A 230,686-nucleotide genomic window follows, 5' to 3' on the forward strand; every position below is an offset into this window, starting at 1 on the left:
CGACGGCGCGATGATGCGCGTCGTACGTCACCCGCTCGTCCTCGAAGACGACGAACAGCCGGTCGCCGTGCGCGCGACTCGCCGAAACCAGATCGCGCAGCGTCGGCGGCGCGTTCTTCCAGACGCGGGTCGCGACGCCCTGGAGGACGATCGTCTCCATCTCGAACTTCGCGCCCGGCGCGGTCAGCAGCGCATGCGCCTGCGCGATGGACATCGCCGGCCATGACGCCGGCAGCGGGACAACCGAAGCGCTTGGCAAAACTGCATCCTTTCGTCGGCGAGGCCTGCAGCGACCTGCGTTTCGACGAAAGGTTACTGTTGATTCCGGCCCCGCTCAAGGCAATAGAGGACAAAGTTTAGAAATCGGGGTATGGCAACAGGATGACCAATGCGACCGCCTCCGCGACGGGTTTCGATGCCGGCCGCCTCACCGCGATCGATGCCTTTCTAAAGGCGCGGTATCTCGACACCGGGCTGCTCCCGCACGCGCAGCTGCTGATCGCGCGCGACGGCGAGATCGTCCATTTCTCGCATCAGGGTGCGGCGCGCGAGGGCGGCGCGCCGATCGACGACCGGTCGCTGTTCCGCATCGCGTCGATGACCAAGCCGATCACCTCGATCGCGTTCATGATGCTGGTCGAGGCGGGCAAGGTGGCGGTGGATACGCCCGTCCATCACGTCCTGCCCGCATTCAAGCAGCTCGGCGTCTACAATGGCGGGGGCGCAGGGGTGCCGTTCGCGACGAAGCCGACCGCGGAGCCGATGCGGATGCTCGACCTGCTGCGGCACACCTCCGGGCTGACCTACAGCTTCCAGAACCGGTCGAACGTCGACGCCGCCTATCGCGAGGGGCGGATCGAAAGCTGGCACGGCAATCTCGACCTCGACGGCTTCGTCGCCGCATTGGGCAAATTGCCGCTGGAATTCTCGCCCGGTGAGGGCTGGAACTATTCGGTCGCCACCGACGTGCTTGGCGCGGTCATCGAGCGGGTGTCGGGCCAGACGCTCGACGCCTTCTTCGCGGAGCGGATCTTCGCGCCGCTCGGCATGGACGACACCTTCTTCCAGGTGCCGGCCGACAAGATCGACCGGCTGACCGATTGCTATACGCTCGGCGAGGCCCGGCAGCGCCAGCTCTACGATCGCGGCGAGGCGAGCGCGTGGAGCCGGCGCCCGAAGCTGCTGTCGGGCGGCGGCGGGCTGGTGTCGAGCGCGCTCGATTATCACCGCTTCTGCCGGATGTGCGAGAATGGCGGGACGCTGGACGGGGTGCGCATCGTCGGACGCAAGACGCTCGACCTGATGACGATGAACCATCTGCCCGGCGGCAAGGATCTCGCCAGCCTGTCGCGCTCGTTGTTCAGCGAGACGCAGAATGCCGGCACCGGTTTCGGCCTCGGCTTCGCGGTGACGCAGGACGTTGCGAAGACGATGATCCCGGGGTCGAAGGGCGAATATTATTGGGGCGGCATGTTCTCGACCGCCTTCTTCATCGACCCCGTCGAGCGGCTGCACATGGTGTTCATGACGCAGTTCAGCCCGTCGAGCCTCTATCCGATCCGCCGCGAGCTGAAGACGATGATCTACGCCGCGCTCAACTGACGATTAGCGAAGGACCGTTCCATGACTTCACCGATCCGCACCGAACGCCATGGCGAGGTGCTCGTCATCATATCCGACAATCCACCGGTCAACGCGCTCGGCGCGGCGGTGCGGCAGGGGCTCGAGGGGGCGATCAAGGAGGGCGTCGCCGATGCGACGGTCGAGGCGATGGTGATCCGGTGCGAGGGCCGCACCTTCTTCGCCGGCGCCGACATCACCGAATTCGGCAAGCCGATGGTCGAGCCCGGCCTGCCAACGGTGGTCGACATGATCGAGGCATCGACCAAGCCGGTGATCGCGGCGATCCACGGCACCGCGCTCGGCGGCGGCTGCGAAGTGGCGCTCGGCTGCCATTATCGCGTCGCGGTGCCGTCGGCCAAGATCGGCACGCCCGAGGTGAAGCTCGGCCTGCTCCCCGGCGCGGGCGGCACGCAGCGGCTGCCGCGGATCGCGGGCGTGCGCGTCGCGCTCGAATTGACCGCCAAGGGCGACCCGATGCCGGCGAAGAAGGCGCAGGAGGCCGGGCTGATCGACCGGATCGTCGGCGAGGACAGCCTGGCGGCCGATGCGATCGCCTTTGCGCGGGAGGTCAAGGCGAAACGGCCGATCCCGCGCGCGTCGGAGCGCGAGGCGAAGCCCGATCCCGAGGCGGTCGCCGCGTTCCAGAAGGAAAATGCGCGGCGCTTCCGCGGCTTCGACGCGCCCGCCGCCAACATCGCCTGCGTCGTCAAGGCGACCGAGGCGCCGTTCGCCGAGGGCATCGCCTTCGAACGGCAGGAATTCATGCGGCTGATGATGGGCAACCAGTCCGCCGCGCAGCGCCATATCTTCTTCGCCGAGCGGCAGGCCGCCAAGATCGACGACGTTCCTGCCGATACGGTACGCCGCCCGATCAACCGCGTCGGCGTGATCGGTGCCGGCACGATGGGTGGCGGCATCTCGATGAACTTCCTGTCGGCCGGCATTCCGGTGACGATCGTCGAAATGCAGCAGGAGGCGCTCGACCTCGGCACCGCGACGATCCGCAAGAATTACGAGGCGACCGCCGCCAAGGGGCGGATGAAACACGAACAGGTCGAGGCGGCGATGGCCGCGCTCACCCCGACGCTCGATTTCGACGCGCTGGGCGAGTGCGACCTCATCATCGAGGCGGTCTATGAGAATATGGAGGTGAAGCAGGAGATCTTCACCCGGCTCGACACGATCGCCAAGCCCGGCGCGATCCTCGCCTCCAACACCTCCTATCTTAACATCGACGAGATCGCCGCCTGCACTGCCCGGCCGCAGGACGTGGTCGGCATGCATTTCTTCTCGCCGGCCAACGTCATGAAGCTGCTCGAGGTGGTGCGCGGCGCGAAGACCGCGCCCGACGTGCTCGCGACGGTCATGGACCTCGCCAAGAAGATCAGGAAGGTCGCGGTGGTCGCCGGTGTTACCTATGGCTTCATCGGCAACCGCATGCTGATGCCGCGCCAGGTCGAGGCGAACAAATTGCTGCTCGAAGGCGCGACGCCGGAGCAGATCGATCGCGTCCATGTCGCCTTCGGCATGCCGATGGGGCCGTTCCAGATGGCCGACCTCGCCGGCGTCGATATCGGCTGGCACCGCGATCCCAATCGGATCGAGAATATCCGCGACGCGCTCGCCGCCGAAGGGCGCTGGGGGCAGAAGAAACAGGCGGGCTTCTACGATTACGACGAGAAGCGGAACCCCACCCCCTCTCCCCGCGTCGCCGAGATCATCGACGAATGGCGGGCGAAGACCGACACGCCGCAGCATGACGTCACCGACGAGGAGATCATCGAGCGCACGCTCTACACGATGGTCAACGAGGGCGCGCTGATCCTCGAAGAGGGGATGGCGCAGCGCGCGTCCGACGTCGATGTGGTGTGGATCTACGGCTACGGCTGGCCGGTCTATCGCGGCGGGCCGATGTTCTGGGCGAAGACCGAAGGGTACGAGAAGGTCGTTGCCGGACTGGAGAAGCACGGCTTCCCGGTCGCCAGGAGCCTGAAGAGCGGCACCATCAAGTAACAGTCCGTTTGCCCCGAGCCTGTCGAAGGGCAGTGCGACCCACCGTGCTTCGACAGGCTCAGCACAAACGGCGGAGAGGACATGACATGACCGACACCGACCTCGACACCTTCCGCTCGGACACCCGCGCCTGGCTGGCGGAGAATTGCCCGCCTGAGATGCGCGAGCCGGTGCGATCCGACACCGACGTCTGCTGGGGCGGGCGCAATTTCGCGCCGTCGTCGCCGGCGCAGAAGGACTGGCTCGACCGGACGGCCGCGCGCGGCTGGACCGTCCCCGACTGGCCCAAGGCCTATGGCGGCGGCGGGCTGTCGGCGGCGCAGACCAAGATCCTGCGCGAGGAGATGGCGGCGATCCGCGCGCGCAATCCGCTCAACTCGTTCGGTATCTCGATGCTCGGGCCGGCGCTGCTCAAATATGGCACCGAGGAGCAGAAGCTCGAGCATCTGCCCAAGATCGCCCGCGGCGAGATCCGCTGGTGCCAAGGCTATTCCGAACCCAATGCCGGCTCCGACCTCGCCGGCCTCGCCGCCAGCGCCGAGGATGCGGGCGATCATTATATCGTCAACGGCCAGAAGGTGTGGACCAGCTATGCCGACAAGGCCGACTGGATCTTCTGTCTGGTGCGCACCAGCAAGGCATCGAAACAGGGCGGGATCAGCTTCGTGCTGTTCGACATGGCCTCGCCGGGCGTCTCGACCAAGCCGATCCTGCTGATCAGCGGCTATTCGCCCTTTTGCGAGACCTTCATGGACGATGTGAAGGTCCCCAAGGCGAACCGCATCCACGACGAGAACAAGGGCTGGGACGTCGCCAAATACCTGCTCGGCCACGAGCGCGAGATGATCTCGGGCATGGGGCTGGCGAGCGGCGGGCGCAATCCGTTGGTCGAGGGGGCGATCGCGACGATCGGACTGGATCATGACGGGCGGCTCGCCGATCCGGTGCTGCGCACGCAGATCGCGCTGTTCGAGGTGCGCGCCAAGGCGTTCGCGGCGATGTCCGAACGGTTCATCGACGAGCTGAAGGCGGGACGCGCGCATCCCGCGCAGCCGAGCATGATGAAATATGTCGGCACCGAGCTGAACAAGGATCGCTACGAGCTGATGATGGCCTCGGGCGGCTCGGATGCGCTCGAATGGGAGAGCGAGCGTTCGCGCACCGGCGCGATGCCGCGCGCGTGGCTGCGCACCAAGGCCAATTCGATCGAGGGCGGCACGAGCGAGATCCAGCTCAACATCATCGCCAAGCGGATTCTCGAGCTGCCCGGCGCCTAGACCGACACACTCCGTCACCCCGGACTTGTTCCGGGGTCCACTTCTCCACCGGCGCTTCGGCATGAGGCACGGTGGACCCCGGAACAAGTCCGGGGTGACGCAGGGATTGATCGATGCCCCTCTACCTCAACGACGAACAGACGATGCTCCGCGATACCGCGAAGGACTTCATCGCCGAACACGCTCCCGTCGGCCATTTGCGGTCCTTGCGCGACGGCAACGACCCGACCGGTTTCAGCCGCGACCTGTGGAAGCAGTTCGCCGAAATGGGCCTCAACGGCGTATTGATCCCCGAGGCGCAAGGCGGGCTCGGGCTCGGCCATGTCGAGGCGGGCGTGGTGCTGGAGGAGATCGGCCGCAACCTGTCCCCCTCCCCCTTCCTCGCCACCGCGGTCGCGGCGGTCGAGGCGCTGAAGGGCTCGGCGCAGGCGGAGCGCTGGTTTCCCGGCATCGTCGCCGGCGAGACGGTGGCGGCGCTGGCGATCGACGAGGGCGCAAAGCATCGCGACCGGATCGCGATGACCGCGGAGCGTTCCGGCAACGGCTTCCGCCTGACCGGCGCGAAGCAGTTCGTCACCCATGGCCATGTCGCCGATCTGCTGATCGTCGCGGCGCGCACCGCGGGGTCTCCCGACGATGCCGAAGGCGTCACGCTGTTCGCCGTACCGAAGGACGCCGCCAACCTCACCGCGACGCCCGAGCGGCTGGCGGATTCGAGCCTCGCCGCGCGGATCGCGTTCGAGGGCGTCGAGGTCGATGCCGATGCGGTGATCGGCGAGGTCGATGGCGGGTGCGGGCCGCTCGACCGGCTGCTGCGCGCGGGCCGGACCGGCGCGGCGGCGGAGCTGCTCGGCGTCGGCGGCGGCGCGATGGACATGACCGTCGGCTATCTCAAGGAGCGCAAGCAGTTCGGCGTCGCGATCGGCAGCTTCCAGGCGCTGCAGCATCGCGCCGCGCATCTCTATGCCGAGATGGAGGTGGCGCGCGCCGCGGTGCTCAAGGCGCAGCAATTGCTCGACACGGGTGCCGAGGCGGACGCCGCGGTATCGATCGCCAAGGCGATGACCGGCATGGCGACGACGCTCAGCGTGCAGGAGGGCATCCAGATGCACGGCGGCATCGGCATGACCGACGAATATGACATCGGCTTCTACATGAAGCGCGCCCGCGTGCTCGCCGAGATGTTCGGCGACATCGGCTTCCATGCCGACCGGCTGGCGAAGGCGGCAGGCTATTGATGGGCGAGCGCACGCCCGAAGAGCTGGCGGCGATGCTCGTCGCGCTGCTCGACGTCGAGGAGATCGATACCGACCTGTACCGCGGTTCGCGCCAGCCGGGCGGCCGCGGCCGGGTGTTCGGCGGACAGGTGATCGCGCAGGCGTTGCAGGCGGCGCAGCGCTCGGTCGAGGGCAAGGACGCGCATTCGCTCCACGCCTATTTCATGCGGCCCGGGGATGAGAATTTCCCGATCATCTATCGCGTGACGCGCGACTTCGACGGTCGCAGCTTCGCGACGCGGCGCGTGGTGGCGGTGCAGAAGGGTCAGCCGATCCTCAACCTCGCCGCCTCGTTCCAGATGCCCGAGGAAGGCCTGCACCATCAGGACGCGATGCCCGACGTGCCGGGTCCGGAGACGCTCAAGTCGGAACGCGAATTGCGCCTCGCCATCGCGGATCAGGTGCCGGAGAAGTTTCGCGACTTCTTCACGCGGCGGCAGAATGCGATCGAGATGCGGCCGCTCTACCCGCGCAGCTGGTTCGCGCCCGAGAAGCGCGCGCCGAACAATGCCGCCTGGTTCCGCACCGCGGCGGGGATCGGCGACGATCCGGCGGTGCATCGCGCCGCGCTGGCCTATGCGTCCGACATGGCGCTGCTGGCGACGTCGATGATGCCGCATGGCGTCAACTGGCTGATGCCCGAGATGCAGACCGCCAGCCTCGACCATGCGCTGTGGATCCACGAGCCGTTCCGCGCCGATGCATGGCTGCTCTATACCACCGACAGCCCCTGGGCGGGCCACGCGCGCGGCATGAACCGCGGCAGCATCTTCACGCAGGACGGGCGACTGGTCGCGACGACGGCGCAGGAAGGGCTGATCCGCCGGCGGACGGTCTAGCTCGTGACGGCCTTTTTGACTGCCGGCATGCGATAGAAAACCCGTTCGATACAGCCGGTATAGCCGTGCGGCGACGGTTTGAACGTGACGTTGCCGATCATCGCTTTGGCAGCCTCCCCGAATTCGCTCGTCGGCTCGGACGCCAGCATGCGGATGTTGCCGGTCGCGCCCCAGGAGGCGACGTCGAAGGCGATGATCGCCCAGCCTTCGATGCTGCGCCGGCTATAGCGCTCGGGGTAGAACAGCGCCGGCTTGCGCTCGAAATCATGCTCCTTGGGACAGGTGGCGTCGGCGGGGCGGACGCTGTCCTCTTCGGGCGCCGGTGGCGCAGGCAAGGTCGCCGCCCCCTTCCAATAAGGGAAGAAGCAGCCCGTGCGGGCGCCGCGCTCGAAACGCGAGGTCGCGACGGCACGCACCGATGCCTGATCCAATGCGGGCGTGCCGCTGCTGGCGGTGATGTGCGGCCTGACCGGCTTGCCGGAGCGATCGAGGTCGTAGCCGACCATCGACCAGCTACGGTAACCGGGCTGATCGGGCAGCGCCTTGAAATGCGGGAAGGCGCGGAGCAGCACCTCGGGGACCGGATCGGTGCAGGTCGATCCCGGAGGACGCACGCGATCCCACACGGCCCGCGGCGGCGGTTCATTGGGGAACACGCTGTAAGCGACGAGGTCGGCAACCGGCGCGACGGCGATCACATCGGTCCGGGCGGTGAAGGTCACGGTGCAGCGGCTGCGTTCGCCTCCCGGCGCGAAGCGACTCGCGGCGAACGCCGGCACGACGTCGGCCATGGCGAACTGATAGTCCGGGTTCACGCGGACGATCGACAAGGGACGGCCGGTCGCATCGATACGGAAATCCAGCGTCACCGGTCGCAACACGGCCGGATATAGCCAGGCGAGCGCATGCTGCGGGTCGGGTCGGCGGATCATGCGCTCGGCGCGCGGCGTGTCGCCGCTCCCACGACACAGCGCCGGGCTCATCACCCAACTGACGAGCTGTTGTTCGCCCGGCGGCGCGGGCGGCGGCGGGATGTCGGCGGCCGCCAGGGCGACGACGGTGAGGAGCGCGAGCATGGCGTCATCCTGATCCGCTATGATGACGGCGGCAAGTCGCTCATACCGCGGTCTTGCCATACTCCTGCCGGGTGACGGGATGGCTCGACGACAGGCCGCCGTCGACCGCGATCACCTGACCGTTGACGTAGCTGGCGTCGTCCGACGCGAGGAACAGCGCGACTTTCGCCAGTTCCTCCGGCTGCGCGCCGCGGCGCAGCGGGTTGAGACGGCCGATCCGATCCTCCTTGCCGACGTCGCGGGCATAATCGAACACCGGCTGCGTCATGCCCGTCTCGGTCAGACCGGGACACAGCGCATTGACGCGGACGTTGCTGCCCGAAAGCTGCTGCGCGGCGACCGCGGCGAGGTTGATGACGCCCGCCTTGGACGCGGAATAGGCGGGCGAGCCCGCGCCCGAGCGGATGCCGGCGACGCTGGCGGTCAGCACGATCGCGCCGCCGCCACGCTCGGCGATATGCGGCGCGGCATGTTTGATCGCGAGGAACGGTCCGACCAGATTGACGCGCAGCACCTCGGTGATCAGCGCGACATCGGTATCGAAGATATTGGCCATGCCGCCCGAGATACCGGCATTGGCGAACATCACGTCGAGCCCGCCGAACGCATCGCGGGCGAGCGCGATCGCGCGGATCACGTCGTCCTCGTCGCCAGCGTCGATGCGGATCGCGCGGGCGGTGCCGCCGGCGGCGGCGATCTGCGCGGCGGTCTCGTCGGCGCCCTCGGTGCGATCGGCGACGACGACGCGGCCGCCCTCGGCGGCGAACAACAGGGCGGCGGCGCGGCCAATGCCGCTTCCCGCGCCGGTGACGACGATCGATCGGTCGGTGAAACGGGCCATGGCGTCAGGCTCCTGCGGCTTGCGCGAAATGCCAGCTCGCCGCGGCGAGGCGATGGACCTGCGCCGCCGACCGCTCGGCCTGCGCGCTCGACGCGGTGCCGTCGACGATCCGCTTCTTGATGCCCTGGACGATGCCGGTCAGGCGGAAGAGGTTGTAGGCGAAATACCAGTTGAGATCGGGAACGCCGTCGCGACCGGTGCGCGCGCAATAGCGGTCCACCATATCCTCGATCGTCGGGATGCCCGTCTCCGGCCCGGTCTGCCCCTTCACGCCCGATCGCCCCTCGGGCTCGGTGACCCAGCTCATCAGGAAATAGGAGAAATCGGCGAGCGGATCGCCGAGCGTCGACAGCTCCCAGTCGAGGACCGCGACGACGCGAGGCTCGGTGGCATGAAAGATCATATTGTCGATGCGATAGTCGCCGTGGACGATCGACGTGCGCGTCTGGTCCGGGACGGTACGCGGCAGGAAGGCGATGAGGCGTTCGACCTCGGGCATCAGTTCGGTCTCGCTGGCGCGATATTGCTTCGTCCAGCGTTCGACCTGCCGCGCGAAATAATTGCCGGGCTTGCCGTAATCGCCGAGGCCGACGGCGAAATGGTCGGTATTGTGCAGGTCGGCGAGCGTGTCGACCATCGCATTGTAGAGGCCGGTGCGCTCGGCCGGGGCGTAATCGGGCAGCGTGCCGTCCCACAGGTTGCGGCCCTCGACCAGCGCCATCACGTAGAACATCGCGCCGACGACGCGCTCGTCGGTGCACAGGCCATAGGGTCTGGCGACGGGAAAGCCGGTGGGGTGGAGGCCGGCGATCAGGCGATATTCGCGGTCGACCGCATGCGCGGAGGGGAGCAGCGTGCCGAACGGCTTGCGACGCAGCACATAGGCGCCCGACGGGCTGTCAATCCGATAGGTGGGGTTGGACTGGCCGCCGGCGAATTTGGCGTAGGTCAGCGGACCGGAGAAGCCGGCGACGTTCGCCTCCATCCACGCGGTGAGCCTGGCCTCGTCGAGGCGGTCCTTGTCGGCGACGGGGATGGTGTCGGTCATGTTATCGTCCGGTTCCCGTGGTTTGCTGGCGGCCGGGCAAAGGCCGCGAAATGTCCTCGCCCATCCCGTCACCCCGAACTCGTTCCGGGGTCCACTCTGCGGCGAGGCGCGCCGTGCATGCTGCTCGCCATTCTCCCGTTGCCCGGTGGACCCCGGAACAAGTCCGGGGTGACGGGCGGAATACGGCGAGCGCGTCGCTCACCCGAAGGTGATCACGGTGCGCGTCGCGTCGCCCTTGCGGAGTTCGGCGAAGGCATGGTTGATCCGCTCCAGCGGCAGGCGCTCTGCGATGATCGTGTCGAGATCGAGCGCGCCGCGCATGTAGAAGTCGACGAGGCGCGGGATGTCGACCGGGAAACGGTTGCTGCCCATCAGTCCGCCCTGCAGCTTCTTGCCCGAGAGCAGGTCGATCGCCGACAGGCCGACCGACTCGCTCGGCGGCAGCATGCCGAGGATCGTCGCGGAGCCGCCGCGGCGCAGCACCTTGACCGCGGTGGCGGCGCTCTGCGGCCGTCCGACCGCCTCGATCGCGTGATGGACGCCGCCGCGGGTGAGTTCGATCACCTCGTCCGCCGCGGTCGGGGAGCCGGCGTCGATACTGTGCGTCGCGCCGAGCTTTTCGGCGAGCGCGCGCTTCTCCGCCACCGGATCGAGCGCGATGATCTTGCCCGCGCCCGCGATCTTCGCTGCGTTGATCGCGGCGAGGCCGATGCCGCCGCAGCCGACGACGCATACCGTCTCGCCGGGCGTCACGTCGGTGGTGTTGAACACCGCACCCGCGCCGGTGGTCACGGCACAGCCGAGCAACGCCGCGCGATCGAGCGGCATGTCGCGGTCGATCGCGACGCAGGCGTGTTCGTGGATCAGCATCTGTTCGGCATAGGCCGACAGGTTGAGCATCTGCGCGACCGGCCGGTCGCCGAGCATCAGCCGCGGCGGCGCCCCCTTGGGACGGCGGACGGCGGCGTCGACGCACAGCGCCATGCGGCCGGTGACGCAGAATTCGCACTGGCCGCAATAGGCGGACAGGCAGGTGACGACGTGGTCGCCGACCTTGACCGTGCGCACCTCGCTGCCGATCGCCTCAACGACGCCGGCGGCCTCGTGGCCGGGAATCGTCGGCAGCGCATGCGGGTAGATGCCGTCGACGAAATGCAGGTCGGAGCGACAGACGCCGACCGCCGCGGTGCGGATGAGGACTTCGTGTGCGGCGGGCGCCGAGACGGTGACCTCCTCGATGCCGAGCGGTTGTTTGGGTTCGAAGAGGATGGCGGCTTTCATGGGATGTTCCTTTCGCAATCAGCGGATCGCGCGCACCCTCACCCTTCGCCGGCTCTTCCCTCTCCCGCCGGGAGGGGGAGGGAGACGCGAAGCGTCGGAAGGGTAAGGGTGAAGTTGGTTACCGCACCGGCCGCTCGGCCGCATAGTCCCCGTATTTGCCGAACTCCGCCCGCGCGATCGCGCGATTGTGGACCTCGTCCGGGCCGTCGGCGAAGCGCAGCGTGCGCATCGCAGCCCAGGCGTGGGCGAGATGGAAATCCTGCGACACGCCGCCGCCGCCATGCGCCTGGATCGCGTCGTCGAGGATCTGCAGCGCCATATTGGGCGCGGCGACCTTGATCATCGCGATCTCGAGCTGCGCCGATTTGTTGCCCGCCTTGTCCATCATGTCCGCCGCCTTGAGGCATAGCAGCCGCGTCATCTCGATATCGATGCGCGCCTTGGCGATCCGCTGTTCCCACACCGAATGGTCGGCGATCCGCTTGCCGAAGGCGACGCGCGACAGCAGCCGCTTGGCCATCGCCTCGATTGCCGTCTCGGCAACGCCGATCGTGCGCATGCAGTGATGGATGCGCCCCGGCCCGAGCCGCCCCTGCGCGATCTCGAACCCCCTGCCCTCGCCGAGCAGCACGTTCTCCACCGGCACGCGCACGTCCTTCATCACCACCTCGCCATGACCGTGCGGCGCGTGGTCGTAGCCATAGACGCTGAGCATCCGCTCGATCGTGACGCCGGGCGCGTCCATCGGCATCAGGATCATGCTCTGCTGCGCATGGCGCTTGGCCGAGGTATCAGTCTTGCCCATCACGATCGCAACCTTGCAGCGCGGATCGCCGACCCCGGACGACCACCATTTGCGGCCGTTGATGACGTAATGATCGCCGTCGCGGATCATCGACGTCTCGATATTGGTGGCGTCGGACGAGGCGACCGCCGGCTCGGTCATCAGGAAGGCCGAGCGGATCTCGGCGCGCATCAGCGGGCCGAGCCAGCGCTCCTTCTGGTCGCGCGTGCCGTAGCGGTGGAACACCTCCATGTTACCGGTGTCGGGCGCGGAGCAGTTGAACACCTCCGACGCCCAGTCGACCTTGCCCATCTCCTCGGCGCACAGCGCATATTCGAGGTTGGTGAGCTGTGTCCCCTCGAACGGGAAAGTATCGTCGACGTGCGTCTGGCCTGAGTTGGGCGGCATGAAGAAATTCCACAGGCCCGCCGCCTTCGCCTTTTCCTTGCACGCTTCGATGACCGGGATCACCTTCCACCGCTCGCCGGCATGCGCCTGCGCGTCATGCTCGGCCTGGCGCGGGCGGATCTCCTGATCAATGAAGGCGCGCACCCGGTCGCGGAAATAGGTTTCGCGTTCGCTCAGTGTGAAGTCCATGCGCCTCTCTCCGACGTGTCTGCACATGGTCTAGGCCGTACCGCACATTCGGTAAAGTGGCGGGAGGGGACGAACCGGGCGTTTTTCACGCCTGATCCCGGGCGATGGAGAAAACACTGTTTCTTCTAAACCGGCCTTGGTAGACGGGCGGGATGGATGAGACGGAGGCGGACGCCGGCAGCGCCACGGGAGACGAGGAACAGGGGACGAAGCGTTTCCGCGCGAAACGCGACGCGATCCTGTCCGCCGCCGCCGAGGCGATCAACGAGCAGAGCGCGAAGGGGATGACCTTCGCCGACGTGGCGCGGCGCGTCGGGCTTAATACCACCAGCGTCACCTATTACTTCAAGCGCAAGGAAGATCTGGCGGCGGCGGCGTTCGAGCATACGCTCGACCAGCTGCTGGCGATGATCGACGAGGCGGGACATGCGTCGACCCCGCGCGAGCGCGTGCGGCGCTATCTCGCACTCAACATGGAGCGGCTCGCACGGGTGCAGCGCGGCGAGGAACGCGCGATGGCGGTCCTGTCGGACCTGCGCGCCACCGAGGAGCCGAACCGTACCCGATTGATGAATCGCTGGCGCGAAGTGTTCCGGCGGACGCGCGGCCTGTGGGGTCCGCCGGCCAATCGTGCCGAGACCGACCTGTTCGGTGCGCGGGCGCACGTGCTGCTCGAGAACACCTTCTGGCTGCCGGTGTGGCTGGTCCGCTACGAGCCCGATCAATATGCGCGGGTCGAGGCGCGGCTGATGGACGTGTTCGACCACGGCATCGCCGTGCCGGACGGTCGCTGGGCGCCGCAACCCATCGACCTGACCCACGAGGAGAGCGAGCCGGGGCGCGCGGCGTTCCTGCTGGCGGCGACGCGGCTGATCAACGAGCTCGGCTATCGCGGCGCCTCGGTGCAGCGGATCGCGGCGGAGCTCAACGTCACCAAGGGCAGCTTCTACCATCATCTCGACGCCAAGGACGATCTTGTCATCGCCTGCTACCGGCGCAGCTTCGACACGATCTCCGACGCGCAGCGGCTCGCCGACGCGGCGGGCGGGACGCATTGGCAGCGGCTGGCGAGCACGATCGCCACCTTGCTCGACGTGCAGTTCGCCGAGCGGACGCCGCTGCTGCGCACGACCGCGCTGTCCGGGCTGCCCGGCGTGGTGCGCACCGCGATGGTCGACCGGTCGAACCGGATCGCGCGGCGCTTCGCGGGCACGATGATGGACGGCATCGCCGAAGGGTCGATCCGCGCGGTCGACGCGCTGGTCGCGGCGCAGGCGTTGATGGCGTTGCAGAATGCGGCGTTCGACATGCGGAAATGGGCGGCGGCGATGCCGCGCGAACGCGCCGTGGCGATGTATGCCTCGACCTTGCTGTTCGGCCTGTTCGACGACCGGGCGCTGCGGTGACGACGCTCGGTGCGGTGATCGCCGGACTGGAGCCGGCGGCGCAGGGCTGGCGCGGCACGGTGCCGGATACGTGGTTGCAGGGGCGGACGGCCTATGGCGGCCTGTCCGCGGCGCTGGCGCTGCATGCGGCGATGGTCGCGGACGTCGACCTGCCGCCGCTGCGTTCGGCGCTGGTGGCGTTCGTCGGGCCGCTGAGCGGCGCGATCACGGTGCGCGGCGAGGTGCTGCGGCGCGGGCGCAACGCCGCGTTCGTGCAGGCGGACGTGTCGGGCGAGGCAGGCTTGGGGTTGCGCGCGACCTTCGTGTTCATGCGCGCGGTCGAGTCTGGGTTGGAGCATCGGGTCGGCCGCGCCCCGCACGTTGCCCCGCCGAGACCGGCGGACACGATCTTGCGCGGCCATCCGGCGGTCGCCTTCTCGCAGCATTTCGACATGATCGACCGGCATGACGCCGATGCGGCGGAATGGCTGCGCTGGGTCCGGTTGCGCGACCGCGACGGCGTGCATCCGCTCGTCGCGCTGCTCGCGGTGGCGGATTGCCTGCCGCCGGTGGCGCTGAAGCTGCTCGGCCGGTCGGCGCCGGTGAGTTCGATGACGTGGCAGCTCAACCTGCTGGGCGAAGCGCCGACGACCGACGACGGCTGGTGGCTGCTGCGCTCGACGAGCGATTATGCGTCGGCGGGCAGTTCGAGCCAGGCGATGGCGATCTGGGCGACGGACGGAACGCCGGTCGCCGAGCAGATGCAGAGCGTCGCGGTGTTCGCCTGACGCGATCAGCGACCGCCGCATGCGACAGATTGCGACAAATTCCGGCCCCCGGGACACACGGCCGCGACATGCAGCGGCCATAAGGAGATGATGCGGCAGGGATCGGCCCGCCGGGGGTGGAGGACGTCATGATATCGATGCGGTTCGGGCTTGCGATCGCGAGCGGGTTGTTGGCGACGGGTGCGGTCGCGCAGACCATGCCCCCTGCCCCACCGCCCGGCGGCGGGATGATGCGGCTGGACGCGGACCACGACGGCGTTATCACGCGGGCGGAGATGATCGCCGAGGCGGAAGCGCGCTTCGCCGCGATGGATACCAACAAGGACGGCAAGGTAACGCCCGAGGAACGCGACGCGGCGCGCGAGGCGATGCGCGCGCAACGCGGCGGCGGTGAGGGGCCGAGCGGCGGCGGCGGGATGCGCGCCGGGGGCGACCGGGAGATGACGCGTGCCGACGCGCTCGATCGGGCGGCCAAACGCTTCGACCGGCTCGACGCCAATCATGACGGCAAACTCGACGCGACCGAACTCGCCGCGGCGCGACCGATGCGCGGCCCGCGCGGCAGCGGCGACATGCCCCCGCCCGCCCCGCCGGCACAGTAACATCTTGACCGGGCGGGCGATTGTCCGCCCGGACTTTGCAGGAAGGGCGTGCCGTGGCTAATGCCGAACCGATGGGAGACATGCCGCACCTGCTGCTCGTCGACGACGAGCGATCGATCCGCGAACCGCTCGCGCAATATCTGACCAAACAGGGGTTTCGCGTCACCCAGGCGGCGGATGCGGAGAGCGCGCGGACGCGGCTCGCCGCTTATGCGATCGATCTCGTCATCCTCGACGTGATGATGCCCGGCGAGGACGGCCTGTCGCTGTGCCGGCATATCGCGGCGACCAGCGATACGCCCGTCATCCTGCTCACCGCCAAGGCGGAGGAAACCGACCGGATCGTCGGGCTGGAGATGGGCGCCGACGATTATGTCGTGAAGCCCTTCTCGCCGCGCGAGCTGGCGACGCGGGTCAAGGTGGTGCTGCGCCGGCTGACCGCCGGCGGCGCGCGCCAGCATGCGCCGGAAAGCGGCTCTTATGCCTTCGCCGGCTGGGTGCTCAAGACCGGCGAGCGTGCGCTGGTCGATCGCGAGGGCGTGTCGGTGCCGCTGTCGACCGGCGAATACAATCTGCTGCTGGCGCTGGTGACGCGGCCGCGGCAGGTGCTGACCCGCGACCAGTTGCTCGACCTGACGCAGGGGCGCGAGGCGGCGGCGTTCGATCGCGCGATCGACAACCAGATCAGCCGCCTGCGCCGCAAGATCGAGGCGGATGCCAAGCTGCCCGAGATCATCAAGACGGTATGGGGCGGCGGCTATACGCTGGCGGCGGAAGTCACCCGCCTGTGAGGCCGACGCCGTGAGACTCTGGCCGCGCAGCCTTGCCGGGCAAATGGCGGTCCTGATCGCGCTGGCGTTGTTCGTCGCGCAGGCGGTCAATTTCGGTCTGGCGCTGCGCGAGCGCGCGGCGTTCCGGCTGGCGCAGGCGACGCGGCCGGTCGCGATCCGCATCGCCGACGCGATGGAGCGCGAGGCACAGGGCGGCCGGCCGATCCCGCGCGACCATGGCCGTATCCGGCGTGCCGACCGCAACGATATCCCCACCGGGCTGCCGCGTCTGCCCGAACTGGCGAGCGAATTGCGCGACCAATTACGCGAGCAGGGCGTCGAGGTCGGGCGGATCGATACGGGCGTGCGCAACTGGACCGCGATGGACGATGCGGTGCTCGGCCGCAGCATCGCGCGTGCCAGCCGGACGCGGCGCGACGGCGACCGGCCTGAGCAGGCGCTGCTGATCGCGATCGAGCGACCCCGGTCGGGCTGGCTGGCGGTGATCGTGCCATGGGGCGACTCTGGCGGCATGCACCTGTTCTGGCGATTGTTCGCGCAGACGTTGATCCTCTACGGCGTCGTGCTGCTGCCGGTCTTGTGGATCGCACGACGGATCTCCCGACCGCTGCGCGAGCTGACCGCGGCGGCGCAGCGCTTCGGCCGCGGCGGCAGCGAGACGCCGGTGGCGGTGGAGGAGCACGGGCCGGCGGATATCGTCGGGCTGGTGCGCTCGTTCAACGCGCTGCAATTGCGCGTCACCGCCATGCTCGACGAGAAGGACCGGATGCTCGGCGCGATCGGGCACGATCTGCGCACGCCGCTCGCCGCGCTGCGCGTGCGGATCGAATCGGTCGAGGACGACACCGACCGCACGCGGATGGCGGACACGATCGCCGAGATGAACCGGACGCTGGACGACATCCTGTCGCTGGCGCGGATGGGACGGCCGAGCGAGCCGCTGACCGAGGTCGATCTTGCCGCGCTGGTCGATGCGGTGGTCGAGGATTTCCGCGATCTCGGCCAGGACGTCGCCTTCGAGGAGGCGGAGCGGTTGCGCATGCGGCTGCGGCCGTCGCTGATCCGCCGCGCGATCCGCAACCTGATCGAAAATGCGGTGAAATACGGCGACGGTGCCGAGGTGCGGCTGGTCGCGGAGACGACCATGGTGCGGATCGAGGTAGCGGATCGCGGGCCCGGCATCCCGGAGGAACGGCTGGGGGACGTGTTCGAGGCGTTCACCCGGCTGGAGACGTCGCGCAATCGCGACACCGGCGGGATCGGTCTGGGGCTGGCGCTGGCGCGGACGATCGTGCGCGAGGCGGGCGGCGACGTGCGGCTGGCGAACCGCGACGGCGGCGGGCTGTGCGCGACGATCGAACTGCCGCGGTAAGCGATGTTTCGCGCCCGCCTGTCTCACACCGTTCGCCGCGAGCCTGTCGAAGGGCTTGAGTCTCAAGGTGCTTCGACAGGCTCAGCACGACCGGTCGGGGGTCAATCCTCCGCGATCTGGCTGTGCGCCTGCGTATCGCGCATCCGCCAATAGGTGATGAGCGATACCGCGATCATCGCGGTGACGTACCAGTAGAAGGCGCGCTCCATCTGCGCGTTCTTGAGCCACAGCGCGACATATTCGGCGGTGCCGCCGAACGCGGTGTTGGCCAGCGCATAGGGCAAGGCGACGCCGAGCGCGCGGATATGCGCGGGGAACAGCTCCGCCTTCACCACCGCGTTGATCGCCGTATAGCCGGTCACGATCACCAGCGCGGTCATCACCAGCGCGAAGGCGGCGAGCGGATTCTTCACCGTCTCCAGCGCGGTGAAGATCGGCACCGTCGCCAGCACGCCGGCGATGCCGAAACCGATCATCAGCGGCCGGCGGCCGATCCGGTCGGACAAGGCCCCCGCCAGCGGCTGCAACGCCGCATAGAGCGCGAGCGCGCCGGTCATCACCCAGGTCGCGGTCTCGCGGCTGAAGCCGCTGGTGTTGACCAGGAACTTCTGCATGTACGTCGTATAGGCATAGAAAGCGAGCGTACCGCCGGCGGTCAGGAGCACCACCGTCGCCGCCTGCCGCGGATGTTTGGAGAAGAGCAGCCAGCCGCTCGACTTGGGCTTGTCCTTGGCATTGGTGAACGCCTCGGTCTCCATCAGCCCGCGGCGGATGCGGAAGACGACGATCGCGAGCAGCCCACCCAGCGCGAACGGCAGGCGCCAGCCCCATTCCTCGAGCTGCCCCTCACTCAGCACCGCCTGCAACAGCAGCAGCGTGAAGAGCGCGAGCAACTGCCCGGCGATCAGCGTGACATATTGGAAGGACGAGAAGAAGCCGCGCCGGTTCTTCCCCGCCATCTCCGACAGATAGACCGCGCTCGCACCATATTCGCCGCCGACTGACAGGCCCTGCATCAGCCGCGCGAAGACGAGCAGCGCGGGCGCGCCCCAGCCGATCGTCGCATAGCTCGGGCAGATCGCGATCAGGAAGGCGCCGGCGCACATCAGCGTCACCGACAGCGTCAGCCCCGCCTTGCGGCCGCGGCGGTCGGCGTAGATGCCCATGATCCACGCGCCGATCGGCCGCATGACGAAGCCGACCGCGAACACCGCGGCGGTGTTGAGCAATTGCGCGGTGGGATCGCCCTTCGGAAAGAAATGCGGCGCGAAATAGAGGCCGAAGGCGGAATAGACGTACCAGTCGAACCATTCGACCAGATTGCCTGCCGAGCCGCCGAGGATCGATTTGAGCCGGCCCGCCGGCGCCGCCGCCGCGCCGCTCATTTCGCGGCTCCGGTGGGGAAACCGCGCTTGCGCAGCAAGGCGTTGACGTCGGGGTCACGACCGCGGAACGCACGATAGGCTTCGGCACGGTCGGTCTCGTTGCCGGTCGACAGCAGGATCTTGGCGAAGCGGTCCGCGGTCGCCTTGTCCCACGGGCTGCCCGCCTCCTCGAACGCCGCGAACGTGTCGGCGTCCATCGTCTCCGACCACAGATAGCTGTAATAGCCCGCCGAATAGCTGTCCGACGAGAACAGATGATTGAACTGCGGCAGGCGGTGCCGCATCACGATCTCACGCGGCATGCCGATCTCGGCGAGCGCCTTGCGCTCGAATGCGTCGGGATCGACGATCCCGTCGGCGACGGTGTGCAGCTTCATGTCGACGATCGCCGAGGACAGATATTCGGTGGTGGCGAAGCCCTGGTTGAAGGTCTTCGACGCCTCGATCTTGTCGAGCAGCGCCTGCGGCATCGCCGCCCCGGTCTGGTAATGGCGCGCATATTTGTCGAGCACGTCGCGGGTTAGCAGCCAATGCTCGTTCACCTGGCTGGGATATTCGACGAAGTCGCGCGGCGTGCCGGCGAGGCCGGGATAGGTGACGTTCTGCAGCATCGCGTGGATCGCGTGGCCGAATTCGTGGAACAGCGTCTGCGCATCGTCGAGGCTGATGAGGATCGGCTCGCCCTTGGCACCCTTCGCGAAATTGTTGTTGTTCGACGACAGCACATTCTGCGCCGGCGCGAGGTTGCGCTGGCCCCGATAGGTGTTCGCCCAGGCGCCCGAGCGCTTGCCGGTCCGCGCGAAATCGTCGCGATAGAACAGGCCGACTTCCTTGCCGTTGCGGTCGGTGACGTGCCAGACGCGCATGTTTGGCTCGAACACGGGCACGGTGCCCGTGATCTCCTTGAAATTCAGCCCGTACAGCCGGTTGGCGGCGTAGAGCGAGCCCTGAATGATGTTGTTGAGCTCGAAATAGGGTTTGAGCTGCGCCTGATCGAGGTCGTAGCGGGCCTTGCGCACCTGCTCCTGATAGAAGCGATAGTCCCACGGCTCGATCGTGATCTTCACGCCGCTCTTGTCGGCGATCGCCTGCATGTCGCGGACCTCTTCGCCGACGCGCGCCTTGGCGGCGGGCCAGACGCGCAGCATCAGGTCCATCGCCGCCGCGGGCGTCTTCGCCATCGTATCCTGCATTCGCCAGTCGGCATGCGTCCTGAAGCCGAGCAGATGCGCACGGTCGGCACGCAGTTTGACGATTTGCGCGATCACCGCATTGGTGTCGTTCGCGTCGCCATTGTCGCCGCGGTTGGTGAAGGCGCGCCACACCTTCTCGCGCAGGTCGCGGTCGCTCGCGAAGGTGAGCACGGGATCGACCGCGGAGCGCGTGTTGACGATCGCCCAGCCGGTCTGGCCGCGTTCGGCGGCGGCGGCCTTGGCGACTGCCTTGACGCTGTCGGGGACGCCGGCGAGCTGCGCTTCGTCGGTGACGAGGATCGCGGTCCCCTCGTCGGCCAGCAGGCGCTTGGAAAAGTCGCTGAACGCGCTGGCGAGCTGCTGGTTATAGGCCGAAAGCTGCGCCTTCTGCGCCGCATTCAGTTTTGCGCCCTGACGGACGTAGCTGTCATAGGTGCGCGTCACCAACCGCTGCTGCTGCGCATCGAGCTTGGTGCGCGCCTTGTAGACCGCCTCGATCCGCGCGAAGAGCTTGGGATCGAAGGTGATCGCGTCCGACGCCGCGGCGAATTTGGGCGACCATTCGCGGTCGAGCGCTTGATAGGCCGGGCTGTTCATATTGCCGGTCATCACGCCGAACAGCGTCATCACCCGGCCGTAGCGCTGGCCGGCGAGCTGCATCGGCACGAAGGTATTGGCGAAGGTCGGCGCGGCGGGATCGTCGGCGATGCGGCGATAGTCGGCGGCGCGCTCGGCGAGGGCTGCCTCGAACGCGGCGGGGAACAGCTCCGGCTTCACCTTGTCCCAGGGGGGAACGCCGCCATAGGTGCCGGTCCATTCGGCGAGCAGCGGGTTGGCCGTGGGCGACTGCGCCAGCGCGTCGGTGGCGACCAGCGTACCGGCACCGATGAGGGGCAGGCCGAATGCGGCGGCGACGAGATATTGCAGCAAGACGTTCTCCGGATCGTTCAGCGACCTAGCATAGTCGCTGATCCCGGCACGTCACCCCGGCTGATTGGCCTGCGCCTGCGCCGCATGCACGGCGGCGAGCAGGCGGCGCCCCGTCTCCGCGGCGGCCGCGGGGGTCATCGCCACCGCCACGCCGCCGGGACCATCGAGCAGCACCTGCCCGTTCTCCACCGACACGATCCCCGCCTCGGTCTGGACGGCATAGGGACGGCCGGCGTGCTCGTCTGCGAAGGTCATCCCGCCTTCCAAACGCCGACATCCGAATAGAGATAGTCGCTGGCGAATTCAGCCACGGCGCAGAGCCCGCGGTGATCGAGGATCTCGACGCGGCCGTTCTTGAACGTGAGCAGCGCCCGCTCACGCAACGTGCGCAAGGTGCGGTTGACGTGGACGCCGGTCAGCCCGCACGCCTCGGCGAGATCGGGCTGGGTGAGCGGCAGGTCGAACTTTCCGTCCCGCGCCAGTCCGACCATCTCCAGCCGCGCGTAAAGCTCGCAGAAGAAGTGCGCGAGCCTGCCCTCGGCGCCGAGGCGGCCGAGGCGGAAGATCCATTCGCGATGCATCGCCGCGTCGATCAGGGTCGCGAACCACAGGAAGCGGGTCAGAGCGGGATGCTGTTCGGTGATGCCGACCAGCGTCTGATGATCGAACAGCGCCATCTTGACCGGGCCGAGCGTGCCGATGTCATGATCGAGGCGGCCGGTCGGGAAGCCATGGAGATCGACGAAATCGCCCGGGATATGGACCGAGACGAGCTGCCGATAGCCCTCGCGATCGTCCATGTAGCGGGTGACGTAGCCCTCGATCAGCATCATGCTGGTCTCGACCGGCTCGCCGCGCCGGACGAGGTGGTGGCGCGCCGGATAATCCTTCACCGTCGTCGCCGCATCCTCGAGCACTCGACGCTCCTCGAGCGTCATCCGCATGCGGCTACGGCCCATGAGGAAGCGGCCGGTTCGCGGAAATTGACCGAGATCGTCCTGGGTGTTCACGGTGTCCGTCGGATCGTCTCTCATCAACACACTCTAACAGGAATCGGTGGCGTAACGTTCCATCGCAAGCTTCACGTCGCCGCGCAAGCCGGCGTCGGAAGCCTGCCTATCGCGATGGCGAGCCGTGCGCGGATCGCGGCCGAGACGCGCCTCGAGCTGGGCGGCGCGTGACGTGGAGGGTGACGCGCGAGGCGGAATGGAAAGCGACGCGGTGATCGAGGCCGCTTTCTGCGGCACCAGGGGCGGCGCGGCGCTGCGCAACGTCGCCGGCTCCTTCTATGACTTCACGGCGCAGCATTTCACCGGTACGCACGCGACCACGCTGACCGCGCCACCCGATGCCTGGGGTGCACGGTCGGCCGCCGTCTGGGCGGAGCAGCTCGCTGCCTCGCCCGCATTCGATCCAGCCGCGACGCTGTTCGCGCGCAGCGCCGAGGTGCTCGACCGCATCTATGGCCGTTAACGGGACTTAGCGCACGACCATGGGCGAACCAGCCACTTCATCGTCAGGGGTGTTCGAGCCCGGCCGCAACGTATGGCGGGTGGCCCGCGCCGAGCGGCTGTCGGTGATCGTCGATGCCGATCGCTATTTCGGGGTCGCGCGCGAGGCGTTCGCGCAGGCGAAGCGGCGGATCATGCTGGTCGGCTGGGACTTCGACGCGCGCATCCGGCTGATCGGCAGCACCGGCACCACCGAGGGGCCGGAGACGGTCGGCGACTTCCTCTACTGGCTGGTCGAGCGCAATCCCGAGCTGGAGCTGTACCTGCTGCGCTGGGACGTCGGCGCGATGAAGTCGGTGTTCCGCGGCAAGACGATGTTCACCGTGCTGAAATGGGCGCGCCATCCGCGCATCCACGTCAAGCTCGACCACCACCATCCGACCGCCTCGTCGCATCACCAGAAACTGGTCTCGATCGACGATTGCCTCGCCTTCTGCGGCGGCATCGACATGACCGCGGAGCGCTGGGACACGCGCGCGCACCGCGACGACGATCCCGGCCGCAAGCTGCCGGGGGGCAAGCCGTACAAGCCGTGGCACGATGCGACCACCGCGATCACCGGTCCGGCGGCGGCGGCGCTCGGCGAATTGTGCCGGCAGCGCTGGAAACTGGCGACGGGGGTGATGCTGCCGCCGGTCGAGAGCGAGGGCAGCTGCTGGCCGGCGTCGCTCGAAGCGACCTTCGAGGGCGTCGACCTCGGCATCGCGCGCAGCCAGCCGGAGATGCCCGACGAGGCGCCGGTGACCGAGATCGAGGCATTGTTCCTCGACCAGATCCGCAGCGCGCGCCGCCACATCTATTGCGAGAGCCAGTATTTCGCCTCGCGCCGGATCGCCGAGGCGATCGCGGCGCGGCTGGACGAGGCGGACGGGCCGGAGATCGTCATCGTCAACCCGCTGACCGCGCAAGGCTGGCTCGAGCCGCTGGCGATGGACACCGCACGCGCACGGCTGGTCGAGACGCTGCGGCGGCGTGACACGCACGGGCGGCTGCGGCTGTACCATCCGTTCACCCGCGGCGGCACGGCGATCTATTGCCACGCCAAGATCACCATCGTCGACGACCGGCAGCTGCGCGTCGGCTCGGCGAACATCAACAACCGTTCGCTGCGGCTCGACACCGAATGCGACGTGGTGCTCGACGCCGCGCGGCATCCGGACGACGGGCTGGAGGCGAAGATCGTCGCGGTGCGCAACGACCTGATCGCCGAGCATCTCGACGTGCCGGCTGAGCGCGTCGGCCAGTTGATCGAGCAGACGGGGTCGCTGATCGAGACGATCGAGCGGCTGCGCGGGCCGGGCCGCTCGCTCAGGCCCTATACGGTGCCGGATCTGGACGGCGTCGAGAAATGGCTGGCGGACAATGAGGTGCTCGACCCCGAGGGGCCGGGCGAGATGTTCGAGTCGGTGACGCATCGCGGGCTGTTCCGCGGGCGGCTGCGGCGGGTGCGCTAGGGGGATTCTACGCCCCCCAATGTGTGACAAGCGATGAAATGCTGCGGGTGCCCGGGGCGTCCGGGCACCCGCTGCGTCAGAAGCCCCCCGACAAAGTGAAGAACGCCATCCGCGGTGGCTGGGCGTAGGTGTTGTAGGTCTTGACGACGCCGACGCCGGCGAGCTCGTAGATGCCGCGGCGGGCGGTCAGGTTGGTGATATTGACCGCGAACCGCAGGTTGTGGAGCCCCGCGACGACGTCCTGCGGCAGCGTGTAGGCGGCTTGCAGGTTGAGCAGGAACCGCCCCGGCACCGACTGGTCGTTGGTGTAGGTCGCGAAGCGCGGGCCGACGTAATCGCCGATCACCTGCGTCTCGAACGGGCCCGAGTTGAGCGTCAGCACGGTCTTGTTCAGCCAGCGCGCGACGTTGGGCACGTCCTTGCCGGCGGTCGCGATGACGCTGCTGCCGCTCTTGTAATCGTCGGCGTAGCGCGAGCGATTGTACGACAGCGCATTGTAGAGCGACACCGACGGGCCGAAGCGCAACGTCGCCGCCGCGTCGATGCCGTTGGTGCGCACGGCACCGACGTTCTGGAGGATGCTCGCGCCGCCCAGCACCGAGCCGATCACCTGCGTCGAGCTGATCTGCAGCAGCCGGTTGCTGAAGTCGACGTGATAGGCGCTGATCTGGCCCTCGATCGCGGTCAGCGGGCCGGCATCGACGTGATGCCGGGCGCGCACGCCGGCTTCGTAGGTCCACGAACTCTCCGGCTGGGTGTTCTTCCTGATCGCGTCGAACAGGTCCTGGCTGCCGACGTTATAGGGGGACAGGCCGCCGGCGATCGACGCCTGGAACTGGCGGACGTTCTGCTGGATATGGCCGAAGAGCTGATCGTCGGGCGTCACGTCCCAGACGGCGCCGATCGCCGGCAGGAACCATTTGCGCGTGTTGAGCCGTCCTTCGGGATAGCGCGTCGAGGTGCCACCGGGCAGCGGCATGGCGTTCGGCAGCGGCTGGACGAGGACGCGGCCATTGGCGAATTGCAGGCTCGACTTGAAGCCGCCTTCGATCGTCAGCGTCGGCGTGACGTGCCAGCGATCCTGCAAATGCAGCTGGACGACGTCGTAGCTCGTGACGCTGGCATATTGCGTCAGCTTCAGCAGCGCCGGGTCGGCCCATTCATAAGGCGACGGCGGCGGCGCATCGACCGGCACCGCATACCAATTGCGAAAGATCGTATTCCGATTGTGCTCGTACCAGCCGCCGAGGCCGATCTCGTGATCGCCGGCGGTGATCGCCAGCGACGAGAGCACGCCCTTGCGATCGATGCCATATTCGGTCGTGCGCAGCGCATAGCCCGAATTGCCGAACACCGATTTGAGGTTCTGGCCGGGGAAATAGACGGAGAACAGCGCCGGCAGCCCCGCCGCCGACACCGGTCCGACGATCTGCCCCTGCCCCTCGTCGTGATGACCGTAGACCTGGTTGCTGAAGGTGACGGCATCGCTGAAGCGATAGTCGTACTTCACGTAGAACAGGTAATCGGTGCGCTGCGCGTCGCCGTAATAATTGGCGTAATTGTTGGGGTTGTTCGCCGGCGGCTTGCCGTTCGCGTCGACGTAGCGCAGCGCCGCCTGCCAATCGGGATACAGCAACGAGCGATAATAGGGCTCCAGCCCGCCGGCATTGTGTGCAACCGAATCCTGATTGGGCTCGGCCTTGTCGGAGAAAGCGGCATAGCCGGTCAGCGTGCCGTGTTCGCCCTTGTGGACGAATTTGGCATTGGCCTGCCAGCCGCCCTGTCTCGCCGGGAATTCCCAGGCGCGCGCCTTCTGGCGGACGATCGAGAGATAGCCGCTGTTGGTGCCGCCGAACGCCTCGGCATTGCCGCTGTCGACGCGCAGATAGGTGCGTTGCGCGTCATAGCTGCCGAGCGTCTGCGCGAAGCGCAGGCCGGCGCGCGCGGTCGGCTGGCTGGTATAGGTCTCGAGCCCGCCGCCGAGGTTGCTCGCCGAGGCGGTGGCGAGATCGGCGGCGCCCGAGGTCAGGCGGACCGATCCGACATCCTCGCTAATCACCGCGCGCTGCGGCGACAGGCCGTTGTAATTGCCGTAGGACTGGTCGCCGAGCGGCACGCCGTCGAGGGTGAAGCCGAGCTGGTTCTGGTTGAAGCCGTGGACGATCAGCGAGATGTTCTGTTCGTTGTTGCCCCACGGATCGGCGGTCTCGAACTGGACACCGGGCAGCGTCTGGATCGCCTTGACCGGGTTCACGCCGGGCAGCACCTTCTGCATCTCGGCACCGTCGATCGTCACCGCCGAGCGCGTGGTGCGCGCGGCGGTGACGACGACCACGCCGTCCTGATCGTCGCCCTGCGCCGCGGCGGCGGGCGCGGCGGCATCCGGCGCCTTCTGCGCCGCGGCGGCGGAGGCCTGGCCGAGCGCGGCGATCGAGACGGCGAGCAACAACGCGCCGCGGCGATGGCGCGCGGCGATGAACGGCAATGACATGACTTTCCCCAATGCGACCGCACGACCGCGGTCGACCGTGCGGTTAGGGGCAGGGTGTGACGCTTCGGCGTCGTTTTGATTGCGGTATCAAGTTTATCGCAAACGTTTGTGAGGTGGCCGTACGGATCATGCCATCGTGTGGCGATCGCGCAACACGGTCGCGCGATGACCGACCGTGCCGCGGGCGTTCCGCGCCTTGATGCCGTCGACCATGATCCATTCGTTGGTGACGCGATCGGCGGCGACGGTCATCGCCATATAGCCGCGGCGCGACGTGTCGCACCATTTCAGCTCGGGATTGGCGCGGACGAGCGCGGCGGCGACCTGCGCGGGATCGGTGCCGACGCTGCTCTCGAATCCGGGCGAGGTGACGCTGTGGCCGGCGAACTCGACCGCGGCGGGACGGCCGTCCTGGACGAGGTCGTAGGCCCAGGCGTTGTGGCTGTCGCCCGAGATCAGCACGGTGTTGCCGCCGATCTGCTGCACCGACTTGAGGAAGCGCGCGCGGGCGGCGGGATAGCCGCCCCAATTGTCGTAATTGAACGGCAGGCCCAGCGCCCCGGCGGCGACGCCGGCGCTGACGTAGCCGCGCGCCTCCGGCTTCATCGCGGCGAGCCAGCCCTGCGTCTCGGGTGGCATCACCGTGGCACCCATGATCGTGCCGAAGCCGACGATCTGCCACGGCCGGCCGCTGCGCACCGAGGCGCGCATCGCGTGGCTCAGCCACACCTCCTGCTGGCTGCCCATCATCGTCACCGCCGGGTCCTGCCACGGACCGTCGCGGAACGCCTTGAGCGCGGCGACGGGGTCGGCGGCGCGGAACAGCGGCGCCACGTCGGGCTGGCGGGTGCGCGCGAGCAGCCGCGTCTCGGTGCGGAACAGCGTCGCGAGTCCGCCGATGTCATAGGCCTTCCACGGCTCGTCCGAGACCGGCATCCATTCGCGATAGGCCTGGATCGAGGCGGCGCGGCGGGCATTCCAGTCGCCCTCGGTTTCGGGCGTATGGTTCTCGGCGCCGCCCTCCCAACTGTCGTTGGCGCTTTCGTGATCGTCCCATTGCACGATCATCGGCATGGCGCGGTGCAGCGCCTGCAGATCGGGATCGGCGCGGTAGCTGCCGTAGCGCAGCCGGTAGTCGGCGAGGTGGATGATCTCGCTCTGCGGCGCCGGGGTGCGGCCGGGAACGGCGTCGGCGGGCAGCGGATAATGCGCCGGCGCATATTCGTAGAGATAGTCGCCGAGATGGATGGCGCAGTCGAAGCCGCCCTGCGCGACCGCGTGCGCATATGCGTTGAACCAGCCGAAGCCGATGTTCGAGCAGGAGAAGATCGCGGCGCGCCAGGTCTTCATGCCGTCTTCGGGCAGCGTCGCGGTGCGGCCGACCGGCGAGTGGCTGCCATCCGGCGCGACGAAACGGTAATGGTAGCTGCGGCCGGGCTGGAGGCCGTCGACGGTGATCTTGGCGGTATGGTCGCGCCACGGGCCGGTGATCTGCGCGCCGCCGGTGACGATGCGGGCGAAGTCGGGGGTCTCCGCGACCTCGACGCGCAGTTCGACGGGGCCGCCGTCGGCGGGAACGTAGCGGGTCCACAGCAGCACCGAATCGGCGGCGGGCTCGCCGCTCGCCACCGCATGGGTGAAGCCGCGGGCGTTGCCCAGTGCCTGGAGCGCGAGCGCGCCGCCGGGCAGCGCGGTGGCGCCCAGCCCGATCATGGCGGTCTTCATCAGCATGCGGCGATCGAGAATCATGATGGTGCTCCGGTGACGTTGCGCCGCCCATGCAATGCGATTGTGAAACGTGCGCGACGCCTGCCGCGCCGTAACAGGACCCTTGCGATTAGTTAGCTACCTATCTATCTGAGCCGGGTGACCCGTCCTACCCCTGCCCAGATGCGCGCCTTTTCGGCGCACCTCGTGCCGCTCGGCCGTCGCTATCGGCGCGCGCTCGACGACGGCCTCGCCGGCCTGTCGCTGTCGCATACGCCGGCGCTGGCGGTGATGCTGATCGGCCGTGCCGCCGAAGGGCTGCGCCAGGGGGCGCTCGCCGACCAGCTCGGCGTCGAGGCGCCCTCGGTGGTGCCGCTGATCGACCAGCTCGAACGCAGCGGCCTCGTCGAGCGGCGCGTCGACACCACCGACAAGCGCGCGCGCCTGCTCCACCTCACCGCCGCGGGCACGACGCTCGCCGCGCAGGTCGAGGCGCGTACCGCGGAGATCCGCCAGACGCTGCTCGCCTGTATCGAGGCGGAGGAGCTGGTGATCGCGACGCGGGTGCTCGACCGGCTCCATGCGACGATGACGCGCCTCGACGAACAGGGCTGAGCGGCGGCGATGCGGATCGGGCTGCGCGAGACGGTATTCTCGGTCAATTGCTTCGCGGCGGCGATGCTGGCGCTGTTCGTGTCCTTCTCGCTCGGGCTGGAGCGGCCGTTCTGGGCGATGGCGACGGTCTATATCACCAGCCAGCCGCTGAGCGGCGCGGTGCGGTCGAAGGCGGTGTTCCGGCTCGCCGGCACGGCGGTCGGCGGGATCGTCACCGTGCTGCTGGTGCCGGCGCTGGTCAACGCGCCGGTGCTGCTGTCGCTGGCGCTCGCTTCGTGGGTGGCGCTGTGCCAGTTCGTCTCGCTGCTCGACCGGACGCCGCGATCCTATCTGTTCATGCTGGCGGGCTATACCGCGGCGCTGATCGGCTTTCCGTCGGTGACGCATCCCGAGGCGATCTTCGACACCGCGGTGCTACGCGTGCAGGAGATCGGCATCGGCGTGCTCTGCGCCGCGTTCATCCATGCGGTGATATGGCCGCGCAGCGTCAGCCAGGTGTTCGGCGGCCGCGTCGCCGGGGTGCTGGCGGAGGCGGAGGCGTGGATCGCCGATGTGCTCGCCGCCGCGCCGGTGGCGAGCACCAGACGCGAGCGGCGCAAGCTCGCCGGCGACATCACCGACCTGCACGTTACCGCGACGCATATTCCGTTCGACACCGCGCGCATCCGCCCGACGCGCGCGCTGCTGACCGGGATGCAGGACCGGCTGGTGCTGCTGATCCCGCTGGTCTCCGCGGTCGAGGACCGCTGGCGCAGCCTGATCGCCGCCGGGCCGCTGCCCGCGCCTTTGGCCGATGCGGTGGCGACGGTGCGCGACTGGGTGACCACCCCCGCCCTGCCCGCCGCGCCGGTGATCGCCACGCTCCGGATTGCGCGCGACGCGGTGGCGGCGGACGGCTGGCGCGACCTGCTTGCGCTCAACCTGCTCGCCCGGCTGGAGGAGCTGGTGCTCGCTCTGGCCGAGACGCGGACGCTGGTGGCGGCGGTCGCCGATCCCGCCGGCCGTCCGCCGCCCGCGGTCGGCGCCGTTGCCGCACGGCCGCTGCATCGCGACTACGGGCTGGCACTGCTGTCCGCGACCGCGACGCTGCTGACCGTGCTCGGCTGCTGCCTGTTCTGGATCGTCACCGGCTGGCCGGAGGGGGCGGTCGCGGCGATGATCGCGGCGGTGGTCTGCTGCTTCTTCGCGACGCTGGACGATCCGGTGCCGGCGCAGCGCGGCTTCCTGCTGTGGACGATCGCGTCGCTGCCGCTCGCCGCGCTCTATCTGTTCGCGATCCTGCCGGCGATCGACGGCTTCGCGATGCTGACGCTGGCAATGGCGCCCCCGCTGCTCGCGATGGGCGCGGTGATGGCGAACCCGAGCTGGTACGGGCGAATGGTGCCGATGATGCTCGGCTTCGCGGGCGGGCTGGCGCTGACCAACAGCTTCACCGTCGACGCGGCGAGCTTCTTCAACGCCAATGTCGCGCAGATCATCGGCATCGCCGCGGCGATGGTGATGACGCGGCTGATCCGCAGCATCGGTGCCGGCACCGCGATCCGCCGGCTGCGCCGCGCCGGCTGGCGCGACCTCGCCACGCTCGCCGAACGCCCGGCGGACCCGGCGGTGGCGCAGATCGCGGCGTGGCGCAGCCGCATGCTCGACCGCGTCGGCCTGCTCGCCAGCCGCATCGGCGAGGTGGAGGACGAGGAGCGCGACGCCGCCGCCGCGACGCTGCGCGAATTGCGCATGGGGCTGAGCATCGCGCAGATTGCGCCCGTTGCCGACCATGCCGCGCTGCGCGCCGCGCTGGCCCGCCACTTCCGCGCGCTCGCCAGCGGGGACGATGTCGCGCCCCCGGCCGAGCTGCTCGACCGGATCGACGGTGCGATCGCCGCCGGCCGCACGATCGCCGATCCCGAGGAACAGCGCGGGCAATTGATCAATCTCGTCGGATTGCGGCGCAACGTCTTCCCCGCCGCGCCCGACTGGCACGATGCGAAGGCGGCGGCATGACCGCCGACCTGGATATCGGCGGCGTGTTCGTCCACCCGCTGCTGCTCGCCGCGATCCTCGCCTTCGTGCTGGCGGAGGCGATCGGCTGGGCGCTGGCGCGGGCGCGGCTGTATCGTTTCGTCTGGCATCGCGGCCTGTTCGACGTCGCGCTGACCATCGTCCTGTGGGCCGGGATCGCCGGCCTGATCACCGGCGGCGACCCCGCCGCGGCTCTCTTCAGCTAGAAAGACCATGACTCCACATCCTTCCCTGCGCGTCGTCCTGCGGATCGGCGTCACGCTCGCCGTCGTGCTGCTTGCGGTGGTCGCCGGTCGCCGGCTCTGGGCGCATTACGAGACCGAGCCGTGGACGCGCGACGGCCGCGTGCGCGCCGATATCGTCCAGGTCGCGCCGGACGTCTCCGGCCTCGTCACCGAGGTGCTGGTCCGCGACAACCAGCCGGTCGCGGCGGGAACGCCGCTGTTCCGCGTCGACCGGCCGCGCTACCGGCTGGCGGTGGCGCAGGCGGCGGCGGCAGTGGCGGCGCAGCGGGTGCAACTGGCGCAGGCGCGGCGCGAGGCGCAGCGCAACCGCACGCTCGGCGACCTCGTCGCGGGCGAGGTGCGCGAACAGGGCGACGCCAAGGTGGCGCAGCTCGCCACCGCCTTGTCGCAGGCGCAGATCGCGTTGCAGACCGCGCAGCTCAACCTCGCCCGGACCGAGGTGCGCGCGAGCGTCGCCGGCACGGTCAGCAACCTCGATCTGCGGCCCGGCGATTATGCCACCGCCGGCCATCCCGAATTCGCGATCATCGACCGCGGCTCGCTGCACATCATCGGCTATTTCGAGGAGACCAAGCTGCCGCGCGTGCATGTCGGCGATCCCGTCCGCGTCCGGCTGATGGGCGACGATCAGGTGATCGCCGGCCATGTGCAAAGCATCGCCGGCGGCATCGAGGATCGCGATCGCAGCGCCGGCGCCAATCTGCTCGCCAACGTCAACCCGACCTTCAGCTGGGTGCGACTGGCGCAGCGCATTCCGGTGCGGGTGGCGATCGACCGGCTGCCGCGCGGCGAGATGCTGGTGGTCGGCCGTACCGCGACGGTCGAGGTGCTGCCGCGCGCCAGGCCGGTGGCGGCGGGAGCGCGGGCATGACGCGCCGCCTCGCGCTGCTGGCCGCCACGCTGCTCGCCGGCTGCACCACCGCCGGACCCGATTACCATCGGCCCGACGCCGCGGTGATCGCCCGGCCGAGCGCCACGGCGCCGTTCGTCGGCGGCGACGAGGCGGCGTTCGCGGCGCTGGCGCCGGTGCCCGACCGCTGGTGGCAGCTCTATCGCGATCCGCGGCTCGACCGGCTGGTCGAACAAGCGCTCGCCGCCAATACCGACCTGCGCGTCGCGACGGCGAATATCGCGCGCGCACAGGCGTCGCTCGACGTCGCCGAGGACGGCCGGCGCGTCCAGACGCAGGTACAGGCGTCGCCCGGCTATGCGCAGCGTTCGGCGGAGGAGGAATTGCGGCCCGGCGCCGCTTTGCCCCGTTCGTTCGTCTATGCGGCGAGCGCGGGCATCTCCTATCAGCTCGATCTCGCCGGGCAGGTGCGCCGCGCGATCGAGGCGGCGGATGCCGATGTCACCGCGACCCGCGCCGCCTATGACAGCGTCCGCATCACCGTCGCGGCGGACACCACCCGCGCCTATCTCGATGCCTGTTCGTCGGCGCGCGAGATCGGCGTCGCGCAGCGCGCGCTCGACCTGCAGAGCCGGACGACGCGATTGACCGAGCGGCTGGTCCGCGCCGGGCGTAGCGGCTCGCTCGATGCGACGCGCTCGACGACGCAGGAGGCGCAGGTGCGCGCGACGATGCCGGCGTTGCAGGCGGCGCAGCGGCTGGCGCTGTACCGGCTGGCGACGCTGACCGGCCGACCGCCCGCCGAGTTCGACCGCGATGTCGCCGCCTGTACCGGCGAGCCGCATCTCGACCGGCCGATCCCGATCGGCGACGGAGCCGCGCTGCTGCGCCGTCGCCCCGACGTGCGCCGCGCCGAATGGGAGCTGCGTGCGGCGACCGCGCGGATCGGCGTCGCAACCGCCGATCTCTATCCGCGCATAGCGCTCGGCGCCTCGGTCGGTTCGGTCGGCCTTGCCGAGCGGGCATTGGGCAGCGACACGTTCAAATTCTCGCTCGGACCGCTGATCAGCTGGCAATTCCCCAACCGGACGCGGGTGCGGGCGCGGATCGCCGCGGCGCAGGCGGAGAGCGACGCGGCTTATGCGCGGTTCGACGGCACGGTGCTGACCGCGCTGCGCGAGACCGAGAGCGGCCTGACCGTCTACGCGCGCGATCTCGACCGGGTGGCGGCGCTGCGCGAGGCGAGCCGTCAGGCGGGCAAGGCGGCGCGCGACGCCGAGACGCTGTTCCGCGCCGGGCGGACCGGCTTCCTGCCGGTGCTCGACGCGCAGCGCACCGCGATCGGTGCCGAACAGACGCTCGCCGCGGCGGAAAGCCGGCTCGCCGCCGATCAGGTGCAGCTGTTCCTCGCGCTCGGCGGCGGCTGGCAGACGTGATCGCACGGGGTACGGACCGAACGCCGGCCTGCCTCGTTCCTGCTGCGACACGCCCCAGACAGGAATCCCGATGACCAACGATCCCCGCACCAGCGCCCCCACCCGCTTCCCCGACGAGCCGCAGCAGCCCGCCCCCGGCGTCGAGGCGAAGATGCGCAACCGTCCCGACCACGGCGAGGACAGCTATCGCGGCAAGGGCCTGCTCGACGGCAAGGTGGCGCTGATCACCGGCGGCGATTCGGGCATCGGCAAGGCGGTGGCGATCGCCTATGCCCGCGAAGGCGCCGACGTCGCCATTTCCTATCTCGCCGACGAACAGGTCGACGCCGAGGATACCAAGGCGTGGGTCGAGAAGGCGGGCAAGCGCTGCCTGCTGCTGCCCGGCGACATCCGCAGCGTCGCGCAGTGCACCGCCCTGGTCGACCAGACGGTGGCGGAGCTCGGCAAGCTCGACATCCTCGTCAACAATGCCGCAGCGCAGACGATCAACGAGGATATCGACAGCATCGACGATGCCGAGATGGAGGGCGCCTTCGCCGCCAACGTCTTCGCGATGATCCGTCTCGCCAAGGCGGCGGCGCCGCACCTCAAGCCGGGCTCCGCGATCGTCAACACGACGAGCATCCAGGCGAAGACCGCGACCGAGAACATGATCGTCTATGCGACCACCAAGGGTGCGATCAGCAGCCTGACGATCGGCCTGTCCAACCTGTTCGCGCCCAAGGGCATCCGCGTCAACGCGGTCGCGCCGGGACCGGTGTGGACGCCGATCCAGCCGATCGCCAAGCCGAGCGACGAGCTGGAGACGCTGGGCGAATCGACCCCGCTCGGCCGCGCCGGCCAGCCGGGCGAACTCGCGCCGGCCTATGTGCTGCTCGCCTCGGACGAGGGCAGCTACATCACCGGGGCGATCGTGCCGGTGACCGGCGGCATGCCGATGTATTGAACGTCAGTCCGGCGCGGGCGGCTCGACCGCCCGCGCCAGCGACGTCGCCAGCCAGCCGTGGCGCAGCGCCTCGGCATCGGCATGCGCGGCGAACACCAGACCGATGTCGCGGCTGAAATCGAAGCCGTCGAGATGCGCGAGCACCACGCCATCCTCGCGGAACCCCTCGGGCATGACGGTGACGCCGAGCCCGGCGCGGACGTAGCTCAACGCCTTGTCGTCGCTGGTCGTGCGTGCGGCGAACACCGGGCGGACGCCGCGGGTGGTGAAGAAGCGGCTGGTTTCGGGGAGCAATTCGCAATGGCGCCGGACGATCATCGGATCGTTGACGAGCTGTTCGGCGCGGATCACCGGCGTGCCGGCGAGCGGATGCGCCTGGCCGAGCGCCAGTGCATAGCCCTCGCCGAGCAACTTCAGCCGCGCCTCGGGCGGGTCGCCGTCGCGCAGCAGCGTCAATGCGAGGTCGATGCGGCCGCGCGCGAGCCGCTCGCGCAGATCGCGCTCCTTGCCCTCGACGATCTCGAGCCGGTCGCCGCCGGGGGCGCTGCGCTGATCGGCGAGCAGGCGTTCGATCCAGCGCCGCGGCGTCGTCACCAGCACGCCAAGCCGCAGCGTGCGCACCGGCGCCGTCTCCGCCACCGCGCGCTCCGCCTCGGCGAACCCCGCCTCGATCGCTCGGGCCGATGCGACCAGCCGCGCGCCGGCGTCGGTCAGCGCGACGCGGCGGTTGCTGCGATCGAACAGGCTGCGGCCGAGCGTCTTCTCCAGTTTGGCGATGCCGACCGACAGGGTCGGCTGCGAGACGTTGCACGCCGCCGCGCCGCGCGAGAAATTGCCGGTGTCGACCACCGACAGGAAATAGCGAAGATGGTAGCGATCGATCATAGACGGTTTCTATGATGTTCTTGCACGTCTTTCAATTTTCCATGTGACGGACGAGCGGCTACAAGGCCGCAAAAGACGGTGGAGAGACTGATGGCTGAACTGGACTTCGCGCTCGGCGAGATGGCCGACACGATCCGCGACACGACGCGCCGCTTCGCGCTCGACCGGATCGAACCGATCGCCGCCGCGGTCGATGCCGAGGATCGCTTCGCGCGCGAATTGTGGCCGATGATGGGCGAGCTGGGTCTGCACGGCATCACCGTCGAGGAGGCGGATGGCGGGCTCGGCCTCGGCTATCTCGAACATCTCATCGCCTGCGAGGAGATCAGCCGCTCGTCCGCCGCGATCGGCCTCAGCTACGGTGCGCATTCCAATCTGTGCGTCAACCAGATCCGCCGCTGGGCCAACGCCGAGCAGAAGGCCAAGTATCTGCCGAAGCTGATTTCCGGCGAGCATGTCGGCAGCCTCGCCATGTCGGAGGCGGGCGCGGGATCGGACGTCGTCTCGATGAAGCTGCGCGCCGACAAGGTCGACGGCGGTTGGCGGCTCAACGGCACCAAATTCTGGATCACCAACGCCGCTTATGCGGACACGCTGGTCGTATATGCCAAGACGATCCCCGATGCCGGATCGAAGGGCATCACAGCCTTCCTGATCGAGAAGGATTTCGCCGGTTTCTCGATCGGGCAAAAGATCGACAAGGTCGGCATGCGAGGGTCGCCGACCGCCGAATTGGTGTTCGACGATTGCTTCGTCCCGGACGATCAGGTGATGGGGCCGCTCAACGGCGGCGTGAAGGTGCTGATGTCGGGGCTCGACTACGAGCGTGTCGTGCTGTCGGGCATCCAGCTCGGCATCATGCAGGCGTGCCTCGACGTCGTCCTGCCCTATGTCCGCGAGCGCAAGCAGTTCGGCCGGCCGATCGGCGAGTTCCAGCTGATGCAGGCCAAGGTCGCCGACATGTATGTCGCGCTCAACTCGGCGCGGGCCTATGTCTACGCCGTCGCCAAGGCGTGCGACGCGGGGCGGACGACGCGCTTCGATGCGGCGGGTTGCATCCTGCTCGCTTCGGAAAGCGCGGTGAAGGTCGCCGGCGAGGCGATCCAGGCCTTGGGCGGCGCGGGCTATACGAAGGACTGGCCGGTCGAACGCTATTGGCGCGACGCCAAATTGCTCGATATCGGCGCCGGCACCAACGAGGTGCGCCGCATGCTGATCGGCCGCGAGCTGATCGGCCATGACGCGCCGCGCGCGCAATGACGGTGCTGCGTACCGCGATCGACGCGGCCTCCACCGACTTCGCCGCCAACGATGCGCACAATCGCGCGCTCGCCAAAACGCTGCGCGGGACGGTCGCGACCAGCGCGCTCGGCGGCTCGGAGCAGCATCGCGCCCGCCACGTCGCGCGCGGCAAGCTGCTGCCGCGCGACCGCGTCGAGCGGCTGCTCGACCCCGGCTCGCCGTTCCTCGAAGTGGGCGCATTGGCGGCGAACGGCATGTACGGCGGCGATGCCCCCGGCGCGGGGATGATCGCCGGCATCGGCCGCGTCTCGGGCCGCGAATGCCTCATCATCGCCAACGACCCGACGGTGAAGGGCGGCGCCTATTTCCCGATGACGGTGAAGAAGCACCTACGCGCGCAGGAAATCGCGCGCGAGAACCGCCTGCCGTGCATCTATCTGGTCGATTCGGGCGGCGCCAATCTGCCGCATCAGGCCGAGGTGTTCCCCGACCGCGATCATTTCGGCCGCATCTTCTTCAATCAGGCGCAGATGTCGGCGGAGGGGATCGCCCAGATCGCCTGCGTGATGGGCAGTTGCACCGCAGGCGGCGCCTATGTGCCCGCCATGTCCGACGAGACCGTCATCGTCCGCAATCAGGGGACGATCTTCCTTGCCGGTCCCCCGCTGGTCAAGGCGGCGACCGGCGAGGTCATCTCCGCGGAAGAGCTGGGCGGCGCCGACACGCATGCGCGCAAGTCGGGCGTCGTCGACCACGTCGCCGAGAATGACGAGCATGCGCTGCTGATCGTCCGCGATATCGTTGCGACGCTCAACCGGCCCAAGGCGGTCGATATCGAGATCGCCGCGCCGCGGGCGCCCCAGCTCGACCCGCAGGAATTGTACGGCATCGTGCCGCAGGACGTGCGTGCGCCCTATGACGTGCATGAGGTGATCGGGCGGATCGTCGACGGTTCGGACTTCCACGAATTCAAGCCGCTGTACGGCACCACGCTCGTCTGCGGCTTCGCGCGGATCTGGGGCATGCCGGTGGCGATCCTCGCCAACAACGGCGTATTGTTCTCGGAAAGCGCCTTGAAGGGCGCGCATTTCATCGAGCTCGCCTGCCAGCGGCGCATCCCGTTGCTGTTCCTCCAGAACATCTCGGGCTTCATGGTCGGTGGCAAGTATGAGGCGGAAGGTATCGCGAAGAACGGTGCCAAGCTGGTGACCGCGGTCGCCACCGCCTCGGTGCCGAAGATCACCGTGCTGATCGGCGGCAGCTTCGGCGCGGGCAATTACGGCATGTGCGGGCGCGCGTATTCCCCACGCTTCCTGTTCAGCTGGCCCAACGCCCGCATCTCGGTGATGGGCGGCGAGCAGGCGGCGAGCGTGCTCGCCACCGTGCATCGCGACGCCGACGGCTGGACGCCCGAACAGGCGGAGGCGTTCAAGGCGCCGATCCGCCAGAAATACGAGGACGAGGGCAACCCCTATTACGCCACCGCGCGGCTGTGGGACGACGGCATCATCGATCCCGTCCAGACCCGCGACGTGCTCGGCCTCGCCTTTTCCGCGGCGCTCAACGCGCCCATTCCCCAATCGCCGTCCTTCGGCGTGTTCCGGATGTGATGGCCATGATCGAGAGCCTGCTCATCGCCAATCGCGGCGAAATCGCCCGCCGCATCATCCGCACCGCGCGGCGGCTCGGCATCCGCACGATTGCGGTCCATTCCGACGTCGATGCCGCCATGCCCTTCGTCCGCGAGGCGGATGCGGCGGTGTGCATCGGCACCGCGCTCGCCGCCGACAGCTATCTGCGGCAGGATCGCATCCTCGCCGCCGCCCGCGAGACGGGCGCGGCGGCGATCCATCCCGGCTACGGCTTCCTGTCGGAGAATGCCGAATTCGCCGAGGCGGTGGTCGCCGCGGGCCTCGTCTGGGTCGGCGCGCCGCCCGCCAGCATCCGCGCGATGGGCCTCAAGGATGCCGCCAAGCAACGGATGATCGCCGCCGGCGTGCCGGTGACGCCGGGCTATCTCGGCGCCGACCAGTCGCCCGAACGCCTGCAGGCGGAGGCCGATGCGATCGGCTATCCGGTGCTCATCAAGGCGGTCGCCGGCGGCGGCGGCAAGGGGATGCGCAAGGTCGATGCGCGCGAGGATTTCGCCGAGCTGCTCGCCAGTTGCCAGCGCGAGGCGGCCGCCTCGTTCGGCAACACGCAGGTGCTGATCGAAAAGTACATCCTGTCGCCGCGCCATATCGAGGTGCAGGTGTTCGGCGATACGCACGGGCAGGTCGTCCATCTGTTCGAGCGCGATTGCTCGCTCCAGCGTCGCCACCAGAAGGTGATCGAGGAGGCCCCCGCCCCCGGCATGGACGCCGCGACGCGCGCCGCGGTCTGCGATGCGGCGGTGCGAGCGGCGAAGGCGGTCGACTATGTCGGCGCCGGCACGATCGAGTTCATCGCCGATGGTTCGGACGGGCTGCGCGCCGATCGCATCTGGTTCATGGAGATGAACACGCGGTTGCAGGTCGAGCATCCCGTCACCGAGGCGATCACCGGGCAGGATCTGGTCGAATGGCAGCTCCGCGTCGCCTCGGGCGAGCCGCTGCCGCACCGGCAGGACGAACTGTCGATCCACGGCTGGGCGATGGAGGCGCGGCTCTATGCCGAGAATCCGGCGAGCGGTTTTCTGCCCTCGATCGGGCCGCTCCACCGGCTGCGTTTCCCGGCCAACGTGCGTGTCGACAGCGGTGTGGAGGAAGGCGGCGCGGTGACGCCCTTCTACGACCCGATGATCGCCAAGCTGATCGTCCATGGCGGTTCGCGGCGAGAGGCGGCGGCGAGGCTCGCCGCGGCGGCGCGCGGCACGCAGGTCTGGCCGGTGAAGACCAACGCCGCCTTCCTCGCCCGCGCGGCGGCGCATCCCAACTTCGTCGCGGGGCGCGTCGATACCGGCTTCATCGAACGCCATGCCGCCGATCTGATCCCGGCGGCGGACCCCTCCCCCGCCCTATTGGGCGCGGCGGCGGCGGCGTTGCTGCCGCAGGGTGACGATCCGTGGGTGGCGCTGCGCGGCTTTCGTGCCAATCGCGCGGTTTCGACTGCGATCGACGTCGAGGTCGGCGGCAAGCCTTATCGCGTCGAGCATCCCGTCGCCGGCGGGATCGTCGCCGATGGCGTGCTGTTCCTCGACGGCGAGGCGTGGCCGTTCGGTGCGCCGCGCGCCGATGCGATCGCCGGCGCCGGCGAAGGCGATGGCGCGATCCTGTCGCCGATGCCGGGCCGCGTCATCGCGGTGCTGGTCGCGGCGGGACAGGCCGTCGCGCGCGGCGAGCGGCTGCTCGTGCTGGAAGCGATGAAGATGGAACAGGCGCTGGTCGCGCCGTTCGACGGTGTCGTGGCGGAGCTCAAGGTCGCCGAGGGCGCGCAGGTGCCCGAGGGGACGTTGCTCGCGCGGATCGCAGTGGAGGAGGTTTGATGGCGGGACGCAGCTTCGAAGCATGGCAGGTCGGCGACCGTATCGTACACGACATCCGCCGCACGGTGACCGAGACGGACAATCTGCTGTTCTCGACGATGACGCACAATCCGCAGCCGCTCCACCTCGACGCCGAGGCGGCGCGGGCGAGCGAATTCGGTCAGATCCTCGTCAACGGTACCTTCACCTTCGCGCTGATGGTCGGCCTGTCGGTCGGCGACACGACGCTCGGCACGCTCGTCGCCAATCTGGGCTATGACAAGCTGGTGATGCCCAAGCCGGTGTTCCTCGGCGATACGTTGCGCGCCGAAACCGAGGTGGTCGAGCTGAAGGACAGCCGCTCGCGGCCCGACGCGGGCATCGTCACCTTCGCGCACCGCATGCTCAACCAGCGCGACGAGGTGGTCTGCCAGTGCCTGCGCACCGCCTTACTCAAACGGTCGGCGGCATGAGGCTGCGGTCGCTCCTGTTCGTGCCGGGCGACCGGCCGGAGCGGTTCGCCAAGGCGGCGGCGAGCGGTGCCGACGCGCTGATCCTCGATCTCGAGGATTCGGTGGCGGCCAGCGCCAAGACGGCGGCGCGCGAGGCGGTGGCGGCGCACTTGCGCGAACCGCGCGGCGCGGTGCGGCTGTTCGTGCGGGTCAATCCGCTCGATACCGCATTATGCGCCGAGGATATCGCCGCGCTCCACGGCCTCGCCCCCGATGCGATCGTGCTGCCCAAGGCGGAGGGCGCACCCAGCGTCCGCGAGCTCGCGCAGCGGCTCGCCGCGGCCGGTATCGACGCGCCGATCCTGCCGATCGCCACCGAGACGCCGGCGGCGATCTTCGCGCTCGGCAGCTATGCGGCGGCGGGCGTGGCGCTCGCCGGGATCACGTGGGGGGCGGAGGATCTGCCCGCCGCGATCGGCGCGGCGACCAGCCGCGAGGACGACGGCCGCTACACGCCGCCCTATGAGATGGCGCGGTCGCTGACGCTGTTCGCGGCGCATGCCGCCGGGGTGGCGGCGATCGACACCGTCTATCCCGCCTTCCGCGACCTCGACGGCCTCGCCGGTTATGCGCGGCGTGCGGCGCGCGACGGCTTCACCGGGATGATGGCGATCCACCCGACACAGGTCGGCGCGATCAACGCCGCCTTCACCCCCAGCGCCGAACAGGTCGAGGCGGCGCAGCGCATCGTCGCCGCCTTCGCCGCGGCACCCGACGCGGGGGCGTTGCAGGTCGACGGCCGGATGGTCGATGCACCGCATCTCAAACAGGCGCGCCGCCTGCTCGACCGAGCCGCCGCGATAGCCGCTCACCAGGCCGCCGACACGCCGAGACGCACGTTGCGCGGCCGCAGCGGCGTCACCTGATTGCGCGCGGCGAGGCCGAAGGGATTGCCGAACGCGAAGCGATTGGCCGCCGCATCGGTGAGATTGTCGAGGCCGAGCCTCAGGTCGAGGTTACGCCAGCGCACGCCGGCCGAGGCACCGAAGGTGGTGTAATCGCCCTGGCTGACGTCGAGCAGATCGCCGGTGCCGAGCACCGAGCGCCCGACATAGTCCACCGTCGCGCCGACCCGCGGCGCGACGCTTCGCCCCTGCCCCCAGGCGTAGCTCAGCGCGGCATGACCCGCGAACGGCGGTGTCTCGGGCAGCCGGCGATTGTCCTCGCGCGACTGGTCGGCGACCGGTCCGCGCACCCGATTGTAGGTGTAGAGCGCCGCCGCGTCCAGGCGCAGACCGGCGAACGGCACCCAGTCTAGCGAAGCCTCCAGCGTCTGGATATTGGCGTTGCCGAGATTGGTGGTGAACGGCTGGCCACGGCGGTTGAGCAGATCGGCCTGGATGCCGCGCCACCGTGCGGTCGACGCGCTCACCGACAGGCCGAGGCCGGTCGTGCCGCGCCGCAGCCGGCGCATGCCGATTTCACCAACCGCGATCGAATCGGCCTGATAATTGGCGACGCGGCCGATCCCCTGCGCGACCGCCAGCCCGCCGGTGCGGAACCCCGTCTGGTAGCGCGCGAACAGCGCGAGATCGGGTGCGAGCCGGTAGGACAAGGCAAGCGTCGGATCGGCGCGCTGCGTCGAGCGGCCGCGGATATAGGCGCCCGGTCGCCGCGTTGCCGACGGCTCGCCGTCGATCCGCGCGCTGGTGAAGCGTCCGCCGAGCGTGACCGACAGGTCCGGGGTCACCGCCAGCGTCGTCTCGCCGAAGGCGGAGGCGGCGCGGGTGACGTTGGTGACGCCGACGATGTCCATCTGGTTGCCGGTCAGGCCGAGCGCGCGCGACAGTGCCGACCGGTCGCTGATCAGGGTGAAACCGGCGAGCCAGGAATTGCCCGACGCGGTCGAACGCGACAGCCGCATCTCGTGCGACAGCAGCAATTTGGCGTTGTCGACATTATAGGCGACCGGCCGTCCGACGCCGCGCGGCGTCGCGTCGAACACCTCGCCGGTGTGATAATCCGCCACTCCGGTCGCCGAGACGAGGCGCAGGCCGCTGTCCCAATCCTTGGCGACGACGACGCGGCCGAACAGGAAGCGGTCCGCGAACGGCTGCGCGATCCGGCTGCTGCGTCGATAGCTGCCGTCGCTGACCTCGGCATATTGGCCGTCGGTGGCGCGGATGCGCTGGACGACGCCGCTGGTGTCGATTCGCCAGCCGCCGCCGGGCTCGACGCGCAGCGCGAGGCGCGCACCCACGGTGCCGACGCGGTTGACGTCGCGCCCCCGCGCCGGATCGTCGATATAGCCGCCGTCGCGCACCACATAGGCGACGCTGCGCAGCGCCAGCCGCTCGTCGAGCAGCGGCACGTTGACCATCGCCGACAGATCATATCCCGCCGCGCCGCCATGCGTGGCGACGACGCCACCGCTCATCGCCGCGGCGACCCGGTCGAGCAGGGGCGCGTTCGAGGTCAGCCGCAGCACGCCACCGATCGCGCCGGCCCCGTACAAGGTCCCCTGTGGCCCCTCCATCACCTCGACCGCCTGCATGTCGTAGAGGCGCAGGCCGGGATCGGGACCGGAAGCGTTGAGCTGGACGTCGTCGAGATAGACGCTGGCGGTCGATTGGGTGGTGCCGTTGAAGCTGCTGTCGGCGATGCCGCGGATGAACACCTTGTTGCGTCCCGGCCCGAGCTGCGTGCTCTGCAGCACCGGCACCGCATTGGTGAGGTCGCTGATCGCCCCGGTCGCGCCATTGGGCTGCGCCGTCGTGCCGACCAGGGTCAGGCTGCCGGGATAGCGCAGCAAGGGGACGCGCTGCTTGCTCGCGGTGACGACGATGTCGGCGGGCACGTCCGCCGGCGGGACGGGGCGAGGCGGCGTCGGCCGTGGCGGGCGCACGCGACGCGGCGCGGCGGCGATGCGATAGATGCCGCCCGGCCCGGGCACCGCGCGATAGCCGGTGTCGGCGAGCAGCCGCGCGAGCGCCCGCGCGACGGGCATCGTTCCGCGCAGGGCACGGCAGCGGATGGCGTGGAGTCCCGGCTCGGTACTGACGATCTCAACGCCGCTGCTCCGCGCCAGCGTCAACACCGCCACGTCGAGCGTCGTCGCCGGGATGGCGACGGTGATCGCCGCATCGCGCGCGCGCGCGACCGACGGCAGGCAAGCGGCGGCCGCGAAGGCGGCGGAAACGAGCTTAACGTGTCGCGGTAGCGCGGTCCGCCAATACCCAGCCTTCGCCATTACGCCGCCATGTCGCCCCGATCAGTTCGGCCAGATGCGGTACGTCGCGATCGGCAGCGCCTGTGACGTGGATCATGCCGGTAAACGGGCGGCGCGACAAGTCGCCGACGATACGCAGGTCGACGCCGAGCTGCCGCCGCAGGCTCGCCACGACCTCGCCGACCGGTATCCCCTCGAAACTGAGATCGCCGCTGCGCCAGCCGCCGACCGCGGCGGTCGGCAGCGTGCCGCGAACGATGCGGCGGTCGGCGGCCATCGTCACGGTGTCGCCGGCACCGAGCCGCAGCCCGGCGCCGTCGGGCTGGAACAGCACCGACCCCTCCGCCACCGCGACCGAGAGGCGCTCGCCGGTGTGCAGCACGTCGAAGGTGGTGCCGAGATCGCGGATCAGCTGATCGCCCGCACGCAGCTCGAACGGATGCGCGGCATCGTGGACGACGTGGAGCGTCGCCTCGCCGCGATCGAGCGCGACGCTGCGCGGATCGGCGCCGCTCACCCGCAGCAGGCTGCCGCCGTTGAGCGCGATCTGCGTCCCGTCGGCCAGGCGGACGTCGCGCCGCTCGCCGTCGCTTGTGGCATAGACGGTCTCGGTCGCGTGCGAGCCGAACGTCGTCGGCACCAGCCAAAGGGCGAGAGCCGCGGCGATCGCGCCGCCGCCCGCCAATCGCCACCAACCGCGCGAGGCCGGCTGGTCGTCGTTCGCCGCAATCGGCATCGCATCGGGTTCGGGAAACGCCGCCGCGGCGACCAGCCGGTCGCGCATCGCCACCGCGTCATAGGCGCGCGCATGGGCCGGGGTCTCGAGCCAGGCGACGAAGCCTTCCCAATCCTCCGCCGCCATATGCTCCTGGCGCAGATGCCAGGCGATCGCCTGGTCGATGATGTTCGGTGCGTCACGGCTCACAGGCGCTGCCCCCTTCCATCATCATGACGATGCGCCACGGGCATATCCGCAGCAGTCTGTTCGGCGCGGGCATGAATAATCCGATACGCCCGCTGCAACAGCTTCTCGACCCCGCTGACGCTGATCCCCAATTGCTCGGCGATGGCGCGTTGCGGCCTGTTTTCAACGCGATAGAGGCGCAGTGCGGTGGCCATCCGTTCGGGCATGTCGGCGATCACCGCCTCGATCGCGCGCAGCTCGTCGCGCATCACCAGCGTCCGTTCCGCATCGGGCAGGTCGTCGGCGGTCGGCTGCTCCTCCAGCCACGCCGCCTCGCGCGCGCCGCGGCGCGCGGCGGCGATCCGCCGGTCGGTCGCCAGGTTGCTGGCGACGCGATACAGGAAGGCGGCCGGCTGCGCGATCGGCTGATCGGCGAGCTGGTCGATCCGCAACCACATGTCCTGCAGCGCATCCTCCGCATCGTCGCGGTTCCCGAGCCGCGCCGTCAACAGTCGCGACAACATCGCGCGTTGTTCGAGGAAGATGGCGCGAAGTCCGCCGTCGGCCAATCTGCGTCCGCGCTCCCGTCAGGCTGGAAACGCCAGCCCTTCCGCCGCCGCCATGTCCGCTATCGGCCATTTCCGCAAGACGTCCGCTTCGCGCGGCCGCGCCTCGGCGATCGCGTCGCCGGCGCGCCTGCCCGCCCCCGGATGACACATGACGAGATGCATACCCGCCGCCCGCCGCAGGAAGCGCGGGAACAACCGCTTGTAATCCGTCGAGAAATCATAGTGGCCAGCGAAACTGTCGTTGCAGCGCAGGCGATAGCGCGCCGCCGCCCGGCGCAGCCCGCGCGAATGGAAGGCGCTGCCGATCGCCTTGCCGACGAACGGCCGCGCCAGCATCGCATCGACCCGATCGGTGCAGTCGCGCACCCAGGCATCGGGCGCGCGGCTCGCCGTCTCGAACAGCACGATGTCACGGATGCCGGGCAAGGCGTGCGAATGCTGGTGGCCGTCGACGAAATCGGGCGCGCGGCCCATCGCCGCGGTGAAGGCGTCGAACTGCGCGGCGATCTCGGCCGCGATCTCCTCCAGCGGCAATTGCCGGCGTGCGGCGCGGCCGGCGAGCGGATCGATCTCGGGCAGCCGGCCGTCGGGTGCGAACAGCGGCATGTCGGTCAGCGGCCGTTCCTGCGTCAGCGTCAGGTGCAGCCCGATCGAGACGTGCGCCGGCAGGTCGCGAAGCAATGCGGCATCGTCCATCCACCCAGGCATCAGCGTCATGCAGCTCGTCGCGTTGAGCTTGCCGTTCGCCGCCAGCTCGGCGATCGTCTCGCTTACCCCGCGGGAATAAGCGAAATCGTCGGCGCACAGGACCAGGTTACGCAACGGCCGCACCCTCCACACATTGATGCGCGCGCTCGCGGATCTGGACGCTGAGCAGCTTGCGGCGCTGCAGCCGGCGCGCGAGGAAGCGATAGAAGAACCAGCTGCCCGCCCACGGCGCGGTCGCCGAATAGACCAGCCGTTCGAACAGCGTCCAGCGGATCGAATCGCGGTCGCGCTCGCGTGGCGAGGGCATGCACCACAGATCCTGCGAATAGAGCATCCGTCCCCGCGCCATCGTGCGGTGGATGACCTCGTGATCCTCGAGGATGTAACCCCAGATCGCGGCATCGAAGCCGCCGACCGCGCGCAGCGTCTCGACGTCGAAACACTGGCCGGCGCCGCCGGCATGACATTGCCGCGGCAGCAGCTTCGCCGCCGACAGGATCCTGCGCGCCTCGGCATCGAGCGCCGCCCGATCGGCGCCGGGGTCGACGAAATAGGCGCCGGCGACGACGCAGCGGTCGCGCTGCAACAGCCGCTCCGCCTCGGCGAGATAGTGCGGCGGGTAGAGCGTGTCGGCGTCGCAGGTCGCGACATAGCGCGTCCGCACCCAGCCGAGCCCGGTGCGCAGCGCCGCGACCTTGCCCGGCGTCGTCTCGGTGATGACGAGGGCATCGAGCCCGTGTGCGCGGACCGCGGCGCGTGCCACCTCGGCGCTGCCGTCGGTCGAACCATTGTCGACCAGGATCAGGATCGCGCGCACGCTCTGCGCGGCGAGGCTGGCGATCGTCGCGGCGAGATAGTCGCGTTCGTTGAAGAACGGGATCAGCACCGTCCACAGCGGTGTCGGCCGGCGATCCAGCCGCCGCGCGGCGATCGACGATCCCGCCGCGCTGCGGGACATCGGATCGTGGTCGTTGATCAGAAACATGATGCCCCCGGCAGACGGTCCTGGCGGCATCGCGGACTGCGACGCATGCCGACATGGTCTACCCCCCGGAAGGCCATGTCGGCGCCGCGCGTCAGTCGCTGCGATGCCCCGAATGACAGACGATGCCGATCTGGACATTCCACACCTGCCCCCGAAAAAAATGCTGCATGACGGTAGGGATCGCCGGAATTAAGGGGGCGCCATGATCTCCATGGCGCGTTCCCCGGCCGCAGCGACGAGCGTCCCCGCCAGCCGGCCCGGCGCCGTGGCGACCTTCCTGCTGCTGCTCGGCTGGGCGCTGCTGCTGCGCGGTCGCGACTTCGGCAATCCGATCATCCACGTCGACGAGCAATATTATCTGCTCGTCGGCGACCGCCTGCTCCACGGCGCCTTGCCCTATGTCGATCTATGGGACCGCAAGCCGCTGGGGCTGTTCCTGATCTTCGCGGCGATGCGGCTGCTGCCCGGCGACGGCATCCTCGCCTATCAGCTCGTCGCGACGCTGTTCGCCGCGGCGACCGCCTGGCTGGTCACGCGCGGCAGCCGGCGGCTCGGCGCGACGCCGCGCGGTGCGCTGGTCGCCGGCCTCGCCTATGTGCTGTGGCTGTCGCTGCTCAGCGGGCGCGGCGGGCAGTCGCCGGTCTTCTACAATCTGTTCGTCGCCGCCGCCGCGGTGCTGACGCTGCGCCTGCCGCGGCTCGCCGCGCGTGGTGCCGGCGGCGCGATCGTCGCCAATGGCTGCGCCGCCTGCCTGTTCGCGGGACTGGCGATCCAGACCAAATATACGCCGGTCGTCGAAGGCGCGTTTTTCGGGCTCGTCCACCTCTGGTATCTCCGCCGCGCCGGCACTTCGCTCGCGCCGCTCTCGGCAGCGGCGCTGGTGTGGGTGGTGCTCGGCATCGTGCCGACCGCGGCGGTCGTGCTGTTCTACAGGTCACAGGGGCCGGCGGTGTTCGACGCCTTCTGGTTCGCCAATTTCGCGTCGGTGTCGCTGCGCAAGGGCTATCCCGCCGCCAAGATCGCCGCACGGCTCGCGGGCACCACCGCGCAATTGCTGCCGTTCATCGCTTGCGCAGCGCTCGCGTGGCGCGTGCGGCCGCGCCGGCCCGAGATGGGTATCGCCTTCGGCTGGCTCGCTGCGGCGCTCGTCGCCTTCGCGATGATCGGCGCCTTCTTCGATCATTATGCGCTGCCGCTGATGGTGCCGCTGGCGATGATCGCCGGCGTGGCGCTCGGCTGTTACCGGGCGGCACCCGTGGCGCTGCTCGGCTACGGCCTGCTGCTGTTCGTCGTACGGGTGGCGCTGGTGCCGACCGAGGCCGCATCGGCGCGCGCGGTGGCGCGGGTGATGGCCGCGAACGACCGCGGCGGCTGTCCCTATGTCTTCGCCGGCGACGTCATCCTCTACCATCTCGCCGACGCCTGCATCCCGACCGCCTACGCCTTCCCCTCGACGCTGGCCTATGAAGCCGAACAGGGCGCCACCGGCATCGACGAGGCCGCCGAGGTACGCCGCATCCTCGCCCGCCGGCCGCCGGTGATCGTGACGATGGATGCGCCGATGGCGCCGTGGAACCGCGCGAGCCAGGCGGCGATGACGCAGGCGCTCGCCGCCGGCTATCGCCGGGTGTTGACCGTCCCGCGCGAGGACGCGCATCTGCTCGTCTACCTGCGCGACGACCTGCCGCTGCGGCGCTGATCGCAGGCCCCTTGGCGCGGACGCCTCCGCCGGGCTAGAGCGCCCGCATGACGCCGCTGACGCTCCACAACAGCCTGACCCGCATGGCGGAGCTGTTCCAGCCCGCCGACCCCGCCGACGTCCGCATCTATTCGTGCGGGCCGACGGTCTATCATTATGCGCATATCGGCAATCTGCGCGCCTATCTGTTCACCGACACGCTCGGGCGGGTGCTGACGTGGAAGGGCTATGGCCTGACCCATGTCATCAACATCACCGACGTCGGCCATCTGACCAGCGACGCCGACGCCGGCGACGACAAGATGGAGGCGGCGGCGCGCGCCAGCGGCCGCGACATCTGGGCGGTCGCCGAGCATTATACGCAGGCGTTCAAGGCTAACCTCAAGGACCTCAACGTCCGCGATCCCGCCCGCTTCCCGCTTGCCACCGATCACGTCGCCGGCATGATCGCCTTCGGCGAGGCGATCGCCGAGAAACATTGCTACCGGCTTCCCGACGGCCTCTATTTCGACACCTCAACCGTCCCCGATTACGGCCGGCTCGCCGGGACGCGCGACGACGGCCCCGCCGAGGGCCGGATCGAGACGGTGGCGGGCAAGCGCCACGCCGCCGACTTCGCGATCTGGCGAACGAGCGCACCGGGCGAGCACCGCCAGATGGAATGGGACAGCCCGTGGGGCCGCGGCGCGCCCGGCTGGCATCTCGAATGTTCGGTGATGAGCCGCCAGTATCTCGGCGCGCATTTCGACATCCATACCGGTGGCATCGACCATCGCGAGATCCACCACCCCAACGAGATCGCGCAGAATCAGGCGTTCAGCGGCACCGCCGACACCGGCGCGACGCTATGGATGCACAACAACTTCCTCGTCGATCGCACCGGCAAGATGTCCAAATCCTCGGGCGAGTTCCTCATCCTGCCGACGCTGGTCGAGCGTGGCTTCCACCCCCTCGCCTATCGCCTGATGTGTCTGCAGGCGCATTATCGCAGCGAGCTGGAATTCTCGTGGGAGAATCTCGCTGCGGCGCAGACGCGGCTGAAACGCTACGTGCAGACCGTCGCGGCGCTCCGCGCGCGCGGCGAGGGCAAGGGCGCCGCGTCCGCCGCGCCCTATATCGAGCGGCTCGATGCGGCGGTGTCCGACGATCTCAACACGCCCAAGGCGTTGCCGGTGCTCGACGAATTGCTTGCCGACAAGACGATCAGCCCCGGCGGCAGGCTGGCTGCGCTCGGCGATTTCGATGCGGTGCTCGGGCTCGGCCTGACGACGCTGTCGCGCGAGGACCTGCGCGTCCGCCCGGCGAGCGCCGGCATCGACGAAGCCGGGATCGCGGCGCGGCTCGTCGATCGTCGCGAGGCGCGCGCGGCCAAGGACTTCCCGCGCTCCGACGCGATCCGCGACGACCTCGCCGCGCTGGGGGTCGAGGTGATGGACGGCGATCCGCTCGGCTGGGACTGGAAGGTGGCGCCGTAACCGGAGACGGTTCGCGTCCGCTTATTCCAGCGGCTGATCCACCGTCGCGATGATCGGCGGCACGTACGGCTTCGGAGCATTCGCCGGGATGCGCGCGATCTCCGCCTCCAGCGCCTTGGCGCGTGCCGCCGACGACGGATGCGTGCGGCTGCGGAACAGCCCGCCATCGACGTCGCCGCCATGGTCGCGCCAGAAGCGCACCGCGATCCGTGGGTCGTAACCGGCGTTGCGCAGCAAATACATGCCGAGCAGATCGGCCTGATCCTCGGTCAGGCGGAACAGCCGGCCGTTACGGCCAACCTCCGATAGCAGACCGCGCTTCACCCCGGCGGCATCGAGCCGCGTGGCGTGATGGAGGATGTTGTGCGCCAGTTCGTGCGCGACGACCACCGCGACCTCGTCGTCAGTATAGCGTTCGAAGAAGCGCACCGCGATCTGCACGATCCGCCCGTCGGCCGAGGCGTCCATCCCCGGCCCGAGCAGCACCTCGAACGCGCTGCGGCACCCCGGCGACGCGGCGATGGTGACGCTGCGCGGCTTGCCGTCACGCAACAGGTCGACGCGCAGCGGCCGGTCGGCGGGCAGGGCGGCGATCGTCGCGGTCACCGCGTCGCGCGCGGCGCTGGTCGCGGTCTTGCCCGGTGCCGCGCCATCGACCCGCTTGCCGTCGATCGCGACGATTGAATCGCCCTCGCGCACTCCCGCGGCGGCCGCTGGCGAGCCCGGCACCACCGCCTCGACCGCGATCGGCGTCTCGAACCCGAAGCTGCGGCGCGCCTGGTCACGCAGCGGCGCGTCATATTGGTCGATCGCATGGATCGCCCAGCCCGGCGTCGGCGCCGTCTCGCGGCACAGCGCGACGTTGGCGGTGGTCAGCCGATAGGCGATCCCCGCCATCCGCCCGTCCACCGCGCGCAACGCCGTGAAGGTCGCGGCGCTATCCTGCGCCCGGGCTGGCGACGGGCTCCCGATTCCGAGCAATATGGGCGCGATGCACAACAGAGCCTTGTTCATCCCGCCGCCCTAGAACAGCGCGTTCGCCTGCGAAACCTTCGTTACGCTTCGTCTACCGAATGGCCTTGGCATCGATGGTCACCTGATTGCCCTTCGACACGCCGGTGCGCTTGCCGCTGGCGACCAGCTCCCACACCTGTCTGGGGGTCGGCAATCCGTCGAAGGAGGAGAAGCTCGACACCGTGCCGTCGACGTCGGTCAGCGCCACCGTATAGGTTTCGCTTTTGTCGATCTGGCCCATCAGCGACGGATAGACGCTGACCGTCCGGCCGGCATCGTACAACGCCATCTCATAGCCCGCCCCATTGGCGCGATAGACGCCATATTCGAGGCGCGCCTCGCCCTCGCGGCACCACACGATTTGCGGTTCGGGCGGCGTGGAGGGATCGGCCTTCGCCTTCGCCGCGATCCCCCCGGCGAGCAACGCCATCAGCATGTCGCCGCCCGCGGCTTTGATCGGCTTGGCGTGCGCGAAGACCAGCGGCGTGGCGCACGCCCTGATCGGCGTCGCCGCTTGCGCCACGGTACCGGCCGGCCGTGGCCAGTGGATCGTCGCGATCGCCTGCTGCAATTGCGCGTCGAGCAGCTCGGCGGTCAGCGCCTTGGCGCTCATCCGGATACTGACGATCCACTCGCCCACCGGGACGACCGCCAGCGCGGTGCTGCGATACCCCTTGCCGGCATTGGCATACACTTGCCGCAAGGACGACGCGGCGGTCGCACCCGGCGCGGCGAAGGCGATCGGATCCGCGGACGCCGGCGCCGCATTGCGGAACAGGTCGCGGCTCTCGATCGCGGTACGCGACCGGTCGAACCACAGCGCGACGTCGGCAACCGCCGGATGGAAGAGGTAGACCGTCGCGCTGACGCTGCCATCCGGCGCTTCGAATTGCGCGGCGACATCATGTTCGCTCTGCGTGGCGTCGGTCAGCGCGCCGCGCGGCAGGCCGGCGAGCTGAGGCCGCAGGATCAATCCGGTCTCCGCATGTTGCCAGCTCTTGTCCGGCGGCACCGGCAAATCGCGCGCGGCAATCGGCGAAGCGGTCGCCAGCGCCAGGATCATCATCGCCCGTCTCATCGCCCGTCCCCCATGGCCCCACACCGGATCAGCCTGCTAGCAGACCGGCGGTCGACTCCGCCAGCATCCGTCGCCGGCGACGGCACCGACAAAGCCCCCGCCATGCGACACCAAAGCCTTCCTTCATTGCGTCAAGGCCGTTTTGGGCGCATGTCGCGACGCGTTTAGACCCAAAGGACGACAGATCATGGCCGCGAACTGGGCCCCCGACAGCTGGACCAAGGCCGAGGCCCGCCAGCTTCCCGACTATCCCGACGCCGCGGCGTTGGCCCGCGCGACCGACACGCTGGCGACCTTTCCGCCGCTGGTCTTCGCGGGCGAGGCGCGCAACCTCACCGCAGAGTTGGCCGATGTCGCCGCCGGCAAGGCGTTCCTGCTGCAGGGTGGCGATTGCGCCGAATCCTTCGCCGAGCACAGCGCCAACAACATCCGCGACACCTTCCGCGTCATCCTGCAGATGGCGGTGGTGCTCACCTATGCGTCGAAGCTGCCGGTGGTGAAGCTCGGCCGCATGGCCGGCCAGTTCGCCAAGCCGCGCTCCGCCCCGAACGAGACGATCGATGGCGTCGAGCTGCCGAGCTATCGCGGCGACAACGTCAACGACATCGCCTTCACCCCCGAAAGCCGCATCCCCGATCCGCAGCGGATGATCCGCGCCTATTCGCAATCCGCGGCGACGCTCAACCTGCTCCGCGCCTTCGCGCAGGGCGGCTATGCCAACCTGCATCAGGTGCATCGCTGGACGCATGACTTCATGGGCCGCAGCCCGTGGTCGAAGAAATATGCCGAGACCGCTGACCGCATCGGCGAGGCGCTCGAGTTCATGGCGGCCTGCGGCATCGATCCCGAGACGGTGCCGCAGCTCGCGCAGACGCATTTCTACACCAGCCACGAAGCGCTCTTGCTGCCGTTCGAGGAGGCGCTGACCCGGCAGGATTCGCTGACCGGCGACTGGTACGACACCAGCGCGCACTTCCTGTGGATCGGCGACCGCACCCGCTTCGAGGGCTCGGCGCACGTCGAATTCCTGCGCGGCATCGGCAATCCGATCGGCGTGAAGTGCGGGCCGAGCCTCGACCCCGACGCGCTGCTCCGCATGCTCGACACGCTCAATCCCGGCCGCGTGCCGGGGCGCATGACGCTGATCACCCGCTACGGCTACGACAAGATCGAGGCATCGCTGCCGAAGCTGGTCCGCGCGGTGACGCGTGAAGGCCATCCGGTGGTGTGGAGCTGCGATCCGATGCACGGCAACACCGTCAAGGCGGTGACCGGCTACAAGACGCGGCCGTTCGACCGCATCCTCGCCGAGGTGCGCGGCTTCTTCGCGGTGCATCGCGCCGAGGGCACGCACGCCGGCGGCATCCATGCCGAGATGACCGGCCAGAACGTCACCGAATGCACCGGCGGCGCGATCGACGTCACCGAGCAGAGCCTCGCCGATCGCTACCACACGCATTGCGACCCGCGCCTCAACGCCGGCCAGAGCCTGGAGCTCGCCTTCCTGCTCGCCGAGATGCTCAACGAGGAAATGGCCGAACGCCGCAAGGCCGCGGCCTAAGCCGGTTGAATATGGGGGCGTCGGCGATTGCCGCTTGACGCCCCCGCCCCCGCGGCCTAGAGGCGCTCGCTCACCGCACACGGCCCCTTCGTCTAGCGGTTAGGACGTCGCCCTCTCACGGCGAAAGCACGAGTTCGATTCTCGTAGGGGTCACCAGCGGCTACATCCGACATCGGTATCGAAGCGATCGCCAGAGACAAAGCTGTGACGACCTGCGTCTGACCGGGTGGGCAGGCAACCCCCGCCCACCCCGGCCGCTGATCAGAGGTCCGTCGCGTACAGCGTGTGGTGCGTCAGGATGAACAGCGTCTTGCGGTCGGTGCCGCCGATCACCAGTTGCAGCGGGCGTTCGGGCACGTCGATCCGCCGCTGCAACGCGCCGTCGGCGCCGTAGACGAACACCTGTCCGTTGGCGACGTAGAGGTTGCCCGCATCATCCCGTGCGACGCTCTCGCCGCCGCGGTCGGCGACGACCTTGAGGTCGGTGACCTGCCCGCCCTCGCCGACCAGACCGCTGTAGGTGCGGTTCTCCGACCCGTTGGTCAGCGTCACCCGGCTGCCCGGCGCCGCCGCGACGAAGCCGTAGGAATCGAGCGTGTCGGACCAGCGCCAGCCCTGGTGATCGTCCGGCCCCTGGTTCCAGACGCGGAACGCGGGCAGCGCGAGCGATCCGTCGGGCGAGACATATTCCTGCGCCTTGGCTTCGCCCATCTTGCCGGTGAAGAAGTCGGCGATCGTCGGATAGGTATAGGTCTTGGGATCGATGCGATCGGCGAATTCGCCGTTCGCCCAGACGTTGACCGGCAGCAGCGTCGTCGCCTTGCGGCCGGCGCGCACCGGCGTCGGCGCGATGACGCGGACCTCGGCGGGCCTGGCGGGATCGATGCTGTACACGCTGCCGTCGCGCCCCGCCGACGACTGGACGAGCAGCGACCCCGATCGGTCGACCGCGAGATTGACCGCGTCGAGCGGCGCGTCGGCCAGCGTCGTCAGTCCTTCCGCCTGCGACCAGCCATGAATGCGCTGGAAGAAGCGGTCGATGAAATAGAGCTTGCCGGCCTTGTCGGTCGCCGCGCCGGCGATCGAATAGAAGCCGTCGGCCAGCTTGCGCACGCCTGGTGAGACCGGGATGGCCGAGGCGGTGGCCGCGGTCGCCGGCGCGGCTGGCACGTCGAGCTTGGCGAACTCGCGCTCGCGCACCTCCTGCTGGCGCGTCATGTCCTTGATCGCATTTTCGAACGGATATTTGCTCGCGCGCAAATAGGTGCCGCAGCCCTTGGCATCGCAGCTCGCGAAGCCGCTCTCGGCGTTCACATGGACGTTGCGGAAGCGGATGTCGCCCGAATCGTAGAGCCGCACTGCGGTGTCCATCGGCTTGATTGAGCGGGTGACGCGATAGGCGTGGTAGTTGGCGAAGAGGATGTTGCGCGAGTTGCGGAATTCGGTCGAGATCGCGTTGACGCCGTCGCGGACTTCCTGCTCGGTTTGCGGTGCGAGGAACTCCCAATTCTCGACATGGTCGAGGACGATCTCGTGGCGGTAGTGATGCTCCGCCGACAGCTGGTAGACGTGGCCCGGCGTCTTGGTGTCGGAGACGTAGAAGCCCGCCGAGGCCAAGGTGTTGGGCGACCAGAGCGCCGAGAAGGTGCCGCCGCCGCCGTCGGTCACCCAGATGCTGGGATATTGGCCGTCGAAGCGCGCGCGCGGATCGCCGAAGCCGATCGCACTGCCTTTGGTCAGCAGCGTGCCGCCGCCGCCCTGGATCTTGACGTCGTTGACCATCGACGCCTCGCCCGCCTTCCACAGCAAGGCGGTGGCGCGCGGGTTGACCCCGCCGGTCCACAGACCGAGGCCGTGGACGATGGCATTGCCGCCCTTCGCGCTCTCGATCAGCGCCTTGGCGCCGCCGACGCCCATGAAGGCGGGCGTCTCGTCGGGCAGATAGACGTGGGTGAGGCTCGGGTGGAGCGCGATCAGCACGCTGTCGGGGCGCAGCTTCAGCGTGTCGGTGACGCGATACCGGCCCATCGGCAGATAGAGTACGCGATGCGTGTCGATCGCGCGTTGCAGCGCGGCGGTGTCGTCGGTGGTGTCGTCGCCCTTGACGCCAAGATCGTGGACGTTCGCCCACGCCTTGACCGGCGGCAGCGCGGCGATCGCCGGCCGCGGTCGCGCCGGCACGCGGGCGAGCGGCGCTATCGTCACGTCGGTGGCATAATCGCCGATCGTTCCCAGCCCCGCCAGCTTGAGGCCGTAGGAGAAATCGCTGACGCGGTAGCGCGCGCCTTTGCCCGCGACGGTTGTGCCGCTGTCGCGGAAGCGCGCGAAGGTCGGCGTGTCGATACCGATCGCATTGTCGAAGCCGATCTGCGTGAAGACGCTCTTCTCCTCCGAGATCAGCACCGCCGATTGCGATACGTTCTCGAAGCGGACGTCCTTGCCCCACAGCGAATCAGAATAGCCGCGGTCGATCTCGATGCCGACCGGGGTGTCGCGGATCGCGACGTTGACCAGCGTCAGGTCGACCTCATGCTCGCGGATCGCCGCATCCCGTTGGCCCTGGAAGTCGGAGTCGATCAGCGTGAACTGCCACGCCGGCGAGGTCTTTTCCGACATGATGCCGTAGCGGCCGCCGAAGAAGCGCAGGTCCTCGCACTCGTTGCCCGCCTGATAGATGCCGGCGAGGCCCGAGCCGATGTGGAAGTCGGCATGGCGGATATAGCCGTGCTGCGCGACGCGGAAGCGCACCGCCACCGCGCCGGCATTGCCCTCGCCGATGCGGAAATCGACGTTGGCGAGCGCCGAATAGAAGGTGCTCGACGTGGCGTCGAAGATGGCGGGATCGAACGGCACGCTGGTGCGCGGCGGCACCGGAGCCTTGCCGACGCGATATTGATCCTCGCCGGTGAAGGCGAGCATCGCCGCCACGCCCGCGCCGAAGCCCTCGCTATTGTCGCCGAGCACGATCTCCGGCCGGGTCGCGCCGATGCCGAAGATGCGCACCGCGGACCGCACGAAGATCGTCCGGCTGATCCGGTAGCGGCCCGAAGGCAGGAAGACGATCCCGCCCTTCCCGCCCTGCGCCGCGGCATCGATCGCCTGCTGAAGCGCGACGCTGTCGTCGGCGCGGCCGTCGCCGACGCCGCGGACGGTGATCGCCCGCGCGTCCTTTGGCGCGGTCAGGTAGACGGACGTCGTCGCCGCCAGAGCGGGCGCAGGCGCGACGAGCGCCGCTGCGCCGAGCAGCCAGATATGCTTCAATGGAGGTCTCCCCGGGATCGGTCGTGCCGCACGGTCCGCCGGACCGGCGGAAGAGGCTCAGGAGGCGCGGCGGCCCAAAGTCTGTGCGGCGAGCGCGACCTGCGTGCGGTTGCGCACGTTGAGCTTGCGCATCAGCGCGGTCATGTGCGCCTTCACCGTCGCCTCGGCGATGCCGAGATCGTAGGCGATCTGCTTGTTGAGCAAGCCGGAGTGGACACCGCGCAGCACCTTCATCTGCGTCGGCGTCAACTGGTCGAGCGCACAGGCCGCAACCGGCGCCGCAGCGGCGTTGATCGCGGGCTGGCGGGCGATCGGGGAAGTCCCTTCCATCGTCATCCTCCTCTGGTGGCCATAAGCCGGCGGTCGCCCGTGTCGGACGCTCCATTTTGGTCGATCGATCCGGTGTTTGGACGGATTCGGTTAGACAGATTTCCTGTATGATCTCGACAACCTGCGGGGATCAAGCCTTTTTTCTTGGCGGACGGCAAAAACCTGTCCTACAGATAGCAGGAGAACGGCAGACGAAGGCGTCGCCGAAACGGAGGGAGGGTGTCGATGCGGCACAGGCAGGCCAGCGCCGAAGCGCGCATGTCGCCGAAGCAGGTTCGTGGTACGCAGACGCTCTCCCCGCGCGGGTCGTTCCTACGGGCGTGTCGGAGATCCCTGCAAACGTCCACTTGGTCACTGCCGCTGTGCAGTGTTCCTGCGAACGCAGGAACCCAGGGCCAAGCAGAACAACGCCTTATGGTGCCCGGTACTCCTGGGCTCCTGCTTTCGCAGGAGCACTGGTGGCGATTGCCAGGAGTTTCCAATCGATACGGGGTGACGGGGCGGATGGGGACATGCCTCGAGTCGAACCTCCGCCCGGCCCCCGCGGTGTCGCGATGACCGGCGCGGACATCCGGCTCGTCGTCGCCGCGCTGGCCGGTATCCTGCTCGCGGTGCTGATGATCGTGCGCGGGCGGCTGCATCCCTTCATCGGCCTGTTGTGCGGCGCGTTCGCGGTCGGGCTGTTCGCCGGGCTGCCACTGCCCGATATCGCCAAGGCGGTGCAGAAGGGCGTCGGCGACATCATCGGCGGCACCGGGCTGGTCGTCGCGCTCGGCCTGTCGCTCGGCGCGATGCTGCACCTGTCGGGCGCCGCCGCGGCGCTGGCGCAGAGCGCGCTGCGGCTGACCGGCGCGCGCGCCGCACCATGGGCGACGCTCGGCATTGCGATCGTCATCGGTCTGCCGCTGTTCTTCGAGACCGGGCTCGTGCTGCTGCTGCCGATCGTCGTCGCCGCCGCCGAAGCGATGGCCGGCGCGGACGACGCCGACCGCGATGCCGCCAAGCTGCGGCTCATCATGCCCGCGCTCGCCGGGCTCGGCGTCGTCCACGCTTTAGTGCCGCCGCATCCCGGTCCGCTGCTCGCGGTCGAGGCGCTCGGCGCCAATCTCGGCAAGACGATGCTGTACGGCATCCTGATCGCGATCCCGACCGCGATCCTCGCCGGGCCGGTGCTCGCCCGCTTCGTCACCCCGGGGGTCCGCCTCGCGCCGCCGCTGCTCCACGACCACCGGCTCGATCTCGCGACGCCGGGGCGGCTGGCGTCGCTGGCGATCGTGCTGCTGCCGGTGCTGCTGATCGCCACCGGCGAGCTCGGCCAGATGGCGCCGGGGCTGAAGGGCACCGGCTGGCTGGTCGCGGCGAGCAATCCGGTGATCGCGCTGCTCGTCACCAACCTGCTCGCGCTCCCCCTGCTGTTCGGCCGGCGGCTGCGCGAAGCGAAGATCCAGGACGCGGTGTGGCACGAGACGATGGCGGCCGCCGGCGCGATCCTGCTGGCGATCGGCGCCGGCGGCGCGTTGAAGCAGGTGCTGGTCAGCGCCGGCCTGTCCGATCTGCTCGCACGGCTGGTGCTGATGTATGCGGTGTCGCCGTTGCTGCTCGGCTGGCTGGTCGCGGTCGGCATCCGCCTCGCCGCCGGGTCGGCGACGGTGGCGACGATCACCGCGGTCGGCATCATGCCGGGCGTCGTCGCCGGATCGGGCGTCGCGCCGGAGCTGGTGGTGCTGGCGATCGGCGCGGGCTCGGTGTTCTTCAGCCACGTCAACGATCCCGGCTTCTGGCTGGTGAAAAGCTATGTCGGCACCAGCACCGCGGACACGTTCAGGACCTGGTCGCTGCTCGAGACGACGATTTCGGTGGTCGGGCTCGCGCTGGTGGTCGCACTCAGTTATGTCGTCTGACACGTGCGGGGGAAGACAGCCATGAGCGAAGTCCGGCTGGTCGATCGCGCGTACACCGCGATCGTCGCCATCATCAACGACGAGCGGCTCGCGATCGGCGACCGCCTGCCCTCCGAATCGCGGCTCGCCGCCTCGTTCGGCGTGTCGCGGACGATCGTCCGCGAGGCGCTGGCGCGGCTCGCCTCGGACGGGATCACCGCGGCGCGGCGCGGCGCCGGCTCCTACGTACAGCGGCGGCCGTCGGAGCGGCTCAGCACGCACATGCCGATGGATGCGCTCGCGAAGACGCTCGGCACCTACGAGGTCCGCTTCGTGCTCGAATCGGAGGCGGCGAGGCTCGCGGCGCAGCGCCGCTCGCCGCAGCAGCTCGACGAGATCGAACGCACGCTGGCGGCGTTGCGCAGCGCCCTGCTGTCGAACGCGCCGGCGCATGACGAGGACTGGCTGCTCCACCGCGCGATCGTCGAGGCGACGGGCAATTCCGCCTTCGTGCCGGTGTTCGACCATCTGCAGGACGAGGTGATGCGCATCCTGCGCGCCGGCGTCGACATCTCGCGCTCGCGACCGCCCGAGGTGATCGGCGCGATGATGGCGGAGCATGACGCGATCGTCGATGCGATCCGCACCCGCGATGCCGACGGCGCCGCGCTGGCGATGCGCTGGCATCTGTCGCAGGGGCGCAAGCGGCTGATGCCGTGAGGCAGGCCGGGTTCCCTCAGTCGCCGAGCGTTTCCCTATCCTCGCCGTTCGCCTTCAGCCGGTATAGGGGCCTGAGTCTCACCTGCCCTTCGACAGGCTCAGGGCGAACGGTGGGATATGTGGTGGTCTGCACCTGCGAGCGGAGGGCGCCGGTTGCCGATCCACGCCAGCGCTTCCGCGGTCAGCACCTCCACCCGCCGGGCGGCGTCGAGCGTCACCGAGGGCTCGTCGGGCACAGGCTGCTCACGTATGGCGAGTTGGTCGTCGAGCGTTTCCCTACCCGCGCCGTTCGCCCTGAGCCTGTCGAAGGGCCTGAGACTCTCCGCCGCCTGCGGCGTCGCCCAGGACAGGCTTCGACGGGCTCAGGGCGAACGGTGGGATATCCGGTGGTCCGAACCTGCGACCGCGGGTTGCCGGTCGCCGATCCACGCCAGCGCCTCCGCGGTCAGCACCTCCACCGGCCGGGCGGCGTCGAGCGTCACCGCAGGTTCGTCCGCCGCCGGGCGTTCGAGCGTGGCGAGCTGGCTGCCGAGCAGGCTGGGCGGCATATAATGGCCCGAGCGCGTCTCCATCCGGCGGGCGATCTCGGCCGCGCCGGTGTCGAGCAGCACGAACAGCAGCGGCACCGCCGAGGCGGCGGACAGCCGCTCGCGATAGCTGCGCTTGAGCGCCGAACAGGCGGCGACCGCGACGTGGCCGGGCGCCGCCAGCGCCGCCTCGCCGAGCGCCGTGCCGAGCCGGTCGAGCCACGGCCAGCGATCCTCGTCGGTGAGCGGATGCCCCGCCTGCATCTTGGCGACATTGGCCCGCGAGTGGAACGCGTCGCCCTCCAGCACCGGACAGGCGAGCGCCTCGCCGAGCCGCGTCGACAGCGTCGACTTGCCGCTGCCGCTCACGCCCATGACGACGACGGCATATGCGCGATCGGTCCCTGCTTGTCCCTGCACGCGCTACCCTTGCGTTCGAGGCCGGCCGAGCTGCCGGCGTGACGATAACGCCGCTATCCCGCGTCCGTGCCCGGCTGACCATTACGACCTTTGTCGCAATCGTCGCGTCGCGCGCGCGATCCTACTCCCGTTCGATAGCCGGATGCTCCACGACTTCTTCAAGGATAACGCCGTGATGACAGCCAAATCCCGCGCGGCACGCCGCCTCCGCCCCCTCGCGGCGTTGCTGCTCGCCGGCGCCGCGACGCCGTCGCTCGCCGCGACGCCGTCGGTCTCCACCTTCGCGACCGCACCAGCCGACCCGCGTGCGGTGACGGTCGCAGGCAAGGGCGACGGTACGGCCGACGACAGCGCCGCGATCCAGCGCGCGATCGATTCGGTCGCGGCGCAGGGCGGCGGCGGGCTCGTTTTCCTGCCGACCGGGCGCTACCGCATCACCCGCACGTTGTTCATGCGGCCCGGCGTGCGGCTGTTCGGGGTCGGCAAGCGCCGCCCCGTCATCCTCCTCGCGCCGCAGACGCCTGGTTTCCAGCGCGGCGTCGGCAGCATGGTGTTCTTCACCGGCACGCTGCCCGTCCGCCCCGGCGAGCCGCCGCGCCCGCCGGTGCCGGTGCCGCCGCCGACCAGCGTGCCGTTCGATCCGGGCATAGCCGACGCCAATTCGGGCACCTTCTATTCGGCGATGGCCAACGTCGATTTCGAGATCGGCGACGGCAATCCGGCGGCGACCGCGGTGCGCTTCCACGCCGCCCAGCACGCCTATCTCAGCCATATCGACTTCCATCTCGGCTCGGGCCTCGCCGGCATCTATCAGGTCGGCAACATCGGCCAGGATCTGCGCTTCTTCGGCGGCCGCTACGGCATTCTGACCGAGAAGCCCTCGCCGGCGTGGCAATATACGCTGCTCGACGCGACCTTCGAGGGCCAGCGGGACGCCGCGATCCGCGAGCATGAGGCGGGGCTGACCCTGGTCAACACCGTGTTCCGCAACGTGCCCGTCGGCATCGAGATCGATCGCGGCTATGGCGACTGGCTGTGGGGCAAGCAGGTCCGGTTCGAGAATGTCTCGCAGGCCGGCGTCGTGATCAGCAACGAAGGCAATGCCTATACGCAGATCGGCTTCGAGGATGCGACCGCGATCGGCACGCCGGTGTTCGCGCGCTTCCGCGACAGCGGCAGGACGGTGGCGGGATCGGGTGCCCGCTATCGCGTCCGCGCCTTCAACTACGGGCTCACCGTACCGGCGCTCGGCGCGACGGGCAGCTTCGCGACCCGGATGGACGCCGCCCCCCTCGCGCGCGATCCGAAACGCCCCGCCCCGGCGATCCGCGCGCTGCCGCCGGTCGCGGCCTGGACCAACGTGCGCGACCTCGGCGTCACCGGCGACGGCAGCACCGACGATACCGCGGCGCTGCAACGCGCGATCGCCAGCCGGCGCGTGCTCTATTTCCCCGCCGGCTTCTACCGGGTCAGCGACACGCTGACGCTGCGCGCCGACAGCGTGCTGATCGGCCTCCACCCCAGCCTGACCCAGATCGTCCTCGCCGACGACAGCCCCGCCTTCCGCGGCGTCGGCAGCCCGCGCGCGCTGCTCGCCAGCGCCAAGGGTGGCGACGCGATCGTCTCCGGCCTCGGCCTCGCCACCGGCGGCCGCAATCCGCGCGCCACCGCCTTGCTGTGGCGCGCCGGCGAGCGGTCGCTGGTCGACGACGTCAAATTCCAGGGCGGTCACGGCACCTTCCGCGCCGACGGCAGCCGCTTCGATCCCTACAATGCCGATCACAGCGGCGATGCCGATCCCAAGCAGCGCTGGGACGGCCAATATGCCAGCCTGTGGGTGACCGACGGCGGCGGCGGCACGTTCAACGGCCTGTGGACGCCGAGCACCTATGCCGCCGCCGGGCTGGTCGTCTCCGACACCGACACGCCGGGCCACGTCTACCAGATGTCCGCCGAGCATCACCGCCGCGCCGAGATCGTGCTCGACGGGGTGCGCAACTGGGAGTTCCTCGCGCCGCAGACCGAGGAGGAGGCGGGCGAGAGCCGCGACACGGTGGCGTTCGAGATCCGCAACTCGCGCGACATCCTGTTCGCCAATCTCCACGCCTATCGCGTCACCCGCTCGCTACAGGGCGCGCCGGCGGCGATCACGCTGACCGGCTCGACCGGCATCCGCTTCCGCAACGTGCACGTGAATGCCGAAAGCGGCTTTTCGACCTGCGACGCCGCCGGCTGCGGCACCTATCTGCGCGCGAGCAAATATCCGTATGAAAACGCGATCCGCGACATCACGCGCGGCGCCGAGGTCCGCGAGCGCGAATTCGCGGTGCTCGACGTCACCGACGCGCCCGTCGTCGCCCCCTCCACCGCGATCCCGTTGACGCGGGTCGCGGGCGGCTTTCACGCGCTCGGCGGCGGCGCGGTCGACCGGGCCGGCAAGCTCTATTTCGTCGACCGGCCGATGCAACGCATCCACGGCTGGAGCGCCGGCGAGGGCCTGTCGGTGGTGTCCGACGCGCCGCTCGACGCGGTCAATCTCGCAGTCGACGGATCGGACCGGCTGATGGTGCTGTCCTCCGCCGGAGCCGCCGCGACCGTCTACAGCCTCGATCCCCGGCGCCCCGCCGCGGTCGACGTGCTGGCCGCCCGTCCAGCCGCAGCCCACCCGCGGATCGTCCTGCCGGGCAGCCTGTGGAACAACGGCGAGTTCCGCGACCAATATGATCCGGCGACCGACCGCTTCACCACGCTCGCCGAGATGTTCGCGCGCGACATGGCGATCGCCAAACCCCGCGAATACGTCTCGCCCGACGGCAGCCTCGCCCTCCCCGCCTTCCGCGTCTGGCAGCAGGGGCCGGCGGATCACCGCGGCTGGCGCTTCTCGGATACGCTCGACACCTATGGCCTGATCACCGCGAGGCCGGGCACGCGCGTCTATCTCGCCAATGGTTCGGAGGATCGCACCTACAGCGGTCTGGTCGGTGCCGGCGGTACGGTGACCGATCTCAAGCCGTTCGCGGCGCGCGGCGGCGAGAGCGTCGTCGCCGGTCCCGACGGGCGCGTCTACGTCGCCAACGGGCAGGTGTTCGTCTATGCCGCCGACGGCAGCGAGCAGGGCCGCATCGACGTGCCCGACCGGCCGCTGCAATTGCTGTTCGGCGGCGCCGACGGTCGCACGCTGTTCATCCTGACCCACCACGCGCTCTACACGGCACGCCCCTGACGTCCTGCCGAAGCGGTACGAATCGACTTTGGTCGTAGATGCCGCGGCGCCCGTCTTTGGCTAGAATGATCGCGGTATCAGGGAATCAGACCGGTGGAGCCCGGCGCGGACCCTGCGGAAAAAGGGGATGGATGATGAAGATGGTCACGCGCGATCGGCGACGGCTTGCAGGCATTTCAGGTAACGTTACCAGCGTCGCGGCACTTGCGGTGATGCTAGTGTCGGTGCCGGCCTTCGCGCGGCCGCTGCCGCAGCAGGACCAGTCGGCGGTGCCCGATTCGACCCGTTCGGCCGACCCCGCCGCGCCCGATCAGCTGACCAAGCCGACCACCACCACCGACGGCACCGCCGACGCGCCGCAGGCCGAGGCGCCGGCGAGCGACATCGTCGTGACCGGCACGCGCATCACCGCCAACGGCTTCAACGCGCCGACCCCGACGACGGTGATCGGCGAACAGCAGATCCAGCAGAATGCCCAGGCGAACATCTTCAACACCGTCGTGCAATTGCCCTCGCTGCAAGGATCGACCGGTGCGACGACGGGCACGTTCAGCACGTCGAGCGGCCAGCAGGGGCTGAGCTCGCTGTCGCTGCGCGGCCTCGGCACGATCCGCACCCTGACGCTGCTCGACGGACAGCGCGTCATCGGCGCCAACGTCACCGGCGTTACCGACATCAGCCAGTTCCCGCAATTGCTCATCAAGCGCGTCGACATCGTCACCGGCGGCGCCTCCGCCTCCTACGGATCGGATGCGGTCGGCGGCGTCGTCAACTTCATCACCGATACCCGCTTCACCGGCGTCAAGGGCAACCTTCAGACCGGCGTCACCACGTATGGCGACGACGGTCAGGTGCTGGCGCAGCTCGCGGTCGGCAAGGCGTTCGCGGGCGACAAGCTGCACGTCATCCTCAGTGGCGAATATGCCAAGGATCAGGGCGTCGGCCCCGGCAATTTCGGCGAGGATCTCGCCGGCAGCCGCGACTGGTATCGCGCCTCGACGCTGGTCGACACCGGCAACCGCGCCGGCGGCACGCCGCAATTCCTCTACCGCGACCATGCCCAGGCCTATCAATATACGAAATATGGCCTGATCAGCAGCGGCCCGCTGCAAGGCACCGCATTCGACTTCAACGGCAACCCCTTCCCGTTCCAGTACGGATCGAACGGCGTGCCGTCGAAGACCGCGGGCGGCAACGTCATCGGCTGCTACGTCGGCTTCTGCGTCGGCGGCGATCAGTCGGGCCATGTCGGATCGGGCACGTCGCTGCAATCGGCGCTCGAGCGGATCAACGGCTATACCCGCGTCGGCTACGACATCGCGCCGGACACGGAGCTGTACGTCACCGCCAATATCGCGCAGGTCAAGACCAGCAACCAGCCCAACCCCGGTGCCTCGAAGACCGGCCTGACCATCCAGTGTTCGAACCCCTATCTGCCCGCATCGGTCAGCGCCGCCTGCGCCGCCAACGGCATCACCACCTTCGGCTACGGCCTCAGCAACGCGATCCTGCCGAACATCAAGGTCAATACCGATCGCCGCCAGTATCGCTTCGTCGGCGGCCTGAAGGGCAAGGCCGATGTGCTCGGGTCCAACTGGACCTATGACATCTATTACGAACACGGCATCAACATCACCGACATCAACGTCGACAACATCAGCCTGAACGGCCGGTACAATCAGGCGATCAACGCGACGACGCTCAACGGCCAGATCGTCTGCGCCAATGCGACCGCGCGTGCCAACGGCTGCCAGCCGATCAACATCTTCGGCGGCGCGGCGCCATCCGCCGCGGCGCTCGCTTATGTCGTGCCCGAGAACGGCCCGTTCCAGCATACCCGCCAGACGCAGGATGCCGCCGCGGCCAGCATCTCGGGCACGCCGATCGATTTGTGGGCGGGTCCGCTCGCGATCGCGATGGGCGTCGAATACCGGCGCGAGGCCTATCGCGTGAACGCCGATCCGTACGGCGCCGGGGTATCGGCGATCAGCCCCAATTCGGCCGACTATCCGGCCGATCCGATCCTCAACTCGACGATCGGCAGCAACTGGTACGCCGGGAACTACAAGAACGGTTCGGGCAAATATCACGTCTACGAGAGCTTCCTCGAACTCAACCTGCCGATCCTCGACTCGGCGGCGCTGGGCAAGGCCAGCATCAACGGCGCGGGCCGCGCGACCAAATATTCGACCTCGGGCGTCATCTACGCCTGGAAGGTCGGCGGCACCTGGGAAACGCCGCTCGATGGCCTGCGCCTGCGCGCCGTCACGTCGCGCGACGTACGTGCGCCGAACCTGTCCGAGCTGTTCGCCGCACCGACCACGACCACCGTCCCCAACTTCACCGATCCGCGCACGACGGCGGCCAATCCCAACGGGCGCCAGCTGCTCATCATCCAGAACACGATCGGCAATCCCAATCTGCGCCCCGAGACCGCGCGCAGCACCGAAGCCGGCATCGTCTATGCGCGCCCGTCCTGGCTGCCGGGGCTCAGCCTGTCGTTCGACTATTACAAGATCAAGGTCAGCGACGTCGTCTCCAGCCTGTCGGCGCAGCAGATCGTCAATCTGTGCTATATCTCGAACCTGCCGGACACCTGCGGCGCATTCAATCTCGACATCGCGCCCGGCAGCAACCAGACCGCGTTCGTCAACGTCCAGTCGTTCAACCTCGCCTCGATCAAAACCGAGGGCTTCGACATCGAGGCGAGCTACCAGTGGCGCAATCCGCTGGGCCTCGGCGGTAATTTCACGCTGCGCGGCCTCGGCACCCACGTCATCAACTTCATCACCGATCCCGGTCTGCCCGGTACCATCCCGGTCGACAGCGCCGGCGCCAATTCGGGCGCGACGCCGAGCTGGAAGTGGCTGGCGATCCAAAGCTACGACAATGACCAGTTCAGCCTGCTGCTGCAGGAGCGCTGGTTCAGCGACGGCGTGTTCGGCAATCAATATGTCGTCTGCTCAACCGCCTGCCCGGTCTCGACCGCCAACAATCCGACGATCGACTATAACAAGATGAAGGGCGCCTTCTACTTCGACATCGGCGGCTCGCTCAACGTCACCAAGCAGGTCAGCATGTTCTTCAAGGTCGACAATCTGTTCGATCACGATCCCGAGGCCTCGCCGCAGACCAACACCGGCCTCGACGTCAATCCGGCGCTGTATGACACGCTGGGCCGCTTCTACCGTCTGGGTGTCCGCGCGCGGTTCTGACCTGGACTAAGCCTTTAAAGGCGTCCCCCACCTCCCCCGTCATGACGGACATGATCCGGCATGACGGGGCGTTTTTGAACGCCAGCGCCCTGCGGCCAGAGGAACGACGCGACGCCCGAGCCATTGAGGGGGAATGACACCCCCCATTCCCGCTACCGGCGTCACCGTCTGGCACGACGGCAATTGTCCGTTATGCCGGCGGGAGATCGCGATGATGCGCCGGCTCGACCGTCGCGGCGCGATCACCTTCGTCGATGCGGCCGACATCGACAGCATCTGCCCGATCGACCGCGGCGCGCTGCTCGACCGGTTCCACGCCAGCGAGAACGGCACATTGCTGTCCGGCGCAGCCGCTTTCGCCGCAATGTGGCGTGCGATCCCGCTGCTGCGCCCGCTTGGCCTGCTCGCCCGCCGGCCGCTGGCGTTGCGGGTCATGGAACGGGGGTATCGCCGCTTCATGCGTCTCCGCCCCCGGCTCCAGCGCCTGCTCCGGTGATCCGACGGGCGCCGTCAGGCGCCCATCGCATATTGCCGGCAATGGTTGAGATAGCCCGCCTCGTGCAGCCCGGAGAGCGCAACGACGCTCTCCCATAACCAGCCCGGCGCGTCGATCGCGCCGCGCCGGTCGGCATCGAGCACCCGCGTCCAATCGGCGCGCTCGTCCCGGCTGAGCTGCCGAGCATGCGCCTTGCCGACGACGAAGGCGAGATAATGCGCCGCCTTCACCGCCTGGCCGGCGCTGAACTGCTCGACCTCGAGCTTCAGATCCTGCGGCGAGAGTTCGCGGACGAACAGCGACCGGTCGAGCATCCGCGCCGCGACCATCCGGCTGCCGAGATGCGGCGACAGCGCACGTGCCGCGGTCACCACCCGCACCGCCTGATCGGCCGGCATCGTCGCGCCCCGCGCCGCCGGTGCGATCGGCGCGGTCGCCTCCTTGAGGTCGATCAGCGCATAATCCGACCGGCCCTTGGCGTTCTTCAATCCGGCAATCGCCGCGAAGCGCAACAGCCCGAGCGAGCTGCACCCCTTCATCCAATAGGCCGCATCGACCAGCCGCACCGCGCGATCGCGATCCTTGTCGTCGAGCGCGAGGACCAGAGCGGTGACGTCGGGCTCGGCAAGCACCGTCGCGAGCGCGCCGCGCTCCTCGCCGTCGAGCGGCCAGAATTTGTCGCCGAGCGGGATCGTCGGCTCGGCGGTGCGCAACCGCTCCTTGGCGAGGTGCCGCCAGCGCCGGCCGAGCGCGCGCCGTCTGACGCTGCGCACCACCTCGGGCTCGGGGCCGCTGTCGTCGCCGCCGGGATCGCGCATCGCCCGCGCATAGCCGGTCACCATCTCCTCGATCATATGCGCGGTCGTGACGCCGGGCAGGTCGGAGCCGCGCGCCGCGGTCGCCAGCGAGAGGCCGAGGCGGATGAGGTCGTGCGCGGGATTGCCGATCACCGCCTGGTCGAGGTCGCGGATCTGGATCGCGATCCGTCCGTCGCCGTCGTTGATCGGCCCGAGGTTGCCGAGGTGGCAATCGCCGCAGATCCAGATCGCCGGTCCTTCGGGCACGTGCCGCGATGCCCGCGACTCCGCCAGCCATTCGTAGAATTTGACCGTGTTACCCCGGACATAGGCATGGGTCGAACGCGCCATCTTCAACTTGCGCTTGGCTTCGAGAATGGCGCCGCGTTCGGCGGGACGGGGTGTCGGCATCGATGTCCTTCGGATCAGCAATACTATGTAACGCGCGCTGACCCGCATGGGTTACATCGGACCGGCGAATTTCAGGCGGTCGGGTTACCGGCGCCGAGCGGTGACGCCGCATAATCGGCCAGCAACGCGGCGGCATCGTCGTAGATCGCCACCGCACCGGCGCGCGTCAGCACCGCATCGGGGAAGCCGCCGGAGCGCACCGCGACCGCGGCCATGCCGCATTTCGCCGCCGCCTCGATGTCATAGGGGGTGTCGCCGACGACGATCACCTCGTCGGGAGCCAGCCCGTCGAGCTTGGCGAGCGCGGTGGCGAAGATGTCCGGCGCCGGCTTGGTCTGTTCGACGTCGTCGCCGCTGGTCGCCTCGCCGACCAACGCGCGGGCATCGAGGAGCCCGAGATAATGGTCGAGCTCTTCGCCCGACGCGGATGAGGCGAGCACGACCTGCTGGCCGTTGCCATGAGCGTGCGCGAGCAGCGCCCGCGCGTCGGCGAAGGGTTTGGCCCGATCGAGATACTTGGTCTTGAACGCCGCGCCATGGGCGTCGCCGAGCTTCTCGACCGCGTCGTCGTCGAGATCGGGGAGCAGCGTCGGCACCAAATTGTCCGTGCCCTTGCCGATCTGGTCGTGGATCGTCTGCCGGTCGAAGCGGGCGCCGATCCCGGCGAAGGCCTCTTCCCAGGCGAGCACGTGGAAATCGTTGCTGTCGACCAGCGTGCCGTCGATGTCGAACAGAATGGCCTTGATCTGCTTGGGCATGATGCGTCCGATGATTGGGGGGAAATCGGCGGCGCGATCGGCCACCACGTCCCATCGCCAACCAGCGATCGAGCGCTAACGTTCCTTTTCAGGGGCTTGTCCCCTTTTCTCGGTGCCGCGCGTTGGCCGGCATCTGAAGAGGAGACGTCCATGTTTCGTTATGTGATCGCGGCAACCGCCATGACCCTGTTCGCCGGCGGTGCCGTCGCGCAGACCGCCCAGACCGGCTCGCACAACCCCGCCGTCAAGAATGGCGCGCCGCACACGATCGCCGCCCCCGCGAAGGGCGCGAACTCCTTCACCGAGGATCAGGCACGCGGCCGTCTCGCCAAGGCCGGCTATACCGGCATCACCAAGCTGACCAAGCGCGACGGCCTGTGGCAGGGCACCGCGATGAAGGCCGGCAAGCGCGCGACCGTCATGCTCGACTACAAGGGCAACGTCACCAGCCGCTGATCGAGCCCATTGTTTTTAGGAGAGATTTCATGACCCAGACCATCACGCGCCTGTTCGACGATTATGCCGACGCGACCAATGCGATCCGCGAGCTCGAAGCGATCGGCGTCCCCCACGACCATCTCAGCATCGTCGCCAGCAATGCCGACAAGCGCCACGGCGAGCACGTCGACCAGGACGATGACAGCATCAACGATCATGGCGACGTCAGCCGCGGCGTATCGACCGGCGCCGTGCTCGGCGGTGCCGGCGGTCTGCTCGCCGGTCTCGGCCTGCTCGCCATTCCCGGCCTCGGCCCGATCGTCGCGGCCGGCTGGCTCGCCGCGACCGCAGCCGGTGCCGGCATCGGCGCGGCAGGCGGCGCAGCGACCGGCAGCATCGTCGGCGCGCTCAAGAACGCCGGCCATGACGAGAATGACGCGCACGTCTATGCCGAGGGCGTCCGTCGCGGCGGTTCGTTGGTCAGCGCCAAGGTACCCGACGAGCTGGTGAGCGAAGCGGAAGCCGTGCTCGAGCGCAATCGCTCGGTCGACGCGCAGAGCCGCGGCGCGAGCTATCGCGAGTCCGGCTGGACCAGCTTCGACGACACCGCCCCGGCCTATACCGCCGACGAGGTGCATGAGGAGCGCGCGCGCTACACGACCGGCTCGCGCCTCTAATAACCCCGCCGCTCCCGCCGACAACGGGCGGGAGCGGTACTTTTTGCGCAGATCGTCACGCGCCCTGCCGCTTCTTGGTGGCTTGTTAAGTCCGGCTGTGGTTGATCGTCCTTCGTCCGCCTACAATTGTCGAAAGCGGCTGATGGGGTGGTATGCTGAGCCTAGTGTTGTGGACGACGGTATCGGCACTGGCCCCTGCGCCCGTGATGCAGGACGTCGCCCTCCCCGCTGATCCCGTCGCGACCCCGCTGATCGCGCCCCTGCCCGTCCAGACCGCGGTGCCGGCACCCGAGCCTGCACAGGACACCCGCCGCGTCGAGCCGACGATCACCGATTCCGCCGACATCGTCGTCACCGCACGGGAGAATTCCGCCAAGATCGACCCGCTGCGCGCACTCAACGAGCGCTCGTTCGAGGCGACCGAGGCCGTCGACAAGGCGCTCGTTGCGCCGATCGCGCGCGCCTATAAGAAGACCGCGCCCAAGCCGTTCCGCGACGGCGTCCACAACGTGCTGTACAATCTGCGCGAGCCGGTCGTGTTCATCAATTTCCTGCTCCAGCACAAGATCGGCAAGGCGGTCGAGACGGTCGGCCGCTTCGGCATCAACACGACGATCGGCCTGCTCGGCGCCTTCGACATCGCCAAGCGCAAGCCCTTCAAACTTCCCCGCCGCGGCAACGGCTTCGCCGATACGCTCGGCTTCTACGGCGTGCCGCCGGGACCGTTCATGTTCCTGCCGCTGGTCGGCCCGACGACGGTGCGCGACCTGATCGGTGGCGGCGTCGACCGGCTCGTCCTGCCGATCGCCGCGGGCCGCCGCGTGACCAGGCCCGCCTTCGTCATCCCCGCTGCGGTGCTCGGCGTGCTGGATCATCGCTCCGAGTTCGACGACACGCTGCGCACGCTGCACGAAGACGCCGCCGATCCCTACGCCAATACCCGCACCTTCTACCTGCAGCGCCGCCAGGCCGAGATCGACCATCTCCGCGGCCGCGGTACCGGCAGTTCGAGCCCGATGTCCGAAGCGCCCAAGGCCCCGATCGACGAGCGCGGCCGCGAGATGAAGACGGCGCCGTGAGGCGGTCACCCTTGCTATAGCGCGACGATGACGACGCCGCGCAGCCGCCCTTCGCAGGCATCGTGCAGCGCTTGCGGCGCAGCATCCAGGCCCGCCACCATCGTCCGGGCGAAGTGGAGCCCGGCGTCGCGCTGCCACGCGATCCATTCGGCGAAGGCCGCGACGTCGCGATCGGCACTATAGCCGCGCAGCGTGATGTCCTTGAGGATGAGCTGGAACGAATCGAGCGCCGCGGGGGCGACGACGCTGGCCCCCTGCCGGTCCAGCTCCGCGGTCAACGCGCCGAGCAGCACGAAGCGCGCGCCCTCGCGCGCGGCGCCGACCGCGGCGACGAGGTGGTCGCCGCCCACCATGTCGACGAAGACATCGATGCCGTCGGGCGCCGCGGCCGCCAGCTGGTCGGCGAGCGGGCCGCCGTTGCGCAGCACCGCCGCATCGTAGCCGAGGTCGGCGCGCATCCAGTCCGCCTTGTCGCGGCTCCCGGTGCTGCCGATCACCCGCGCCGCGCCGAGCCGCCGCGCGACCTGACCGGCCATCGATCCGATCGCGCCGGCGGCGCTCGACACGAAGACTGTGTCGCCGGGGCGGATCCGGATACCGCGGGTCAGCGCCGCATAGGCCGTCCAGCCATGGCCCAGATAGGCCGCGGGTTCGATCGGCCCGCGTCCCAGCGCCACGCATTGCCCGACCGGCACGACGGCATGGTCCCGCCAGCCGAACGGATGCGAGACGAAATCGCCGACCATAAAACCGCTGTCGGGCGGACAGGCGAGCACCTCACCGATCGCACCGTCCGCCAGCGTATCGCCGGGGCTGAGCGCCGGGAAAGGTATCCCCTCGACCGCCTGCGCGTCGCGATCGGCCATCAGTCGCGTCGAAATCGAAACCCGGAACCAGCGATTGCGCACGACGACGTCCGTGGGGCCCGATGGCGGCAATTGCGTTTCCGCGATCACGAGATCGGACGGCTGGATCATCGCCTCCGGGTGGCGCGCAAGGCGTACCTGACGGCATTTCGGCATGCTGGTCATTCGCGGCTCCTCGATTGGCGGCGCGATCAAACACGCGCCCGAGGAACCGAATTACCGATATGACTGGCGGTCAGTCAATATGCTGAGCTCTTCTCTTGCTGTCGGTTTCGCGGCAGGGATCATCGCCTGCACCATCATGGGAGCCGACGTGGCGAGCAAACCCCGCACCAAGCCTGCCGATCAACGGCGTGACGATCTGATGAACGCTGCCGAGCGCCTGTTCCTCGACCAGGGCGTCGCCGCGACGACGATCGAGCAGATCACGTCCGGGGCGGGGGTGGCGAAAGGCAGCTTCTATCTGCATTTCACTGCCAAGGAGGATGTCGTCGCGGCGCTACGCCTGCGCTTCGCCGAGCGCGTCGGCGGCATCATCACCAGCGCGGTCGATCGCATCGCCACGGGTGACTGGGGCGATCGGCTGGCCGCCTGGCTGACCGCTTGCGCGGAGGGCTATGCGACGTTCGCCACGCTGCATGACATGGTGTTCCGCGATGTCCCGCCGCCGACAAACGCCGGTTTGGCCGACAATCCGTTGATCGACGGTCTCACGCAACTGCTCGCCGCCGGCGACGCTGCGGGAGCATGGCGGCTCGAAGACCCGCGGTTCACCGCCATCTTCCTGTTCAACGCGCTGCATGGCGTGATCCTCGACGCCGGCCGATATGGCGGCAGCGACGCGCTCGCCCGTCGTATCGTCGATCACGGTTTCCGGCTCGTCGGTCTGCCGACGGGATAGCCCGTAGCCGGTCAGCCGCGCTTGATGTGCGGGAGCTGCCACCACGGAGTCTGCGGGCTGAGGTGATGCTCGTGGTGATAGGCGCCGAAGTGGAAGCAGGTCGCCAGCGAGGCGAGCGGCGACAGCGAATTGCTGCGCGCGTTGTGCGTGTCGGCGAACGGCGTCTCGCCGTGACGGTGGGGCAGATAGGTGCCGAACAGAAACAATTGCGCCAGCGCGAGCAGCGCCGGCACCGCCCAGAACAGCACGATGTTGAGCAACGACGCGCCGAGCAGGATGTAGACGATCGCCGCCAGCGTGATCCGCAGGATCTGGCCATGGGTGTAATAGCCGCGGAAGAAATGGACGAACCACGGCAGCGCGCGGCGCGGCGCGGCGGCGTGGAAGTCGGGATCGTGCTCAGTGCCGGGCGCGGCGTGATGCGCGTGGTGCATCGGGTAGAGCGCGCGATAGGACAGGCCGGCATAGGCGCCGAGGCACAGGGTGCCGACGACGACGTTCCACGCCCGGCGTCCGGGTGCGAACGATCCGTGCATGCAATCGTGCGCGACGATGAAGAGGCCGGTGCTCAGCCACGCCTGCACCACGATCAGCAGCAATGCGACCGGCACCGTGGCGGCACGCCACTGCCAGAAGAAGATGCCGCCGATATGGATGGCGAGCCAGGCCGCGCCGATCGCGGCGGCGAGCAGCAGGCTGTGGCGCGTATTGCCCCGATCGGGGCTCATCGCCCGACGCGATCGGCGAGCTTGCGCTTCAGCTTCGCCGGATCGGGTGCGAACAGGAAGCCGAAGCTGACGCCGCCCTCCTTGCCCTTCACCGCATGGTGCAGCCGGTGCGCCTGCAACAGCCGCTTGGAATAGCCGCGCCGCGGCACCCAGCGCATGCCGAACCGCTGGTGGACCATCATGTCGTGGACGAAGGCGTAGATACCGCCATAGACGGTGATGCCCAACGCCGCCCACCACAAGGGCTCCCAGCGCAGGCCGACGACGAACAAGGTGACGACGATCACCGCGAAGGTGATCGCATAGAGATCGTTCTTCTCGAACGCGCCCTCGTGCGGCTCGTGATGCGACCGGTGCCAGCCCCAGCCCCAGCCGTGCATGACATATTTGTGCGTCGCCCAGGCGAAACACTCCATGAACAGCACCATGCCGACAACCACGGCCAGCTTCTCGTACCAGGCCACCGCCTACTCCTATCGCGTCCGAGCCATCACTCGGGGAGGACGACGTCTTCAGTATCTATGCCATAACCGCGGTCAAACAAGGCCGTAGTGGCCGGTCGCCGCCGCCCTGCCGTCACCGCGCGGTCATCGAGAAGGGCCGTGCCGCCCGCCCGGTCGCCCAGCCTTTGTTCGGGGTCGCCGCCATCGTGAAGCGCAATTCGCCGCCCGCCCGCAACTCCGCGTCGCGCAGATAGCTGCGCGCCAGCGGCACGCCGTTCAGCGTCACCGCAGCGATATAGCGGTTGGTCGCCGACAGGCCGTCGGCGACGACGATAAAGCGCTTGCCGTCGGGCAGGTTGAGCGTCGCGCGATCGACGAACGGCCGGCCGATGACATATTCGTTCGATCCCGGCGCGACCGGATAGAAGCCGAGCGCGGTGAAGACGAGCCACGCCGACATCTGGCCGAGATCGTCGTTGCCCGCCAGACCGTCCGGCGTCGGCTTGTATTGCGACGCGACGATCTGCGCGAGCCGCTCCTGCGTCCGCCACGGCGCCCCGGCGTAGTCGTAGAGATAGGCGACGTGATGGCTGGGTTCGTTGCCGTGGATATATTGGCCGATCAGTCCGGCGATATCCTCGGCGTGGCTATAGTCGAGCTTCGAATTGTCATAGTCGAACATCGCATCGAGCTTGGCGATCGCCTTGGCGTCGCCGCCGAGCAGGCGGAACAGCCCGGCCTGATCCTGCGGCATGAACCAGCTATATTGCCAGGCATTGCCCTCGGTATAATCCGAGCCGTAGTTGATCGCGGTGGGATCGAAGGGCGTGCGGAACGCGCCGCTCGACAGGCGCGCGCGCAGCCAGCCGGTCTTGGTGTCGAAACTGTTGCGCCAATTGGCGGCGCGTTTCTCGAAGCGCGCGGCGATCGCGTCGCGCCCCATCGCCCGCGCCATTCGTGCGATCGTCCAGTCGTCATAGGCATATTCGACCGTCTTCGACGCGGCCTCGGGCTCCTTGTCGATCGGCACGTAGCCGCGCGCGATATAGTCGCCGAGCCCGCCATAGGGGGCATAGTCTGCGCTCGCGACCATCGCATCGAGTGCCGCATCGGCGTCGAAGCCGCGGATGCCCTTGAGATAGGCGTCGGCGATCACCGGCGCGGCATGATAGCCGATCATCGTCCAGGTCTCGCGCCCGGCGAATTGCCACACCGGCAGGATGCCGTCGGGGCTGAACCGGCGGCTGGCGACGAGCGAGCGCACGACGTCGACCGTGGTCTGCGTCGGCTGGACCAGCGTCAGCAGCGGATGCTCGGCACGGAACGTATCCCACAGCGAGAAGGTCGAGCGGAAGGTGAAGCCGTCGGCGCGATGCACCTGATCGTCCGGCCCGCGATAGCGGCCGTCGGCATCGCTCCATACGCTCGGCGCGAGCAGGGCATGGTAGAGCGCGGTATAGACGGTGCGGCGCATCGGCGCGGGCGCGGCGATCTCGACCGCGCCGAGCGCCTGCGTCCAGGCGGCGGCGGTGCGCGCGCGGATCGCGTCGAAGCCGCCCGCCTCGGCCTCGAGATTGGCCACGGCGCCGGCTTCGTCGACGCCGGACAGCGCCACCTTCACCTCCAGCGGGGCGGCCAGCGTGCCGAAATCGAGCTGCGCCTCCAGCGCCTTGCCGAGTTTCTCGGCGACCGCCTCGCTGCCCCGGCCCGGCCCCTGAAAGCCCTTGTAGGTCACCGCGGCGTCGCGATCGACGAAGCCATGGCCGGTCAGCGGTGCGGAGAAGCGCATCGCGAAATAGAGCTTGCGGCCCGGCGCCCAGCCGCGCGTCTCGCGAAAGCCGGTCAGCGTGCCGTCGGGGCGCAGGTGCAGCCCCGACCACAGGATCTTGCCGGGATAATTGTAGAGCGACGAGCGCAGGTCGATGACCAGATGCGCGGGCGTGCCGGCGGGGAAGGTGTAGCGGTGGACGCCGGTGCGGGTGCCGGCGGTCAGCTCGGCACGGATGCCGCCGTCGGCGAGCGTCACCGCGTAATAGCCGGGCCGCGCCGTCTCGCTGGCGTGGTCGAAGCGCGAGCGATAGCCCGAGCCGGGCTTCGCCGGATCGCCCGGATCGAGCCGTGCCGTCCCCGCCTGTGGCGCGACCAGCACGTCGCCGAGGTCGGAATGGCCGGCGCCGGAGAAATGGGTGTGGCTGAACCCCTGGATCGTCGGGTCCTCGTAGCGATAGCCGGCGGCATGGCCGTAGCAGGCGCGGATCTCGCAGCCGGTATCGGTGTCGGGGGACAGCTGGACCATGCCGAACGGCGCGGTCGCGCCGGGGAAGGTATGGCCCTCCCCCGCCGTCCCGATCATCGGATCGACCGCGTCGATCGGCGCCACCGCGCTCTGTGCGAAGGCTGGGCCGGGAAGGAGCAGGGCGAGAAGGAAAGCGTTGCGCATGCAGCGATTTAAGCAGGTGTCGCGCGACGGGGAAAGGCCGCGGATGCAGTTACGTCGCCGACACGGCGGGGCTGAGCGCGATCGGTTTCGCACTGACCGATCGCAAAACACCCCGTCACCCCGGACTCGTTCCGGGATCCACGGTCCCACAGGAGCAACGCCTTCCGCTCCTGCGGGCCGGTGGATGCCGGAACGAGTCCGGCATGACGGGTGGATGGACGGGCGCCGGCCGTCCAGCCTACGCCGACTGCGGGATGATGCTGATCATGTCGTCCTCGGCCGGCTCCTTGGCGGGCTTGAGCTTGAGCGCCTGATCGGGCTCGACGTGGCGGCTGCGCGTCATCGGCTCCAGCGTCACCGTCTCGCCGGTTTCGAGCGAGCGCTCGACCGCGGCCAGCACGCGCATGTCGAGCAGGCCTTCCTCGCCATCCGCCTCGGGATGCGCGTCGTTGAGGATGCAGTCCGAGAAATATTGCGTCTCGTTGCCGAATTGCTCGACCGGATCGAACTTATGCTCCTTGCTGCCCTCGCTGGTCTTCTCGACGTAGCGGATGCCGATCTTCGGGCCGAACATGAAGCTCGGCGAGGCATGGATGCTCGCCTTGGTGCCGACCAGTTCGAAGAATTCCGACGAAGCGGTGGCGTAGCTTACCGTGAATTGCGCGACGCGTTCGCCGGGGAAGCGCAGCGTCACCGCGACCGTTTCGTGGAAGTTGAAGCCGCGGTCGGGCGTCTTGGTGCCGACGGCGTGGACCGCGATCGGCTCCAGCCCGAACAGGTTGCGCACCGCGTTGAGCGGATAGGTGCCCATGTCCGGCACCGGCCCGCCCCAATAGCCGTTGTGGCCGCGCGAATTGGCCTCGGCGACGTTCTGCGCGAAGGCCGAGACGAAGCTGCGCAGCTCGCCGAATTCGTTGTTGCGTGCGCGGGTGATCATCTCGACCGTGCCGGGCTCGTGATGCAGGCGATAGGCGATCATCAGCTTCGCGCCGCGGGTCTTCTGCGCGGCGAGGATCTGCTCGGCCTCCGCGACGCTCGACGCCATCGGCTTTTCGAGCAGGACGTGGATGCCCGCCTCGAGCGCCGGCACCGCATATTGCATGTGGAGGAAATTGGGCGTCGCGATGTACACCGCATCGATCTCGCCCGAGGCGAGCAGTTCGGCATATTGCTCGTAGGTCCACGCCTTGATGCCGTAGAGTTTGGCGAGCTTGTCGGCCTTTACCGGATCGCCGGTGACCAGCGCCACCAGTTCCGAATTGTTCGTGCGCGCGACGCCCGGCATGAACGCCTGCTGCGAGATCTGGCCGCCGCCGACGACGGCGTAGCGCACCTTCTTGGTGTGTCCGAACATGTTTCGGCCTTTCTGATCGATGACTGGGGGATGCCGGGACGAACGAAGCGCATTCGCGATCGTTGCACCGCACCATCCCTTTGCCGGCCGCGCGATCAGGGGCGTCGCGGCTCCGGTTGCACCCCGCTGTCGGCGATCACCTTGCGCGCCGCCTCCGGCCAGGCATCGCCGGCGACGGCGACGTTCTGCTCGGCGACGTTGTTCAGATAGTCGGTCCAATTCCCCTGCAGCCGGCCGGAATTGTACCAATTGCCGATCGCGCGATTGTCCATCGCGGTGCGCTTGGGCGCGATATGATCCTGCGTGTTGAGGTTGAGCCAGACGCCCCCCACCCGGTCGACGACGTTGCCGCGCACCGTGACGTAGCGCGACCCCTCGTCCAGATAGATGGCGATGCCGCCCGAACCGGCGATGTCGGACACGTAATTGCCCGCGATCAGCGCGCCGGGATCAGCGGAGAGATGATAGATCGCGCCGCCGTCGGGAAACCATTGCTTCACTCGCGACACGCGGTTGCCGACGATCACCGTGTCGCGCAGCGTCGTCGGCGTATCGTAGATGCGGTTGCCGGGCGCGTCATAATAGCCGCGCTGCGCGCGCCAATATTCGGCGCTGCCGCCCGGATCGTTGGTCCCCCAGCCCCAGCCGACGTCGATCCCGTCATAGGGCGCATCGGACACGTCGTTGTTCATGATGACGGTGCCCGAGGCGTAGGTGACGAGGATCGCCGATTGCTCCTTATAGTCGCGCGAGACGCCGCTGATCCGGTTGTTGCGGATCAGGATGTCGCGCAGCCCCATCTCGGGCCGGGCGGGATGATGCGCGTCGGGCTGGACGCCGCCGACCATGATCGCACCGCCGGCGAGATCGGTGAAGCGGCTGCGCGTCACCTCGATCGCGCTGGTACCGAGACCGACCCCGGCGGAATTGGCGTCGGCGTTGTTGCCGATGCCGAGCGCGACCTGCCCGAGCTGTGCGAACCGGTCGTCGTCGAAGACGATGCGGCTCGCCGCGGCGACCTGCACCGCGGCGGGCTGCTGGTGGAAGCGGTTGCGCACCGCCTCGAACGGGCGGCAGCCCCAACTGCAATCGCGGATGGGATCGGCGGGATAATCGGGCAGTTCGCCAGCGAGATAGGAGCCGCTCTGCTGGCTGGCATAGCCCTCCGGCCCGGCGGGCTGCCGCCAGCTCGTGTCGCGGAAGTCCAGCCCGCGGAACTGAAGGTCGCGCACCGGCCGGTCGTAGCTGCCGGCGATCGACAGCAGATGGTCGAGCCGCGGCAGCACCACCGCGACCCGGTCCATCGCTTCGCCGGCGCGGGGTTTGTAATAGAGGCGCCCGGCAGCGGGATCGGCGTAGAACTGGCCCGGCTCCCGCAGGAAGGCGAGCGCATTGACGAGGAACATGCGCGCCACCTCCGCGGAGACCGGACGCGCGAACGTGTCGTAGCCGACCAGATTGTTGCGCCAGCCGGGCTGCTGCATCACGATCCGGTCGCCCTCGATCCGCTCGACCATCGCGTGGCGGTGAGTGAACCAGCTCATCCCTTCCACCGCGATGCGGCGCTGGTCGGGCAGTTGCGCGAGCGTCCGCCACGCCGGGTCGGTGATCGTCAGTCCCCACGGCGCGAACGTCACCGCCGCCCGCGGGATCTCGATCGCCGCGCGTTGCGCGAGCCGGCCGCCGACGCTGAGTTGCAAGGGATCGCTGCCCGGCGGGATCGGCGCCGCCCAGATGCCACGCTTGCGATCCGCCAGCCGCCAGCCCTCGACCGGCACGCCGCCCGACAGCGTCGGATAGGCGCCCGCCGCCCCCTCCCAGCGGACGGTGAAGCCGTTCTGCCCGCCGTCGTCGGCGGTAAAGCGCAGCGGCGCCGCCAGCCGATAGGTGCCGGCGGCGATCCGCACGGTGACGTCATGGTCCCGGTTGCGCTGCCGCACCGCCGCCTGCGCCCGCGTCAGGCTGGCGAACGGCCGCGCGGCCGACCCGTCGCCGTCGTCCGACCCCTCGGGCGCCACGTGGAGGACGATCGGCACCGGATCGGGCCGGTTGGGGATGACGATCCGGTGCGGCCCGGTTTGGGTGGCCGGCGGCGCGACCCGCGGCAGCACCGGCCCGGCGGGCAGTTGCGCGCCCGCCGGTATGGCCGTGAGGACGACGGCCGCGACCGTCAGCGCCCGATACTGCCGCATCTCGTCTCCTCGCCGCGTCCCGTTGCCAGCCCCTGCCCTCACTGCGTCTCGGCGGCGACCGCCATCGCCGCGCGCGCGGCGAGGATGTAGGCGGAGGTGGTGCTGACGGTATATTCGTTCTCGAACCACAGGAACGGCCAGTCGACCTTCGCCTCGGGATAGTCGGGTTTGACGATCAGCACGCCCGGCACCATCCCGCCGGGGATGAAGCTATAGTCGGCGCGATTGTGGCCATAGCCGATCAGCTTCGACGCGGTGCCGACGGTCGAGACCAGCGACAGGTTGTTGGCCGGATGCCGCCCGAGCACGTAATCAATCGCATTCAGCGTGTAGGCGGTGCCGACGATCTCGGGGAACGCCTTGTGCAACAGGTACATGGTCGTGCCGAAGCTGACCACCTGGTTGGAGCCCGCCCAGGTGCCGTCGGCGATCGGCACGCCGAACGGATTGTTGGTCATGCCGCCGTCCGCCTTGGCCTTCATGTCCTGCACCAGCGGCACGAGGGCGGCGCGATAGTCCGCGCCCATCAGCGGAATGGCGCGCACCGCGGCACCGGCGAGCCACGGGAAGTTCTGCCGGATCACCGGCTGCAACTGGCGCAGCCGGTCGGCATAGACGCGATCGCCGCGGCTGGTCAGCAGCAGCTCGACGGTGGCGACGACGTTCGCGGCCTCGGCCGAACGTGGCGACGACGAATCGTCGCGCCCGTCGCCGGCCTTGACCACCCCGCCCTGTTGCTTGCTCCACAACGCCTTGGCCGCGGCGAGCGCCTCCGCCGCCATCTTCGGGTCGCTCGCGGCGAGCGCCCGGCTGGCAGCGGCGAGCGCACCGGCCACCGCGAGGTTGTTGGCAGGCAGATCGGTGGTGAACGCCCAGCGATCGTCGGGCGTCCCCGACGCACCGCCCTTGATCTCCTCCGCGCCGAGCCTGGCGTCGTAGAGGCGATTGTCGGTCTGCGATCCGGCATCGCCGAGATGCGCATATTGACGCAGCGCCGGATCGACGATGCCGACGATCGCGTGGCCGAACACCTTGTATTGCGCGAGCAATTGCAGCGTGCCGTGACGGATCTGCTGCACCGCGTCTTCGACGCCGTCGGGCTTGCGGATCTCGACCTTGCGGGCCGCCTCGTCGATGCTCGTCTCGTCCCAGTCGAGGCCGAACAGTTCGCGCGCCCAGACGAGGTCGCGCGTCACCGCCGCATTTTCCGGCGTCTGGATGTCGTAATCACCGGCATCCTGCCAGCCGCCGACCGCGAGGCCGGGAATGTGCTGACCGGCCTTGAACGGCGAATCGAGGTTCGGCCCCATCTTGTAGCCGTCGAAATGGGTGATGTTCGGCGGCGCCTGCCGCGCGTCGTCGAGATGCGAGGGCGCCGACCAGACGCGATATTGCTCGCGGATGCCGACGTGATCCATCTGTTCGGCGATGAACGTGTCGAGCGAGGTCTGCCAGATCCGCTGATAGGCGTCGGCGGCGATGCGGAACGGGTTGGTCGTCTGCCCGGCATAGCTGATCGCATACAGGCCGGGCTCGCGCACCGACGAGAAGTCGAAGGCGGCATAATCGTAGCGCGTCCAGTGGCCGCGCGACTGCACCTTGGCGCGGAACACCGATTGCTTGCCACCGTCCGCGGTGAGCCGGACCAGTTCCGCCTCGCCCGGCGCCTTGAAATTGGGATCGAGCTCGATCAGCGCGACCTTGGGCCGCCCCGGCGTGTAGCCGGCCTGGTTGAACGAGACGACCGGCTGGCGCGTCCAGTTCTTCACCACGTTCGGCCGGACGTGCCAGACGATCGCATTCTCCTTCGCGCCGGCGGCGATCAGCGAACGGACGACGAACCAGCCGTTCTGCGCCCGCGCGCGGGCGTCATAAAGGTCGATCGGTCCGGTGTCGGAGGTGATGCTGACCCGCGTCAGCGGATCCTCCGGCGCCAGCGTGATCGTCTTGGTAGCGCTCCCGAGCGGTAGCGGATCGCCCGATCCGTCCTTGGCCATCGGCCCCGTCGGATGGCGCGGGAACAGCCCCGGCGCGGCATCGACCAGATAGGTCTTGCCGAAATAGGCGGTCGGCAGGAAGTCGAGATTGAACCCCGCCTTGCCGGCGAGACTGGCCGGCAGTGGCTGGTCGAGATCGACCGCGATGCGGAAGCCGCCGGGTTCGGCGGTGACCTTGACGCTATAGGACAGTTTCTGCTGCGTGTAGGCGGAGCGCACGACCAACTGATTGGGTTCGCTGCCGCGCGTCCGGCCGACGAAGGCGGGGACCGGCGCCCATTGCTCGGGCGTACGGTCGAGCCGCACGGCACCGTCGGTGGCGATGCGCTCGCCATGCAGCACCATCTGGATGCCGGCGTTCTTCTCGTCGAAGAAGATCGGACTGAAGTGGTTCTGGTCGACGATGACCGTCAGCCCCTGCGTCTCCAGCGTCTCCGACGGCGTGACGGTGAGCGATTGCGCATGGACCGCGCCGGCGATGACGCCGATGCTCACCGAACCGAGCAAGGCATTCCAGATCATTCGTGCCACAAGCATCCCTCCAGATGTCGAGCCGGTCTTGCGCCGGCAGATCGTTATGTCTTTGTTTTCACAGACCTATCGATAGCGCTACCATCCGGCAATGCGGCGATTGAGAAAAATACCAGTGCGTTTCGGTTAGCGTGGACCGGCAGCGGTGGACTTTCACGACGCCGCGCGTGATGACCGTCGCCACGATGACGAACCCGATGATTACGCTAGCCGAATGGCGGACCCGGGCAGCCTTGGCGCTGCGTGACGGGCGGATCGAAGAGGGCATCACCGCTTTTCGCGCCGTGGTCGAAGCGGGACAGGCCGACGCGGAAACGTGGTACAATTTCGGCTATCTGCTCCGTTGCGACCGCCGGTTCGACGAGGCGCTGGCGGCCTATGCCGCGGCGCTTGCCGCGGGAATCGACCGGCCCGAGGAGGTGCACCTCAACCGCGCGGTGATCCTGTCGGAATATTGCGGGCGGATCGGCGACGCCGTGAGCGAATTGCACGCCGCCCTCGCCTTGGCGCCCACATTCGTCGCGGCGTGGCTGAATCTCGGCAATCTTCATGAGGACGCCGGCGATGCGGTTGCGGCGCGCGAGGCTTATGGGCGGGTGCTTGCGCTCGATCCCGGCAATGGTCGCGCGCATGCCCGGATCGCGACGATCGACATCTTCGAAGGACGCGCCGACGTCGCACTTCCGGCACTACGGCAGGCGCTCGCCCATCCCGACCTCTCGCCAACCGACGCGGCCGAAGCCGGGTTCGCGCTTGGCGCGGCGCTCGATGCGCAGGGGCATTACGACGAAGCCTTCGCGGCGTTTGCCGCGGCGAATCGGGCGGCGCTGCAAGCCGCGCATCCCGGTTATCGTTACGATCCGCGGCGACAGGAAGCGTTGATCGAGGCGACGATCGCGGCGACGCCCCGCCCCATTTCGGCCGGCACCGATGATGCAGAACCGCCGATCTTCATCTGCGGCATGTTCCGATCGGGCTCGACGCTGATCGAACAGATGCTCTCGCGTCATACGCGCATCACCAAGGGCGGTGAACTGGAGATCGTGCCGGCCTTTGCCGCCGCGCTGGGGTCACCCGAGGCGCTGCGGGATCTGCCCGCCGCGGCGCTCGCGACGATGCGTGCGCAATATCGGGACGAAGTGTGCCGACAATTCGGCGACGTCGATCGTCTCACCGACAAGCGACCCGATAATTTCTTGCACATCGGCCTGATCAAGCGTCTGTTTCCGAACGCAAAGATCATCAACACGACGCGCAATCCGCTCGACATGGCGCTGTCGATCTACTTCCTCTATTTCGACGACAGTATCAGCTACGGCCACGACCTGCGCCATATCGCGCATTGGGTGGGACAATATCGCCGGCTGATGGCGCATTGGCGCCGCCTGTATCCGGACGACATATTGGACGTGTCCTACGATCGGCTGGTCGCCGATCCTGCGCCGGTGATGGCCGAGGTCCTCGCCTTCTGCGACCTGCCGTGGGACGACGCCGTGCTGCACCCCGAGCAGGCCGCCGGCCCGGTAAGGACCGCCAGCGTCTGGCAGGTCCGCCAGCAGCTGCATCAGCGTTCGTCCGGGCGCTGGCGGCATTACGAACGGCACCTCGAACCGCTGATCGCGGCGCTGGGCAGCGAGGCTTAGGGTGCGACGCCACCCTGGCCGGTGATATGGAAGACCTGACGGAGCATCGCCTGCTCCGCCGTGGTCAGATGCGGGTTCCAGACGTCGAAGATCAGCACGATGCGCGGCGCGTCGCTATCGTTCCACGCTTCATGCTCGATCGTATCGTCGAAGGCGAACGCCTCGCCCTCGCGCCACGCGCGCGTCTCGCCGCCGACACGAAAGCGGCACCGCTCCGGCACGACCAGCGGCAGATGCACGATCGCCCGCGTATTGGTGACGCCGGTATGCGCCGGGATATGCGCGTGCGGGCGCAGGATCGAGAAGAAGGCGGTCGGCGCCTTGCCGGGAATGTCACTTTGCGGCACCGCGGCGAGCGCTACGGCGGTCTCGGGGCAGCGCGCGCAGACCGCGTCGTTGCGCACGCCATATTCCCACAGGAAGCAGGCGCTCCAGTCGGCGTTGCCGTCGAGGCCCGACCAGCGATTGGCCGGCGTGCCCGCCGCCTGACGCACATAGGGGCGGATCGCATCGCTGCCGTCGCGCAGCAGCGCTAGAGCTTCGCCGCGGATCGCCTCCGTGCGCGCTTCCAGTTCTGCGAACCAGGGGAAGAGCGAGCGCTCGAAATATTCGTCGGCGGGCAGGAACGGAAAGTGCACGCCCGCGCATTGATTGGTGTAGATTGCCCGGCGGCCCAGCATGTGATCGACGCATGCCGCCATCCGCCGCGACACCCCGTCACCGAGCGCGCCGTTGATCTCGCACCCGAGCCGGGCGGTATGATCGGCGAGAAAGGCACGGCCGCGGGCGAGCGCGTCGTCGATCGCCGGCGGACGATCGGGCATCGCCGCCGCCATCTGCACGATGCCCGACCAGCCCTGCGCCGCCTCGACCTCGCGGCCACAGCGTTGATGCAATTCGGTGATACGCAGTTGCGCGGTGAAGTTGCGCCGGTCGATCGCCAATGCGGCCTCCAGCGCGCGTTGCTCGTCCTCGTCCTGCCCCATCATGCGATAGACCGTCGCCTGATTGACGTGCAGCACGGGTTCGCCGGGATCGGCGGCAGCGGCCGCGGCGAAGCCGGCCAGCGCGTCGTGCAGGTCACCATCCGCCATCGCCCGCATGGCCCGCGCGTTGAGCAGTTGCGGATGCTCCGGTGCGAGGCCGAGCGCCTGATCGAGCAGCAGGCGCTCCGCGGCGGCATCGCCGCGCTGGCGGGCGGTCATCGCCTGGGTGGCGAGCGCATGGGCGCGTTGCGGTAGGTCGGTCATCGCGTCAGGCTCGATCCAACAAGATGGTAAGTCCAGATACAAAAAGGGGCCGCCCGAAGGCCGCCCCTTGAGTTCGTTCGACGAACGGCGGCGCTTAGAAGCGCAGCTTGCCCGAAACGGTGAACAGGCGACCCAGCACGTCATAGGTCGACGGATAGGTGTTGCCGCTGTTGTAGGCGGTCGACCCGGCGGCCGAGCCGACGAGCGGCGGCTTCTTGTCGAGCAGGTTGCGTACGCCCGCAGTGAAGGTCAGGTGATCGTTCACCTCGATCTGCGCGGTCAGATCCAAGTAGTTGTACGCCTTGATCTGGTTGAAGTTATAGGTGCCGCCGGCAAGCGGCGTCGGCCCGGTGACCACACCGCTGAACAGCGGCGTCGTGACCTGACGCTGCACCGCGTCGGGGGCCAGCGCCTCGTAGCGGACCTTGCCGATGTGGCGCCACAGCAGCGACAGCGTCGCCGGACCGAAGGTCAGGCTGGTACGCTGGTTCCACTGGAACTCCGGCTGGATCGACGAACAGCTCGTGCTGTAATAGCCGACGCAGTCGCGATCGTAGGCGGTCGGCGAGGCGCGGAAATAGCGATGCGCCGTCCATGTGCCCTGGAAGCCGAGGTTGAGCCCGACATCGCCGAAATCACGCGCATAATTGGCGTTGAGGTCGATACCGTCGGTGCGCAGGCGACCCCGGTTGGTGAGCGGCTGCGGCAGACCCGCCACCGTCGCGCTGGAGCCGCTGAGACCGCCATTGGTCGCGTTGCGGCGGATCCCGGTGCACGATGCCGAGGTGGCCTGTGCCGCGGTGATCGCCGAGGGGTTGGTCCCGAAGCATTCCGACAGGATGTCCGCCGGCGTGGCCGAGGTGATCGCGTTCTTCACCTTGATGTTGAAATAGTCGACCGCGATGCTCAGCCCCGGCACGACCCCGCGCGGCTGCACCACGACGCCGAGCGTGTAGGTGTCGGCCTTTTCGGGCAGGATGGCGGGATTGCCGCCACCGGTGACGTTCGGCTGTCCCGCCGAAGGCTCGGGAATGGTGCCGATCCCCGACACCGGCGCGCCCTGCGCGACGCAGGCGGCGGCGAGATTGGCGCTGGCGAGCGGACGGGCACCGACACAGGGGTCAAGGCCCGGCGACAGATTGTCGAGCCCCGTCGACACCGGCGCGAACAACTCGTTGATGTTCGGCGCACGGACCGCACGCTGGTAGACGCCGCGGAACTTGATTTCCTTGATCGGCTCGAAGCTGCCGCCCGCCTTGTAGGTGGTCGCGTTGAAGCTCGGGTTGTTCGCCGCCTGCACTTTATAGTCGGAATAGCGGACACCCGCTTCCAGCGTCAGCGAGTGGAAGAACGGCTTGTCGGCGACGAGCGGCGCGATCACCTCACCGAATACTTCGCGCACGTCGTAGCTGCCTGCGAACGGCAGCACCGCACCGCCGGCGCCACCGAGCTCACCCGGCGACAGCGCATAGGCGTCGGGTTCGCGGCGATAGCTGTACTTGCGATATTCGGCGCCGGCCGCGAAGGCGATCGGCTCGCTGGCGAACGGCGAGGTCGTGCCGAAGTCGCCGTTGAACACCGCCTTGGCCTGCGACAGCGCGGTGTGGATCTGGATCGTGCTCTGGCCGTTCAGAAAGCCGGCCTGATCGGAGGTGATCGAACCCTGGGCGCCGAACAGGTTGAGCGGCACGCAGTTGTTGGTGGTGACGAGGCAGCTCGTCGTATTGTTCGCGTTCAGCGCCTGCTGGACGCGGCTGCGCAAGACATAGCCCGACTGGGTCTGGTTGAGATCGCTCTCACCATAAGCGCCGAACACGTCGAGCTTGAGGTGATCGGAGAAGCGCAGGCGCAGCCCCGCCTTATAGTCGAACATCGTCGTCGTGTAGGTCGAGGTGCGCGGGCCGAGCTCGGTCGACCGGCGATACACCGCCGGCAGCGTCAACGCGGCGTTGGTGTTGCAGGCGGCGCCGAGCGCGATGTTGTTGATCTGGCAGAGCTGATCGCGCAGGCCCGACGGCAGATACGGGTTGTACCCCGGCACGGTGAGTGCCTCGCCGAAGATACCCGACGGCGCGATGATCTGCTGGATCGTATTCTTCGAAAACATGCCGCGCGTGTAGACTTCGAGATTGTCGTTAATCTCGTAGTTCGCCTGGGCGAAGATATTGTAGCGTTTGAAAGGCGTCGCGAAGATGTTGTACGGGTTGAAGTTGAAGCCGCTGTAGAACGGCACCAGCGCGGTGCCGGCGGGATTGACCTGGACGACGCCGGTCGACAGGCCGGCGCGCGCCGCCTGCGCATTGGTGAAGCTCAGCGTGGTCGGCACGCCGGTGCGCGAGGAACCCGAGGCGACGCCGTTGCCGGACCCGATGCCGTAGACGGAGACGTCGCGTGCACCCTGATACAGGGGATCGGCTTCCTGATAGCCCAGGCTTAGCACCGCATTGCCGCGGCCGTCGTCGAAATTGGCGCCGACGGTCAGATCGGCACGGAAATAGTTGGAGTCACCGCGCTCGGTGATCTGCTGGCTGGCCGAAGCCTCCATCCCCGCGAAATTCTTCTTGGTGATGAAGTTGACCACGCCGGCGACCGCATCGGCGCCGTAGGTGGTCGACGCACCGCCGGTCAGCACGTCGACACGCTGGACCAGCGCGGTCGGGATATTGTTGAGATCGACCGCACCCGTTTCGGCTGCCGGGACGATCCGGTCGCCATCGATCAGGACCAGGTTACGCTGCTGACCGAGATTGCGAAGGTTGGCGGTAAAATAACCGGCGCTGCCGTTGTTGACCGCGGAGCCGAGCGACGGCGTCAGGCCGGGAAGCTCGCGGAGGATCTGCTCGACATTGTTGACGTTGCGCAACGTCAGTTCGTTCTCGGACACGGTGTTGACCGGGGTCGACGACACGAGGTTCGGGTTGCTGATCAGCGTGCCCGTGACGACGATGTCCTGGCCTTCCGCGGCAGGCGGTGCCGCATTGGGATCGTCCGACTTCTGCTGGGTTTCCTGTGTCAACGGCGAAGTCTGCGCCAGGGCGGGCGACCCGATCAATACCACCCCGACGATGAGGGTCGTGTTCAGAAGATGAGAACGAAGGCTTAGCGTCATGAGATCCCCTTTGTGTCCGAACCACCCCCCCGGGTGACCCGATCGCACCGGCCTTTGGCTCGGTCGTGCTATTTTTGTTGCAGCGCGGCGACATGCAGACAATGACAAATCGGCGTCAGTATCTGATTACAAAACCGTAGTGATATTTCCGTCACATTTCATCGGCAGCTTTGTTGACGTGTTCTTCGGCAATAGACTGCAACAATGTTGCCTAAAGCATTAAAGAGAGAGGTACGTCATGCTGTCCTATCTGTTGCTGGCGAGTGCGCTTGCCACTGCACCTGCCGGTCCGGACCTGCTTCAGACCTTCACGCAATGTCGGACGGTCGCCGACAATGATGCGCGCCTCGCCTGTTATGATCACGCTGCACAGGCGATGGATGACGCCCAGCGCAAGAAGGACATCGTCGTCCTTGATCGGCAGGACGTACAGAAAGCGAAGCGATCGATGTTCGGCTTTTCCTTGCCGTCGATCAAATTGTTCGGCGATGGCGAGGACGATGAGCAGTTGAAACAATTGGTCGGCACGTTGCGATCGTCGACGGGACTGCCGGGCGGACTGATGCGGTTCACGCTGGATGACGGCGGCCTGTGGGAGACCACCGAGCAGGCGATGGTGCGGCTGCGGGAAGGCGATGTCGTCACGATCAAGGCGGGGCCGCTCGGCAGCTATATCGCCAATGCGCCGGGCCGCCGCGCGGTGCGCGTGCATCGCCTGCGCTGATCGGCAGGCTGGCACGGCCCGACGCCGGCTGCCATACCCTTACGCACCCAAATTCAGGATCGGCCCGTCATGACCCCTCCCATTGCTGTGCTTGCCGCATTGCCGCTGCTCGCCGCGACCACCGCCCCCGTGCAGATCCCGGCGGACCGGCTCTCCGCCGACGTCAAGGTCCTCGCATCGGATGGCTTCGAGGGACGCGCGCCGGGAACGCCCGGCGAATCCAAGACCGTCGCCTGGCTGATCGACCAATTCAAGGCGGCCGGGCTCGAACCGGGTGGCCCCGCCGGCAGCTGGACACAGCCGGTGCCGCTGATCCGCACGCAATTGGGCGCCGGTGCGGTGTCGGCGAACGGCACCGCCTGGATCATGGGCCGCGACGTCTATCTGTCCACCGTCCGCCCCGCGACGCGCGCGACGATCGCCAGGGCGCCGCTGGTCTTCGTCGGCTACGGCGTCTCCGCGCCCGAACGGCAGTGGGACGATTTCAAGGGCGTCGACCTCAAGGGCAAGGTCGCGGTCTTCCTGATCAACGATCCCGATTTCGAGGCGACCGCCGGCGACGACGCCGTCGGCCGGTTCGGCGATCGCCGCATGACCTATTATGGCCGCTGGACCTACAAGTTCGAGGAGGCGGCGCGGCGCGGCGCGGTCGGCGCGCTGATCATCCATGACACGCCCGGCGCGGGCTATGGCTGGGCGACGGTCACCGCCCCCGGGGGCGAGAATTACGACGTCGCCGATCCGGCCGCGCCGCGGATCGGGCTACAGGGCTGGATCGAGGGCGGCGCGGCGACGCGGTTGTTCGCCGCCGCCGGCCTCGACCTCGCGCATTTGCGCAAGGCGGCGCGGCGCGCGGACTTCCGGCCGGTCGCATTGCAGGGCGCGGGCTTTTCCGCCGATCTGCCCGTTACCGTGACGCGCGCGGAGAGCCGCAACGTAATCGCCAAGCTGACCGGCCGGGCGCGTCCCGACGAGACGATCATCTATGGCGCGCATTGGGATGCCTATGGCATCGGCGCACCCGATGCCGCCGGCCGGCGGGTGCGACCGGGCGCGAACGACGACGCGCTCGGCACCGCCGGCGTGCTGGCGATCGCCCGCGCCGCGGCGAAGGCCCCCCGCCCCGCGCGGACGCAGGTCTTCGCATTGTGGACCGGAGAGGAACGCGGGTTGCTCGGCTCGGAAACCTATGCCGCGCATCCGGTCTATCCCGCCGCCAAGACGGTCGCCAATCTGACGCTCGACATCCTCCAGACCGCCGGCCCGGCGCGCGACGTGCTGCTGGTCGGGGCCGGCCAGAACGCGCTCGAGGACCAACTCGCCGCGGCGGCCGGGGCGCAGGGGCGGACGGTCACGCCGGAGGCGCTGCCCGAGCGCGGCCTGTTCTACCGCGCCGATCATTTCTCGCTGGCGCGGCGCGGTGTGCCGACGTTGCTGCTGATGGCGATCAGCGGCGCGCCCGACCTCGTCACCGGCGGGCGGGCGGCGGGCCAGCGCTGGCTCGACGGCTATATGCGCTGTTACCACCAGACCTGCGATGCCTGGTCGCCGGACTGGCGGCTCGACGGCGCGGCGGCGGATGTCGATCTACTCCGCTGCATCGGTTTCGATCTCGCCAACGGCAATGCCTGGCCGGCGTGGCGGCCCGGTTCGGAGTTCAAGGCGCTCCGCGATGCGAGTGCCGCGGAGCGCGGGGGCGATGGGGCGGAGCGATAGGTCGGTCGGTCCGGGTCAATATGCGCCGCCCAGCGCGCGGATCGTGTCGGTCGCGGCCTGCAACTGGCGGCTGCGCAGGTCGAGCAGCGCGCGCTGCGCGTCGAGCGCGGCGGTCTGCGCGGTGACGACGTCGAGATAGTCCGCGGCACCGTCGCGATAGCGCGTCAGCGCGAGATCGCGGGTGCGCGCCGCGGCGTCGGCCGCGACATGCTGATCCTTCTCCTGCGCGGCGAGCAGGCGCTGTGCGGACAGGTCGTCCTCGACCTCGCGGAACGCATCGAGCACGGTCTGGCGATAGGTCGCGACGGTCTCATCATAGTCGGCACGGGCGATGCGGACGCCCGCGCGACGCCGGCCGCCGTCGAACACCGCCAGCGCCGCCGACACCGGGCCGAGCGCCCAGAAGGTGTTGGAGGCGCTGAACAAGGCGCCGGTCGCCGCCTGGAAGCCGCCCGACGCGCCGAGCGTCAGCGACGGGAACAGCGCCGCGCGGGCGACGCCGATCCGCGCATTGGCGGCGGCGACACGGCGTTCGGCCGCGGCGATATCGGGGCGGCGCTCGACCAACGTCGAGGGCAGGCCGGCGGGGATCGCCGGCGGTGCGAGCTGGCGATCGACCACCGCGATCGTCACCTCCGCGGGCGGGCGGCCGATGAGGACGGCGATCGCATGCTCGTCGCGCTGGCGGGCGATCGCCACCGACGACAATTCCGCCCGTGCGCTCGACAATTGGCTCTGCGCGCGGCTGACGTCGATGCCCGAGGCGATGCCGCCGCTGTGGCGCGTGTCGGTGAGGCGGAAGGCGCGCTCGAACGCGGTCACCGTCTCGCGCAGCAGCACGATCCGCGCGTCGAGCCCACGCATGTCGAAATAAGCGGTGGCGAGTTGCGCCTGCAAGCCGAGCCGCAGCCCGGCGACATCGGCCTCGCTGGCCTGCGCGGCGGCGGTGCTGGCGCGGATCGAATTGCGCACCCGGCCGAATAGATCGACCTCGTAATCGAGCGACGGGCCGACCGTCGCCACCGTATAGGTCGCGGCGGAATCGGTCGGCGACAGCGGCCGTCCCGCCGAGACGCGCTGGCGCCCCGCCGATGCGCCGACGCCGATCTCGGGATACAGATCGGACCGGACCTGACGGACGAGTCCGCGCGCCTGTTCGTAGCGCGCCGTGGCGGCGGCGAGATCAAAATTGCCCCCCGCGATCTGCTCCTCAAGGCCGTCGAGCGTCGCATCGCCGAACGCCTGCCACCATTTGCCCGCGGGCGGCACCGCAGCGCCCGCCGTCTGCCAACCCGCCGCTTCCTTGAATGCGGGCGGCATCGTCGCGGTCGGCCGGCGATAATCGGGCGCGGTCGAACAGGCGGCGATCGCCAGCGCGGCGACGGTGGCGAGCAGGCTTTTAGTGTCTGGCATCGACCGGCGCCTTGGCTGTCCCCGTCACGCGTACCGGATCACCCTCGGCAAGCGAATCGGGCGGGTTGTCGATCACGTCGTCACCCCGGTTCAGCCCGGCGCTGACCTCGACCGTCGCGCCACGATCCTGACCGATCGTGATCGTGCGCAGATGCGCGCGACGGTCGGCACCGACGACCGCGACCTGCGTGCCTTTCTGGCCGATGATCAGCGCGCTCGCCGGCAGCGTCAGCGCATTGCCGCCGCTCGCCAGCGGGAAGCTCGCCTGCGCATAGGCGCCGGGCTTGAGCGCGCGATCGGGATTGGCCGCCTGTACCTCGACCAGCACCGTCCCCGACGCGGGATCGACCGCATCCGCGGTGCGCGTCAGCTCGGCGTCGAAGCGGCGGCCGGGATATTCGGGCAGCGCCAGCGTGACGTGCTGGCCGCGATGGACCTGCGCCGAATAGCTTTGCGGCACGCGGACATAGGCGCGGATGCGGCTGACGTCGGCGACGGTGAACAACGGCGTCGATCCCGCGGTGCCGGCGGTGACCAAGGCGCCGACATCGGTGGCGCGGCTCGTCACCACCCCGGCGAAGGGCGCGACCAGCCGCGTGAACCCCTGGGTGAAGCGCAGCCGCGACACGTCGGCGCGCGCCGCCTCGGCGACCGCCGTCTTGGCGGCGAGATCGCCGATCTTCTCGTCGGTCTCCTGTTTCGAGACCGCATCCTCGGCGAGCATCGTCCGCCAGCGCGTCGCGGTGGAGGCGGCGAGCTGGCGATTGGCCTGCGCGGTCTGGAGGTTGGCGCGCGCCGCGGCGAGCTGCTGGTCGACTTCCGGCGCGTCGAGCACCGCGAGCACCTGCCCCGCCCGCACGGGATCGCCGATATCGACGTACCAGCGCCGGACATAGCCGCTGGTCCGCGCGAAGATCGGCGCGCTGTTGAGCGCCTGCAACGCCGCCGGCAGCGACAGATTGCCCTGCGTCGTCGCCGCCGCCGGGTGCAGCACGGTGACCTCCGGCGTCGATTGCGCGTCGGTCCAGCTCGCGAGCCGATGCTCGGCGCGCGAGCGGATCGCGATGCCGGCCCCGGCGACGCCGACCGCGAGCAACGCCGCGCCGATCACGATCGGGCGCAGCGGCTTGCCGGCGCGCTGCACGGCCTCCTGCTCAGCCATGGACTTCCTCCAGACGATTTGCCTGCGGTGCGGCGGCCGCGGCGCGGCGGCGGTGCACGAGGCTGAAGATGACGGGTACGAACAACAAGGTGGCGAAGGTCGCGACGACCAGCCCGCCGATCACCGCGCGGCCGAGCGGCGCATTCTGCTCGCCGCCCTCGCCCAGTCCCAGCGCCATCGGCAGCATGCCGATGATCATCGCCAGCGCGGTCATCAGCACCGGGCGGAAGCGGGTCATTCCCGCCTCCAGCGCCGCCGCGGTCGCATCGCCGAGGTCCGCGAGCCGTTCGCGCGCGAAGCTGACGACGAGGATCGCATTGGCGGTGGCGACGCCCATGCACATGATCGCGCCGGTCAGCGCCGGCACCGACAGCGTCGTGCCGGTGACGAACAGCATCCACACGATCCCGGCAAGCGCGCCGGGCAGCGCGGTGATGATCACGAAGGGGTCGAGCCAGCTCTGGAAATTGACGACGATCAGCAGGTAGATCAGCAGCACCGCGCCGATCAGCCCGAAGCCGAGGCCGGAGAAGGCGCTGTTCATCGTCGCATATTGGCCGCGCAGCGTGACGGTCGCGCCCTTGGGCGCCTGATCCTTCAGCGAGGCAAGGACCGCGTTGATATCGCCCGACACCGCGCCGAGATCGCGGTCGTTGGGGGTCGCGAAGATGTCGACCACCGGCGCGATATTGTAATGCGAGATTACCGCCGCGGCGGTGCTGCGCCGGATCGTGCCCAGCCCGCCGAGCACCTGCGCCGGTCCCGCGCTGCCCGACACCGGGATGTTCGACAGATCGTCGATCGAGCCGACCCGATATTCCGGTGCCTGCGCGACGACCGGATAGGACACGCCGTTTTCCGGGTTCAGGAAGAACACCGGCGCGGTCTGCGACGTACCGGCGAGCGAATTGGCGACGCTGGTGGTGACGTCGCGCTCGGTCAGCCCGTATTGGCCGATGCGGCTGCGATCGACCGCGACGTCGAGCTGCGGATAGCGCGCCGATTGCTGAATGCGCGCGTCGGCGACGCCGGGGATCGCCTGGATGCGGCGCAGGATCAGCCGCGCATAAGCGGCATTGGCCGCGGCATCCTTGCCCGCCACCTGGATATCGATCGGCGCCGGCGCGCCGAAGTTGAGGATCTGGCTGGTGATGTCGGCGGGCAGGAACGAGAAGGTCGCGCCGGGAAAGTCGCGCGGCAGCTGCTCGCGCAAGCGGCGGACGTAATCCGCGGTCGGCGCGTGATCCTCGGAGAGCTGGATCAATATGTCGCCGTCCTGCGGCCCGACCGTGCCGGAGTTGTTGTAGGTGGTGTTGATCGAGCTGACCGGCAGGCCGATGTTGTCGACCACCGAGACGAGCTCGTTCGCCGGGATGATCTGGCGGATGCGGCGCGCGATCCGGTCGAATTGCGCCGACGTATCCTCGATACGGCTGCCGACCGGCGCACGGACGTGCAGCGCCATCTGGCCGGCATCGACCGCCGGGAAGAAGTTCTGGCCGAGGAACGGCACCAGCAGGAACGACAGCAACGTCACCGCGAGGAAGCCGATCACGAACGGCCGCGGCGTCGCCAATGCGCGTTCGAGCAGCCCGCCGTAGCGCGTGCGGATCGCCTCGAACCGCGCCTCGAACCCGCGCTGGATGCGGACCAGCGGATTGCGCGACTGCGGCGTGCCGGCGCTATGCTGGTCGTGATCGTCGCCGGCGCCGTGCGGGCGGAGCAGGTACATCGCCATCGTCGGCACCAACGTGCGCGACAGGATGAAGCTGGCGATCATCGCGAACACCACCGCCAGCGCCAGCGGCACGAACAGGAAGCCGGCGACCCCCGGCAGGAAGAACATCGGCACGAAGACGATGCAGATGCACAGCAGGGAAACGAAGGCGGGCGTGACGATCTGCGCGGCGCCGTCGAGGATCGCGGTCCGCACCGGCTTGCCCTGTTCGAGATGCCAGTTGATGTTCTCGATCGTCACCGTCGCATCGTCGACGAGGATGCCGACCGCGAGGCTGAGGCCGCCCAGCGTCATCGTGTTGAGCGTATTGCCGGTGATCGCCAGGCCGATGATCGCGGCGAGGATCGCCAGCGGGATCGAGATCGCGATGATGACAGTCGAGCGCCACGAGCCGAGGAACAGCAGGATCATCAGGCTGGTCAACGCCGCGGCAATCGCGCCTTCCTTGACCACGCCCTCCACCGCCGCCTTCACGAACAGCGACTGGTCGCCGATCGGCACGATCTTGAGCCCGGGCGGCAGCGTCTCCTCCAGCTTGGGAAGCGCGTCCTTGATCCCCTGCACGATCGCCAGCGTCGAGGTCGCGCCGTTCTTCAGCACGGTCATGATGACGGAGCGCGCACCGTCGACGTGGACGACGTTGGTCTGCGGCGCGGAGCCGTCGCGGACGTGCGCGACGTCGCGCATGTAGATGGTCGCGCCGCCGACGACCTTGATCGGCAGGTTGTTCAGTTCCTCGACGCTGCCCGGCGCGTTGTTGAGCCGCACCGCATATTGGAAGCCGCCGATCTTGGCGAAGCCCGCCGGGTTGATCTGGTTCTGCGCGGCGATGGCATTGCCGACGTCCTGCGCCGACAGCCCCTTCGACTGCAACGCTTGGGGATCGAGGTCGATCTGGATCTGCCGCTGCCGCCCGCCAGACGGATAGGGGATCGCCGCGCCCGGCACCGTCACCAGGCCGGGGCGGATCTGGTTGCTGGCCAGATCGAACATCTGCCCCTCCGACAGGCCCTTGCCCGACAGAGCGAGCTGGACGATCGGCACCGTCGAGGCGCTGTAATTGAGCACCAGAGGCGGGGTGATGCCGGGCGGGAGCTGCTTGAGCACGGTCTGCGAGACCGAGGTCACCTGCGCGGTGGCGGTGCGGATGTCGGCGCCGGGCTGGAAATAGATCTTCACCACGCCGATGCCGGGCAGCGACTGGCTTTCGATATGATCGATGCCGTTGACCGTGGTGGTCAGCACGCGTTCGAACGGGGTGATGATCCGCCCCGACATCTCGTCCGGCGACAGGCCGCTATATTGCCACGCGGTGGCGATCACCGGCACGCGGATGTCCGGGAAGATGTCGACGGGGGTGCGCAGCGCGGCGAGCACGCCGACGATGCCGATCACGATCGCCATCACCACGAAGGTCAGCGGGCGCGCCAGCGCGGTGCGGACGAGACCGATCATGGCCGCCCCTGCGCCGGGGCGGCGGGCATTCTCAACGCAGCGTGGGACACGACCTGCTCCATCGGCTTCGAACCGCAGCGCAACCGTTGCTGCACCGCAGCGATTGCGCGGTTAACCATGCGCTTGTCCAATATCGGTTTACGCCGGATTGAGACGTAGTAGATATGGATCATGGAACTTCGCCATCTCCGATATTTCATCCAGGTCGCCTCCGATCTGCATTTCGCGCGGGCGGCGACGCGGCTCGGCATCTCGCAGCCGCCGCTCAGCCAACAGATCCGCCAGCTCGAAGAAGAGATCGGCGTGCGATTGTTCGAACGGACCAGCCGCCGCGTCGCGCTGACCCCCGCGGGCACATTGTTCCTCGACGCCGCGCGCGAGACGATCCGCCAGGCCGATCGCGCGGTGGAGATCGCCCGCCGTGCGGCGCGCGGCGACATCGGTGCGCTGAGCATCGGCTTCAATCCGTCGGCACCGTTCATCCCGCCGGTCGCGCTGGCGATCAACGCCTACCGCCGCACCTATCCCGACGTGCAATTGTCGCTGACCGAGATGGGCGCGCCCGACCAGATCACCGCGGTGGAGAGCCGCGCGCTCGACATCGGCTTCGTCCGCCACTTCGGCCCGCCGGCGCTGCCCGAGGGGGTCGCGGCGACGCGGCTGCTCAGCGAGGGGCTGTTCGTCGCGATGCGCGCCGATCACCCGCTCGCGACGCGCAGCGCGCTGCGGCTGGCGGATATCGCCGGTGAGCCGATGGTCGTCTACGGCCGCGACCGCAGCGGCTGTTTCAGCGACCGCATCTTCGCGATGATCCGCGAGGGCGGCGGCGAGCCGGTGGTCGCGCAGCGCGTCGGCGAAGCCTCGACCCTGCTCGGCCTCGTCGCCGCGGGGGTCGGTGTGACGATCGTCGCCGCGTCGCTCTGCGCCTTGCAGTCGACCGGCCTCACCTATCTGCCGCTGCTCGACCCACAGGCGCGCACCGACATGTGGCTGATCCACCACCGCCAGTCCGCCACATTGCCCTGCCGCCATTTCATCGCGATCGTCGAGGAAGGCCTCGCCGCGGATCACGCCGTCGCGGCATAACCCGCCCGGCACGCCTGCAATTCCGCCCGCAGCGTGGCGATCAGCGCCGCCGCCGGCATCGGCCGTGCCAGCGGCGCCCCCTGCCCGGCCCATTGCGCGCCGAAGCCGTGCTCGCCCCGCGCCCGCGCCGCGGCATGCAACGCCTTTCCGGCATCATAGGCGATGGGGTAATCGGGCGGCCGCCGATCGGTGACGAGCGCGGTGAAGCGATTGGCCAGCGCCCGCGCCGGCCGCCCCGAGACCGCCGCGGTCATCCGCGTATGATACGCCCCCGGCCCCGCCAGCGCCGCCCGATAGGCGTCGTCCGCCGCCGATTCCGGGCAGCCGACGAACGCGGTGCCGAGTTGCGCCGCCACTGCACCGAGATCGAGCGCCGCGGCGATCCCGGCGCCGTCCATAATCCCGCCCGCCGCGATCACCGGCAGACGCGTCTCGCGCACCAGCAGCCGGGTCAGCGCGACCGTGCCGAGTTCGTCGTCGGGCGCCGCGGGGTCGAAGATGCCGCGATGTCCGCCGGCCTCGATCCCCTGTGCGACGACGGCGTCGATCCCCGCCGTCTCGATCGCCCGCGCCTCGGCGAGGCTCGTCGCGGTCGCGAGCAGCACGATCTCCCGCCCCCGCAATGCGGCGATCGTCTCCGGCGAAGGCAGGCCGAAGTGGAAGCTGACCACCGGCGGCGCCACCTCCAGCAGCATCGCCAGCATCTCGGGATCGTCCGCGAAGCTGCGATAGATCGTCCGCAGCGTCGCCGGCGGCGTCGCGCCGAATTCGGCGAAAAAAGGCGCGAGCGCCGCCAGCCATGCCGCCTCGCGCGCCGGATCGGCCCGCGGCGTGCGATGGACGAACAGATTGACGTTGAACGGCCGCCCGGTCGCTGCCCGCACCGCCGCGATCATCGCGCGCGCGCCCGCGGCATCGGTCGCGCCGACGCCGATCGAGCCCATCGCCCCCGCCTCGCACACCGCCGCGGCCAGTGCCGGCGTCGACACGCCCGCCATCGGCGCCTGGATCAGCGGCACCGAACATCCGAACCGATCGAACCACGTCATCCCTGCCTCCCGTCACGCGATCTCGGCCATCTCCACCACGCGATGCTCGCGTGCGCTGATCTCGGCCGCGGTGCCAATCGCGACCGCGCGCAGGCCGTCCTCGGCGCTCACCAGCACCGGCCCCTCGCCGCGCACCGCCGCGGCGAAGGCGAGATGCTGGTAATAGGTCGCGCCCTCGTGCGATCCGGCGGCGCGCGCGGTCGGATCGACCGCAACCCGCGTCCGCTCGACCCGCTTCGGGTTGCCGAAGCCGACGCGCGGCGAGAACACCAGCTCGCCCGGCGGGATCAGCACGTCGAGGCGCGCGGCATCGCCGGTCGCGCTCATCTCTTCCTGATGCTCGGCGCCGTCGGCGAACATCGACAGATCGAGCATCGCGCGCACGCCATTGGCGAAATCGACCGTGGTGAAGCTGTTGTCGATGATGTCGGGCGCCTCGCCGGCATAACGTTCGTCGCGATGGTTGACGTCCATCGCGCCCGAGCAATGGACGCGCACCGCCTCCGCGCCGACGATCAGCCGCATCAGGTCGAAGAAATGGCAGCATTTCTCGACCATCGTGCCGCCGGTGTTGCGCGCGAAGCGGTTCCAGTCGCCGACCTTGGGCAGGAAGGGAAAGCGGTGCTCGCGGATCGACAGCATGTGCAGCCGGCCGACGCGGCCGGCATGGATCTGGTCGATGAACGCGGCGGCCGGCGGCATGAAGCGATATTCCATCCCCGTCCAGAACGGCCGCGCGCGTCCCGCCGCCTGCGCGACGATCCAGCGCGCGTCGGCGATCGTCGTCGCCAGCGGCTTCTCGCACAGGATCGCCGCATCCATGCCGAACAAGGGCTCCAGCACGGCGCGGTGGGTGTGATTGGGCGCGGCGACGACGATCGCGTCGACCGCCGCCTCGCGCGCGAAGGCGGCGACATCGTCATAGGCGGCGACACCGGCCGCCTGTTCGCCGAGCGCGTCGCGCGCCCAGCCGAGCGAGGTCGCCACCGGATCGACGATCGCCACCACCTCCGCGCCGGGAACGAGCGCGATGTTGCGCAGATGCTCGACGCCCATCATCCCCGTGCCGACCACGGCGTATCTGATCGCGGCTACCATCGCTTGCCTCCCTATGCCATGTCGCCGGTCATGACGACGCTGCGCCTTTCAAGCCAACCCCGCCCGCTCGGCAAGAGCGATATCCTCGTTTCGCCGATAGCCTGGGGCATGTGGCGGCTGGCCGGAGACGACCTTGCCGCGGTACGGGCGCGGATCGACGCCGCGCTCGAAGCTGGGATCACCCTGTTCGACACCGCCGACATCTATGGCGCCGACCAGCCCGCCGGCTTCGGCTCGGCCGAGACGCTGTTCGGCCGCGCGCTCGCCGAGGCGCCAGCCCTGCGCGACACGATGGTGATCGCGACCAAAAGCGGCATCCGCCCCGGCATTCCCTATAACAGCAGCGCGCCCTATCTGGCCGCCGCGCTCGACGACTCGCTCGCGCGGATGCGGATCGACCACGTCGATCTGTATCAGATCCACCGGCGCGACCTGCTCACCCACCCGCAAGAGGTAGCGGCGGCGCTCGACCGGATGGTCGACGCGGGCAAGGTCCGCGCGATCGGCGTCTCCAACCACAGCCCTGCCGAAGTCGATACGCTGCAAGCCTTCCTCGGCCGGCCGATCGTCAGCGTCCAGCCCGAATTCTCGCCCCTGCACGTCGCGCCGCTGTTCGACGGCACGCTCGACCAGGCGATGCGGCACGATCTGGCGGTGCTCGCCTGGTCGCCGCTCGGCGGCGGCCGGCTCGCCGACGGCAGCCATCCCGCGGCACAGGTGCTGGCGGCGCACGGCGCGCAGTTCGGCGTCGACGCCGCGACGACTGCGCTCGCCTGGGCGATGGCGCATCCGGCGCGGATCATCCCGATCGTCGGTTCGCAGACGCCGGCGCGCATCCGTGCCTCCGCCGATGCCTATAAGGTCGAATGGACGCGCACCGCCTGGTACGACGTGTTGCAGGCCGGCATGGCGGAGCGGCTGCCATGACCGCGCGCGGCCCCTGCGAGATCAGCTGGTTCTCGGCCTTGTGCGACGACGATTACGAATTCCTCGGCGTCCCCGATCCCCGGCTGCAATCGAGCTTCGACCATTGCCGCGACATCGTGTTGCAGGCGGAAAGCGGCGGCTTCGACAACGTGCTGCTGCCGTCGGGCTATGCGCTCGGCATCGACACCACCGCCTTCGCCGCGGCGATGGCGCCGCTGCTCCGGCGGATGCGGATGCTGATGGCGGTGCGGATCGGCGAAAGCTGGCCGCCGCAGCTCGCCCGCCAGATCGCGACGATCGACCAAATGCTCGGCGCCGGCGCCGGCGGGCTCGCGCGGCTGGCGATCAACATCATCTCCAGCGACCTGCCCGGCGAGACGCTGGCGAGCGGCCCGCGCTACGCCCGCACGCTGGAGGCGATGACCATCCTGCGCACCCTGCTCGACGGCAAGCCGCTCGATCATCAAGGCGAATTCTGGCAGCTCAGGATCGATCCGCCGCGGATCGGCACGGTCTCGGGCCGCTGCCCGCCGCTCTATTTCGGCGGCCTGTCGGAGGCGGCGCGCGAGGCGGCGGCGCAGGGCTGCGACGTCTATCTGATGTGGCCCGACACGATGGACGGCGTCCGCGCGATCGTCGCCGACCTCCGCGCGCGGGCCGAGCGGCATGGCCGCACCCTGCGCTTCGGCTATCGCGTCCACGTCGTCGTCCGCGAAACCGAGGCGGAGGCGCGCGCCGCCGCCGACCGCTTGCTGTCGAAGCTCGACGACGACACCGGCGCGGCGATCCGCGCCCGTTCGCTCGACTCGCAATCGGCCGGCGTCCGCCGCCAGGCCGAGCTGCGCGAGGAAGCGGTGCGGCAGGACGGCTATGCCGAGGCCAATCTGTGGACCGGCATCGGCCGCGCCCGCTCGGGCTGCGGCGCGGCGATCGTCGGCGATCCCGACCAGGTGCTCGCCAAGCTGGCGGCCTATCGCGACGCGGGGATCGACGCCTTCATCCTGTCGGGCTACCCCCACGCCGCCGAAGCCGACCTGTTCGCCCGCCACGTCCTCCCACGCATCGACCACGCGCCGCTGGTGGTGTGAGGCCGATCGTTCGATCCGTCTCCTTATCAAAATCGTCACCCCGGACTCGTTCCGGGGTCCACCGGGCCGCAGGGGAAAAGTGTCGTCTCAAGCCTTTCTCCTCGCCGCAAGGTGGACCCCGGAACACGTCCGGGGTGACGGGGTAAGCTTGGAAGACGACCGGCTCGCACGAGCGTCCATAGGCGATAGCCCTCCCGCCGGGGGAGGATTTTTCTTCAGCCCCTGAATATCGAAGCCGTTAGCCCTGAGCCTGTCGAAGGGGCGGGTGACTCCCACCGCGCTTCGACAGGCAAGCCCCCAACGCGCTGGCGACGCCCGCGCAAAGCGCGTATGGCGGCGCCATGCTCCAGCCTAGTGCCGCCTTCCTCTCGCGTGCCCGGCCACGCAGCGTCGCGCGGTGGCTGTTCGTCGTCGCCGGTCTCATCGTCGCGATGGTCGTCGTCGGCGGGATCACCCGGCTCACCGAATCGGGCCTGTCGATCACCTCGTGGAAGCCGATCAGCGGCATCGTCCCGCCGCTGACCGAGGCGCAATGGCAGGCCGAATTCGCCGGCTATCGCCGCATCCCCGAATATGCCGCGTTCAACCAGGGGATGACGCTGACCGGCTTCAAAAACATCTTCTTCTGGGAATATGCGCATCGCCTGCTCGGCCGGATCATCGGCCTCGCCTTCGCCGCGCCGCTGCTGTGGTTCGCGATCCGCAAGCAGATCCCCGCCGGCTACGGCTGGCGACTGGTCGCCCTGCTCGCGCTCGGCGGCTTCCAGGGTGCGATCGGCTGGTGGATGGTCGCCTCCGGCCTGTCGGTGCGCACCGACGTCAGCCACGTGCGGCTCGCGATCCACCTGCTCACCGCGCTCACCATCCTCGCCGGCATCGTCTGGACCGCGCTCGACCTGCGCGCGCTGCATCGCAGCCCCCTCGCCCATCCGGCGCGGCTGACCGGCGTCGCGATCGCCGCGCTGGCGCTGCTCGTCGTCCAGCTCCTCTATGGCGCGTTCACCGCCGGGCTCGACGCCGGCTATGCCTTCGCGAGCTGGCCGCTGATGGGCGATGCGCTGTTCCCCGCCAACGTGCCGATGGTCGATCCGGGCTGGCGCAACGCGGTCGACAATCCGGTGGTCGTGCAGTTCATCCACCGCTGGTGGGCGTTCGTCACCGCTGCCGGGCTGGTCTGGCTGGCGGTGCGCGCGACGCGCACCGGCGCGAAGGCGGGCTGGTGGGTGATCGCGCTGGTCGCGTTGCAGATCGTGCTCGGCATCGCGACGCTGCTCAGCGGCGTGCAGATCGACCTCGCCGTCGCGCATCAGGCCAATGCCGCCCTGCTGCTGATCGCCACCGTCTTAGCCGCCCATGCGGTGGGTCGCCAAACGGCCTGAGCGAGCCCATGGTATTATTTTACCCGTCAGCAAAGCCGCGCTTTGCTTGACTTTCGGGGGGCCATCCAGCAGTAGCGCGGTCAATCACGCCGTCCTCCGGGGCGGCGTGCATCGTTTCAAACTGGAAGGTCCAACGCCATGAAGGCGCTCATGAAGACCACCAAGTCGGCCAAGCCGCACGAGGTGGAGAAGAAGTGGCATATCGTCGATGCCGACGGCCTGGTGGTCGGTCGCGCGGCGACGATCATCGCCAACGTCCTGCGCGGCAAGCACAAGACGTCGTTCACCCCGCACGTCGATTGCGGTGACAACGTCATCGTCATCAACGCCGACAAGATCCGCTTCACCGGCAACAAGGCCGCGAAGAAGGTCTATTACAAGCACACTGGCTATGCCGGCGGCATCAAGGGCATCACCGCCGCCAAGGTCCTCGACGGCCGCTTCCCGGAGCGCGTTCTCGAAAAGGCCGTCGAGCGCATGATCCCGCGCGGTCCGCTCGGTCGCGAGCAGATGCGCAACCTGCGCATCTTCAAGGGCAGCGAGCATCCGCACGAAGCTCAGAACCCGGACGTTCTCGACATTGGCGGCATGAACCGCAAGAACAAGGTGGGCGCGTAATGACCGACAATCGCCAGTCGCTTTCCGATCTCGCGTCGCTGACGCAGCAGCCCGCTCCGGCCGCCGCCGGCGCGCCCGCGATCACCACCGACGGTGAGGCGCCCGCCGCCCCGACGCAGGTGCTCCCGGTCACCCCGCTGCGCGAGCAGGTCCTCGACAAATACGGCCGCGCCTATGCGACCGGCCGCCGCAAGGACGCCGTCGCCCGCGTCTGGCTGAAGCCGGGTTCGGGCAAGATCACGATCAACGGTCGCGATCAGGAAGTTTATTTCGCGCGTCCGACGCTGCGTCTCGTCATCAACCAGGTGTTCGGCATCACCGAGCGCGAAGGTCAGTATGACGTGATCTGCACCGTCAAGGGCGGCGGCCTCTCGGGCCAGGCCGGCGCGGTCAAGCACGGCATCAGCCAGGCGCTGACCCGCTTTGAGCCGGTGCTGCGCGCCCCGGTCAAGGCGGCAGGCTTCCTAACCCGCGACAGCCGTACCGTCGAGCGCAAGAAGTACGGCCGTGCGAAGGCACGCCGCAGCTTCCAGTTCTCGAAGCGCTAAGCGGTTCGCGAACCACGGTTCCGAAAGGGGCGGTCCGGCAACGGGCCGCCCTTTTTCGTGGGCGCGCTCAGCCCGGCGAGCGCCGGGACCGATAGGAAACGCCTGATTACCCCCGAGCCCCCTCCAGTGCTCCCGCGCAGGCGGGAGCCCAGGGCCAAGTGAAACAACGTCTGATGGCGTGCGTGACTCCTGGGCTCCCGGCTACGCGGGAGCACTGGTAGAGCCTCGTACGGTCTTGCGACCGTCGGATTGGCGAACAAGGCGCAGCGCCCGCTTCAAAACAGCTTGCGCACCGACAGCTTCACGATCCGGCCATAGGGATCGAGGAACGCCGGCTGGAAGCGATAGGGCGTCACGCCATTGCGGTCGCGCACCGCGATCCGGTCGTTGAGGATGTTGTTCACCTGGAGCTGGAAGCTGAGGCTCTTCGCCCAGGTCGCCTTGGTCAGTTTCTCCGCGTCGATCGTACTGTAGAGCGCGAGGAAGGTCCGCGCCGAGAAGCGCAGGTCCGATGCCGCGATCGTGCTGCGGACGCGCGTCGGCGCCTGCCACATGCCGAAGATGCCGCCCTGAACCGGACCGTAGGACCCACCGAACGATCCCTGCGCCTCGTAGCGTGACCGGCCGCCATTGCCGCTGATCGACTGGCCGTCGAGCAGATCGAGCGTCGGCTGACCGGGCTGCGCCAGCAGCCGGTCGTCGATCCGCGCCGTCATGGTGACGAAGGCATAGAGCGACGGCCGCGGCTTGGGTGGTGGCGGTGGCGGCGCGTCCTTGGCCGGCGGCGTGGCGGGCGGTTTCGGCTCCGGGCCGATCATCGTCCAGAGCGACATCTTGCCCTGGATCTTGCGTTCGCGTTCGCGCGCCAGATTGACCGGGCGGACGTCGACGCTGGTCAATTGCCCGGCCGCATCGCGGACGAACCGGTCCGGAAACGCCGATTGCAGCGCCACCGTCACCGCCTGCAGATAGCCGATCTGGCCGTCGATCCGCGTCGCGATATAGTCGAGGTTGAAGCGCAGCTCCTTGCCCTTGATCGGTTGCCACGCCAGCCCGGCGGTATCGACCTGCCGCCGCTCCGGCCCCAGCGCGGGATTGCCGCCCGCGGTCACCGCGACGAGGCCGCTGGTGCCGGTGACGAAATCGAAGAACGGCGCATTGGGAACGATGACCACCGGGTTGGTCAGCAACGCGATATCGGGTGCCGTCTGGCTGACGTTGGTCGAGACGGAGACCTGCAACGGCGCGACCGGCGTCCAGATCAGGCCGAGATTGCGGCTCGCGAGGCTGCCGTAATCGGACACCGCCGACACGCCGAGCGATGCATTGGCGGAAAGCGACCCGATCGCATCGAGCACGCCGCGGCTCGCCGAGGCGATCGGCAGGTCGAGCGCGACGCTACCGCTCTTGATCACCCGACGCAGGTCGAGCAGCGCCGCCGGCGTGTCGGTCGCGACGCCGCCGCTGGACGAACGGGCGAAATCGCCGGTCAGCGTCATCTGCGCATCGCCCGCGGGCAGCGCCAGCAACGGCCCGACCACGGTCGCCTTGCCAACCAGCGTCTGCACCACCGTGCGGCTGCGGCTGACCAGCCGGTCGACGACGGCATTCGCGCCGAGCGGCTGGAACGGATCGGCGCCGGCGTCGATCGCCGCCTGGATCGCGTCGGTCGCGATGCCGCGATCGACCGCGGCGGTGGTCCGCGCCCGATCGTAGCTGCCGGTCACCGTCCAGATCCACCGCTTCAGACTGCCCTGCACGGTGCTGCCGGCATGAAGCGAGAGCGCCTGCGTCCGCTGACGCAGCGTCCCCGCCTCCGGCAGATAGCGATAGAGCAGCACGTCGGTGGCGAAGGGCGACGCCGGATTGCCGGCAGGTACCCGCAGCACCGCGGTCGGCAGGCCCGCCAGCCCGACGCCGCGCTGCGCCTCCATCGTCAGGTTGAGCGATGCGGTCACCGTCTTGCCGATCGGCACCGACTGCGTGCCGTCGACCCGCAACTGATCGCGGCTCGCGAGCGACTGATAGGGCGCCAGATCGGTGACCCGGGGAACCCCCGCGGCGTAACCGGCGAGCGTGCCGCGCGCGACGGAATCTCCCGGCACCGCCGCCGCGGTCACCGCCCTGCCCGCCAGCGCATCGAGCGCCGGATCGATCGCACCGCCGCCGTTGCCGGTGACGTTGCCGGTCAGGTCGAACAGGTTGCTCGCATCCGGCACCGTCGACCGCCGCGCCCCGGACAATGGGTCCTGCCGGTCGTAGTTGATCGTCACCGAGGTGCGGCGCGCATCGTCGAGCCGCGTCGAGCCGAGTTCGAGCGCGGCGGTGCTCGCGCCGCCATCGGTGGTGGTGCCCGCGCCCTCCTCCACCGCGAGCGAGCGAAAATGCTTCTTGGTGATGAAGTTGGTCACCCGCACCGTCGGCGGAAAGCCGAACCGCGCCGATTCCTGCTCGGGCAGGATCTCGGTCCGCTCGATCGCCTCGGGCGGCAGCGTCCGCAGCTCGCCATAGCCAGAAATCCGCCGGCCGTTGAGCAGGAACACCGGATCGGCGCCGCTGTTCGAGGTGGTCAGCGGCTTGAGCAATTTGAGGATGTCGTCGATCCGCGTCGCGCCCAGCGCCTTGAGCGCCTGCGCGTCGAGCACCGCGACCGGCGCAGCATCGCCGATCACCGACCCGCGCAGCCGTTCGCCGGTGATGACGATGTCCTGCGGCGTATCGTTTCGGGTTGCCGGCGCCGCAGCCTCCTGCGCCTGTACGGCCGGGGCGGTCGCCAATAGCGCCACGCCGGCGAGCCGATATCCTCTCCCGACCGCCATCCCCCCCCCGACCTTCCCCGCCGCCCGCGTCGAAAGACGAAGACTATGGAGCGAAAGACGAGGTGACAAATCGATTGTGCGATCGTCTTGTTCGCGCAGGACAGTTCAGCGCCGAAACTTGACGATATCGGCGATTATCCGCGGTAGAACACCAACGCGACTACGACGATCAGCAGCGATACGATCAGCAGCACCGGCACGCGCCGCGCCCTACGGCCTGCCGCGGCGGCCTCGTAGGCATCCATGTCGAAATAGAAGCGCCCCGCAGCCGGCATGCGGATCGACCCATCGGCGATCATCGCCGCGAACGCCTTCGCCTCGCGGCCCGCGGCGGGGGTGAAGGGCATCGCATCCGACGCGGTCACCGCCCGCGCCTCGACGAAGCGCGGCGCGATCGTGCCGTGGACCAGATAGCGGTCGCGCACCGTGCCGCGTGGCTCGACGCGGGTCAGCCGGCCGCTCATCGCCGCTTGCCCTGGTGGCGGACGTTCGCCGGGCGGCCGCGATGCTTGATGACGCGATCCTTGCGCCCCGACCCGACGTGCCGCGGTCCGGGTGCCGCGCCCTTGCCGCCGGGCAGTTCGAAGCGCAGCGCGCCCGACACCGGATTCGCCTCCGCCAGCCGCAGGTCGATACGCTGGCCGAGCGTATATTCCTCGCCGGTCTGCTCGCCGATCAATTTGCGTGCCGCCTCGTCGAAACGGAAATATTCGCCGCCCAGATCGCGCACCGGCATCAGCCCGTCGCCACCGATCCCCTCGACGGTGGCGAAGAAGCCGTAATTCTGCACGCCGGTGATCCGCGCCGACAGCGTCTCGCCGACCTTCTCGGCGAGATAGGCGGCGACATAGCGGTCGATCGTGTCGCGCTCGGCCTCCATCGCACGGCGTTCGAGGCCGCTGATCGTCTCGCCGATGACGTCCATCGCCGCCGCGTCGGTCTGGCCCAGCCCGCCCTCGCCGAGCCGATAGGCGGACACCAAAGACCGGTGGACGAGCAGATCCGCATAGCGCCGGATCGGCGAGGTGAAATGCGCATAGGAACCGAGCGACAGGCCGAAATGCCCCTGATTGGCCGGGGCGTAATAGGCCTGCGTCTGGGTGCGCAGCACCTGTTCCATCACCTGCGGCCGGAAATCGGCGTCGCCGACGCGGTCGAGCACGTGGTTGAACGTCGCCGGGCGGATCACCTGCCCGAGTGCCAGCGGCACGTCGAACGTCTCCAGATAGTCTTTGAGCGCGACCAGCTTCTCGCGGCTCGGTGGTTCATGGACGCGATACATCACCGGTGCCTTCTTCGCCTCCAGCGCCTTGGCGGCGGCGACGTTGGCGGCGATCATATAATCCTCGATCAGCCGGTGTGCGTCGAGCCGTTCGCGCGGCGCCACCGACATGATCCGCCCCATCTCGTCGAGCACCACCCGCCGCTCGGGCAGGTCGAGATCGAGCGGCTCGCGCGCATCCCGCGCCTTGGCGAGCGCACGCCAGCAGGCCCAGAGCGGCGTCAGCACGTCGATCATCCGCCCCTCGCCGGCGTCGATCATCGCCTGCGCATCCTCATACGCCAGGTTCGCCGCGATCCGCACCCGCGCGCGCGTGAAGCGCCAGCTCTTGAGCGCGCCCGACTTGCCGACCTGCAAATGGCAGACCAGCGCCGCGCGATCCTCGCCCTCCTTGAGCGAACAGACTTCGGCGGACAGGATCTCGGGCAGCATCGGCACGACGCGGTCGGGGAAATAGACCGAATTGCCGCGCCGCCGCGCCTCGCGATCGATCTCGGACCCCGGCCGCACGTAGAAACTGACGTCGGCGATCGCCACCACCGCCTGCCAGCCGCCGGCATTGGCGGGATCGTCGTCGGGCGCCGCCCAGACCGCATCGTCATGATCGCGCGCATCCGCCGGATCGATCGCGACGATCGGCAGATGCGTCAGATCCTCGCGATCGTCGCCGAGCGGCTGCTGCGACACGCGCGCCGCCTCGTCGAGCGTATCGCCGGTGAACACGTCGGGGATGCCGAGCTTGTGGATCGCGATCAGCGAGAAGCTGCGCGGCGCGAACGGATCACCCAGCCGCTGGACGACGCGCACGCTGATCCGCGGCGGCCGGCCGGTCATCTCCGTCATCACCAGATCGCCCGCCTCGGCGCCGCCGGTGTCGGAGACGGGAAATTCGCGCCGGTCCTTCTTCTCGACCCCGGTCAGCCAGAACCGCTCCCCCTCGCGGCGCAGCACGCCGAGCACCTGTTCGGACGCCTTGGCGAGCACCTTCATCGGATGCGCGATCCAGCCGTTCCCGGCCTCCTCGGTCCGCGCGAGGATGCGCTCGCCGATCCCCAGCGCGCCCCGCTTGCGTTCGCGGACGCGCAGCCGCGGCGGCGGCGTTTCCGCCTCCCAGCGATCGGGCACCGCCCAGACGTTGCCGCCGTCGTCGACGTCGGCGACGCGCAGCACCGTGACCTTGGGCAGGCCGCCCATCTTGTGGAAGGCGCGGCCGGGGGCGCCGTCGATCAGCCCCTCGTCGGCCATGTCCTTGAGCATCGCCTTCAGCGCGATCTTCTCCTGCGCGGTCAGGCCGAACGCCTTGGCGATCTCGCGCTTGCCGGCGGGAACGTCCGAGGTTTCGATGAACTGGAGGATCTGCGCCTGCGTCGGCAGGCCGGGTCTGGTCTTGTTTTTCACAGACCAGAGATAGGGACTGCACCCGCCGCCGTCATGCCCCAACTTTGCGCGGACGCGCCGGAGGGTCTACAGGCGCACGATGCCGCCGATCCGCGTTTGTGCGCTCTACCGCTTCACCCCCTTCCCCGACCCCGCGGCCTTGCAGGCGCCGCTGCTCGCCGCCTGCGAGGCCGCCGGCGTGCGCGGCACGTTGCTGCTCGCGCGCGAGGGGATCAACGGCACGATCGCCGGGCCGGATGCGGGGATGGAGGTGGTGCTGACGCATATCCGCGCGCTGCCCGGCTGCGCGACGCTCGACGTCAAGGAAGCGCGCGCCGACGCGATGCCGTTCCACCGCACCAAGGTGCGGCTCAAGCGCGAGATCGTGACGATGGGCGAACCCGCGATCGACCCGCTCGACGCCGGCCATTACGTCGATCCGGCCGAATGGAACGCGCTGATCGCCGATCCCGCGACCCTGGTGATCGACACGCGCAACGATTACGAGGTGGCGGTCGGCAGCTTCGCCGGTGCGGTCGATCCGCAGACGCGCACCTTCCGCGAATTCCCGGCGTGGTTCCGCGAACATCGCGACGAACTGCTCGCCGGCACGAAGCAGGTCGCGATGTTCTGCACCGGCGGCATCCGCTGCGAGAAGGCGACCGCCTTCCTCAAGGCCGAGGGCGTCGACGACGTCTTCCACCTCAAGGGCGGCATCCTACGATATCTCGAGGACGTGCCGGCGGAAGAGAGCCGCTGGCAGGGCGAATGTTTCGTCTTCGACGAACGCGTCGCGGTCGGTCACGGCCTGACGCCGGGCACCCACGGCCTGTGCCGCGCCTGCCGGATGCCGGTGTCGCCAGCCGACCGCGCCTCGCCGCTGTTCGAAGAGGGCGTCAGCTGCCCACGCTGCCACGCCGCGCGCAGCGAAATGGATCGCGCCCGCTATGCCGAACGGCACCGCCAGGCGCTGCTCGCCGAGGCGCGCGGCGAGGCGCATGTCGGCCGGCGGTACGAAGAGGACGCCTCTCCTTCCTGAAGTCAGCGGCCGGGGTGTCCCGCGTTAGAGATGCGTCTCACGACCGTGCGTCGCACCGTCGCATGTCGCTCCCCCGCTCGCCAAGCATACTCCGTCACCCCGGACTCGTTCCGGGGTCCACGCCGCGGCGAGGAGACTAGCTTGAGGGGAAACCATCCTCTTGCGGCTCGGTGGACCCCGGAACAAGTCCGGGGTGACGAGCTTTTGGACGAGCCCGATCGAGCCTCATCCTCCCGCCCCTCCTCTAGGAGGGCTGAACGGCTTACCGAGACGCCTCAATAGCTCCGTGCGAGCAGCACCCGTTCGACCGCCGGTTCTCCAGTGAACACGCAGGCGCCATCCGCCACCGCCGCATCGGACGGCGCGTTGCGGATCGTCAGCTTGAGCGCCTTCAGCCGCTCGACCACCGCGTCAAGCGCCGCGCCGGTCGGCCGCGCCCATTGCACCTCGACCCAGCCGGGATTCTTCACGCCCTCGGCGAAATGCGCCTCGACCGCAGCAAAGTCCCCCGCCGGCACGATCGCCGCCTGCATCCGCGCCCGCGCCTCGTCGTGCAGCGCCTGCTGGATCGCGGCGAGCAGCGCCGGCGCCTCCGCTTCGAAATCGCCGCGCGCCATCACCTGGCTATCGAGCTTGCCGTCCTCGCGATACAGCCGGTCGCGGCGGATCACCGAGACGTTGCCGCCCGCCATGTCGCGCCCGCCGATCTCGATGACGATCGGCGCGCCCTTCTTCACCCAGCCCCAGCGCTTGGTCGCCGCCTTGGCCGGCTTGAGGTCGAGCAATGCGCGCACCGGCTCGCCGAGCGCGGACAGGCCGGCGAGGTTCGACTGGATGTCCTTGGCATAGGCGATCAGCGCCTCGTCCTCGGGCTGATCGCGCAGCATCGGCACGATCACGATCTGCCACGGCGCGATCCGCGGCGGCACGCGCAGGCCGTCGTCGTCGCCATGCACCATGATGACGCCGCCGATCATCCGCGTGCTGACCCCCCAGCTCGTCGTATTGGCCAGTTCCAGCTCACCGCTGGCGTTCTGGAAGCGGATGTTCTGCGCGTGCGCGAAATTGGTGCCGAGGAAATGGCTGGTCCCCGCCTGCAACGCCTTGCCATCCTGCATCATCGCCTCGATGCTGTAGGTCGCGACCGCGCCGGGGAAGCGCTCGTTCTCGGGCTTCTCGCCGGCGACCACCGGCAACGCGAGGCAGTCCTCGGCGAAGCTGCGATAGACTTCGAGCATCTTGCGCGTCTCGTCGCGCGCCTCGTCGGCAGTGGCGTGGGCGGTATGGCCCTCCTGCCAGAGGAACTCGCTGGTGCGCAGGAACATGCGCGTCCGCATCTCCCAGCGCACGACGTTCGCCCATTGGTTGATCAGCACGGGCAGGTCGCGCCACGACTGCACCCAGCGCGCGAACGCCGTGCCGATCACCGTCTCCGAGGTCGGCCGCACCACCAGCGGCTCCTCGAGCTTGGCGGCGGGATCGGGCATCAGCCCGCCCTTGCCGTCGGGGATCAGCCGATGGTGGGTGACGACCGCCATCTCCTTGGCGAAACCCTCGACGTGTTCCGCCTCCTTCTCGAAATAGGAGAGCGGGATGAACAAAGGGAAATAGCAATTCTCATGGCCGGTCGCCTTGATCCGGTCGTCGAGCAGCCGCTGGATCCGCTCCCAGATGCCATAGCCCCACGGGCGGATGACCATACAGCCGCGCACGCCCGATTCCTCGGCAAGATCGGCCTCGGCAATGACGGATTGATACCAGGCGGCGAAGTCGGCGTCGCGCGTGACGGAAAGAGCGTGCTTCATGGCGTGGACGCCTAGCCAAAGCGCTTCGGCGCGTCACCCCCTTCGCGCACTGGCCGCGAACCGTGATCGGCGCGACGTGGCAAGGGCTACGGAGTCACGACCGGACGGGGCCGGCCGCCAACATCCGCTTGCCGCGGAGATACATCTCCAGCCGCTGCACGCTGAACAGCCCTAGCGCCAGCGCCATCAGCACGTCGGTGATCGCCATTGGATCGAGCCCCGCCGGCCCCGCATAGCTCAATGCGCCGCGCGCGCTGCTGCGCACGACGATCAGCAGCACGATGAACAGCAACGCCGCCGGTGACGAGGTCTGGCCGAGCCGGTGCGTCTCCGGATCGAGCGTGATCCGCATCATCTTGCCGCGCTGCCAGCCCAGCGCCGCGCCGAGTCCGACCGCGACGAGGCAGAAGGCCCAGCCCCAGCCCTGCGGCGGAAAGCGCGTGAAGGTGAAGCCGATCACCACCGCATAGAAAGCCGGCAGGATCCAGAGATGTTCGAGCTTGAGCGGCCGCACCCGGCTCATCCGCTTCCAGCGGATCGCCATCACCACCGCGACGACGACGAGCGGGATCGCATAGCTGATCCACCCGCCCGGTTGCTGTGCCTGCATATGTCCGTGTCCCCGCCCGTTACGGGACAGAAACTAAAGCCACCGACGGCATTGCGAAAGGGGGTATCCTAGCCCCAACCTCCGTCACCCCGGGCTCGACCCGGGGTCCCGCTACGCCCGAAGCGCGAAGGTAGCGGGACCCCGGCTCAAGGCCGGGGTGACGAGGGAGCTGCCATTACTCCGCCGCCTGCGCCAGCGGCTGTTCCTTCCACACCAGCACCGGCTTGCGCGCCGCCTGCGTCTCGTCGAGCCGCGCACGCGGCGCGAAATGCGGCGCGGTCTTGAGGCTGGCGTCGCCGGCCTTGGCCCGTTCCGCCACGCTGCGCAGCGCGCCGACGAACTGGTCGAGCGCCGCCTTCGATTCGGTCTCGGTCGGTTCGACCAGCATCGCGCCGTGGACGACGAGCGGGAAATAGACCGTCATCGGGTGGAAGCCCTCGTCGATCAGCCCCTTGGCGACGTCGAGCGTCGAGAAGCCCTCGGCGAGATTGGCGTCGGAGAAGATCGCCTCGTGCATGCACGGCCCCGACTTGGCGAAGGGCGCGTCGAGCGTCCCCTCCAGCGAGCGCAGCACGTAATTGGCGTTGAGCACCGCATCCTCGGCGACCTGCTTGAGGCCGTCGGCACCGTGGCTGAGGATATAGGTCAGCGCGCGGGTGAACATCCCCATCTGGCCATGGAAGGCGGTCATCCGGCCGAACGTGTCGGGATGATCGTCGCCGGCGGTCTCTTCCTCGATGAGCTGGATATGCCCGTCGGCCATGCGCGCGGTGAACGGCAGCGGTCCGAAGGGGCTGAGCGCCTCCGACAGCACCACCGGCCCGGACCCCGGTCCGCCGCCGCCGTGCGGGGTCGAGAAGGTCTTGTGCAGGTTGATATGCATCGCGTCGACGCCGAGGTCGCCGGGCCGCACCCGGCCGACGATCGCGTTGAAATTGGCACCGTCGCAATAGACGTAGCCGCCCGCGTCATGGACCGCATCGCTGATCGACTTCAGGTCGCGCTCGAACAGGCCGCAGGTGTTGGGGTTGGTAATCATCACCGCGGCGACGTCCGGCCCCAGCCGTGCCTTCAACGCCGCGGTATCGACGCGACCGTCCGCGGTGGCGGGGATATCCTCGACGGTGAAGCCGGCGAAGGCCGCGGTGGCGGGATTGGTGCCATGTGCCGATTCGGGCACGAGGACGACCTTGCGATGGCCGTCGCCGCGCTTCTCCAGCGCCGCCTTGATGCACAGGATGCCGCATAATTCGCCGTGCGCGCCGGCCTTCGGCGACATGGCGACGCCGTGCATGCCGGTGAGCTTGATCAGCCACACCGCCAGTTCGTTGATGACCGCGAGCGCGCCCTGCACGGTGTCGACCGGCTGCAACGGATGCACGTCGGCGAAACCGGGGAGGCGCGCCATCTTCTCGTTGAGCCGCGGATTGTGCTTCATCGTGCACGAGCCGAGCGGGAACAGGCCGAGGTCGATCGCGTAATTCTGGCGGCTGAGCCGCGTATAGTGACGGATCGTCTCGGGCTCGGACAGGCCGGCAAGCCCGATCGGCGCCTTGCGGCTGAGATTGCCGAGCCGCGACCCCGCGACGTCACCCTCGGCGAAATCGACGCCGGTGGTCTGCGTATCGCCGATCTCGAAGATCAGCGCCTCTTCCAGCATCAGCGCCTTGTTGCCGGTGAAGGTCGGTGCGGCGCCATTGCCGCCGCCGGCGGTCATTTCGGGACGCCAGCCGCTCTGATTGATGCTCATGCCAGAACCTCCTCGAGTGCGGCGGCAAGGGTTTCGACGTCCTCCGCGGTCGTCGTCTCGGTGACCGCGACGATCAGCCCGTTGGCAAGCGCATCCTCGCCCGGATAGAGCCGGCCGAGCGACACGCCCGCCAGGATGCCGCGATCGGCGAGCGTCCGCACGACGGGGCGCGCCTCGACCGGCAGTTTCAGCGTGAATTCGTTGAAGAAGGTCTCGGTGACCAATTCTACGCCCCGCACCTTGGCGAGGCGATCGGCGGCGCGGCACGCCGCGGCATGGTTGATCCCCGCCAGCCGGCGCAGACCCGCCTCGCCGAGCAAGGTCATGTGGATCGAGAAGGCGAGCGCGCACAGGCCAGAGTTGGTGCAGATGTTGCTCGTCGCCTTCTCGCGACGGATATGCTGTTCGCGCGTCGACAGCGTCAGCACGAAGCCGCGGCGTCCCTCCGCGTCCACCGTCTCACCGCAGAAGCGGCCCGGCATCTGGCGGATATACTTGTCCTTGCAGCCCATCAGGCCGACGTACGGGCCGCCGAACTGAAGGCCGACGCCGAGCGACTGGCCTTCGCCGACGACGATATCGGCGTCCATCTCGCCCGGCGAGGTTATCGCGCCCAGCGCCACAGGCTCGGTGACGACCGCGATCAGCAGCGCCTTGTTGGCGTGGCAGGCGTCGGCGAGCGGCGTCAGGTCGGCGATCCGACCGAGGATGTCGGGATATTGGACGACGACGCACGACGTATCGCCGTCGATCGCGGCGATCAGCGCATCGACATCCGTTTCGGCGGTCAGCGCCGGCGCGGCGGTTTCGAGATGATCGCCGGTGTATTTCGCCATCGTCTTCGCGACGCTGACATAATGCGGGTGGAGCCCGCCCGACAGGATCGCCTTACCCTTGCGGGTGATGCGCCGCGCCATGCCGATCGCTTCCCAGCAGGCGGTCGAGCCGTCGTACATCGACGCGTTCGCCACGTCGGTGCCGAGCAGCCGCGCGACCTGCGTCTGGAACTCGAACAGCATCTGCAGCGTGCCCTGCGCGATCTCGGGCTGATACGGCGTATAGGCGGTGAGGAACTCGCCACGCTGGATCAGGTGATCGACGCTCGCCGGCACGTGATGGCGATAGGCGCCCGCACCGAGGAAGAACGGCACTTCGCCCGCGACCGTGTTCTGGCGGGCGAGCGCGGTCATGTGCCGCTCGACCGCCAGTTCGGAGGCGTGGTTCGGCAGGTCGTGGATCGGGCCGGACAGGCGGGCGGCCTCGGGCACGTCGACGAACAGATCGTCGATCGATCCCGCACCGATGACCGCGAGCATCGCGTCGCGGTCGGGCTGGGTAAGCGGCAGGTAGCGCATCATCATTCCCTTGAGAGCCCCGCCTGTGGGAAGGGCCTTTACCTATGGCGACGGGCTGAGGTTCGATCGATCATCCCCGCAGGTCCCGTCACCCCGGACCAGTTACGGGGTCCACCGGGCAGCAGGGGCGCCCTATCGTTTCAGACCATCCTCCTCGCCGCCGCGTGGACCCCGGAACAAGTCCGGGGTGACGTATCAAGCGCGGCGAAGCATCGACCAGAGCGGAGCACCAATTGCGAGGCTGATCGTTACAGCTTGGCGACGAAATCCGCGTAGGCGGCTTCGTCCATCAGCGTCTCCAGCTCGGCCGGATCGCTGAGCGTGATCCTGAAGAACCAGCCTTCCGCTTCCGGATCCGAGTTGACCAAGCTGGGATCGTCCGACAGCGCGGCATTGCCCTCGGTCACCGTCCCCGACACCGGCGAATAGACGTCCGACGCGGCCTTGACCGATTCGACCACCGCGGCCTCGTCGCCCTTGCCGAGCTGCTTGCCCGCCTCGGGAACGTCGACGAACACGATGTCGCCGAGCTGGCCCTGCGCATAATCGGAGATGCCGACGGTGCCGGTGTCGCCATCGACATCGACCCACTCATGATCTTCGGTGAAATAACGGCTCATCACTTGCCTCCTGCGCGGACATAGCGGTGGGGAACGAACGGCATCGGTGCGACCGTCGCCTCGTGGATCTTGCCGCGCTGGACGAGGCGCAGCGGCGTGCCGGCCTCGGCGAGCGCAGCGGGAACATAGGCCATGGCGATCGGCGCACCGACGCTCGGCGCGAAGCCGCCGCTGGTGACGCGGCCGATCACCGCGCCCTCGGCGTCGACGACGCTCGCGCCCTCGCGCACCGGCTGGCGGCCCTCGACCGACAGGCCGACGCGCTTGACCGCGGGACCGTCGGTGCGCTCGGCAAGGATGCGCGCGGCGCCGGCGAAATCGGCGGCCTCGCGGCGGCGCTTGGACAGAGCGAAGCCGAGGTCGGCCATCACCGGCGTCGTCTCGGGATCGAGATCGTGGCCGTAGAGCGGCAGTCCGGCCTCGAGCCGCAGCGAATCGCGCGCGCCGAGGCCGATCGACTTGACCTCGGGCTCGGCGCAGATCGCATCGGCGAAATCGGCGGCGGCCTCGGCGGGGATCGAAATCTCGACGCCGTCCTCGCCGGTATAGCCTGAACGGCTGATCCACAGCGCATGGCCGTTCCAGTCGAACGCGCCCGCGGTCATGAACACGAGATCCTCGACGCCGGGGATCAAGCGCGACACGGCAGCGACCGCCTTGGGTCCCTGCACCGCGAGCAAGGCCTGATCTTCCATAAGGTTCATCGTCAGATCGTCGGGCAGCACGTCGAGCAGATAGGCGAGATCGTCATATTTGGTCGCGCCGTTGACGACGACGTAATGGCTCGCCGCGCCGAACGGATGCGCGCCCTCGGCGGGCAGCGTCGTGGCCATCAGATCGTCGAGGATGCCGCCCTCGTCGTTGAGCAGCAGCGAATAGCGGATCTTGGTCGGCGCGAGCCCGGCGATATCGCCCGGCAGCACCGCTTCGAGCGCCCTGGCGACGCCGGCGGCGTCGAGCCCGTCGCCGGTGAAGCCGACCTGGCCCATATGGCTGACGTCGAACAGGCCGGCGGAGTCGCGCGTCCACAGATGCTCGGCCATGATGCCCTCATATTGGACGGGCATTTCATAGCCGGCGAACGGCACCATGCGGCCACCGCGGGCGCGGTGCCAGCCGTCGAGCGGCAGCAGCTGGATTGCGGGCTCGTCGCCGTCGAGGTCGTCGAGCGGGTCGGGCAAGGTGTCTGGCAGCGAATCGCTCATCAACCGTCTCCAAGAAAGGCACGGGACCAAAGACGGCACGGGGCCGCAATCGATCCGTCATACCCCCTCTGTCACGGTGACCTGAGAGCTTTGACCCGGCGCGTGGCGCGGCGGGCTTACCCCTTCGGTGGCTCCTCAAAGGAACGCTTTCCAGAGTGTCGATAAGGCAGCGCGCGGTCCCGTTTGCCTGAGAGATTCCGGGGTGGTTGCTCCTTCGGCGGCCTCCTTGTGAAGAGGCTCTCTCCCGCGCCCGCCCATGCCGGTCGCCCGGCATCGACGCGTGGTGCTGTGACGGGCGGCGGGGCCTTAGTCAATGCGGAAACGCCCTCCCCTCCCTGCGCGGGAAGGGATGAGAATCAGCGTTGCGCGTTATACTTCAGCTGGTCGTCAGTGAGCTGGAAGCCGACCAGCGCCTCGAAGGTCGCGCGCAGCACCGCGGAGCGCACCTCCGGCCGCGCCAGCGGATCGGTCGCGGCATCCTCGTCGCCCGCCTTGCGCTTGCGGGTGAGCTGGTTGCGCACCTCGTCGGGCAAGGTCGCCGCCGCCCGCGCGATCTGCGTCGAGGCGGTGCCCTGCGCCTGCGCGCGCGCCTGCCCGGCGTCGAAATGCACCGTGATCTGCCCCTTGCGCTTGGCGGTCACCGCCGAGCCGCCGCGGACGATCGCGATATAATAAGGCAGCACCACGTCGCGCGGGCCCTCGGTCCGCGTCCGCCGCGCGAGCACGTCGAAGGTGACGCTGGTGGCGATCTGCTCGCCGGCGTCGTTGCAGGCGCCGCGCACGTTGGTCATGCTGGCGACGACGTCGATCGCGCTCGCGTCGCGGCTCGTCGCAGGATCGAACAGGGTGATGTCGCCGGTACCGGCGGCGACGCCGACCGTCGGGCAGGCGGAGCGCACGGCGGAGATGCCGCCTTCGACGATCTCGCCCTTGCTGGCGCAGCCCGAGAGGATCAGCGCGAGGGCGGACAGGCCTAAAGCCGGGGTTTTCACGAGGACGCGTACCTTTGTCGAACGGACAGTGATGCGCCGCCGGAGAACCCGGGCGATGCGCGGCGCACCATAGGAACCGGCTTTCCCGCGTGCAAGCAATCGCGTACTTCCGCGCGGTGAGCCAATCGCGTACTTCCGTGCGCCGCACCAATCGCGTAGAACCGCCGGCATGGCCTCCCAATTCCCCGCGGACGGCGGCAAGCCCGTCCTCGAACTGCTGATCGCCGCACCGCGCGGCTTCTGCGCCGGCGTCGACCGCGCGATCCGCATCGTCGAACTCGCGATCGAGAAGCACGGCGCGCCCGTCTACGTCCGCCACGAGATCGTCCACAACAAGTTCGTCGTCGACACGCTGAAGGCGCAGGGCGCGGTGTTCGTCGAGGAGCTCGACCAGGTGCCCGACGGCGCGCCGGTGGTCTTCTCCGCGCACGGCGTGCCAAAGTCGGTGCCGGTCGACGCGCAGAACCGCGGCCTCGACTATCTCGACGCAACCTGCCCATTGGTGTCGAAGGTCCATCGTCAGGCCGAGCGGCTCGTCGCCGCCGGCCGCCATATCATCTTCATCGGCCACGCCGGCCATCCCGAGGTCGTCGGCACCTTTGGCCAGGTGCCCGCCGGCGCGATGTCGCTGATCGAGACCGCCGCCGACGCCGAGATCTTCGCGCCAGTCGATCCCGACAATCTCGCCTTCCTCACCCAGACGACGCTGTCGGTCGACGACACCGCCGCGGTGGTCGCGGTGCTGCAGCGCCGCTTCCCCAACATGCTGCCGCCGCGCGGCGAGGACATCTGCTACGCCACCTCGAACCGGCAGGCGGCGGTCAAGGCGATCGCCGCGGCGTGCGACGCGATGCTGGTGATCGGCGCGCCCAATTCGTCCAACTCGGTGCGGCTGGTCGAAGTGGCGGAGCGCGAGGGCATTCCGGCGCGGCTGATCCAGCGCGCCGGCGAGCTCGACTGGACGTTCCTCGACGGCGTCGGCACGCTCGGCATCACCGCCGGCGCCTCCGCGCCCGAGCTGCTGGTGCGCGAGCTGGTCGACCTGCTCTCCACCCGCTTCGCGATCACCGAGCGCGAGGAGGAAACGACGCGCGAGACGATCGCATTCAAACTGCCACGCGGCCTCGACGCCGCGGCATAGGCTGACCGTCCCCCGGCGCACGTCCGGGGGACGTGGAGACTGGGGAGGGATCATGGCCGTCTACACGCACGTCTCGGCCGAGGCGCTGTCCGCGTTCCTGCGCCGCTACGCCGAGGTCGGCGAGCTCGTCTCCGCCAAGGGCATCGCCGAGGGCGTCGAGAACAGCAACTATCTCGTCGACACGACGACCGCGCGCTTCATCCTGACGCTCTACGAGAAGCGCGTCGACGTCGGCGACCTGCCCTTCTTCCTCGATCTGCTCGATCATCTAGCGGACCGCGGGCTGCCGGTGCCGCCCGCGATCCGCGACCGCGACGGCGTCGCGATCCAGACGCTGGAGGGCCGCCCCGCCTGCCTGATCCGCTTCCTCAACGGCGTCTCGGTGACCCGCCCGACGCCGGATCAGGCCGCCACCGCCGGCGCCGCGCTCGGCGCGCTGCACGCCGCGGTCGCCGATTTCGATGGCGGCCGGCCCAACAGCCTCGGCATCGCCGACTGGCGGCCGCTGCTGATGCGCTGCGGCAGCGATCTCGACGCCATCGCGCCGGGCCTGTTCGCGCGCGTCGACGCCGCGCTCGCCGCGGTCGAGGTGGCCTGGCCGCACGATCTGCCGACCAGCGTCATCCATGCCGATCTGTTCCCCGACAACGTCCTGATGCTCGGCGCACGGGTGACCGGACTCATCGATTTCTACTTCGCCTGCCGTGACATACGCGCCTATGACGTCGCCGTGATGCACACCTCCTGGGCCTTCGATCCGCAGGGCGCGCCGCTCGACGGCGTCGGCCCGGCGCTGCTCGCCGGCTATGGCGGGGCGCTCGGCCTGTCCGCCGCCGAGCGCGCCGCGCTGCCGGTGCTCGCGCGCGGCGCGTGCATCCGCTTCCTGCTCACCCGCGCATGGGACTGGCTCGACACGCCGGCGGATGCGCTGGTGACGCGCAAGGACCCGCTCGCCTATCTGCGCCGGCTCGACTGGTACGACGCCCATCCGGAGGCCTTTGCATGACCGACCCCGCCGCCCCCCAGCTCGTCGAGATCGCCACCGACGGCGCCTGCAAGGGCAATCCCGGCCCGGGCGGCTGGGGCGCGCTGCTCCGCTTCGGCGGCCACGAGAAGGAATTGTCGGGCGGCGAGACGCTGACCACCAACAACCGCATGGAGCTGACCGCGGCGATCGAGGCGCTGCGCGTGCTCACCCGCCCGTGCCGGATCAAGCTCAGCACCGACAGCAAATACGTCATGGACGGCCTGACCCGCTGGATCCATGGCTGGCGCAAGAACGGCTGGCGCACCGCCGACAAGAAGCCGGTCAAGAACGCCGAACTCTGGCAGGCGTTGTTCGCCGAGACGCAGAAGCACGAGATCGAATGGATCTGGGTCAAGGGCCACGCCGGCAACGCCGACAACGAACGCGTCGACAAACTGGCGAGTGACGCGGCGATTGCGGCGAGCCGCCCGGCGGGGTGACCTGGTTCTCCCCCGGCGGGGAGGGCAATCGCATATGATCCTTCGGGGCAGTGCGACGGCATTTATATCTCCGTCATGCCGGACTTGATCCGGCATCCCGCTTTTACTTACCGTCCGAAGAAGCGGGACCCCGGCTCAAGGCCGGGGTGACGGGGTGGCTTTCATGTGCGACATTCCTCCCCGCCAAGGGGGACTAAGCAAACCGCCCCGCGGCATAGCGCGCGACGTCGACCCCCTCGAACCCCGCCGGCAGGGCCGTCCCCAGCAACAGGCTCGCCGCCACCGTCGCGCCGGCGGGCGCGGTCTGGATGCCGAAGCCGCCCTGCCCCGCGCACCAGAACAGCCCCGCCACCGCCGGATCGAAGCCGTACACCGGCAACCGATCCGGCGCGAAACTGCGCAATCCCGCCCAACGCCGCTCGACCGCCGCGACCCGCCAGTCGACCACATGCTCGAACCGGTCGACCGCCAATGCGACGTCGATCTCCTCGGGCGCGACGTCGTGCGGATCGACCGGCGTTTCGTCGTGCGGACTCAGCCACAGCCGCCCCGCCTCCGGCTTGAAATAGAACCGCCCCGCGATATCGGCGACATGCGGCAGATCGGCGCCCGCGGGCGGATCGGTGCGCAACTGCACCATCGTCCGCCGATAGGGCTGGATGGCGAGCGGCGCCGCGCCCAGCCGCACGGCGATGCGATCTGCCCAGGCCCCCGCCGCATTGACCAGCACGCGCGCGCGATACGTCCCCGCCGGCGTCGCGATCGTCCAGATGCCGTCGGCACGCCGCGCCTCGTCCAGCCCGGCGCGCGTCGCGATCGCTCCACCGGCGCGGCGGAATTCGGCCAGATAGGCGGCATGGAGCGCCGCGACATCGATATAGGCGCAGCTCGGCTCGTGCACGCCGAGCGTCCATTCGGGCCGCAGCCCCGGCACGAACGCGGCGGGATCGACGCGGTCGAGCGCCACCGTGGTCCCCTCGAACGCGGCGAGGAAGGCGTCGACCCGCCCGGCATCCGCCGCCCGCCCGATATGCAGCGATCCCAGCGGCGCGAGATAGCCGCCGCCGCGCAACGCCGCTTCGGAGGCGCTGGTCAGCGGCTGGATGCCCGGCCCGCCATAGGTCTCCGACCAGAAGGCGGCCGAGCGCCCGGTGCTGTGATAGCCCGCCTGCGCCTCCGCCTCGAGCAGCAGCACGCGCGCGTGCGGCGCGAGCGCGGCGGCGAGGCTGGCGCCGGCGATCCCCGCGCCGATGATCGCGATATCGTGGATCATCGCAGCCGATCCAGGAACGCGTCGATCGCGTCGAAGGCACGCCGCCGCACCGCATCGTCCTCGCGCAGGATCTCATGCGCCGATTCGGCACCGAAGCGCACCAGTTCGACCCGCGGCAGCCGCGCCGCCAGCCGCACCGCGGCGCGGGCATCGACCAGCCGGTCGGCATCGGCGACCAGCATCAGCATCGGCACCGCGAGCGCCGCCAGTCGTGGGTCGGCCTGCAGCCGCGCGCCCGAGTCGAACGCCTCCAGCACCCACGCCCAGCTCGGCGGCCCGAGCAGCAGCGACGGATCGCGCGCATACCAGAAGGCCTCGTCGGCATAGCGATCGAGCGAATGGGTGAGCCGCTGCTGGCGATGGCCGGCGGACGCCTTGCCCGGCCGCACCGTCCACGCCGGCCGGGCGGGATCGCCGATCTTCGTCATCGCCCAGGCGACCGCACGACCGGCCCGCGCGCCGAGCGGTGAGCGCACGCCGATCATCGGCGACACCAGCACCGCCGCATCGGGCACGACGCCGCCGTCGAGCATCGCGCGCAGCGCCAGATGCCCGCCCATCGAATGGCCGAGCAGCACTGCCGGCCCCTCCCCCGCGCGCGTCCAGTCGCGCCAGAAGGCGGTGAGATCGCCCACCCACGCGTCGAAACTGGCGGCATGGCCGACGTGTGGATCGGCGGCGAGCCGCCCGGAGCCGCCCTGCCCGCGCCAGTCGAACGCGGTCACCGACCAGCGCCGCGCATGCAGGTGGCGGATCGTCTCGAGGAATTTCTCGACGATGTCCGCGCGGCCGCCCTGCACCAGGATACGCCCGCGGGCGTCGGGATGCGGCCAGTCGAAGCGGCGGTGGCGCCAGCCGTCGGGCGCCTGCCATTGCGTCAGGCGCGAATCGGCGGGCAGGTCGCGGCGCAGCTCGGCTTGGTCGGTCATCGTTGCTTTGGTTACGGTTTCGCAAGCCATGCCGTCTACCTGTCGCGTCCGATGGGATGGGATAGTCTATTGATCGCGGCGCTGGCCGTCACGCTCGGCGGCCTGCTCGTCGCCGCGGGAATCGAGGATGCCCGCACCCGCGAGATCGCCAATGGCAAGAATGCGGCGATCGCACTGCTCGCGCCACTGTGGTGGTGGGCGATGGGGCTCGGCTGGGGCGACGTCGCGGTGCAATTGCTCGTCGCGGCGATCGTCTTCGCGGTGTTCGTCGGCGCCTTCGCCTGCGGCTGGATGGGCGGCGGCGACGTCAAGATGATCGGCGCGCTTGCCTTGTGGCTGCCGCTTGGCGGCCTGTTGCAGATGCTGATGCTGATGTCGGTGCTCGGCGGCGCGATCACCGTCGCGATGATGATCGAGCGGCGCTGGCAGCGCCGAATCGGCGAGGTTGAGGTGCCTTATGGCGTCGCAATCGCCGCGGCGGCGCTGCTCGCGCTGCCCGCCACTCTGCCAGCCCTTTGAAGACGAACCGGATTTTAACCAGTCCGCGGCCAAGATGGCCCAATCAACCACCGGTGCGCTGAAAGGCCCGTTGAGACCATGGATAGTCGCAAGATCGTTTTGCTGGTGGGCGCGTTGCTCGTCGCCGGCATCACGGCATTTTTCGCCCGCTCGTTGCTCGTCGGCGCCTCCGCGCCGCAGGCGGTGGCGATGGGCGCCCCCGCCCCGGTCGTCGTCACCGGCCCGGAAGTGCTGGTCGCGACCCGCGCGCTGCCCGTCGGCACGATCCTCGACGCCACCGCGCTCAAGTTCCAGCCGTGGCCGCAGCAGCTCGTCGACAACGCCTATTACCTCAAGGCGGGTACCGACGTGGCGAAACTGACCGGCACCGTGGTGCGCAACGCGATCACCGCCGGCCAGCCGGTCACTCGCGGCGCGTTGGTGTCGCCGGGCGACCGCGGCTTCCTCGCCGCCGCGCTCGGACCGGGCATGCGTGCGGTCACCGTCAGCGTGTCGAGCCAGGCGGCGGTCGCCGGCTTCGTCTTTCCGGGCGACCGCATCGACCTCGTCCTGACCCAGACCGTCAACGGCGGCGGCGACGGCCAGCCGCTCAAGGTGTCCGAGACGATCATGCGCAACGTCCGCGTGCTCGCCACCGACCAGCGCACCGACAATGTCGTCGGCGAGGACGGCAAGTCGAAGGTCACGAGCTATTCGACGGTGACGCTGGAGGCGACGCCGAAGATGGCCGAACAGGTCGCGGTGGCGCGCACGATCGGCGAATTGTCGCTGTCGCTGCGCGCGCTCGCCGACAATTCGACCGAACTCGAAGAGGCGATCGCCAGCGGCGCGGTCAAGGTGCCCGACGGCGACCCGCGCGCCGAAAAGGCGATGATGCTGCGCCTCGCCACCCAGCCGCAGACCGGCGGCACCACCTTCGCCACCGGCGCCGACGTCTCGCGCTTCCAGCGTAGCACCGTGCCGGCACGCGCACCGGCCGCCGGCACCCCGATGGGCACCGGCACCGCACCGGGTGGCGCGCCCGGCGCCGGCGGCGCGACGATCCAGGGCCCGGCCGTGCGGATCGCCCGCGGCAACACCGTGACCGTCGTTCCGGTCGGAGGGAAAAACTGACATGCCTCTCGTCCACCCCCTCCGCACCCGCTGCGGCCGCACCGCCGCCGTCGCGCTGGCGCTCGCCACCACGGTCGCCGCGCCGCTCGCCATCGCCGATGCGCGCGGCACCGGTGCCGATGCCGCGGTCGCCGGCGGCAGTTCGTCGGTCGTCCAGGTCAACACCGGCCGTGGCCGGCTGGTGACGCTGTCGCGACCGATGAGCGACGTCTTCGTCGCCGATGACAGCATCGCCGACGTCCAGGTCCGCTCGCCGACGCAGCTCTACATCTTCGGCAAGAAGACCGGCGAGACGACGATCTCCGCCACCACCCGCGGCGGCGCGGTCGTCTATGCGACCACCGTCCGCGTCGGCAACAACCTCGATTCGATCGCGGCGATGCTCCAGCTCGCGATGCCCGACGCGCGGCTCGTCGCGACGCCGATGAACGGCATCGTGCTGCTCACCGGCACCGTCGCCGGCCCCGGTGACGCCGCCGAGGCCGAACGGCTGGTCCAGGCCTATGTCGGCGACGCGACCAAGGTGCTCTCGCGCCTCAAGACCGCGACCCCGCTGCAGGTCAATCTGCAGGTCCGCATCGCCGAGGTCAGCCGGACGTTCATCAAGAACGTCGGCGTCAACCTCGGTTCGGTCGACTCGACCGGCGGGTTCAAATTCGGCATTGGTCGCGGCGGCGTCAGCCCTCAATATACGCCTGGTTTCCCGCTGGCGACCGGCTTCAACACAGGTACGAATACCACCCTGATCCCGAACGGCAGCTCCGGCTCGACGCTCGGCCTCGCCGGCAGGCTGCTCGGCCTCGACCTGCTCGCTGCGGTCGATCTCGGCGAGACGCTGGGTCAGGTGACGACGCTCGCCAACCCCAATCTCACCGCCTTGTCGGGCGAGACCGCGACCTTCCTCGCCGGCGGCGAGATCCCGATCCCGCTCTCCGGCGGACTCGGCACCGTCACCGTCGAGTACAAGCAATATGGCGTCAGCCTCGCCTATACGCCGACGGTGCTGTCCGACGGCCGCATCTCGCTACGCGTCCGTCCCGAGGTGTCGCAGATCGACAATGCCAATGCGGTCAGCGTCGGCGGCACCCGCGTTCCCGGCATCACCACCCGCCGCGCCGAGACGACGCTGGAGCTCGGCTCGGGCCAGAGCATGATGATCGGCGGCCTGCTCTCCAACAGCCACGGCAACAACATCGACAAGACGCCGTTCCTCGGCGACCTGCCGATCATCGGCTCGCTGTTCCGCTCGACCAACTTCCAGCGCAACGAGACCGAGCTGGTCATCATCATCACCCCCTATCTGGTCAAGCCGGTGAGCGATCCCGCCCAGATCGCGCTGCCGCACGACGGCTATCGCGCGCCGAGCGATGCCGCGCGCATCCTGCTCGGCGAGGTCGGTTCGGGCGGCAACGGTCCGCGTCCGGTGCCGACGATGGTTCCCGGCGGCCAGCCGCCCGCGCCGACGATCGGCGCCGCCGCGGCGGTGCTGCCGGTGCCGCAGCGTCAGCCCGCGCCCGCCGCCGCCGATCCGCGCGCCACGTCGAAGAAGAAGGGCGCCGTCCCCGCCCCCGGATTTTCCAACTGATGCCCGCGCCGGCCCCGATCAAGGACCCGTTCAAGGACATGGCCCCGATGACCAAGCACAAGCTGCTCCTTGCCACCCTGCCCGCGCTGCTTCTCGGCGGCTGCATGGGCACCACCAACCGCGGCCTCGAATCGGTTCATCAGCCGGTCGTCGCACGCAGCGATTACGCGCTCGACCTCGCCACCGCCGGGGCCGGCCTCGCCGCCGGCGAAGGCCGCCGGCTCGCCGGCTGGATGGACACGATGCACCTCGGCTTCGGCGACAAGGTCGCGATCGACGAGAGCGCCGACGGCGCCGGCCGCGCCCGCGACGAGATCGCCGCCGTCGTCGCCAGTTACGGCCTGCTGCTCTCCGACGACCGGCCGGTGACCGCCGCGCCGGTGACGCCCGGCACGCTGCGCGTCGTCGTCAGCCGCATGCACGCCAGCGTGCCCGGCTGCCCCGACTGGAGCCGCAATTCGAGCAACGAATTCGACGCCAACACCTCGTCCAACTACGGCTGCGCGATCAACGCCAACCTCGCCGCGATGATCGCCCGCCCGAGCGACCTGGTCTCCGGCACCGATGCGCAGCCGCTCGTCGATACCGCGGCCAATGCCAAGGCGATCGACACCTATCGCAAGAAGGCGCCGACCGGCGCCGCCGCGCTGCAGGCGACCAGCGCCCGCGGAGCCAATTGATGAACGCCCCCTGGAAACCCGCCGGTCTCTCGACGCGCGAGCCGTTCGCCGCCTACGTCTGCGACGAGACCACCGCCGAAACGCTGCGCCCGATCGCCGCCGAACTCGGCTGGTCGGTTGACAAGGTCTACAAGGGCGGGCTGCGCAACGCCGTCCAGTCGCTGTCGGTTTCGGCCAGCCCGCAGATCCTGCTCGTCGATCTCGCCGAATCGGGCGATCCGCTCAGCGACATCAACGGCCTCGCCGAAGTGTGCGAGCCCGGCACGGTGGTGATCGCCGCCGGCCAGGTCAACGACGTGCGCCTCTACCGCGACCTGATCGCCAGCGGCATCCAGGATTATCTGCTCAAGCCGCTCCATCCCGACGCGATGCGCGAGGCCTTCGGTCACGCGCAGGCGATGCTCAACGCCCCCAAGCTCGCCGAGGCCAGCATCGACCGGCCGCATTGCGCGATCGCCGTCATCGGCACGCGCGGCGGCGTCGGCGCGTCGACCGTCGCCACCTCGACCGCCTGGCTGCTCGCCGAGCGCGAGAAGCGCACCACCGCATTGCTCGATCTCGACGTCCATTTCGGCACCGGCGCGCTGACGCTCGATCTCGAGCCCGGCCGCGGCCTCACCGACGCGATCGAGAATCCCAGCCGCATCGACGGCCTGTTCATCGAACGCGCGATGGTCAAGGCGACCGAGAAGCTTGCCGTCCTCTCCGCCGAGGCACCGATCAACGCACCATTGGTTACCGACGGCGCCGCTTTCTATCAGTTGCAGGAAGAGATGCGCGCCGCCTTCGAGGCGACGGTGGTCGATCTGCCGCGTGCGATGCTGGTCCAGCACCCGCAGCTCATCAGCGACATCCAGGCCGCGGTGATCGTCACCGAACTCACCCTCGCCTCGGCGCGCGATACGATCCGCATCCTGTCGTGGCTCAAGACGCACGCACCACAGACCCATCTCACCGTCGTCGCCAACCGCGTCCACCCCGCCGCGCAGCTCGAGATCAGCCGCAAGGATTTCGAAAGCTCGATCGAGCGCAAGATCGACTTCCTCGTCCCCTTCGACCAGAAACTGGCGGCGCAATCGGCCAAGCTCGGCAAGCCGCTCGCCGAGGCGGGCAAGAACACCAAGACGATCGCGCCGCTGATCGACCTCACCCGCCACGTCCTCAACGCCGGCGAGGAACTCGTCGCGGGCAGCGGCGACGGCAAGACGCGCAAGAAGGGCAAGTCGTTGATCGGCGGCTTCTCCGCGTTGCTGCCGCGCCGCGCCAAGAAATAGCGTCGCGGCGATGGACCTCTTCCCTCTCGCGATGGTGCTGCTCGGCGGCGGACTGGCGATCGCCTTGGTCGCCTTCGCGCTCGCCGGCCCATCGCCGCAGCGCGCGCAGACGCGCCGCGTTGCCGCGATGCGGATGCGCCACGGCGATTTCGCGGTGGTCGAATCGCAGATGCGGCGCATCGCCGCCGGCCGCGTCCAGACCCGCACCGACCTCGCGGTCGGCCGGCTGCTGCCCAATCCGGCGCAGCTCGCCCACCGGCTGGCGATGACCGGCAAGGACTGGAGCGTCGGCCGCTACGGCATGGTCAGCGCCGGGCTGATCGTCGTCGTCGCCGGGCTGCTGATGCTCAAGGGCGCGCCGTTCCTCTTCGCCCTGCTGTTCGGCGTCGCGGTCGGCGCCGGCGTGCCGCATTGGATGGTCGGCTATTTCATCCGCCGCCGTGTCACCCGCTTCACCGCCAAATTCCCCGATGCGATCGAATTGCTCGTCCGCGGCCTGCGCTCGGGCCTGCCGGTCAGCGAGACGATCGGCGTCGTCGGCAACGAGGTGGAGGGGCCGGTCGGCGAGGAATTCCGCATGGTCTCCGACAAGATGAAGATCGGCATGTCGATGGACGCGGCCTTGCAGGACACCGCCGACCGGCTCGGCACGCCCGAATTCCAGTTCTTCGTCATCACCATCGCGATCCAGCGCGAGACCGGCGGCAATCTCGCCGAAACGCTCGCCAATCTCGCCACGGTGCTGCGCCAGCGTGGCCAGATGAAATTGAAGATCAAGGCGATGTCGTCCGAATCCAAGGCTTCGGCCTATATCGTCGGGTCGCTGCCGTTCATCGTCTTCGGGATGATCTGGATGATCAACGCCGGCTATATGCAGGGCTTCTTCTCCGAACCGCGGCTGATCATCGCCGGCATCGGCGGCCTGCTGTGGATGGGGATCGGCGTGTTCATCATGGCCAAGATGGTCAGCTTCGAAATCTGATGGCCGGGGGCGAATAGACATGCAGGCTTCCGGACCGACGCTGATGGGCATCGACGTGCTCTGGGTCGCGACCATCCTGTCGGGGGTCGCCGCCTTCGCGGTGATGCTCGCCATCTATACGGTGATGCGCACCGTCACCGATCCGATGACCAAGCGCGTCAAGGCGCTCAACGAACGCCGCGAACAGCTCAAGGCCGGCATCACCGCCTCGACCAAGCGCCGCGCCAAGCTGGTCCAGCGCAGCGACACCACCGACTGGATGCGCGGCCTGCTCTCGTCGCTCAAGGTGTTGCAGGACAGCCAGGTCAAGGACGCGCAGCTCAAGCTGATGCGCGCCGGCATCCGGTCGAAGGAATGGGCGGTCGGCGTCATCTTCGGCCGGCTCGCGCTGCCGATCGTGTTCGGCGGGCTGATGGTGGTCGTCGTCTACGGGCTCGACTATTTCCCCGACTGGTCGCCGTTCAAACGCTATGCGCTGGTCGCGGTGACCTTCATCCTCGCCTACAAGGCGCCGGACATCTATCTGAAGAACAAGATCACCAAGCGCAGCGACGCGATCCGCAAGGGCCTGCCCGACGCGCTCGACCTGCTGGTGATCTGCGCTGAGGCGGGCCTGACCGTCGACGCCGCCTTCCACCGCGTCGCCAAGGAACTCGGCCGCGCCTATCCCGAACTCGGCGACGAATTCACGCTGACCGCGATCGAACTCGGCTTCCTCACCGAGCGGCGGCAGGCGTTCGAGAATCTCGCCACCCGCGTCGACCTCGACGCGATCCGCGGCGTCGTCACGACGATGGTGCAGACCGAGAAATACGGCACGCCGCTCGCCTCGGCGCTGCGCGTGCTGTCCGCCGAATTCCGCAACGAACGCATGATGCGCGCCGAGGAGAAGGCCGCGCGCCTGCCGGCGATCATGACGATCCCGCTGATCCTCTTCATCCTCCCGACGCTGTTCATCGTCATCCTCGGCCCCGCCGCCTGCTCGATCAGCGACGCCTTCTAGCGGGAGCCCTCCTTGGAGGGCATCCCCCATGGGGAGGTAGGAGACATTCTCCCCCATGAGATGGGAGACATTCCCCACCACCGTTCGCCCTGAGCCTGTCGAAGGGCAGGTGAGACCCGATCCGCCTCCACCTAAGATACGTCACCCCGGACTTGTTCCGGGGTCCACTGCGCCGCAAGGGCACGACGTAACCTCCAGCCGTTCTCCTCGCCGCAGAGTGGACCCCGGAACCAGTCCGGGGTGACGGATGGTTCCGGAAAGCGACGGACCAACACCAACGCCCGGCTGTCCTACACCCGCCGCAAATGCTAAAGAGCGCCCCCCACACGCTCTTTCTCATCGCCATCGATCAGCACGTTTCCGGAAACGATAAACCCGGATCGTTTCCATTCAGGTGTCCATCTTGTCCACGTTCGGCGCCTAACCCATTCCACCGCAACGACACCGCTTCCACGCAGCGTGACGCTCCCGGCCCGATGAACCAACCCCCGCCGCGCTCGTTATGCACCCGTAACAGGGAGGCTCGGATGCTGTTCACCACCACCACGCAGTTCGTCGCTTTGGCATTGTGCCTCGTCGCCGGCTGGTTCTTCGGGCTCGCCAGCCACGGCGGTGGCCGCAAGTGGAAGACGCGCTATGCCGACGAGCGCGAGGCGCATGCCGGCTATCGCAAGCAGGGCGACGCCGCGCTTGTCGACGCCAACCGCCGCATCGCCGAGCTGGAGCGCGAGAACGACCGTCTCGCCCGCGCTGGCGAAACCGTCCCGGTCGCCGCCGCCCCCGTCGCCGCCGCACCGACCATCGGGGAGCGTCTCACCGGCAGTGCCCGCCCGGTGCGCACCGTCCGCCCCGCCTATCCCGCCGGCAACCGCCCCGGCTGGTTCGATTTCGGCGACCGTTCGCGCGTCTGACGCGACCGCCGCGCCCGGATCGCCGCCGCTCGACTTCCGCGGCGTGACCGGGCAAGATCGCATCATGGAGACCATCTCGCGCACCGGCGGCCAAATTCTGGTCGATCAATTGCTTGCACAGGGTTGTGAGCGGATTTTCACGGTGCCGGGGGAAAGCTTCCTCGCCGTGCTCGACGCGCTCCACGACGCGCCGGACATCGCGACGGTGGTCTGCCGGCAGGAAGGCGGCGCGGCCTATATGGCCTGCGCCGACGGCACGCTCACCCACCGCCCCGGTATCGCCTTCGTGACGCGCGGGCCGGGTGCGACCAATGCCGCGATCGGCGTCCATGTCGCGCGGCAGGATTCGCAGCCGCTGATCCTCTTCATCGGCGACGTCGACCGCACCACCCGCGACCGCGAGGCCTTCCAGGAAATCGATTTTCCCGCGATGTTCGCCCCGATCGCCAAATGGGCGGCGCGGATCGACGATGCCACGCGCATCCCCGAATATGTCGCCCGCGCCTATGCGGTGGCGATGAACGGCCGGCCCGGCCCGGTGGTGCTGGCGCTGCCCGAGGACATGCTGCGCGACACCGCCGCGGTCGCCGACCGGCCCCGTGTCGAACGCCTGCCGCAGGGCTGCGACGAAGCCCCGCTCGAACAGCTCACCGATCTGCTCGCCACCGCCGAGCGGCCGCTCGCGATCGTCGGCGGCGCGGGCTGGGACGGCGTCGCCGCGCAGGATTTCGCCGCCTGGGCCGATCGCACCGGCGTCCCCGTCGCCACCGCCTTCCGCCGGCAGGATGCCATCCCCAACGCCTGCCCCAGCTACGCCGGCAATCTCGGCTACGGCCCCAATCCGGCGCTCGTCGCGCGGGTGAAGGATGCCGACCTGCTGATCGTCGCGGGCGCGCGGCTCGGCGAGGCGACGACCGACGGCTATACGCTGATCACCCCCGATCATCCCGGCCAGCGCCTCGTCCACGTCCATCCCGATGCGAACGAACTCGGCATGACCTATCGCACCGATCTGGCGATCTGCGCCGGCATGGCCGAATTCGCCGAGGCGCTGGTCGCGCTCGACGGCCCGCCCCATCCCGGCGGTGCCGAGGCACACTCGGAGTGGGTGCAATGGTCCACGCCCGCGCCGCGCGACGGCGTCACGATGGACCTCGGCCCCTGCGTCGCCGCGATGCGCGAACAGCTCCCCGCCGATACGATCATCTGCAACGGCGCCGGCAATTACAGCGGCTGGTGGCACCGCTATTGGCATTACCCCGCCCCCGGCACGCAGCTCGCGCCGACCGCCGGGGCGATGGGCTACGGCCTGCCCGCCGCGGTCGCCGCCGCGCTCCGCTATCCCGAGCGGCAGGTGGTCGCGCTCGCCGGCGACGGCTGCTTCCTGATGAACGGTCAGGAGCTCGCCACCGCCGTCCAGCACGATGCGCAACTGCTGGTGCTGGTCGTCGACAACCAGGCCTATGGCACGATCCGCATGCACCAGGAGCGCGAATATCCCGGCCGCGTCGCCGCCACCACGCTCGCCAATCCCGATTTCGCCGCGCTCGCCCGCGCCTACGGCGGCTGGGCCGAGACCGTCGAGCGCACCGACGATTTCGCCCCCGCACTCGCCCGCGCGATCGAACAGCGTGGCGTCCGGCTGCTCCATCTGCGCACCGACGTCGACGTAATCACCCCCGCCGCCATCCTTGGTAAGCGATCGGCCTAGCCCCGCCCGCGCGCCGCGCGGGTCGGCACCACCAGCCGGTCGAGGAAATTGCGCAACTCGGTCATCCGCGTGCGCGGCTCGGTCACCTGTTCGTCGAGGCCCAGCCGCCACGCCAGATCGCGCCGGTCGGGCGCCTCGTGCAACGCCTCGACCAGCGCCGCGTGCGTCGCCACGTCGAGCGCGTCGCGCGCCAGCCCCAGCGCGACCAGATCGTCCGCCTGCCGCCGCAGCGCCGCCGCGACCTCGCGCAGCGAGATTTCCGGATGATATTGCACGCCCCAGAAGATGCCGCCGTCGTGGCGGATCTCGGCAGCCTGCACCTCGGTGACGCCGTTCGAGGCGAGCAGCCTGCCGCCCGCGGGCAGGGTCGCCACCTCGTCGCTGTGTACCGCCGGCACGTCATAGGCCGGCGGCCGACCGGCGAGCAGCGGATGATCCTGCCCCGCCGGCTGGCGCACGATGCGCCGCGCGAACCCCGCCTCGCGTCGCGCACCCATCGCCCGCACGGTGCCGCCCGCCGCGACGACCGCGACCTGCAGGCCCGCGCACGACCCGAACGCCGGCGTCCCCGATCGATAGACCGCGCGCATGAAGTCGATCTCGCGCCGCGCCTCGGGCGTATCCTCGTACAGATGAAGCGGCGACCCCGTCAGGATCACCCCGTCATAGCCGTCGAGCCCGCCCGCCGGCGCCGCCGCATCGTGATCCGCCGGCTTGATCCGCTCGCAGACCGCATCGGGGACCAGCGCGCCGAGCCGCTTGAGGAACGTCTCGCCGGAACTGCGCCCGACGCTCTCGCGCCGCGTTTCGCGCGCCGCCGGCGGCTCGCTTTCGGCCACCAGCAACCGCAAGGGCATCGTCATCCGTCGGCCGGTTTCGTCGTCACGGTCCTGCCGCGCTCGATCAGCGCATCGATCGCCTCGGTCTCCAACCGCCCCGCCGTGATCAGCGCGGCCTCCGGCGTCAGCGACACGGCGACCCCATCGGGGCCATCGACGATGATCTCACCATGTTCATGGCTGACCGAGGACGGAGTGTTGTACGGCGTGGTCATTGGACACTAACAAGTCATATTAACCGATGTGTCCGTCGCTCGGACAAAATTGTCCCCGGTCAGGCCATGCGGTCAGCGCAGCTTGTCGCTGCCGTTGATCAACGCGGCCTTCTCGCCGTCCGACATCGCCGCGGCGTTGACGTCGGCATCGTCGATCGCATCCGCCTGCTGGCTCGCGCTCTTGCGCTCGGCCTTGGCCTGATCCTCGAGATTGTCCGCCTGCGCTTCGAGCGAGTCAGCGCGGTTGTCGGCCGCGGCCTTGACGTCGCTGCCCAGCTTGTCGTCGCCCTTGCCGCCGCATGCGGCGAGCGACAGCGCCATCGCGCCTGCGCTCAGCGCGATCATCATCTTCTTCATCTGCGTCGTCCCTGTTGGATATGGAAAGGGCCGCCCCGCTTCCCCGGGACGGCCCTTTGCCGGTCATCTCACCCGAAGGTCAGATATTGTCGCCGAGCGCGCCCTTGACGCCGCCCTTGAACTTCTCGCCCTTGCCTTCGGCCTGCTGGGCCTTGCCCTCTGCGGTCAGGCTGGCATCGTCATTGTGCTTGCCGATGGCTTCCTTGGCGTTGCCGATGGCTTCGTTGACGGTGCCTTTGATCTTGTCGGTGAGCTCGCCCATGAGGACCTCCTGCTATGACCGCGCCCCGCCAACCGGGCCGCTTGATCTACAGCAAGGACAACGGGTTGGGAACGGACCGGTTCCGTGACAAATACGTCAGGCGGTCAGATCAGCCCGGCGAGCGGGCTCGACGGATCGGCATAGCGGCGCTGCCCCATCCGCCCGGCGCGATAGGCGAGCCGCCCCGCCTCGACCGCCGCGCGCATCGCCGCCGCCATCATCACCGGGTCCTTCGCCTCGGCGATCGCGGTGTTCATCAGCACGCCGTCGCAACCCAGCTCCATGGCCACCGCCGCGTCCGACGCGGTGCCGACCCCGGCGTCGACCAGCACCGGCACGCCTGCGCCCTCGACGATCAGCCGGATCGTGATGCGGTTCTGGATGCCCAGCCCCGACCCGATCGGCGCGCCCAGCGGCATGATCGCCACCGCGCCGGCATTCTCCAGCCGCTTCGCCGCGATCGGATCGTCGACGCAATAGACCATCGGCTTGAAGCCCTCGTTGGCGAGGATCTCGGTCGCACGCAGCGTCTCGTGCATGTCGGGATACAGCGTCTTCGCCTCGCCCAGAACCTCAAGCTTGACGAGGTCCCAGCCGCCCGCCTCGCGCGCCAGCCGCAGCGTGCGGATCGCGCTCTCCGCATCGAAACAGCCCGCGGTGTTGGGCAGATAGGTGACCTTCTTGGGATCGATGAAATCGGTCAGCATCGGCGCGTTGGGATCGCTGACGTTGACCCGGCGCACCGCGACGGTGACGATCTCCGCCCCCGACGCCTCGAGCGCGGCGGCGTTCTGCGCGAAATCCTTGTATTTGCCGGTGCCGACGATCAGCCGCGACCGGAACGTCCGCCCCGCCACCGTCCAGCTATCGTCCGCGATCGGCTTCTGGTGATCGCCGCCGCCGACGAAATGGACGATCTCGATATCGTCGCCGTCCTCGACCCGCACGTCCTTCAGCGTCGAGCGCGGCACGACTTCGAGATTGCGCTCGACCGCGACCTTCTCCGGCACCAGCCCCAGCTCGGTAGCCAGTTCGGCGAGGCTCAGCCCCGCATTGACGCGCTTATGCGCGCCGTTGACCGTGATCGAAACTGTTCCGTCGCTATGGGGCATCAGGCTTAACTCCTTGGCGCCCCATCTAGGCGCGTGATCGTCGGTGTCCACCTTCGCAAGGCTGATTCACGCGAAGGCGCGAAGGCGCGAAGGAAGTAGCTTTGTTCGCGCAGAGGCGCGGAGGCGCAGAGATGGCTTGCCCGCGGCAGCGGGCTTTCCCTCTTCCGGCCGACCGTCGATAGCCGCTGCGCGGATAAGGACTGAGATCGTCCCGCACGCGCCCTCACTGCGCCTCCGCGCCTCCGCGCGAACCAACCCTTTTCCTTCTTCGCGCCTTCGCGCCTTCGCGTGAAAACAGACCTTCTTTGCACCGCCCGCCGAACAGCGATAAGCCCGCGCCATGACCGACACCATCTTCGTCCTCAACGGCCCCAACCTCAACCTGCTCGGCACGCGCGAGCCCGAGATCTACGGTTCCGACACGCTCGACGACATCGCCGGCCAGCTCGAGGATCGCGCCCGCGAACTGGGGTTGGAAATCGACATGCGACAGTCGAACCACGAAGGCCATCTGGTCGACTGGCTGCACGAGGCGCAGGCCCGCCGTGCCAAGGCGGTGATCCTCAACGCCGGTGCCTTCACGCACACGTCGATCGCCGTCCACGACGCGATCAAGGGCATCAGGACCCCGGTCATCGAGGTGCATCTCTCCAACCCGCATACCCGCGAAGACTTCCGCCACGTCAGCTTCGTCGGGCGCGCCGCGAAGGGAACCATCGCCGGTTTCGGTGCGCTCTCCTACACCCTTGCGCTTGAAGCCGCGGCGCGCTTCTGACAGGAGGCTCCCCCATGACCGACCAGACCAACTCCGGGGCCCAGACCCAATCGATGCAGGTTGACGTGAACCTCGTGCGCCAGCTCGCCGAACTGCTCGACGCCACCCACCTCACCGAGATCGAGGTGGAGGAAGGCGACCGCAAGATCCGCGTCGCGCGCAAGGCCGCCGCCGTCGCCGCACCCGTCCAATATGCGCCGCAGCCGATGGCGGCCGCGCCCGCGCCCGCCGCGGCTCCCGTCGCCGCCGAGGCCGGCGCGATGGCACCGACCGTCAGCACCGCCAATGCGGTCAAGTCGCCGATGGTCGGCACCGCCTATCTCTCCGCCGAGCCGGGCGCCAAGCCGTTCGTCGCGGTCGGCAGCACCGTCGCCGCGGGCGACACGCTGCTGATCGTCGAGGCGATGAAGGTGATGAACCCGATCACCGCGCCGACCGCGGGCACCGTCCGCCAGATCCTGATCGAGAACGGCCAGCCGGTCGAGTTCGACCAGCCGCTCGTGGTGGTCGAGTAAGGCATGCGCCCGATCAAGAAGCTGCTGATCGCCAACCGCGGCGAGATCGCGCTGCGCATCCATCGTGCCTGCCACGAAATGGGCATCACTACCGTCGCGGTCCATTCCACCGCCGACGCCGATGCGATGCACGTGCGCCTCGCCGACGAGGCGATCTGCATCGGACCGCCGGCGGCGACCGACAGCTATCTCAACATCCCCAACATCATCTCGGCGGCCGAGATCAGCGGCGCCGATGCGATCCACCCCGGCTACGGCTTCCTCAGCGAGAATGCGCGGTTCGCCGAGATCGTCGAGATGCACGACCTGCTGTTCGTCGGCCCCAAGCCCGAACATATTCGTACGATGGGCGATAAGGTCGAGGCGAAGCGCACTGCTGGCGCGCTCGGCCTGCCGCTCGTGCCGGGCTCGGACGGCGCGATCAGCGACGTCGCCGAGGCGAAGGCGCTGGCGGCGGAGATCGGCTATCCCGTCATCATCAAGGCGGCGAGCGGCGGTGGCGGCCGCGGCATGAAGGTGTGCACCGGCCCCGAGCATCTCGAAACGCTGATGCAGCAGGCCGGCACCGAGGCGAAGGCGGCGTTCGGCGACGCCACCGTCTATATGGAAAAATATCTCGGCAACCCCCGGCATATCGAATTCCAGGTCTTCGGCGACGGCAACGGCAACGCCATCCATCTCGGCGAGCGCGACTGCTCGCTGCAGCGCCGCCACCAGAAGGTGCTCGAAGAGGCCCCCTCGCCGGTCATCACCGCCGAAGAGCGCGAGCGGATGGGCGGCATCGTCGCCAAGGCGATGGCCGACATGGGCTATCGCGGCGCCGGCACGATCGAATTCCTGTGGGAAGACGGCGACTTCTACTTCATCGAGATGAACACCCGGCTGCAGGTCGAGCATCCCGTGACCGAGATGATCACCGGTCTCGACCTCGTCCGCGAACAGATCCGCATTGCCGAGGGCCATCCGCTGACGCTGCGGCAGGAGGACGTCCAGTTCCGCGGCCACGCGATCGAATGCCGGATCAACGCCGAGGATCCGCGCACCTTCGCCCCCTCGCCGGGTCTGGTGAAGCAATATCACGCGCCGGGCGGCATGCACGTCCGCGTCGATAGCGGCCTCTACGCCGGCTACCGCGTCCCGCCTTATTACGATTCGATGATCGCCAAGCTGATCGTCTACGGCACCACGCGTCAGGGTGCGCTGCGCCGCCTGCGCCGTGCACTCGAGGAATTCGTGATTGAGGGACCGACGACGACGATCCCGCTGCATCAGGCCTTGCTCGACGATCCGGAGTTTCAGGACGGCCAATATACGATCAAGTGGCTGGAAGAATGGCTGGCCAAACAGGCCTGACCCAAAATCCTCCCCCGCCAGGGGGAGGGGGACCGCTCGGCGTTAGCCGAGTGGTGGAGGGGGAGGAAAAGGCGGGAGCGTTGTAACAAGGCTCCCACCCTTTCCTCCCCCTCCGTCAGCGCTTCGCGCTGCCACCTCCCCCTGGCGGGGGAGGAATGAAAGGCTCCTCCCATGAACGCCACCATCTACCACAATCCGCGCTGCGGCACGTCGCGCAACACGCTCGCGCTGCTCAACGAGGCCGGCGCAGACGTCACCGTCATCGAATATCTCAAGCACCCGCCGACCGTAACGGAGCTTGCGCGTCTCTACGCCCGCGCCGGCATCAGCCCGCGCGACGGCCTGCGCCTCACCGAGCCTGATGCCAAGGCGCTCGCGGATAGCGATGCGGACGATGCGACGATCCTCGAAACCATGACGATCAACCCGATCATCATCCAGCGCCCGCTGGTCGAGACCGACAAAGGCGTCGTCCTCGCCAGGCCACCTGAAACCGTCCGCACGATCCTGTAACCCAATTCCTCCCGCCGCATCCCGCGGCAATGCCCGCGCAACGGGCAAACCGGCCGCATCTGCCCGTTTTCCAAGCAGCAAATCGCGCCGAATCCCGGTTGCCCCGAGGGGCTTGGGCTGGCACGTTTGGTGCACTGTCCGCGCTCGGAGCGCGGGCTCCGGTAGGGGGCATATTGCCGTGAAGAAGGTCGAAGCCATCATCAAGCCGTTCAAGCTGGATGAGGTGAAGGAAGCACTGCACGAGATCGGCGTCAGCGGCATCACCGTGACCGAGGCCAAGGGCTTCGGCCGCCAGAAGGGCCATACCGAACTCTATCGCGGCGCCGAATATGTCGTCGACTTCCTGCCCAAGGTGAAGCTCGAGGTCGTCGTCGACGACGCGCTTGCCGATCGCGTGGTCGAGGCGATCGCCAATGCCGCGCAGACCGGCCGCATCGGCGACGGCAAGATCTTCGTCATCCCCGTCGAGGCCGCGCTGCGCATCCGCACCGGCGAACGCGACGAGGCCGCGATCTAAACCGTCACCGAACCGTCACCCCGATGTCCGTCGGGGTCGCCTAGTTACGACACGATCCCGGCCGTCGCCGGGGCACCGATAAGGAAAGAGCTGATCATGGCTGCCACCGCCAACGACATCCTGAACAAGATCAAGGAAGAAGAGATCGAGTGGGTCGATCTGCGCTTCACCGACCCCAAGGGCAAATGGCAGCATCTCACCATGGTCGCCGGCCTGATCGGCGAGGACGAGCTGACTGACGGCCTGATGTTCGACGGCAGCTCGATCGAGGGCTGGAAGGCGATCAACGAGTCCGACATGGTGCTCAAGCCCGATCTCGACGCGGTCTACACCGATCCCTTCTCGGCGACGCCGATGCTGATCGTGTTCTGCGACGTCGTCGAGCCGTCGACCGGCGAGCTCTACGCCCGCGATCCGCGCTCGACCGCCAAGCGCGCCGAGGCCTATCTGAAGACCACCGGCATCGGCGACACCGTCTACGTCGGCCCGGAAGCCGAATTCTTCATGTTCGACAACGTGCAGTTCGACACAAACTATGCCGCGTCCTATTTCAAGATCGACGATATCGAGCTGCCGACCAACACGGGTCGCGAATATGAGGGCGGCAACCTCGGCCACCGTCCGCGCGCCAAGGGCGGCTATTTCCCGGTCGCGCCGGTCGACAGCGCCGTCGACATCCGCGGCGAGATGGTCTCGACGATGATCGAGATGGGCCTGCCCTGCGACAAGCATCACCACGAGGTCGCCGCCGCGCAGCACGAGCTCGGCATGACCTTCGGCACGCTGACCACCACCGCCGACCGCATGCAGATCTACAAATACGTCGTCCATCAGGTCGCGCACGCCTACGGCAAGTCGGCGACGTTCATGCCGAAGCCGATCAAGGAAGATAACGGCTCGGGCATGCACACGCACTTCTCGATCTGGAACGGCAAGACGCCGCTGTTCGCGGGCGAAGGCTATGCCGGCCTGTCCGAGATGTGCCTGTACTTCATCGGCGGCATCATCCGTCACGCCAAGGCGGTCAACGCCTTCACCAACCCGACCACCAACAGCTACAAGCGGCTGGTGCCGGGTTACGAAGCGCCGGTGCTGCTCGCCTATTCGGCGCGCAACCGTTCGGCCTCGTGCCGCATCCCCTATGGCACCGGCCCCAAGGCGAAGCGCGTCGAGATCCGTTTCCCCGACGCGATGGCCAACCCCTATCTCGCTTATGCGGCGCTGATGATGGCGGGCATGGACGGCATCCAGAACAAGATCCATCCGGGCGAGGCGATGGACAAGAACCTGTACGACCTGCCGCCGGCAGAACTCGCCCAGGTGCCGACCGTCTGCGGTTCGCTGCGCGAGGCCCTCGACAGCCTGGAAGCCGATCACGACTTCCTGCTCAAGGGCGACGTCTTCTCGAAGGACCAGATCGAGGCCTATGTCGAGATCAAGCGCAGCGAGGTCGCCCGTTGGGAAATGACCCCGTCGCCGGTCGAATACGATATGTACTACAGCGCCTGAGGTGCGGCGACGACCGCACCGGTGCGCGCAAGCGCACGGGCGCTGTCGGCCAGCCTCATGCAATGAGGACTGACGGCCCGGCTTCGCCGGGTCGTGAACTGAAGGGCGCCCGCAACGATCGGGCGCCCTTTTGCTTTGGAGAGGACTGATGACCCAGCCGCATCTCAACCGCCGTGCCTTGCTCGGCGCCGGCACCGCTGCCGCCCTTGCCGCGACCACCGCCGGCACGGCATCGGCGGCGACCGCGCCGCTTGCCCCGCGCCCGCCGATGGGCTGGAATAGCTGGAACAGCTTCGCGACGACGATCAACGAGGCGCAGGCCCGCGAGACCGCCGCGATCATGCAGGCCAAGCTGCTGCCCTTCGGCTACGACGTCTTCACCATCGACATCCAATGGTACGAACCCGGCGCGTCGAGCTACACCTATAGCGACACGCCGCAACCGACGTTGGACGGCTACGGCCGCCTGCTCCCCGCCCCCAATCGCTTTCCGTCGAGCGCAGGCGGCAAGGGGTTCGCGCCACTCGCCGCCGACGTGCATGCGATGGGCCTGCGTTTCGGCATCCACCTGATGCGCGGCATCCCGCGCCTCGCCGTCGAGCGCAACCTGCCCGTCTTCGGCACCCGCTACCGAGCGAAGGACATCGCCGACACGACGAGCATCTGCCCGTGGAACCCGGACATGTACGGCGTCGACATGACCCGCCCCGGCGCGCAGGCCTATTACGACAGCGTCTTCGCGCTCTATGCGAGCTGGGGCGTCGATTTCGTCAAGATGGACGACATGAGCCGCCCCTATGATGCGCACGCCCCGGAGATCGAGGCGGCACATGCCGCGATCCAGCGCACCGCCCGGCCGATCGTGCTCAGCCTGTCGCCCGGCGAGACGCCGGTGGCACGCGCCGACCACGTCCGCCGCCATGCGCAGATGTGGCGGATCAGCGACGATTTCTGGGACGAATGGTCGATGCTGGAGGCGCAATTCACCCGCCTCGAGAATTGGCACGCGGTCGACACCAGCGGCGGCTGGCCCGACGCCGACATGCTGCCGCTCGGCCAGCTCGCGCTCGGCGCCCGCGCGACCAAATTCACCCCCGACGAACAGCGCACGCTGATGACCTTATGGGCGATCGCCCGCTCGCCCCTCATCATGGGCGGCGACCTGCGCCGCCTCGATGCGCCGACGCTGGCGCTGCTCACCAATCGCGCGGTGCTTGCGGTCAATCAGGCGAGCCGCGACAACCGCCCGCACTTCGTCGCCGACGGAACGCGCATCTGGTCGGCGCGCCCGGTGGATGGCGGAGGCGTCTACGTCGCGCTGTTCAACACGACGGCAAAACCGATGGAGGTCGGCCTGCCACTCGCGATGCTCGGCCTCCCTGCCACGGTCACCGCGACCGACCTGTGGACCGGACAGACGATCGGCCGGGCAAGCCATCGCTTCACCCGGCCGATCCCGCCCCATGGTGTGGGGCTGTATCGATTGCAGCCCTGAGGGCTTATTTCTGGCAGGCGACGATCGCGGTGACGACCGAGATCGTTTCCTCCGGGTCGCGGACGCGGACCGTGTCGAGGCCGAGTTCCTTCGCGGGATAGTCGTTGCCGCCCGGGAAGATCGCGTCGCCGATGAACATCATGCTGTCGAGCGGAATGCCGCTCTCGTCGCGCAGCTTCTTGAGGCCATAGGCCTTGTCGACGCCCTCACGCGTGATGTCGATCGAGGTCGCGCCACCCATGTTGATCGACAGGCCCGGCAGGCGCTGCTTGAGATCGGCCTGAATGACCTTGCGCTTCTCGAACTTGGGATCCCAATGCTCCTTCTCCTTGATCGGCGCTTCCTGGCCGAGCGCGGAGAAGGTGATCTGGCTGCCGCGATCCTCGATCCGCTCACCCCAGGTCTGTTCGGGGGTGAAACCAGTCGCCTCGAGCGATTCGTCGAACGCCTTGAGGATCTTGGCCTTGGTCTCGTCGTCGAACAATTCGGCATAGACCGACGTCCACTGACCGTCACGATAGGTGTAGAGCTTGGTGCCGGTGGTCGGCATCAGCCACAGCTTCGACAGATCGGCGCGCGCCGGCAGGCGGCTCGCCACCTGCTTCTGGAACTGCGGCCAGTCGCCGCCCGAGATCACCGCGACATGCGCCACGCCGAGCAGGTCGGCGAGCGCTTCGCCCATCGGCTCCTGCAGGGGCTGCTTGCTCTCGGCCAGCGTTCCGTCGAGGTCGAAGGCAACCAGTTGTTTCATGCAGCCACTCCAATGCGGGGAAAGATGATGGTGTCGATCGCGTGCGCGACGCCGTCCGCGTCATTGCCGCTCGTAACCTCATGAGCAATAGACTTAACCGGATCGGGCGCATTGCCCATGGCAATTGCGAGGCCGGCGCGTTCCAACATCGGGACATCATTAAATTGATCACCGAGCACCGCGACCGCGGCAAGCGGCTGGTCGAACGTCTTGGCGAGCGCGATCAGTCCGTCGCCCTTGTTGGCCGCCAGTGCGGTGACGTCGAGATAATAGACCTGGCTCTGCACGATCGTCGCATCCGCACCATGCACCGCCTTGCAGCGTTCGGCGAGCGTGGCGAGCATCGCATGATCGTCGCTGACGAAGGTGATCTTGTCGGCATGGTCGAGTAGATCGGCGAAATCGCCGGTGACGATCGGGTCCTGATTGGACGCGCGCCGTTCGCTGTCGACATGCGCGCCGACGTCGGTCGAGGCATACCAGAGGTTGTCGGCGAAGACCCAGACGTCGACCGGACTGTCGGCGGCGATCGCCATCACGCCGCGCGTCACCGCCTCGTCGACGATATGATGTTCGGCGACGCTGCCGTCGCGGCGGAAGATGATGCCGCCGTTGAACGCCGCCATCGGCGCGTCGATCGCCAGCGTCTCGGCGATCGGCAGGATGCCCGACATCGGCCGCGCGCTGATCACGGTGAAACCGATCCCCGCCGCCTCGAGCCGACGCACAGCCTCGGTCGTGGCGGGGGTGAGCTTCTTCTGCTTGTCGACGAGCGTGCCGTCGATGTCGGACACGACCAGCCGGATCGGCGGACTCACTGCGGCATCTCGACATGGCCGCCGAAGCCGAAGCGCATCGCCGACAGCACCTTGTCCCCATAGGTATGCTCGACGCGGCTGCGATAGCGCGCGAACAGCGAGGCGGTGAGCACGTTGGCCGGCACCTTCTCCTCCATCGCCGCATCGATCGTCCACTGGCCCTCGCCCGAATCGGCGACGCTGCCCGAAAAGCCTTCGAGCTTCTCGTCCTTGGCGAGCGCGATCGCGGTGAGATCGAGCAGCCACGACGAGATGACGCTGCCGCGGCGCCAGACTTCAGCAATGTCGGTCATGTTGAGGTCGAAACGTTCGTCCTCGGGCAATTTGTCGCTGTTCTTCGACTTCAGGATGTCGAAGCCCTCGGCATAGGCCTGCATCAGGCCATATTCGATGCCGTTGTGGATCATCTTGACGAAATGGCCGGCGCCGGCGGGGCCGGCGTGGATATAGCCCTTTTCGGCGCGTTCATCGACGACGTCGGCGACGCGGCCCGGGGTGCGCGCAATGGTGCCGAGGCCCGGCGCGAGCGCATCAAAGATCGGGTCGAGCAGGTTGACCGTCTCGGTGTCGCCGCCGATCATCATGCAATAGCCGCGCTCCAGCCCCCAGACGCCACCCGAGGTGCCGACGTCGACATAATGGACGCCCTTTTCGGCCAGCGCCTTGGCGCGGCGGATATCGTCCTTGTAGAAGGTGTTGCCGCCGTCGATGACGATGTCGCCGTCCTTCGCGCCTTCGCCGATCGCGCCGATCGTGTCCTCGGTCGGGCCGCCGGCGGGGAGCATCACCCACCAGATCGCCGGGCTGTCGAGCTTCGCCCGCACGTCGTCGAGCGAATTGGCCGCCTCGGCGCCGTCCTTGGCGAGCGCCTGTACGGCGTCCGCGTTGCGGTCGTAGGCGACGATCTCATGCCCCGCCTGCATCAGCCGGCGCGCGATATTGCCACCCATGCGGCCGAGGCCGATCAGTCCGATCTTCATGCTTGCTGTCCTGCCGATTGTTATGATGCGTAATAAACGGGGCGGCGGCGTCGGAGTTGCGACGGGGCGCGAGACGCTGCGTTTCGCCGAAGGTCGCCGAGCTTGCGCGGTCGGGCTCGGAGCATCTCAGCTTTTCACCCGTCACCCCGGACTTGTTCCGGGGTCCACCGGGCCGCGGGGGTTTCGCCCGTACCTCCAGCTGTTCTCCTCGCCGCGGAGTAGACCCCGGAACAAGTCCGGGGTGACGGTGCGATGGGGACCGCCGCCCCGCGCGACCGCGAGCGGAGTAACCGGGAGGATGAGCGGGTCGCCCCGCCCTGGATCAGGACGGGGCGGCGGGTCATGCCGTTGCCGGCTGCTTGGCGGCGATCGAGCCCAGCAAGTCGTCGAACGCCTTGGCGAAGGAGGCGACGCCCTGCTCGACCAGCGTATCGGTCACGCCGTTGAGATCGAGCCCGAGCCGCTCCGCCTCAGCGAGCACGCGGCGCGCGTCCTCGACGTCGGCGGTCAGCGTCTCGGCGACGGTGCCGCGCTCGCGGAACGCGTCCATCGTCGCGGGCGGCATCGTGTTGACCGTGTCGCGGCCGATCAGCGTGTCGACGTAGAGCGTGTCGGGATAGGCCTTGTCCTTGACGCCGGTCGATGCCCACAGCAACCGCTGCGGTTGCGCGCCCTTGGCGGCGAGCGCCTGCCAGCGATCCGACTTCTCGAAGTCGAGGAACCACTGATAGGCCATCTTGGCATTGGCGATCGCGACCTTGCCGCGCAGTCCCTTGAGCGTCTCCGCCTCGGGATCGTTCTCGGCGACGCGGCGGTCGATCTCCTTGTCGATCACCGCATCGATGCGGCTGACGAAGAAGCTGGCGACGCTGGCGATCCTGTCGATCGGCTGCCCCTGCCGCACCCGTTCCTCGAGGCCGGCGGCATAGGCCTCGGCGACGCGGACATAAGCGTCGAGCGCGAACAGCAGCGTCACGTTGACGTTGATGCCCTTGGCGATCGTCGCGCTGATCGCGGGTCCGCCGGCGAGCGTGCCGGGGATCTTGATCATCAGATTCTCGCGATCGACCGCATGCCACAGCTTGTCGGCCTCGGCGATCGTCGCATCGGTGTCGTCGGCGATATACGGCGACACTTCGAGGCTGACGTAACCGTCCTTGCCGGCGAGCCGGTCGTAGACGGGCTTGAGCGTTTCCGCCGCCGCCTTGATGTCCTGGATCGCGAGATGCTCGTAGCGGTCGATCGTCGCCGCGCCGGGATTCTCCTTGTCGAAGGCGGCGAGCGTCGCGTCATAAGCATCGCCGTGCCCCATCGCCTTTTCGAAGATCGACGGGTTGGAGGTGACGCCGGTCAGGCTGTCCTCCTTCACCAGCGTCTCGAGGCCACCGGCCTCGAGGAACTTGCGATCGACGAAATCGAGCCAGACCGCGGTGCCCGCGGCGCTCAGGTCGTTGAGCTTACCCATTGTTGGTCTCCAGCATCTCGCGCGCCACCTTGACGACATTGTCGAGGGTGAAGCCGTATTTGTCCTGCAGCTTCGATATGGGGGCGGAGGCACCGAACGTCGACATGGTGATCGTGCGGCCCTTCAATCCGACATAACGATGCCAGCCCATCTCGCCCGCCTGCTCGACCGCGAGCCGCGACGGCACCGACGACGGCAGCACGCTCTCCTTATACTCTTCCGATTGCAGCTCGTAGCGATACCAGCTCGGCATCGACACGACGCGGCTCTTCACGCCGTCGGCGAGCAACTGCTCGTGCGCCTTGACGACCAAGGCAAGCTCGCTGCCGGTGGCGATCAGGATCACCTCGGGCGTGCCGTCGCAATCGGCGAGGACATAGCCGCCCTTCAGCGTCCCCTCGGCCGGCGCATATTTGCTGCGGTCGAGCGTCGGCAGCGCCTGACGCGAGAAGATCAGCGCGGTCGGACGGCTCGCATCCTCCAGCGCCGCACGCCACGCATAGGCGACCTCGTTGGCGTCGCCCGGACGGATCGTGTCGAGCCCCGGGATCGCGCGCAGCGTCGCGAGATGCTCGATCGGCTGATGGGTCGGACCATCCTCGCCGACGCCGATCGAATCGTGGGTGAACACCCAGATGCTGGCGAGCTCCATGATCGCCGACAGGCGGATCGGCGCGCGCATGTAGTCGGCGAAGACGAGGAAGGTCGAACCATAGCTGCGCAGGTGCGACAGCGTCATGCCGTTGACCACGCCGCCCATGCCATGCTCGCGGACGCCGAAGTGGAAGTTCTGGCCGCCGTAATTGCCGGGCTCGAACGACGCCGCGCCCTTGATGTCGGTCTTCGTCGACGGCGACAGATCGGCGGAGCCGCCGATCAGCCACGGCACCCGCTTGGCGAGCGCGTTGAGCACCTTGCCGCCCGAGTCACGGCTGGCGAGACCCTTTTCGTCCGCAGGGAATTCCGGGATGTCGGCGTCCCAGCCCTCGGGCAGCTGGTCCCTGAGCATCAGCTTCAGCTCGCCGGCAAGGTCGGGATAGGCCTCGCCATATTTGGCGAAACTGGCTTCCCATTCCTCGCGCAACCCGGTGCTGCGGTCGGCAAGCGCGCCCTTGAAATGCTCGGCGACGCCTTCGGGGACGTAGAAGTCCTTGTCCTCGGGCCAGCCATATGCCTTCTTGGTGGCGCGGACATTGTCCTCGCCGAGCGGTTCGCCGTGCGCCTTCTCGCTGCCCGCCTTGGGGCTGCCCCAGCCGATCACCGAATGGACGACGATGAAGGTCGGCCGGTCGTTGGTCGCCTTGAACGTCTCGATCGCCTTGGCGAAGGCCTTGGTATCGTTGGCGTCGTCGAGATGGATGACGTTCCAGCCATAGGCCTGGAAGCGCAGGCCGACGTCCTCGTCGAACGCCAGCTCGGTGCCGCCCTCGATCGAGATATGGTTGCTGTCGTAGATCCAGCAGAGGTTCGACAGCTTGAGGTGGCCGGCGAGGCTGGCGGCCTCGGCGGCGACGCCTTCCATCATGTCGCCGTCGCCGCACAGCGAATAGACGTCATGGTCGAACAGGGTGAAGTCGGGGCGGTTGTAGCGCGCGGCGAGCCAGCGCTCGGCGATCGCCATGCCGACCGAATTCGAGCAGCCCGCACCGAGTGGCCCGGTGGTCGTCTCGACGCCGGTGGTGTGGCGATATTCGGGATGGCCCGGGGTGCGCGAGGCGAGCTGGCGGAAGCCCTTGAGATCGTCGAGCGTCAGCGCCTGGCGGCCGGTCTTGTTGCCCTCGGCGTCGATCTCCTCGATGCCGGCAAGGTGGATCAGCGAATAGAGCAGCATCGACGCATGGCCGACCGACAGCACGAAGCGGTCGCGGTTGGGCCAGTCGGGCTTGGCGGGATCGTAGCGCAGGAATTGCGACCACAAGGTATAGCCGACCGGCGCGAGCGCCATCGGCGTGCCGGGATGGCCGGAATTGGCCTTCTGTACCGCGTCCATCGACAGGGTGCGGATGGTATCGATCGTGAGGCGTTCCAGCGAACCGTCTTCGTGGATCGCGGTGTTGGTATCGGTCATGGGATTAAAGGCCCTCGCTCTTACCCTGCGTCGAACGCCTGCACGCCCGATCTGTTGCGGTTGGATCGGCCTTAGCGAGACTAATCGAGCCGTTCCAGCCGCGAAACGGTCCCATCCTGGGCAAAATAGGCGGCATCGACCTCGTCCAGAAACAGTCCGTGGCCCAGGACACCGGCAATTCCGTCAAGCCAAGCCGCTGATTCGCGGGGGTTTTGCAGGCCGATCCGGCAATCGACAATATTGTTGCCATTGTCCGTCACATACGGCCCGTCGCGACCGGGACGCAGCACCGCCCCCTCCCCCAGCCGCGCCAGCAGCGAGGCGCGGGCGAACGGCAGGATCTCGACCGGCACGGGTGCGCCGGCGCCGATCGCGGCGACGCGCTTGCCGCCGTCGGCGATGACGACCATCCGGTCGGAGGCGGCGGCGACCACCTTCTCGCGCAGCATCGCGCCGCCGCCGCCCTTGATCGCGAAGAAGCGCGGATCGATCTCGTCGGCGCCGTCGATCGTCAGGTCGAGCCGCGGCACGTCGGCGAAGTCGAGCATGGCGATGCCGGCGCGGCGCGCGAGCGCCTCGCTGGCGCGCGAGGTGGCGACCGCGCGGATGCGCAGCCCCGCCGCGACGCGCGCGCCGATCGCCGCGATCGCATGCGCGGCGGTCGATCCGGTGCCCAGCCCGACCAGCATGCCGTCCTGCACCTCCTGTGCGGCGGCCGCCCCGGCGCGCGCCTTTTCCGTGTCCGCGTCCATGCCGGCTCCTTTCCACACTGCGACAAATTGCGACATTAATAACATGGGTGTCGGGTTGCTTTTACGCCACGATCCCCGCCAATGGGCCAGCAAGAGCAACCAATCGCCATGGCCACGCATTGTCGCGCCGGTCACGGCTGCGCGAGTCGAGACACGAGCCGGGTGACATACTTGACCACATTATCCTTTCGGGGCCGCCGGCTAGGTGCCGGCGCCGCTACTGCCGTGGTCCTGCTGACCCTCGCCGCCTGCGGTGGCGGCGGCGAGTCGCAATCGAAGGGCAAGGGCGGTGCGGGTGGTCCGAACAAGGGGCCGACCACGGTCGGCTATGTCGTCGTCCAGCCGACCGACGCGGCGATGGTCACCGAACTCGCCGCGCGCACCAACGCCTATGAAAGCTCGGACGTACGGCCGCAGGTCAACGGCATCATCCGTCGCCGCTTCTTCACCGAAGGCTCGCTGGTGAAGCGCGGCCAGCCGCTCTACGAGATCGACCCGCGCCTGTATCGCGCTGCGGTCAACGAGGCGCAGGCCAATCTGCAGAGTGCGCGCGCCAATCAGGAAGCGCAGCGCGTCCAGGCCGAACGCTACAAGCCGCTCGCCGCGATCCAGGCGGTCTCGCAGCAGGAATATACCAACGCCGTCGCCACCGCGCGGCAAGCGACCGCCTCGGTCGCGCAGACCGGCGCGGCGCTCGAGACGGCGCGGATCAATCTCAAATTCACCACCGTGCCCGCGCCGATCACCGGGCGGATCGGCCGCTCGCTGTTCACCGTCGGCGCGCTCGTCTCGGCGAGCCAGACCGATCCGCTCGCGCAGATCCAGCGGCTCGACCCGATGTTCGTCGACATCCAGCAGTCCGCCGCCGACATGCTCGCGCTGCGCCGCAGCCTTGCACAGAACGGCGTGGTGCCGACCCGCGCGGTGGTGCGGCTCAAGCTGGAAGACGGCAGCGATTACGGCCAGACCGGCAGCGTCGAATTCTCCGAAGCCTTGGTCAACACCGAGACCGGCACGGTGACGCTGCGCGCCAGCATCCCCAATCCGCAGGGGCTGCTGCTGCCCGGCATGTTCGTGCGCGCCCGCTTCGCCCAGTCGATCAACCAGCGCGCCTTCCTGGTGCCGCAGGAGGCGCTGACCCGCGACGCCAAGGGCGCCGCGACGGTGATGCTGGTCGGACCGAACGGCAAGACGGTGCAGAAGCCCGTCACCGCCTCGCGGACGCAGGGCCGCTTTTGGGTGGTCACGTCCGGCCTGAATGCCGGCGACAAGGTCATCACGCAGGGGCTCAACAACCTGAAGCCGAACGCGCAGATCAAGGCGGTGCCGGCGAACAGCCCGCAGGTGGTCAAACCGCCGCAGGGCAAGGACGGCCAACAGGGTAACGCCCAAAGCAAGGCGGGCTGAGCCTGATGCCATATCCTTCCCCCGTTCGTGCCGAGCCTGTCGAAGCACGGGTCGCAGCAAGCACGCGTTCCGTTCGTGACGCTGCCCTTCGACAGGCTCAGGGCGAACGGTCTCTCATCACCGCGTCAGGCTGTGTCGTCCTATGATCAGCCGCATCTTCATCGATCGCCCGATCTTCGCCTGGGTGCTGGCGATCATCGTCATGCTCGCCGGCGTCGGCTCGATCCTCAGCCTGCCGATCGCGCAATATCCCGACGTCGCGCCGCCGCAGGTGTCGATCCGTGCCACCTTCCCCGGCGCCAACGCGCAGACGCTGCAGAATTCGGTGACGCAGATCATCGAGCAGCAGCTCACCGGCATCGACGGCCTGCTCTATTTCGCCTCGTCCTCGTCGAGCCGCGGCCAGGTGACGATCACCGCCACGTTCGAGAAGGGCACCGATCCCGACATCGCACAGGTGCAGGTGCAGAATCAGGTGCAGCAGGGCGTCGCGCGCCTGCCGCAACAGGTGCAGCAGCAGGGCCTCGTCGTCCGCAAGTCGAATCCGGACAATCTGCTGATCGTCGGCGTCTATGACGAGACCGACCAGCGGACCAACATGGACGTGTCGGACTATCTCGTCTCCAACCTCCAGGACCCGCTCGGTCGCGTCCACGGCGTCGGCGACGTCAACGTCTTCGGCTCGCAATATGCGATGCGCATCTGGCTCGATCCGTCGCGGCTCGCCAGCTATTCGCTGATCCCCGCCGATATCAGCACCGCGATCCAGAACCAGAACACCGAGGTCGCGGCGGGCGAGGTCGGCGGCCTGCCCTCCGCGCCCGAGCAGATGCTCAACGCGACCGTCACCGCCCAGTCGCGCCTCCAGACGCCCGAACAATTCCGCCAGATCATCGTCAAGACGCTGCCCTCGGGCGCCACCGTCCGCCTGTCGGACGTCGCGCGGATCGAACTCGGCGCGGAAAGCTACGCCTCGGTCAGCCGCATCAACCGCCATCCCGGCGCCGGCATCGCGGTGCTGCTCGCCCCCGGCGCCGACGCGCTGGAAACGGCCGAGCTGGTCAAGGCGGAGGTCGCGCGCGTCGCCAAGACCTTCCCGCCCGGCCTCAAGGTGGCCTATGCCAACGACACCACCGCCTTCATCGAACTGTCGATCGAAGAGGTGGTCAAGACGCTGATCGAGGCGGTGATCCTCGTCGTCATCGTCATGTTCGTCTTCCTGCAGAGCTGGCGCGCGACGCTGATCCCGACGATCGCGGTGCCGGTGGTGCTGCTGGGGACGTTCGCGGTCTTCCATCTCGCCGGCTTCTCGATCAACACGCTGACGCTGTTCGGCCTCGTCCTCGCCATCGGCCTGCTCGTCGACGACGCCATCGTCGTCGTCGAGAACGTCGAGCGGCTCATGGAGGAAAATCCCGACATGAGCCCGCGCGAGGCGACGATCGAGTCGATGAACGAGATCACCGTCGCGCTGATCGCGATCGCGCTCGTCCTGTCGGCGGTGTTCCTGCCGATGGCGTTCTTCGGCGGCTCGACCGGCGTGATCTATCGTCAATTCTCGCTGACCATCGTCGCGGCGATGGTGCTGTCGGTGCTCGTCGCGCTGATCCTGTCGCCGGCGCTGACCGCCTCGCTGCTCAAGCAGAAGTCGCAGGAGGCCGAGGAGGCGCAGGGCTTCAAGCGCCGCTTCCCGCGCGTCGCCGGCTGGGGGACCAAGGCGTCGACCTGGTTCAACACCAATTTCGAACGCGGCGTCGAGCGCTACACCAATGCGGTGCGCGCGGTCGTCGATCGCAAATGGCTGTTCCTGCTGATCTATCTCGGCGTGGTCGCGTTGCTGGCGATCCTGTTCCTGCGCCTGCCCACCGGCTTCCTGCCAACCGAGGATCAGGGCTCGGCGATCGTCCAGTTCCGCCTGCCCGCCGGCGCCACCCAAGCGCGGACGATCGAGGTGCAGAAGCAGGTCGAGAATTACTTCATCCAGAACGAAGGCAAGAACGCCTCGGTGCTGTTCACCGTCGCCGGCGGCGGCGGTGGCGGCGCGAGCGGCCAGAACACCGGCCAGGGCTTCCTCAACTTCGTCGACTGGTCGGAGCGCAAGGGCAAGGAGAATACCGCCGACGCGATCACCGGTCGCGCCTCCGCCGCCTTCCGTGGGCTGCGCGACGCACAGGTGTTCGCGCTGGTGCCGCCGGCGGTCCGCGGCCTCGGCCAGTCCGACGGCTTCACGATGGAGCTGCAGAACACCGGCGGCCTGTCGCAGGATCAGTTCAACGCCGCGCGCGACAAGTTGCTGGCGATGGCCAATGCCGACTCGATGCTCGCCTCGGTGCGCCTCACCGAATTGCCCGACATCGCGACGCTGCGCGTCGACATGGACCAGCAGAAGCTGTCGGCGCTCGGCCTGACCCAGAGCAACGCCAACAGCACGCTGACCACCGCCTGGGGCGGCCAGTACGTCAACGACTTCATCGACCGCGGCCGCGTCAAGCGCGTCTACGTCCAGGGCGATGCGCAATATCGCGCCTCGCCCGAGGACCTGAAGCAATGGTTCGTACGCGGCTCGAACGGGCAGATGGTGCCCTTCTCGTCCTTCGCCAGCACCGGCTGGGCGACCGCACCGACGACGCTGTCGCGGTTCAACGGCATCTCCTCCTATGAATTCCAGGGCTCGGCCGCATCCGGCAAGAGTTCGGGCGACGCGATGACGCGGATGGCCGAGCTGGCGTCGCAGATCCCCGGCACCTCGGTGAGCTGGGCCGGCCTGTCCTATCAGGAGCGTCTGTCCTCCGGTCAGGCACCGCTGCTTTACGGCCTGTCGATCCTCGTCGTCTTCCTGTGCCTCGCGGCGCTGTACGAGAGCTGGTCGATCCCCTTCGCGGTGCTGCTCATCATCCCGCTCGGGCTGATCGGCGCGATCGCCTTCGTCACGCTGCGCGGGCTGACCAATGACGTCTATCTCCAGATCGGCCTGCTGACCACGATGGGCCTCGCCGCCAAGAATGCGATCCTGATGATCGAATTCGCCGAACAGGCGGAGCGCAAGGGCGCGCGCGTCTTCGACGCCGCGCTGGAAGCCGCCAAGATCCGTCTGCGACCGATCCTGATGACCAGCTTCGCCTTCATCTTCGGCGTGCTGCCGCTGGCGATCTCGACCGGTGCCGGCGCCAACAGCCGCATCGCGATCGGTACGGCGGTGATCGGCGGCATGCTGTCGGCGACCTTCCTTGCGATCTTCTACATCCCGTTGTTCTTCGTGCTCGTCCGCCGCGGCGTGCGCGACGGCATCGCCAAGCTGCGCGGCCGCCCGACCGGCCATCAGGGCGGCAAGGAGGACAAGGAGCCCCCCGCCCCGCCGATGCCGCCCGCCGCCGAGCCGGAGCCCGCCCGATGACCCGCCCGATCCTCGTTTTGGCGCTTGCCGCGACCGCGCTGTCGGCCTGTTCGATGGAGCCCAAATACGTCCGCTCGGAAACGCCGGTGCCGACGTCGTGGCCGGTCGGCGACGCCTATTTGCGCCAGAGCGAGGCGACCCTGCCCGCCTTTACCTATCGCGACATCTTCAAGGACCGCCGGCTCCAGACGCTGATCGACCAGGCGCTGGTCAACAACCGCGACCTGCGCGTCGCCGCCGCCAACATCACCGCGGCGCGTGCGCAATATCGCATCCAGCGCGCCGATCTGTTCCCCGCGGTCGACGCCTCGGGCCGCTACACCTATTCGGGCGGCGGCAATGGCGCGCGCAGCACCGCGAGCAGCGGCAGCACCGGCAATACGGGCACCGGCAACACCGGGACGGGCAACACCGGCACGGGCAATACGGGGACCGGCACGGGCGTCGGCACCGGCAACGGCTCGACCGGCACGATCACCACCACCGGCAACGGCAACAGTGCCTTTTCCGCGCAGCTCGGTGTGACCGCCTTCGAACTCGACCTGTTCGGCCGCATCCGGTCGCTGTCGCGCGCCGCGCTCGACCGCTATTTCGCCACCGAGGCGGCGGCACGCGCCACCCGGCTGACGCTGGTCGGCGACATCGCCGACGCGTGGCTGACCTATGCCGCCGACCGCAGCCTGCTCAAGGTCGCGCAGGACACCGCGACCAGCGCGCAGGTCAGCGTCCGCCTCACCCGCGCCCGGCTCGAGGGCGGGGTCAGCGCGCGCACCGACCTGCGTCAGGCCGAACAGATCCTCGAAACCGCCAACGCCGACCTCGCCGAACAGAAGACGCTGGTCGCGCAGGACGTCAACGCGCTGCAATTGCTGGTCGGCGCACCGGTCGACCCGACGTTGCTCCCCGTCTCGATCGACGAGGCGCAGGCGACGATCGCGACGCTGCCCGCGGGGATCGACAGCGGCGTGCTGCTGCGCCGCCCCGATGTCGTCCAGTCCGAATATCAGCTGCGTGCCTATAATGCCGAGATCGGCGCGGCGCGCGCCGCGCTATTCCCGCGCATCTCGCTGACCGGGCTCGTCGGCTTCGCCAGCACCGCGCTGTCGTCGCTGTTCTCCGGCGGCGCGTTCAACTATTCGGTCGCGCCCTCGGTCAGCTATCCGATCTTCCAGGCCGGCGCGGGTCGCGCCAACGTCCGCTATACCGAGGCGCAGCGCGACGCGGCGCTCGCCACCTACGAAAAGACGATCCAGACCGCATTCCAGGAAACCGCTGACGCGCTCGCCCGGCAGGGCACGATCGCCGACCAGCTGCGCGCCCAGACCAATTTCCAGGCGGCGGCGGCGGACACGCTGCAACTCGTCAACGCGCGCTATCAGGGCGGTATCGACACCTTCCTGTCGAGCCTCGATGCGCAGCGCTCGTTCTACACCGCGCAGCGCACGCTGATCACCACGACGCTGACGGGTGCGAGCAATCGCGTCACGCTGTATCGCGTGCTCGGCGGCGATTCGACGCTGGAGGCGACGCCGCAGGGCCCGCAACCGGTGACGCTCAACGGAACGCCACGCAGCGGTTGACGCTTATGCGTGATATCCCCGATGGTTAGCGTCCATCAGGCAGGAACCGCACGCATGAGCCACACGATCCGCCGCTTCCGCCCGACCGACGACGCGGCGATGCTCGCTTTTGCCGCGAGCCTGCCCGAACATGACCTGCTGTTCCTCGGCCGCGACCTGCGCCACGAGCGCGTCATCGAGGCGTGGCAGCAGGCGATCGGCGAAGGCTGGATCGACAGCCTGATCGCGGAGGATGGCGGCCGCATCGTCGCGACCGGCGCACTGGTCCGCGATCCGCTCGGCTGGAGTGGCCATGTCGGCGAGATCCGGCTGCTCGTCGCCACCGACCGCCGCGGTGCGGGGTTGGGCGGCGATCTGCTGGAGGCATTGCTCGCGATCGCCCGCGCGCACGGCCTCGCCAAGCTCAGCGCGACGATGACGCCCGATCAGGCCGGCTCGATCGCCTTGTTCGAAGGGCTCGGCTTCCGCCGCGAGGCGCTGCTCGCCGGCCACGTCCGCGCTCGCGACGGCGTCGCGCACGATTTACTGATCCTCGCGCGCCCGATCCCGACCGGCTGACCGCCGGCCGGGTCGGGATGGCCTTTTCGGCTCAGTCGGCCTTGCCGTCGCCCCCCGACCGCATCGGCGATACCGCGTCGCGGCCGAACTGCATGATGAGCTCGCCCATCTCGCGCGCCTGGTTCATCGCCCGCTGGCCCTGTTCGCGCAGATAATCGCCCTGGATGCGCATCACCTCGCTGAGGTCCTTGGCCTGCGCCGCCTCGCGCATCGCCTCGAACGCCTCGCGCGAATTCTGCTCGGCCTGTTCGATGATCTTCAGGCCGATCGTCGCGCCATTGTCCGCCGCTTTCTGGCCGGAGGCGCGCAACGCCTCGCCCGCCCGACGCGCGGGATCGAGCACATGGTCCGAAAAGCCCGCGCGCGCGCGCTCGGCGGCATCGCGCATCGCATCCGCAGCGCCCTGACCCGCACCGGCATCCGTGCCCGCGCCGTTGCCGGCACCACCGAAATCCTCGGCCATCATCGCTCTCCTCTCATCTTGGGACGCCGTTCCGGCCGCCCGCTTGGTTACTCCGACTGCAACGTGTGATAGCGGGCTTGGCTCCGGCACCGCGACGAAGCAGCCGTTGCGTCCCGTTCGCGCGCCGGTAGAAGGCCCGTTCCATGTCGAAGATCGAAAACCCGATGCCGCCCCGAATCCGCGGCGAACTGCTCCACCGCGCGATCGGGCTCGGTGAGGAGCTGATGCGCCTGTCGGACGACCTCGGCCATACCGTCGCAAGCCTGCACATCTGCCAGGGCGTCGAGATGATGCGCGAGGAGGCGGAGCGGCTGCTCGGCCCCGCCTGATCCTGCCTCACGCCGCGGCGATGCAGCGCAGCGCGAAGACGACGCCTTCGTCGGTCAGCGCCACCGCAGCGCTATCCCGCGGTTCCATCGCGTCCCACCGGATGAGGCCGCGCGCCTGCATCACCTGCAGCCAGCGCCGCCCGACCGCACCGCGCACCCCGATCTCGTCGAGCACCGGCCCGCTGGTCATCGTCCGCCCGTCTTCATAGGCGACGAACAGGATCAGCAGGATGTCCCAGCCGGGCTCGCCGAACAGCTCGGCAAAGCTGCCCGCCGCCGCGTCGCGGCTCCGTCGCTGCGCCAGCAGCGCGCGGGCGCGGTCGGCGTCGTCCGGCTCCTCCGGACCGACGAAGGTGGACGCGACGATCTCGCCCCGCCCCTGCGCCGCGGCGAAGCGGACGCGGGCAATCGCGGCGACGAGGCGTTCGTGGTTCTCGCGATCGCGCTCGGGCCAGCGCAGCAACCGGATATCGGCGTTCATGGGTGTTCGTAGTCCGGTCTGCGCAGGGGCGACCAATCGCGGTCGCTCCCGAAACGGGCCAGGCGGTGGCGATGGCGCAACGCACCGATCGCCAGCAGCACCAGCATGGGATAGGCGATCTTGGCGCTCGCCCCGGCGTACATCCACGGCACCAGATGGGGATCGAGCGCCTTCACGCCGTGGATCGCGATCGTGATCAGGTGGAGCGCGGCGACGTAGAGCGGCCAGAACCGGTCGGCGCGCACCGCGATCCACACCAGCCCGAGCAGCACCGCGCAATCGACCGCCAGGATCATCAGATGCACCGAATGATAGCTGACGCGCGGCTGGAACGGCAGCGCGAAGGTGGTCGCCGCCCCGACGAGGAAGACCGCCGCGGTCCACCGCTCGGGCGCGCCCCCTGCCGCCAGGGCATAAGCGCACGCACCGAGCAGGACGATGTTGAAGAGGATGACGTGTGTCATGACTTGACCGGCCAAAGGAGCAATCTGGTGGTCAAGCCATGACACCTAGGCGGCGACGCGCAGATGACTGGCGCCGACGCCCGTCGGGACGAAATCGGGCTTCGGCTGTTCGTCGCCGAAACTCGTCTCATACCCGATCTGGCGGCCCACTTTCTCGATGACGCGGTGACCGGCGACGGTGTGACCGCGCGCCGTACCGATCGCGAGGATGGCTTGACTGAGTGTTTCGAAGGCCTGCTGCCCGGCGATCGCGGGCAGCTTGGCGGCGGTGCGCGCCCGCGGCAGCGCGGCGAGCAGTTCGCCGCCGGTGGCGAAGGCTTCGTCGAGCTGCGTCTCGAGCCGCCACAGCAATGTGGCGACGGCATCGGCGGCAACCTGGGAATCGGCATAATGAGCGTTCGCGTGAGACATTGGCCACCCCGTTCACCCCCGATGGGGGTGCTTTCGCTGAAGATCAGGAAAGGCGGCGGGCGATCGTCTCGATGATGCCGGTGAGGACCTGGAGGCCGGTCATCAGCATGCCGAACCCGATGGCGAGGCTGATGGCGATGGCCGGTATCCAGATCAACCGGCCTCCGACCGACAAGTCGTTGCCCCGCTGTCCCTTCCGCCGGAAGGGCAGCCGTATTTCCGGGAAGCTGTGCCTCGAAGGCGGCTCCCCGGAAACCCCCGGTGCCCTGACGATCGTGTCGTCCGGCACCACCGGCAATGGCAGGCCGATCGCCGGATCGACTAGCCGTGCAGAATGACCCCCCATTTTATCGGGGTCGGATTGCGCCGCCGAAATGGCGGAAATCTGCGGGTTCTGGAGGTCGGAAGCGCCTTGACCGGCCGCCTCCTCGTGCGCGGCGAGGCGCAATGCGGCGTCGCGGCGGTTGCGCGCGCCGAGCACCTTCACCGCCTCGGTCAGATATTTGTCGACGGTGCTCTTCTCGATGCCGAGCTCGTCGGCGATCTCCTTCGATCCCTTGAGCTCGCGCACGCCGCGCAGGCACTCGCGGTGGCGTCGCGACAGGCGTTCGAAAGGGGCTGGATCGGTCACGTGCCCTCTGTCCCGCGGGACGGCGGGCATGGCAAGCGCTTCACGGTCGACACCGGTGGTTTCGTCGGCATCGGCAGGCGGTCCATCGTCGCGGTCGATCGGCATCGGGTGCACTGCAGCCAAGATCGTCATTCCACAGGTTGCGGGAAAGACGGCGCTTTATCGCCCATCGCGCGCCGCCGCCAGTATCCTGGCGGCGGCGCATGGGTCACGGTCAGCCGTGCGCGGCCTTGGCGGGCTTCTTGTGCGCACCCTTGCCGCTATTGGCCTTCTTGCCGCGGCGCGTCGCGACCTGCGGCTTGTCGCCGCGCAGCAGCGGCACCGCGATCGCGGCGGCGGCGCCGGCGAGGATCGTCCCGCCGATCGCGAGCCACGCGCCGGTGCCGAGGCCGCCGGGCTGCCGCTTGGGGGATTTCTTCGGCTTCGGCGGCGCCTTGGCCTCGTCGTGATGGACCGGGCCGGCGTGTTTCATGGCAGAACTCGGAATATGGGACATGGAGGATCCTTTCTGGCCGGACCAACCCCATGTACCCGAGCATTGTTCCGCCAGCGAAACGCCTTGGCCCGCGCTCAGCCGGAGTGGGACCGCCATTCGATCAATTCCTCCCCCGCCAGGGGGAGGAATTACGCATGAGTCTCCGAATGCCGGTCCCGCCTAGCCGCCCCCCTTCCACCGCCGCATCGCGCGCTCGTAGGCGTCCGCCGCCGCCTGCCGCGCCTCGTCCAGCGCTGTGCGTTCGTCCTCCTGCGCGCGCTCCATCGTCCGTCGCCGCTTGGCGAGCGCCACCTCCTCGGCGCGCAACGCACGCGCCTCGCTGCGATGCCGCGCCTCCGCCTCGGCCATCGCCCGGTCCGCCGCATCGAGCGCGCGACGATCGGGCTTGGGCGCCGGCCTTGGTGCCGGCTTCGGCTTCGGCTTGGGCGCAGGTGCATCCGTCGCATCGTCGGACCGGCGGCGCGGCGCCTTCGCGGGCGTATCGGGCAGTGCCGCGATCTGCTCGGCCGCGGTACCACGCGACCGTTTGATCACCGTGCCCGGCTGCGCCAGCGGCTCGGCGGTGAGTTCCGGGTCGGTCACCACTTCGGCGATGCCGCGGGCGAACAGGTCGCGCTCGCTCCCCCAGGCCTGCAACGCCGCTTTCTGGCTCGCCGCCGCGACATAGGCGTCGTGGAACCCGATCGGCGTACGATAGACCTTCAGCTTCGCCATCCCGCCAGCCTAACCGCCCCGCCCGCCGATGGCTCCCCCTTTCGCGCAGGTCCCGACTTGCGCCCACCAACACGGTTGACGCCGCGCCCCGCCGTCCCGCGCCGGCACAGCCGCGCGACACCCCTAGCCAAGCGCCCGCAACCGGCGCATTCCCGCGTCTCCACCGGGAGCGTCTCATGGCCGCACGTCGGGCCCTCGCGGCCAAGCTCATCCTCGCCGCCGTCGGGATCGGCGTCGCCGCCGCGGCCACCGTGCCGTCCCTCCGCCCGACCGCCGCGCCGTCCGTGCCGACGCCCGCCGCGCCCCCGGTCCGCGCCGCCATCGCCTCGCCCCCACCCACACCCGAGCCCCGCCCCGTTGCGCGCCCCACGCCCAACCCGCTCATCGTCAAGCGCGTGCTCGACATCGGCCCGATCAAGTTCGGCGATTATACCTGGGACGATGCGGGCGTGCCCGCCGGCCCGCTGATCGTCACCGTCGATCTCGCCGCGCAGACGCTGTCGGTCTTCCGCGACGGCTATGAGATCGGCGCCACCGCAATCCTCTATGGCGCCGACGACAAGCCCACCCCGCTCGGCAGCTTCCCGATCCTGATGAAGGACGCGCACCACGTCTCCAGCCTCTACGGCGCGCCGATGCCCTATACGATGCGGCTGACCAACGACGGCGTCGCGGTCCACGGCACCGAAGTCGCCTGGGGCTATGCCACGCACGGCTGTATCGGCGTGCCGACCGCCTTCGCCAAATTGCTGTTCCGCGAGGCGAAGGTCGGCGACCGCGTCATCATCACCCGCGGCAAGACGCTGGCGACCGGCGAAACGCTCGTGTCTTGAGAGTCATCCGCAGGTGGGCATAGGCGCTTCCCCCGCCGGACAGCCCTTGCTAAGGCCGCCGCGACATACGCTTTCGCTGAAGCGCTCTCGCGCGCCCGCGCGGCCCCATGGCCGCCTCCCCGAGCGCCCTGGGCCAAATTGAAGGGATCATAATGACCGCCATCGGCCAGGACAGCCTGAACACCCGCACGACCCTGACGGTCGGCGACAAGAGCTACGCTTATTACAGCCTCGAAAAGGCCGCCGCCAAGTTCGGCGACATCAGCCGCCTGCCCTTCTCGATGAAGGTGCTGCTCGAGAACATGCTGCGCTTCGAGGACGGCAAGACCGTCACCGAAGCCGACGTGCAGGCGATCGTCGACTGGCAGAAGGAGCGCCGCTCCGACCGCGAGATCCAGTATCGCCCGGCGCGCGTGCTGATGCAGGATTTCACCGGCGTGCCCTGCGTCGTCGATCTCGCCGCGATGCGCGATGCGATCACAAAGCTCGGCGGCGACGCCGCCAAGATCAATCCGCAGGTTCCCGTCCATCTCGTCATCGATCACTCGGTGATGGTCGACGAATTCGGCACGCCGCAGGCGTTCGAGGACAACGTCGATCTCGAATATCAGCGCAACGGCGAGCGCTACGAGTTCCTCAAGTGGGGCTCGGCGGCGCTCGACAATTTCAAGGTCGTGCCGCCGGGCACCGGCATCTGCCATCAGGTGAACCTCGAATATATCGGTCAGGCGGTCTGGTCGTCGGACAGCGTCGGCGACCATGGCGACGGCACCACGATCGCCTATCCCGACACGCTCGTCGGCACCGACAGCCACACGACGATGATCAACGGTCTCGGCGTGCTCGGCTGGGGCGTCGGCGGCATCGAGGCGGAAGCGGCGATGCTCGGCCAGCCGGTGTCGATGCTGATCCCCGAGGTCGTCGGCTTCAAGCTGACCGGCGCGCTGCGCGAGGGCATCACCGCCACCGACCTCGTGCTCACCGTCACGCAGATGCTGCGCGCCAAGGGCGTCGTCGGCCGCTTCGTCGAATTCTTCGGCCCCGGCCTGTCGTCGATGACGCTCGCCGACCGTGCGACGATCGCCAACATGGCGCCGGAATATGGCGCGACCTGCGGCTTCTTCCCGATCGACGAGAAGACGATGGACTATATGCGCCTCACCGCGCGGTCCGACGAGAATGTCGCGCTGGTCGAGGCCTATGCCAAGGCGAACGGCTTCTGGCGCTTCGACGATGCGCCCGAGCCTGTGTTCACCGACACGCTCGAACTCGACATGGGCACCGTCACCGCGTCGCTCGCCGGCCCGAAGCGTCCGCAGGACCGCGTCAGCCTCGGCAAGGTCGACGAGGTGTTCAACGGCGATCTGTTCAAGATCTACCACAAGGAGCGCCCCGAGCGCGTCGACGTGCCCGAGCGCAGCCATGACATCGGCGACGGCGACGTGGTGATCGCGGCGATCACCAGCTGCACCAACACCTCGAACCCGTCGGTGCTGGTCGCCGCCGGCCTCGTCGCGCGCAAGGCGAACGCGCTCGGCCTCAAGCCCAAGCCCTGGGTCAAGACGAGCCTCGCCCCCGGTTCGCAGGTCGTCACCGACTATCTCAACAAGGCGGGCCTCACCGCCGATCTCGACGCGATCGGCTTCAACCTCGTCGGTTACGGCTGCACCACCTGCATCGGCAATTCGGGTCCGCTCGCCGAACCGATCTCGAAGGCGATCAACGGCAACGACATCGTCGCCGCCTCGGTGCTGTCGGGCAACCGCAACTTCGAGGGCCGCGTCTCACCCGACGTGCGCGCCAACTTCCTCGCCTCGCCGCCGCTCGTCGTCGCTTATGCGCTCAAGGGCACGGTGACGCTCGACATGACCGAGACGCCGCTAGGCCAGGGCACCGACGGTCAGGACGTGTTCCTCAAGGACGTGTGGCCGACCAATCAGGAAATCGCCGACGTCATGGCGGCGAACATCGACGATACGATGTTCCGCTCGCGCTACGGCAACGTCTACGCCGGCGATGCCAAGTGGCAGTCGATCCAGATCACCGAATCGGACACCTACGCGTGGCCGTCGGGGTCGACCTATGTCGCCAACCCGCCCTATTTCGACGGTCTCGAAATGACCCCGAAGCCGGTTACCGACATCATCGACGCCAAGCCGCTGGCGATCCTCGGCGATTCGATCACCACCGACCACATCTCGCCGGCCGGCTCGATCAAGGCCGACAGCCCGGCGGGCAAGTGGCTGATGGAGCGGCAGGTCAGCCGCGCCGACTTCAACAGCTATGGCGCGCGTCGCGGCAACGACAACGTCATGGTCCGCGGCACCTTCGCCAACATCCGCATCAAGAACGAGATGGTGCCGGGGATCGAGGGCGGCATGACCAGGTTCGACGGCGAGGTGATGCCGATCTTCGACGCGGCGATGCGCCACAAGGAGAATGGCACGCCGCTCGTCATCGTGGCCGGCAAGGAATATGGCACCGGCTCGAGCCGCGACTGGGCGGCGAAGGGCACCAACCTGCTCGGCGTGCGCGCGGTCATCACCGAGAGCTTCGAGCGCATCCACCGGTCGAACCTCGTCGGCATGGGCGTGCTGCCGCTGCAATTCGCCGAGGGCGTAACGCGCCAGACGCTCGGCCTCAACGGCTCGGAGACGTTCACGATCACCGGCGTCGCCAACCTGCGCCCACGCCAGACCGTCGAGGTCCAGCTCACCCGCGCCGACGGCAGCACCGAGACGTTCGAGACGCGCTGCCGCATCGATACCGTCAACGAACTGGAATATTTCCTCAACGGCGGCATCCTCCAGTACGTGCTGCGCAACCTCGCCGCATAAGCCGGCGCGCCAGCCCAGCGCGCAAAAGGGGAGGCACCGAAAGGCGCCTCCCCTTTTTCGTGCGCGAGACCGAGCCAGTGCTCCTGCAAACGCAGGAGCCCAGGATCCCGAACGCCGCGAGCCGTTGCTCTGCTCGACCCTGGATTCCGCTTTCGCGGGAACACTGAAGGTCGCGTCACCAGCTTACGCTACGAAGTCGCGCAGCCACCAACCGCCACGATCCGCCAAGCGGCGGCCACACGCTCGCCACATCCAACGGTATAATCACGCTTTTCCGGAGCGTTACCGCCGCATGGCCCGCCTCATCCTGCCTCTCGCGCTGCTCGCGCTCGCCACGCCGGCGACCGCGCAGCGCAACACCACCGGTTGCACCGCCGCGACCCCGCACCGGCTGATCGTCACGATACGCGGCGTGCGCGCCGGCACCGGCGACGTCCGCGTCCAGCTCTACGACGAACCCGGCTTTCTCGAAAAAGGCCGCTGGCTCGGCCGCGTCGAGGCGCCGACCAACGGCCGCCGCACGCTTGAGGTCTGTATCCCCGTCCCCCGCCCCGGCACCTATGGCGTCGCCGTCCGTCACGACGCCAATGCCAACGGCAAGTCCGACGGCGGCGACGGCGGCGCCTTCTCGCGCGATCCCGGCCTCTCGCTGCTCAGGCTCAAGCCCGCCTTCGCGCAGGTGGCGGTGCCGCTCGCCGCCGGGACGAGCCGGATCGCGGTGACGATGAACTACCGCCACGGCTTCTCGGTCGGCCCGGATCGCTGACCGGACCGGCGGCTCAGCGCAGTCCCAACGCCCGCCACGCCACCGCGTCGAGCTTCGCCACCAGCGCCGGATCGCGCGCGCCCTTGGCGGTGATGATCGCGCTGTCGAGGCACGTGTCGATCGGCGACGCCGGCCGCTCCTCGGGCAGCGCGCGCAGCAGCCGCACCACCATCGCCCGTGCCTTGGCCGCGTTCGCCGCCAGTTGCGCGACGACCTGCGCGACGTCGACCGCCGCCTCGCCCTCGCGCCAGCAATCGTAATCGGTCACCATCCCGACCAGGGCGTAAGGCAGCTCCGCCTCGCGCGCGAGCTTCGCCTCGGGCAGCGCGGTCATGCCGATCACGTCGCACCCCCATTGCCGGTAGAGGCGGCTCTCCGCGCGCGTCGAGAATTGCGGCCCCTCCATCGCAAGATAGGTGCCGCCGCGATCCACCGCCGCGCCGACCGCATCGGCGGCATAGACGCTCAGCCGCGGGCAGACCGGATCGGCCATCGAGACATGCGCGACGCAGCCGGTGCCGAAGAAGCTCGATGCCCGCCCCTTCGTCCGGTCGATGAACTGGTCGACGATCGTGAAGCTGCCCGGCGGCCGCGCCTCGACCAGCGAGCCGACCGACGATACCGCCAGCACGTCGGTCACGCCGAGCCGCTTCAGCGCGTCGATATTGGCGCGCGCGTTGATCGCTTCCGGGCTGATCCGGTGACCCCGACCGTGCCGCGGCAGGAACGACACCGCGACCGCGCCGATCCGCCCGCTGAAGATCGCATCCGACGGCGCCCCCCACGGCGTCGTCACCTCGACCCAATGGCCGTCCTCGACGCCCTCGACGTCGTAGAGGCCCGAACCGCCGATGATGCCGATATGCCAGCCGCTCATGCCCGCGCGATCTCCGCCCGGCTCCGCGCGTAGAGGAAATAGACCAGCAATCCCAAGGCGTTCCAGCCCAGGAAGGCGACCTGCGTGCGCACCTGCAGGCTGGTGAACAGATACAGGCAGCCGAGGATGGCGAGCGGTGCGACGACGAAGGCGAACGGCGTGCGGAATGGCCGCCGCGCGTCGGGATCGCGCCGCCGCGACACCAGGACGCACGCCGCCACCGCGACGAAGGCGCACAGCGTCCCCGCATTGGCGAGGCTGGCGATCACGTCGAGCGGCGCCAGCCCGGCGATCACCGCGACGAACACCGCGGTCATCGCGGTGATCCGCGCCGGCACGCCGCGCTTGCTGACCTTGGCGAGCGCCTGCGGCAGGAAGCCGTCGCGCGCCATGACGAGGAAGATGCGGCTCTGCCCGTAGAGAAAGGCGAGCAGCACCGTCGGCAGCGCGACCGCCGCGGCGGCGGCGATCACCGTCGCCACCTTGGGCTGGCCGAGTTCGCGCAGGATCAGCGCCAGCGGCTCGGGGCTGCTGCCGAACCGCATATAGCTCAGCGCCCCCACCGCCGCGGTCGCGACGATCATATAGATTGCGGTGCAGGCCAGCATCGATCCGACGATCCCGATCGCCAGATCGCGCTCCGGGTTCTTCGCCTCTTCCGCCGCGGTCGAGATCGCGTCGAAGCCGTAGAAGGCGAAGAAGATGATCGCCGCCGCGCCCATCACGCCATATTTGACGCCGCCCGCGCCGGTCGGGCTGCCGAAGCCGTAGGGCGTGAACGGATGCAGATTGGCGGCATCGAAATGCGGCAGCGCGACGCCGACGAACAGCGCCAGCGTGACGATCTTGATCAGCACCAGCACGGTATTGACCCGCGCGCTCTCGCGCGTCCCCAGCATCAGCAGCCCGGCGACCAGCGCGATGATCGCCACCGCGGGCAGATTGACGACGCCGCCCAGCCCCGGCCCGTTGGCGAGCGCCGCCGGCACGGTCACGCCCAGCCCCTTGAGGAACCCCACCGCATAGCCCGACCAGCCGACCGCGACGGTCGACACGACCAGCGAATATTCGAGGATCAGGCTCCACCCGACGACCCAGGCGATCACCTCGCCCAGCGTCGCATAGCTATAGGTATAGGCCGATCCCGACGCGGGGATCATCGTCGCCATCTCCGCATAGCAGAGCGCCGCGCAGGCGCAGATCGCGCCGGCGACGACGAAGGCGAGGATCACCGCCGGCCCGGCGCGATCGGCGCCGACGCCGATCAGCGTCAGGATTCCGGTACCGACGATCGCGCCCACCCCCAGCGCGACGAGATGCGGCCAGCTCAGCGTCCGCGCGAGCTGCTGCTCGGGCGGCTGGGCGTGGATCGTCTTGCGACGCAATAAGCTCATGTGGGTCCCTCCCTCGATGGCGGAGGTATAAGCGGTCGCTGCCGTGGTGGGTAGAGCAGCGAGAACAGCGGGGAGCCTTAAGGCTGGCGATACCACCGCCTCATTCTCACCGTCACCCCGGACTGGTTCCGGGGTCCACCGCGCCGCGACGGAACGGCAAGAGGCTCCAGCCTTTCTCCTCGCCGCGGAGTGGATCCCGGAACGAGTCCGGGGTGACGGTGAGAATGAAAGCGCGGCGACCTACCTCCGCCGCCTCAGAACCGTCGCGAAATGCCCCCGGCCAGTTCCACGTCGGGCGCCGCATGGTTGAGGCCCAGCGTCGTCTGCATGTCGAACTGCCAGTCCTTCTTCGGCTTCCACGTCACCGACGCCGCGCTCAGCCATTGCGTGCTGCGCGCGTCCGGATCGTCGTCGCGAATCACCTGCGCCTCGAGCGCCGCCGACACCGTCTTGTTCAGCTTCACCGTCGCCCCGCCCGCGCTGCTGTAGCGCAGGTGCCGCCCGGCGCGTTCCTCGTCGGGCTGCGCGTCGATCTCGGGCGTCGCATCCAGATGCACCGTGTCGTTCAACCGGAAGGTCACCGGCACCAGCAACCCGCCCCCGGCGACGCGCGACCCGATCGTGCTGCCGCCGACCGGCAGCGTCACATAGGGCAGCAGCGACAGCGACAGGCCGTTGCCGTCGGGATGCAGCAGACCCGCCTTCATCCCCAGCGACACGTCACCGCTCTGCCCGACGCGATCGATCGCGCCCGTCTGCCGGTCGCGCACCCGCTCGTGGCCATAAGGCGTCCAGCCGATCCGCGCCTCGATCTGGTCGGCGACGCCGACGCGCACCAGCGTGTCCGCGATCAGCACGGTATCGGTGCGGCTGTCGGGCTGGCGGTCGAGCGTCCAGTCGACCACGCCCGTCTCCACCGAGACGCGGCCGGGCGCGGTGATGCACGCCGGCGTGTCGAGCCCCGGCCGTTCGGGGCAATAGCTCTTCTGGGCCAGCGCCGGCGCGGCGGCGAGCGTCATCGCGAGCCCGCCCGCCGCGACGAGGCGCCTCACGTCAGCCGCACCCAGGTCGGCGCATGGTCGCTGGCCTTCTCGCGGCCGCGATAGTCCTTGTCGACGCCGGCATCGACCAGGCGGTCGGCGGCCTGCGGGCTGAGCAGCAGATGGTCGATGCGGAACCCCGCATCGCGCTGCCATGCCCCCGCCTGATAATCCCAGAAGGTCCACACCTTGCCGGTCGGATGGCGCGTGCGCAGCGCATCGGTCCACCCCTGCGCGAGCAATCGGCGATAGGCGGCACGGCTTTCCGGCTGCATCAGCGCATCGGTCGCCATCGCCCGCACCGAGAAGGTATCGTCGTCATTGGGGATCACGTTGTAATCGCCCATCAGGACGGTCGGCACTTCCTCGTCGAGCAGCACCCGCGCACGCGCCGCCAGCCGCTCCATCCAGCGCAATTTATAGTCGAACTTCGGCCCCGGCTGCGGATTGCCGTTGGGCAGATAGATCGATGCGACCACCAGTCCATCGACCGCGCATTCGAGGTAGCGGCTGTGATCGTCCTCGTCCTCGCCGGCGAGACCGCGCTGGCGTTCCACCGGAACCTGCCCACGCGCGAGTACCGCGACGCCGTTGAAACCCTTCTGGCCGTGCCACACCGCGCCATAGCCCAACGCCTCGATATCGGCGTGCGGGAAGGTGTCGTCGCTCGACTTGATCTCCTGCAGGCAGACCACGTCGGGCTGCTGCTCGGTGAGATATTCCAGCAACCGGGGCAGGCGCGCCTTGATCCCGTTGACGTTATAGGTGACGAGCTTCAACCGTCAGATCGCGAAGCTGGAGCCGCAGCCGCAACCCGATGCCGCATTGGGGTTTTCGACCCGGAACGCGGCACCGCCGAGCGATTCGACATAATCGACCTGACAGCCGCGGACGAGATCGAGGCTGACGCTGTCGACCACCAGCCGCACGCCGTCGGTCTCGGCGACGGTGTCGTCGCCCTCGGGCGCCTCGGCGAAGCCGAACTTGTACTGGAACCCCGAACAGCCGCCGCCATCCACCGACAGGCGGAGGATCGCGGGCTTGTTCTGCTTGCCGGCGATCGCCGCGACACGCTTCGCCGCGGCAGGGGTGAGCAGGATCTCGGGAGACGTGGCCATGTTTGCGAGATAGGCGCGGCAAGGGCGCGGGGCAACAGGGGATGGCGGTGGTCGGCCGCGGCGTGCGCCTTATCCTCCCTGCGGCTTGCCACTCGCCTGTCGCAGGCAGGGCTATTGCATAAGGCTGTGGTGATGAGGTTCGATCGGCTTCCTCTCGACATACGTCACCCCGGACTCGTTCCGGGGTCCACCGGGCCGCGAGAGAATGGTGCCATCTCAAGCCGTTCTCCTAGCCGCGGGGTGGACCCCGGAACGAGTCCGGGGTGACGGGGTGGGCTTGGACTACGACGGCTCACACCAATCGTCATAGGCGGAAGCCCTGCCCCAAGCCGGGTGAAATATACCCCCCTACCCCATCAAAACCCGCACCCCGATCGCCAGCACCAGCGCGGGGACCGTCGTCACCACCCCGACGCGCAGGAACTGCCCGAAGGTGACATCCTCGCCCTCGCGCCGGATTGCGATCAGCCACAGGATCGTCGCCAGCGACCCGGTGATCGACAGGTTCGGCCCCAGATCCACCCCGATCAGCAACGCATCGACCACCAGCGCCGGCGGATGCGCCGCGGCGATCGTCTGCGCCGCGATCAGCCCGGCGGGCAGGTTGTTGACCAGATTGCTGCCGACCGCGAGCAACCCGCCCGCCGCCGCCGCGGCCGCGCGCGGATCGGTCGCCGCCGCCGCGGAGAGCTGCGCCGCCAGCCACCCGATCAGCCCGGTCTCGGCCAGCGCCTGTACCATCACGAACAATCCGGCGACGAGCAGCAGCACCAGCCACGACACGCCCTTGACCAGCGGCACCAGCGACTCGCGCGCGCGCAACTGCACCGCCAGCGCGGTGACGACGCCCGCCCCGAACGTCGGCCAGCCGAGGTCCCAGCCCGAGGCCGACGCCACCGTCAGCAGTACCGCGGTCGCGCCGATCCCGGCGAGCGCCATCCGCCCGTTGCCCGACAGCGCGACGCTCTCGCCCTGCTCGGCCGCACCGGAAAGCTCGCTGCGGAACAGCCAGCGCAGCCCCAGATAGGTCGTGGCGATCGCCAGCACCGACGGCAGCGCGAACGCCGCCAGCCATGCGCCGAGCCGCGGCAGGTCGCTGGCATAGAGCACCAGATTGGCGGGATTGGAGATCGGCAGGATGAAGCTCGCCGCATTGGCGACCAGCGCGCAGGCGAACAGCATCGGCAGCGGCTTGACCTTGGCGCGCTGCGCGACCGCATAGACCGCCGGGGTCAGCACCACCGCGGTCGCATCGTTCGACAGGAAGGCGGTCACCACCACGCCGACGAGGAAGACGAGCGTGAACAGCCGCGCCGCCGACCCGTTCGCGCCCGCCGCCGCCAGATGCGCCACCCAGTCGAACACGCCATGCGCCCGCGCCGCCTCCGACAGCAGCATCATGCCGATCAGGAACAGATAGACGTCGGTCCCCTTGAGCACCGCCGCCCACGCGCTCGCCGGCGCGATCAGCCCGAACAGCAGCAGCAGCAGCGCGCCACCGACCGCCCATATCGCCTCCGGCCAGCGGAACGGCCGGATGATCACCCCCGCGGTCGCGGCGGCGCATATCCCAACGGTGGCGATCATCGGCCCCTACCCCTTTGCACACACGCCCCGATCGAAGGCACGATCCCACCCAAGTGACCCATAATATCCTCGCGAAGGCGAGCCATCGGCGAAGATCGGTTCGTCACACCTTTATATCGTACCCCGGCGGAGGCCGGGGCCCAGTCGGGTGAAGGTTGAGAATAATCCACAGCGGTCTTCCCAACTGGACCCCGGCCTCCGCCGGGGTACGTCGGGTGTCTTGCAGAGGCTTCGCGTCGGCGATGATCCTTGCCCACGGATTGGTCCATGACGCCAACCACCCGCACCACCAGTGCTCCCGCGAAAGCGGGAGCCCAGGAGTCCCGAGAACCGACCTGCGTTACTCTGCCTAAGCTAGTATCCCCGCCCCTGCGGACATACGGCAACGGCATCGTCGCGAGACATACGCACCTCACGCCGGCTTCGTCTCCGGCATCGCCAGCGCGTACAGCGCCAGCCCTGCCGCCGCGATGCCCGCCAGCGTCAGGAAGCTCGCGCCATAGCCGACGCCGACGATGATCGCCCCCGCCAGCGACGCGCTCAGCGCCGCGCCCAGCCCCTGTGCGGTCGCCACCGCCCCCTGCGACACGTTGAACCGCCCGGTGCCCTTGGTCAGATCGGCGATCACCACCGGGAACAGCGCCCCGAAGATCCCCGCGCCGACGCCGTCGAGCGCCTGCACGCCGACCAGCCACCACGGATCGTTCGACATCGTGTACAGCGCGCCGCGCGCCGCGAGCACGCCGAACGCGATCAGGAACAGCGGCTTGCGTCCCCAGCGATCGACGTTGCGCCCGACCACGACCGCCACCGGCACCATCACCAATTGCGCCGCGACGATGCACGCCGCGGTCAGCGACGTCGCCGAATCCTTGCCCACCGTCTTGGCGAGCAACTGGCTGACCGAGGTCAGCATCGCCGCATTGGCGAGGTGGAACAGGAAGGCGATCACCGCGAACAGCAGCAGCGGCTTGTTCTCGACCAGCACCTTCCACCCGCCCGGCTCCTCGCACCCCTCGTCGGGCTCGCAGTCGAGGCCGCGCGCCACCGCATTGTCGATGTCGCCGTTCCTGATGCGCAGCGCCGCGAAGACGCTGGCGACGGTCAGCCCGCCCATCAGCCAGAAGACGACGACCGGCCCGAACTTCCACGCCAGCGCCCCCGCCAGCGCCGCCGAGACGGCATTGCCGGCATGGTTGAACGCCTCGTTGCGCCCGACCCGCTTGGAGAACAGCTTCGGCCCGAACAGGCCGAGCGTGATCGCGCTGATCGCCGGCGCGAACACCGCGCCCGCCACCGCCGCGATCGACTGCGTCGCCGCGACCATCGTGAAGCCGGTGACGAACGGCAGCGACACGCTGCTCAGCGTCACCAGCAGCGCGGCGATGATGACGATGCGCGGCTTGTTGCGGCTCCGGTCGATCAGCCCGCCCGCCGGCGTCTGCGACACCAGCCCGACGACTCCGGCGATCGTCAGCACCAGCCCCACCGTCGCCTCGTTCCAGCCGTGCGCCGGCCCGCGCACCGCGAGCAGATAGATCGCCAGATACGGCCCCAGCCCGTCGCGCACGTCGGCGAGGAAGAAGTTGAGCGCATCGAGTGTCCGCCCCGCGTCGGGGGCCGGTCCGGCTTCGGGTGTGCGGGGCAAAGCGGAGGGGGCAAGGCTGGCCATGAATGTGCTCCACCGCGTTCGGACCGTTCTGGTCCGTCTCTCCGCGTGGCCGCTTAACGTAGGTAAGTTGCGGATGATCCCGCTTCGGACTGATAAATGTTACGCAATGTTGCCGCGCGCGCCTCCCGTCGCGTCAGTTCCAGCGCATAAGCGGCGGCGAGTTGCGCGAAGCAACGTTTCAGCGTAGGGGATGCGGCGCGGCCTCGCTCGGCCTCGGCTTCGCGGATTAGGCGGTGCAGGGTCTCTGGGGTCACGGAAACGGCCATGATGCGCGCGATACAAGCGCCACGTTGCGTCCGTATTGCCGCCCGCGATTGGCCCGCGTTTCCAACGGACTCGCGACTGTACTGTCCTCTGCCGCGCCCCAGCCCTGGCCCCGAGCCATGCTGTCGGGGCGCCGCTTCCATTTAGGTTACCCGATGCCCTTTTCTTCGCTCCCCCCGCTTCTCGCCGAAGCGCTCGTTGCCCGTGGCTATGAGGCTCCCACCGCCGTCCAAGCGCAGGTAATCGAGCCCGAGGCCGCCGGCCGCGACCTCATCGTCTCCGCCCAGACCGGCTCGGGCAAGACCGTCGCCTTCGGCCTCGCCATGGCCGCCGAGCTGATGGCCGACGGCGCGCTGCCGCCGCCGGGCAAGCCGCTCGCACTGATCATCGCGCCGACGCGCGAACTCGCGCTCCAGGTCAGCCGCGAGCTGATGTGGCTGTACAAGGAGGCGCATGCCCGCATCGCCACCTGCGTCGGCGGCATGGACGCCAGCAAGGAGCGTCGCTCGCTCAGCCACGGCGCGCACATCGTCGTCGGCACGCCGGGCCGTCTGCGCGACCATCTCGAGCGCGGCGCGCTCGACCTCGCCAGCCTGCGCGTCGCCGTGCTCGACGAGGCCGACGAGATGCTCGACATGGGCTTCCGCGAGGACCTCGAACAGATTCTCGACGCCTCGCCCACCGAGCGCCGCACGCTGATGTTCTCGGCGACGATGCCGCGGCCGATCGTCGCACTCGCCAAGCGCTACCAGCGCGACGCGCTGCGCATCTCGACCGTCGGCGAGGATCGCGGCCACGGCGACATCGCCTATCAGGCGGTCACCGTCGCGCCCGCCGATATCGAACATGCCGTCATCAACCTGCTCCGCTTCCACGAGGCGGAAACGGCGATGCTGTTCTGCGCCACCCGCGACAACGTCCGCCACCTCCACGCCAGCCTCGTCGAGCGTGGCTTCGCCGCGGTCGCGCTGTCGGGCGAGCACAGCCAGAGCGAGCGCAATTCGGCGCTCCAGGCGCTGCGCGACCGCCGCGCCCGCGTCTGCGTCGCCACCGACGTCGCCGCGCGCGGCATCGATCTGCCCAGCCTCAGCCTCGTCGTCCACGTCGAGATGCCGCGCGATGCCGAGACGCTCCAGCACCGTTCGGGCCGCACCGGTCGCGCCGGCAAGAAGGGCACCGCGGTGCTCATCGTCCCCTATCCGCGCCGCCGCCGCGTCGACATGATGCTCAAGCAGGCCAAGATCGCCTGCGAGTGGATCCCCGCCCCCAGCGCCGACGACATCCGCAAGCAGGACCGCGAGCGGCTGATCGCCACGCTGCTCGCCCCGATCGAGTTCGACGACGAGGATCGCGAGCTGGCGACGCGCCTGATCGCGGAGAAGAGCCCCGAGGATATCGCCGCCGCGCTCGTCCACGCGCACCGCGCCGCGATGCCGCAGGCCGAGGATCTGCTCGATTCCGCCGCTCCGCAGCAGTCGGATCGCACGCAGGGCCACCGCCCCGGCTTCGAGGACACGGTGTGGTTCCGCATGGACATCGGCCGCCGCCAGAACGCCGACCCGCGCTGGCTGCTGCCGCTGATCTGCCGCCGCGGCCATATCACCAAGGCGGAGATCGGCGCGATCCGCATCAACCCGAACGACACGATCTTCGAGGTGCCGCGCACCGTCGCCGATCGCGTCCTCGCCAGCGTGCAGCGCACCGCCAATCCGGAGAGCGACGAGGGCAGCCTGCAGATCGTCCCCTTCACCGGCAACCCGCGCGAGGCCGGCGGCAGCGACCGCGCCGACCGTGCACCGCGGAGCGGCTCGGGCGCCCCGCGCACCCGCAACGCACCCGGCGGCGCCCCCGCGCGGCATCAGGCCAAGCCCTACCGCAAGGGCCCCCGGGGCTGAGGCGCGGCCGATGACGGAGGGCGTCCGCATACTGGTCGATGCGGACGCCTGTCCGGTCAAGGACGAGATCTACAAGGTCGCCTGGCGCCGTGCGGTGCCGGTGACGATCGTCAGCAACAGCCATTTCCGCATCCCCCAGCATCCGCTGGTCAGCCGCGTCGTGGTCAGCGACGGCTTCGACGCCGCCGACGACTGGATCGCAGAGGCGGCGGACGCGCAGGCGGTGGTGGTCACCGCCGATATCCTGCTCGCCGACCGCTGCCTGAAAGCGGGTGCGAACGTGCTGAGCCCGACTGGCAAGCCCTTCACCACCGCCTCGATCGGCGGCGCGATCGCCACGCGCGCGATCATGGCCGACCTGCGCGCCGGCGGCGACCAATTGGGCGGCCCCAAGCCCTTCGCCGCGCAGGACCGCAGCCGCTTCTTGCAGGCGCTCGATACCGTGTTGGCCAAGCTGCAACGCGGCTGACCCGGCGTCGTCGCGGATCGGGCAGGCCGGGTCCGCTACATCCCGAGACTTACCCCAGCCGCCCAACAGCTTCCCCGTCCGCTCTGTCCTATTTGGAACCGATATGGTTCGTCCGCGACTCATGAGCGACCAAGCCCCCCGCCCGCCCGAAGCCTGCCCCGCCCCGGCCGGCTTCGCTCCCGTCCCGCGCCTGCGCGACCGCCACGACGGCTGGACGCCCGAGCGCCAGCGCGCCTTCATCGCCGCGCTCGCCGATTGCGGATCGGTGCGCAGCGCCGCAAGCATGGTCAATATGTCGTCGGAAAGCGCCTATGCCCTGCGCCGCCATCCGCAGGCCGCCGGCTTCCGCGCCGCCTGGCACGCCGCGCAGGGCATGGGCGTGCTCCGCCTCAAGGACGAAGCCTTCGATCGCGCGATCCACGGCGAACTCGTGCCGGTGATGTCCGCCGGCAAGCTGATGGGCTTCCGCCGCAAGCGCAACGACCGGCTGCTGATGTTCATCCTGCGCCATTATGGCGCGACGCCGGACGACCGCCGCCACACCATCCGCCACATCACCGCGCAGGCCACCGCCGTCGCGATTGCGACGAGCCCCGATGCCACGGCCCCCGACGCCGCCACCACGCAAGCCGCCGCGCAGGCGACGATCACCGCCGGCACCCCGCCCGCAGCCGATGACGACGCGGCGCACGCCGCGACGCTCGCCGCCTTCGCCGGCGTCCCGCTCGATCCGGCGGCGCAGGCCGACATCCTCGCCGCGCTCGCCGCCAACGCCGCCCGCGCCCACGCGCTGCCGCCGGAGGACGACCCCGACGTTCCCTATCTCCCGCTCGACGCGGACGGCCACCATCACGCTCTGCTCGAAGGAGTCGGCGACGACCTGCCGCCCCCTTATGCGTCCGGCGAGCCCGAATGGCGCCTGCTCGACGATCCCGCCGCGCTCGACGCGATCGAGGCGGCGACCCGATGCGTCGCTGACGCGAGGATCAGCGGCGACTGGGACCGCGAAGGCGAAAAGCTGTCCGCCGACCGCGCCCGCAAGGCCGACCGCGACGCCCGGCTCGAAGGTGGCTGGGAGGGATATGTGGAGGACTAGGCCGGCTCGACAGCCGATATCCTCGCCGGTTCCGGACAACGGCGATCGCCGAAGCCTCCCTCCTCGTCACCCCGGGCTCGACCCGGGGTCCCGCTTCTTCCTGATCGGCAAACGTAAAGGACGTAGCGGGACCCCGGATCAAGTCCGGGGTGACGGATCGCAGGTGTCGAGGTCCCGGCATTAATGAATGTCGATCCGGCCTCGCCATCGCGCGGTGTAAGTGGCGATGCCGGGACTCAAACTGGAGGTCTGGTCTTCGCCGTCGTGACGCGATCACGCGCATCCAGCCGACCCGGAACCATCACTCCTCCCGCCCATTGTCGCGAGCGTAACGAGGAGTATGCCATGTTTCGTCCCATCCTGATCGGCGCCGCGCTGATCGCCGCGCCGGTCGTCGCGCAGACCACCCCCACGCCGCCGACCCCGACCGAGCAGCGCGACGATGCCGTCGCGGCCGAGACCGCACCCGAAGTCGCCGCCGCCAATCGTCAGGTCGGCGCCGTGGCGAGCTTCGACAATGGCGCGGTCACCGCGGTCAATGCCGCCAACGAGGCGCGCTATCAGGCGGACGTGCGCCGCTACCGTGCCGCGATGCGCGCACGCCGCCACACCATCGCCGCCGACGCCGCGCTCCAGTCGGATCGCGAGCGCGCCTATGCGATGGCGATGGCCGACTGGCGCGATCAGGTCGCCGCCTGCAAGCGCGGCCGCACCCGCGCATGCCGCATGCCGAGCCCGAACCCCGCCAATTACATGTGATCCTGCCCGGGCTCGAACCGCGACGCCCGACCATTATCGGGCGTCGCGGCTTCGGGCCTAGCTCTCGTCGCCCATGCGCAGCGCGGCGATGAACGCCTCCTGCGGGATGCTGACCGAGCCGTATTCGCGCATCTTCGCCTTGCCCTTCTTCTGCTTGTCGAGCAGCTTGCGCTTGCGGGTGGCGTCGCCGCCATAGCATTTCGCGGTAACGTCCTTGCGCATCGCGCTGATCGTCTCGCGCGCGATCACCTTGCCGCCGATCGCCGCCTGGATCGGGATCTTGAACAAATGGCGCGGGATCAGCTCCTTCAGCCGCTCGACCATGCCGCGACCGCGCACCTCGGCGGTGCCGCGGTGGACGATCATGCTGAGCGCGTCGACCGGCTCCTCGTTGACGAGGATGCTCATCTTGACGAGGTCGCCCTCGCGATAACCGATCTGTTGATAGTCGAAGCTCGCATAGCCCTTCGACAGCGATTTCAGCCGGTCGTAGAAGTCGAAGACCACCTCGTTGAGCGGCAGTTCGTAGGTCGCCTGCGCGCGCCCGCCGACATAGGTCAGATTCTGCTGGATGCCGCGCCGGTCCTGGCAGAGCTTGAGGATCGAGCCGAGATATTCGTCGGGGACGTAGATCGTCGCGTTGATCCACGGCTCGCTGATCGTCTTGATCTTGTTGACGTCGGGCATGTCGGCGGGATTGTGCAGGTCGATCTGCGTGATCCCCGCCGGATCGGGATGCGTCAGCTCGATCTGATAGACCACCGACGGCGCGGTGGTGATGAGGTCGAGATCATATTCGCGGGTCAGCCGCTCCTGGATGATCTCGAGGTGGAGCAGGCCGAGGAAGCCGCAGCGGAAGCCGAAGCCGAGCGCCGCCGACGTCTCCATCTCGAAGCTGAAGCTGGCATCGTTGAGGCGCAGCTTGCTGATCGATTCGCGCAGCTTCTCGAAATCGTTGGCATCGACCGGGAACAGCCCGCAGAACACCACCGGCTGGACTTCCTTGAACCCCGGCAGCGCCTCGGCGGCGGGGCGTTTGGTGTCGGTCAGCGTGTCGCCGACCCGCGCCTGCGCGACGTCCTTGATCTGCGCGGTGATGAAGCCGATCTCGCCCGGCCCGAGGTCGGTGAGCTGCTCGATCTTCGGCCGGAAACAGCCGACGCGATCGACCAGATGCGTGGTGCCGGCCTGCATGAAGCTGACCTGCTGCCCCTTCTTCAGCACGCCGGCCATGACGCGGACGAGGATGACGACGCCGAGATACGGATCGTACCAGCTGTCGACCAGCATCGCCTTCAGCGGCGCGGTGGGATCGCCCTTGGGCGGCGGGATGCGCGTGACGATCGCCTCGAGGATCTCGTCGATGCCGATCCCCGACTTGGCGCTGGCCAGCACCGCCTGCGACGCGTCGATGCCGATGACGTCCTCGATCTCCTTGCGAACCTGTTCGGGTTCGGCGGCGGGCAGGTCGATCTTGTTGATGACGGGCACGATTTCGTGGTCGTGCTCGATCGACTGATAGACGTTGGCAAGCGTCTGCGCCTCGACCCCCTGCGCGGCATCGACCACCAGCAGCGCGCCTTCGCAGGCGGCGAGGCTGCGGCTGACCTCATAGGCGAAGTCGACGTGCCCCGGCGTGTCCATCAGGTTGAGCGTATAGGTCACGCCGTCCTTGGCGGGATAGGACAGGCGCACCGTCTGCGCCTTGATCGTGATCCCGCGTTCCTTTTCGATGTCCATGTTATCAAGCACCTGGCTCGACATCTCACGATCGGTCAGCCCTCCTGTCCTTTGGATCAGACGGTCGGCGAGGGTCGACTTGCCATGGTCGATATGCGCGATGATTGAGAAGTTACGGATCGTGTCGGGAGGAGTAGCCATATCGCCACGCGCCTAGCGCACCAGCGGGCCGGGTGCTAGATGCCGACGGCTCCGGGACGCCGATCAAGGGGGCTCCGCGACGACGTCCCGAGCGAGCTGATCGCTTGGGAGGAACAGTGGAAGTGAGAAAGCAGATACTTATCGCCGCATTGGCCGGCGTGGGACTGGTCGTGTCCGGCGTCGCGGACGCGCAGAAGCTGGCCCGCGAGTCGAGCGGGCAGAAGCTCCAGACCAAATTGTCCGCCGAGGTGCCGCATTGCGCACGCAAGCTCGGCACCCTCTCGATCGCCGACGGCGACGATCCGCACTGGTGGACGCAATACAGCCTCGCCCCGCCCTCCAAGCTGCTCAAGGTGCTCGTCCAGCGGTCGGGCTGCTTCAACCTCGTCGATCGCGGGACCGGCCTCAACGCCGCGCAGATCGAGCGCAACATCGGCGGCAACCTCGGGCTGCAGCGCGGCGCCAACGTCGGCCAGGGCCAGATCAAGGCGGCCGATTACGTGATGGTCGCCGAGATCCAGGGCGCCAACAGCAACGTCAGCGGCAATGCCGTCGCGGGCGTCGCCGGCGGGCTGCTCGGCGGCGCGGTCGGCGGCCTGCTCGGCGGCCTCAAGAGCAAGAAGATGGAGGCGAATACCGTCCTGTCGCTGACCAACGTCCGCACCACCGAGACGCTCGCCACCGAGGAAGGCTATGCCGCCAAGAACAACCTCGCCTTCGGCGGTGGCGGCTTCCTGTCGGTCGCCGGCGCGGCGGGCGGCGGCTATGACAATACCGAGATCGGCCGGATCGTGACCTTGTCCTTCATCCAGGCCTATTCGAAGCTGGTCACCGGGCTCGGCCTCGTCACCCCGGGCGACGCCGGCACCGCGCAGGCCGCTCCCGCCAGGACCTTCACCGCGCAGGCGCCGGTCGCGCTGCGCGAGAGCGGGCTCGCGTCGAGCAAGGTGCTGCGGACGCTGCCGACCGGCGCGATCGTCTACCCGACCGGCAAGAAGGACGGCCTGTGGTGGGAGGTCGCCGACGAGAACGACAACGTCGGCTGGGTGCTCAACACCAAGCTCGCCCCGTCGAGCTGATGCGCGGTGGGACGATCCGCGACGTGCGGATCGTCCCCTCAATCGCGGCTCAGCGCCTCGATCGCGCGCAGCGCGTTGAGGTAGCGCGTCGAGCCCTGCCCCGACACCAGTGCCCAGCGCACGCCGCGCTCCTCCAGCACCGCCTTGCTCAGCTCGAAGAAGCGCCGCCGCGCCGCTTCGCTGCCGAACATCCGCGTGCCGTCGTCCTCCCACGGCAGGTCGATGTCGAACAGCAGATAGATGTCGGCGGTGTTGCTCCACGTCGCGAACCATGCGTCGCGCCGCCGGAACATCATGTCCGCCCACACCGCGGTCATCAGCGGATCGGTATCCATGATCACCGGATAGCTGCGCTCGGCAAGCGCATGGCGGACCTTGGCATCGTGACCCTTCCCGATCTCGACGAGGTCGGCCATCGTCAGATCGGTGCCGAACGCCTCGCAATAGGCGCGGCCGAACTCGGCGACGCAGGGCACGCCGCCGAAATGCTGCGCCAGCCGCGGCATCATCGTCGACTTGCCGGTACTCTCCGGCCCGTGCAGACAGATCGAACGCAACGTCATGCCAATGCCATCCTGCCCTGCCGCCCGCGTGCGCGCCGCCAATCGATCAGCCCCCATATCGAAAGGCCGAGCAGCACCAGATACAGGCCGGTGGTGAACATCAATCCCTTGGCGGCATAGAGCGGCACGCTGGCGACATCGACCGCGATCCACACCCACCAGCTCTCGATCGCGCGCCGCGCCTGCATCACCTGCGCCGCGACCGAGGCGATCGCGATGCCGCCGTCCCACCATGGATAGGAGGCATCGGTATAACGGTGCATCAGCGTGCCCCAGACCAGGCAGGCGACGATGCCGCCACCCAGCCACGTCACGCGCGTCGCCGGATCGAGCCGCTCGACCACCACCTCGCCCGCATCTGCTCGGCTACGCGCCCAATTGGCCCAGCCATAAAGATTGGCGGCGAAGAAGAAGCCCTGCAGCAGCGCGTCGCTGTAGAGATTCGCGCCGACGAACACCCAGCCGTAGATCGCCACCGCCGCGAGCGCGACCGGATAGTTCCACACGCTGCGCGCCGCGACCAGCGCGACGTTGACGATGACGAGTGCGGCGGCAAGCGCTTCGACCATATTCACCGGCTCTGCCTAGGACGTTGCACGCGGATTTCGCAAGGGTGCGATTCCGGCGCTTGCATCCGCTATCCGGCGTGGGTATAGGCGCGCCTCCAAGCACGGACGGACCCTTTCCAAGGGCCCCGGACGTACTCCGTCGGGGAGTAGCTCAGCCTGGTAGAGCACTGTCTTCGGGAGGCAGGGGCCGGAGGTTCGAATCCTCTCTTCCCGACCATTATATCCGCTGCGGCTCCCGCCGTGGCACATGCACCCATAGCTCAGCTGGATAGAGCATCAGACTACGAATCTGAGGGTCGGGCGTTCGAATCGCTCTGGGTGCACCATTTTTCAAATCATGCCGGAGCCACGATCGTGGTGGACAAGAGCTGGGGCACGCCCTCGCCATCGGCGGACTTCCGCGTCCGCAGCAATCTCACCCTCGAACAACGCGCGGCCGAACGCGCCGCCGCCCGAGAGGCGCGGACACGCGAGCGTGCCGGCGACACCGAACAGCGCTTGAAGGAACGGCTCGCCAGCCGCGAGGCCGAGATGCGCGAGCGCGAACAGGCCCGCGAAGCCCGCCGCGAGGAGGAACAGCGACTGGCGGAAGGCGATCCCCATGCCGCCGCCGCACAGCGCCGCCGCGGCTCGGGCCGCAAGGACGTGGTGCGCGAACAGCGCGATACGCGCAGCTATGCCACGGTGGTGGATATCGCCCGGATGCGCGAGCTGGCGAAGCGCGGCGCCTCGCTCACCGGCCTCGCCGGCGCCTTCGGAATTTCGGTGGAAGCGGTCGAGGCGGCGCTCGCAGAAAGCGACTGACGGTCCCGGCCCCGCCGATCAGCCGGCGCGCTGGCGGCGGTAAGCGATGATGTGGACGATCAGGCTCAGCACTTAACACCTCGGCAATGCCGCAGGGGTGCGGCTCATGGGGGCGCCTATGTGCCGCGCTGCCCGCGTGCACAAATGCAACCTCGGTCGTCCCGGTTGCAGCGCGAACAATCGTCCTAACCGGCGGCGGCGACCCACTCGGCCAGCGACAATTCGCCGGTCGGCCGAATTTCCGCCTGCATGCTGTTCGCCATGATCTCCAGCGCCCAGCGCGTCCGCGCATCGTGGTCGCCCGCCACACCGTCGGACGGCACCCATAGATCATATTGTCGCATATGCGCGTCGGCAGCGGTGAACAGCACGCAAATGTCGGCGGCGACCCCGGTGAGCACCAGCCGGCTCGCGCCCAATTGCGGCAGAAGCACCGGCAGGTTGGTCGCGTAGAAGCCGGAAAACTGCGGCTTGATGATGAAATAGTCGGTGTCGCGCGGTCGCAGCGCCTCGGTCAGCGCCTGCCCCAGCGATGCGCGCGACAGTGTCTCCTCGATCAGCTTGTCGCGATCGGAATGCCATTGCCCGTCGTTGTCGTTGACGTAAATCACCGGCACGCCGGCAGCGTCCGCCGCGTCGCGCAGCGCGAGGATCGGCGCGATCGTCGCCTCCGCCGATTCCTTCAGCCGATCGCCGCCGTCGAAGTCGAGTGCGTTGATCATGTCGATGATGATGAGCGCGGTATGCCCCGCGGCGGGAGGAAGCTGCTGTTGCGCCATGCAACATCCGTAGCGCTTTTGCCGCGGCGGCGCCTTGATCTGTAATGCGTTTGGAACGAAACGGGATCATGGCCGATGGCGAAACGCCTCCTCAGCGAAAGGTGATCCATGTCGACATGGACGCTTTCTATGCGTCGGTGGAGCAGCGCGACGATCCGACGTTGCGCGGCAAGCCGGTCGCCGTCGGCGGATCGCGCGCGCGCGGCGTCGTCGCCGCGGCGAGCTACGAGGCGCGCGCGTTCGGCGTGCGATCGGCGATGCCGTCGGTCACCGCGTTGCGCCGCTGTCCCGATCTCGTCTTCGTCCGGCCGCGCTTCGACGTCTATCACGCCGTCTCGCAGCAGATCCGCGCGATCTTCGCCGATTACAGCGATGCGATCGAGCCTTTGTCGCTCGACGAGGCCTATCTCGACGTCACCGCCGACGTGCGCGGGCTCGGTTCGGCGAGCGCGATCGCCGAGGAGATCCGCGCCCGCATCCGCGCTGATACCGGCCTCACCGCCTCGGCCGGGGTGAGCTACAACAAGTTCATCGCCAAGCTCGCCTCTGACCAGAACAAGCCCGACGGGCTCTGCGTCATCCCGCCGCACAAGGGCGCGGCGTTCGTCGCCTCGCTGCCGGTCAAGCGCTTCCACGGCGTCGGACCGGTCACCGCCAAGCGGATGGAGCAGCTCGGCATCCTCACCGGCGCCGACCTGCGCGACCGCGCCCTGCCCTTCCTCCAGGCGCATTTCGGTTCCTACGCCGACTATCTCTTCGCGGCCGCGCGCGGCGTCGATCATCGCCCGGTGCGCGCCCACCGCGAGGCCAAATCGGTCGGTGCCGAGCGGACGTTCGAGACCAATCTGTCCGCGCCCGACGAGCTGCACGCCGCGCTCGCCCGCGTCGCCGAGGCGGCCTGGGTGCGGATCGAACGATCGGGGGTGCGGGGCCGGACGGTGACGCTGAAGCTGCGCCACGCCGACTTCCGCACGATGACGCGGGCCCGCTCGCTTGCGCTGCCGGTGACCAGCGAGGCCGACTTCCTGCGCATCGGCGACGAATTGCTCGACGCACAGCTGCCGGTGCCCGACGGGGTGCGGCTGCTCGGCCTGACGCTGTCGGGCATCCTGCGCGACGCCGCCGACGCGGAGGAGGTTCAGCCCAGCCTGCCGCTGTGAGCGCGGATCACCGGCCACCCGGCGGCAGATTGGTCTCGAGGTAGCGCGTCATCAGCGAATAGAGGTGCAGGCTGGTGCCCGGCTTCTCGTAGATGCCGTGCGTGCGGTCGGGATAGGCCATCATCGTGAAGGGCTTGTTGGCGGCGATCAGCCGATCCTCGAGCTGTTCGAGATTCTGGTAATGGACGTTGTCGTCGCCGGTGCCGTGGATGACGAGCAGATTGCCCGTCAGCCCCGCAGCATAGGTGATGGGCGACCCCGCCTTGTAGCCCGCTTCATTGTCCGCCGGCAGGCCCATGTACCGCTCCTGATAGACGGTGTCGTAGAGCATCTGGTCGGAGACGGCGGCGACGGCGATGCCGGTCTTGAACAACTCGGGGAAGCGGAACATCGCGTGCAACGTGCTCGATCCGCCGCCGCTCCAGCCCCAGATGCCGATCCGCGCCGGATCGATATAGGGCCGCGCGGCGATCAGCTTGCGGACGCCGGCGGCATAATCCTCCGGCCCGATGACGCCGAGCCGGCGATAGATGCTCTTGCGCCATTCGCGTCCCCGCGGCGTGTTGGTGCCGCGCGGATCGATGCTGGCGACGATGTAGCCGCGCTCGGCGAGCATGCGATGCCACAAGGCGGTGTTGCCGCCCCAGGCGTCGGCGACCGTCTGTCCCCAAGGTTCGCCATAGACCTGGAACAGCACCGGATAGCGTTTGGCGGGATCGAAGCCCGCCGGCTTCATGATCCAGGCGTCGACCGACACCCCCTTGCTGAGATCGAGCCGGGTGAACTCGGTCGGCCCGAGCGGTTCGTGCGCGATCTCGTCCTGCAAGGCGGCGTTGCGGGCGAGCACGCGCACTGGGGCCTGCGTGGTGAGGTCGATCATCTCGGTCACCGGCGCGCGGTCGATCGCCGAGACGGTGTGCCGCGCCCAATGCGCGCCGGGAGCGATGTCATAGCCGTGCGTCCCCGCCTGCCCCGCCTGCGTCACCCGCTCGACCCGCGGCTTGCCGGTCAGCTTGGCGCGGTAGAGGTAGCGTTGCGTCGGATTGTCCGGCGAGGCGGTGAACCACGCCCAGCCCTGCGCCTCGTCCACGCGCAGCAGGCTGACGACGTCGAACCTGCCGGGGGTGCGCAGGCTCGGCGGCTTGCCGTCGGCAGAGGCGACGTACAGATGCCGCCAGCCGTCGCGCTCGCTCAGCCAGGTGAAGCGTTTGCCGCCGTCGAGCCAGGTCGGATCGCCATTGGCCTCGACCCATGCGGCGTCGCGTTCGACGAACACCGGCCGCGTCGTCCCGCTGGCGGGGTCGGCGAGCAGCAGCCGATAGGTGTTCTGCAGCCGGTTGGCATATTGCAGGAACAGCTTGCCGCTGGTCCCCGCCCAGCTCATCTGCGGCACGTAATTCTGGCGCGGATCGCCGGTCAGGCCGATCCATCGCGTCGCGCCGCTCGCCACGTCGATCGTGCCGACGCGCACCGCCGAATTGGTGGTGCCGACCTTGGGATATTGCAGCGGGATCGGCCGGGAATATTGCCCCACCGTGTTGCTGATCATGTAGAAGGTGCCGACTCCGGAAGTATCGAACCGCCAGAAGGCGATCGTCTTGGAATCCGGGCTCCACGACCATGCCTTGCGGAGGTAGAATTCCTCCTCATACACCCAGTCGCCGAGGCCGTTGACGATCAGGTCGCTGCCGTCGCGGGTGAGCTGCCGCGGCGGCGCATCGCCCGCGCTCGGCTCGACGTACAGGTTGTTGGCACGGACATAGGCGATGCGGCTGCCGTCGGGCGAGAAGTCCGCGTACATCAGGCTGGCGGGCGGCGCATCGCCGCCGATCCGGCGCAGCGTTTTGGCGGAGACATCGAACAGCCAATAGTCGCCGAGCGCCCGGGTGCGGCGAAAGCGCGTACCGTTGGTGAAGATCAACAGCCGTTTGCCGTCCGCAGACCAAGCATAGCTCTGGATCGCGATCGGCTTGCCCGTCGCCGGCACGACGAGGTCGCCTGCCGCGACCAGCACGGTGCGCGTATTGCGCGCGACGTCGTAGCGGACGAGGTCGGTGCCGTCGGTGACCGCCTTGGACGGCTCGATCGCGTCATAGCCCTTGCCATCGGCGGTCCATTCGCCGCCCTCGACGCGATCCATTGGGATCGCCTTGTCGCCGAAGATCCGTTCCAGCGTCAGCGGCGCCGATTGCGCCGCCGCGGGCACGGGTTGCGACATCGTGGCGAGGCCGGCGAGGATCAGGGCATTGCGCATCGTCTTGAAACTTCCCCATCTGCTGTTTGCGAGATGGTATCGCACGAGCCCGCCCCCGTATACGATCGTCAGATCCGCACCGCCCTTGCCCCGCCGCCCGCTTTCCGCTAACGGCCGCCGCTTCCACGCTTTGGCTGGATGCTTGCGGGAGGGCGGAGACGCCCGCTCGGACCGCTAAACTTGAAACGAGAGTGACATGGCAAAGAAGATCACAGGTTACATCAACCTGCAGGTTCCTGCAGGCGACGCCAAGCCCGCCCCGCCGATCGGCCCGGCCCTTGGTCAGCGCGGCGTCAACATCATGGAATTCTGCAAGGCGTTCAACGCGCAGACGACCGACATGGACAAGGGCACGCCGCTGCCCACCAAGATCACCGTCTATGCCGACCGTTCGTTCAGCTTCGAGATCAAGACGCCGCCGGCGTCGTTCCTGATCAAGAAGGCCGCCGGCCTGAAGTCGGGTTCGAAGGAGCCGGGCAAGGTCGTCGCGGGCAAGATCGCGCGCAGCAAGCTGACCGAGATCGCCCAGACCAAGATGAAGGATCTGAACGCCAACGACATCGAGGCTGCGACCAAGATCATCGAAGGCTCCGCCCGCGCGATGGGCCTCGAAGTGACGGAGGGCTGAGATCATGGCCAAGCTGACCAAGAAGCAGAAGTCCAACGCCGTGAACCCTGAGACGCTGCACGGCGTCGACCAGGCGATCGCGCTGGCCAAGCAGAACGCCACCGCCAAGTTCGACGAGACCATCGAGGTCGCGCTGAACCTGGGCGTCGATCCGCGCCACGCCGACCAGATGGTCCGCGGCGTCGTCACGCTGCCCGCTGGCACCGGCAAGACCGTCCGCGTCGGCGTCTTCGCCCGCGGCGCCAAGGCCGAGGAGGCTCTGGCCGCCGGTGCCGACGTCGTCGGTGCGGAAGACCTGATGGAGACGATCCAGAGCGGCACGATCGATTTCGATCGCTGCATCGCGACCCCGGACATGATGGGTGTCGTCGGTCGCCTCGGCAAGGTGCTCGGCCCCAAGGGCCTGATGCCGAACCCGAAGCTCGGCACCGTGACGATGAACGTCGCCGAAGCGGTCAAGGCCGCCAAGGGTGGTCAGGTCGAGTATCGCGTCGAGAAGGCCGGCATCATCCACTCGGGGATCGGCAAGGCGTCGTTCACGCAGGAAGATCTGCGTCGCAACTTCGACGCGCTGGTCGACGCCGTGGTGCGTGCCAAGCCGTCGGGCGCCAAGGGCAAGTATGTCCGCAAGGTCGCCGTTAGCTCGACGATGGGCCCGGGCATCCGCGTCGACACCACCGAGGTCGCAGGCGCCTAAGCCTTTCGCGCCACGCGAATACGAAAAGGGCCGGGAGCAATCCCGGCCCTTTTTGTTTGGGCGGATAGGTATCTAAATAGCTAGGTCGCCCCGGACTGGATCTAGGTGGGATCGACATTCATTGGCGCGGTGACTTCGCACATTCAGTCCGTCACCCCGGACTTGATCCGGGGTCCCGCTATCGACCCCATGGTTGCCGAGCAGGGTGAAGTGGCCCCCCGGGTCAAGCCCGGGGTGACGGAAGTGCAAACAAGCGTATGTACCCCGGCGAAGGCCGGGGCCCAGTTGGGAAGGCGGCGGTACGTCGTCGCCAACCTCCACCCAACTGGGCCCCGGCCTTCGCAGGGGGATAGCCTTGACGGGTATCGGGCCGACTTTCGCCAAAGCCTCGACCGAGCCCGGGGTCCACCGGGACGCGGGAGCACGGTAGAGGCTCATGCCATTCGTCCCGCCACAGGGCGGACTCCGGACCATGGCTAGACCTCTACTAAAGCCACCCAGTGCTCCTGCGAAAGCAGGAGCCCAGGAGTTTCGAACGCCATAAGACGTTACTTTACTTGGCTCTGGGCTCCTGCTTTCGCAGGAGCACTACGCTGACCTACCGGTAGTCCGGACTTTCGCAGAGGCCTCGAACACGTCCGGGTGACAGGCATAAGCGAGCCTACGCCGGAAAATCCGCCCCCAGCGCCTGCTCGCGCAGGCCCTCGATCTCCGCGAGCCGCTCCTTGAGCTTGGCGGTCACCGCCTCGAAGCCGAACTTGCCGAGCACCAGATGGCGCGGCGGCGTGTCCGCCTCAGCGGCGGCGATGATCGCCTCGCCCGCACGCACCGGGTCGCCGGCCTGTTCGCCGCTGATCTGCTTGGTCGATTCCATCCGCTTGCCCGCGGTCTCGGCATAATCCGCGATCCGCACCGGCGTCTGCTGCAGCGACCGGCCCGCCCAATCGGTGCGGAACGGTCCCGGCTCGACGCAGGTCACCGCGATGCCGAGCGGCCCGACCTCGGCGGCGAGACTGTCCGACCAGCCCTCCACGGCATGTTTGGACGCCGCATAATAGCCCGATCCCGGAAATCCGATCAGCCCGGCGACCGAGGTGAAGTTGATGACGTGACCGGCCCGCTGCGCGCGCATGCCGGGCAGCACCGCGCGGGTCAGCGCGAACAGGCCGAAGACGTTGGTGTCGAACTGGGCACGGATCGCCGCCTCCTCGCCTTCCTCGACGCTCGCCTGATAGCCGTAACCGGCATTGTTCACGAGCACGTCGATACGCCCGAACTGCTCCTGCGCCGCCGCGACCGCCGCACGCACCTGCCCGGCGTCGTTGACGTCGAGCGCGAGCGCCAGCGCGCGATCCTCGGCGCCCTCAACCAGATCGGCGACCCGCGCCGCATCGCGCGCGGTAACGACGACCCGCCAGCCACGATCGAGGACGAGACGCGCGAGATCGCGGCCGAAGCCGGTGGAACAGCCGGTGATGAACCAGACGGGGGAGGATGGCAGCGTCATGATCGGAAAGCCTTGGAGCAAGGGAAAGGATCGAACATCGGCAATGCCGCAGCCCGGTCCCGGTTCCTCGCCGCGATCAGTTTCCGGCGGCGCTTCCCGTCGCATCGGCCCCGCCCGCCAGCGCCGCGCCCACTGCTGCGAATGGCCGCGACAGCACCGACCCGACCTCCTGCGCCGCGAACAGCGCCGCGGCACCGACCGCCGCGATCAGCACGACGAACTGGAATGCCGAGGCGAAGCGCCGGCTCTGCGCCTCGCGCTCGGCAGCCGGCACGCGGCGGACCGCGCGGCGGTCGTCGTCGCCCGCATCGCTCCGCTGCGGCTTGTGCGCCGGCGGCTGGGCGGTGACGATACCCTGGATATCGATCGGGTCCTGCGTCCGCACCCCGAAGAAGGCGCCCTTCTGCCAGACCACGCGGCCGACGACGATATGATGGATGCGGCGGATCTCGATCACCGTTCCCGGCCGGCAGACTGGGCTGGACGATGCGAGCAGGCCGCGTGACGACATGTTGTGGATGACCACGTCGGTCCAGTCGGCGCCGGCGCGCATCCGGGCGCGGACCATCACCTTCACCCGCGGTTCCCGCGTCTTCATCGCTGGGACCGATGAATCGGAAAGGAGGCGGACGCGGGCATGAGCGTCGTTATGCCCCCGAAACCTTAAACGTCCGTAATCGACAAATCCGTTTTCGACCAAGACGGTGCCGCGCCCGACCGGGGCGCGGCACCCGACGGATCACAGGCCGATGATGCCGCCGTCGCTCTTGGTGATGACGATCGTCGCCGAGCGCGGCCGGCCGCTGCCGGTGCCGCTCGCCTGGCTCTGCGGCCAGTTGCTGGTGAGGTTCGACGGGCCGCCGCCCTCGCCGGGATGCTGGATGTTGACGAAGATCGAACGGCCGTCGGGCGTCGAATCGATGCCGGTGATCTCGCATTCCTTCGGCCCGATCAGGAAGCGCTTGAGCGCGGTCCCCGGCGCCTTGCCGATCCGGGTGGTCTGCGACTCGGTCTGGCCGCCGAGGCTGTTGGTGAAGGTGCGCGTGCCGCCGTCGCCGACCGTCCCCGGGATCGCGGCGAGCAGCATGCAATTGGTCACGTCGGTATAGGCGCCGTCGTCGGTCTCGATCCACAGCAGCGGCGTGCCCTGCCCCGCGACGTTGCTCGGCCGCGCGAACCACAGGCCGTCCGGCGAGGAGAAATCGTTGGTGGCATCGAGGTTGGACAGGTTGATGTTCGCCGGGTTGAGATCGCTGCCCGCGCCGAAGGCATAGATGTCCCAGGCGAAGGTCAGCGCCTCGCTGCTGTCGCCGGTCTCGCGCAGGCGGATGACATGGCCGTTGGGATTGCCGTTGCTCGCCCCTCCTGTGGTCTTGGGGTCGCTATAGGCGCGCGGGTTGGCGGCATCGGTGGTGGCGACGGTGCGGGACGAATTGTTGGTCAGCGTCAGATACATCTCGCCGGTCACCGGATTGACCGCGGTCCATTCCGGCCGGTCCATCCTCGTCGCGCCGAGCGCGTCGCCGGCCAGCCGGGCGTGGGTCAGCACGTCAGCCTGATCGGCGAAGGCATAAGCGCTGTTGGCGCCGGTCAGCGGCCCCTGGCCGAACACCAGCGGCAACCACTGGCCGCTGCCGTCGGCGTTGAACTTGCCGACGTAGAGCGTGCCGGTGTCGAGATATTTGTCGCCGATCGCGAGCCGGTTGGTCGCGCTCGCATCCGCCGCCGACCAGGTCGCCGACGAGACGAACTTGTAGACATATTCGTTCTGCGCATCGTCGCCCATGTAGAAGGCGGGGCGCACGCCGGCGATCGTCCGGCCGATCACGCAGCCTTCGTGGTTCATGCGGCCGAGCGCGGTGCGCTTGCGCGGCGTCGAGGCGGGATCGAACGGGTCGATCTCGACCACCCAGCCATATTGGTTGGGCTCGTTGCGGAAGTCGCCGGTGCCGTTGGCGGCCTTGGTCGCGTCGACCGTGGCGTTGAACTTGGCGATGCGGGTGTCGCCGGCCGCCGGCGCGGCGGCGGTCGCCCAATTGTAATTGCCCGCCTTCAGCGCGTCGTTGCTGCCGGTGTTGAGCCCGTAGCGGCTGAACGCGACCACCGACCTAGCGCCAAGCGCGGCGGTGCGACGGGCGTTGTCGCCGGCCTCGCGGCGGAAATAGCCGGCCCAATTCTCTTCGTTGGTCAGATAGGTGTTCCACGGCAACGTGCCGTTGGCGCAATTGTTGATCGTACCGCGCGCCGCGACGCCGGTCGGCGAGTAAGCGGTGAACAGCAGCGCACTGCCCTTCACCGGGCCGGAGACGTCCATCGGCGTGAACGGGGTGATGCGGCGGTTGAGGCTGCTGCTGTTGACGTAGCTCCAGCCGCTGGTGCCGCGGTTGATCTCGATTACGCTGACGCCGTGCGCCTCGATCTCCTTGAGCACCTCGGCGGTCGGACGGACGCCGCCCGTGGTCGTCGGCCCGTTCGGATGCAGATAGCTTTGCGTGATATTCTCGTGATTGAGCACGAGCAGGCCGCGGCTGCTGTTGGTCGGATCGGGTGCGGTGCCGGTCGCGGCGAGGCCGAAGAAGCTCATCCCGTCATGATGGTCGCCGGCGCGTGCCGAGAAGGTCGTGTCGCTGCCGTCGTTGGCATAGGCACCGACGCTGCCGTTGATCGGATCGCCCAGCCGGTAGAGCACGGTGACCTGATAGCCCGACGGCACCGCGACGACGTCGGCGAGGCTCTTCGGCACCGCGGTGAAGTCGAGCGTCGCGGGCGCGACGGTGACGGTCGTGTCGGCGATCGAGCGGATGCCGTCGGTCGAGGTGCTGGTGAACTGGAAGGCGAGCGGCGTCGCCGCGGTCACTGCCGGTGCGGTGAAGCTGGCGGTCCCGCTCGTCGCGTTGGTAAGGCTGACGATCGGACCGCTTGTCTGCGTCCATGCGGTCGAGGCGGACTTGCCGCTGGTCACCGTGCCGGTGAGCGTAACGGTCTTGCCGGCCGAGGTGGTGATCGCGCCGCCGGCGGTGACCGTGGTCGCGCGGCGCTCGTCGTCCTGATCGCAGCCGGCGAGCATGCCGGCGCCGAACACCGCCGCGGTCATCGCCGAGATGCCGCCGCGCAACGTCTGGCGGCGCGAATAGCGGCTGGCGATCAGCTCGCCGATATGCGGATTGGCGCTGACGTTGGTGTCGATGTCGCCATCGTCATAGCCGATAGTGGACAGGCTCTGGATCGTCATGATGGTTCCCCCGCTGCGCGGCAAACTGCCGCTATGCCGCTGTCTTTGGCCGCGAAAAGCGGCAGCGGGGTTGCAGCGGGGTGACGGTAAGATGAAGTTCAGATGACGCGAAGATGACAACCCTAAATCCTCCCCCGCCAGGGGGAGGTGGCGCCGCGAAGCGGTGACGGAGGGGGAGGACACGGAACAGACGTGTCGCTTACCTCCCCCTCCGTCATGCCTGCGGCATGCCACCTCCCCCTGGCGGGGGAGGAATTTTTGCCTAACTTCCGCAAATCGAACCACCGGCGGGTGGAGCGATGCCGGACGAGCCTTGACTCCGCCCCGCATTCCACTAGAAGCACGCGCTTGCCGGTGGGCTAGCCCGTCGCGCATCCGTCCAAGACAGCAGGTGCCGTGGATTTGCCGCGGCTTAATGTCCTGCCGAGACGGGGACAGGAATTCGACGATCGGTCCGCCTCGCAGCGCGCCGGTCTGCCGCCCTTCACGGGTGCCTTCCCCATCGATGGACAACCCCGGCGGGGTTTTCCCCTCCGGTTTGTAACCGGGAGGGTCGCTTCGTGCGGCACTCTCAAAACGTGGAGAATGGCATGGATCGTGCTCAAAAGGCCGCGGCCGTTGCCGAGTTGAATCGCACCTTTTCCGAAGTCGGCGTGGTAGTCGTTACCCGCAACAACGGAATGACGGTTGCCCAGTCCACCCGACTGCGCAACGCGATGCGTGATGCCGGCGCGACCTACAAGGTCTCGAAGAACAAGCTTGCCAAGATCGCACTCGATGGCACCGATTACGGCTCTGTGGGCGACCTGCTCACCGGTCCGGTCGGCCTCGCCACCTCGATCGACCCCGTCGCCGCAGCCAAGGTTGCGGTCGAATTCGCGAAGACGAACGACAAGTTCGAAATCGTCGGCGGTGCGATGGGTGCGACCTCTCTCGACGTTGCCGGCGTGCAAGCGCTCGCCACCCTGCCCTCGCTGGATGAACTCCGGGCGAAGATCGTCGGCCTCATCGTTGCCCCGGCAACGAAGCTCGCGACTATCACCCAGGCTCCCGCGGCGCAGATCGCGCGCGTGCTGTCGGCCTACGCCGAGAAGGAAGCCGCCTGAATTTCAGGCGCTTGCTGACAAGCGAATTTTCAACTGACACTTGGGGCCGTCGGCCCCGACATATGAAGGAAGTATCATGGCAGACCTGAACGCGCTGGTTGACCAGCTGAGCGAACTGACCGTCCTCGAGGCCGCCGAGCTCTCGAAGCTGCTCGAAGAGAAGTGGGGCGTTTCGGCCGCCGCTGCGGTTGCGGCGCCTGCCGCCGGCGGCGCCGGTGCAGCGGCTCCTGCCGCCGAAGAGAAGACCGAGTTCGACGTGATCCTCACCGGCGACGGTGGCAAGAAGATCAACGTCATCAAGGAAGTCCGCGCCATCACCGGTCTCGGCCTGACCGAAGCCAAGGCGCTCGTCGAAGGCGCGCCGAAGGCCGTCAAGGAAGGCGTGAGCAAGGACGAGGCCGAGAAGGTCAAGAAGCAGCTCGAAGACGCCGGCGCGACCGTCGAGCTCAAGTAAGCCGCAGCGGAGGGTCGGCCAGCACGCTGGGCGCCCCTCCGCAAGGCCCGGCCGGTCTCCGGTCGGCCAGCGACAGGACAAGGGCGGCCCCCGCAAGGAGGCCGCCCTTTTTCGTATCCGCGTCCGTTGCGGTCAGCCGCGTCGGCGCGCCCGCCACGCGCCCGTACCGATCCCGTGCACCGCCCCCTCGCCGGCATGCGCCGCGTCGATCGCCGCGTTGAGCTTCATCAGATCGGCCTGCGCCGACAACGACTTGATCGTGCCAACGACGCCGGCGAGCTGCGTCATCATCTCCTGCACCGCCGCGGTCTTGGCCTCGAGCGCCGACTGGAAGCGCTGCTGCTCGTCGAGGCGCTCGGCGACGGCGCGGTCGAGCCGAACCTGCCGCGAGACGTCGCTGGCGATCGCAACGATGCGCAACGGCCGCCCCGTCGCGTCGGACACCGGCGTATAGCTCGCCTGCAGCCAGCATTCCTCGCCGTCGCGGGCGCGCCAGCAATGGACGCCGCTGTCGATCTCGCCGCCGGCCATCCGCGCCCAGAAGGCGGCATAGCCGGTCGACGCCACATAGCCGGGGTCGCAGAAGCTGCGATGGTGCCGCCCGACGACATCCTCCAGCCGATAGCCGGTCAGCGCGAGGAACCGCTCGTTCGCATGCAGCACCACGCCGTCGGGCGCGAACTCGACCACCGCCTGGCTGCGGTCGAGCGCCGCGAGCCGCGCGCTGCGCTCGGCATCGCTGCGCCGGCGATCGGTGACGTCGGTGGCGACCTTGACGAAACCGCAGACCGCGCCGTCGTCGTCGGTCAGCGGATCGTAAGCGGCATGCAGGCGGACCTCGCGGCCGTCCTTGGCGATGCGCGTGCATTCGCCCGACACCGCGCGACCGCGTTCCAGATCATGCCACAGCCGCCGATAGCCCGGCGACGCCAGTTCCTGCGCCGAGCAGAACACGCGGTGATGCAAACCCTGCATCTCCGCCAGGCCATAGCCCATCGTCGTGCAGAACCGCTCGCTCGCCCAGATGACGTGACCGACATGGTCGAACTGGACGACGTTGGTCGCACGGCACACCGCTGCCCAGATCTCGGCACCATGACGTTCGGCAGCCATATATTCTCCTGGCCCGTAATCGGACCAAAGTGGACACGCCGTCAGCCGTTACCCGCTCCCGACCATTATGCAACCCGCGCGAATCATCGTTCCACCGCAACCGCATAGGGACGAACGCCGAGCGCGTCGTACATCCGGGCGGGCTGATCGAACCAGAACGGGACCAGTTTGGCGGAATCGACGCGCTCGACGCCGACCGCGAAGGCCGCCGCGCTCTGCCCCTCGCTGCCGCCCGCATCGTAGAGCAAATTGACCGCCACGACCGGCACGAACATCGCCCGCCCCCCGGCTTCCAGCGGCCGGATCTCGGTGCGCGGCAGCGCGGCGACGATCCGCACCCGCCGCATCTCACCCGGCGCGAGCACGAACGGCGGCACCGCGGTACGGCCGACCGGCGCCGCGAATACCGCCGCCACGTCGCCCTCCTGCCCCGGACCGGCACCGGTCAGCGCGACGCCGACGCGGACCGCCGTCGCGGGCACGGTGCCGATGTTGCGCACCTCCAGCTCCGCTTCGACGGTGGCGCTGAGCAGGTTGAGCCCGGCGCGGCGCGGGTGCAGCGCCAGCGTCAGCCGTGCGCGGTCGACCGGCGGCTCGGGCGCGAGCATCGCCGGTTGCGGCGCTGCCGGTGCCGGTGCCGGCACAGGTGCCGGGGGGCGCGGGCGAGGCGTCGGCTCGGCGACCGCGACCTCCGCAGGCCGCTCGCTCGCCCGGCGCCGCAACAGCCACCAGCCGGCTGCGGCGACGATCGCCAGCAGCGCCGCCCCGCCCAGCCACCAGCCCGTGGCGGACTCCGACGAAGGCGTCGCCGCATCGACCGCGGCGGCCGATGGCGTCACGACCGGAACCGGAGTCGGCGCGCTCGTCGCGATCGGTGACGGCTCGGCCGCCGGCGTCGGCGCTGCCGTCACCGGCGTCGCGGTAGGCGCCGGCGTCGGCGTCGGCGTCGGCGTGGCGCGAGGCGTCGGCGTGGCGGTCGGGCGCGGCGTGGGACGCGCGGCGAGGGTTGCAGTCGCCCGCGGCGTCGGCGTCACCACCGGCGCCGGGCTCGGCTGCGGCGCTGGCGTCGGCTGCGGGATCGGGGTTTGCTGCGACGGCGTCAGGCTGAAATTGTCCAGCCCCGGAATGGTCTGCGGCGCGGTCGTGTTCGACGTCTGCGCCACGCCGGGAGCCGCAGCCGCGCCCGCCACCAAAAGGGCGACCGCGCTGAGCCGCGCGCCCCGCTTCATGTTCATGTACCCTGATCTCACCCAAAACGCTTGCGCGCTCCTTAGTGAACGGTTCACGACCGCCACCCTCGCTGCGACGAACCGCCCCGGTACGACGACGGGGCGAAGCCATGCGATGCCCGAAGGTTGGTTACACCCCCTTTGACAGCGCCCACCCCTGCGCCTATATCCGCGTCTCACCACAGCTTTCGGGACATGATGCGCCGTCGCGCAGTGCATCGTACGGATAGAGGGTTCTGGTTCATAGACGCCGAAGGCCGACGCACTGCGATGCGCTCGGCTTTTTTGCGTCGCACCTCGCGTCCCGCTCCGGGGGTTCCCGGGCACGATATTCCGGCCGACGCCCGTTTCCGACGGGCCGGCCACGACTGAGGGCATAACACCATGGCCAGCAAGGCGATCCAGGGCAGCACCGCGAAGCGGCGCATCCGCAAGATCTTCGGGGACATCCACGAAGTCATCCAGATGCCGAACCTGATCGAGGTTCAGCGCGAGAGCTACGAACAGTTCCTGCGTTCGGACAAGAGCACCGGCCACGTGTCGGGTCTCGAAAAGACGCTGCGCAGCGTCTTCCCGATCCAGGATTTCGCCGGCACCGCCTATCTCGACTTCGACGACTATGTTCTCGAGCCGCCGAAGTTCGACGTCGAGGAATGCCGCCAGCGTGGCATCACCTATGCCGCGCCGATGCGCGTCACGCTGCGCCTGACCGCGTTCGAGGTCGATCCGGATACCGAGGCCAAGTCGGTCATCGATATCAAGGAGCAGGACGTCTACATGGGCGACATGCCGCTCATGACCGAGAACGGCACCTTCTTCATCAACGGCACCGAGCGCGTCATCGTGTCGCAGATGCACCGTTCGCCGGGCGTGCTGTTCGACCATGACCGCGGCAAGACCCATGCCTCGGGCAAGTATCTCTTCGCCGCGCGCGTCATCCCCTATCGCGGCTCGTGGCTCGACTTCGAGTTCGACGCCAAGGACATCGTCAACGTCCGTATCGACCGCAAGCGCAAGCTGCCGGTGACGGCGCTGCTCTATGCGCTCGGCATGACCAGCGAGGACATCCTCAATTACTTCTACAACCGCGTCACCTATGTGCGCGGCCAGGGCGGCTGGATCATCCCGTTCGCGCCGGAGAACTGGCGTGGCGTCAAGCCGCTGTTCGACATCGTCGACGCCTCGTCGGGCGAGGTCGTGTTCGCCGCGCAGCAGAAGATCAGCCCGCGTGCCGCCAACAAGGCGGCCAAGGACGGCCTCACCCAGCTGCTGATCCCGACCGAAGAGATCTTCGGCCGCTACTCGGCCTATGACCTTATCAACGAGACGACGGGCGAGATCTACGTCGAGGCCGGTGACGAGATCGGCGCCGAGAATCTCGAGGCGCTCGACAAGGCGGGCATCGACACGATCGAGCTGCTCGACATCGACCATGTCTCGACCGGGGCGTGGATCCGCAACACGCTCAAGGCCGACAAGGCCGAGGAGCGCGAGCAGGCGCTCAGTGACATCTATCGCGTCATGCGCCCCGGCGAGCCGCCGACGCTCGAGACCGCCGAGGCGCTGTTCGCCGGCCTGTTCTTCGATCCGGACCGCTACGATCTGTCGGCGGTGGGTCGCGTCAAGCTCAACATGCGCCTCGACCTCGACTGCCCGGATACGGTGACGACGCTGCGCAGCGAGGACATCCTCGCCGTCATCAAGACGCTCGTCGGCCTGAAGGACGGCAAGGGCGAGATCGACGACATCGACAACCTCGGCAACCGCCGCGTGCGTTCGGTGGGCGAGCTGCTCGAGAACCAGTATCGCGTCGGCCTGCTCCGCATGGAGCGCGCCGTGAAGGAGCGCATGAGCTCTGTCGACGTGTCGACGGTGATGCCGAACGACCTCATCAACGCCAAGCCGGCGGTCGCCGCGGTGCGCGAATTCTTCGGCTCGTCGCAGCTGTCGCAGTTCATGGACCAGACCAACCCGTTGTCCGAAGTGACGCACAAGCGTCGTGTTTCGGCGCTCGGGCCGGGCGGTCTGACGCGCGAGCGTGCGGGCTTCGAGGTCCGCGACGTTCACCCGACGCATTACGGCCGCATCTGCCCGATCGAGACGCCGGAAGGCCCGAACATCGGCCTGATCAACAGCCTCGCCTCGTTCAGCCGCGTCAACAAATACGGCTTCATCGAGACGCCGTACCGCAAGGTCGTCGACCACAAGGTCACCGACGACGTGGTGTATCTGTCGGCGATGGAAGAGGCCAAGCACACGATCGCGCAGGCCTCGGCAGAGCTGGGTCCGGACAAGGGCTTCACCGAGGAGCTGGTGTCGTCGCGTCAGGCGGGCGAGTTCCTGATGGCGCTCCCCGACAACGTCACGCTGATGGACGTCAGCCCCAAGCAGCTGGTGTCGGTCGCCGCGTCGCTCATTCCGTTCCTGGAAAACGACGACGCCAACCGCGCGCTGATGGGCTCGAACATGCAGCGTCAGGCCGTGCCGCTGGTGAAGGCGGAAGCGCCGTTCGTCGGCACCGGCATGGAAGAGACGGTCGCCCGTGACTCGGGCGCCGCGATCGCCGCCAAGCGCGCCGGCATCGTCGACCAGGTTGACGCCAGCCGCATCGTCGTGCGCGCCACCGGTGAGGTCGATTCGGCCAAGTCGGGCGTCGACATCTACACGCTGATGAAGTTCCAGCGCTCGAACCAGTCGACCTGCATCAACCAGCGTCCGCTGGTGAAGGTGGGCGACGTGGTCAACGCCGGCGACGTCATCGCCGACGGCCCGTCGACCGAATTCGGCGAGCTGGCGCTGGGCCGCAACGCGCTCGTCGCGTTCATGCCCTGGAACGGCTACAACTATGAGGATTCGATCCTCATCAGCGAGCGGATCGTGAAGGACGACGTGTTCACGTCGATCCATATCGACGAGTTCGAGGTGATGGCCCGTGACACGAAGCTCGGGCCCGAGGACATCACGCGCGACATCCCCAACGTCGGCGAGGAAGCACTGCGCAACCTCGACGAGGCGGGCATCGTCTACGTGGGCGCCGAGGTCGAGCCGGGCGACATCCTCGTCGGCAAGATCACGCCGAAGGGCGAGAGCCCGATGACCCCGGAAGAAAAGCTCCTCCGCGCCATCTTCGGTGAGAAGGCGTCCGACGTCCGCGACACCTCGCTGCGTCTGCCGCCGGGCGTTGCCGGCACGATCGTCGACGTCCGCGTCTTCAATCGTCACGGCATCGACAAGGACGAGCGCGCGATGGCGATCGAGCGCGAGGAGATCGAGCGCCTGAAGAAGGACTCGGACGACGAGCGCACCATCCTCAACCGCGCGACCTGGTCGCGCCTGCGCGAGATGCTGCTCGATCAGGTCGCCACGGCGGTGCCGAAGGGCCTGAAGAAGGGCGCGACGATCGACATGGACCTGCTCGACAGCGTCGACCGCCACGAATGGTGGAAGTTCGCGGTCGCCGACGACAAGGTCCAGGGCGATCTGGAAGCCGTCAAGCAACAGTATGACGAAGCCGCCAAGCGGATCACGGACAAGTTCCACGATCGTCGCGAGAAGCTGGAGCGTGGCGACGAGCTGCCGCCCGGCGTGCTCAAGATGGTCAAGGTCTTCGTCGCGGTGAAGCGCAAGCTGCAGCCGGGCGACAAGATGGCCGGCCGTCACGGCAACAAGGGCGTCATCAGCCGCATCCTGCCGCAGGAGGACATGCCGTTCCTCGCCGACGGGACGCCGGTCGATCTGGTGCTCAACCCGCTGGGCGTGCCGTCGCGCATGAACGTCGGGCAGATCTTCGAAACGCATCTCGGCTGGGCCGCCCGCAATCTGGGTATGCAGGTCGCGACCGCGCTCGAGGATTGGCGCGAGGCCAACCCCGACGCCAAGGCGGGCGAGATGCCCGACGCGGTCCGGTCGCGCCTCGTGGAAGTCTATGGCGATCATTATGCCGAGGACATCCAGAGCCGCGAGCCCGAGGAGATCGTCGAGCTGGTCAAGAACATCCGGACCGGCATCCCGATGGGCACCCCGGTGTTCGACGGCGCCCGCGAGAGCGACGTGTCGGCGATGCTGGAGCTGGCGGGTCTCGACACGTCGGGCCAGTCGGAGCTGTTCGACGGCCGCACCGGCGACAAGTTCGACCGCAAGGTGACCGTCGGCATCATCTACATGCTGAAACTGCACCATCTCGTGGACGACAAGATCCACGCCCGGTCGATCGGGCCGTACAGCCTCGTCACCCAGCAGCCGCTGGGCGGCAAGGCGCAGTTCGGTGGCCAGCGCTTCGGTGAGATGGAGGTCTGGGCCTTGCAGGCATACGGCGCCGCCTACACCTTGCAGGAGATGCTGACGGTGAAGTCCGACGACGTCGTCGGCCGCACCAAGGTCTATGAGGCGATCGTCAAGGGCGACGACACGTTCGAGGCCGGCATCCCCGAGAGCTTCAACGTGCTCGTCAAGGAAATGCGCTCACTGGGTCTCAACGTCGATCTCAAGACGATGCAGGACCAGGTCGACGAGGACGGCATCGCGATCGCCGCGGAGTGACCTCAAGTCCCCTCTCCCCCTGTGGGAGAGGGGCAAGCCGCGGAACGCGGCGCGGGGTGAGGGGCAGTGCGGCACGGCAGCCGCATCGCTTCCCCCTCACCTTCCCACTGCCTTCGGCAGCGGGCCCAGTGTTAGGTAAACAGCACCCCGTGCTGTTTAGTCTATGCTGGGAGCATAGACGACCTAACACTCTCTCCCACAAGGGGAGAGCAAACAGTTTCTAAGAGGACAGGTTCATGAACGAACTGACCAACTTCGCGAACCCGATCGCAAAGCCCGAGACCTTCGACCAGATCCAGATCGGCATCGCCTCGCCCGACAAGATCCGTTCGTGGTCGTTCGGCGAGATCAAGAAGCCCGAAACCATCAACTATCGCACGTTCAAGCCCGAGCGTGACGGCCTGTTCTGCGCGCGCATCTTCGGTCCGATCAAGGATTACGAATGCCTGTGCGGCAAGTACAAGCGCATGAAGTACAAGGGCATCGTCTGCGAGAAGTGCGGCGTCGAGGTCACCGTCTCGAAGGTCCGTCGCGAGCGGATGGGCCATATCGAGCTCGCCGCCCCGGTCGCGCACATCTGGTTCCTGAAGTCGCTGCCCAGCCGCATCGGCCTGCTGCTCGACATGCAGCTCAAGCAGCTCGAGCGCGTGCTGTATTTCGAGGCGTATATCGTCATCGAGCCGGGCCTGACCCCGCTTGAGAAGTTCCAGCTGATGACCGAGGACGAGCTCCTCGAGGCGCAGGACCAGTACGGTGAGGACGCGTTCTCGGCCGGCATCGGCGCCGAGGCCGTGCGCATCATGCTCGAAAGCCTCGATCTCGAAGGCGAGAAGGTCGCGCTGCTCGAAGAGCTGGCGACGACCAAGTCGGAGCTGAAGCCCAAGAAGATCATCAAGCGCCTCAAGGTCGTCGAGAGCTTCCTCGAATCGGGCAACCGTCCCGAGTGGATGATCCTCGAAGTCGTGCCGGTCATTCCGCCCGAGCTGCGCCCGCTGGTGCCGCTGGACGGCGGCCGCTTCGCGACCTCCGATCTCAACGATCTGTATCGCCGCGTCATCAACCGCAACAACCGGTTGAAGCGCCTGATGGAGCTGCGCGCGCCGGACATCATCGTCCGCAACGAAAAGCGCATGCTGCAGGAGGCGGTCGACGCTTTGTTCGACAACGGCCGTCGCGGCCGCACGATCACGGGCGCCAACAAGCGTCCGCTGAAGTCGCTGTCCGACATGCTGAAGGGCAAGCAGGGCCGCTTCCGCCAGAACCTTCTCGGCAAGCGCGTCGACTATTCGGGCCGTTCGGTCATCGTGACCGGTCCCGAGCTCAAGCTGCACCAGTGCGGCCTGCCGAAGAAGATGGCGCTCGAGCTGTTCAAGCCGTTCATCTACGCGCGCCTCGACGCCAAGGGTCTGTCCATGACCCTGAAGCAGGCGAAGAAGTGGGTCGAGAAGGAGCGCAAGGAAGTCTGGGACATCCTGGACGAGGTGATCCGCGAGCATCCCGTGATGCTCAACCGTGCACCAACGCTCCACCGTCTCGGTATCCAGGCGTTCGAGCCGGTGCTGATCGAGGGCAAGGCGATCCAGCTCCACCCGCTGGTCTGCTCGGCGTTCAACGCCGACTTCGACGGCGACCAGATGGCCGTGCACGTCCCGCTGTCGCTGGAAGCGCAGCTCGAAGCGCGCGTCCTGATGATGTCGACCAACAACATCCTGTCGCCCGCCAACGGCAAGCCGATCATCGTGCCGTCGCAGGACATGGTGCTGGGCCTCTATTATCTGTCGATGATGAAGGAAGGCGAGCCGGGCGAAGGCATGCTGCTTGGCGACATGGCCGAGGTGCATCAGGCGCTCAACGCGGGTGCGGTGACGCTGCACACCAAGATCATCAGCCGCGTTCCGCAGACCGATGAGGCTGGCAAGCAGTACCTCAAGCGCTACGAGACGACGCCGGGCCGCATGCTGCTGGGTGAAACCCTGCCGCACAGCCACAAGGTGCCGTTCGAGACCGTCAACCGCCTTCTCACCAAGAAGGACGTCGGCGACGTGATCGACGAGGTCTATCGTCACACCGGCCAGAAGGAGACCGTGCTGTTCGCCGACGCGATCATGGCACTGGGCTTCCGTCACGCATTCCGCGCCGGCATCTCGTTCGGCAAGGACGACATGATCATCGCGCCGGACAAGGACAAGCTGGTCGACGAGACGCGCGATCAGGTGAAGGACTTCGAGCAGCAGTATCAGGACGGCCTGATCACGCAGCAGGAGAAGTACAACAAGGTGATCGACGCTTGGAGCCGTTGCGGCGACCAGGTCGCGAACTCGATGATGAACGAGATCAAGGCCGTCCGTCACTATGAAGACGGTCCCAACAAGGGCCGCGAGAAGGACATCAACTCGATCTACATGATGGCCCACTCGGGTGCCCGTGGCTCGCAGGCGCAGATCAAGCAGCTCGCCGGTATGCGCGGTCTCATGGCGAAACCCTCTGGGGAAATCATCGAGACGCCGATCATCTCGAACTTCAAGGAAGGCCTGACCGTCCTCGAATATTTCAACTCGACTCACGGCGCCCGCAAGGGCCTCGCGGACACCGCGTTGAAGACGGCGAACTCGGGGTATCTCACCCGCCGTCTCGTCGACGTGTCGCAGGATTGCGTCATCGTCGAGGAGGATTGCGGCACCGAGCGTGCGCTGGAGATGAAGGCGATCGTGCAGGGCGGTTCGACGATCGCCTCGCTCGGCGAGCGCATCCTCGGCCGCACGACGGCGGAGGACGTGGTCGATGCCAAGACCGGCGAGGTCATCATCCCGACGGGCACGTTGCTCGACGAGGCGATGATCACGCAGATCGAGAAGATCGGCATCCAGGGGATGAAGATCCGCTCGCCGCTGGTCTGCGAGAGCAAGATCGGCGTCTGCGGCAAGTGCTACGGGCGTGACCTCGCTCGCGGTACGCCGGTCAACATCGGCGAGGCGGTCGGCGTCATCGCCGCCCAGTCGATCGGTGAGCCCGGCACGCAGCTGACGATGCGTACGTTCCACATCGGCGGCGCGGCGCAGCTCAACGAGCAGTCGAACCTGGAGGCACCGGTCGACGGTACCGCCCAGTTCCGCGACCTGCGCCTCATCGTCGACCAGCGTGGTCGCCGCGTGACGCTGTCGCGTTCGGGCGAGATCGCGATCCTCGACATGGACGGCCGCGAGCTGTCGACGCACCGTATCCCCTATGGCGCCTATGTGATGTTCGACGATGGCCACATGCTGTCGAAGGGCGATCGCATGGCGGAGTGGGATCCGTTCACCATGCCCGTCATCACCGAGAATTCGGGCATTGTGAAGTACGTCGACCTGACCGAGGGCAAGACGCTCACCGAGCAGACCGACGAAGCGACCGGTATCGCCCAGCGCGTCGTCATCGAATATCGCACCTCGACCAAGTCGAAGGAGGATCTGCGTCCGCGCCTGACCCTCACGACCTCGGAAGACGGCGAAGCGGCGCGCTACATGCTCGCGGCCGGTGCGGTGCTTTCGGTCGACGACAATGCGCAGGTCCAGGCCGGCGACGTTCTCGCCCGTGTCAGCCGCGAGTCCGCCAAGACCCGCGACATCACCGGCGGTCTGCCGCGCGTCGCCGAACTGTTCGAGGCGCGCATCCCCAAGGAAGCGGCGATCATCGCCAAGGTTTCCGGCCGGGTCGTGTTCGGCAAGGACTATAAGGCGAAGCGCAAGATCGGCATCCAGCCCGAGGATGGCGGCGACGTCGTCGAATATCTGGTGCCGAAGTCGAAGGTGATCGACGTTCAGGAAGGCGACTACGTCAAGCGTGGCGACAATCTGATTGGCGGTTCGCCCAACCCGCACGACATTCTGGAGACGATGGGGATCGAGCCGCTGGCCGAATATCTCGTCAGCGAAATCCAGGAAGTCTATCGACTGCAGGGCGTGAAGATCAACGACAAGCACATCGAGACGATCGTTCGTCAGATGCTGCAGAAGGTCGAGATCACCGACGGTGGCGACACCACGCTGCTGAAGGGCGAGCAGGTCGATCGCGAGGAAATGGACGCGACCAACGAGAAGCTGGAGAAGAACCAGCAGCCGGCACAGGGCAAGCCCGTCCTGCTCGGCATCACCAAGGCGTCGCTGCAGACCCGCAGCTTCATCTCGGCGGCGTCGTTCCAGGAGACCACCCGCGTCCTCACCGAGGCGGCGGTCCAGGGCAAGCAGGACACGCTGATGGGCCTCAAGGAGAACGTCATCGTCGGTCGCCTGATCCCGGCGGGTACCGGTGCTGGCATGAACCGCCTGCGGGTCGCGGCCTCGTCGCGCGATGCGGCGATGCGCGTCCAGCAGCGTGCGATGGCCGCAGCGATCGTCGCCCCGGCCTCGGCCGCCGAACTCCGCGCCGCCGAGGCGCTGCGCTCGAAGCGTGAGGACGTCGGCACGGGCTCCGACCCGCTCGCCGAGGTCGTCCCCTCGGGCGACGGCAGCGACGAGGCCGCAGGCGAGTATCTGAACCAGGAGTGATCTCCCGGTTCGGGCTCCGGCCCGACTGAACGGAAAGCCGCCGTCCGGGCAACCGGGCGGCGGTTTTTCGTTGGGGGTGGCGAGGATCAGCGAGCGTGACGATCTGGCTGCCGTTCCGACAGCATCCAGTCTGACGATCCTCGATCGATACGGCGATATGCCGGCAAGGCATGTAAGACGCTGCCCATGCTGGGGCCGATCAGACCTATTCGTCTGAAAGTCGTATCGTTCGAAACTAACTATAGCACATGGCAATTTGCCGCCCCGATGACGACGGGCAAGAGCCTCATTGATCGATATCAAGGTTTGCGACTCGCCTAACGGCGGTACCGAGTCTTGATACCGTGCGGGCGTCATGCCGACCTCGACTGCTAACGCGAAACGGAACGCCGCCCGCTATGCCGTTCGGCGATTATTGGTTGCAGATGCGAGCGGACACTTCTCGACGTGCAACAAAAACTTGCACCACTATGGTCATGTTCTGCGTTATATCGTATATGATAATGAAGGCGGTGCTGATCATCCGCCGCGGATCACGGATACGGTGCCCCTGATATGACCTCGCAGTCGCAGCCTCTCGAAACGTTGGAAGCCCTGTTGAGCCAGGCATGCCAGATCGCCGATGCGCTGGGTCTGGACCTTGCCGCCATTCGCATCGAAGAGGCGCTGATGGTCGCCCGCGACCCCTGCGGCAGCAATCCGCTGTGGCAGGATTCTTGGGGCACGATGAGCGTCCTCAACTAAGCGGCGCGCCTGCCACCGGCAGGCGGCGTTCAGGCCCTTGCGGGGTCTTTCGCGACGTCGGTGACACGCACCGTCTCGCCTGCCGACGCCGTATCGCCGGGCATCGTCCGCGCGATCGTCTCGAAAGCGCCGTTGCGGATGCGGATCTCGTTGAAGGCGGGCGGCGAATTGCGCACCCGCTTCGACAGCGTGCCCGCGCCGATCATCCGGATCGTTCGGCCGGAGCGCTCGACGGGTACGTCGAACGGATCGTGGACGTGGCCCGACATCACCGCATCCGCGCCGGCCTCGGCAAGCGCGGTCAATGCGCTGTCGCCATGCCGGGTGCTTGCCGTCCCCTTGGTGCCGCCCTCGATCAGTGGATGATGCGCGGCGACGAAGATCAGCCGATCCTTGGGTGCCGCGGCGATCATCGCCAGCGCCTTGCGCAGCGAGCCGGCGCTCACCCGCCCCTTCGACCAGTTCCAGCGCCATTGCGCCCGCGCCGTCGTCTTGAGCGGCACGATCGTCACCCCCGGCAAATCGAGCTCGCGCTCGATCATCTTCTCCACCGCGGCATAACGCTGATACGGGGCCAGCAGCCGGCGGAACGGATCCCAATAATAGGGTATGTCGTGGTTGCCTACCTCCAAGGTCACCGGAACGCCAAGGCTGCGCAGCCAGTCGCCGCCACGCTGGAATTCGCCGCGCGTCGCGCGCATCGTGAGATCGCCGGTCATGATCACCGCATCGGGCCGCTCGGCCGCGACGCGTTCGCCGAACCAAGCGATCGCGTCGGGATCTTCGGCACCGAAATGAACGTCGCTGACGTGGAATAATCTGATCATGGTGCCCGAACGCTGCTGTCGCCCGAAGGCTGCTAATCCCGATCGTCGTTCCGGCACAAGTTCGGCGCTCAGGCACTATCGTATTGATTTGTATCAACACACGTTAATTTGTAATGCGCCATGGGTCGGATCATGTCGGACTGACGAGTTACAACGGTGACAATGGCGATTCCTCTCGAGACCGACCCGACCCTGGACCTCACGGTCTGCGATCGCGAACCGATCCACATCCCCGGTGCTATCCAGCCCCATGGCCTGTTGCTCGTCGCCGCGGCAGGTGGCGAGCATCAGGTGCTCGCCGGCGCCGGCGCGATCGAGGCGCGGCTGGCCGCGGACTGGCAGGGACGCCGATTGTCCGACCTGCTCGGGCAGGACGTCGCGCCGCTGCTCGATCATCTGCCCGGCGGCCTCGACACGGTCGGCCAGCTCCCGGTCGAGGGGATCGGCGAGCGCTTTGTCGCCACGCTGCACCGCACCGGTACGCATCTGCTCGTCGAGCTCGAACCCGTCGCCGACGAGCCGACCTCGGTGGCGACGACGCTCGGCTGGCTCGACGCGGTCGCCGGGAGCTTCGAGCGCGCCGCCGATCTGCAGACGCTCTACGATCGCGCGGCCAGCGCCTTCCGCCGCCTGACCGGCTTCGACCGGGTCATGATCTACCGCTTTCTCGACGACGACGCGGGACAGGTCGTGGCGGAGGATCGCGACCCGGCGCTGGAGACCTTCCGCAACCATCGCTTCCCCGCGTCGGACATTCCCCGCCAGGCACGCGCGCTCTACGTCCGCAACCGGACGCGGGTGATCCCGACGATCGACTATGATCCGGCGCCGCTGCGCCCGGCCGGCTTCGCGCAGCTCGATCTCAGCGACATCGCGGTGCGCCACGTCTCGCCGGTCCATCTGCAATATCTACGCAATATGGGAGTCGAGGCGTCGGCGTCGATTTCGATCGTCAAGGACGGCCTGCTGTGGGGCCTCGTCGCCTGCCATCACAACGGCCCGCGCCGCTTGCCGCCCGATGTACGCAGCACCGGTGCGACGCTCGCCAGCGGCCTCGCCCGCCAGATCCGCGCCAAGGAAGAGGCTGCGGCCTATCGCGAGCGGCTTGCGCTGCGCGTCGCCGAGGATTCGGTCGTGCCGCGACTGAACAGCGAAGAGCCGCTGCGCGCCGCGATCGTCGCGGTGAAGGACGAATTGTGCGCGATGCTCCATGCCGACGGCTTCGCGATGATCGCCGGCGATCAGGTCGAACGATTCGGCCGCTGCCCCGACGATGACGTGCTGGTCGGTATCGCCCGCTGGGTGCGCGAACGCGGCGGCGAGCCGATCGCGACGCACGAGCTCGGCGCGCTGTTGCCGATCGCGCGCGGGCACGAGCAGACGGCGAGCGGCCTGCTCGCGGTACCGCTGCACGAGGAGGATGCGATCCTGCTCTGGCTGCGCGCCGAGACGATCGAGACGATCGAATGGGCGGGCAATCCGCACAAGTCGGTCGCGGTCGAGCCCGGCGCGATGCTGACCCCGCGTGCCTCCTTCGCCGTCTATACCGAGACGGTGAGCGGCCGCTCGCAGCGTTGGACGCTCGAACAGATCGAGGCGGGCCATCGCCTGCGCCGTCGCTTCCACGAAGCGCGCCAGCACCTTCAGGTCCGCATCCTCAACCGCGAATATCATCGCGCCTTGGCGGAGAAGGACGCGCTGCTCGCACAGAAGGACGTCCTGATGAAGGAGGTCAACCATCGCGTGCAGAACAGCCTGCAACTGGTCGCCTCCTTCCTCCGCCTGCAAGCCAAGACCGCCAACAGCACCGTCGTCGCCGATCATCTGGCGGAAGCGCAGGCGCGCCTCGCCGCGGTGGCGCTGGTCCATCGCCGGTTGTACCGCGACGATCAGGTCGAGAGCGTCGACCTGTCGCGCTACATCGAAGAGCTGATCGCCGACATGCGTGTCTCGCTGGGTGCGGAATGGGGCCGGCACATCAAGCTCGATCTCGCGCCGGTGCTGGTGCCCACCGATCGCGCGGTCAACATCGGGCTGATCCTCACCGAGCTGGTCATCAACGCCACCAAATATGCCTATGGCGGCGCCGCCGGCCCGGTGGTGATCGCGCTCGAACAGCATGGCGGCAAGCTGCGGCTGATCGTCGCCGACGACGGCCGCGGCAAGGGCGACGGCGAAGGGTTCGGCAGCCGGATGATGGATGCCATGGTCCAGCGCCTGTCCGGCATCATCGAATTCGGCGACAATGCGCCCGGTCTCCGCGCGATCATGACGGCACCCATCGCAGAAGTCTGACGATCACTGCGGGACGTTGCTATCGACGAGATGCCGAAATCTAAGGAAAACTTTACGGCCATTTGCTAGGACGGACGCGACATCGGCCATCGCGGAACGCCTGCAATGATTTTAACTTGGTATTACAAAGCGATGCGCCAAAGCCGTCGCCGCTGATGGCGATCGTGGCGGCACATGGTTCGCGATGGGCGCGGCTGACGGCATGGTGGGGCAACGGTCCCGCCGCCGCCACCGCCGCCGCGCCCGCCGCCCCGCCGGTGGCGGAACCGCTGGTGACCAGCGTCCGGCGCGCCGCGGCGCGCGAGACGTTCGCCCGCATCGGCGCCTTCCTCGACGCGCACGATTTCGCGCCGACGGTGGATCACTTCCACGTCGCCCGCTGCTACATCCTCGGGGAAGACATCGCGCTGACCCGCGCGGTCGACGATCATATCCGCGAACACGGCCGCCTCGACGCCGCCTTCCTCGCCCGGCCGGTGGTCCGCGAGCTGCTCGGCCCGCTGCATCCCGAGCGCATCGCCGAACTGGCCGACGCGCTCGCCGCGCGGCTGGCGGAATCGGAAACCGCCTTCCGCCAGGGGCAGGCGGCCGCCTCCGACTATGAAAGCGCCCTCATCGCCGAAGCCGCGGCGGTCGACGCCGATCGCGACGGCGACGCCGACGGCACGATCAAACGCCTGCTCGCGCTCACCAACGATTCTATCGCCCGCACCCGCCAGCTCGCCGACCAGCTGCGCGAAACGCATCGCGAAACCAACCGCCTCCGCCGCACCCTGCAGGAGGCGCGACGCGCGGCGGACGAGGATCATCTCACCGGCCTGCCCAATCGCCGCTGCTACGACCGCCGGCTCGTCGCGCTGGTCGCGTCGCGTCAGCCGGGGTCGGACCATTGCATCGCGCTCTGCGACGTCGACGACTTCAAGGCGATCAACGACCGCCACGGTCACGAGACCGGCGACCGCGTGCTCAAGCTCGTCGCGCGCAAGCTGACCGCCGGGCTCGGTGCCAAGGTGCTCGTCGCACGCCACGGCGGCGAGGAATTCGCCTGCCTGTTCGAGGATTGCCGCCCCGATCATGCCTTTGCGGCGCTCGACCGGGTGCGCGGCAAACTCGGCGCGCGCAGCCTGATCGACCAGAATTCGGGCGACGGCATCGGTCGCCTCACCTTTTCCGCCGGGATTGCGATGCTTGGTGACGACGTCGCCGCGACGATGCGCGCCGCCGACGCCGCGCTCTACAGCGCCAAGCGTGCCGGCAAGGACCGCATCGTCATCGCCTGAGTTCGTCTGCGCGCGCTTAACCACCCATCCGTGTCGTCTTTTGCGCAGGCCGTGCTAAGATAGCGTCATGCATCGCCCGATCTCCTGCCGTTCGTCCGGAGCGGGTCCGCATCGCGGTCGCGCGTCGCCGTCCCGGGATGATGCATTACCCAGTTTCGGCTTGCGTGGCGGGGCGTCCCGCCCCATGCGCCCCCCGCCCTCTACGAAAGGTTTCTTATGGTAGCCTGGTTCCAGGCGCTGATGCCGAAGCAAGGTCGGTTCTTCGATCAGTTCGAGGCGCATGCCGCCACGCTGGTCGCCGGCGCCGACGCCTTGCAGAAGCTGTTCAGCGGCGACGGTGCGATCGCGGTCCATATCGCCGAGATCGTCGACCGCGAGCATGAGGCGGATGATATCACCCGCGACGTGCTGCAGGATGTCCGTCGCGTCTTCGTCACCCCGTTCGACCGGTCGGCGATCACCGACCTGATCGGCGTCATGGACGATTCGATCGACCAGATGAACCAGACCGCGACCACCATCGCGCTCTACGAGGTGAAGACCTTCGCCGACGACATGCGCGCGATGGTCGACCTCATCGTCGAGGCGGCGCGCGTCACCGCCGAGGCGATTCCCCTGCTGCGCAAGCTCGACGCCAATGCCGGCCGTCTTCACGATCTCACCGCGCGGCTGGTGCAGCTCGAGGGGCAGGTCGACGATCATCATGCCAAGGGGCTGCACGCCTTGTTCAAATCCTGCGGCAACGATCAGCCGATGCGCTTCATCGTCGAGCGCGAGATCTACAGCCATCTGGAACGCATCGCCGACCGGTTCGAGGACATCGCCAACGAGATCCAGGGTCTCGTCATCGACCACGCCTAGGCCATGACGATCTCCTTCACGCTGCTCGTCGCGCTGATCGGCGTCGCCTTGCTGTTCGACTTCCTGAACGGCCTGCACGATGCCGCCAATTCGATCGCGACGGTAGTCTCGACGCGCGTGCTCAAGCCGCATCATGCGGTGATCTGGGCCGCCTTCTTCAACTTCATCGCCTTCGCGGTCTTCGACCACAATGTCGCGCAGACGGTCGGCAAGGGGATCGTCAGCGCCACGGTGATCGATCCGCAGGTGATCTTCGGCGCGCTGATGGGTGCGATCGTCTGGAACGTCATCACCTGGCGCTACGGCATCCCGTCAAGCTCCAGCCATGCGCTGATTGGCGGCCTGCTCGGCGCCGGGATCAGCAAGGCCGGCTTCGACGGCGTCGTCTGGGCGGGCGTCGGCAAGACCGTCGGCGCAATCTTCCTGTCGCCGACGGTCGGCATGATCCTCGCTTTGTTGCTGGTGCTCGTCGTCGCCTGGAGTTCGCTGCGGCTGACGCCGATGGGCGTCGACAAACGCTATCGCAAGCTCCAGTTGGTCTCCGCCGCGCTCTACAGCCTCGGCCACGGCGCCAACGACGCGCAGAAGACGATGGGGATCATCACCGTCCTGCTCTATTCGCAGGGGCTGCTCCAGGGCGGCTTCCACGTCCCCTTCTGGGTCGTGCTCTCCTGTCAGGCGGCGATGGCGCTGGGCACGATGTCGGGCGGCTGGAAGATCGTCCACACGATGGGATCGAAGATCACCCGCCTCACCCCCGCGCAGGGCTTCTGCGCCGAGACCGGCGGCGCGATCACACTGTTCATGGCGACCGTCGGCGGCATCCCGGTCTCCTCGACGCACACCATCACCGGCGCGATCGTCGGCGTCGGCTCGGCACGGCGGCTGTCCGCGGTGCGCTGGAACATCGCGAGCCGCATCGTCGTCGCCTGGGTCGTCACCCTCCCCGCCGCCGGCCTGATCGGCGCCACCTTCTACGAGATCGCCGCGCTGCTGTCGCGCTGACGGGCGTGACGGGGGGATGCAGCCATCCTCCCGTCACCCGCGGACCTTCCACCCCGCTCCACCGTTATCGTCCCACACCATAGCGGAGCCGCCCCATGCCGACCGAACTCACCATCCTCGGCGTGTCCGTCATCCTGCTCGTCGTCCACATCATGCTGCAGGGGCAGACGGCGACCCGCGACCGCGGTCTCGCCTGGAACGCCGGCCCGCGCGACGGCGCCGACGAAAAGCCGCTCGGCCCCCTCGCCGGCCGCGCCGCACGTGCGCTGTCGAATTATCAGGAAACCTATTCCGCTTTCGTCGCGCTGGCGCTCGGCCTCGCGATCACCGGGCAGACCGGCGGGCTCGGTGCGGCCGGTGCGATCCTCTGGCTGATCGCCCGCATCGTCTACATCCCGCTCTACCTGCTCGGCATTCCCTATGTCCGCAGCCTCGCCTGGGTCGCCGCCATGCTCGGCCTGCTGCTGATGCTCATCCGCTTCTTTTAAACGCCCGCGAGCCCAAGATAAATTTACGTCAGTAACGGACCATTAAGCCCGCGGCCGTATTGCGGGACATGGCTGATCTTCCTGCCGCGTTCGTCCCCGCGCTCACCGTCATCCTGCCGCTTGCCGCGGTGCTCATCGCCTCCGCCTGTGCGGTCGATCTCGGCGAGCGATGAGTCGGGAACCGGGGCTCGCCACGCGAGCCCCGGTCCTCGTCACGCGATATGCACCGCTTTGGTGATCAGATGCGCCGCGATCCCCTCGGGACCGTCCTCCGATCCGAAGCCGCTGTCCTTGACCCCGCCGAACGGCGCATCGCCCCAGCTCAGCCGCACGGTGTTGATCGCGACCATCCCCGCCTCGATCTCGTCGCCGAGCCGGTTCTGCAAGCGGCCATTCTCGGTGAAGCAATAGGCGCCGAGACCGTAAGGCAGGCGGTTCGCCTCGGCGATCGCATCGTCGGCGCTGGCGAACGATCCGATCAGCGCGATCGGCCCGAACGGCTCCTCGTTCATCGCACTGGCGGCGAGCGGCACGTCGGCGAGCACGGTCGGCGCGAAGAAGAAGCCGTCGCCCTCGCCCGGCACGCCGCCGGTCAGCAGCCGCGCCCCCGCGCCGACCGCATTCTCGATGATCCCCGCGATCGCCTCCGGCCGGCGCGGATTGGCCATCGGCCCCATCTGCGTGCCTTTCTCCAGCCCGTTGCCGACCTTGATCGCCGCGGTGCGCTCGGCGAAGCCCTTGGCGAACCGCTCGTAGATGCCCTGCTGGACGTGGAAGCGGGTCGGCGCGACGCAGACCTGGCCGGCGTTGCGGAATTTGTGCGCCACCAACGTGTCGAGGGTGCGCTCCAGATCGCAATCGTCGAACACCAGCACCGGGCCGTGGCCGCCCAGCTCCATCGTCGACTTCATCACCGTCTCCGCCGCCAGCTTGAGCAGATGCTTGCCGACCGGCACCGAGCCGGTGAAGCTGAGCTTGCGCGTCACCGGCGAGGCGAGCAGCTGCCGCGATACCGCGTCGGGCACGCCGAACACCAGTTGCGCGACGCCGTCGGGCAGCCCCGCATCCTGGAAGCAGCGCAGGATCTCGACCGCGGCGCCCGGCGTCTCCTCGCTCGGCTTGAGGATCACCGAACAGCCCGCGGCGATCGCCGGCGACAGCTTGCGCACCGGGTTCATCACCGGGAAATTCCACGCGCAGAATGCCGCCACCGGTCCGACCGGCTGATGCAGCACCAGCGAGCGCGTACCCGTCGGCCGCGGCAGCACGCGGCCATAGATGCGCACCGCCTCGCCGGCGTGGAAGTCGAGCAGCGCCGCGGTCGCCATCACCTCGCCCTTGGCCTCGGTATAGGGCTTGCCCTCCTCCAGCGTCGCCAGCCGCGCGAGCAGGTCGGCGCGCTCGCGCACCAGCGCCGCGGTCCGCGACAACACCGCCGCGCGCTCCTGCGGCGCGGTCGCCCGCCACGTCTTGAAGCCGCGATCCGCCGCCGCCAGCGCCCGGTCGAGATCGGCCGGCGTCGCCAGCGGCACCTCGCCCAGCGTCCGGCCGTTCGCCGGATCGAGCACCGCCTGCGTCTCGCGACCGGCGGTGATCCATTCGCCGTCGATGAAGAGGCCGAGGCGCGTATCGTAGGTATCGGTCATAACGTTCCGCTTTCGTCAGGCGTGATGCCCCGCCGCGCGGCAGGACGAACGGTCGCGAAGACGCCGGTGCCACCGACGCCGCCACGGACCACGGCGACTATGTAGGCACGCGCGGCGCGGGGTGGAAGGCGGTAGGATCGGCAGCTGGCGACACTGGCCATAGCCGCCGCGGAAGCTGCACCGTCTAGTGACGTGCATCCGATGCAGAATGCCCACCAAGACGCCGCCATGCCAATTGGATCAGCAATACCATGACGAGGTCCTGAAAGAAGAACTGGCTGACGCTGAGCATGCCGATGATCGGCCCCCAGACGAACATCATCACCCAGACACCTCGTACCAGCAGCACCAATCCGACGTAGCGGAAAAGCCCGTGAGGATCCCAGGCGGCAGGCCGCAACGTTATGACGTAACGTGCAAGGACACACGCGATGACCGTCTCGGCAAACAACAGATAGCTTGGCACCAGAATATTGGGACCGTACGGGACGACGTAGACGTCGGGACGAACGTGCCTCGCCGACCAAGCCAACAATGGTCCTAGAAGCGATGCCAGCGCGGGGTTGAGCCAGAACGTCCCCACGCCTGCCAGTATCACCGCGGCGGCCAGCCGAACCGCCGTGCTGCGTACCAGCAGGACAACAGCGAAGGCGAGCGTCCCAAGCAGCAGGTCGAACAGCCCTTGCTGTACGAACCCGCCCACGGATCCGCGGAAGTCTGTCGTTGCAAAGCCTGCCATCAGTGCGTTCCGGAGGACGCCGTTCATGGTCGCGAACAGCAAACCGACGATCGGGCCGCGTGCGGCGGGATGAAAGCGACGAAGCCACGGTAGAAGAGCCGCCGCCAGCGCGACGAGGCCGAGCGATTGCGCCAGGGGGTAGAACAGGCCGAGCCGGCCTATGCGAGAGGTATCGGGATATGGCACCCAGAGAACCTGAAGCATCACCACGTGGATGCTGAGGGAGATGCCGACGATCGCCGCAACCACGGCCACGAGGGTAAGTGGAGACGGTGCAACGAACCTCGAAGAAGCAACCATATGCTTGTCGATACAGGCTTCGCCTTCGCCGATCCAGCAAATCGGGTAAAGGCACGGCCCCATCCGCTGTCAGGAATGGGCCGGATGAAAGGGACAGGCCATAATGCACCGTCCCGAAGGCGCGCTGGGCAGCAGCGCACCCGCGACTGCCAATTTGTGGTCGTAGCAGGGCCAGCGTCGCTTGCCCCAAAGCGGCGGGTCGTTCAGCTTGCCGGTAATTCGGCCGGAGCTTGCACGTACGTTCGTTGATAATCATGGCGATCGTCGGACTGATCGCCGTGGGCTGGTCTTTCGTAAACCATCGCCGACCTCCGTACCGCGTGTCGGGATACAGCGGCACCATCTCTCCCGGTAATGCCAGTGCGCTGATCGTGACCATGATTGGCATCGCATTGCTCGGACTTGGCGTCGGGAAGGCCTGTTCCGGCGACCCAGCCATAGGCGCAACGTGCGCCATCGTCGGGTTTATGCTGGCCTTTTTCATGATGCTGTCGCTGACACACCGGCATGATCTGAGTTGGGACGATGCTGGAGTACACGGTCCGTCTCGACTCTTTGGTCCTGCTCTCGGCCTCAGTAGGGCTTCGATCCGCTGGGAAGAGATCGGCACGGTCGGCGCAACAATCACGAGCTTCTGGTTTGTTCAAGCCGGTGACGGGCGCAGAGTGTATTGGAGCTATCTCTATCCCGGATATGGCTCCTTCACCAAGCGCCTGCGGACGAAACGCCCCGATCTGACGCTCCCTAGCGAGCTGAGATGATCGAGGAACATCGTAGGCTTACGCGCTCTTACGCCCCCTTTTCCAACCATGGCTTATTGAGCAGCATCACGGATGAGGAATGACCCTTCGGTATGAAGGGCCGGGCCGCGTCAAGGAGGGGCCGTGGAGCGGGTGAAGGGAATCGAACCCTCGTCGTAAGCTTGGGAAGCTTCTGCTCTACCATTGAGCTACACCCGCACAGGCCGCGGCGATGCGCGGCTTGGCCGAGCGCAGCCTGTAATCCGCCGGCCGGGGCAATGCAACGGCGATCATCGACACGCGCGCGTCCAGGCGATACCGCGCGGCCATGACCCTCGTGCTGTTCAACAAGCCGTTCGGCGTGCTCAGCCAGTTCACCGATCGCGGGTCGCCGACCACGCGGGCGACGCTCTCCGATCATATCGATCTGCCCGGCGTCTATCCCGCCGGGCGTCTCGATCGCGACAGCGAGGGGCTGCTGCTGCTCACCGACGACGGGCGGCTGCAGGCGCAGATCGCGGATCCGCGGTTCAAGCTCGCCAAAACCTATCTGGTGCAGGTCGAGGGCGTCCCCGACGATGCCGCGCTGGCGCGGCTGCGCGCAGGCGTCACGCTCAACGACGGACCGACCCGCCCGGCCGAGGTCGAGCGGATCGCCGATCCGGCGCTGTGGCCGCGCGATCCGCCGATCCGCGTCCGCGCCCACATCCCCGATTGCTGGCTGTCGCTGACCATCCGCGAAGGCCGCAACCGCCAGGTGCGGCGGATGACCGCGGCGGTCGGGCATCCGACGCTGCGGCTGGTGCGCTGGCGGATCGGCGACTGGACGCTCGCCGACCTGCCGCCGGGGCAGCATCGCATCATCGGCTGAGCCGCGCCCGGCTCAGGCCGGCATCAGCAGATGCAACACGTCCGGCCTGGCCCAGACGAGGGCGCGCACGTCGCCGCCGAGCGCCGCCTCGTCCACCTGCGCGCGGTCGCCGACGACGACGCGCAGCCGGCTGCCGTGGCGGCTCACCGCACCGACATTGCCCCGGCCGCCGAGCGCGGCGAGCAGCGCATCGGACAATGCGACCGGCGCAGCCGCGACGGGCGGCGGCGCATCCACCGCCGCCGCGGCGGACGGCGCGGCGTCGAGCGCCGCGCGCATCTCCATCGCGAGCCCGTCGGCGATGCCGCCGACGATCACCTGCACCGCGGTCGGCGACGGACGCAGCACGCCGCGCGCGCCGAGCTGGCGCAGCCGCGGCTCGTCGATTGCCTGCGCGTCCGCCACCGCCAGCCGCAGCCGGGTGGCGCAGGCATCGATGCCGCGCAGATTGGCCGCGCCGCCCAATGCCGCGACGAACGCCGCCGCCTTGGCATCCGCCGCCACCGCCGGACCGGCGGGCGTCGCCTCGGGCGCCTCGCGACCTGGCGTCGGCAGGTTGAAGCGCACGATCGCCCAGCGGAACAACGTATAATAGATCACCGCATAAGCGGCGCCGACCGGCAGCAGCATCAGCGGCCGCGTCGCCTTGCCGTAATTGAGCACGTAATCGAACAGGCCGGCGGAGAACCCATAGCCGAGCTTGACGCCCAGCGCGTTCATGATCGCCTCGGCCAGTCCACTGAGCAGCGCGTGGATCGCGTAGAGCACCGGCGCGAGGAACATGAAGCTGAATTCGATCGGCTCGGTGACGCCGGTGAGGAACGAGGTCAGCGCGAGGCTGAACAGCATGCCGCCGACTTCCTTGCGCCGATCGGGCGCGGTGGCGTGGTACATGGCGAGACAGGCGGCGGGCAGACCGAACATCATGACCGGGAAGAAGCCGCTCATGAAGCCGCCCGCGGTCGGATCGCCGGCGAAGAAGCGGGTCAGGTCGCCGGTCTTGCCCTGATAGTCGCCGACGACGAAATAGGCGACGTTGTTGAGGATATGGTGCAGCCCGGTGACGAGCAGCAGCCGGTTGAGCAGGCCGAAGGCGAACAGGCCGAACCCGCCGGCGGCGACGACGCCGTTGCTCAGCGCGTCCATCCCGGCGTTGATCGTGCCGTAGCTCAGCCCCACCGCCAGCGCGATGACCAGCCCGGCGATGCCGGCGATGATCGGCACGAACCGCCGCCCGCCGAAGAAGGCGAGGTAATCGGGCAGCTTGAAGGTCGCGAAGCGATTGTAGAAGCCGCCGCCGACGAGGCCGGAGACGATGCCGATCGGCACTTCCAGCCGGTCGATCGCCGCCGTCTTCCACGCCGCGGACACGCCCGCCGCCAGCGCCGCCGGCACGTTGGCGAGCGTCGCGGCGGGAACGGTCAGGAAGGTCTGCGCGGCGTTGACCGAGACGAGATAGCAGACGACCCCCGCCATCGCGGCGGCGCCGTTGCCGTCGCGCGCGAAGCCGGTGGCGACGCCGACCGCGAACAGCAGGCCGAGGTTGGAGAACATCGCGTCGCCCGCCGCGCTGAGGAAGGCGATATCGAGCAGGTCGGGCTGGCCGAGGCGCAGCATCAGCCCGGCGATCGGCATCACCGCGATCGGCAGCATCAACGCGCGGCCGAGCGGCTGGAGGAAGCTCATCACCGAGAAACGGGAGGCGGGGCGGGTCATCGGCTGATCTCCTCGGCGAAGCGGCGGGCAAGCGCGCGCACCCCGGCGGCATTGGCCGCGGCGAGCGCGGCAGCGGCATGGTCGCGCACCGCCGCCATCGTCAGGCGGGCGACGAGCGCCTTGGTGGCGGGCACGCGCGCCGGCGGCACCGACAGCGTGCGCACGCCGAGCCCGACCAGGATCGGCGCGGCGAGCGGATCGGCGGCGAGCCCGCCGCAGACGCTGACCGGTACGCCGCGCGTCGCGGCGCCTTCGCAGGTCATGCGGATCAGCCGCAGCACCGCCGGATGCAGCCCGTCGATGCCGGCGGCGACCGCCGGATTGCCGCGATCCATCGCCAGCACATATTGGGTGAGGTCGTTGCTGCCGATCGACAGGAAATCGGCATGCGCCGCGATCAGGTCGGCGGTCGCCGCCGCCGCGGGCGTCTCGATCATCGCGCCGAGCTGCACCGGGCCGACGCCCAGTTCGGCACGCAGCCGGTCGAGCGCCTCGCGCACCGCGATCAGCTCGTCGATGCTGGCGACCATCGGCACCATGATGCGGCAGCGCTCGACCTCGGGCACCGCGAGGATCGCGCGCAGCTGCGTATCGAGCACCTCGGGCCGCGCCAGCGAGACGCGGATGCCGCGCAGGCCGAGCGCCGGATTCTCCTCGGGCGGGATCGCCAGATAGGGCGCGGGCTTGTCGCCGCCGACGTCGAGCAGCCGGATCACCACCGGCCGGCCCGGCAAGGCCGCGACGACGCCGCGATAGTCCGCCGCCTGTTCGGCGACGTCGGGCGCGACCGACCGGTCGAGGAACAGGATTTCGGTGCGCAGCAGGCCGCAGCCTTCCGCGCCCGCCGCCGCCGCCGCCTCGGCATCGGCGACCGAGCCGAGATTGGCATAGACGTGGATCGCCTGCCCGTCGGCGGTCGCCGCCGGCCGGTCGCCCGCCGCCAGCGCCGCCGCCTCGGCCTCCGCACGCAGCGCGATCGCCGCGCGCGCCTGCGCCTGACGGTCGGAATGCGGACCGACGATCACAGCGCCGGCATCGGCGTCGAGAATGACCTGCATCCCGTCGGTGACGACCCGCACCGCCGCGCCGAGCGCCACGACCATCGGCACGCCCATCCCCGCCGCGAGCATCGCGACGTGCGAGGTCGGCCCGCCGCCGACCACGGCGAAACCGGCGACCTTGGCCGCGGTCAGGGCGGACAATTGCGACGGCAACAGATCGTCGGCGAAGACGATCGCGCCCGCCGGCACGGTCAGCGCCGCCGCGCTGGTGCCGAGGATCGCATGGACGACGCGCAGCGCGACGTCGCGGATATCGTCGGCGCGCTCGGCGATGCGCGCGTTGCCGGTCGCGCGGAGCTGCGCTCCCTGCCCTTCGGCCGCGGTCATCATCGCTGCCGCCGCCGCCATGCCGTTGGCGATCCCCGCCTCGGCGCGATCGCGCAGGTCGGGATCGTCGAGGATCGCGCGATGCGCGGCGAGCACGCCACCCATCTGCCCCGCCCCGCCCGCCGCCGCATCGAGCGTCGCCGCCACCGCGGCGATACCGTCCGCCAGCCGCGCCTGTTCGACCGCGACGCCCTCGCCCATCGTCGGCAGTTCGGGCATCTCGAGCCGCAGCCAGAAGGCCGGCCCGATCGCCAGCCCCGGCGCCGCCGGCACGCCGGACAGCGCGCCCGCCTCGACATCCCGCGCGACCGGCGGCCGCGGAGCGGACGCAGTCATCGGCGCGGCATCGACCTCGGCGGTGAGCAAGGCGACCACCGCATCGATCGCCGCCGCCGCCTGCCCGCCGCGCGCCGCGATCGTCACGTGGCGTCCCTGCGCCAACCCCAGCGACAACAGCCCGATCGGGCTGCTCGCCGAGGCGGTCTCACCGTTGCTGGTCAGCGTCACCTCGGCGCCGCTGTCGCGCACCGCCGCGACGATCCGCGCCGCCGGCCGCGCGTGCAGTCCGTGCGGCAGCAGCACCACCGCGTCGCGCCGCAGCGTCTCGCCAGCGACCGCGCCGGCATCCGCCGCCACCGGCGCGCCCACGACGATCCGCGCCAGCGGCGCGCCGACCGCAACCAGCCCCTCGGCGGCGATCGTCTCGACGGACCCCTCGCCCTCGACGAGGATCACCGGCGTCACCGCCGCCGCAGCGCCCTGCACCACCGCGTCGAGATCGAAGCGGATCAGCGGATCGCCCGCGCGCACCCGGTCGCCCGCCGCGACCAGCGGCGTGAACCCCTGCCCGCCCAGCTTCACCGTATCGATGCCGATATGGATCAGCAGCGAGACGCCGCCGCCGACATCCAGCGTCACCGCATGGCCGGCAGCATGGACGGTGAGCACCTGCGCGTCGCACGGCGCGTGCAGCGTATCGCCGGTCGGATCGATCGCCAGACCCGGTCCCATCATCCCCTCGGCGAAGACCGGATCGGGAACGGCAGTCAGCGGCAGGACCCATCCCGCGAGCGGCGCCACCAACTGCACATCCGTCATTCGTCATTCACCTCTGGCCGGTCTCCCGCGCAGTGTATCGCACGCTAACCTGCTGACAATACCTATTGAATACCTTTGCGTAGGACCTCGCGCGTCATTCGGCGCGGATGGTCACTCCGCCGACGAGTCCCGACGGCCTGCCCGCCTCCGGCTGGACGATCAGCACCACGGCGCGCGCGCCGCTGCCCGGCGGCAGCTTCGCCTCGATCGGCGCGACCGCGGCGTCGGTCTTGGCGGCGAGCCGGCGGCCGTCGACCCACAGCTCCGCCCGCCCGGCGACGCCGGCGAAGGCGATCCGCCCGCCCCGCGCCGCCACCGCGCGCACCGGCGTGACGCGCGCGCGATAGACCTGCCAGCCACCCTGCGGCTCGGCCGGCGTCGGGGTGCCGCCGCGCACGAATGCCCAGCTGTTGTTGTCGCCGCTCGCCGGCGCCAGCGCCGGATCGGGCCGTGCGGCGAGTAGCGGCGAGCGTCGCCAGTCGGCGATCGCGCGCACCGCCGCCACCCGCGGCACCTGTGCCCGCGCCGGTACCGCGACGCGGTCGATCGTCAGGCGCGCCGGCTTCAGCCCCGGCGCGGTCGCGCGCAGCACGATCGTCCCGCGCGCGGCGGCATCCGCCTGCACCAGCACCTGCGCCAGGCCGTTGAACAGCGACCGCGCGCCGCTGGTCGGACCGTCGCCCTTTTCGGATTCGTGGCTGTTGGGATCGCCGTTGCCGACGCCGACGATCGTCGCTCCCGCAACGGTGAATTGCGTCGGCAGATTGGCGGTCGGCACGTGGCGGCCGCGCGCGTCGATCGCATCGATCGTCACCGGCTGCACGTCCTCGCCGTCGCCCGCCATCGCGCGCCTCGCCGGCGTCAGCCGCAGCGCGACCGGCGCGCCCGCGGTCTCGTGACCGGCGCGCGCCACCTCGCGTCCGCCGGACAGCGCGATCACCTCCAGCGTGCCCGGCGCATAGGGGACGGTGAAGGCATTGCCCATCAGCCGGTCGACCGCCGCCTCGCCGACGACGCGGCCGTTGAGTTTGAGCACGACCCGCTCGGCATTGGACAGGACGAGCACCGGCACCGGCTGCCCCTCGCGGCCCGGCCACGTCCAGTGCGGCGCGAGGCCGACGACGGGCGTGTCGTCGATCCAGCCGGCGCGATGGATGTCATACGCCGTCTTGCGGAACCCGCAGAGGTCGAGGATGCCGAAGAAGCTCGCGATCGTCGGCCAGACGTGCGGCGTCGGCTCGCCGTGATAGTCGAAGCCGGTCCACACGAAGCCGCCCGCGACGAACGGTCGCCTGGCGATCTCCGCCCAGCCCTTGCGATGCGTCTCGCCCCAGCCGGCGGCATCGTCGTCCATCGACGAGCGGATGTGCTTCTCCGGGATCGTCTCATAGGCGCCGCGCGTCTCGAACGCGCTGGTATCCTCCGAGCTGGTCATCGGCTTGGTCGGGTTGAGCGCGTGGAACCGGTCGTAATCGCCCGGATAATAATTGAAGCCGACCACGTCGACGACGGTCGAGACGTTCTCGGGATTGAAGAACGACCCGTTCATCGCCGCGGTCACCGGCCGGCTGTCGTCGAGCCGCTTCACCGCCGCCGCCATCCGCCGCACCATCTGCACACCGGCCGCGGTGCCCTGCATCGGCTCCTCGTTGAACACCGACCACAGGATGACGCTCGGGTGGTTACGGTCGCGCCGCACCAGCCATTCGAGCTGCGCCATATAATCGGGCGAGGGATTGAAGTTACGGTTCTCGTCCATGACGAGGAAGCCCATCCGGTCGCACAGGTCGAGGAAGGCGACCGGCGGCGCATTGTGCGAACAGCGGATCGCGTTGCAGCCGAGCTCCTTCAGCCGTTCCAGCCGCCACGCGAGCAGCCCGTCGGGCAGCGCCACGCCGACGCCGGCATGGTCGTGGTGGATGCACACGCCCTTCAGCTTGACGGGCGCGTCGTTGACGAACAGCCCCTTGTCGGCATCGAAGCGGATCGTGCGGAAGCCGATCGGCACGCGCCGCCGGTCGACCGCGGCGCCGTCGCGCTCCAGCGTCACCGCGACGGTGTAGAGCGTCGGCGTCTCGACCGACCAGAGGCGCGGCGCAGCGACCGGCACCACCGCCTGCGTCACCGCCTCGTCCAGCGGCGCGACCGTCACCGGCGGCAGGGGGAGCGTCGCGATGGTACGGCCGTCGGGATCGATCAGGCTGGCGACCGCCCGCACCGTCACCGGTGCCGCCTCGGTCGAGCGTATCGTCACCGCGACCGGCACCGTCCAGCCGCCATCCGCGCCCCGCCGCGGGTCGCAATGCACGCCGTCGGTGACGATCGACACCGGCGCGCGCGTCGCCAGCCAGGCGTGGCGGTACAGACCGGCGCCTTCGTACCACCAGCCCTCCATCGCCTCGGCATCGACGCGGATCGCGACGACGTTGGTCTCGTCGCCGAACCGCGCGAACGGGGTGATGTCGATATAGACGCTGTTATAGCCCGACCAATTGTGCGCGACGACGCTGCCGTTGACCCAGATCGTCGCATTGGTCGCGATGCCGTCGAACTGCAGTTCGAGATAGCGGCCGCGGCTGGCGGGATCGAGCCGGAAGCTGCGCCGGTACCAGGCGATGCCGCGCGGGCGATAGCCCTGCGCGACGTTGGCGGTCTCGACGAACGGCTGGAACGACGCCCAATCGTGCGGCAGCGTCACCACCGGCCATTCGCTGTCGTCATAGTCCATCGCCGCCGCGCCGGTGGCGTTGCCCGCCTTGGCGCGCAGATAGGTCTCGTTATGCGTCGCCGCCGGTGGCACGGCGATGTCGCCTTCGTGGAACAGCCAGCCCTGGTCGAAGCCGATCCGCGAGGGGTCGCCGACCGGCAGCGGCGGCAACAGGCCGTCGACCGGTGCGGGCATCGGCAACGCGCCGTAACGGCTGCCCGGCGCCGCCAGCGCGGCGCCCGGCAGGGACAGCGTCAGACCGGCACCGGCGGACCCGAGAAGCTGCCGCCGGTCGATCGTCATGCCCGTCGTCCTCCGATGGTCGTCGCGACCGGCGCCATCGCCGCGGTCAGTTGCACCCAGTCGGCGCGCAGCCCCGTGGCGAGCGTGCCCCGCTCCGCCGCCAGCCCCAGGAACGCCGCCGGATTGCCCGCCGCGAGCCGCGCCGCCACCGCCGGCGCCAGCCCGAGCATCCCCATCGCATTGGCCACCGCCGCCGCCATGTCGAGGTCCGACCCCGCCAGCGTGCCGTCCTCATAGGAGCAGATGCCGTCGCGCACGCGGATCTGCCGGCCCTGCAACACGAAGTCCTTCTGCTCGGCGCCGACCGACGACATCGCGTCGGTGACCAGCATCATCCGCTCGATGCCGCGCGCGCGCAGCGCGATGCGCAGCACCGCCGGGGCGACATGCACGCCGTCGACGATCAGCCCGCACCACGGCCGTGGATCGTCGAGCGCGGCGCCGACCAGACCGGGGGTCCGCTGCACCATCGCCGGCATCGCGTTGAACAGATGGGTGATGCCGCTCAGCCCCGCGTCGAACGCCGCCAGCGCGCCGTCATAGCCGACCTCGGTATGGCCGGCGCTGACCAGCACCCCCGCCGCGGTCAGCGCGGCGATGTCGTCGATATGCGCCAGCTCGGGCGCCAGCGTCACCATCACCTTGCCGCGGCGCGGCCGGGTGAGCAGCGCGATCATCCCGGCGTCGAGCAGGCGGAACCGGGTGGGATCGTGGATGCCCTTGCGCGCGACGTTGAGCCACGGCCCCTCGATATGCACGCCGACCACGCCCGGCACGCCCGCCGCGATCGCCTCGTCCACCGCATCCAGCGCCAGCGCGATCCGGTCGGGCGTGTCGCTGATCAGCGTCGGCAGCAGCGCGGTGGTGCCGTAGCGCGCATGCGCCTCGGCGATCGCGCGGACACCTGCAACGTTCGTCTCGTCGTTGAACAGCACGCCGCCGCCGCCATTGACCTGCGTGTCGATGAAGCCGGGCATCAGCCAGCCGCCGTCGAGGTCGACCGCGTCGCCAGCCTCGCCGTCGAGCGGCCGGATCGCGGCGATCCGCTCGTCCGAGACGACGATCTCCGCGCCGCGCCACACCGCATCGGCCACGACGACGTGACCGTTGGTGAACCGATAGGCCTCGCTCATAACGTGCGCGTCACCTTGGCGAGATGCGGCGGCGTGTCGGGATCGAGCCCGCGCCGTCGCGACAGCGCCTCGGCGAGGCCGTAGAAGCTCGCCAGCATCAGGATCGGCTGCACCGCCGGATGCGCGTCGAGCGCCGGCAAATTGGCGCGCGCGTCGCCGGCATGCGCGGACAGCACCGTCGCGCCGCGTCCGGCGAACGTCTCCGCCACCGCCATCACGTCGTCGCCCGCCGCGTCGGAGGTCGCCAGCGCCAGCACCGGGAAGCCCTCGCCGACGATCGCCATCGGGCCGTGGCGCACTTCCGCCGCGCTGAACGGCTCGGCCTGCACCTGGCACGTTTCCTTGAGCTTCAGCGCGCATTCCTGCGCGACGCCGAAGCCATAGCCGCGGCCGATCACGAACATCTGCTTCGCCTCGGCGAGCGGCTCGACGCCCGCGCTCCAGTCGAGCGCCACGGCACGGTCGAGCTGCTCGGGCAGCGCCGCCACCGCCGCGGTGAGCGCGTCGTCGCCCGACCAGGCCGCGACCAGCGCCGCCAGCCCCGCCATCGCCGCGATGCACGACTTGGTCGCCGCCACCGACCGCTCCGGCCCGGCGCTCAGCGCGAGCAGCGTATCCGCCATCTCGGCAAGCGGCGACGTCTCGTCGTTGACCAGCGCGACCACCTCGGCGCCGGCCTTGGCGTGCGCCTCCACCGTCGCGAGCAAATCGGGGCTGCGGCCCGATTGCGAGATCGCGATGCACAGCGCCCGCCGCGTCGTCACCGGCGCGTCGAACAGCGACACCACCGACGGCGCCGCCGAGGCGACCGGCACGCCGATCAGCGTCTCGATCAGATATTTGCCGTACATCGCCGCATGGTCCGACGAGCCGCGTGCGCAGGTCACCACCACGTCGGGCGGCGTCGCGCGCAGCCGCTCGCCGAGCGCGCGCAGCGCCTCGGCATTGCGCGCCACCAGCCGTGCGACGGTCGCTCCCGCCTCCAGCGTCTCGGCGCGCATCAGCGTGCCCGTCATCGTATCGGTCGTCACTTGGATCAGGGCCCCCGGGCGTGTGTCAGCTATCGGCGAGCTCGGCCACGAAATCGTAGCTGTCGCCGCGGTAATAGGATCGGGTGAATTCGACGGCACGGCCGTCGCGCAGGAAACCGCGCCGCTCGATCAGCAGCCCGGGCGAACCCGGGTCGACGCCGAGCATCCGCGCATGATCGGTACCGAACGGCACCGCACGCAGCCGTTGCAGCGCGCGCACCGGCCGATGCCCCGCATCGGTCAGCGCCGCATAGAGCGAGGCGTCGACCGCATCGAGCGACGGCAGGCAGAAGCCGGCGATCGTCGAGACCTCCAGCGCCATCGGCACCTCGTCGGCGAAGCGCAGCCGCTGGAAGCGATAGACCGGCGCGCTCGGCGACAGCGCCAGCGCCATCGATTCCTCGGGGCTGACCGTGCCGACGCTGCGCGACACCCAGCTGCTGCTCGGCACCAGCCCGCGCGCGATCATGTCCTCGGTGAACGACGACAATTTGCTGAAATTCTTCTCGACGCGGCCGGCGACGAAGGTGCCCGCGCCGCGCCGGCGGGTGAGCAGCCCTTCCTCGACCAGCCCCTCGATCGCCTTGCGCACGGTGATCCGCGACACCCCATATTCCACCGCGAGATCGCGCTCGGCGGGAATGGCGTCGCCGCGCACGATCACCTCGCCGCCGATCGCGTCGCGGATGAGCTGTTGCAGCTGCAGATAGAGCGGTGAGGGATTGTCGGCACGAAACCGCCCCACCCGGCTCACGAAACTCATCCCTCACTCCCTGTCCTGCTGCTTGTGGCGTCAACGGGTGCCACGGCTCGCAGAGCGGCGCCAGTGGCGCCTTGCCCTACAATTGTCTTAGATTGGACTTGTCGTCAATCACCTGGCGCAGCTCTGCGACCAGCCGACGGCTCGTCACCCGCGGCAGCGGGCCGAAGTCGAGCCGCGCATCCTCCGCCGCTGCCGGCGCGCTCGCCGAGCCGTGCACCGCCGCTACCCCGGTCGCCGCGATCAGGCCGGCGACGTTGCCGGGCGCGACCCCCGCCCCCGCCATCACCACCAGCCGGCCGCCGGCACGCGACACCATCCGCGCGATCGTCGCCGCCCCCGCCGGCGCCGACGCGGCCCCGCCCGAGGTCAGGATATGATCGAAGCCGAGTGCCACCGCCTCCTCCACCGCCGCGACGGGATCGTCGACCACGTCGATCGCGCGATGCAGCGTCAGTCCCGCCGGCAGCTCCGGCAGCGCCGCGCGCCACGCCGCCAGCGCCTGCCGGTCGAGCCGCCCGTCGCGCGTCGCGCCGAACACCAGCCCCTGCACCCCCGCCGCGAGCAACGCCGCCGCCTCGCGCCCTGCCAGCCCCATATCGGCCGCATCATAGTCGAAGCCGCCGGGCCGCGGGCGGACCATCGCCCGCACCGGCACGCCCGCCGGCCGCGCCACGTCGAGCACCGCCGCGACCAGCCCCGCCGACGGCGTCAGCCCGCCGAGCGCCAGCGCTGCGCACAATTCGATCCGGTCGCACCCGCCGGCGATCGCCGCCGCCGCGCCCTCCGCCGATTCGACGCATATTTCCAAAGCGATTCGCGGACGGGAGCCGAAACTGTCAGACGGCACCATGTTCATTCCTCCGACACCGCACAGGACCTATCGAGTGCCGGTGCAAAACCCGTTTTGACGTCGCACGCAACCCGTGATCGCCACCGAAGCTGCGACGAACCGAGTGTCGAGCCGCCTCCGCCCCGACCCGCCGGCACTGCTCGCCCGCCCACGACCACGTCTCGCAAATCATTGATCTGACGCTTGATCTTGTCACTTCGGAACCACTCACCCAGGGCCGCTCCGGCCCCATCGCGCACGGTTCGGCGCGTTTTGGAAACAAATTTGACATAATCTACTGCGTGAATTGGTTTACATTGGTTATACCTTACCACGCACGACGCGAGACACGATGCCGAAATGGCACGCTCGCCACGCCTGTCGCCGGCATCTGCGGCAGCTTGGGATAGGGGGGCACGCGGCCGGGCGTGTTCCGCGAAGGGGACTGAACCTTATGCACCTCCGCCACGCGATTCTGGCGACCACCGCGCTCACCCTCTCCGCTGCGGCGGCGCAGGCGCAGACCACGCCGACCACGACCCCGCCGGGCAGCAGCGAGCAGGCGCAGCCCGCCGCCGCCGACGGCGGGCAAAGCGGCGACGAGATCGTCGTCACCGGTTATCGCGGCAGCCTGCGCGAGGCGATCAACGTCAAGCGCAACGCCAATGCCGTCGTCGACGTCATCACCTCGGAAGACGTCGGCAAATTCCCCGACCGCAACGTCGCCGAATCGCTGTCGCACATTCCCGGCGTCAGCATCGACCGCCGCTTCGGCGAGGGCGAGAAGGTCGCGATCCTCGGCACCGATCCCGCGCTCAACCGCATGCTGCTCGACGGCCATGCGCTCGCCTCGGCGGACTGGGGCGGCAACGACAACGATCCGTCCAGCCGCACCTTCAACTATTCGCTGCTCGCGCCCGAACTCGTCGACCGGCTGGAAGTCTACAAGTCGCCCGAACCGCGTATCGAGGAAGGCAGCCTCGGCGGCACCGTCATCGTCCGCACCCGCCGTCCGCTCGACCTGCCCGCCAATTCGATCTTCGCCTCGGGCGGTTATTCGTACAACGACCGGTCGGACAAGGGCAATGTCCGCGCCTCGGGCCTGTATAGCTGGCGCAATGCCGACGAGACCTTCGGCGTCCTCGTCGCCGCCACCTACGACAAGCAGAACCTGACCCGCGCCGGCGTCGAATTCTTCGGCTATGACAATACGGCGCCCAACGCCG

191 protein-coding genes, 4 tRNA genes, 1 pseudogene and 2 riboswitches (2 of these 198 only partly in view) are annotated in these 230,686 nt (G+C 68.6%); of the genes and pseudogenes, 97 read left to right on the top strand and 99 right to left on the bottom strand.

Annotation, left to right across the window (positions count from 1 at the left end):
* A protein-coding gene (locus MC45_RS05155; RefSeq protein WP_052075515.1) for a class I adenylate-forming enzyme family protein crosses the window boundary here: on the bottom strand, positions 1–214 show its 5' end (the start). The gene continues 1,478 nt to the left of window position 1, outside the view; only the first 214 of its 1,692 coding nucleotides appear in the window; its start codon is at positions 212–214; its stop codon lies off the left edge, out of view.
* Positions 215–381: 167 nt separating this feature from the next.
* On the opposite strand from MC45_RS05155, the gene MC45_RS05160 reads away from it, so the two are divergent.
* The 5 genes from MC45_RS05160 (at position 382) to MC45_RS05180 (ending at position 7,029) form a co-directional block, all read left to right on the top strand.
* Positions 382–1,602, top strand: coding sequence for a serine hydrolase domain-containing protein (locus MC45_RS05160; RefSeq protein WP_038660383.1), 1,221 nt, complete (start codon positions 382–384; stop codon positions 1,600–1,602).
* Between the two features lie 21 nt (positions 1,603–1,623).
* Positions 1,624–3,636 carry a 3-hydroxyacyl-CoA dehydrogenase NAD-binding domain-containing protein gene (locus MC45_RS05165; RefSeq protein ID WP_038660386.1) on the top strand — a complete coding sequence of 671 codons (2,013 nt, stop codon included), beginning with the start codon at positions 1,624–1,626 and terminating at the stop codon, positions 3,634–3,636.
* Between the two features lie 86 nt (positions 3,637–3,722).
* Positions 3,723–4,913, top strand: a complete 1,191-nt coding sequence (locus MC45_RS05170; RefSeq protein ID WP_038660389.1) for an acyl-CoA dehydrogenase family protein — start codon at positions 3,723–3,725, stop codon at positions 4,911–4,913.
* 113 nt (positions 4,914–5,026) lie between these two features.
* Complete coding sequence (locus MC45_RS05175; protein ID WP_038660392.1) at positions 5,027–6,151, top strand: acyl-CoA dehydrogenase family protein; 1,125 nt, start codon at positions 5,027–5,029, stop codon at positions 6,149–6,151.
* On the top strand, positions 6,151–7,029 hold the full coding sequence (locus tag MC45_RS05180; protein ID WP_038660395.1) for an acyl-CoA thioesterase: 879 nt from the start codon (positions 6,151–6,153) through the stop codon (positions 7,027–7,029). The genes MC45_RS05175 and MC45_RS05180 overlap by 1 nt, the downstream gene beginning before the upstream one ends.
* On the opposite strand, the gene MC45_RS05185 is transcribed toward MC45_RS05180, so the two are convergent.
* From MC45_RS05185 to MC45_RS05205, 5 genes are all read right to left on the bottom strand, one after another.
* Entirely contained in the window at positions 7,026–8,105 is a 1,080-nt protein-coding gene (locus MC45_RS05185) for an energy transducer TonB (protein ID WP_052075516.1), read from the bottom strand. The two genes, MC45_RS05180 and MC45_RS05185, sit on opposite strands and share 4 nt — an antisense overlap.
* A gap of 40 nt (positions 8,106–8,145) precedes the next feature.
* Entirely contained in the window at positions 8,146–8,946 is an 801-nt protein-coding gene (locus tag MC45_RS05190) for an SDR family NAD(P)-dependent oxidoreductase (protein WP_038660398.1), read from the bottom strand.
* A 4-nt stretch (positions 8,947–8,950) separates the two neighbouring features.
* The gene (locus tag MC45_RS05195; protein WP_038660401.1) at positions 8,951–9,994 is read right to left on the bottom strand and encodes a phosphotransferase family protein; all 1,044 of its coding nucleotides are present in this window, start codon (positions 9,992–9,994) and stop codon (positions 8,951–8,953) included.
* A gap of 198 nt (positions 9,995–10,192) precedes the next feature.
* Complete coding sequence (locus MC45_RS05200; protein ID WP_038660404.1) at positions 10,193–11,275, bottom strand: Zn-dependent alcohol dehydrogenase; 1,083 nt, start codon at positions 11,273–11,275, stop codon at positions 10,193–10,195.
* Between the two features lie 118 nt (positions 11,276–11,393).
* Positions 11,394–12,656, bottom strand: coding sequence for an acyl-CoA dehydrogenase family protein (locus MC45_RS05205; protein ID WP_038660407.1), 1,263 nt, complete (start codon positions 12,654–12,656; stop codon positions 11,394–11,396).
* A 152-nt stretch (positions 12,657–12,808) separates the two neighbouring features.
* Between MC45_RS05205 and MC45_RS05210 the strand changes: the two genes are divergently transcribed.
* From MC45_RS05210 to MC45_RS05230, 5 genes are all read left to right on the top strand, one after another.
* Positions 12,809–14,062, top strand: a complete 1,254-nt coding sequence (locus MC45_RS05210; protein ID WP_038660410.1) for a TetR/AcrR family transcriptional regulator — start codon at positions 12,809–12,811, stop codon at positions 14,060–14,062.
* Positions 14,059–14,829, top strand: a complete 771-nt coding sequence (locus MC45_RS05215) for a thioesterase family protein (protein WP_038660413.1) — start codon at positions 14,059–14,061, stop codon at positions 14,827–14,829. Before MC45_RS05210 ends, MC45_RS05215 begins: the two co-directional genes overlap by 4 nt.
* 128 nt (positions 14,830–14,957) lie before the next feature.
* Positions 14,958–15,431 (top strand): EF-hand domain-containing protein, encoded by a 474-nt coding sequence (locus MC45_RS05220; protein WP_245640845.1) that lies wholly within the window; start codon positions 14,958–14,960, stop codon positions 15,429–15,431.
* Positions 15,432–15,502: 71 nt separating this feature from the next.
* The gene (locus tag MC45_RS05225; RefSeq protein WP_038660416.1) at positions 15,503–16,222 is read left to right on the top strand and encodes a response regulator; all 720 of its coding nucleotides are present in this window, start codon (positions 15,503–15,505) and stop codon (positions 16,220–16,222) included.
* 43 nt (positions 16,223–16,265) lie between these two features.
* Positions 16,266–17,594: a sensor histidine kinase gene (locus tag MC45_RS05230; protein ID WP_179944578.1), complete on the top strand. Its 1,329-nt coding sequence runs from the start codon at positions 16,266–16,268 to the stop codon at positions 17,592–17,594.
* A 101-nt stretch (positions 17,595–17,695) separates the two neighbouring features.
* On the opposite strand, the gene MC45_RS05235 is transcribed toward MC45_RS05230, so the two are convergent.
* Genes MC45_RS05235 through MC45_RS05250 form a run of 4 tightly spaced genes read right to left on the bottom strand, consistent with a single transcriptional unit; the run spans position 17,696 to position 22,136 of the window.
* Positions 17,696–18,979 carry an MFS transporter gene (locus MC45_RS05235; protein ID WP_038660419.1) on the bottom strand — a complete coding sequence of 428 codons (1,284 nt, stop codon included), beginning with the start codon at positions 18,977–18,979 and terminating at the stop codon, positions 17,696–17,698.
* Positions 18,976–21,102, bottom strand: a complete 2,127-nt coding sequence (locus MC45_RS05240; RefSeq protein ID WP_342667013.1) for a M3 family metallopeptidase — start codon at positions 21,100–21,102, stop codon at positions 18,976–18,978. Before MC45_RS05240 ends, MC45_RS05235 begins: the two co-directional genes overlap by 4 nt.
* A gap of 51 nt (positions 21,103–21,153) precedes the next feature.
* A complete protein-coding gene (locus tag MC45_RS05245; protein WP_038660422.1) occupies positions 21,154–21,357 on the bottom strand; it encodes a hypothetical protein in 204 nt (67 codons plus the stop codon).
* The gene (locus MC45_RS05250) at positions 21,354–22,136 is read right to left on the bottom strand and encodes a Crp/Fnr family transcriptional regulator (RefSeq protein ID WP_038660424.1); all 783 of its coding nucleotides are present in this window, start codon (positions 22,134–22,136) and stop codon (positions 21,354–21,356) included. The genes MC45_RS05245 and MC45_RS05250 overlap by 4 nt, the downstream gene beginning before the upstream one ends.
* 187 nt (positions 22,137–22,323) lie before the next feature.
* Here MC45_RS05250 and MC45_RS05255 point away from each other — a divergent pair, with 187 nt between their 5' ends.
* Both MC45_RS05255 and MC45_RS05260 read left to right on the top strand, forming a co-directional pair.
* The gene (locus MC45_RS05255; protein ID WP_156143775.1) at positions 22,324–22,575 is read left to right on the top strand and encodes a hypothetical protein; all 252 of its coding nucleotides are present in this window, start codon (positions 22,324–22,326) and stop codon (positions 22,573–22,575) included.
* A 19-nt stretch (positions 22,576–22,594) separates the two neighbouring features.
* Positions 22,595–24,067, top strand: coding sequence for a phospholipase D-like domain-containing protein (locus MC45_RS05260; RefSeq protein WP_038660430.1), 1,473 nt, complete (start codon positions 22,595–22,597; stop codon positions 24,065–24,067).
* A 76-nt stretch (positions 24,068–24,143) separates the two neighbouring features.
* Here MC45_RS05260 and MC45_RS05265 read toward each other — a convergent pair whose 3' ends face one another.
* Positions 24,144–26,558, bottom strand: coding sequence for a TonB-dependent receptor (locus MC45_RS05265; RefSeq protein ID WP_038660433.1), 2,415 nt, complete (start codon positions 26,556–26,558; stop codon positions 24,144–24,146).
* Positions 26,559–26,684: 126 nt separating this feature from the next.
* Positions 26,685–28,307 carry an alkaline phosphatase D family protein gene (locus MC45_RS05270; protein WP_038660436.1) on the bottom strand — a complete coding sequence of 541 codons (1,623 nt, stop codon included), beginning with the start codon at positions 28,305–28,307 and terminating at the stop codon, positions 26,685–26,687.
* Between the two features lie 117 nt (positions 28,308–28,424).
* Between MC45_RS05270 and MC45_RS05275 the strand changes: the two genes are divergently transcribed.
* The 6 genes from MC45_RS05275 (at position 28,425) to MC45_RS05300 (ending at position 34,373) form a co-directional block, all read left to right on the top strand.
* Positions 28,425–28,880, top strand: coding sequence for a MarR family winged helix-turn-helix transcriptional regulator (locus MC45_RS05275; protein ID WP_156143776.1), 456 nt, complete (start codon positions 28,425–28,427; stop codon positions 28,878–28,880).
* Between the two features lie 9 nt (positions 28,881–28,889).
* Positions 28,890–30,878 (top strand): FUSC family protein, encoded by a 1,989-nt coding sequence (locus MC45_RS05280; RefSeq protein ID WP_038660442.1) that lies wholly within the window; start codon positions 28,890–28,892, stop codon positions 30,876–30,878.
* Positions 30,875–31,102, top strand: a complete 228-nt coding sequence (locus MC45_RS05285; RefSeq protein WP_038660445.1) for a DUF1656 domain-containing protein — start codon at positions 30,875–30,877, stop codon at positions 31,100–31,102. The genes MC45_RS05280 and MC45_RS05285 overlap by 4 nt, the downstream gene beginning before the upstream one ends.
* A 7-nt stretch (positions 31,103–31,109) precedes the next feature.
* On the top strand, positions 31,110–32,012 hold the full coding sequence (locus MC45_RS05290) for an efflux RND transporter periplasmic adaptor subunit (RefSeq protein ID WP_038660448.1): 903 nt from the start codon (positions 31,110–31,112) through the stop codon (positions 32,010–32,012).
* Positions 32,009–33,427 (top strand): efflux transporter outer membrane subunit, encoded by a 1,419-nt coding sequence (locus MC45_RS05295; RefSeq protein ID WP_038660451.1) that lies wholly within the window; start codon positions 32,009–32,011, stop codon positions 33,425–33,427. The genes MC45_RS05290 and MC45_RS05295 overlap by 4 nt, the downstream gene beginning before the upstream one ends.
* A 70-nt stretch (positions 33,428–33,497) precedes the next feature.
* Positions 33,498–34,373: an SDR family oxidoreductase gene (locus tag MC45_RS05300; RefSeq protein WP_038660454.1), complete on the top strand. Its 876-nt coding sequence runs from the start codon at positions 33,498–33,500 to the stop codon at positions 34,371–34,373.
* Positions 34,374–34,376: 3 nt separating this feature from the next.
* Here the strand turns inward: MC45_RS05300 and MC45_RS05305 are convergent, their stop codons facing one another.
* The gene (locus MC45_RS05305) at positions 34,377–35,258 is read right to left on the bottom strand and encodes a LysR family transcriptional regulator (protein ID WP_038660456.1); all 882 of its coding nucleotides are present in this window, start codon (positions 35,256–35,258) and stop codon (positions 34,377–34,379) included.
* Between the two features lie 90 nt (positions 35,259–35,348).
* Between MC45_RS05305 and MC45_RS05310 the strand changes: the two genes are divergently transcribed.
* Genes MC45_RS05310 through MC45_RS05330 form a run of 5 tightly spaced genes read left to right on the top strand, consistent with a single transcriptional unit; the run spans position 35,349 to position 41,320 of the window.
* A complete protein-coding gene (locus MC45_RS05310) occupies positions 35,349–36,518 on the top strand; it encodes an isovaleryl-CoA dehydrogenase (RefSeq protein ID WP_038660459.1) in 1,170 nt (389 codons plus the stop codon).
* On the top strand, positions 36,515–38,110 hold the full coding sequence (locus MC45_RS05315) for a carboxyl transferase domain-containing protein (RefSeq protein ID WP_038660464.1): 1,596 nt from the start codon (positions 36,515–36,517) through the stop codon (positions 38,108–38,110). Before MC45_RS05310 ends, MC45_RS05315 begins: the two co-directional genes overlap by 4 nt.
* 5 nt (positions 38,111–38,115) lie before the next feature.
* On the top strand, positions 38,116–39,963 hold the full coding sequence (locus tag MC45_RS05320; protein WP_038666516.1) for an acetyl/propionyl/methylcrotonyl-CoA carboxylase subunit alpha: 1,848 nt from the start codon (positions 38,116–38,118) through the stop codon (positions 39,961–39,963).
* Positions 39,963–40,415 carry a MaoC family dehydratase gene (locus MC45_RS05325; RefSeq protein WP_038660467.1) on the top strand — a complete coding sequence of 151 codons (453 nt, stop codon included), beginning with the start codon at positions 39,963–39,965 and terminating at the stop codon, positions 40,413–40,415. Before MC45_RS05320 ends, MC45_RS05325 begins: the two co-directional genes overlap by 1 nt.
* Complete coding sequence (locus MC45_RS05330) at positions 40,412–41,320, top strand: HpcH/HpaI aldolase/citrate lyase family protein (protein WP_052075518.1); 909 nt, start codon at positions 40,412–40,414, stop codon at positions 41,318–41,320. Before MC45_RS05325 ends, MC45_RS05330 begins: the two co-directional genes overlap by 4 nt.
* Here the strand turns inward: MC45_RS05330 and MC45_RS05335 are convergent.
* The 5 genes from MC45_RS05335 to MC45_RS05355 form a co-directional block, all read right to left on the bottom strand.
* Positions 41,263–43,644 (bottom strand): TonB-dependent receptor, encoded by a 2,382-nt coding sequence (locus MC45_RS05335; protein ID WP_081974339.1) that lies wholly within the window; start codon positions 43,642–43,644, stop codon positions 41,263–41,265. The genes MC45_RS05330 and MC45_RS05335 overlap by 58 nt on opposite strands.
* Entirely contained in the window at positions 43,598–44,548 is a 951-nt protein-coding gene (locus tag MC45_RS05340; RefSeq protein WP_038660470.1) for a FecR family protein, read from the bottom strand. The genes MC45_RS05335 and MC45_RS05340 overlap by 47 nt, the downstream gene beginning before the upstream one ends.
* On the bottom strand, positions 44,545–45,051 hold the full coding sequence (locus MC45_RS05345; protein ID WP_052075781.1) for an RNA polymerase sigma factor: 507 nt from the start codon (positions 45,049–45,051) through the stop codon (positions 44,545–44,547). The genes MC45_RS05340 and MC45_RS05345 overlap by 4 nt, the downstream gene beginning before the upstream one ends.
* A 63-nt stretch (positions 45,052–45,114) precedes the next feature.
* Complete coding sequence (locus MC45_RS05350) at positions 45,115–45,918, bottom strand: ChbG/HpnK family deacetylase (protein WP_156143777.1); 804 nt, start codon at positions 45,916–45,918, stop codon at positions 45,115–45,117.
* Positions 45,911–46,789 (bottom strand): glycosyltransferase family 2 protein, encoded by an 879-nt coding sequence (locus MC45_RS05355; RefSeq protein ID WP_081974340.1) that lies wholly within the window; start codon positions 46,787–46,789, stop codon positions 45,911–45,913. The genes MC45_RS05350 and MC45_RS05355 overlap by 8 nt, the downstream gene beginning before the upstream one ends.
* A gap of 211 nt (positions 46,790–47,000) precedes the next feature.
* On the opposite strand from MC45_RS05355, the gene MC45_RS05360 reads away from it, so the two are divergent.
* Together MC45_RS05360 and cysS are read left to right on the top strand one after the other, a co-directional pair.
* The gene (locus MC45_RS05360; RefSeq protein ID WP_245640846.1) at positions 47,001–48,488 is read left to right on the top strand and encodes an ArnT family glycosyltransferase; all 1,488 of its coding nucleotides are present in this window, start codon (positions 47,001–47,003) and stop codon (positions 48,486–48,488) included.
* A 47-nt stretch (positions 48,489–48,535) separates the two neighbouring features.
* Positions 48,536–49,963 (top strand): cysteine--tRNA ligase, encoded by a 1,428-nt coding sequence (gene cysS, locus MC45_RS05365; protein ID WP_038660476.1) that lies wholly within the window; start codon positions 48,536–48,538, stop codon positions 49,961–49,963.
* Positions 49,964–49,984: 21 nt separating this feature from the next.
* Here the strand turns inward: cysS and MC45_RS05370 are convergent, their stop codons facing one another.
* Positions 49,985–50,977, bottom strand: coding sequence for a M48 family metallopeptidase (locus MC45_RS05370; protein WP_052075520.1), 993 nt, complete (start codon positions 50,975–50,977; stop codon positions 49,985–49,987).
* Positions 50,978–51,029: 52 nt separating this feature from the next.
* Positions 51,030–52,055 carry a hypothetical protein gene (locus tag MC45_RS05375; RefSeq protein WP_038660479.1) on the bottom strand — a complete coding sequence of 342 codons (1,026 nt, stop codon included), beginning with the start codon at positions 52,053–52,055 and terminating at the stop codon, positions 51,030–51,032.
* A gap of 187 nt (positions 52,056–52,242) precedes the next feature.
* Between MC45_RS05375 and MC45_RS05380 the strand changes: the two genes are divergently transcribed.
* Positions 52,243–53,616 (top strand): class II 3-deoxy-7-phosphoheptulonate synthase, encoded by a 1,374-nt coding sequence (locus MC45_RS05380; protein ID WP_038660482.1) that lies wholly within the window; start codon positions 52,243–52,245, stop codon positions 53,614–53,616.
* A gap of 81 nt (positions 53,617–53,697) precedes the next feature.
* Positions 53,698–53,772, top strand: a tRNA-Glu gene (locus MC45_RS05385).
* 105 nt (positions 53,773–53,877) lie between these two features.
* Here the strand turns inward: MC45_RS05385 and MC45_RS05390 are convergent.
* Together MC45_RS05390 and MC45_RS05395 are read right to left on the bottom strand one after the other, a co-directional pair.
* Entirely contained in the window at positions 53,878–56,877 is a 3,000-nt protein-coding gene (locus tag MC45_RS05390) for a glycosyl hydrolase family 28-related protein (RefSeq protein WP_245640847.1), read from the bottom strand.
* A 57-nt stretch (positions 56,878–56,934) separates the two neighbouring features.
* Positions 56,935–57,207, bottom strand: coding sequence for a response regulator transcription factor (locus tag MC45_RS05395; RefSeq protein WP_038660485.1), 273 nt, complete (start codon positions 57,205–57,207; stop codon positions 56,935–56,937).
* Between the two features lie 554 nt (positions 57,208–57,761).
* Here MC45_RS05395 and MC45_RS05400 point away from each other — a divergent pair.
* Entirely contained in the window at positions 57,762–59,108 is a 1,347-nt protein-coding gene (locus MC45_RS05400) for a GntT/GntP/DsdX family permease (RefSeq protein ID WP_038660488.1), read from the top strand.
* Between the two features lie 21 nt (positions 59,109–59,129).
* Entirely contained in the window at positions 59,130–59,807 is a 678-nt protein-coding gene (locus MC45_RS05405; RefSeq protein WP_038660491.1) for a FadR/GntR family transcriptional regulator, read from the top strand.
* Positions 59,808–60,169: 362 nt separating this feature from the next.
* Here MC45_RS05405 and MC45_RS05410 read toward each other — a convergent pair whose 3' ends face one another.
* Positions 60,170–60,754 (bottom strand): gluconokinase, encoded by a 585-nt coding sequence (locus MC45_RS05410; protein WP_052075521.1) that lies wholly within the window; start codon positions 60,752–60,754, stop codon positions 60,170–60,172.
* Between the two features lie 175 nt (positions 60,755–60,929).
* On the opposite strand from MC45_RS05410, the gene MC45_RS05415 reads away from it, so the two are divergent.
* The 3 genes from MC45_RS05415 to MC45_RS05425 all read left to right on the top strand — a co-directional run bounded on the left by MC45_RS05415 (position 60,930) and on the right by MC45_RS05425 (position 67,688).
* Entirely contained in the window at positions 60,930–63,977 is a 3,048-nt protein-coding gene (locus MC45_RS05415) for a glycosyl hydrolase family 28-related protein (protein ID WP_038666542.1), read from the top strand.
* A 134-nt stretch (positions 63,978–64,111) separates the two neighbouring features.
* Positions 64,112–67,192 carry a TonB-dependent receptor plug domain-containing protein gene (locus MC45_RS05420; protein ID WP_038660493.1) on the top strand — a complete coding sequence of 1,027 codons (3,081 nt, stop codon included), beginning with the start codon at positions 64,112–64,114 and terminating at the stop codon, positions 67,190–67,192.
* A 133-nt stretch (positions 67,193–67,325) separates the two neighbouring features.
* On the top strand, positions 67,326–67,688 hold the full coding sequence (locus MC45_RS05425; RefSeq protein WP_038660496.1) for a thiol-disulfide oxidoreductase DCC family protein: 363 nt from the start codon (positions 67,326–67,328) through the stop codon (positions 67,686–67,688).
* A gap of 14 nt (positions 67,689–67,702) precedes the next feature.
* Here the strand turns inward: MC45_RS05425 and MC45_RS05430 are convergent, their stop codons facing one another.
* Together MC45_RS05430 and MC45_RS05435 are read right to left on the bottom strand one after the other, a co-directional pair.
* Entirely contained in the window at positions 67,703–68,896 is a 1,194-nt protein-coding gene (locus MC45_RS05430; protein WP_038660499.1) for a DUF2252 family protein, read from the bottom strand.
* A gap of 71 nt (positions 68,897–68,967) precedes the next feature.
* Positions 68,968–69,654 carry an HAD family hydrolase gene (locus MC45_RS05435; protein WP_038666544.1) on the bottom strand — a complete coding sequence of 229 codons (687 nt, stop codon included), beginning with the start codon at positions 69,652–69,654 and terminating at the stop codon, positions 68,968–68,970.
* A gap of 150 nt (positions 69,655–69,804) precedes the next feature.
* Between MC45_RS05435 and MC45_RS05440 the strand changes: the two genes are divergently transcribed.
* From MC45_RS05440 to MC45_RS05450, 3 genes are all read left to right on the top strand, one after another.
* Positions 69,805–70,110, top strand: coding sequence for a hypothetical protein (locus MC45_RS05440; RefSeq protein ID WP_038660502.1), 306 nt, complete (start codon positions 69,805–69,807; stop codon positions 70,108–70,110).
* Positions 70,111–70,139: 29 nt separating this feature from the next.
* Positions 70,140–70,769, top strand: a complete 630-nt coding sequence (locus tag MC45_RS05445) for a hypothetical protein (protein WP_038660505.1) — start codon at positions 70,140–70,142, stop codon at positions 70,767–70,769.
* A 152-nt stretch (positions 70,770–70,921) separates the two neighbouring features.
* Complete coding sequence (locus MC45_RS05450; RefSeq protein WP_081974342.1) at positions 70,922–71,848, top strand: MlaA family lipoprotein; 927 nt, start codon at positions 70,922–70,924, stop codon at positions 71,846–71,848.
* 14 nt (positions 71,849–71,862) lie between these two features.
* On the opposite strand, the gene MC45_RS05455 is transcribed toward MC45_RS05450, so the two are convergent.
* On the bottom strand, positions 71,863–72,879 hold the full coding sequence (locus MC45_RS05455) for an MDR family NADP-dependent oxidoreductase (protein ID WP_038660507.1): 1,017 nt from the start codon (positions 72,877–72,879) through the stop codon (positions 71,863–71,865).
* On the opposite strand from MC45_RS05455, the gene MC45_RS05460 reads away from it, so the two are divergent.
* Complete coding sequence (locus MC45_RS05460) at positions 72,869–73,615, top strand: TetR/AcrR family transcriptional regulator (RefSeq protein WP_218916698.1); 747 nt, start codon at positions 72,869–72,871, stop codon at positions 73,613–73,615. The genes MC45_RS05455 and MC45_RS05460 overlap by 11 nt on opposite strands.
* Positions 73,616–73,626: 11 nt before the next feature.
* On the opposite strand, the gene MC45_RS05465 is transcribed toward MC45_RS05460, so the two are convergent.
* From MC45_RS05465 to MC45_RS05490, 6 genes are all read right to left on the bottom strand, one after another.
* Positions 73,627–74,343: a fatty acid desaturase gene (locus MC45_RS05465; RefSeq protein ID WP_038660513.1), complete on the bottom strand. Its 717-nt coding sequence runs from the start codon at positions 74,341–74,343 to the stop codon at positions 73,627–73,629.
* A complete protein-coding gene (locus MC45_RS05470) occupies positions 74,340–74,807 on the bottom strand; it encodes a sterol desaturase family protein (protein WP_038660516.1) in 468 nt (155 codons plus the stop codon). The genes MC45_RS05465 and MC45_RS05470 overlap by 4 nt, the downstream gene beginning before the upstream one ends.
* Positions 74,808–74,919: 112 nt before the next feature.
* Positions 74,920–77,226 carry a GH92 family glycosyl hydrolase gene (locus MC45_RS05475; RefSeq protein WP_038660518.1) on the bottom strand — a complete coding sequence of 769 codons (2,307 nt, stop codon included), beginning with the start codon at positions 77,224–77,226 and terminating at the stop codon, positions 74,920–74,922.
* A gap of 238 nt (positions 77,227–77,464) precedes the next feature.
* On the bottom strand, positions 77,465–78,580 hold the full coding sequence (locus MC45_RS05480; RefSeq protein ID WP_038660521.1) for a Gfo/Idh/MocA family protein: 1,116 nt from the start codon (positions 78,578–78,580) through the stop codon (positions 77,465–77,467).
* 95 nt (positions 78,581–78,675) lie between these two features.
* Complete coding sequence (locus tag MC45_RS05485) at positions 78,676–80,772, bottom strand: right-handed parallel beta-helix repeat-containing protein (protein WP_038660523.1); 2,097 nt, start codon at positions 80,770–80,772, stop codon at positions 78,676–78,678.
* Positions 80,773–80,810: 38 nt separating this feature from the next.
* Positions 80,811–83,291 carry a glycoside hydrolase family 9 protein gene (locus MC45_RS05490; RefSeq protein ID WP_038660525.1) on the bottom strand — a complete coding sequence of 827 codons (2,481 nt, stop codon included), beginning with the start codon at positions 83,289–83,291 and terminating at the stop codon, positions 80,811–80,813.
* A 206-nt stretch (positions 83,292–83,497) separates the two neighbouring features.
* On the opposite strand from MC45_RS05490, the gene MC45_RS05495 reads away from it, so the two are divergent.
* The gene (locus tag MC45_RS05495) at positions 83,498–84,943 is read left to right on the top strand and encodes a tetratricopeptide repeat-containing sulfotransferase family protein (protein WP_038666550.1); all 1,446 of its coding nucleotides are present in this window, start codon (positions 83,498–83,500) and stop codon (positions 84,941–84,943) included.
* On the opposite strand, the gene MC45_RS05500 is transcribed toward MC45_RS05495, so the two are convergent.
* Entirely contained in the window at positions 84,940–86,193 is a 1,254-nt protein-coding gene (locus MC45_RS05500) for an aspartyl/asparaginyl beta-hydroxylase domain-containing protein (RefSeq protein WP_052075525.1), read from the bottom strand. The two genes, MC45_RS05495 and MC45_RS05500, sit on opposite strands and share 4 nt — an antisense overlap.
* 94 nt (positions 86,194–86,287) lie before the next feature.
* Entirely contained in the window at positions 86,288–89,209 is a 2,922-nt protein-coding gene (locus MC45_RS05505) for a TonB-dependent receptor domain-containing protein (RefSeq protein WP_342667014.1), read from the bottom strand.
* Positions 89,210–89,540: 331 nt separating this feature from the next.
* Between MC45_RS05505 and MC45_RS05510 the strand changes: the two genes are divergently transcribed.
* A complete protein-coding gene (locus MC45_RS05510; RefSeq protein WP_052075526.1) occupies positions 89,541–90,026 on the top strand; it encodes a hypothetical protein in 486 nt (161 codons plus the stop codon).
* A gap of 69 nt (positions 90,027–90,095) precedes the next feature.
* Positions 90,096–91,742, top strand: a complete 1,647-nt coding sequence (locus MC45_RS05515; RefSeq protein WP_038660531.1) for a M28 family peptidase — start codon at positions 90,096–90,098, stop codon at positions 91,740–91,742.
* A gap of 15 nt (positions 91,743–91,757) precedes the next feature.
* Here the strand turns inward: MC45_RS05515 and MC45_RS05520 are convergent, their stop codons facing one another.
* Genes MC45_RS05520 through MC45_RS19225 form a run of 4 tightly spaced genes read right to left on the bottom strand, consistent with a single transcriptional unit; the run spans position 91,758 to position 97,683 of the window.
* Positions 91,758–93,155 carry an efflux transporter outer membrane subunit gene (locus MC45_RS05520; protein WP_038660534.1) on the bottom strand — a complete coding sequence of 466 codons (1,398 nt, stop codon included), beginning with the start codon at positions 93,153–93,155 and terminating at the stop codon, positions 91,758–91,760.
* Positions 93,142–94,317, bottom strand: coding sequence for an efflux RND transporter periplasmic adaptor subunit (locus tag MC45_RS05525; RefSeq protein ID WP_038660537.1), 1,176 nt, complete (start codon positions 94,315–94,317; stop codon positions 93,142–93,144). The genes MC45_RS05520 and MC45_RS05525 overlap by 14 nt, the downstream gene beginning before the upstream one ends.
* Complete coding sequence (locus tag MC45_RS05530; protein WP_038660540.1) at positions 94,310–97,510, bottom strand: efflux RND transporter permease subunit; 3,201 nt, start codon at positions 97,508–97,510, stop codon at positions 94,310–94,312. Before MC45_RS05530 ends, MC45_RS05525 begins: the two co-directional genes overlap by 8 nt.
* Entirely contained in the window at positions 97,507–97,683 is a 177-nt protein-coding gene (locus MC45_RS19225) for a hypothetical protein (protein WP_156143780.1), read from the bottom strand. Before MC45_RS19225 ends, MC45_RS05530 begins: the two co-directional genes overlap by 4 nt.
* Between MC45_RS19225 and MC45_RS05535 the strand changes: the two genes are divergently transcribed.
* Positions 97,682–98,596 (top strand): LysR substrate-binding domain-containing protein, encoded by a 915-nt coding sequence (locus MC45_RS05535; RefSeq protein WP_038660543.1) that lies wholly within the window; start codon positions 97,682–97,684, stop codon positions 98,594–98,596. The two genes, MC45_RS19225 and MC45_RS05535, sit on opposite strands and share 2 nt — an antisense overlap.
* Here the strand turns inward: MC45_RS05535 and MC45_RS05540 are convergent.
* Both MC45_RS05540 and MC45_RS05545 read right to left on the bottom strand, forming a co-directional pair.
* The gene (locus MC45_RS05540; protein ID WP_038660546.1) at positions 98,578–99,645 is read right to left on the bottom strand and encodes an NAD(P)H-dependent flavin oxidoreductase; all 1,068 of its coding nucleotides are present in this window, start codon (positions 99,643–99,645) and stop codon (positions 98,578–98,580) included. The two genes, MC45_RS05535 and MC45_RS05540, sit on opposite strands and share 19 nt — an antisense overlap.
* A 12-nt stretch (positions 99,646–99,657) precedes the next feature.
* Positions 99,658–100,743 (bottom strand): Gfo/Idh/MocA family protein, encoded by a 1,086-nt coding sequence (locus MC45_RS05545; RefSeq protein ID WP_179944562.1) that lies wholly within the window; start codon positions 100,741–100,743, stop codon positions 99,658–99,660.
* Positions 100,744–100,773: 30 nt separating this feature from the next.
* Here MC45_RS05545 and MC45_RS05550 point away from each other — a divergent pair, with 30 nt between their 5' ends.
* The 5 genes from MC45_RS05550 (at position 100,774) to rpsI (ending at position 105,303) form a co-directional block, all read left to right on the top strand.
* Entirely contained in the window at positions 100,774–101,670 is an 897-nt protein-coding gene (locus MC45_RS05550) for an aldo/keto reductase (protein ID WP_038666561.1), read from the top strand.
* Positions 101,667–102,758 (top strand): LLM class flavin-dependent oxidoreductase, encoded by a 1,092-nt coding sequence (locus tag MC45_RS05555; RefSeq protein ID WP_038660549.1) that lies wholly within the window; start codon positions 101,667–101,669, stop codon positions 102,756–102,758. The genes MC45_RS05550 and MC45_RS05555 overlap by 4 nt, the downstream gene beginning before the upstream one ends.
* Before the next feature lie 341 nt (positions 102,759–103,099).
* Positions 103,100–104,137 (top strand): COX15/CtaA family protein, encoded by a 1,038-nt coding sequence (locus MC45_RS05560; RefSeq protein WP_038660552.1) that lies wholly within the window; start codon positions 103,100–103,102, stop codon positions 104,135–104,137.
* Between the two features lie 138 nt (positions 104,138–104,275).
* Complete coding sequence (rplM, locus tag MC45_RS05565; RefSeq protein ID WP_038660554.1) at positions 104,276–104,755, top strand: 50S ribosomal protein L13; 480 nt, start codon at positions 104,276–104,278, stop codon at positions 104,753–104,755.
* Positions 104,755–105,303 (top strand): 30S ribosomal protein S9, encoded by a 549-nt coding sequence (gene rpsI, locus MC45_RS05570; protein ID WP_038660557.1) that lies wholly within the window; start codon positions 104,755–104,757, stop codon positions 105,301–105,303. The genes rplM and rpsI overlap by 1 nt, the downstream gene beginning before the upstream one ends.
* 275 nt (positions 105,304–105,578) lie before the next feature.
* Here rpsI and MC45_RS05575 read toward each other — a convergent pair whose 3' ends face one another.
* From MC45_RS05575 to MC45_RS05585, 3 genes are all read right to left on the bottom strand, one after another.
* Positions 105,579–108,089, bottom strand: a complete 2,511-nt coding sequence (locus MC45_RS05575; RefSeq protein WP_245640848.1) for a TonB-dependent receptor — start codon at positions 108,087–108,089, stop codon at positions 105,579–105,581.
* 167 nt (positions 108,090–108,256) lie between these two features.
* Positions 108,257–108,586: a hypothetical protein gene (locus tag MC45_RS05580; RefSeq protein WP_038660563.1), complete on the bottom strand. Its 330-nt coding sequence runs from the start codon at positions 108,584–108,586 to the stop codon at positions 108,257–108,259.
* A complete protein-coding gene (locus tag MC45_RS05585; RefSeq protein ID WP_038660566.1) occupies positions 108,583–110,802 on the bottom strand; it encodes a ribonuclease R family protein in 2,220 nt (739 codons plus the stop codon). Before MC45_RS05585 ends, MC45_RS05580 begins: the two co-directional genes overlap by 4 nt.
* 79 nt (positions 110,803–110,881) lie before the next feature.
* Between MC45_RS05585 and trhO the strand changes: the two genes are divergently transcribed.
* The gene (trhO, locus tag MC45_RS05590) at positions 110,882–111,820 is read left to right on the top strand and encodes an oxygen-dependent tRNA uridine(34) hydroxylase TrhO (RefSeq protein ID WP_038660569.1); all 939 of its coding nucleotides are present in this window, start codon (positions 110,882–110,884) and stop codon (positions 111,818–111,820) included.
* Between the two features lie 275 nt (positions 111,821–112,095).
* On the opposite strand, the gene proS is transcribed toward trhO, so the two are convergent.
* From proS to MC45_RS05625, 7 genes are all read right to left on the bottom strand, one after another.
* On the bottom strand, positions 112,096–113,625 hold the full coding sequence (gene proS, locus MC45_RS05595) for a proline--tRNA ligase (RefSeq protein ID WP_038660572.1): 1,530 nt from the start codon (positions 113,623–113,625) through the stop codon (positions 112,096–112,098).
* A 94-nt stretch (positions 113,626–113,719) separates the two neighbouring features.
* The gene (locus MC45_RS05600) at positions 113,720–114,235 is read right to left on the bottom strand and encodes a CcdC protein domain-containing protein (RefSeq protein ID WP_038660576.1); all 516 of its coding nucleotides are present in this window, start codon (positions 114,233–114,235) and stop codon (positions 113,720–113,722) included.
* 175 nt (positions 114,236–114,410) lie between these two features.
* Complete coding sequence (gcvPB, locus tag MC45_RS05605) at positions 114,411–115,985, bottom strand: aminomethyl-transferring glycine dehydrogenase subunit GcvPB (protein ID WP_038660580.1); 1,575 nt, start codon at positions 115,983–115,985, stop codon at positions 114,411–114,413.
* Positions 115,982–117,340 (bottom strand): aminomethyl-transferring glycine dehydrogenase subunit GcvPA, encoded by a 1,359-nt coding sequence (gcvPA, locus tag MC45_RS05610; RefSeq protein ID WP_038666564.1) that lies wholly within the window; start codon positions 117,338–117,340, stop codon positions 115,982–115,984. The genes gcvPB and gcvPA overlap by 4 nt, the downstream gene beginning before the upstream one ends.
* Before the next feature lie 248 nt (positions 117,341–117,588).
* Positions 117,589–117,960: a glycine cleavage system protein GcvH gene (gene gcvH, locus MC45_RS05615; protein WP_038660583.1), complete on the bottom strand. Its 372-nt coding sequence runs from the start codon at positions 117,958–117,960 to the stop codon at positions 117,589–117,591.
* Positions 117,960–119,165 (bottom strand): glycine cleavage system aminomethyltransferase GcvT, encoded by a 1,206-nt coding sequence (gcvT, locus tag MC45_RS05620; RefSeq protein ID WP_052075527.1) that lies wholly within the window; start codon positions 119,163–119,165, stop codon positions 117,960–117,962. The genes gcvH and gcvT overlap by 1 nt, the downstream gene beginning before the upstream one ends.
* 58 nt (positions 119,166–119,223) lie before the next feature.
* Positions 119,224–119,329: riboswitch (glycine riboswitch) on the bottom strand.
* A riboswitch (glycine riboswitch) is annotated at positions 119,330–119,422 on the bottom strand.
* A 99-nt stretch (positions 119,423–119,521) separates the two neighbouring features.
* Positions 119,522–120,157, bottom strand: a complete 636-nt coding sequence (locus tag MC45_RS05625; protein WP_245640849.1) for a hypothetical protein — start codon at positions 120,155–120,157, stop codon at positions 119,522–119,524.
* A gap of 169 nt (positions 120,158–120,326) precedes the next feature.
* On the opposite strand from MC45_RS05625, the gene ispH reads away from it, so the two are divergent.
* Genes ispH through rnhA form a run of 3 tightly spaced genes read left to right on the top strand, consistent with a single transcriptional unit; the run spans position 120,327 to position 122,765 of the window.
* Positions 120,327–121,298, top strand: coding sequence for a 4-hydroxy-3-methylbut-2-enyl diphosphate reductase (ispH, locus tag MC45_RS05630; RefSeq protein ID WP_038660586.1), 972 nt, complete (start codon positions 120,327–120,329; stop codon positions 121,296–121,298).
* A 52-nt stretch (positions 121,299–121,350) separates the two neighbouring features.
* Positions 121,351–122,304, top strand: coding sequence for a homoserine kinase (gene thrB / locus MC45_RS05635; protein WP_038660588.1), 954 nt, complete (start codon positions 121,351–121,353; stop codon positions 122,302–122,304).
* Entirely contained in the window at positions 122,301–122,765 is a 465-nt protein-coding gene (gene rnhA / locus MC45_RS05640) for a ribonuclease HI (RefSeq protein ID WP_038660592.1), read from the top strand. Before thrB ends, rnhA begins: the two co-directional genes overlap by 4 nt.
* A gap of 193 nt (positions 122,766–122,958) precedes the next feature.
* Here rnhA and MC45_RS05645 read toward each other — a convergent pair whose 3' ends face one another.
* Positions 122,959–124,038, bottom strand: coding sequence for an NAD(P)/FAD-dependent oxidoreductase (locus tag MC45_RS05645; RefSeq protein WP_038660595.1), 1,080 nt, complete (start codon positions 124,036–124,038; stop codon positions 122,959–122,961).
* The gene (locus MC45_RS05650; RefSeq protein ID WP_038660598.1) at positions 124,035–124,967 is read right to left on the bottom strand and encodes an alpha/beta fold hydrolase; all 933 of its coding nucleotides are present in this window, start codon (positions 124,965–124,967) and stop codon (positions 124,035–124,037) included. The genes MC45_RS05645 and MC45_RS05650 overlap by 4 nt, the downstream gene beginning before the upstream one ends.
* A 51-nt stretch (positions 124,968–125,018) precedes the next feature.
* Here MC45_RS05650 and MC45_RS05655 point away from each other — a divergent pair, with 51 nt between their 5' ends.
* From MC45_RS05655 to MC45_RS05695, 9 genes are all read left to right on the top strand, one after another.
* A complete protein-coding gene (locus MC45_RS05655) occupies positions 125,019–125,486 on the top strand; it encodes an A24 family peptidase (RefSeq protein WP_038660601.1) in 468 nt (155 codons plus the stop codon).
* 78 nt (positions 125,487–125,564) lie between these two features.
* Complete coding sequence (gene cpaB, locus MC45_RS05660; RefSeq protein WP_038660604.1) at positions 125,565–126,599, top strand: Flp pilus assembly protein CpaB; 1,035 nt, start codon at positions 125,565–125,567, stop codon at positions 126,597–126,599.
* Between the two features lies 1 nt (position 126,600).
* A complete protein-coding gene (locus MC45_RS05665; protein ID WP_038660607.1) occupies positions 126,601–128,184 on the top strand; it encodes a type II and III secretion system protein family protein in 1,584 nt (527 codons plus the stop codon).
* Positions 128,184–128,864: a CpaD family pilus assembly protein gene (locus tag MC45_RS05670; protein WP_245640850.1), complete on the top strand. Its 681-nt coding sequence runs from the start codon at positions 128,184–128,186 to the stop codon at positions 128,862–128,864. The genes MC45_RS05665 and MC45_RS05670 overlap by 1 nt, the downstream gene beginning before the upstream one ends.
* The gene (locus MC45_RS05675; protein ID WP_038660609.1) at positions 128,864–130,138 is read left to right on the top strand and encodes a CpaE/TadZ family protein; all 1,275 of its coding nucleotides are present in this window, start codon (positions 128,864–128,866) and stop codon (positions 130,136–130,138) included. The genes MC45_RS05670 and MC45_RS05675 overlap by 1 nt, the downstream gene beginning before the upstream one ends.
* Positions 130,139–130,148: 10 nt before the next feature.
* Positions 130,149–131,120 (top strand): type II secretion system F family protein, encoded by a 972-nt coding sequence (locus MC45_RS05680; protein WP_038660612.1) that lies wholly within the window; start codon positions 130,149–130,151, stop codon positions 131,118–131,120.
* Between the two features lie 19 nt (positions 131,121–131,139).
* On the top strand, positions 131,140–132,123 hold the full coding sequence (locus MC45_RS05685) for a type II secretion system F family protein (RefSeq protein ID WP_171009555.1): 984 nt from the start codon (positions 131,140–131,142) through the stop codon (positions 132,121–132,123).
* A gap of 527 nt (positions 132,124–132,650) precedes the next feature.
* Positions 132,651–133,034: a hypothetical protein gene (locus MC45_RS05690; RefSeq protein ID WP_038660624.1), complete on the top strand. Its 384-nt coding sequence runs from the start codon at positions 132,651–132,653 to the stop codon at positions 133,032–133,034.
* Between the two features lie 64 nt (positions 133,035–133,098).
* On the top strand, positions 133,099–134,745 hold the full coding sequence (locus MC45_RS05695; protein ID WP_038660627.1) for a thiamine pyrophosphate-binding protein: 1,647 nt from the start codon (positions 133,099–133,101) through the stop codon (positions 134,743–134,745).
* On the opposite strand, the gene MC45_RS05700 is transcribed toward MC45_RS05695, so the two are convergent.
* The 5 genes from MC45_RS05700 to thiS form a co-directional block, all read right to left on the bottom strand.
* Entirely contained in the window at positions 134,742–135,608 is an 867-nt protein-coding gene (locus tag MC45_RS05700; RefSeq protein WP_179944563.1) for a type 1 glutamine amidotransferase, read from the bottom strand. The two genes, MC45_RS05695 and MC45_RS05700, sit on opposite strands and share 4 nt — an antisense overlap.
* Complete coding sequence (locus MC45_RS05705; RefSeq protein WP_038660633.1) at positions 135,605–135,799, bottom strand: hypothetical protein; 195 nt, start codon at positions 135,797–135,799, stop codon at positions 135,605–135,607. The genes MC45_RS05700 and MC45_RS05705 overlap by 4 nt, the downstream gene beginning before the upstream one ends.
* Positions 135,800–135,871: 72 nt before the next feature.
* Positions 135,872–136,156 carry a hypothetical protein gene (locus tag MC45_RS05710; protein ID WP_038660635.1) on the bottom strand — a complete coding sequence of 95 codons (285 nt, stop codon included), beginning with the start codon at positions 136,154–136,156 and terminating at the stop codon, positions 135,872–135,874.
* Between the two features lie 79 nt (positions 136,157–136,235).
* Entirely contained in the window at positions 136,236–136,418 is a 183-nt protein-coding gene (locus tag MC45_RS05715; RefSeq protein WP_038660638.1) for a CsbD family protein, read from the bottom strand.
* A 104-nt stretch (positions 136,419–136,522) separates the two neighbouring features.
* The gene (gene thiS, locus MC45_RS05720) at positions 136,523–137,530 is read right to left on the bottom strand and encodes a sulfur carrier protein ThiS (RefSeq protein WP_081974343.1); all 1,008 of its coding nucleotides are present in this window, start codon (positions 137,528–137,530) and stop codon (positions 136,523–136,525) included.
* Positions 137,531–137,870: 340 nt separating this feature from the next.
* Between thiS and aroQ the strand changes: the two genes are divergently transcribed.
* The 7 genes from aroQ (at position 137,871) to MC45_RS05755 (ending at position 144,207) form a co-directional block, all read left to right on the top strand.
* Positions 137,871–138,305, top strand: coding sequence for a type II 3-dehydroquinate dehydratase (gene aroQ, locus MC45_RS05725; protein WP_038660641.1), 435 nt, complete (start codon positions 137,871–137,873; stop codon positions 138,303–138,305).
* 14 nt (positions 138,306–138,319) lie between these two features.
* Entirely contained in the window at positions 138,320–138,820 is a 501-nt protein-coding gene (gene accB, locus MC45_RS05730; protein ID WP_038660644.1) for an acetyl-CoA carboxylase biotin carboxyl carrier protein, read from the top strand.
* A gap of 3 nt (positions 138,821–138,823) precedes the next feature.
* On the top strand, positions 138,824–140,173 hold the full coding sequence (gene accC, locus MC45_RS05735) for an acetyl-CoA carboxylase biotin carboxylase subunit (protein WP_038660647.1): 1,350 nt from the start codon (positions 138,824–138,826) through the stop codon (positions 140,171–140,173).
* A gap of 171 nt (positions 140,174–140,344) precedes the next feature.
* On the top strand, positions 140,345–140,686 hold the full coding sequence (locus MC45_RS05740) for an arsenate reductase family protein (RefSeq protein ID WP_038660649.1): 342 nt from the start codon (positions 140,345–140,347) through the stop codon (positions 140,684–140,686).
* A gap of 178 nt (positions 140,687–140,864) precedes the next feature.
* Entirely contained in the window at positions 140,865–141,203 is a 339-nt protein-coding gene (locus tag MC45_RS05745) for a P-II family nitrogen regulator (protein WP_038660652.1), read from the top strand.
* A gap of 96 nt (positions 141,204–141,299) precedes the next feature.
* The gene (gene glnA, locus MC45_RS05750) at positions 141,300–142,712 is read left to right on the top strand and encodes a type I glutamate--ammonia ligase (protein WP_038660655.1); all 1,413 of its coding nucleotides are present in this window, start codon (positions 141,300–141,302) and stop codon (positions 142,710–142,712) included.
* Between the two features lie 148 nt (positions 142,713–142,860).
* A complete protein-coding gene (locus MC45_RS05755; protein ID WP_038660658.1) occupies positions 142,861–144,207 on the top strand; it encodes a glycoside hydrolase family 27 protein in 1,347 nt (448 codons plus the stop codon).
* A gap of 4 nt (positions 144,208–144,211) precedes the next feature.
* Here the strand turns inward: MC45_RS05755 and MC45_RS05760 are convergent, their stop codons facing one another.
* The 6 genes from MC45_RS05760 to rpiA all read right to left on the bottom strand — a co-directional run bounded on the left by MC45_RS05760 (position 144,212) and on the right by rpiA (position 151,077).
* Entirely contained in the window at positions 144,212–144,958 is a 747-nt protein-coding gene (locus tag MC45_RS05760; protein ID WP_038660660.1) for an HAD-IIB family hydrolase, read from the bottom strand.
* Positions 144,955–145,776 (bottom strand): Cof-type HAD-IIB family hydrolase, encoded by an 822-nt coding sequence (locus MC45_RS05765; protein ID WP_038660663.1) that lies wholly within the window; start codon positions 145,774–145,776, stop codon positions 144,955–144,957. The genes MC45_RS05760 and MC45_RS05765 overlap by 4 nt, the downstream gene beginning before the upstream one ends.
* On the bottom strand, positions 145,773–146,756 hold the full coding sequence (gnd, locus tag MC45_RS05770) for a phosphogluconate dehydrogenase (NAD(+)-dependent, decarboxylating) (RefSeq protein WP_038660666.1): 984 nt from the start codon (positions 146,754–146,756) through the stop codon (positions 145,773–145,775). The genes MC45_RS05765 and gnd overlap by 4 nt, the downstream gene beginning before the upstream one ends.
* A 340-nt stretch (positions 146,757–147,096) precedes the next feature.
* The gene (tal, locus tag MC45_RS05775; protein WP_038660669.1) at positions 147,097–148,221 is read right to left on the bottom strand and encodes a transaldolase; all 1,125 of its coding nucleotides are present in this window, start codon (positions 148,219–148,221) and stop codon (positions 147,097–147,099) included.
* Positions 148,214–150,289, bottom strand: coding sequence for a transketolase (tkt, locus tag MC45_RS05780; RefSeq protein ID WP_038660672.1), 2,076 nt, complete (start codon positions 150,287–150,289; stop codon positions 148,214–148,216). Before tkt ends, tal begins: the two co-directional genes overlap by 8 nt.
* 80 nt (positions 150,290–150,369) lie before the next feature.
* Complete coding sequence (rpiA, locus tag MC45_RS05785; protein WP_425424000.1) at positions 150,370–151,077, bottom strand: ribose-5-phosphate isomerase RpiA; 708 nt, start codon at positions 151,075–151,077, stop codon at positions 150,370–150,372.
* Between the two features lie 189 nt (positions 151,078–151,266).
* On the opposite strand from rpiA, the gene MC45_RS05790 reads away from it, so the two are divergent.
* The 4 genes from MC45_RS05790 (at position 151,267) to MC45_RS05805 (ending at position 157,980) form a co-directional block, all read left to right on the top strand.
* The gene (locus tag MC45_RS05790; protein ID WP_245640851.1) at positions 151,267–152,448 is read left to right on the top strand and encodes an efflux RND transporter periplasmic adaptor subunit; all 1,182 of its coding nucleotides are present in this window, start codon (positions 151,267–151,269) and stop codon (positions 152,446–152,448) included.
* Between the two features lie 142 nt (positions 152,449–152,590).
* Positions 152,591–155,842 carry an efflux RND transporter permease subunit gene (locus MC45_RS05795; protein ID WP_038660681.1) on the top strand — a complete coding sequence of 1,084 codons (3,252 nt, stop codon included), beginning with the start codon at positions 152,591–152,593 and terminating at the stop codon, positions 155,840–155,842.
* Positions 155,839–157,422: an efflux transporter outer membrane subunit gene (locus tag MC45_RS05800; RefSeq protein WP_038660684.1), complete on the top strand. Its 1,584-nt coding sequence runs from the start codon at positions 155,839–155,841 to the stop codon at positions 157,420–157,422. The genes MC45_RS05795 and MC45_RS05800 overlap by 4 nt, the downstream gene beginning before the upstream one ends.
* 54 nt (positions 157,423–157,476) lie before the next feature.
* Positions 157,477–157,980: a GNAT family N-acetyltransferase gene (locus MC45_RS05805; protein WP_038660687.1), complete on the top strand. Its 504-nt coding sequence runs from the start codon at positions 157,477–157,479 to the stop codon at positions 157,978–157,980.
* 31 nt (positions 157,981–158,011) lie between these two features.
* Here the strand turns inward: MC45_RS05805 and MC45_RS05810 are convergent, their stop codons facing one another.
* Positions 158,012–158,446 (bottom strand): phasin family protein, encoded by a 435-nt coding sequence (locus MC45_RS05810; RefSeq protein WP_156143781.1) that lies wholly within the window; start codon positions 158,444–158,446, stop codon positions 158,012–158,014.
* 161 nt (positions 158,447–158,607) lie between these two features.
* Between MC45_RS05810 and MC45_RS05815 the strand changes: the two genes are divergently transcribed.
* Entirely contained in the window at positions 158,608–158,772 is a 165-nt protein-coding gene (locus tag MC45_RS05815) for a hypothetical protein (protein ID WP_245640852.1), read from the top strand.
* A gap of 7 nt (positions 158,773–158,779) precedes the next feature.
* Here MC45_RS05815 and MC45_RS05820 read toward each other — a convergent pair whose 3' ends face one another.
* From MC45_RS05820 to MC45_RS05845, 6 genes are all read right to left on the bottom strand, one after another.
* Positions 158,780–159,253, bottom strand: a complete 474-nt coding sequence (locus MC45_RS05820; protein WP_245640853.1) for a hypothetical protein — start codon at positions 159,251–159,253, stop codon at positions 158,780–158,782.
* On the bottom strand, positions 159,250–159,717 hold the full coding sequence (locus MC45_RS05825) for a hypothetical protein (protein ID WP_038660696.1): 468 nt from the start codon (positions 159,715–159,717) through the stop codon (positions 159,250–159,252). Before MC45_RS05825 ends, MC45_RS05820 begins: the two co-directional genes overlap by 4 nt.
* Positions 159,718–159,762: 45 nt before the next feature.
* Entirely contained in the window at positions 159,763–160,128 is a 366-nt protein-coding gene (locus MC45_RS05830) for a hypothetical protein (RefSeq protein ID WP_038660699.1), read from the bottom strand.
* A 43-nt stretch (positions 160,129–160,171) separates the two neighbouring features.
* On the bottom strand, positions 160,172–160,891 hold the full coding sequence (locus MC45_RS05835) for a helix-turn-helix domain-containing protein (protein ID WP_245640854.1): 720 nt from the start codon (positions 160,889–160,891) through the stop codon (positions 160,172–160,174).
* A gap of 82 nt (positions 160,892–160,973) precedes the next feature.
* On the bottom strand, positions 160,974–161,231 hold the full coding sequence (locus MC45_RS05840) for a hypothetical protein (protein WP_038660702.1): 258 nt from the start codon (positions 161,229–161,231) through the stop codon (positions 160,974–160,976).
* A 183-nt stretch (positions 161,232–161,414) separates the two neighbouring features.
* Positions 161,415–161,969, bottom strand: coding sequence for a hypothetical protein (locus MC45_RS05845; protein ID WP_038660705.1), 555 nt, complete (start codon positions 161,967–161,969; stop codon positions 161,415–161,417).
* A 176-nt stretch (positions 161,970–162,145) separates the two neighbouring features.
* On the opposite strand from MC45_RS05845, the gene MC45_RS05850 reads away from it, so the two are divergent.
* The 3 genes from MC45_RS05850 (at position 162,146) to MC45_RS05860 (ending at position 166,405) form a co-directional block, all read left to right on the top strand.
* A complete protein-coding gene (locus MC45_RS05850; protein ID WP_179944564.1) occupies positions 162,146–162,802 on the top strand; it encodes a L,D-transpeptidase family protein in 657 nt (218 codons plus the stop codon).
* A gap of 152 nt (positions 162,803–162,954) precedes the next feature.
* On the top strand, positions 162,955–165,639 hold the full coding sequence (gene acnA / locus MC45_RS05855) for an aconitate hydratase AcnA (protein WP_038660708.1): 2,685 nt from the start codon (positions 162,955–162,957) through the stop codon (positions 165,637–165,639).
* Between the two features lie 292 nt (positions 165,640–165,931).
* A complete protein-coding gene (locus MC45_RS05860; protein WP_038660711.1) occupies positions 165,932–166,405 on the top strand; it encodes a DUF2141 domain-containing protein in 474 nt (157 codons plus the stop codon).
* A 13-nt stretch (positions 166,406–166,418) separates the two neighbouring features.
* On the opposite strand, the gene mtnP is transcribed toward MC45_RS05860, so the two are convergent.
* The 8 genes from mtnP to MC45_RS19230 all read right to left on the bottom strand — a co-directional run bounded on the left by mtnP (position 166,419) and on the right by MC45_RS19230 (position 174,359).
* The gene (gene mtnP, locus MC45_RS05865; protein WP_038660714.1) at positions 166,419–167,282 is read right to left on the bottom strand and encodes an S-methyl-5'-thioadenosine phosphorylase; all 864 of its coding nucleotides are present in this window, start codon (positions 167,280–167,282) and stop codon (positions 166,419–166,421) included.
* Positions 167,279–168,676, bottom strand: a complete 1,398-nt coding sequence (locus MC45_RS05870; protein ID WP_038660717.1) for an amino acid permease — start codon at positions 168,674–168,676, stop codon at positions 167,279–167,281. The genes mtnP and MC45_RS05870 overlap by 4 nt, the downstream gene beginning before the upstream one ends.
* Positions 168,677–168,930: 254 nt before the next feature.
* Entirely contained in the window at positions 168,931–169,728 is a 798-nt protein-coding gene (locus tag MC45_RS05875; protein WP_052075530.1) for a transporter, read from the bottom strand.
* Positions 169,725–170,495, bottom strand: coding sequence for an exodeoxyribonuclease III (gene xth / locus MC45_RS05880; RefSeq protein WP_038660720.1), 771 nt, complete (start codon positions 170,493–170,495; stop codon positions 169,725–169,727). The genes MC45_RS05875 and xth overlap by 4 nt, the downstream gene beginning before the upstream one ends.
* A gap of 3 nt (positions 170,496–170,498) precedes the next feature.
* Positions 170,499–170,834, bottom strand: a complete 336-nt coding sequence (erpA, locus tag MC45_RS05885; protein ID WP_038660722.1) for an iron-sulfur cluster insertion protein ErpA — start codon at positions 170,832–170,834, stop codon at positions 170,499–170,501.
* A 348-nt stretch (positions 170,835–171,182) separates the two neighbouring features.
* The gene (locus MC45_RS05890; RefSeq protein WP_038660724.1) at positions 171,183–172,421 is read right to left on the bottom strand and encodes an SLC13 family permease; all 1,239 of its coding nucleotides are present in this window, start codon (positions 172,419–172,421) and stop codon (positions 171,183–171,185) included.
* Positions 172,422–172,833: 412 nt separating this feature from the next.
* Positions 172,834–174,093 carry an MFS transporter gene (locus MC45_RS05895; RefSeq protein WP_038660726.1) on the bottom strand — a complete coding sequence of 420 codons (1,260 nt, stop codon included), beginning with the start codon at positions 174,091–174,093 and terminating at the stop codon, positions 172,834–172,836.
* Positions 174,094–174,146: 53 nt separating this feature from the next.
* Positions 174,147–174,359, bottom strand: coding sequence for a hypothetical protein (locus MC45_RS19230; RefSeq protein ID WP_137899748.1), 213 nt, complete (start codon positions 174,357–174,359; stop codon positions 174,147–174,149).
* 153 nt (positions 174,360–174,512) lie between these two features.
* Here MC45_RS19230 and MC45_RS05900 point away from each other — a divergent pair, with 153 nt between their 5' ends.
* From MC45_RS05900 to MC45_RS05915, 4 genes are all read left to right on the top strand, one after another.
* On the top strand, positions 174,513–176,252 hold the full coding sequence (locus tag MC45_RS05900; protein WP_038660729.1) for a DEAD/DEAH box helicase: 1,740 nt from the start codon (positions 174,513–174,515) through the stop codon (positions 176,250–176,252).
* A 10-nt stretch (positions 176,253–176,262) separates the two neighbouring features.
* A complete protein-coding gene (locus MC45_RS05905) occupies positions 176,263–176,721 on the top strand; it encodes a YaiI/YqxD family protein (RefSeq protein WP_038660731.1) in 459 nt (152 codons plus the stop codon).
* Between the two features lie 121 nt (positions 176,722–176,842).
* Positions 176,843–177,817: a hypothetical protein gene (locus tag MC45_RS18570; protein WP_052075531.1), complete on the top strand. Its 975-nt coding sequence runs from the start codon at positions 176,843–176,845 to the stop codon at positions 177,815–177,817.
* 345 nt (positions 177,818–178,162) lie between these two features.
* A complete protein-coding gene (locus MC45_RS05915; RefSeq protein WP_038660735.1) occupies positions 178,163–178,576 on the top strand; it encodes a hypothetical protein in 414 nt (137 codons plus the stop codon).
* A 57-nt stretch (positions 178,577–178,633) separates the two neighbouring features.
* Here MC45_RS05915 and lepA read toward each other — a convergent pair whose 3' ends face one another.
* On the bottom strand, positions 178,634–180,457 hold the full coding sequence (lepA, locus tag MC45_RS05920; protein WP_038660738.1) for a translation elongation factor 4: 1,824 nt from the start codon (positions 180,455–180,457) through the stop codon (positions 178,634–178,636).
* Positions 180,458–180,654: 197 nt separating this feature from the next.
* Between lepA and MC45_RS05925 the strand changes: the two genes are divergently transcribed.
* A complete protein-coding gene (locus MC45_RS05925) occupies positions 180,655–181,536 on the top strand; it encodes a CsgG/HfaB family protein (RefSeq protein WP_218916727.1) in 882 nt (293 codons plus the stop codon).
* 38 nt (positions 181,537–181,574) lie between these two features.
* Here MC45_RS05925 and MC45_RS05930 read toward each other — a convergent pair whose 3' ends face one another.
* Together MC45_RS05930 and pnuC are read right to left on the bottom strand one after the other, a co-directional pair.
* Complete coding sequence (locus MC45_RS05930) at positions 181,575–182,099, bottom strand: AAA family ATPase (RefSeq protein WP_038660740.1); 525 nt, start codon at positions 182,097–182,099, stop codon at positions 181,575–181,577.
* Positions 182,096–182,668: a nicotinamide riboside transporter PnuC gene (pnuC, locus tag MC45_RS05935; RefSeq protein WP_081974345.1), complete on the bottom strand. Its 573-nt coding sequence runs from the start codon at positions 182,666–182,668 to the stop codon at positions 182,096–182,098. The genes MC45_RS05930 and pnuC overlap by 4 nt, the downstream gene beginning before the upstream one ends.
* 140 nt (positions 182,669–182,808) lie before the next feature.
* Here pnuC and MC45_RS05940 point away from each other — a divergent pair.
* The 3 genes from MC45_RS05940 to MC45_RS05950 all read left to right on the top strand — a co-directional run bounded on the left by MC45_RS05940 (position 182,809) and on the right by MC45_RS05950 (position 183,472).
* Positions 182,809–182,885: transfer RNA gene (locus MC45_RS05940), tRNA-Pro, on the top strand.
* A 32-nt stretch (positions 182,886–182,917) separates the two neighbouring features.
* Positions 182,918–182,994 (top strand) — tRNA-Arg (locus MC45_RS05945).
* A 28-nt stretch (positions 182,995–183,022) separates the two neighbouring features.
* Positions 183,023–183,472: a hypothetical protein gene (locus MC45_RS05950; protein ID WP_038660745.1), complete on the top strand. Its 450-nt coding sequence runs from the start codon at positions 183,023–183,025 to the stop codon at positions 183,470–183,472.
* Between the two features lie 185 nt (positions 183,473–183,657).
* Here the strand turns inward: MC45_RS05950 and MC45_RS05955 are convergent, their stop codons facing one another.
* Positions 183,658–184,251, bottom strand: a complete 594-nt coding sequence (locus tag MC45_RS05955) for a cysteine hydrolase family protein (RefSeq protein WP_038660748.1) — start codon at positions 184,249–184,251, stop codon at positions 183,658–183,660.
* Positions 184,252–184,319: 68 nt separating this feature from the next.
* On the opposite strand from MC45_RS05955, the gene dinB reads away from it, so the two are divergent.
* Positions 184,320–185,411 carry a DNA polymerase IV gene (gene dinB / locus MC45_RS05960; RefSeq protein ID WP_038660751.1) on the top strand — a complete coding sequence of 364 codons (1,092 nt, stop codon included), beginning with the start codon at positions 184,320–184,322 and terminating at the stop codon, positions 185,409–185,411.
* A gap of 7 nt (positions 185,412–185,418) precedes the next feature.
* Here dinB and MC45_RS05965 read toward each other — a convergent pair whose 3' ends face one another.
* Positions 185,419–187,665 (bottom strand): S9 family peptidase, encoded by a 2,247-nt coding sequence (locus MC45_RS05965; RefSeq protein ID WP_038660754.1) that lies wholly within the window; start codon positions 187,663–187,665, stop codon positions 185,419–185,421.
* Positions 187,666–187,861: 196 nt separating this feature from the next.
* Here MC45_RS05965 and rplK point away from each other — a divergent pair, with 196 nt between their 5' ends.
* Positions 187,862–188,293 carry a 50S ribosomal protein L11 gene (gene rplK, locus MC45_RS05970; RefSeq protein ID WP_037530328.1) on the top strand — a complete coding sequence of 144 codons (432 nt, stop codon included), beginning with the start codon at positions 187,862–187,864 and terminating at the stop codon, positions 188,291–188,293.
* 4 nt (positions 188,294–188,297) lie between these two features.
* Positions 188,298–188,990, top strand: a complete 693-nt coding sequence (rplA, locus tag MC45_RS05975; protein WP_038660758.1) for a 50S ribosomal protein L1 — start codon at positions 188,298–188,300, stop codon at positions 188,988–188,990.
* Between the two features lie 661 nt (positions 188,991–189,651).
* On the opposite strand, the gene MC45_RS05980 is transcribed toward rplA, so the two are convergent.
* The 3 genes from MC45_RS05980 to MC45_RS05990 all read right to left on the bottom strand — a co-directional run bounded on the left by MC45_RS05980 (position 189,652) and on the right by MC45_RS05990 (position 193,729).
* Positions 189,652–190,497 (bottom strand): oxidoreductase, encoded by an 846-nt coding sequence (locus tag MC45_RS05980; RefSeq protein ID WP_038660761.1) that lies wholly within the window; start codon positions 190,495–190,497, stop codon positions 189,652–189,654.
* A gap of 76 nt (positions 190,498–190,573) precedes the next feature.
* Positions 190,574–191,095 (bottom strand): PilZ domain-containing protein, encoded by a 522-nt coding sequence (locus MC45_RS05985; RefSeq protein ID WP_052075532.1) that lies wholly within the window; start codon positions 191,093–191,095, stop codon positions 190,574–190,576.
* A 141-nt stretch (positions 191,096–191,236) separates the two neighbouring features.
* Positions 191,237–193,729 carry a PhoX family protein gene (locus tag MC45_RS05990; RefSeq protein ID WP_038660764.1) on the bottom strand — a complete coding sequence of 831 codons (2,493 nt, stop codon included), beginning with the start codon at positions 193,727–193,729 and terminating at the stop codon, positions 191,237–191,239.
* Positions 193,730–194,319: 590 nt separating this feature from the next.
* Between MC45_RS05990 and rplJ the strand changes: the two genes are divergently transcribed.
* Together rplJ and rplL are read left to right on the top strand one after the other, a co-directional pair.
* Positions 194,320–194,835, top strand: coding sequence for a 50S ribosomal protein L10 (gene rplJ / locus MC45_RS05995; protein WP_037530318.1), 516 nt, complete (start codon positions 194,320–194,322; stop codon positions 194,833–194,835).
* A gap of 76 nt (positions 194,836–194,911) precedes the next feature.
* Positions 194,912–195,289 carry a 50S ribosomal protein L7/L12 gene (gene rplL / locus MC45_RS06000; protein WP_038660769.1) on the top strand — a complete coding sequence of 126 codons (378 nt, stop codon included), beginning with the start codon at positions 194,912–194,914 and terminating at the stop codon, positions 195,287–195,289.
* Positions 195,290–195,421: 132 nt separating this feature from the next.
* Here the strand turns inward: rplL and MC45_RS06005 are convergent, their stop codons facing one another.
* The gene (locus MC45_RS06005; RefSeq protein ID WP_052075533.1) at positions 195,422–196,402 is read right to left on the bottom strand and encodes a PAS domain-containing protein; all 981 of its coding nucleotides are present in this window, start codon (positions 196,400–196,402) and stop codon (positions 195,422–195,424) included.
* A gap of 83 nt (positions 196,403–196,485) precedes the next feature.
* Positions 196,486–197,637 (bottom strand): hypothetical protein, encoded by a 1,152-nt coding sequence (locus MC45_RS19765; protein WP_245640855.1) that lies wholly within the window; start codon positions 197,635–197,637, stop codon positions 196,486–196,488.
* Positions 197,638–198,015: 378 nt separating this feature from the next.
* Here MC45_RS19765 and rpoB point away from each other — a divergent pair, with 378 nt between their 5' ends.
* The 3 genes from rpoB to MC45_RS06025 all read left to right on the top strand — a co-directional run bounded on the left by rpoB (position 198,016) and on the right by MC45_RS06025 (position 207,440).
* Positions 198,016–202,170 (top strand): DNA-directed RNA polymerase subunit beta, encoded by a 4,155-nt coding sequence (gene rpoB / locus MC45_RS06015; RefSeq protein WP_038660772.1) that lies wholly within the window; start codon positions 198,016–198,018, stop codon positions 202,168–202,170.
* Positions 202,171–202,406: 236 nt separating this feature from the next.
* On the top strand, positions 202,407–206,696 hold the full coding sequence (gene rpoC, locus MC45_RS06020; RefSeq protein WP_038660775.1) for a DNA-directed RNA polymerase subunit beta': 4,290 nt from the start codon (positions 202,407–202,409) through the stop codon (positions 206,694–206,696).
* Positions 206,697–207,251: 555 nt separating this feature from the next.
* Positions 207,252–207,440, top strand: a complete 189-nt coding sequence (locus MC45_RS06025; protein WP_038660778.1) for a hypothetical protein — start codon at positions 207,252–207,254, stop codon at positions 207,438–207,440.
* Positions 207,441–207,469: 29 nt separating this feature from the next.
* Here MC45_RS06025 and MC45_RS06030 read toward each other — a convergent pair whose 3' ends face one another.
* On the bottom strand, positions 207,470–208,267 hold the full coding sequence (locus MC45_RS06030) for a metallophosphoesterase family protein (RefSeq protein WP_052075534.1): 798 nt from the start codon (positions 208,265–208,267) through the stop codon (positions 207,470–207,472).
* Positions 208,268–208,429: 162 nt separating this feature from the next.
* On the opposite strand from MC45_RS06030, the gene MC45_RS06035 reads away from it, so the two are divergent.
* The 5 genes and pseudogenes from MC45_RS06035 to MC45_RS06055 all read left to right on the top strand — a co-directional run bounded on the left by MC45_RS06035 (position 208,430) and on the right by MC45_RS06055 (position 214,196).
* Positions 208,430–210,562 carry a histidine kinase dimerization/phosphoacceptor domain -containing protein gene (locus tag MC45_RS06035; protein ID WP_038660780.1) on the top strand — a complete coding sequence of 711 codons (2,133 nt, stop codon included), beginning with the start codon at positions 208,430–208,432 and terminating at the stop codon, positions 210,560–210,562.
* A 116-nt stretch (positions 210,563–210,678) separates the two neighbouring features.
* On the top strand, positions 210,679–211,842 hold the full coding sequence (locus tag MC45_RS06040) for a GGDEF domain-containing protein (protein WP_156143782.1): 1,164 nt from the start codon (positions 210,679–210,681) through the stop codon (positions 211,840–211,842).
* Between the two features lie 204 nt (positions 211,843–212,046).
* A pseudogene (locus tag MC45_RS06045) lies at positions 212,047–212,703 on the top strand (DUF47 domain-containing protein); the annotation flags it as partial.
* 3 nt (positions 212,704–212,706) lie between these two features.
* Entirely contained in the window at positions 212,707–213,708 is a 1,002-nt protein-coding gene (locus MC45_RS06050; protein ID WP_038660785.1) for an inorganic phosphate transporter, read from the top strand.
* Positions 213,709–213,803: 95 nt separating this feature from the next.
* The gene (locus MC45_RS06055; RefSeq protein ID WP_038660787.1) at positions 213,804–214,196 is read left to right on the top strand and encodes an MAPEG family protein; all 393 of its coding nucleotides are present in this window, start codon (positions 213,804–213,806) and stop codon (positions 214,194–214,196) included.
* 212 nt (positions 214,197–214,408) lie between these two features.
* Here the strand turns inward: MC45_RS06055 and MC45_RS06060 are convergent, their stop codons facing one another.
* Both MC45_RS06060 and MC45_RS06065 read right to left on the bottom strand, forming a co-directional pair.
* Positions 214,409–215,842, bottom strand: a complete 1,434-nt coding sequence (locus tag MC45_RS06060) for an NAD-dependent succinate-semialdehyde dehydrogenase (protein WP_038660790.1) — start codon at positions 215,840–215,842, stop codon at positions 214,409–214,411.
* Positions 215,843–216,026: 184 nt separating this feature from the next.
* Complete coding sequence (locus MC45_RS06065; protein WP_156143783.1) at positions 216,027–216,830, bottom strand: hypothetical protein; 804 nt, start codon at positions 216,828–216,830, stop codon at positions 216,027–216,029.
* A 305-nt stretch (positions 216,831–217,135) separates the two neighbouring features.
* Here MC45_RS06065 and MC45_RS19235 point away from each other — a divergent pair, with 305 nt between their 5' ends.
* Positions 217,136–217,642 carry a hypothetical protein gene (locus tag MC45_RS19235; RefSeq protein ID WP_156143784.1) on the top strand — a complete coding sequence of 169 codons (507 nt, stop codon included), beginning with the start codon at positions 217,136–217,138 and terminating at the stop codon, positions 217,640–217,642.
* 124 nt (positions 217,643–217,766) lie between these two features.
* Here the strand turns inward: MC45_RS19235 and MC45_RS06070 are convergent.
* Positions 217,767–217,840: transfer RNA gene (locus MC45_RS06070), tRNA-Gly, on the bottom strand.
* 109 nt (positions 217,841–217,949) lie between these two features.
* On the opposite strand from MC45_RS06070, the gene MC45_RS06075 reads away from it, so the two are divergent.
* Positions 217,950–218,492, top strand: coding sequence for a pseudouridine synthase (locus MC45_RS06075; RefSeq protein ID WP_038660795.1), 543 nt, complete (start codon positions 217,950–217,952; stop codon positions 218,490–218,492).
* A gap of 12 nt (positions 218,493–218,504) precedes the next feature.
* Here MC45_RS06075 and nagE read toward each other — a convergent pair whose 3' ends face one another.
* From nagE to MC45_RS06110, 7 genes are all read right to left on the bottom strand, one after another.
* Entirely contained in the window at positions 218,505–220,208 is a 1,704-nt protein-coding gene (gene nagE / locus MC45_RS06080) for an N-acetylglucosamine-specific PTS transporter subunit IIBC (protein ID WP_245640856.1), read from the bottom strand.
* A complete protein-coding gene (ptsP, locus tag MC45_RS06085) occupies positions 220,205–222,694 on the bottom strand; it encodes a phosphoenolpyruvate--protein phosphotransferase (RefSeq protein ID WP_038660801.1) in 2,490 nt (829 codons plus the stop codon). Before ptsP ends, nagE begins: the two co-directional genes overlap by 4 nt.
* 94 nt (positions 222,695–222,788) lie before the next feature.
* Entirely contained in the window at positions 222,789–225,704 is a 2,916-nt protein-coding gene (gene galA, locus MC45_RS06090) for a beta-galactosidase GalA (RefSeq protein WP_081974347.1), read from the bottom strand.
* Entirely contained in the window at positions 225,701–226,837 is a 1,137-nt protein-coding gene (nagA, locus tag MC45_RS06095) for an N-acetylglucosamine-6-phosphate deacetylase (protein WP_038660804.1), read from the bottom strand. The genes galA and nagA overlap by 4 nt, the downstream gene beginning before the upstream one ends.
* A complete protein-coding gene (locus MC45_RS06100) occupies positions 226,834–227,853 on the bottom strand; it encodes an SIS domain-containing protein (RefSeq protein ID WP_038666616.1) in 1,020 nt (339 codons plus the stop codon). The genes nagA and MC45_RS06100 overlap by 4 nt, the downstream gene beginning before the upstream one ends.
* Positions 227,854–227,893: 40 nt before the next feature.
* On the bottom strand, positions 227,894–228,631 hold the full coding sequence (locus MC45_RS06105) for a GntR family transcriptional regulator (protein WP_038660807.1): 738 nt from the start codon (positions 228,629–228,631) through the stop codon (positions 227,894–227,896).
* Positions 228,632–228,707: 76 nt separating this feature from the next.
* Positions 228,708–229,481, bottom strand: a complete 774-nt coding sequence (locus MC45_RS06110) for a copper homeostasis protein CutC (RefSeq protein WP_038666619.1) — start codon at positions 229,479–229,481, stop codon at positions 228,708–228,710.
* 433 nt (positions 229,482–229,914) lie between these two features.
* On the opposite strand from MC45_RS06110, the gene MC45_RS06115 reads away from it, so the two are divergent.
* Positions 229,915–230,686, top strand: the 5' portion of a protein-coding gene (locus MC45_RS06115; RefSeq protein WP_038660810.1) for a TonB-dependent receptor. Its footprint extends 2,018 nt past the window's final position; 772 of the gene's 2,790 nt are visible here — the first part of the coding sequence; it begins with the start codon at positions 229,915–229,917; the stop codon falls past the right edge of the window.

Source organism: Sphingomonas taxi (assembly GCF_000764535.1).
Lineage (GTDB): Bacteria > Pseudomonadota > Alphaproteobacteria > Sphingomonadales > Sphingomonadaceae > Sphingomonas > Sphingomonas taxi.

Excerpts from the sequence above, each read along its gene's own strand:
- MC45_RS05990 (WP_038660764.1), bottom strand. The coding sequence starts at position 193,729 with ATGACGATCCAGAGCCTGTCCACTATCGGCTATGACGATGGCGACATC.
- MC45_RS05210 (WP_038660410.1), top strand. The coding sequence starts at position 12,809 with ATGGATGAGACGGAGGCGGACGCCGGCAGCGCCACGGGAGACGAGGAA.
- dinB (WP_038660751.1), top strand. The coding sequence starts at position 184,320 with ATGGCCGATGGCGAAACGCCTCCTCAGCGAAAGGTGATCCATGTCGAC.
- MC45_RS05280 (WP_038660442.1), top strand. The coding sequence starts at position 28,890 with ATGCGGATCGGGCTGCGCGAGACGGTATTCTCGGTCAATTGCTTCGCG.
- MC45_RS05700 (WP_179944563.1), bottom strand. The coding sequence starts at position 135,608 with ATGACGATGCCCTTGCGGTTGCTGGTGGCCGAAAGCGAGCCGCCGGCG.
- MC45_RS05485 (WP_038660523.1), bottom strand. The coding sequence starts at position 80,772 with ATGCGGCAGTATCGGGCGCTGACGGTCGCGGCCGTCGTCCTCACGGCC.
- MC45_RS05450 (WP_081974342.1), top strand. The coding sequence starts at position 70,922 with ATGCTGAGCCTAGTGTTGTGGACGACGGTATCGGCACTGGCCCCTGCG.
- pnuC (WP_081974345.1), bottom strand. The coding sequence starts at position 182,668 with ATGGTCGAAGCGCTTGCCGCCGCACTCGTCATCGTCAACGTCGCGCTG.
- MC45_RS05170 (WP_038660389.1), top strand. The coding sequence starts at position 3,723 with ATGACCGACACCGACCTCGACACCTTCCGCTCGGACACCCGCGCCTGG.
- MC45_RS05300 (WP_038660454.1), top strand. The coding sequence starts at position 33,498 with ATGACCAACGATCCCCGCACCAGCGCCCCCACCCGCTTCCCCGACGAG.
- mtnP (WP_038660714.1), bottom strand. The coding sequence starts at position 167,282 with ATGAGCGGCTGGCATATCGGCATCATCGGCGGTTCGGGCCTCTACGAC.
- MC45_RS06025 (WP_038660778.1), top strand. The coding sequence starts at position 207,252 with ATGACCTCGCAGTCGCAGCCTCTCGAAACGTTGGAAGCCCTGTTGAGC.
- MC45_RS05495 (WP_038666550.1), top strand. The coding sequence starts at position 83,498 with ATGATTACGCTAGCCGAATGGCGGACCCGGGCAGCCTTGGCGCTGCGT.
- rpoC (WP_038660775.1), top strand. The coding sequence starts at position 202,407 with ATGAACGAACTGACCAACTTCGCGAACCCGATCGCAAAGCCCGAGACC.
- gcvH (WP_038660583.1), bottom strand. The coding sequence starts at position 117,960 with ATGAGCCGTTATTTCACCGAAGATCATGAGTGGGTCGATGTCGATGGC.
- MC45_RS05460 (WP_218916698.1), top strand. The coding sequence starts at position 72,869 with ATGCTGGTCATTCGCGGCTCCTCGATTGGCGGCGCGATCAAACACGCG.
- accB (WP_038660644.1), top strand. The coding sequence starts at position 138,320 with ATGACCGACCAGACCAACTCCGGGGCCCAGACCCAATCGATGCAGGTT.
- MC45_RS05305 (WP_038660456.1), bottom strand. The coding sequence starts at position 35,258 with ATGATCGATCGCTACCATCTTCGCTATTTCCTGTCGGTGGTCGACACC.
- MC45_RS05395 (WP_038660485.1), bottom strand. The coding sequence starts at position 57,207 with ATGGAAGGGACTTCCCCGATCGCCCGCCAGCCCGCGATCAACGCCGCT.
- MC45_RS05525 (WP_038660537.1), bottom strand. The coding sequence starts at position 94,317 with ATGGCTGAGCAGGAGGCCGTGCAGCGCGCCGGCAAGCCGCTGCGCCCG.
- MC45_RS05230 (WP_179944578.1), top strand. The coding sequence starts at position 16,266 with ATGGCGGTCCTGATCGCGCTGGCGTTGTTCGTCGCGCAGGCGGTCAAT.
- MC45_RS05440 (WP_038660502.1), top strand. The coding sequence starts at position 69,805 with ATGTTTCGTTATGTGATCGCGGCAACCGCCATGACCCTGTTCGCCGGC.
- gcvPB (WP_038660580.1), bottom strand. The coding sequence starts at position 115,985 with ATGAGCATCAATCAGAGCGGCTGGCGTCCCGAAATGACCGCCGGCGGC.
- MC45_RS05845 (WP_038660705.1), bottom strand. The coding sequence starts at position 161,969 with ATGGCGAAGCTGAAGGTCTATCGTACGCCGATCGGGTTCCACGACGCC.
- MC45_RS05645 (WP_038660595.1), bottom strand. The coding sequence starts at position 124,038 with ATGATCCACGATATCGCGATCATCGGCGCGGGGATCGCCGGCGCCAGC.
- MC45_RS06035 (WP_038660780.1), top strand. The coding sequence starts at position 208,430 with ATGGCGATTCCTCTCGAGACCGACCCGACCCTGGACCTCACGGTCTGC.
- MC45_RS05825 (WP_038660696.1), bottom strand. The coding sequence starts at position 159,717 with ATGACACACGTCATCCTCTTCAACATCGTCCTGCTCGGTGCGTGCGCT.
- rplM (WP_038660554.1), top strand. The coding sequence starts at position 104,276 with ATGAAGGCGCTCATGAAGACCACCAAGTCGGCCAAGCCGCACGAGGTG.
- thiS (WP_081974343.1), bottom strand. The coding sequence starts at position 137,530 with ATGCCCCATAGCGACGGAACAGTTTCGATCACGGTCAACGGCGCGCAT.
- MC45_RS05710 (WP_038660635.1), bottom strand. The coding sequence starts at position 136,156 with ATGAAGAAGATGATGATCGCGCTGAGCGCAGGCGCGATGGCGCTGTCG.
- rplL (WP_038660769.1), top strand. The coding sequence starts at position 194,912 with ATGGCAGACCTGAACGCGCTGGTTGACCAGCTGAGCGAACTGACCGTC.
- rnhA (WP_038660592.1), top strand. The coding sequence starts at position 122,301 with ATGACCGACCCCGCCGCCCCCCAGCTCGTCGAGATCGCCACCGACGGC.
- ptsP (WP_038660801.1), bottom strand. The coding sequence starts at position 222,694 with ATGACGGATGTGCAGTTGGTGGCGCCGCTCGCGGGATGGGTCCTGCCG.
- MC45_RS05290 (WP_038660448.1), top strand. The coding sequence starts at position 31,110 with ATGACTCCACATCCTTCCCTGCGCGTCGTCCTGCGGATCGGCGTCACG.
- MC45_RS05310 (WP_038660459.1), top strand. The coding sequence starts at position 35,349 with ATGGCTGAACTGGACTTCGCGCTCGGCGAGATGGCCGACACGATCCGC.
- MC45_RS05650 (WP_038660598.1), bottom strand. The coding sequence starts at position 124,967 with ATGACCGACCAAGCCGAGCTGCGCCGCGACCTGCCCGCCGATTCGCGC.
- galA (WP_081974347.1), bottom strand. The coding sequence starts at position 225,704 with ATGACGATCGACCGGCGGCAGCTTCTCGGGTCCGCCGGTGCCGGTCTG.
- MC45_RS05535 (WP_038660543.1), top strand. The coding sequence starts at position 97,682 with ATGGAACTTCGCCATCTCCGATATTTCATCCAGGTCGCCTCCGATCTG.
- MC45_RS05850 (WP_179944564.1), top strand. The coding sequence starts at position 162,146 with ATGGCCGCACGTCGGGCCCTCGCGGCCAAGCTCATCCTCGCCGCCGTC.
- MC45_RS05840 (WP_038660702.1), bottom strand. The coding sequence starts at position 161,231 with ATGAAACACGCCGGCCCGGTCCATCACGACGAGGCCAAGGCGCCGCCG.
- MC45_RS05870 (WP_038660717.1), bottom strand. The coding sequence starts at position 168,676 with ATGAGCTTATTGCGTCGCAAGACGATCCACGCCCAGCCGCCCGAGCAG.
- MC45_RS05900 (WP_038660729.1), top strand. The coding sequence starts at position 174,513 with ATGCCCTTTTCTTCGCTCCCCCCGCTTCTCGCCGAAGCGCTCGTTGCC.
- MC45_RS05490 (WP_038660525.1), bottom strand. The coding sequence starts at position 83,291 with ATGATCTGGAATGCCTTGCTCGGTTCGGTGAGCATCGGCGTCATCGCC.
- cpaB (WP_038660604.1), top strand. The coding sequence starts at position 125,565 with ATGGATAGTCGCAAGATCGTTTTGCTGGTGGGCGCGTTGCTCGTCGCC.
- nagA (WP_038660804.1), bottom strand. The coding sequence starts at position 226,837 with ATGAGCGAGGCCTATCGGTTCACCAACGGTCACGTCGTCGTGGCCGAT.
- MC45_RS05360 (WP_245640846.1), top strand. The coding sequence starts at position 47,001 with ATGGCGCGTTCCCCGGCCGCAGCGACGAGCGTCCCCGCCAGCCGGCCC.
- MC45_RS05715 (WP_038660638.1), bottom strand. The coding sequence starts at position 136,418 with ATGGGCGAGCTCACCGACAAGATCAAAGGCACCGTCAACGAAGCCATC.
- gnd (WP_038660666.1), bottom strand. The coding sequence starts at position 146,756 with ATGAAGATCGGACTGATCGGCCTCGGCCGCATGGGTGGCAATATCGCG.
- MC45_RS05500 (WP_052075525.1), bottom strand. The coding sequence starts at position 86,193 with ATGACCGACCTACCGCAACGCGCCCATGCGCTCGCCACCCAGGCGATG.
- tal (WP_038660669.1), bottom strand. The coding sequence starts at position 148,221 with ATGGGTAAGCTCAACGACCTGAGCGCCGCGGGCACCGCGGTCTGGCTC.
- rpoB (WP_038660772.1), top strand. The coding sequence starts at position 198,016 with ATGGCCAGCAAGGCGATCCAGGGCAGCACCGCGAAGCGGCGCATCCGC.
- MC45_RS05370 (WP_052075520.1), bottom strand. The coding sequence starts at position 50,977 with ATGAACAAGGCTCTGTTGTGCATCGCGCCCATATTGCTCGGAATCGGG.
- MC45_RS05915 (WP_038660735.1), top strand. The coding sequence starts at position 178,163 with ATGTTTCGTCCCATCCTGATCGGCGCCGCGCTGATCGCCGCGCCGGTC.
- cysS (WP_038660476.1), top strand. The coding sequence starts at position 48,536 with ATGACGCCGCTGACGCTCCACAACAGCCTGACCCGCATGGCGGAGCTG.
- MC45_RS05515 (WP_038660531.1), top strand. The coding sequence starts at position 90,096 with ATGACCCCTCCCATTGCTGTGCTTGCCGCATTGCCGCTGCTCGCCGCG.
- rpiA (WP_425424000.1), bottom strand. The coding sequence starts at position 151,077 with ATGTCGCAATTTGTCGCAGTGTGGAAAGGAGCCGGCATGGACGCGGAC.
- acnA (WP_038660708.1), top strand. The coding sequence starts at position 162,955 with ATGACCGCCATCGGCCAGGACAGCCTGAACACCCGCACGACCCTGACG.
- MC45_RS05270 (WP_038660436.1), bottom strand. The coding sequence starts at position 28,307 with ATGATTCTCGATCGCCGCATGCTGATGAAGACCGCCATGATCGGGCTG.
- MC45_RS05740 (WP_038660649.1), top strand. The coding sequence starts at position 140,345 with ATGAACGCCACCATCTACCACAATCCGCGCTGCGGCACGTCGCGCAAC.
- MC45_RS05330 (WP_052075518.1), top strand. The coding sequence starts at position 40,412 with ATGAGGCTGCGGTCGCTCCTGTTCGTGCCGGGCGACCGGCCGGAGCGG.
- MC45_RS05680 (WP_038660612.1), top strand. The coding sequence starts at position 130,149 with ATGGACCTCTTCCCTCTCGCGATGGTGCTGCTCGGCGGCGGACTGGCG.
- MC45_RS05655 (WP_038660601.1), top strand. The coding sequence starts at position 125,019 with ATGGGATGGGATAGTCTATTGATCGCGGCGCTGGCCGTCACGCTCGGC.
- MC45_RS06100 (WP_038666616.1), bottom strand. The coding sequence starts at position 227,853 with ATGACGGGCACGCTGATGCGCGCCGAGACGCTGGAGGCGGGAGCGACC.
- MC45_RS05235 (WP_038660419.1), bottom strand. The coding sequence starts at position 18,979 with ATGAGCGGCGCGGCGGCGGCGCCGGCGGGCCGGCTCAAATCGATCCTC.
- MC45_RS06075 (WP_038660795.1), top strand. The coding sequence starts at position 217,950 with ATGACCCTCGTGCTGTTCAACAAGCCGTTCGGCGTGCTCAGCCAGTTC.
- MC45_RS05695 (WP_038660627.1), top strand. The coding sequence starts at position 133,099 with ATGGAGACCATCTCGCGCACCGGCGGCCAAATTCTGGTCGATCAATTG.
- MC45_RS05930 (WP_038660740.1), bottom strand. The coding sequence starts at position 182,099 with ATGACGTTGCGTTCGATCTGTCTGCACGGGCCGGAGAGTACCGGCAAG.
- MC45_RS05430 (WP_038660499.1), bottom strand. The coding sequence starts at position 68,896 with ATGCCGACACCCCGTCCCGCCGAACGCGGCGCCATTCTCGAAGCCAAG.
- MC45_RS05415 (WP_038666542.1), top strand. The coding sequence starts at position 60,930 with ATGACAGCCAAATCCCGCGCGGCACGCCGCCTCCGCCCCCTCGCGGCG.
- lepA (WP_038660738.1), bottom strand. The coding sequence starts at position 180,457 with ATGGCTACTCCTCCCGACACGATCCGTAACTTCTCAATCATCGCGCAT.
- MC45_RS05805 (WP_038660687.1), top strand. The coding sequence starts at position 157,477 with ATGAGCCACACGATCCGCCGCTTCCGCCCGACCGACGACGCGGCGATG.
- MC45_RS05800 (WP_038660684.1), top strand. The coding sequence starts at position 155,839 with ATGACCCGCCCGATCCTCGTTTTGGCGCTTGCCGCGACCGCGCTGTCG.
- rplK (WP_037530328.1), top strand. The coding sequence starts at position 187,862 with ATGGCAAAGAAGATCACAGGTTACATCAACCTGCAGGTTCCTGCAGGC.
- MC45_RS06110 (WP_038666619.1), bottom strand. The coding sequence starts at position 229,481 with ATGGTGCCGTCTGACAGTTTCGGCTCCCGTCCGCGAATCGCTTTGGAA.
- MC45_RS19230 (WP_137899748.1), bottom strand. The coding sequence starts at position 174,359 with ATGGCCGTTTCCGTGACCCCAGAGACCCTGCACCGCCTAATCCGCGAA.
- MC45_RS05685 (WP_171009555.1), top strand. The coding sequence starts at position 131,140 with ATGCAGGCTTCCGGACCGACGCTGATGGGCATCGACGTGCTCTGGGTC.
- MC45_RS05425 (WP_038660496.1), top strand. The coding sequence starts at position 67,326 with ATGACACCCCCCATTCCCGCTACCGGCGTCACCGTCTGGCACGACGGC.
- MC45_RS05175 (WP_038660392.1), top strand. The coding sequence starts at position 5,027 with ATGCCCCTCTACCTCAACGACGAACAGACGATGCTCCGCGATACCGCG.
- MC45_RS05835 (WP_245640854.1), bottom strand. The coding sequence starts at position 160,891 with ATGACGATCTTGGCTGCAGTGCACCCGATGCCGATCGACCGCGACGAT.
- MC45_RS05265 (WP_038660433.1), bottom strand. The coding sequence starts at position 26,558 with ATGTCATTGCCGTTCATCGCCGCGCGCCATCGCCGCGGCGCGTTGTTG.
- MC45_RS05665 (WP_038660607.1), top strand. The coding sequence starts at position 126,601 with ATGCCTCTCGTCCACCCCCTCCGCACCCGCTGCGGCCGCACCGCCGCC.
- MC45_RS05760 (WP_038660660.1), bottom strand. The coding sequence starts at position 144,958 with ATGAAACAACTGGTTGCCTTCGACCTCGACGGAACGCTGGCCGAGAGC.
- MC45_RS05555 (WP_038660549.1), top strand. The coding sequence starts at position 101,667 with ATGACCGCGCGCGGCCCCTGCGAGATCAGCTGGTTCTCGGCCTTGTGC.
- MC45_RS06030 (WP_052075534.1), bottom strand. The coding sequence starts at position 208,267 with ATGATCAGATTATTCCACGTCAGCGACGTTCATTTCGGTGCCGAAGAT.
- MC45_RS05580 (WP_038660563.1), bottom strand. The coding sequence starts at position 108,586 with ATGAGCGGCCGGCTGACCCGCGTCGAGCCACGCGGCACGGTGCGCGAC.
- MC45_RS05445 (WP_038660505.1), top strand. The coding sequence starts at position 70,140 with ATGACCCAGACCATCACGCGCCTGTTCGACGATTATGCCGACGCGACC.
- MC45_RS05260 (WP_038660430.1), top strand. The coding sequence starts at position 22,595 with ATGGGCGAACCAGCCACTTCATCGTCAGGGGTGTTCGAGCCCGGCCGC.
- MC45_RS05405 (WP_038660491.1), top strand. The coding sequence starts at position 59,130 with ATGAGCGAAGTCCGGCTGGTCGATCGCGCGTACACCGCGATCGTCGCC.
- MC45_RS05980 (WP_038660761.1), bottom strand. The coding sequence starts at position 190,497 with ATGACGCTGCCATCCTCCCCCGTCTGGTTCATCACCGGCTGTTCCACC.
- MC45_RS05345 (WP_052075781.1), bottom strand. The coding sequence starts at position 45,051 with ATGTTGTCGCGACTGTTGACGGCGCGGCTCGGGAACCGCGACGATGCG.
- MC45_RS05185 (WP_052075516.1), bottom strand. The coding sequence starts at position 8,105 with ATGCTCGCGCTCCTCACCGTCGTCGCCCTGGCGGCCGCCGACATCCCG.
- MC45_RS06105 (WP_038660807.1), bottom strand. The coding sequence starts at position 228,631 with ATGAGTTTCGTGAGCCGGGTGGGGCGGTTTCGTGCCGACAATCCCTCA.
- MC45_RS05480 (WP_038660521.1), bottom strand. The coding sequence starts at position 78,580 with ATGTTCGGACACACCAAGAAGGTGCGCTACGCCGTCGTCGGCGGCGGC.
- MC45_RS05375 (WP_038660479.1), bottom strand. The coding sequence starts at position 52,055 with ATGAGACGGGCGATGATGATCCTGGCGCTGGCGACCGCTTCGCCGATT.
- tkt (WP_038660672.1), bottom strand. The coding sequence starts at position 150,289 with ATGACCGATACCAACACCGCGATCCACGAAGACGGTTCGCTGGAACGC.
- MC45_RS06005 (WP_052075533.1), bottom strand. The coding sequence starts at position 196,402 with ATGGCTGCCGAACGTCATGGTGCCGAGATCTGGGCAGCGGTGTGCCGT.
- MC45_RS05895 (WP_038660726.1), bottom strand. The coding sequence starts at position 174,093 with ATGGCCAGCCTTGCCCCCTCCGCTTTGCCCCGCACACCCGAAGCCGGA.
- trhO (WP_038660569.1), top strand. The coding sequence starts at position 110,882 with ATGCCGCCGATCCGCGTTTGTGCGCTCTACCGCTTCACCCCCTTCCCC.
- MC45_RS05540 (WP_038660546.1), bottom strand. The coding sequence starts at position 99,645 with ATGACGTGGTTCGATCGGTTCGGATGTTCGGTGCCGCTGATCCAGGCG.
- MC45_RS05435 (WP_038666544.1), bottom strand. The coding sequence starts at position 69,654 with ATGCCCAAGCAGATCAAGGCCATTCTGTTCGACATCGACGGCACGCTG.
- MC45_RS05755 (WP_038660658.1), top strand. The coding sequence starts at position 142,861 with ATGACCCAGCCGCATCTCAACCGCCGTGCCTTGCTCGGCGCCGGCACC.
- MC45_RS05220 (WP_245640845.1), top strand. The coding sequence starts at position 14,958 with ATGATATCGATGCGGTTCGGGCTTGCGATCGCGAGCGGGTTGTTGGCG.
- accC (WP_038660647.1), top strand. The coding sequence starts at position 138,824 with ATGCGCCCGATCAAGAAGCTGCTGATCGCCAACCGCGGCGAGATCGCG.
- MC45_RS18570 (WP_052075531.1), top strand. The coding sequence starts at position 176,843 with ATGAGCGACCAAGCCCCCCGCCCGCCCGAAGCCTGCCCCGCCCCGGCC.
- MC45_RS19225 (WP_156143780.1), bottom strand. The coding sequence starts at position 97,683 with ATGATCCATATCTACTACGTCTCAATCCGGCGTAAACCGATATTGGAC.
- rplA (WP_038660758.1), top strand. The coding sequence starts at position 188,298 with ATGGCCAAGCTGACCAAGAAGCAGAAGTCCAACGCCGTGAACCCTGAG.
- MC45_RS05545 (WP_179944562.1), bottom strand. The coding sequence starts at position 100,743 with ATGGTAGCCGCGATCAGATACGCCGTGGTCGGCACGGGGATGATGGGC.
- MC45_RS05400 (WP_038660488.1), top strand. The coding sequence starts at position 57,762 with ATGACCGGCGCGGACATCCGGCTCGTCGTCGCCGCGCTGGCCGGTATC.
- aroQ (WP_038660641.1), top strand. The coding sequence starts at position 137,871 with ATGACCGACACCATCTTCGTCCTCAACGGCCCCAACCTCAACCTGCTC.
- MC45_RS06055 (WP_038660787.1), top strand. The coding sequence starts at position 213,804 with ATGCCGACCGAACTCACCATCCTCGGCGTGTCCGTCATCCTGCTCGTC.
- glnA (WP_038660655.1), top strand. The coding sequence starts at position 141,300 with ATGGCTGCCACCGCCAACGACATCCTGAACAAGATCAAGGAAGAAGAG.
- MC45_RS05225 (WP_038660416.1), top strand. The coding sequence starts at position 15,503 with ATGGGAGACATGCCGCACCTGCTGCTCGTCGACGACGAGCGATCGATC.
- MC45_RS05335 (WP_081974339.1), bottom strand. The coding sequence starts at position 43,644 with ATGGCGAAGGCTGGGTATTGGCGGACCGCGCTACCGCGACACGTTAAG.
- MC45_RS05890 (WP_038660724.1), bottom strand. The coding sequence starts at position 172,421 with ATGATCGCCACCGTTGGGATATGCGCCGCCGCGACCGCGGGGGTGATC.
- MC45_RS05465 (WP_038660513.1), bottom strand. The coding sequence starts at position 74,343 with ATGAGCCCCGATCGGGGCAATACGCGCCACAGCCTGCTGCTCGCCGCC.
- MC45_RS05860 (WP_038660711.1), top strand. The coding sequence starts at position 165,932 with ATGGCCCGCCTCATCCTGCCTCTCGCGCTGCTCGCGCTCGCCACGCCG.
- ispH (WP_038660586.1), top strand. The coding sequence starts at position 120,327 with ATGGCCTCCCAATTCCCCGCGGACGGCGGCAAGCCCGTCCTCGAACTG.
- MC45_RS05560 (WP_038660552.1), top strand. The coding sequence starts at position 103,100 with ATGCTCCAGCCTAGTGCCGCCTTCCTCTCGCGTGCCCGGCCACGCAGC.
- MC45_RS05295 (WP_038660451.1), top strand. The coding sequence starts at position 32,009 with ATGACGCGCCGCCTCGCGCTGCTGGCCGCCACGCTGCTCGCCGGCTGC.
- rpsI (WP_038660557.1), top strand. The coding sequence starts at position 104,755 with ATGACCGACAATCGCCAGTCGCTTTCCGATCTCGCGTCGCTGACGCAG.
- MC45_RS05820 (WP_245640853.1), bottom strand. The coding sequence starts at position 159,253 with ATGAACGCCGATATCCGGTTGCTGCGCTGGCCCGAGCGCGATCGCGAG.
- MC45_RS06050 (WP_038660785.1), top strand. The coding sequence starts at position 212,707 with ATGACGATCTCCTTCACGCTGCTCGTCGCGCTGATCGGCGTCGCCTTG.
- MC45_RS05160 (WP_038660383.1), top strand. The coding sequence starts at position 382 with ATGACCAATGCGACCGCCTCCGCGACGGGTTTCGATGCCGGCCGCCTC.
- gcvT (WP_052075527.1), bottom strand. The coding sequence starts at position 119,165 with ATGAGCGATTCGCTGCCAGACACCTTGCCCGACCCGCTCGACGACCTC.
- MC45_RS05810 (WP_156143781.1), bottom strand. The coding sequence starts at position 158,446 with ATGATGGCCGAGGATTTCGGTGGTGCCGGCAACGGCGCGGGCACGGAT.
- MC45_RS05905 (WP_038660731.1), top strand. The coding sequence starts at position 176,263 with ATGACGGAGGGCGTCCGCATACTGGTCGATGCGGACGCCTGTCCGGTC.
- MC45_RS05245 (WP_038660422.1), bottom strand. The coding sequence starts at position 21,357 with ATGACCTTCGCAGACGAGCACGCCGGCCGTCCCTATGCCGTCCAGACC.
- MC45_RS05985 (WP_052075532.1), bottom strand. The coding sequence starts at position 191,095 with ATGAAGACGCGGGAACCGCGGGTGAAGGTGATGGTCCGCGCCCGGATG.
- MC45_RS05165 (WP_038660386.1), top strand. The coding sequence starts at position 1,624 with ATGACTTCACCGATCCGCACCGAACGCCATGGCGAGGTGCTCGTCATC.
- MC45_RS05690 (WP_038660624.1), top strand. The coding sequence starts at position 132,651 with ATGCTGTTCACCACCACCACGCAGTTCGTCGCTTTGGCATTGTGCCTC.
- MC45_RS05325 (WP_038660467.1), top strand. The coding sequence starts at position 39,963 with ATGGCGGGACGCAGCTTCGAAGCATGGCAGGTCGGCGACCGTATCGTA.
- erpA (WP_038660722.1), bottom strand. The coding sequence starts at position 170,834 with ATGGCCACGTCTCCCGAGATCCTGCTCACCCCTGCCGCGGCGAAGCGT.
- MC45_RS05420 (WP_038660493.1), top strand. The coding sequence starts at position 64,112 with ATGAAGATGGTCACGCGCGATCGGCGACGGCTTGCAGGCATTTCAGGT.
- nagE (WP_245640856.1), bottom strand. The coding sequence starts at position 220,208 with ATGACCCGCCCCGCCTCCCGTTTCTCGGTGATGAGCTTCCTCCAGCCG.
- MC45_RS05205 (WP_038660407.1), bottom strand. The coding sequence starts at position 12,656 with ATGGACTTCACACTGAGCGAACGCGAAACCTATTTCCGCGACCGGGTG.
- MC45_RS05250 (WP_038660424.1), bottom strand. The coding sequence starts at position 22,136 with ATGAGAGACGATCCGACGGACACCGTGAACACCCAGGACGATCTCGGT.
- MC45_RS05830 (WP_038660699.1), bottom strand. The coding sequence starts at position 160,128 with ATGTCTCACGCGAACGCTCATTATGCCGATTCCCAGGTTGCCGCCGAT.
- MC45_RS05180 (WP_038660395.1), top strand. The coding sequence starts at position 6,151 with ATGGGCGAGCGCACGCCCGAAGAGCTGGCGGCGATGCTCGTCGCGCTG.
- MC45_RS05195 (WP_038660401.1), bottom strand. The coding sequence starts at position 9,994 with ATGACCGACACCATCCCCGTCGCCGACAAGGACCGCCTCGACGAGGCC.
- MC45_RS05550 (WP_038666561.1), top strand. The coding sequence starts at position 100,774 with ATGACGACGCTGCGCCTTTCAAGCCAACCCCGCCCGCTCGGCAAGAGC.
- MC45_RS05315 (WP_038660464.1), top strand. The coding sequence starts at position 36,515 with ATGACGGTGCTGCGTACCGCGATCGACGCGGCCTCCACCGACTTCGCC.
- MC45_RS05955 (WP_038660748.1), bottom strand. The coding sequence starts at position 184,251 with ATGGCGCAACAGCAGCTTCCTCCCGCCGCGGGGCATACCGCGCTCATC.
- MC45_RS05705 (WP_038660633.1), bottom strand. The coding sequence starts at position 135,799 with ATGACCACGCCGTACAACACTCCGTCCTCGGTCAGCCATGAACATGGT.
- MC45_RS05795 (WP_038660681.1), top strand. The coding sequence starts at position 152,591 with ATGATCAGCCGCATCTTCATCGATCGCCCGATCTTCGCCTGGGTGCTG.
- MC45_RS05815 (WP_245640852.1), top strand. The coding sequence starts at position 158,608 with ATGCCGCCCCGAATCCGCGGCGAACTGCTCCACCGCGCGATCGGGCTC.
- MC45_RS05510 (WP_052075526.1), top strand. The coding sequence starts at position 89,541 with ATGCTGTCCTATCTGTTGCTGGCGAGTGCGCTTGCCACTGCACCTGCC.
- proS (WP_038660572.1), bottom strand. The coding sequence starts at position 113,625 with ATGAAGCACGCTCTTTCCGTCACGCGCGACGCCGACTTCGCCGCCTGG.
- MC45_RS05600 (WP_038660576.1), bottom strand. The coding sequence starts at position 114,235 with ATGCAGGCACAGCAACCGGGCGGGTGGATCAGCTATGCGATCCCGCTC.
- MC45_RS05355 (WP_081974340.1), bottom strand. The coding sequence starts at position 46,789 with ATGTTTCTGATCAACGACCACGATCCGATGTCCCGCAGCGCGGCGGGA.
- MC45_RS05285 (WP_038660445.1), top strand. The coding sequence starts at position 30,875 with ATGACCGCCGACCTGGATATCGGCGGCGTGTTCGTCCACCCGCTGCTG.
- MC45_RS05380 (WP_038660482.1), top strand. The coding sequence starts at position 52,243 with ATGGCCGCGAACTGGGCCCCCGACAGCTGGACCAAGGCCGAGGCCCGC.
- MC45_RS05530 (WP_038660540.1), bottom strand. The coding sequence starts at position 97,510 with ATGATCGGTCTCGTCCGCACCGCGCTGGCGCGCCCGCTGACCTTCGTG.
- MC45_RS05455 (WP_038660507.1), bottom strand. The coding sequence starts at position 72,879 with ATGACCAGCATGCCGAAATGCCGTCAGGTACGCCTTGCGCGCCACCCG.
- MC45_RS05675 (WP_038660609.1), top strand. The coding sequence starts at position 128,864 with ATGAACGCCCCCTGGAAACCCGCCGGTCTCTCGACGCGCGAGCCGTTC.
- MC45_RS05320 (WP_038666516.1), top strand. The coding sequence starts at position 38,116 with ATGATCGAGAGCCTGCTCATCGCCAATCGCGGCGAAATCGCCCGCCGC.
- gcvPA (WP_038666564.1), bottom strand. The coding sequence starts at position 117,340 with ATGCGCTACCTGCCGCTTACCCAGCCCGACCGCGACGCGATGCTCGCG.
- rplJ (WP_037530318.1), top strand. The coding sequence starts at position 194,320 with ATGGATCGTGCTCAAAAGGCCGCGGCCGTTGCCGAGTTGAATCGCACC.
- MC45_RS05670 (WP_245640850.1), top strand. The coding sequence starts at position 128,184 with ATGCCCGCGCCGGCCCCGATCAAGGACCCGTTCAAGGACATGGCCCCG.
- MC45_RS19765 (WP_245640855.1), bottom strand. The coding sequence starts at position 197,637 with ATGAACATGAAGCGGGGCGCGCGGCTCAGCGCGGTCGCCCTTTTGGTG.
- MC45_RS05200 (WP_038660404.1), bottom strand. The coding sequence starts at position 11,275 with ATGAAAGCCGCCATCCTCTTCGAACCCAAACAACCGCTCGGCATCGAG.
- MC45_RS06060 (WP_038660790.1), bottom strand. The coding sequence starts at position 215,842 with ATGACCGATACCTACGATACGCGCCTCGGCCTCTTCATCGACGGCGAA.
- thrB (WP_038660588.1), top strand. The coding sequence starts at position 121,351 with ATGGCCGTCTACACGCACGTCTCGGCCGAGGCGCTGTCCGCGTTCCTG.
- MC45_RS05475 (WP_038660518.1), bottom strand. The coding sequence starts at position 77,226 with ATGCGCAACGCTTTCCTTCTCGCCCTGCTCCTTCCCGGCCCAGCCTTC.
- MC45_RS05190 (WP_038660398.1), bottom strand. The coding sequence starts at position 8,946 with ATGGCCCGTTTCACCGACCGATCGATCGTCGTCACCGGCGCGGGAAGC.
- MC45_RS05520 (WP_038660534.1), bottom strand. The coding sequence starts at position 93,155 with ATGCCAGACACTAAAAGCCTGCTCGCCACCGTCGCCGCGCTGGCGATC.
- MC45_RS19235 (WP_156143784.1), top strand. The coding sequence starts at position 217,136 with ATGGCGATCGTCGGACTGATCGCCGTGGGCTGGTCTTTCGTAAACCAT.
- MC45_RS05965 (WP_038660754.1), bottom strand. The coding sequence starts at position 187,665 with ATGCGCAATGCCCTGATCCTCGCCGGCCTCGCCACGATGTCGCAACCC.